Source organism: Chitinophaga varians (assembly GCF_012641275.1).
Lineage (GTDB): Bacteria > Bacteroidota > Bacteroidia > Chitinophagales > Chitinophagaceae > Chitinophaga > Chitinophaga varians_A.
This window is the reverse complement of sequence record NZ_JABAIA010000001.1, coordinates 1,441,784-1,672,469: the sequence shown is the minus strand read 5'-3', so window position 1 is coordinate 1,672,469 and position 230,686 is coordinate 1,441,784. Positions and strand designations below refer to the sequence as shown.

Here is a 230,686-nt window from a genome sequence, read left to right as displayed (position 1 = left end):
GGCGGTAACACTTACGCACCAGCTTCTGCTGGAAGTCGAAAGGGAGTGTTTGGTTGGTGATGTCTTTGATACTGCTGGCATTGATTTTATCTTCTTCCAATACAAAACGCCGGTAGTTATTACTAAAATACACTACCCCATCTTTTTTGGTGGCAAGCAATACTTTATTGAGCAGCTCTGCATGGTCCCGCTGGATGTCAAGGAATTCCTTCATCCGTTTGCTGTTGGAGAAGGTGGGCGGGTCAATGATCACCAGGTCGAAGGTATTGAGTTTAAGGGTATCGAGATATTGCAGCACGTCGGCGTGTACAAAGGGATGTTTCGCCGGGTCGAAGCCATTGAGCCGCATATTGTCTTCGGCCCAGGCCAGGTAGGTCTTGGACAGGTCTACAGACGTCACTTCCATGGCACCGCCGGCGGCAGCGTACACAGAGAAGGAGCCGGTATAACAGAAAAGGTTCAGCACTTTTTTATCCTTCGCTTCGTTGCGTACCATGTTGCGGGTGGTGCGGTGGTCGAGGAACAGGCCTGTATCGAGGTAGTCGGAGAGATTGATCTTAAATTTCAGGCCGTTTTCATTCACCGTCATTTCGCGGCTTTCCGTGCTGAGTTTTTCGTATTGGCTTTGGCGGTTTTCCTTCCGTTGCCGTTGTTTCACCCAGATATGGGAGGGTGGTACGTTCAGCACTTTGCTGATCAGTTCCAGGCAGGTGTCGAGCCAGGCCTCGTGGTTGGCTTCTTCCATGCCGTGGCGGCGCTGGTATTCGGCGATATACACGTGGTCTTCATACATTTCAATGCTGAAGGGAAATTCGGGGATATCGTCGTCATACACCCGGTAGCAGGTGATGTTTTGTCGCTTGGCCAGTTTGGAAATATGCCGGAATACTTTGGTGAGCCGGTTCTCGAACATCTGCAGTTTGGAATCCATCTTATTCTGATATTTGTTATTTGGCTATTTAATCATTTAAAAGCGAAGACCATAGCGAACAGAAATCCGCTATGGTCTTCGCTTTTAATAACTAAATAAAAAAATATTCAAATAGTAAAATCAACTAAATATGTCTCTGACTTTTTCAAAGAAGCCTTTTTCCGATTTTTCGGGATTGGGTTTGAAGTTGTCAGAAGTCTGGAGTTTGTCGAGCATGGCCCGTTCGTCCGCGCTGACATGTTGCGGTGTCCATACGTTTACATGTATGAGCTGGTCGCCTTTTTCGTAGGAGTTGACAGAGGGGAATCCTTTGCCTTTGAGGCGGAAGATTTTACCGCTTTGTGTTCCTGCGGGTATTTTGATTTTTGCTTTACCGTCGATGGTGGGTACTTCCACCTGTGTGCCGTAAACGGCATCGGGGAAGGATATATGCAGGTCGTAGGCTACGTTAAGGCCATCGCGCTGCAGTTCCGGATGTGGCTCTTCTTCGATGAGAATGAGCAGGTCGCCGGGGGCGCCGCCTCTTTCGCCGGCATTGCCTTTACCGCTCATGCTCAGCTGCATGCCTTCCTGTACGCCTGCCGGGATGTCGATGCTTACCATTTCTTCTCCGTACATGCGGCCTTCACCTTTACAGTGGCCACATTTGCTGGTGATGATCTGGCCTTCACCATGACAGGTGGGGCAGGTGGTAACGGTCTGCATCTGGCCGAGGAAGGTTTGGGTCACCTTTCTCACCTGGCCGGAGCCGCCGCAGGTGTTACAGGTCTGGAACGCGTTTTTATCTTTAGCGCCCAGGCCGCCGCAGTGCTGGCAGGGAACGTATTTTTTTACTTTGATTTTTTTATTGGCGCCTTTGGCGATTTCCTCGTAGGTCAGGCGGATTTTCACGCGCAGGTTGGAACCGCGGGTACCACGACCACGACGGCCGCCGCCGCCAGCACGGCCGCCGCCGAAGAAGCTGCCGAAAATATCGTCATTACCGAAAATGTCACCGAAATTGGAGAAGATGTCTTCCATGTTCATGCCACCACCTCCAAAACCGCCACCACGGCCGCCGTTCATGCCAGCATGCCCGAAACGGTCATATTGTGCCCGTTTGTCAGCATCGCTTAATACCTCATAGGCTTCGGCTGCTTCTTTGAACTTTTCTTCCGCTTCCTTATTGTTGGGATTGCGGTCAGGGTGAAACTGCATGGCCACCTTGCGGTAAGCTTTCTTGATTTCATCCTGGGAGGCGGATTTGGAAACACCCAGTATTTCGTAATAATCTCTCTTGGTAGACATTATAAAATCACTTATAACCGGTGCCAGGCACCGGTTTTTTTCAGTAAAAAAATTGTTTTACATCTGCACAGGCGATCGCTGCGATATATGCCACATCGTCACGCCCATTATTTACCCACTATCACCTTGGCATGACGGATAAGCTTGTCATTCAGGTAATAGCCTTCCTGTAATACGTCTACCACTTTACCCTGAAGATCTGGCGTAGGGGCCGGAATCTCGGTAATGGCGTCATGAAGGTCAGTATCAAAGGTGGCGTGCAGGCTTTCCATAGGTTTCAGTCCTTTGGCCTGCAGGGTGGTCTTCAACTTGTTGAATACCAGGTTTACCCCGTCTTTGAGCGCAGTGATATCGTTGGCAGTGCTCAGCTGTTTGGCAGCCCGCTCTGAATCATCCAGTACGTCCAGCAAAGATATGATAACTTCTTTACCCGCTGTTTGCAGCAGCTCCAGTCTTTCTTTGGCGGTGCGTTTACGGAAGTTGTCAAACTCAGCCTGCAGACGAAGGTATTTATCCCGCATTTCATTCAGTTGCTGATCTTTTTTGATCAACTCCTCTTCAGGTTCAACCTCTAATGCATTAGTCATATGAGATGTTTCACTGATATTTTCTTCAGCATTGAAATCAGGCATGCCTTTTTCGTTTTCTCCAGCATTGTTTGCCTGTCCGTTTGTCTGCATGTCTTGGTCTTTTTCTGTCATAATTGTAATGATTATCTGCAATTGTGCTTAGTCAATTATTTTGCCAACCCCGGTTTGGCCGCCAAAAAGACAGATCTTCTCTGTACCTTTGCGGTTCGAAATAAAGTCAATGACCAAGGTTTTTTTAAAGAAACAGATACAAAACAGGGTATTACTGGGCCATCCCTGGATTTTCGGCAATGAAGTGTCCGAAATCAAAGGAGAGGTAGTGCCGGGTGATATCGTGGATGTTCACACCCATCAGGGCTCTTTCCTCGGCAGAGGGTATATCAACCCACAGTCCCAGATCCTGGTACGCCTGCTGACGCGCGATAAAAGCGAGGAAATCAACCCCGAATTTTTCTACCGCCGTCTTCTCAAATGCTGGCAATACCGGCAGAAACTGGGTTATGTGGAAAACTGCCGCCTCGTTTTCGGGGAAGCTGACGATCTGCCTGCCCTGGTAATCGATAAGTTCAACGACTACTTTGTACTGCAAACACTGGCGCTGGGCATGGAAAGATGGAAGCCTGCCATCGTGGAGGCGCTCAACCGCATCTTTTCACCGAAAGGCATCTATGAGCGGAATGACGTGCCGGTAAGGGAACTGGAAGGAATGGAGCAACAGAAAGGCTTCCTCAGCGCACCCTTTGATACCAATGTCATCATCAACGAAAACGGGCTGAAGTTCCATGTGGACATCGTAAACGGCCAGAAAACCGGCTATTTCCTGGACCAGCAGGACAACCGCCGCGAAATACGCCAGATCGTGAAAGACGCCAACGTGCTGGAAGCGTTTTGTTATACCGGCACTTTCTCCTGCCACGCAGGATATTATGGTGCTAAAAGCGTACTGGGACTGGATATTTCAGAGCATGCCGTGGAAACTGCCCGCCGCAATGCGGAGCTCAACAACCTGCAGGATGTGTGCAAGTTCCAGGCGGTAAATGCTTTCGATCAACTGAAACAATATACCCGGGAAGAACGCAAATTTGATGTGGTGATCCTTGATCCGCCGGCTTTCACCAAGAGCCGGGAGAATATCCGGAAAGCCGTTACCGGTTATAAGGAAATTAATCTCAGGGGTATGAAACTGCTCAATCAGGGCGGTTTCCTGGTCACAGCTTCCTGCACCAACCTGGTATCACCGGAACTCTTCCTGGAAACGATCGACGCTGCTGCAAAAGATGCTAAAAAACGCCTTCGCCAGGTCACTTTCCAGACACAGGCAAAAGATCACCCCATTTTGAGGAATATTGAGAATACAACGTACCTGAAATTTTTGATCGTGGAGATCGCGTAAAAAAGATAAGTAGAGTAGCTTTCGGTATAGGCTTTCTTTAGGATAATGTAAGCATAATCTGTTTGAGGGAAAGTCGGTAGCTGAAAGCTATTTTACAACATTGAACTTGCCTGATTCCACCAGGTTCCCCCGCTGATCACGAAGCTGGAAGATATAGAGACCATTGTAGTAGTTGTCCAGATTGACAGTAGTACGACTGCTGATGCTCTTAATCTGATCAATTTTTTTACCGAGGAAATTGTACACAATAAGATCGTATATGCGGTCGTTATTATGCTGTTGAATTTCAAAATTGATGACGTTGGTGGCAGGGTTGGGGTAAAGTTTTACAATTTGCCTACCCCCCTCCGGATTATTCGGCAGGGACCCGCTTTGAGCTTTACCCACAAGGGATAAGAGGCAGAAAACTGTAAGAAAAATGAGGGTAGAGGTTTTCCACATAGTATTATAAAAATAAAGTTTTTTTCAAATATTTCCCAATTTTTGTTTGTTAATAACAGCGCATTAGCCCTTTGTCTCACTCATAAAAATAACAAACTATGCGCCATTTTGTTAGGTTTCCCACTTTTTTAGATAAAATTTAACGCTTTTAATTTGGTGATGTAAATTGTTGTTTATCAATAATTTAGAATCTAGGACAGTTCAAACGCTCCAAAGTGCTGTTCCGGCTGTTGAGGAAACCCTTGAAAACCAATGACACTTCAAACCCGCCGAAGCTCTGACTGGCAGTCCGCAACTGCGAAATATTGGCATCGTAGCTCATGGCCACTTCAAATTTTTCCATATCTATTTTTATAGTGGGGATAATGGCGTCGTTCCAGCGGAGAAATAGCCCGCCATATATGGCCCGGGTAGACTCCAGTCCTTCATTCATCAGGCCATAACCAATCAGTGCGCCGCCGATATACTCGGAATAACCGCCCTGATGCAGCTGGTTATAATGTGCAATCAGCTTCACCCGCTCTTCCAGCGGAATGGTGATACCGGCATTGAAGGTCAGCTTGGGCGCCAGCTCGATGTTTTTATCATTGTAGAAGGAAATCTTTGCCCGGTTAAAGTGGTACAGGGCGGCGCCGATGAAGTACGCCACATCTTCCCCTATCACGCTGTTGTAGCTAAGGCCCACCCCCGCATCAAGATAGGTATAACCTTTCAGTGCCAGTTTGCCCTCTTCGCCTGTAGGTGCTGCCGGATCAAAACGGCCGCTGGTGTACTGATTGTTGAACGTCATATTGGTAGGATCAAACTGCCGCTGTACCAGTCCGCCCATAACGCCAAGGGAAAGAAAACTTGTCTTGTCTTCGTTCAGTGACTTGTGATAGTTGAACGCCGGAAAGATCTGGGTGGATTGCAGTTTGGAGGTACCGGCCCGGTCATAGGTCAGTTGCAGCCCGGTGGTAATATAGTCGTTGCTGTTACCTACAGGAAACTTGATTTCGCCGCTCACGGTGCCGGTTTGATAAGGAATGGTCACGCTGTTCCACTGGTTGCGGTATACGGCCTGAAAGCGCACATCACCGTTGAAAATACCGATCAGGGCCGGGTTACGGAGTATCGGTGTTTCATAAAACTGTGACAGGTGTATGTCCTGTGCCTTCAACTGTAATCCACAGCTGAGGCCAATGACTGTCAGTAAGACTTTATATACAGTTTTCATATAGAACCGCTTTTTATTATCTGAGTAATGTTACGTTGCCTTTCAGGCGGAAAAATTCGTTGGCGTCGCAATATGCTTCCACGAAATAAATGTATACGTCTGATCCCTGTGGCTGCCCGTTGAAGGTGCCGTTCCATCCTGCATTGACATCTTCCACCTGAATGTTTTCCCGATGGAATACTTCCTGTCCGAGGCGGTTAAAGACGCGGAACGATTTCACCAGGCTGATGCCTTTACCGCGCAGGTAGAAAATATCGTTTACCCCGTCACCGTTAGGCGTGAAAGTATTGGGAATGAATATCAGGTCAGTATTGCAGACGAGGTCAATTTTTACCACGTCACTTTTCGTACATCCGTATTGGTTAGTTCCCGTGATAGCGTAGGAAATGGACTTTCTGACCGCCGCATTGGTAAAAGGCGATGTCGGATTATCGAGATAGTCGGCGGGTGACCATTGCCATTTCACGATATCGGAGCTGCCGTTGGCCATTAGGCGGACAACATCTCCGGCCATGACTGTCTGGTCGTTGCCGGCGCTGATAGTGGGCACTTTTTTTACAGACACTTTTACAGACAGCGGTGCGCTCATCGGGCAGAGCGCATCATTGGTACCGGTTACCTGGTAGGTGATGTCTTCAACAGGCGTGGAAACCGGATTGGCGATAGTATTGCTGGTCAGACCGGTAACCGGTGTCCAGTTATAGATAGCGGCGCCGCTGGCTTTCAGTTGTACAGAAGAACCGTAGCAGGCGATCGTGTCTTTGCTGACGGTGAGGTTTACTTTAGGTACTACAGCGATGTCAGTAGAGTCCCTTGTCGTACAACCGTACACGTTAGAAGCTTCCACCAGGTAGCGGGTATTGGTCACCGGAGAGGCTACCGGGTCCGGGCAGTACGCGCAGCTGAGGCTGGCGGCATTGAGCCATTGCACGGTGGCGTCGGACTGGGCGTGCAGGGTTACGGTGCTGCCTTCGCAGATTTTAGGTTGTGCCGCGGAAGCGCGGACAAAAGGCGTAGCATTGATATTGATATCTTTCGTCACAGAATCCTGACAGTTGCGGGCATCGGTGATCACCAGTTTCACCGGGTATCCGCCGGAGGCGGAATAAGTGGTGGCAGGCGGTGTTTGCGCGGACGACACTTTACCATTGCCAAAGTCCCACTGCCATCCGGCAATCGGGATGTTGGTGGCAGGCGTGGAATTGTTGGCAAAAGAAACCGGTTGCCCTGCGCAGGTGGTGGAGGCGATCGTAAAGTCTGCCTGTGGCGCCAGGATGCTGATATTGTTTGCTTTGGTAACAATATCGTCGCAATAGGCGGGATCTTTATAACGGATGGTCAGTTGGTCGGTGAAGATACCGGCGGTAGTCCATGTTTTTACAAAACGCTGATCGGTAGTGGTATAGGTGGAGCCGTCGCCAAATTGCCAGGTGTAATCGGCCACCAGGTTGACGGGCACGTTCAATACCTCATAGGTGGCTTTGCTGCCGCGGCATATGCTGCTTACGCCTGCCGAGAAGTCGGCTTTGAAATAATACACGGTCTGATAGCTGCTGTGGGTGCAGTTGCTGCTGTTGTCGCTGATAGTCAGGCGTACTGTGTATTTGTCCGGTGTGGTATAGGAATGGGAAGCATTCAGACCGGTAGTCACCGGCGTGTTGTCGCCAAAGTCCCACTGGTAGGTGGTAGTAGGCGTTGTGCCGGTGGAAGTATTGGTGAAAATGAATTTGCTCTTGTCGTTACAGTCCCGGGTAACAGTGAACTGTGATACCGGACCGGTAATGTTAACCATAACCGGGGCTGCGGGCGTATAACAACCATTGCTGCCGGCTTTCATATTGATCGTGATAATGCCGTTAGTGGCAAAGCCATGACGGATATCGTTGGTATATACTTCTTCTTTGGTGCCGTCACCATAATCCCAGCTATAGCTGTCGGCGTATTTGGCGCTGGCCAGCAGTCTTACGGGCGCGCCAACGCAGGCGCTGGCAGGTGTGGCGGTGAAACTTACGTCTGATGGCGGATTGCCGGTACGTACCTGTTTATCGAATGTTTTACTGATTTCACAGCCGCCGTTGGTGCGGATGGTCACTGTTACATTGTAGGTGCCGGTTTGCACATAGGCGTGTGAGGTAGTGCCGGTGGTAGTGGTCGCAGTGCCGCCGTCGCCGAAGTTCCATTTCCATTCGGCCACCGGATCATTGAGGTCGTTGGTGGACGTGGCATTGAAAGTGGCAGTATAAGGTACGCAACCGCTTACAGGGGCGTCCAGGGATATTTGCGGCTGGGAGATGGTGATGTAGGCCGCTTTTTTCAGCACAGCCTGGCAACCGTTGTTGTTGGTAACGGTCAGTGTTACATCGTACTTGCCGGCTTTCGTATAGGCGTGCGAGATAAATGCGTTACTGGTGGTAACTGGCGTGGTGCCATCGCCAAAGTCCCATGTACGGGCCATGGCGTTCGGCGTGGCGTCTGTAAAATTGGCGGTATAGAGCTTGCAACTGTTGGTCACATCGGCGCTGAAAGCTACTTGTGGGGTAGCTCCCACCTCAAAGGTACGGTAGTAAGTGCTGGTCCCGTTGGAAAAAGTAGCTACCAGCGTTACTTTTTTTGGTCCCGGCGCCGTATAGGTGATCTGCGGATTGGTGTCATGAGATGTCCTGCCGTCACCGAAATCCCAGCTGTAGGCAGTGGCACTGCCTGTGCTGTTGTTTTTAAAAGTGAGTGTGACCGGATTGCATAATGTAGCCGGTGAGGAGGTATAGGAAAAATCAGCCTGCTGTGCCAGCAAATAGTTGCCCGGCACGAGGAACATCAAAAGCAATAAGATGCTCAGACATTTAACCTGGTGGTATTTCAGAGGATACATACCACAAATTAACTAAAAATATTATATATGTAATTTATTAATTTATGATTTTTTGATTTATTTCCTGTCTTTCAGCCGCCGGAGCAGGGTTTTAGTGGTCTGAACCAAACACTGGTTACCGGATCAGCGTAATATTTCCTTTCAAAATGGTAGATTCTCCGTTGTCACAAACAACTTCCGCATAATAGACGAATACGTCCGGATTGAGCAGGACACCTTTGTAACGTCCGTCCCATCCGGCGGAAGCGTCGTCAGTCGCCAGGCCAAAGCGTTCAAACATCACCTGCCCCAGGCGGTTATAGATCCGGAAAACACGTACGCTCTGTAAACCGGTCCCCCTGATATAGAAAACATCGTTCATACCGTCCCCGTTAGGAGAGAAGGTGTTGGGTATGAAGATGTTGGCCCCGTTGCAAAGGGTGGTGATGTGGATATCATCTCCTGCAATACAGCCGTATTGGTTCATCACGCTGATGTGATAGGTAATGGATGATTTGGCGGTAGCCACAGGTGTGAGGCAGTCGTTACAACTCAGGCCTGCTGGCGGTTGCCATGTAATGCCGGTGATATCGCTGCTTCCTTTGGCGGTAATAGGCACTTTAGTGCCGGTAGATACAGTTACGTCCGGCCCGGCGTCCACCTGTGGCAGCGGGTTTACAGTGACCGTGGCGAAAGTGGTATCGGTGAAACATCCTGCCTGGTCAAAACCTACCACCTGATAGGTGATAGTGCGGGACGGACTGGCAACAGGTTCGGCTATGTCAGGGTGGTCCAGCCCTTCGGAGGGAGACCATTGGTACCTGAAGGCGCCGCCTGTCTGCATTTGTATGCTTTTCCCAAAACAGATGCTGGCATTGAGCGCAAACATTTTGAATGGCTGTATCACCCTGACAGAAACAGTCGCTTCGTTTTTACAGCCAAACTCGCTGACAGCCTTTACGGTGTAGGTAGTATCCTGGTCAGGTCTTACCACGGGTGTTTTACTGGTGGCGCTGGAGATATTGTATGGCGTCCAGCTGACGGTGGCGGCAGGGTCGGTATTGGCGGCTAGCTGAAGGGAGGCGCCCTTGCAGATAGTGGCTTCCGCCGGTGTTGGACGGAGGTTGGGAGCCGGATGTACAACGATATTGGTGTTGGCCACTCCGGGGCATGATCCGTCGGCGTTGGTAATAGTAAGCGTCACCGGCGTAATACCAACAGTATTGATATTGACATCAGGGGGACTGGGGACGTCGTATTGCAGTCCATTGCCCAGCTGCCATTTCCACAGCGTGTTTGGTATGTTCCTGTTGTCAGTGCCATGCAGCTGCACAGTGCCGGAAATACACAATTCCGGAATAGGCGTGATGGTGGGCTGCGGTTGTGCAGGAACCAATACCGGCAATGTTTTGCTGTCTTTGCAGCCATAGCTGCTTGTCATTTCCAGTGTTACCTGGTAGGTGCCTGTGGCAGGATAGGTAAAGGAGCCATTTGTGTTGACGGAGGTACTGCCGTCACTATAAATCCACTTGCTGCTGAAGGGCAGATGGAGTGAATCGTTGGTAACAGCGGTACTGGTATTTTTAAACAAGACGTTTCCGCCGCCGCAGGCAGCGCTGTTATCAACCGTAAAGTTGGCAGTCATCTTATCTGCTACGATCTGGTAGTTACCATCTGCTTTTACTGCACAGCCCCTGTTGTCTACCAATGAAACGCGCGGCGTATAAATACCTGACTGGGCATAGGTATGTGGCGGTGCTTGTGGCGTTGCTGTTGTGACCACAATTCCGTCGTCGAAATCCCATTGGTAGGTAACGGTTTTATTGGCGGTGGCAGTCATCGTTACCGGCAGCGGGACGCAGCCAGTAACAGGAGTGGCGATAAACGATCCCTGCGGGCCTTCCACAGTCACCGGCGCCGTTTTGACAGCGGAACAATTACCATCTGCATAAACGGTGAGCGTGACATTGTAGGTCCCGGGTTTGACATAGATGTGCGCGCCAGGATCGTTTTGAGTGGATGTGCTGTTGTCGCCGAAATCCCAGGCTGACCTGGTAAAGCCGCTGGATGTATTGGTAAACTGCACTTTTACCGGCGGACAGAGTTCCTGGATAGACGGAAAGGTGAAATCCGCTACCGGGTTGGGTACCTGTAATATATCGGGCTTACTGATCTGGTCTGTGCAACCTATGCGGGATGTGACTTTTAGTGAAACATTATAGGTGCCGGGGGCGCTGTAGGTTTTAACGGGATTGGCACCTGTGCCGGTGGTATTGTCACCGAAATCCCATGCGTAATCTACAATATCACCGGTTGATGTGCTGGTAAAGGTAATGGGACTGTTTTTGCAGGCTACGCCTGACTGAACGGTGAAGTCGGCTTTAATAACTGAGATGTTTACCGTTTGTTGTGTCTTTGTCTGGCAGCCATATTGATCGGTGGCCGTTAACGTTACTACATAAGCATTAAAATCCGTGTACCGGTGTGTTGTTTGTAAAGGCTGTGTGGTGCTGCTTTCATCCGGACTGCCATCTCCAAAGTTCCATGTCCAGTTGACAATGCTGTTCCCGGCATCTATAGTGGACTGGTCCGCAAAAGTAAGCAGGTTGTTTTTGCACGGCTGACCGGTGACCGTAAAGTTGGTCATCGCGCCGTGTACGGTTATTGTTACAGGAGGAGCAATTCGTTTGCACCTGTTGGAGTCACCAAGCGTCAGTTGAATAACATAGGTGCCGGAGCGTTGGTAGGTATGCGAGAGTCCTTTTGCCGGATCGATGTCGGTACCTGCCAGTTCCAATACAGTCCCGTCTCCCCAGTCCCACAGATAGTACCTGATATTGGCGGGGTTCACCGGACCTATGCCTACATGCAATGACTTACCAAGACATATCTGGGTTGTGTCGGGGAGTAATACCGGTTTTTCATCGATGATATAAATGTCTGTGGAGGTTGTTGAGTGGCAGACACCATCGAATATTGTTAAGGTGACGGTTTTCTTACCAGTGGTGGTATACCGGAAATCAGGATTTTGCAGCGTGGAAGTGGCGCCCCCTTCGCCGAAATTCCACAGCCATTGTTTTTGGGCCGGGGCCGGTCCGAAATTGGATTGGTCAGTAAATTTCCGGTGGTAGAAATCATCACAATCGGGCGTGGTCGTAAACTCTGCTTTGGGAGGCTGAATTTTGATGTACTGGGTTTTGACCAGCTGGCTGATACAACCGTTGTTATTAACGATCAGGCGGATATCGTGCAGGCCGGGTTCCGTAAACCGGTGAGCCGGATTTTCTTCCGTGCTGGAGCTGTTGTCCTGCGGGAATATCCACAGATAGGTGACGCCCGGCCCCTTTGGGGTAGAAAGATTTGTAAACTGCACCGGCTCCATGGGACAAGACTGTAACGGTGAAGCAGTGAAGTCAATCACTGGCGGTGTGCCTACGCGGAAAGCAACATTGGCAGTCACTATGCAGCCGAGGGCAGATGTTGCCCGGAGCGAAACAGTATAAGCACCCTGTTGCGTATAGGTGTGAGCGGGGTTGGCCAGTGTGGAAGTGGTACCGTCGCCAAAATCCCATTGATAGTCGGTAATGGCTTCGGCAGGGTTAAGGGCGGCGGTAAAACTCACGTTGTAGGGAATACAGCCGGAGTCGCCTGATGGCGTAATAGTGAGTGCCGGCAGGGAAATGTTGATATAATTAGTGCGGGTAACAGTGGTGGCGCAGCCAACACTGTTGGTGGCAGTCAGCGTCACCGAAAAAGTTCCGTTGCTGGTATACGTGTGGAAGGGATCTTTTGCGGTGGAAGTAGTGCCATCACCAAAATTCCATTGCCAGGAGTCTGCAAATTGTGACTGTGCCTGAAAGGACGTTGTAAAAGGCGCCGTGCAGCCACGCAGGGGCGTGGCGATCGGGTCTATGACCGGACGTGGATCGACCACTACCGTTTGTTGGATTTCCCGCGAGCAGCTACCAAACGTGAGTGCCATTTTTACGGTATAGGAACCTGGCGCGCCGGCAATAAAACCAGCGGTGAAGCCACTGGCAGTACTGCCATCCGGCAGTGTCCAGGTGATATTATCCGGTGTCGGCGTGGTAGTGCTGGTAAGTGTTACCTGATCGCCAGGACATTTTGTTTGCGCTGAAAACCCCGGGACAATTTGCTGGATGACGATATAGTTTTTTTTCTGCAGGGGCGTTGCGCAGCTGTTGGGCGTTGTGGGTATCAGTGTTACGGTATAGCTGCCTTCTGCTGTATAGGTATGACTGGCATCGGTGCCAGTGGTGCCGTCGCCGTAGTCCCACATATACGAAATGGGCGTGCCGGTATTATTGACAGTAGTATTTTGAAACGTAACGGTGAAGGGCGCAGAACAGCTTTTTGTCTGGTCTGCGGTAAAAGACAGCACTGGTATTTCTTTCACGGTGATGCTCACCGGGTTGCCGGAGGCTTTGCAACCCTGACTGTTGGTGACCAGGCTGATAACATTGTACGTGCCCGGAGAGGTGAACTGGTGGGTAACGGTGGTCCCCTGATCGGCGGCACCGTCGCCAAAATTCCAGAGGATATTGGCGATGGTGGTTCCCTGGCCGGGATCGGACCGGTCTGTAAAGTGGGCTGTCAAAGGAGTACAGCCACTGGTGTTATCCACAGTAAAGGAAACCTGTGGATTGTTAAAGACGTTAATGTCTACTGATTTGACTATCTGAGTTCCCGGGTATTGAACTGTTAAGGTAACATGATAGGTGCCCGGTGTCGTAAATATCCTGGAGGGCGACAGATTGCCGGTTACCTTCGCGCCTACACTAAAGTCCCATTCCACATTGGTATAACCCGGATCGAGTCGGGCATTGAAATTTACCGTTAGCGGAGCGCAGCCGCTGGTTTTATCGGTGATGATCGCCACACTTTGTGCTAACAGCGCGCTGGTGGGGGCCAGCGGGATGAGAAAAGTGCTGAGAAGCACCATGAGGGGAATGTGCGTCTTTATCATCGGGGCAGTAGGTGTCAGTTGGTTGATGTACCAATAAACATAACGCCTGTCCCTTTAATATAGTTTACACGATCACGTGGTATGTCCGTGTTATCTGATCAGTGTCACATTGCCCTTCATGATGATCGATTCCCCGCTGTCACAGATGACCTCTGCGTAATACACATATACGTCCGGGTTGAGTATGGTGCCTTTGAAACGGCCGTCCCAACCGAAGGAAGGATCATCGCCATTGATACCAAAACGCTCAAACATTACCTGGCCCCAGCGGTTGTATATGCGGAATACACGGACGGTCTGCATGCCACGGCCACGGATATAGAAAATATCGTTCGTGCCGTCGCCATTGGGCGAGAAGGTATTGGGAATAAAGATATTACCACCGTTGCAGATCGTTTTAATATGGATATCGTCGCTGGCGATACAGCCGAAGCGGTTTGTCACACTTACGTGGTAGGTGGTGTTGCCTTTGGGCGTAACCACGGGCGCCAGGCAGTTGTAACAGCTCAGGTTCGTGATGGGCGTCCATTCCACCTGCGTGATATCACTGCTGCCTACGGCAGGTATGGGTATTACGCTGCCGGCAGCCACTTCCATGTCAGGCCCGAGGTTGATCTGCGGCGATGGCTGTACTGTCACTTTTGCCAGTACTGTATCAGTAAAACAACCGATATCGTCATATCCTATTACCTGGTAACTGGTGGTAGTAGCGGGACTGGCAACAGGGTCCGGGATAGTGGCGTTGCTCAGTCCTTCGGAAGGCGTCCATTTATAGCGATAAGCGCCGCCGGATTGCATTTGTACGCTTTTGCCGGAACAGATGGTGGCATCCAGCGCAAACATCCGGAACGGCTGTATCACAGTCACGCGCACACTGCTTTTGCTTTTACAACCAAACTCGCTGGTGGCCTGCACTTCGTAAACCATGTCCCTGTCAGGCGTGACGAGCGGAGTTTTGCTGGTTGGATTCGAAATATTGTAAGGCGTCCAGCTTACGGTGGCATTGGCGTCTGTGTTGGCAAATAATTGCAGCGATGCGCCTTTGCAGATGCTGGACTCCGGCGGTGTAGGTTGGAGGCCCGGGGCAGGATGCACCACGATATTAGTGGCGGCTGTTGCTGGGCAGGAGCCATCAGCATTGGTGATGGTCAGTTTAACCGGCGTTACGCCAATGGTATTAAAATCCATGTCCGGCGGCGATGGAACGTCAAATTCCTGTCCATTGCCCAACAGCCATTTCCATTTGGTGTCCGGGAGATTTTTGGTATCGCTGCCGCGCAGCTGTATTTTTCCTGCTATGCATAACTCAGGGATAGCGGCGATAACAGGCTGTGGTTGCGGCGGTATCACCACCGGCAGTGTTTTCAGGTCTTTACAGCCATAGTTGCTGGTTATCTCCAGGGTAACGTTATAATTGCCGGGCTGTGGATAATTAAATGAACCGTCTTTTCCGGTACTGGTGTTGACGGGCGTATACGTCCATTTGCTGGCGAAGGGAAGTCCCAGCAGATCGTTGGTCACAGCGGTGCTGTTGTTTTTAAACAGCACGTTGCCACCACCACAGGCGGCAGTGTTATCCACCGTGAAATCGGCCATGGCGTTGTCTGCCACCACCTTGTCGTCTCCTTCGGCTTTTACAGCGCAACCTTTATCATCTATCAGTGATACCCGGGGTGTATAGATGCCCGGCTTGGTATAGGTGTGCGCAGGCGCAACAGGAGCCTGTGTTTTTAATACGGTGCCATCGTCAAAGTCCCACTGGAAATTGGTGGTTTTGTTGGCGACAGCTGTAATGTTTACTGCCAGCGGCACGCAGCCGGTTGCCGGCGTCACGGCAAATGATCCGTCGGGTCCTTCTATCGTCACCGGGATGGTTTTGCTGGCGGGACAATCTCCTTCTGAATACACTGTCAGTTTAACGTTGTATGTTTTGGCCCTCACATAGATGTGGTTACCGGGATCGTTTTTAGAAGAGGTGCTGTTATCGCCAAATTCCCACAGGGATTTCACATAATCGCTGGATTTATTGGTGAATGGTACAGTTACCGGCGGACAGAGTTCCAGGTTGGGCGGGAAAGAGAAGTCTGCCACGGGATCGGGTACACGCAGTGCCTGTTTTTTGGTGATCTGGTCCGTACATCCTTCGCGGGTGGTGATCTTCAGTGTTACATCGTAGGTGCCGGGGGCGCTGTATACTTTAGCAGGATTAACGCCGGTGCCGGTGGTGTTGTCACCGAAATCCCAGGCATAGTCCACTACGCTGCCGGCGGACCTGTCGTTGAAATAAAACCGGCTGCCTTTGCACACTACGTTTGCCGGTTGCGCGAAGTCGGCTTTGACTGTTTCCAGGTATACCTGTTGCTGCGCCGGAATGATACATCCAAATTGATCGGTGGTGGTCAGCGTTACCGTATAGGCTTTGAAGTTAGTATAGGTATGCTTGCTGTTGAGCGGTTGGGTGTTATTGCTTTCCACGGGGCTTCCATCGCCGAAGTCCCATGTCCAGTTAACGATTTTGTTGCCGGCGTCGATGGTGGATTTATCCGTAAATGTCAGTTCATCTTTGATGCATTTTCTGCCGGATACGGTAAAGTCGGCCAATGCGCCGTGTACAACAGCAGTAACGGGAACGGCCGTACGTATACATCCGTTTTTATCCGTTATCGTGAGTTTGATGGTGTAGGTGCCTGATTTGCGGTAAATATGGGACATACCTTTAGACGGATCTATCTCATAACCCATGAAGTAAAGCTGTGTGCCGTCGCCCCAGTCCCATGCATAGGAGTTGATATTGCCGGCAGTCAGCGGGCCAAGGCTCACATGTAATGATTTGCCGATGCATACCCAGGGCACATCAGGTATCATTATCGGTTTTTCATCGATGATGTTGATATTGATGATGGTGTCGGATTTACACACGCCGTTGTCCACGCGCAGTTTCACTGTTTTACTGCCGGTAGTGGTATAGCGGAACTCCGGGTTTTGCAGCGTGGAGGTGGCGCCGTTTTCTCCAAAATCCCAGAACCATTTTTTCTGTGGCGCCGGCTCGGGACCGAAATCAGAGGCGTCATTAAACTGCCGGTGATAGGGGTCTACACAGTCCGGAACGACGGTGAACCGGGCTTGTGGTGGTAATATCTGAATGTATTTGGGTTTGAGCAGTTCGCGGATACACCCGTTGTTGTTCACCACCAGGCGTACATCGTGCTGGCCTATGTGGTTAAAGCTGTAGGAAGGGTCTTTGCCGGTGATGGTGCCGTTGTCTTGTGGAAAAATCCACATGTAGGTCACATAAGGGCCTACCGGTGTGGACAGGTTGGTAAACTGCACGGGGTCGATCGCGCAGGAAATGAGCGGTGTCGCCGTGAAGTCCACGACGGGCGGTGCTCCGGTATGGAAAACAGTACTTGCCTCTGAGGTACAGCCGCTGGCTGTGGTTATCTTCAGCGTAACGGTAAAAATTCCTTCTTTGTCAAAAATGTGCGTAGGATTTTGCTGGTTGGAGGTAGTGCCATCGCCGAAGTTCCATTCATAGCTGACCACGGCATCGATACTATTGACCTGCGCCTGAAACGGGATGGTCATCGGCAGACAGCCTTCCGTACCGGCAGGAAAGATGGAGGCAGACGGCGGCAGTATGACAACGTAGCCGTCTTTTCTGGCTGTGGTGGTGCAATTGCTGCCGCTGGAAGCCTGGAGCGTAACTGAATAGGAGCCCTGGCGTGTATAGGTATGCGTTGGATTTTCTTCTGTAGAAGTAGTGCCGTCGCCGAAATCCCATAACCATGAAGTAGCGTTCTGCGACTGTGCTTTGAAGCTGGTGGTCAGCGGGGCAGCGCAGGACCTGGTAGGAGTGCCTGTCGGATCGATCGTCGGGCGTTCATTGATATGTACTGTTTGTTCAATATCCTGAGCGCAGGTGCCAATGATAGCGCTCATCTTTACTTTATAATCGCCGGCGGTGGCTGCAAAAAACGAAGCGTTGGTACCTGTTGCAGTGCTGCCATCGGGCAGTACCCAGGTGACCTTGTCCGGTGTGGGCACGGTAGTGCTGGAAAGTGTGGCCAGTGAGCCTGCGCATCCCTGTTTCAGTATGAAGCCGGGCGTCAGTTTTTTGATGACGACAAAGTCCTTTTTTACCAGTGGCGCTGCACAACTGTTGGTGCTGGTGGGGATAAGCGAAACGGTATAACTGCCTTCGGCGGTGTAGATGTGTGTGGCATCGGTGCCGGTGGTGCCATCACCGTAGTCCCACACATACGAAACAGGATCGCCGGTAGTGTTGGTGCTGGTATTCTGAAAGGTGACCGTCAATGGCGCCACGCAGCTCTGTGTTTTATCTGCCGTAAAAGACAACACGGGTGCTTCTTTGGCGGTGATGGTCATGGGATCGCTGCTGGTACGGCATCCTTTGCTGTTGGTCACCAGGCTGATAACGTTGTAAGAGCCGGTCTCCGTGAATTCATGGGAAACCGCGGGACCGCCATCCGCGCTGCCGTCGCCGAAGTTCCAGATAATACTCTCGATGGTGCCGTCGCCTGGTGTGGAGTGGTCTGTAAAATTGACCTTCAGTGGTTTGCAACCGCTGGTTTTATCTGCAGTAAAGGAAACGACCGGCCTGTTGTAAACCGTGATATCTACTGTTTTAACGATTTTTTTGCCGGAATAGTCCACCGTGAGGGTCACATGATATACGCCCGGATCGGGGAATATCCTGGAAGGAGCGGGGTTGCCTGTCACCCTGGCGCCAATGCTGAAATCCCATTCCAGGCTGGTGTAGCCGGGATCGAGCCGGGAGTTGAAGGCAACTGTGAAAGGCGGACAGTCGGCAGTTTTATCAGGTAAAATCTCTACGTTTTGCGCGAACAGGTCACAGGAAAATACAAGCAGGAGTAGCAAAACGATGGCAATCGTAGTGTTTTTCATCAGGCATAGGGTGGTCAATCTGGAAATAAAGTATAAAAATAACAATTATGTTTGTAAATAGCGATTTTAAGAAGAATGATAACATGGAGACTACAGACCCGCAATACTGGAATAATCGTTATCTGACAGGAGATATTGGCTGGGATATGGGACGGGTATCGCCGCCCATGCAGGCATATATCGATCAACTGGAGGACCGGGACCTGGAGATACTGATACCGGGCGCAGGGAACAGCTATGAAGCGGCTTATTTGCTGGAGAAAGGATTCCGGCGGGTAACGGTGCTGGACATAGCGCCGGCACTGATAGAACAGCTGCGGAAAACTTTCGCCGGTACTGCCTTACAGATCGTGGAGGGTGATTTTTTCCGGCATCAGGGCAGCTATGATGTGGTATTGGAACAAACCTTCTTCTGCGCGCTGGACCCTTCCCTTCGCCGGGACTATGTCACGCATATGCATACGCTGGTCAAGCCTGGTGGGCATCTGGCGGGTGTATTGTTTAACAGAAGTTTTTCACATGATGGCCCGCCTTTTGGGGGGACCGTGGCTGAATACCGGGAGTTGTTCTCGCCGTTGTTTGAGTTGAAAACATTGGAGATGTGTTATAATTCCCATCCTGCCCGGCAGGGATCTGAAGTGTTTATTAATTTTTTACCGAAATAATCAAGTATGTACCGTTTTTTGATGGCCGCCCTGCTGGTATGCATGGGTGGCGCTTTACAAGCCCAACAGCCGCAACAGGAAGATGCCAGAACTTTTGCAAAGGACATTCAACAGCCAGGCGTACAGGTATTTGATGTGCGTACGGCGGAGGAATACAACACAGGGCATCTGCCTAAAGCTTTACAGGCTGATTATACCAACAAACCGGAGTTTAACGAACGGGTGAAATACCTGGACAAACAGAAGCCGGTGTATATCTACTGCCTCAGCGGAGGACGCAGCAGCAAAGCGGCGCAATGGATGCGGGAGAATGGTTTCACCAAGGTCGTGGAGCTGGAAAATGGCGTGAATGCCTGGAAGCAGGCCGGTTTACAATTGGAAGGCGTGAACACTAAAAAAACACAGCTGACTATGGAGGCCTACAACAAAGGAATCGCCAAAGGTGTGGTGCTGACAGATGTAGGTGCTGAGTGGTGCCCTCCCTGCAAACAGCTGGAGCCGGTGCTGGCAGCTTTCCTCAAAAGCCATCAGCAGGTGAAGCTGATGAAGGTGGATGGCGGCAATGATACCGATGTCATGAAAGCCGTTGGCGCCAAAGGGTTACCGACATTGATCGTGTATAAAAACGGCAGGGAAGTGTGGAGGAAGCAGGGTGTGGCCACTGCAGAGGAGCTGGCCGCAGCCGTGAAGTAGCGGAGGAAAAGATATTTACAGTAGAAGCCCCGGGCCATGGCCCGGGGCTTTGTGTTATAGATTAGATTACAAATGAAGTGTGATGGAGTTGACAGTAGTTACCTGGCCGGTGGTGACATTCACATTGGTTACCAGCGTGTCTTTTACGGTGCCGTCCCCTACAATGGAAACGTTATAGGCGCCGGCGCTCAGGCCGGGGATCAGGTAGGCGCCTGTCAGCGGATCAGGCTTGGCCACTGCAATGGTATCAGCATTTTGCAGCGCATAAACGCCGGACACATGGAGCAGCGGTAAGGCGATGCCTTTGATAGAGCCGCTGGTAGCCTGTGTGTAAGTACGGATAACCGGTTTCAGGATGTAGTTGCCGTTGCCGGTAGTTACTACAGAACGGTTCGCATCAAAGTCCAGCCACAGGCGGTATTCGATGCCGGCTGTCAGTGAAGCATGCACGTTAAGTTTCAGGCCCGACTGTTGTGCGGAAGGCGTAGACAGCGGATAAGAAGTACCGCCTATCACGACGCTGTTGTTAGTGCCCAGCACCAGCCTGATTTGTGAAATATCGCCGGCGGGCAGGTCCTGTGATGCCAGTACGGTGTCAAGACCGTTCCTGAAGTTGAGCAGGTTATACACCCCGGGGCGCAGCAGATGGATGGATTGCCAGCCATTGTCGGTGTTGGTGGCGTTCACCTGAACGTCCTGGATGTCTACATTCACTGCGTCATAGTTGGCCGGGGCATCGGTAAGTAATACCGTCATTTTAGCGGAGCCACTGTTGTTAGAATCATTTTTGTTGCAGGCGGTAAATAGCAGTGTAAGTGCAGGCATGGCCACGATAAAGGCCCAGATTCGGTTTTTCATGATTAAATGTTTAGACAGATATTGAATTGCAAAAATAATATATGTATTTAATACTTCATGTATCGTTTTTCTGACAATCTGATTTGGTCGTTTGGCTGTCTGGTGATTTGCATTTCCAACATTCGTCAACGTTATGACAAACTACAGGCCAATTCCTGTGACTGCTTGTCTGTGGCGAAGTTTAACGATGTGGGTAACTGAAAAGGCCTGCTGACGCAAGTCTGCAGGCATTTTTTCCGGGTATCTTTTTATTGGCGCGGCTTACCAGTTGTAAATGCCGCCATATTTCTTTTCTGCATAGTCAAGGAAGTAGCTGAACTGCAGTTCTTGGCCGGTTACTTTCTTGCAAAGTTCGTTGGACGTATAAAACCGTCCGAAAGGATGGATATGGGTGCGGAGCCATTCCAGCAGTGAATGGTAATTGCCATGGCTGATGGCATCGTCGAGTCCGGGCACCTGCTTTTGGGCGGTGGTAAAGAACTGGGCGGCGTAGAAGCTGCCGAGGGAGTAGGTCGGGAAATAGCCGAAACTGCCGTGCGACCAGTGGATATCCTGTAAAACGCCTTGTGCGTCGTCCGGTACGGTAACGTGCAGGTATTTCCGGTAGTATTCATTCCAGACGTGTTGCAGCTCGTTGACCGGGATACTGCCGTCCATCAGCCCTTTTTCTATTTCATAGCGGATCATGATATGGAAGTGATAGGTCAGTTCATCCGCTTCCGTGCGGATCAGGGAGGGCTGCACCTGGTTGATGGCCTGGTAGAACCTTTCCAGCGATACGCCGCCCAGGTTTTCGGGAAACTGTTGCTGGAGGCGGCCGTAGTGGAACTTCCAGAAATTAAGGCTGCGGCCTACGTTGTTTTCCCACAGGCGAGACTGTGACTCGTGGATACCCAGGCTGGTGGCTTCTCCGCAGGGCAGGCCGTATTGCTCGGGCGGGAGGCCCTGTTCATAGAGGGCGTGGCCTCCTTCATGGATACAGCTCCAGGTCATGTTGCCGAAGTCATTTTCATCGATGCGGGTAGTGACCCTTACATCGTGGGGGTTGAAGCTGGTGGTGAAAGGATGTTCTGAAATATCCTGTCTGCCGGCCTGAAGGTCGTAACCCATTTCTTTCAGCAGGTCGAGGCCCAGTTGCCATTGTTTGTCCCGGTCATAGTGTTTCAGCAGAAAATCTTTTTCCACCTGTGGTCTGGCTTCGATTTTGGCCAGCAGGGGAGACAGGGCGTTTTTCACGTCCTCGAAGATTTTATCCAGCATGGCAGTGGTGGCGCCTTTCTCGTATTCGTTGAGCAGTGCGTTGTATGGGTGGCCTTCATAGCCCAGGATGGTGGTTTCCTGTTTTTTGAGGGCGATCATTTTAGTGAGGGTCGGCGCAAAGATGCTGTAGTCGTTGGCTTTGCGGGCTTTGATCCAGGCGTGGTAACTTTCGTTGGTGACGTTGGACATCTCTGCCACGAACGATGCCGGGTATTTTTTGTTTTTATCGTAGTCTTCCAGCGAGAGGGCTATATTTTTCTGCTGGAGGGCGTCAAGTTCGTTGTGGCCGTGCAGTTGCCGGAGGAGGTCGCCGAGGGCGTCTTCGGTGAACAGTTCGTGGGCGATACCGCTGAGGGTGGTGAGTTGCCGGCCTCTGAAGGCGGCGCCTTTTTCAGGCAGGTATGTTTCCTGGTCCCAGCCCAATACAGCCATGGCATTTCTTACGTCTGCAATTTTTTGCATCTTTGACTGGTACCCGGTATATTGTTCTGCAGTAGATTTGCTTCCTGTCATAACTGGATTTTTTTGCAAATGTACAGGATACCAATTGCTTTGCTATGAAGATAAAAGAGATCATACAGGTACTGGAGGCTTATGCGCCTTTGCCGTACCAGGAGAGTTACGATAATGCCGGCCTTATTTTCGGTGATCCGTCATGGGAGGTGACCAACGTGCTGCTGACGCTGGATGCCACCGAGGCGGTCATCGATGAGGCGATTGCCCGGGGATGTAACCTGGTGGTGGCGCATCATCCGATTGTTTTCGGCGGTCTGAAAAAGATCAATGGCCGGTCTTATGTGGAGCGGGTGGCTATTAAAGCCATCAAGCATGACATTGCGGTATATGCAGCCCATACCAACCTGGACAATGTGCGCAACGGCGTATGCGCGCAGATGGCCGGCAGGCTGGGACTGGAGCGGTGCAGGGTATTGCAGCCGAAGACCGGTCTGCTGAAGAAACTGTACACTTTTGTGCCCGTGGCTGATGTTGAGAAGGTAAGGGCCGCTTTGTTCACCGCCGGTGCCGGTCATATTGGGAATTACAGTGAATGCAGCTTTAATGCCGCCGGGGAGGGCACTTTTAAGGGCGGTGAGGGCACAGTCCCATATGTAGGCACGCCGGGGGAAAGACATTTTGAGGCGGAAATAAAGTTGGAAGTGATTTTTCCGGTATATTTGGAATCCGGGATTGTACAGGCCCTGTTAATGAGCCATCCCTATGAAGAGGTAGCTTATGATGTGGTGACGCTGGACAATGCCTACCAGCAGGTAGGTTCAGGCCTGGTGGGAGAGTTGCCGGAGCCGATGGAGGAACAGGCGTTCCTGGCATGGGTGAAGCAGCAGTTCGGGACTGGTTGTGTACGGTATACTCCTTTGAGGGGCCGTCCGGTAAAGAAGGTGGCTTTATGTGGGGGAGCGGGCAGCTTCCTGCTGAAGCGGGCCATTGCGGCGGGGGCTGATGCCTACATTTCCGCGGACTTCAAATATCATGAATTTTTTGACGCTGATAATCAAATAGTTATAGCAGATATCGGACATTTCGAGAGTGAGCAGTTCACAGTGGAATTATTTTATCATATATTGACTGAAAAATTCCGTAATTTTGCGCCTCTTAAATCTACGATTAAAACAAACCCGGTAAATTATTTATAATACATGGCTACCGTAAAAGAATACTCCGTTGAAGAAAAATTAGCATCTGTGCTCAAGCTGCAGAAGATTGATTCCAAGCTGGATGAAATCCAGGTGTTGAAAGGGGAGTTGCCGATTGAAGTAAAGGACCTGGAAGATGAGATCGAAGGGTTAAATACACGTCAGTCTCATATTGAGAATGAGATCAAAGGTATCCAGGACTTCGTTGCCAGCAAGAAAACTGCCATTAAAGATGCAGAAGCGCTGATCAAGAAGTATGAGAAGCAGCAGGACAATGTGAAGAACAACCGTGAGTTTGAGGCGATCACCAAGGAAATGGAGATGCAGTCACTGGAGATCAAACTGGCTGAAAAGCATATCAAAGACGCAAACGAAGAGATAAAAGAAAAATCCCGCACCCTGGAAGTGGCTAAAAAGGCGATTGCTGACAAAGAAGCTAACCTGAAGCACAAGAAAGGGGAACTGGAGAAAATCGTGGCTGAAACCGAGAAAGAGGAGAAAGCTTTCCGTAAGGAAAGTGAAGATGCTAAAGCTAAGGTAGATCCCCGTTTACTGGCTGCCTACGAAAAAATCCGCAAAAACTACCGTAACGGCCTGGCCGTGGTAACAGTAGAGCGTGATTCCTGCGGCGGTTGCTACAACGCGATCCCTCCTCAACGTCAGGCAGAGATCCGTCAGCACAAAAAGATCATCGTTTGTGAGCACTGCGGCCGTATCCTGGTAGACAACGACCTCGAGGCGACTGTCACCATCTGATGCGATCAGGCATATCAAAAACATTGAAAAAGGGCATCCACGGATGCCCTTTTTTCGTATAGACGTTATCGTTATAAAAATATACTAATTTATTTAGCTTTGTTTTACTAAATATGTTAGCTTTGCCCCTGTACACCGTACGCAGGTAGTTTGCGTAGCAGTTCTTTTAATTTGTGGCAGGAAATTGGTGGGGCATGCAACATTTAAAAAATGTGAATTGTTAATTTGGGATTTGTGGAATTGTTATGTGAGATTTGAGATTATTCCAGGAATTTTGCCCTTATGCGTATTATTTTTTCTTTGATTCTTTTGCTGGGATTAGGATTTACAGTTGATGCAAGACAGAAGACCTATGATTTCAACAGCCGTTGTGAACAGGCGTACGAAGCGATCATGGAGTTGCGGTTAAACGCCGGAAAGGCGCTGTTGGAAGCAGAAAAGAAAGAAAACCCGGACAACCTGGTGCCTTATTTTCTGGATAACTACGTGGATTTCTTCCCGTTGTTTTTCAATGAAGACCCGGCGGAATACGCCCGGAAGAGAGGCATGCGCTCCATCCGGCTGGACAAGATGCTGGAAGGGTCACCGGATTCTCCCTATTATCTGTACACACAGGCGGCTATCAAGTTTCAATGGGCGATGATCAAAATCAAGTTCAATGAAAAATGGGACGCTACCTGGGAGATACGCAAAGCGTACATGACCCTGAAGGAAAATCAGCGCCGTTTCCCGGATTTTATGCCCAACCGGTTGTTGCTGGGGGCCATGCAAACGGTCTTCGGTACTATCCCGGAAGGATATAAGTGGATCACCAACATCCTCGGAATGAAGGGCAGCATCCACCAGGGCATGGATAATGTGAACGCGTTTATCGAAAGCAATGCGCCCGAAGCCAAACTGTTCAGGGAAGAATCCTATTATTACTACTGTTACCTGATGCTCTTTATTGTGAATAAACCCGAAGACACCTGGGCTTTTCTGCAAAAGAAGCAACTGGACACAAAGAATAACTACCTGTACGCCCTGATGGTGGCCAACCTGTCGCTGAACAACCAGAAAGCGGCCAATGGCATACGGGTACTGGAAGAACGGCACGACAGCAATGAATACGCAGACATAGCATACTATAACTACGTATTCGGCTTATTGAAACTGACCCGACTGGACAACGATGCGCATGTGTACCTGGAGAAGTTTGTCAATGAGTTTAAAGGGAAGTTCTATGTAAAAGAATGCCTGCAACGGTTAAGCTGGTTCTACTACCTGGAGGGCAACCAGGCCATGGCCAACAAGTACAGGAATATGATCCTGAGCCGTGGCGGTACGGAAACAGATGCAGACAAGCAGGCGCTGAAGGAAGCGGAAGGCGGCAAATGGCCCAATCCCTTCCTGTTGAAAGTGCGGTTGCAAAGTGACGGCGGATTCTTTAGCGAGGCACTGAAACTGCTGCTGACAAAAAAAGCGGCCGATTTCCCTGCCATGGAAGACAAACTGGAATACGCCTACCGCCTTGGCCGTATCTATGATGAAACCGGGCAAGACGACAAAGCCATTACCATGTATGAGGTAACGATCAAGGTAGGGGCTAACAGGCCGGAGTATTATGCCGCCAGGGCTTCCCTGCAACTAGGGTATATTTACGAAAAAAGAAGAGATAAAAACAAAGCCATTCAATGTTATCAGCAATGTCTGGACATGAAAGGCCACGATTATAAAAACTCCCTCGATCAACGGGCAAAAGCAGGCATGCAACGTGTAAATGGCAGTTGAGCGGGGAGGAAAATTGTGATTCAAGTTATTTCCTGACTTATGTTACAGCGACTAATCATTAAAAACTACGCCATTATTGACCACCTGGAAGTGGATTTTTCAGGTAACCTTAATGTCATCACCGGTGAAACCGGCGCCGGTAAATCCATTTTACTGGGCGCCCTGTCCATGATCCTGGGAGAACGTGCTGATCCCGGCGTGCTGTTCGACAAAACCGGCAAATGTGTGATCGAAGGCATCTTCAAGGTGAAAAAATCACAGGTGGCCGCTTTTTTTCAGCAACATGAGCTGGACCTGGAAGATTCGCTGATCATCCGCCGGGAAATCAGCGCCGCCGGGAAATCAAGAGCGTTTGTGAATGATACTCCTGTCAACATATCCCAGCTGTCTGAACTGTCGGGCTACCTGGTAGACCTGCACCAGCAGTTTGACACCCTGGAACTGGGCAACGCCGATTTCCAGCGGGAAGTAATTGATGCACTGGCCAAACCGGCCGCCCTGCAGGTATATCATAACCTGTTCCTGCAATACCAGCAGGTGCAGAAAAAATACAAACAGCTACAGGATGACCGCGATCAGGCCAATAAGGAGCTGGACTATAACAAGTTTCTGCTGGACGAACTGCTGGAAGCGGATTTCAGTCCCAACGAAGTGGAGGAGCTGGACAATGAGCTGCAGCTGCTGACACATGCGGAAGAGATCAAAAACACCCTCAACCGGGTATTTTTCCAGTTGAAAGAAGATGAACAACCGATCCTGCAACAGCTGAAACAACTGCAATCCTCTATTCAACATATCTCCTCGTTCCATAAAGACATGCCGGCCGTATCGGAAAGGATGCTGTCAGCCTATCTGGAGCTGCAGGACATTGCCGGAGAAGTAGACAGTATCAACGACCAGGTACACTACGACGCACAACGCATAGAACAGGTAAATGAACGGATGACGCTGGGATACCGGCTCTTCAAGAAACATGGCGTGCAGACGACAGACGAGCTGCTGGCCATCAAAGACGCACTGACCGCCAAAGTGGACGGTGTGCTCAACCTTGATGAACAACTGGCCGCGCTGGAGAAAGAACAGGCGCAGCTGCATGAGGCCCTGATAAAGGACGCGGCAGCCATTACCGCTGAGAGACAAGAGCAGGTGGCACCCTTTGAGAAAAAGGTGAATACGCTGCTGGCACAGGTAGGCATGCCTAATGCCCGTCTTAAAGTAGATATTCTGCAGGGTGAATTGAACCCCTACGGACAGGATACGATCGAATTCCTGTTCGACGCCAACCGCAGCAACCAGTTTGCACCGGTAGGCAAAGTGGCTTCCGGTGGTGAGTTGAGCCGTTTAATGCTCTGCATCAAATCACTGGTGGCACAATCAGTGGCGTTGCCTACCCTTATCTTCGATGAAATTGATACCGGTATTTCCGGTGAAGCCGCCAGACAGGTGGGCGTTATCCTGAAAGACCTCGCCAAAGCACATCAGATCATCTGTATCACGCACCAGCCACAGATAGCCGGTAAAGCAGACGCACATTATTTTGTATATAAAGATGCCCGTGCAGAGAAAGTGACCACCAGCGTAAGGCTGCTGTCTATGGAAGAGAGAATAGACAAGATCGCGCAAATGCTCAGTGGAGAACGGCCTACAGCCGCCGCCCTTGAAAATGCCCGCGAAATGGTAAGATAACACAGGCGTAACCGTTATTGCCTCCCTGCCCGGATGCTAAAAAGCCATGGCAGGGAAGCAATAACTTTTTTTTTCAACTATAACGACTATTTTTGCCAAAATTAATTTTGACCAAATGGCTCATAACTTATTAAAAGGAAAGAAAGGTATCATCTTTGGTGCACTGGACGAAAAGTCACTGGCCTGGAGAACTGCGCTCCGTTGTGTGGAAGAAGGCGCTGAAATAGTGCTCACTAATGCACCTGTAGCGCTGCGTATGGGTGAGATCAACAAACTGGCTGAAATCTGCAAGGCCCCTGTTATTCCGGCAGATGTAACCATCACGGATGACCTGAAAAATCTTTTTACCAAATCCATGGAGCATTTTGGCGGTAAAATAGACTTTGTGCTCCATTCTGTGGGCATGAGCCTGAACGTTCGTAAAGGACGCTCCTATACAGACCTGGACTATGACTTTTCGCTGAAAACCCTCAATATCTCCGCGCTGTCCTTACACCGTGTATTGCAGACCGCTTATCAGATGGATGCCATCAATGAATGGGGCTCTGTAGTGGCACTCACTTACATCGCCGCACAACGTGCATTCCCTGACTACAGCGAAATGGCCGACGCTAAAGCTATGCTGGAATCCGTAGCCCGCAGCTTCGGTTACCATTACGGCATCAAAAATAAAGTACGTGTGAACACCGTATCCCAGTCCCCTACGCCAACTACTGCCGGCAGCGGCGTGAAAGGTTTCGGTGGCTTCATCGGTTATGCAGAAAAAATGAGCCCGCTGGGTAACGCTTCTGCCGATAACTGCGCGGATTACCTGGTAACCCTGTTCTCCGATATGACCAAAATGGTCACTATGCAGAACCTCTACCATGACGGCGGATTCTCCTTCACCGGTGTTTCCAATGCTATCATGGACGCATTAGACAAATAATAACATTTAGCCATTTAGTTATTTGATTATTTAGGGCTTTTCCTTTTCAGAAAGTACCTGAATAATCAAATGACTGAATACCAAAATAAAAAAGCCGTTACAACTGTAACGGCTTTAATTTTTTATCAGGCACAGGGTGCCGGGGAGTGTACAATCTATAAACGCTCAGGATCTAGTATTCATCTTCATTGAAGAAGAAGTCGTCTTGCGACGGATAATCAGACCAGATATCTTCAATCCCCTCATAAATTTCTCCCTCATCCTCCAGCTCCTGCAAATTCTCGATTACTTCGATCGGTGCACCGGAACGAATGGCGTAATCAATAAGTTCGTCTTTAGTAGCTGGCCATGGAGCGTCCTCCAGGTATGAAGCTAATTCTAATGTCCAGTACATCTTATTAAAATTTTTACTTTTTAATTTTCCGCAAAAGTATTATTTAATTTGAAATAAACAACTTTTACTATTTTATCGGTTATTTACTTTTCTTTGGGTTATGCTAACCGCTCGCAATGTTACCAAAAATTATTCCAACTTACCGATTCTCAGGGGAGTAGATATTACTGTCAGTAAAGGTGAGATCGTAACCATCGTTGGATCGTCCGGAGCAGGCAAAAGTACGCTGCTGCATATACTCGGTACGCTGGATAAGCCCACCCAGGGCGAAATATGGCTGAATAATGTCAATCTGACGGGTTTAAGCGGCAATGAGCTGGCCGATTTCCGGAACCGACATATTGGCTTTATCTTTCAGTTCCATCACCTGCTGCCTGAATTCAGCGCATTGGAAAATGTCTGCGTTCCCGGTTTTATTGCCGGCACCCGCAGAAACGAGGTAAAGGAAAAAGCGGCGTTCCTGTTGAAAACCCTGGGCCTGGAGCATCGTTTGGAGCACAAACCAAATGCGCTCTCCGGTGGCGAACAACAGCGGGTGGCCGTGGCGCGGGCGCTGATCAATAACCCCGACGTGGTCATGGCCGATGAACCTACCGGTAACCTCGACTCCCATAATGCCCGGGAGCTTCATAATATGTTCCTTCAACTGAGAGACCAGTTTCAGCAAACCTTTATTATCGTTACCCACAACGAAGAACTGGCGCCGCTGAGCGACCGGCAGTTACTGATGAAAGACGGACGGATCATTTAGAAATTTTAATATTTTGATATTTGACGGGCTGTTTTACAACAGTTTCTGTTATTCAACGCCCAGGCTGCCAAAGGGTTCGCTAAATATCAAAATGACAAAATCTCAAAATCCGTAAATACTCAGTCCTGTTTTAAAGGTATTGCAGTGTGCGTTCACTATATCGCTGATCCGGGTGGAATAACCGCCGCCCATGGCCACAGCGCAGGGGATGCCATGCCTGTACAGCAGGCTGAAAACGATTTCATCCCGCTGTTGGCAACCTGCAGTGCTTACTTTGAGCTTGCCAAACCGGTCTGTCTCCAGAACGTCTACCCCTGACAGGTAACACACGATATCTGGTTTAACCTGGTCTATGAGCCGTGGAAGGGCGTCTTCCAGCAGCCGGAGGTAAGGGCCGTCAGTCAGGCCGTCAGGCAGGGGAATGTCCAGATCGGAGGTTTCCTTATGGAAGGGATAGTTATGGGCGCCGTGCATACTGAAGGTAAAGACCTCGTCGTTGCCGGCAAACAAGGCCGCGGTGCCGTTGCCCTGATGCACGTCCAGGTCGGCAACCAGCACTTTTTTCACTTTCTTTTGTTGCAGCAGATAATTGGCCGCAATGGCGAAGTCGTTGAGCAGGCAGAAACCTTCTCCCCGGTCGGCGAAGGCGTGGTGCGTGCCACCGGCCACATTGAAGCCAATGCCATGGTCCAGCGCATGCAGGGCAATATCGATAGTGCCCTGTGCTATCACGATCTCCCGCTGTGTCAGGCGGGGCGACTGCCGGAAGCCGATATGCCGCTGTTCTTTCTCTGACAACGTCTGGTCGCGCAGCTTCTGCCACCAGTCGGCGGTATGGGTGGCCAGTATCACGTCTTCGGTGGCCGCTTCCGGCGCAAACAGCTGCTCCTGGCTGATAACGCCTTCCCGCAGCAACTGGGCCGGTATCAGCTCGTATTTCACCATGGGAAAACGGTGGTCGGCCGGTAACGGATGGGCATATATGTCGTGGTAAGCTATCTTCATGTGAACAGAAAACTTATTGCGTCCGGATAATTGATTTTCCGGCGATTACAAACACTGGCTCGTCCGGGTAGGGGTCAAGGGTGGCAAGGCCGGTAAAGTCGCCAAAAGCGGGTAAAATGCCGCAATGCCGGCCAAAATAAAAGCAGGGTAGACGCAGCCGTTGCCTGGCAGGGCCAGCCATCACCACTGCGGGATGCAGGTGGCCGGAGAACGTGTATTTGTAACCGTTGTCGTCGCCGCAGGGCTCATGGATAAAGTGAATGTCCCGGACGGTAAGGGTGTCGTGGGTATTTACCTCCAGCTGGCTGTATACTTCATCGGCCATGATGTCGTGATTGCCCAATACCAGGTCGACCTGAATATGGGAAAACTGGCCGCGCCATATTTTAAAATACTGTACTTCATTGTTGTGACGGCTATGGAACATATCGCCGACGATAATGAGCCGTACCGGCAGATAACGCGTGATCAGCTGCTGCAACCGGAACAGGTCTTCCTGCATAATGCCTGCCGGCACAGCGATGCCGGCCTTACGGAAGTGGGCCGATTTGCCCAGGTGCAGGTCTGACAGGACCAGTGCTCTTTCTTCTTCCCAGTAAATCGCCTTTTCCGGCAACAGGTGCCAGTGTTGTTGTTTGAACCGGAATATCTCCCCCGCCGCGGTGTCCTTGTTTTGCATGGGCTGCAAATTATTAATTCTTATTCGTTGACGGCAATCAATTTTTTGATCCTGTCTTCCAGCTTCTCGCTGGTCATGGTGTCCCGCAGGCTGTCTACCTTGATAGGGAAGCAGAAAGGTGTCAGCTTGTCCGGCTCGGTGATCACGATGCGGCTTTGCGCAATACGTTCCAGCGTTTCCCGGAGACGGGCTTCTTCCATCTGGTAGAAAAAGGCTTCGTTGAAAGCCTGCTTCAGCAGCAGGTTCTGCGGATCGTAGTCCTTAAATACGTTGAACAGCAGGGAGGCTGAAGACTGCAGGTGGCGGTTGGCTTTGTGTTTGCCCGGATATCCCTGGAAGATGAGGCCGGCAATCACTGCAATATCGCGGAATTTGCGGCGTGCCATCTCAGTGGCGTTGACGCTGGTTTGCAGCTCTGTCAGCAGGTTGTCGGTGGTAAACAGAGCTTTGGCATTTTCAGCCGTCAGCGGTATGGGCTGGTCTGACAGCAGTTCAAAGCCGTAGTCGTTCATGGCGATGGAGAAAGTGATCGGCGTGATGCGGCTGATACGGTAAGCCAGCAGGGCGGCCATTACCTCATGTACCAGCCGGCCTTCAAAAGGATATACGAAAAGATGGTAACCATCTTTGGTGTTGATTTTTTCGATCAGCAGTTCGTTGTCCTTCGGGATATGGGACAGTTCTTCCTGGCGGCTGAACAGCGGTTGCAGCGCTATCAGTTCCGGATCTTTCGTGCGGCGGGACAGCGCTTCGTTGAATTTCTGACGCAACATCCGGCCGAGGTTGGACGACAGCGGGATACGGCCGCCCATATAACTGGGCACGATAGTGCGTTTGGCGTTGGACTTGCGTACCAGCACGGTCATGTCTTTGATCATCACAAACTCGAGGTTGCGGCCGGCGAGTGTAAAGCTGTCGCCCGGCGAAAGCCGTGAGATAAAACTTTCTTCGATCACGCCTACATAACCGCCGCTCATGAATTTCACTTTAAGCATGGCATCGCTGACGATGGTGCCGATATGCAACCGGTGCCGCATGGCCAGCATACGGCTTTTGCAGTAGTAGTGATCTCCCTGCCTTTCCAGTTTGCGGAACTCATCATAGCTGCCCAGCGCATCACCGCCGGTGGTCAGGAAAGCGAGTATCCATTGCCATTCGTCTTCTGTAATATGCTGGTAGCAGAAGGTTTTACGGACTTCTTCGTATATCTCCGGGGCATGGAAGCCATCGGAAACGGCGAGGGTCATCAGGTATTGCAGCAGTACGTCATAAGCCAGCAGCACCGGCATGCGGCTTTCGATAAGGTCTTCTTCCATGGCAGCTTTGAGGGCCGCGGCTTCCACCAGTTCCAGCGCGTGGGTGGGCAGAAAAAAGATACGGCTGACAGCTCCCGGCTGGTGGCCGCTACGGCCTGCCCGTTGCAGGAAGCGGGCCACTCCTTTGGGGCTGCCCACCTGTATGACCGTGTCTACCGGGCGGAAATCCACGCCCAGGTCAAGACTGGCGGTACACACCACTGCTTTCAGGATGCCGTTGTGCAGCGCTTCTTCCACCCATATACGCAGTTCCATATCGATGGAACCGTGATGGAGCGCCAGGGCGCCGGCCAGCATAGGCTCATGTTTGAGCAGCGACTGGTACCATATTTCCGATTGAGAGCGGGTATTGGTAAAAACGAGGGTGGTCTGGCTGTCGTTGATGATAGGCAATGCCTGCGGTAGCATCCGGATACCGAGATGGCCGGCCCATGGGTAGTTTTCTATCTCATGAGGGATCACGCTTTGCAGGGCGATATTTTTTTTCAGGTTGGCACGGACAATGAGGCCATTGTTATGATACGGGCCCAGCAATACTTCCAGGGCCTCGTCGAGGTTGCCTATGGTAGCGGAGATGCCCCATATTTTCAGTTCAGGCCTTAGCCCGCGCAGGCGGCTCAGTCCCAGTTCCACCATGACGCCTCTTTTGCTGCCCAGCAGTTCGTGCCATTCGTCCACAACCACCGTGTGGAGCTGTTTGAAAACAGCAGGATATTCCTTTTGTGCCAGCAGCAGGTGCAGGCTTTCCGGGGTGATGATGAGCACTTCCGGCATTTGTAATTTCTGGCGTGCGCGGGTGGCTACCGGCGTATCACCGCTACGGATGCCTACTTCCCATGGAATGTCCAGCTCCCGCAATACCTCGTCCATGGCGCGGCCCAGGTCTTTTGCGAGCGCGCGGAGCGGTGTTACCCACAGCAGTTGCAGGCCGTTTTTAGTTTTTTTATGATAGTCTTTCGGATGGGCATCGATCCAGGCGATCACGGCGCCGAGAAAGAGCGAGAAGGTTTTACCAAACCCGGTAGGTGCATTCACGATCCCCGACTGGCCCTGCAGGTATGCCTGCCAGGCATCTTCCTGGAACTTAAAAGGCTGAAGGCCTTTGTCTGCCAGCCATCCGGTAATCACTTTCCATCCACGCGAATGTTGTTGCATGAAATGAAATTAGGATAAAATGATAAATCGTGAATCGCTTATTTTTGCAGCATGCTCGCAAAATTTTTCAGGCTCTCCGAAAACAATACTACGGTAAAGAAAGAAGTACTCGCTGGTTTGACCACCTTTTCCACCATGGCATATATTCTTGCCGTGAACCCCAGTATCCTGTCCAGGACGGGGATGGATTTTAACGCATTGATCACTGCAACAGCTCTGGCGGCAGCTATTGGTACGCTGGTGATGGCGTTGTATGCCCGCCTGCCTATAGGCGTGGCGCCAGGCATGGGACTGAACGCCTTCTTCGCCTACACTATTGTGTCGGGAATGGGCTATAGCTGGCAGTTCGCGCTGACAGCGGTTTTCCTGGAAGGGGTTATTTTTATCATTTTATCCATGTTCCGGATAAGGGAGGCGATTATCAACAGTATCCCGGAAAACCTGAAGCATGCCATTTCTGTGGGCATAGGGCTGTTGATAGCCCTGATAGGCATGGCGAATGCCGGTATCATAGAAACCGGTATGCGGCATGTGGGAGAGGGCCGGCTGGAAGGTGTGATCCTGAAAATGGGGAATGTCACCAGCATCGGGCCGTTGATTGCGTTAATAGGCCTGATCGTCAGCGCGGTGCTGATGTACCGGAAAGTAAATGCCGCTTTACTGATCGGCATTCTGGCGGCTACGGTGATCGGTATCCCGTTAGGCATTACGCATCTGCCCGAAGGGCACCTGGTAAGCCTGCCACCGTCTGTAGCGCCTATCGCTTTTAAACTGCAATTCGATAAAATATTCAGCCTGGACATGGTGATGATTTTATTCACACTATTGATGGTGAACCTGTTTGATACCGTTGGCACCCTGATCGGACTTTGCAACAAAGCCGGACTGCTGGATGAAAACGGCCGGCTGCCAAGGGCGAAACAGGCGCTGATGGCCGATGCGGTAGGTACTACTGCTGCCGGACTGTTAGGCACCAGCGTGGTGACTGCCTACGTGGAAAGCGCCAGCGGCGTGGCTGCGGGTGGAAGAACAGGCCTGACGGCGCTGACGGTGTCTGTGATGTTTTTACTGTCGCTGTTTTTTGCACCGGTATTTGCCATGATACCGCAGGCGGCCACAGCTCCGGCGTTGATCATTGTCGGGATGCTGATGATGGGCGCGGTGGTGAAAATTGACTTTAACGATGTGACAGAAGCTATCCCGGCTTTTCTGGCTATTGTGATGATGCCTTATACCTACAGTATTGCAGAAGGGATCGTGTTCGGCATGTTGTCTTATGTATTGTTAAAAGTATTGACAGGCCAATATAAACAGATCAGTCCCGTGATGTACGTACTGGCTATCCTGTTTATCGTCACTTTTATGGTGAAATAGTTATTCCTTTAACAGCACTTTATCGTCTGCCACTGTGAGAGTGTGCATCATACCGCATTTGAGGGCATAGTTGTTTTTCTGGTGGCCTGACGGGAAATTGAAGCACACTGGATATTTGAAATTCTTCACTTTTTCCATTACGATGTCGTATACCGTGCGGCCAAATTCTTCGCCGGGATCATCTGGTTTTATTTTGTTGAAGCCACCGATGATGAGCCCGGCGAGGTTGTCCAGCTTATGGGAACGTTGCAGGGTGTTAAACATCCGGTCGATGTTGTACAGATATTCCCCCACCTCTTCCAGAAAAAGTATTTTACCATTGGTGTCAATTTCAGAATCAGTACCTGAAATACTTTGTATCACTGACAAGTTGCCGCCTATCAATACACCGCGGGCAGTGCCTTTGCGATTGTTGGCATCCGGAGGTGCAGTATACTGCATTTTTTTACCTGTCAGTGCCTGGTAGATAGACATGATCGTGTCTTGTACTACCGGTTCTGCTTTATTAAAGTCGTCCGGAAAACTGTTACACATTTTGGAATGCAGGGTAGCGATACCAAAGTGGCGGTTGACATGACAGTGCAATGCTGTGATATCACTGAAGCCGATGATCCATTTGGGATGGCGCTGAAAACGGGAGAAGTCCAGCTGGTCCAGTATCCGTGCTGTTCCGTATCCACCGCGGCCGCACATAATGGCTTTTATGTTGGGGTCATTGAGCATGGCTTGCAGGTCTTTTGCTCTATCCGCATCTGTGCCGCCGAAAGAATAATCCCGCATACCAACGGTATTGCCTATACGAATATTGAATTCCCATCTTTCCATGATGCGCAGGGATGGCAGCACTTCTTCCCTGTTAATATAACCTGCAGGGCAGGTGATACCAATGATATCTCCGGGTTTGAGATAGGGTGGAATTTGTGGTTCTTTGGAGGGGGAGGTACCGGTAATACCCATGGCAGCCAGGCTTTTGGAGGCAGGTATGCCAATGCCGGCAGTCATCAGGGTGGATAAAAAATGTTTACGGTTCATGGAATTAAAGTAAACATATTTTGGGAGAATAACGAAGTGTTCCCGCAAAGTTGTTTTGCGGGAACGGTAATGGAGAAAAGGCCGGTTATTTAGAGGGAAAAGTATAGGTAAAGCCAATTTTTCCGGTATTGTTATAGGTTGTTGCACCTGCGTCAACTGATTGTACGCCGAGTGAATACCTGGCGTTAACACCAAAGCCATGCGGAAGCTGATAGCCAACACCAAGAGAGCCGCTCACATTGAGCCGGTTGTAGTGCCCGATAGTGTTATATGACCTGCCAGGAACATCCTCTTTGGCATTCAGGAGGAAATTCACTTCCGGGCCTGCTTCCACATACAGTTTAGGTTTGATGTAATATTTTACTATCAGTGGTATGGCGATATAATCCTCTTTTCTTTTACCTCTTGCCAGATGATCGTCCGCAGCCAAATACACTAGGCCCGGGCTCTGATTGCGGTAATACAAGAGCTCCGGCTGTATTGCCCAGTGTTTATTCAGTTTAATTTCTGTAAAGCCACCGGCATAGATACCAGCCCGGAAGAAATCAAATTCTGCATTGTTGTTGGAGAGATTCAGTCCTCCTTTTAAGCCATAGGTAACTTTTTTTTGCGCGTAGGTTCCCGTTGCCACTGCCATAGCGGCCAGTGACGCAAATAGAAATTTTCTCATTTTTTTTAACAGTGTTTTATTTCGGTGATGTAAATACGACTGATAGGTTGTGACAGTAATGCATTACGGATGTAAAAGTAGCCGTGTAATTGTTAAGGAAATCTTTACAAAACGGTTTTTGATTTTTTTTAACGTAACTGATAAGTTGGTTTGAAAACCAGCATGGCAATGTTTTTGCGGCATGATTACAAAATTTCGTATATGCGCTGTCTGTTTGCTTTAATTGCATCGTTATTCATCACATCCGTAGTCAACGGTCAACAGGAAGCCTGGCAGATTGTGCCGGGAGCGTCCGTTGGACATGTAAAACTGGAGATGCCTGCCAATGACCTGGTGTCGCTGGGAAAGCCGGATGCCGGCGATGCAGCCATGATGAAAGCATGGCGGATATGGTACGGCCATAAAAAAGACGGGACAATAGATTCCTCGTCTGTATTGGCTGTCTTCACGGCCATGCGTACACAGGACACACAGTATGTAAAAGAGATCAGGGTTACCTCTCCCCGCTTCAGGACAGACAAAAACGTAGGTGCCGGCAGCGCTATGAGCGCCATCAGAAAGGCTTATCCCGGCCTACATCTCGCGAAAGTGTACGTGTCAAAAAACAAAGCCCGCCGCATAGAGGTATATGACGATGAAAAACTGGGAATTGCCTTTGAAACCGCCGGTTCCCGCAGCCGCAGGGCATTATGCAGCATGGTGGTGGTGCATACGCCGGGCGAAGCGCCGGGTAGTTACCTCGATTATCACATTGGTTTCGACAACCTGCTGCCGGCGAAACGTTAGATGCCTCTGCGGGAGGAATGAATATTATAGGAAAGCCCCGCGCTGCCTATACCGTTTATATCGGGATTGTAATGGTTGCTGTTGAACAGGTAACTGAAATGAAGTCCCAGGGAAGTACGGCCGATCATAAAGCGGCAACCGGTGGTCAATACGGGGCCGGACACATGTACCTGGTCACTGTCGTTCTCCTCTTCGTCCATATTCTCCATAACGCGGCTGCCGTTGTGGAACCCATAACCTGCGCCGGTAAAGATGCCCAGCCGGCTATGTGATCCGGACGTGGCAAAATTGCCATAGTTGTACGTAACAAGAATCGGAACATCTGCCATAAAAAAACTGGTGGAATTGCCTCCTGAATAACGGTTGTAGCTGGCGCGCAAACTGCTTCCCAGCGCCAGTTGCGTGCCTATGGCAAAGGCAGAGCGCCTGGAGAGCACGCCGAAATTAAATCGTGGTGAATAAACGATGCCTCCGGCAAAATGACTGCTGGCCGTAAATATCCCGGCGCCTACGGAGTGCGCGAAATAGCGCGACTGGCCGTTGGCCGGCAATATGGAGAATAAAAGGCATGCTGTATACAACCATGTGTATAACTTTAACATAGGTCCGCGGTGTAGGTTTAGGGTATTAGATTACTGTCCGCCCCTAATATACAACCTGATGTGTTTCTTTTATCACAGAGATCACAAAAATACTTTGGGTATGGCTCAGGTTATCTAATTCTCCCAGTTTATTCACATAGAACTCCCGGTATTCGTCCATGTCTTTTACCTGTACCTTGATCATAAAATCAAACTCCCCGGAGATATTGAGGCACTCGGTCACTTCCTGGAATGAGACGATTTCCTGTATGAATTTTTTGCCGTTTTTTTTGTTGTGTTCTTTCAGGGTGATGTAAACCAGTACGGTCATCCCTTTATTAATTTTCCTGGGGTCTACGATGGCGGCGTATTGTTTGATGACCCCTGCGTGCTCCATTTTGCGGATACGTTCATATACCGGCGTGGTGCTCAGGTTCAGCTGCCGGGCAATATCGCGGATCGTCATTTTAGCGTCCTGTTGCAGCAGGCGAAGGATGCCCATGTCTTTTTCATCCAGCGTCAGTGGTGGAGGTGCCTGTTCTTTTTTATGGTCCATTTTATCGGTTTTTTGGAAAAATAATCTATGTATAGATGTATTTGTCTGTATTTGTTCCAAAAATATCGAAAATGATCGGTTTATGTTCTAAAATTATAGGTTTGTGGCGAAAAGGAGACTATGGAAAAGCGAATTATTCTGACAGTGGCCTGCATGGCAATATTTTTTGAAGCGCTGGACGTATCGGTGTTAAACATGGCATTGCCGGGCATGCAGCAGTATTTTCATTTCGGCCCGGATGCTATTCAGTGGGTACAGACAGTGTATGTGTTGTTTTATGCGGGATTTGTATTATTGGGTGGCCGTTTGTCAGATACCATAGGCCGCAGAAAAATATTTATCACCGGCGCTGTCCTGTTTGTACTGGCTTCGCTGGGGGCCGGTTTTTCCATGTCATTTGCCTGGCTGTTGGGCTTCCGCGCCCTGCAGGGCCTGGGCGTTGCATTGGCCATCCCTGCGGCCATGGCCATTATCAGTCACACCTTCACAGTACCGGCAGAGAAGAACAGGGCCTTTGGTATCTTCGGCGCTATGGCGGGCATCGGCTTTGCCACCGGACTGGCCATCGGTGGACTTATCAGCGCCTGGATGGGATGGCAGTGGGTTTTTTTTATCAACGTGCCGGTAATTGGTGCGGCCATAGTGCTGGCTTTCCGGTTTATTCCGCGTGACCGGCGGCCGGAGCGGCAACAGGACAGTAACCTGCTGAGTGGCATATTGATTACTGTGTTACTGATGCTGTCTGCGTGGCTCATACATGACCTCGGCCATATTGCGGCACATCCGGCAACGTTCGGGTTGCTGCTGGCAGCCCTGGTGACCGCCGGGATTTATTTCGTCAAAAGAGAACGCGTGCATGCGTCACCGTTAGTGGACTTTGATCTTTTCCGGTTGAAGGGAGTGGTGACCGGCAATATTGGCGCCACCTTGCTGGGGAGTACTTTTCTGCCCTATATTTTCCTGTTGACGTTATACCTGCAGGAGGTGCTGGGCTTCAGTTCTTCACAGGCGGGACTGTTACTGTTTCCCTTCAGTATTTTGTCCGGGTTGATATCCAAATATGGGCTTCCTCATTTGTTTCACCGGCTGGGCGTAACCCGCACCGGCATAACGGGCAGCTGCTTCATGCTGGCCGGTATCCTGTTTTTTGCGCTGAGTTACTTCACTGCGTGGCATCTGCCGTTTATGCTGTTGGCAGTGTTATGTATCAATTCACTGGGCATGTCGGTCACTTTTCCTGCGATTACGATCCTGGCCATACAGGCGGTCCCCGAAACGCAGCACGGACTGGCTTCCGGCATCAATGGCACCTGCAACGCCATGGGTGGCGGACTGGGACTGTCGCTGGTGGGGCTGATGATGCAACTGGCGGGCACTTATCAATGGAACAGCTATGCTGCGGGATTGCTGGTGCTGGCGCTGATTGCCATCGGCGCTATCCTGCAGCTGTACCGCTTTTGGTGGCGCGAACCGGTGGTGAAAGCTCAACTGGTAAAAGTGCGTTCCTGAGGTTTATGTGTCCTGGCCCTCGCTTTGCCGCAACAGTGCCTTCAGGTCGTCCAGGGTGTTGATTTCAGCCACAGGTTTGTCCTGCCTCCATCTGTTGATACGCGGGAAACGCAGGGCCACGCCTGATTTGTGGCGGTTGGAGGCTGCAATGCCTTCAAAAGCGATTTCAAATACCAGTTGCGGCTGTACCGTTCTTACCGGCCCGAATTTCTCCAGCGAATGCCGTTTGATCCAGTTGTCCACTTCTGCAATTTCTTTGTCGGTGAGGCCGGAATAGGCTTTGGTAAAGGGTACCAGCTGATCTCCGTCTTTCACGGCGAAGGTATAGTCGGTGTAGAGATTGGACCGGCGTCCGTGTCCTTTCTGGGCATATATCATTACTGCATCGATAGTGTACGGATCTATTTTCCACTTCCACCAGTCGCCCCGCTTGCGGCCTACCTGATAGGGCGCGCTTCTTTTTTTCAGCATCAGTCCTTCACTGATTTGTTCGCGTGAGAGCGTGCGTATCTGTGCCAGGTCGTCCCACGAGGCCGCGGTTACTTCCGGCGACAGTAGCAGTGCCGGCTGTTGTTGTGAGTGAATGAGCTGTGTCAGCAATGTTCTTCTTTCTATCAGTGGTTTTTCCCTGATATCAGCGCCTTCCCATTCCAGCAGGTCATAGCTGAGAAAGGCCACGGGCGCTTCCTGCAGCTGTTTGCGGGTGACGTTCTTTCTGCCGATGCGTGTTTGTAAAGTCTGGAACGGCAATGGTTTTCCATTGGCATAGGTGAGTATTTCACCGTCTATCACGGTGCCATCGGGAAGGGTGTTTGTCAGCTCCGTGAATTCGGGGAATTTGTCGGTGATGAGTTCTTCGCCGCGTGACCATACAAACAGCTGACCTTCTCTTTTGATGATTTGTCCGCGGATACCGTCCCATTTCCATTCCGCCTGCCAGTCTTCGATGGGGCCGAGGCCGGCGGGGGCATCTTCCAGGGCATATGCCAGGTAAAAAGGATAGGGGCGTGATGCGTCGGCGCCGCTGGTGCTTTGATGCAGCAGGGCTTCGATGGTCACAGCGGCGGGGTCCCAGGTGCCGCTGATCATGTGCGACAGTGTGGCGGCGGGGATATCGTAGGTTTTAGCGAGCGCGTTGACCATCATTTTTTGTGATACGCCGATACGGAAACCGCCGGTGATCAGTTTATTGAACACAAAGCGTTCGCCATCATCCAGCGCGTCCCAGGTTTGCAGGATGAAAGCCTGTTTCTCTGTTTCCGTGGCTTTTTCCAGCTGTTGCAGTTGTTGTAGCCAGTAGTGTAACGGATGACTGGCCGGATGGGTACATGGTGGCAGCAGGAGCGCGATGGTTTCACCAAGGTCGCCTACAGTGAGGTAACATTCATTGAACAGCCATTCAGGCAGCCCGGTGGCCTGTATGCACCATGTCTTCAGCTGTGTGCTGTTGACGGTGCGTTTGGGCCTGCGGCCGGAAAACAGCGCCAGCACCCAGGTTTTGTCTTTATCCGGGGCGGTGGCGAAATACTGGCTGAGCGCATCCAGTTTTTCGTTGGTTTTGGTGCTGTTGCTCAGCACTTTGACGAGTTGGGCGAACTGTTGCACGGTATTATGTTTCCGGGTTAGTAATGGTTTCTTCGTCGCCATAGGCGGTGCTTACCTCCCTGGCGTCGATGCCTTTTTCACTGAGGTAGCGGGCAAATACGCTGCTGAAGCCATGCGTGGCATAGACGCGTGTGGCGCCGGTGGCGGCCACCGCTTCCAGCAGCCCGTTCCAGTCAGCATGGTCGGACAACGCAAAACCTGCGTCGGCGTTGCGTCTGCGCATATGTCCCCTTACTTGCATCCAGCCGCTGCATACGCCCAGCGAGTAAGGGTTAAAGCGGCGCATCCAGGCCGAATCATCCGCCGAAGGCGGAGCAATGATCACTGCATTCTTAAAAGCTGATTTAGGAGTATCGGGCGTTATTTTTTCAACATGCGGTAATGGATATCCTTGTGTTATCAGCAGGTCGTTTACGTTGGTAATGGCGCCATGGCCCATCATACGGGTTACTTTGTCCTGCAGATGAAGGAGCAGCCGTTGGGCTTTACCGAGACTGTAAGCGGTGATCACAGAGGCTTTGCCGGCCTGTTGATTTTCGTATATCCAGTTGGTGATACGGGAGAACAGCTGCTGTTGCGGTTCCCATCGGTAAACAGGCAGTCCGAAAGTGGATTCCGTGATGAAGGTATGACAGCGTACCGGTTCAAACGGCGCAGAGATGCCATCAGATTCCAGTTTATAATCTCCGCTGGCCACCCACACCTCCCCGTTGAGCTCCACCCTTACCTGTGCCGAGCCGATCATATGGCCGGCAGGATGCAGTGAAAGTTTGACGCCGTTAAGATAAATGCTTTCGCCATAGGCGATGCCCTGCACGTTAATATCATCGCCCAGCCTCAGTTTGAGCAGGGGAACGCTGGCCTGTTCGCAGAGATAGGACTGGTTGCCCCAGCGGGCATGGTCGGAATGCGCATGTGTGATCACCGCACGTTGTACGGGTTTCCAGGGATCGATATAAAAATCACCTGCTGCGCACCAGATGCCTTTGTCGGTAAATTGTAGCAGCTCCATATCCATGAATATACAAAAAAAGGCCATGGCTGCTGCCATGGCCGTGTTCGACTCAACAAGCTATCTCATGGACAGCTGTAAAAAGTTTATTGGTTCATTTTCACATCCGCGCTGTCGCCTTTCTGGATGATGAAGATGTTTTTGTTTTCGAAGTAGGAAGGTGTTTGTTCTCCGTCGCGTACATATACCGGCTGGAAATTAAAGCGGGTAATAACAGCGGGAGATGATTCCACCGCGCTGTTGAAATATACGCCATTATTATGAAGAAGCCTTACAAAATAGTAGGTAAGATCAAAACCTTTATATGCCATATCGGAAGGGCGTGCCCTGTATGTTCTGCGGAAATAGTCGCTCAGGTAGCGGCTGTAAGAGTCTGATTTGTCGTTAAAATAGGGGGAGGAGTAGAACACCTGCAGACTTTTGAATTCAGGCTCTTTCAGCTTCAGCACGTCCCAGGTGGGCATACCGAATATCTGCATCGGGTAGGTAGCATTGGCGGTGGCAAGTTTGCGCAGGATGCTTTTGGCGCCGGCTTCATCGAGCGCGGTAACGATCACGATGTTGGGCCGGTCGGTGAGCAGGTATTTGGAAAGCTCTTCCGGGGTGGTGCTTTCGTTCCAGATAGCTTCCCGTATCCTGGATTTTTTAGGGTTGTTCATTTTGTCGTAGGAACCTTTGAAATCAGCGGCGAGGCGGTTTTCGAAAGTGGTGTTCCGGCGGAGCAGTACAATGTTTTTATTGGAAAAAGCCTCCTGTACGTAGTTCTGGATGGCTTCACAGTGTGTTTTCAGGGTGCTGTTGGGAATGAACAGGAAAGGGTTGTCGCTGATGCCCACGTCATTAGGGAGCGTACCGGACACGAGGTTGATCTCTTTCTTTTTGGCGAAGTCGCTTACTTCCTTCAGTTCCGGGTTGTTGAACGAACCGATGATCAGGTCGGTGGCGTCCAGTGTTTTGTTGTTGATCAGGGAAGTAATGCTTTGGCGGCCTTTGCTGTCGTATACATTGACTTTCAGGTTATAGCCCTGTTGTTGCAGGGTATCGAGGGCCAGTTGGGCGCCTTCATAAAATTCAAGGCCGGCCATTACGTAGCGGGGCATGGTACGGCCGGGAATATCGTTGGAGTTGGCAAATACGGAGTCGAGATACAGCGGGGCAAAGAGCGCAACGTTATAAGTAGGTTTCTTCACTTCCCGGGCGAAGGCTGGTACGTTGAAGGGGGCTGCTTTGGCAGCTTCGTTTTTGTTTTCCGGCTTCTTTTCCGGTGTGGGCTTGCTCAGGGAGGGTGGGGGACCGTCCACGCGGCTGGTGCTCTTTCTGGAGGAAGAACAGGCTGTGAACAGTACCGACAGAGCCAATCCGGCCAGCAGGTTTTTAACAGATATCAATTGGTTCATAATGGGCGCTAATTTACAAAAATCATTCCGGGGTAGTGCACGCAAAGTAAAATAAGAAAGCAAAGGCGCAAAAAGATAAAATAATCCCTTGTGCCTTTGCTCTTTGTATTTTTCAGGGAAATATTATTCCCATTCGATCGTAGCAGGTGGTTTGGAGCTGATGTCGTATACCACGCGGTTGATACCTTTTACCCGGTTGATGATGTCGTTGGACATTTTAGCCAGGAATTCGTAAGGCAGGTGTGCCCAGTCGGCCGTCATACCGTCGGTAGACGTTACAGCTCTCAGGGCCACGGTGAATTCGTAGGTACGTTCATCGCCCATTACGCCCACGCTTTGTACGGGGAGGAGGATGGTGCCTGCCTGCCATACTTTATCATAGAGGCCTGCTTCACGCAGCCCTTCGATATAGATAGCGTCAGCTTCCTGGAGCATGGCCACTTTCTCGGGGGTGATAGCGCCGAGGATACGGATAGCGAGGCCTGGCCCGGGGAAAGGATGGCGACCGAGGAAGACGTCGCTGATACCGATTTCGCGGCCTACGCGGCGTACTTCGTCTTTAAACAGGAAACGCAGAGGTTCTACCAGCTGCATGTTCATTTTTTCAGGCAGCCCGCCTACGTTGTGGTGGGATTTGATGGTAACAGAAGGGCCGTTTACGGATACGGATTCGATCACGTCGGGGTAGATAGTACCCTGTCCGAGGAAGGAAATGTCTGTCAGTGCAGCAGATTCATGCTGGAATACCTCGATGAAGAGACGGCCGATGATTTTACGTTTTTTCTCCGGATCAGAGACACCATCGAGCTGGCCGTAGAAAAGGTCTTTTGCGTTGACGCCTTTCACGTTGAGGCCCATATGTTTATAAGATTCCAGTACGGTTTCGTATTCGTCTTTACGCAACAGGCCGTTGTCTACGAAGATGCAGAAGAGGTTTTTGCCAATGGCTTTGTGGATCAGTTCTGCCGCCACGGTAGAGTCCACGCCGCCGCTGAGGGCCATTACCACTCTTTTATCGCCAACCTGTGCTTTGATTTTTTCGATGGTTTCCTGTACAAAAGCAGCTGGTGTCCAGTCCTGCTGGCAGTTACAGATGTGTACCAGGAAGTTGCGGATGATCTGTTTGCCTTCCAGGGAGTGGGTCACTTCCGGGTGGAACTGCAGGCCGAAGATCGGGTTAGCCGCCAGGGTAGTGCTTTTGAAAGCTGCTACCGGGATGTTTTCGGTGGTAGCGATGATCTGGAAGCTCTCAGGGATACGTTTGATGGTATCGGAGTGGCTCATCCAAACCTGGCTTTTGCCGGAGATATCGTATAATAATTTTTCCTCTTTGTCATTGTGTTCCATAAAAGCGCGGCCGTATTCACGGATATTGCTTTTAGCCACTTCACCGCCGAAGTTTTTAGCCATCAGCTGGGCGCCGTAGCAGATACCAAGTACCGGCACTTTAGCGGCGATGGCAGCGATGTCGATGGTGGGCGCTTTCTCGTCGTTTACAGAGAAAGGGCTGCCGGACAAAATAACGCCTTTGATGGAATCGTCCCAGGCTATCGGCTGGAGACAAGGTTTAATTTCGCAATAAACATTCAGTTCCCGGATGCTGCGCGCGATCAGCTGTGTGTATTGGGAACCGAAATCGAGGATAAGTATCTTTTCTGTCATGGTGGTGCAAAGATAAAGTCCTTCCTTCAATTTCGGATTCTGAAAATAGAAAATAGGAAATCTAGTTGTATCTTTCTCGTTATAATCTAAACTTATGCAAACCAAAATCACCCTCTGCTGCATGACTGTAGCCCTGTCCATCGCGGGCCTTTTCAGCGCCTGTATCGGTCAGAACCGCGTAAAAGGTAGCGGCAACGTTATCAAGGAAGAAAGAGACGCCCCATCCTTTCATAAAATCAAGGTAGAAGGCAGTATGAACGTATTCCTTTCCCAGGGAGCTGCCAAGAAGGCTGTGATTGAAGCGGAAGACAATATTGCGCCGCTGGTGGAACTGGTGAATGAAGACGGCCGCCTGAAAGTGCGTTTCCGCCACGATGCCAATGTTTTCACCCGCAAGGGCGTTAATATTTACCTGACCACTCCGGAAGTGGATGAAGTTGCGTTGGCCGGCTCCGGTGATATAAAGCTGGTAGACAAGTTTAACAGCAAAGACGAAATGAAACTCACCCTGTCCGGCTCCGGCAACCTGAATGGTACCATCAATGCGCCGGAAGTAAAGGCTTCCATTGCCGGTTCGGGTAATATGAACCTGCAGGGAGAAACCAAAGCAGTGCGAGTGTCTATTGCCGGCAGCGGCGATTATGTGGGCGACAACCTGTTGTCCGAAGACGCAGAAGTAAAAATTGCCGGCAGTGGTGATGCTGCTGTTCATGCCAGCGTAAAGCTGGAAGCAAAAATTGTAGGGTCCGGTGATGTGAAATATAAAGGAAATCCCAATGTATCCAGTTCTGTGGCGGGTTCTGGCTCTGTCAGGAAAATATAGCCCGACAATATTTACAAATTTTTAACATTTCAAAAATCATATCGAAAGCAGTTTTGCTGTTATTTACATTGATTTTCAAAAAAATCTAAAGTCCTTTTGTCCAGATACTGCCGCAGCAATAACAAGCCGGCTGAGGCAGTATCTGGCTGGGGCACAAGCCAACAGAGAATGCCACCCCACCCCAAAGCTCAGCCTTACATCTGTCAAATTATTATTAAATGACATAAATAATACTCCTTTTTTGTATGTTTACAGTTTGAATTGTTGAACTCCTATTCCTTTTATGAACGAAAGACCGAAGGTCCTGGTGGTATACTATACCCAGACAGGCCAATTAAAAAGGATTATTGATCATGTGTTGGCGCCACTGGCAAATAGTGTGGATATTACATACGAGGAGCTGGTCCCTGAAAAGCCATTTCCCTTTCCATGGGGGAAGCAGCAGTTTTACGATACGATGCCTGAAACAGTACAGGACACCCCTCGTGGTATCCAGCCGTTGAAGGTGGATGTAAATGCGCACTTCGATCTGGTACTGCTGGCCTATCAGCCCTGGTTCCTGTCGCCTTCCCAGCCGACAGCCGCTTTTCTGCAAAGTGAAGCCGCTGCCCGCCTGCTGAAAGGCAAACAGGTGATCACCTTGCTGGGCAGCCGCAATATGTGGCTCAATGCGCAGGAAAGGGTAAAGGGTTATCTGCACAGAATGGGGGCTAACCTCGTGGGAAATATCGTGTTGGTGGACAAGTCGCCGAACCTGGTTTCACTGATCACTATTCTGCGTTGGGCATTCAAAGGAAAAAAAGAAGCTACCCGTTTTTTACCGCAGGCAGGTGTGCAGGAAAATGAGATTCTCACCTCCAGCCGTTTTGCCGGCCCTATCGCCACGGCGCTGGAAACACGGCAATGGCAGGAGCTGCATCCACAGCTGATGTCGCTGGACGCAGTGGAATTATTGCCTAATCTTGTACTGCTGGAAAATAACGGTATCAGCGCTTTCCGTTTCTGGGCCAAATTCATCAGTGCCAAAGGAGGACCTGGTGCTGAGGCCCGTCAGGGCAGGGTAACGATGTACCGGTCATTGTTGCTGGTGGGTATCTTTGTGTTAACACCCATTACACTGATTTCTTCGTTCATCAAACTCAACCTGAAACGGAACGAGTTGAAACGGGAGGTGGATTATTACAAAGGCATTACTTTGCGTTAACCTTTTGCCGGTACCGGAATATCAGCGGGTGGCGTGATAATTGTAATTCCGTTTAGAGTTATATATTTACGTCCGCTTAAAAAAGTATACTAAAACAAACATGTTTATCACCGCAGAAAGGCTGGCCAATAACGGTTGTCACTATGGGATTGCATGCGGCCTTAAAAGACGAATTATTTTCAAATGAAGGAAGTTTATATTACCAGGCTATCTAAATTCTTACCCAACAAGCCTGTTGAAAATGAAGAGATGGAGAGTATCCTTGGCATGGTAGACGGAAGACCTTCCCGTGCACGGTTGAAGATTTTGGGCAACAACAAGATCAAAAACCGGTATTATTCCCTGGATAAAGACGGCAATTCCACTCATTCCAACGCTGAGATGACCGCCAACGCTGTCAGCGCATTGTTTGATGAAAAATTCCCCATCAGCAAATTACAATTACTGGCCTGCGGTACTACCTCGCCCGACCAGCTGCTGCCTAATCATGCCGCGATGGTACATGGTCTGCTGAAATGCCAGCCCGTGGAACTGATCGCTGCTACCGGCGCATGTGCAGCGGGCATGCAGGCTTTTAAATATGCCTGGATGTCTATCCGTTGCGGTAACACTGCCAATGCGGTCAGCACCGGTTCTGAAAAATTCTCTGCCTGGATGCTTGCACAGAAATTCCAGCCTGAAGCAGAGAACCTGAAAGCGCTGGATGAAAATCCGATCATCGCTTTCGAAAAAGACTTCCTCCGCTGGATGTTGTCTGACGGCGCCAGCGCCGCTCTTTTCCAGGACAAGCCTAATGAAGAAGGGCTGTCATTGCGTGTAGACTGGGTGGAAATCCTGTCTTATGCCAACGAACTGGAAACCTGTATGTACGCCGGGTCCATCAAAAATCCGGACGGCACCACCAAAGGCTGGATTGATATGACCCCTGATGAATGGGCACAACACAGCGTATTCTCCTTCAAACAAGATACCCGCCTGTTGGGTAAAAACATAGTGCCTTCCGGCGCGCAGATGTGGAAAGAACTGGTAGAAAGACATAACATCAACCTCGATGAAATTGACTTCTTCCTGCCACATTTATCTTCTGAATTTTTCCGTTTAAAGATCGACGAAGAAATTACCCGCCTCGGTGTTCCTATTCCGCTGGAAAAATGGTTCACCAACCTGGCCTGGGTAGGCAACGTAGGTACCGCTTCGCCTTATCTGATGCTGGAAGAGCTGATGAATAACGGCCGTTTCAAAAAAGGACAGAAAGTGGTGATGATGGTGCCTGAAAGCGCACGTTTTTCTTATGCCTACGCACACATCACGGTTGTATAGGCATTCACTTCTAAAACGCAGTCATGAAAAAAGACGAAGTGCCACAGGATAGTGATAACCTCCACGAAGGCACATTCAAACAGATTATGTATGCGGTAGACAACACCGGGAATTATGTACAGGTGCAAAGTTCAGGGTGGGAGCCGGAGAACATTGCCATGACACAGGCCTGGGAGGAAGTAAACGAAAAAGTGGCGGCGGCCAGGGTACTGGTACAGTCCGGTGAAATCAGCCCTGTCGCCTATTACATGGAAAAAAGCCTGATGGACCTGGCCCTGCTGGCCAACTACGTGGGGAAATTCCAATGGCAGGTGAAAAGGCATATGAAGCCGGCCGTGTTCCGGCGCCTGAGCGATAAAATGCTGCAGCGCTATGCAGATGCCTTTAAGATTAGTAAGGACGATTTATTGCATATCAAATAATGCATTATCACGCAAAGTCGCAAAGCAATAAAGCAGCAAAGAAATTTATGTTGAATGATCTTTGCTGCTTTATTGCTTTGCTGCTTTGCGTGAACACATAAACAACTATGAACAATCATCAGTTTCATCATACGCAGACAGCCCACTGTGAAAGTGGTGTGATCTCCAACCTGCTGGGGCACCATGGCCTGAAGATCAGTGAGCCGATGGCATTTGGCATTGGCGCCGGTATCTTTTTCGGGCACCTGCCGTTTGTGAAAGTCAACGGTGTGCCCGGTACCACTTACCGTATCTGGCCGGGCGCCATTTTTCAGCGGGTATGTAAACGGCTGGGCGTGAAAATGGAGACGGCAAAGTTTTCCTCCCCTGAAAAAGGAATGGCGGCGCTGGACCGGGTAATTGCCGATGGCACGCCTGTAGGGTTGCTTTCCGGCGTTTATTACCTGCCTTATTTTCCGCCTTCCTACCGTTTTCACTTCAATGCCCATAACCTGGTGGTATATGGTAAACGGGAAGACCAGTACCTGGTGAGTGACCCGGTGATGGACACCGTTACCGAAATAGATCCCGATAGCCTGGCACAGGCCCGCTTTGCAAAAGGGTTTCCTGCTCCCAAAGGGAAAATGTACTACCCGGTACACGTCCCCGGAAAAGCCTCTTTCGAAAAACCGATCAAAGAAGGGATTGCACAGACCTGTCATTATATGCTGAAGATACCGCTCCCGCTGTTCGGGGTAAAGGGTATCCGTTTTCTGGCCAATCGTGTAAAGGACTATCCGCAGAAAGTGGGGGAACGTAAATCCGCTTTGTACCTCGGCAATATCATCCGGATGCAGGAAGAGATCGGTACCGGTGGCGCCGGTTTCCGTTTTGTATATGCCGCGTTCCTGCAGGAATCGGCAGTGTTGCTGAACAAGCCGGAACTGAGCCGCCTGGCTACAGAACTGACACAGGCCGGAGACCTATGGCGTAATTTTGCTTTTGCTGCCGGCAGGGTGTGCAAAAGCAGGGCCGCTGATAATGTGTCCTATAAAGAACTGAGCGAGATGTTGCTGCAATGTGCGGCAGCGGAAGAAGCCTTTTTCAAAAAATTATCACTGACGAAAATTTAGCAATGTGCTGATGGAAGTAACTTTCCATCTTTCAATAACCCGGTGGATATGGCAAGTATAGCAGTAAAGGAATTGCGCAAAACCTACAAAAGCGCGGCGGAAGCCACGCTTAAAGGGTTGACGTTTGCCTTTCCGGAAGGGAAAATAGGAGGGCTGCTGGGCCCTAACGGCGCCGGTAAAACGACCACGATCTCTATTCTGTGCGGCCTTGTGCAGGCAGACAGCGGAGAGGTGATGATACATGGCCTGCCGCAGAACGCCGCCCACAGGGAACAGATCAAAAAAATCATAGGCATTGTACCGCAACAGATAGCGCTGTACCCGCAGCTGTCGGCTGTGGAAAACCTGACGTATTTCGGTAACCTGTACGGACTGAAAGGCAAATCACTGCATGAAAAGGTGATGCATTATCTCGAAGTATTTGGCCTGGAAAAAAGCGCACACAAAGAAATTCATAAATATTCAGGGGGCATGAAACGCCGTGCGAACATTATCGCCGCTATCCTGCATAACCCCGATTTGCTGGTCCTGGATGAGCCCACCGCAGGGGTGGACGTACAGTCACGCAGCATGATCCTGCAATTCCTGCGCAGCTACAACGAACAGGGCGCCAGTATCCTGTATACCTCCCACCTGCTGGAAGAAGCGCAATCACTTTGTGATGAGGTGGCCATCATGGACGAAGGTAAAATGATACTGCAGGGCCGGCCCCAGTCGCTGATCGATGAACTGCCGGAGTGCCGCAACCTGGAAGATGTTTTTTTACATTATACCGGGCATGCGTTGCGGGACTAACAAAATGAAAGAAAGCTATGCTTAGATTACTGGCTACCATAAGAAAAGAATGGCAGCTGCTGTTGCGCGACAAAACGGGGCTTACGCTGCTGTTTGTGATGCCGGTGGTACTCATCACCGTGATGGCCCTGATACAGGACGCGCCTTTTAAGGACTACCAGGACGTGAAGTTTGATATATTGACCGTAGACAACGACCATGGGCGTTTGGGCAAATATATCCGGGAAGGGTTGGCATCCGGTGGGCAGTTCAATATTATCGATACGCTGGACGGGCATCCCGTTACCGAGCAGCAGGCCCGTGAGCTGGTCAATAACGGCCGTTATAAAATCAGCATCATTGTGCCGGCAGGTTCCACAGCGGCGATCGTAAGCAATGCAAACAGGATCGTGAATGATATCACACAACGGATGGGCATGAGCGTGTCTTTACCGGTAAAAAAGGGCGCTGACTCCCTGAATGTGGTCATCTATTTTGATCCGGCAGCCAAAAAGGCTTTTAAAGGGGCTATTCACCAGGCGTTGGACAATTTCCTGACGCAGGTGGAAACAGATATGCTGCTGAACCGTATACAGCAACAGTTGCGCCGCAAAGACACCACGGCCGTTCCCAATGACACGCTGCCTATCCGTTTACAGGCAGTTGGGCTGAAGGAGCATGCCACAGGCAACAGCAGGCAGCTGGACGTAGTGTCCAACTCCGTACAGCATAACGTGCCCGCCTGGAGTATTTTTGCGATGTTCTTTATCGTTATCCCTATAGCCGGTAATATGATCCGGGAGCGGGAAGACGGCAGCCTGTTGAGAATGAAGCTGATACCCGGTTCTTACCTGTTGATCCTGGCGGGAAAGATGTTGTTTTTCGTGGGAATCTGCCTGTTACAGTTTTATCTGATGATGCTGGTAGGTATTTATGCCATGCCTTTGCTGGACCTGCCGAGGCTGGTGATGGGACATGACCAGGGCGCCACGCTGCTGGTAGCCGGTGCCATAGGACTGGCCGCCACGGCTTATGGCATACTGATCGGCACGCTTTTTAAAACACCTAATCAGGCCCTGAACTTCGGCGCTATTTCCATCGTGATCCTGTCGGCCATTGGAGGTATCTGGATACCGCTGGAAGTAATGCCTGCCAATATGCAGATGATCGGCCGTTTATCGCCGCTTAGCTGGGGGCTGGACGCCATCAATGATATTTACCTGCGTAACGGCGATATCGGATATGTGTGGAAGAATGTACTGCGTCTTGTGTTGACAGGCGGGGTGATGCTGGCCGTGGCCGGATTTGTCGAAAAACGAAGAATGAACTGATAAACTATTTTCTAAACAACAGTAAAACTGTATTTTTACTCCCCACAAAGGGAATCTCCGTGTACAGCCGGAGATAAACCTACAACTTGATTATGGAAGATTTAAAAAGCAAACTCAAAGTGCAGATCATTGAAGCCTTAAATCTGCAGGATACCAAACCGGAAGATATTGACGACAACGCCCCTTTATTTGGTGAAGGGCTTGGTCTGGACAGCATTGACTCCCTGGAGCTGATGGTGTTACTGGAAAGACAATATCATATCAAAGTGGAAGATCCCCGCGAAGGGCGTAAGATCCTGCAGTCAGTGCAGTCTATGGCCGACTTTATTCAATCCAAACAGCCGGCATAAGTAAGAAGCTGACATGGCGGAAAGAGTGTTTATAACAGGGATGGGAATGATCACCGCCATAGGTGATAACGTGGCTGAAAACCTGGATCAATTGCGGCAACAACGCAGTGGTTTGGGGTATACCAGTTATATCGATACCATATACAAAGAAGTGTTGCCGGTAGCGGAGGTGAAGCATCCTAATGACGCTTTGTCTGCCCTTGCCGGCATCACTCCCCGCGAAGGATATACGCGTACCACCCTGCTGGGGCTTACCGCGATGCGGGAAGCATTGCAGCAGGCCGGTATTACGGACGTACAAACAGCCCCTACCGGCTTTATCAACGCCAGCACCGTAGGCGGCATGTGTGACACCGAAAAGGTTTATTTTGATATTGTTGATCCCGCCAAAAGCGGCACTTTCCTGCAATATATCGATACGCTTGACTGTGCGGACTGTACACAGCGTATAGCCGACACCGTAGGATTCAGCGAGCATATCGCCACTATCAGCACAGCCTGTTCTTCATCGGCCAATGCGCTGATGTTTGGCGCCCGTATGATCAAACAGGGATTTCTGCCCCGGATGGTCTGCGGCGGCACAGAAGCGCTGACCCGCTTTACCCTGAATGGTTTCAACTCCCTGAAGAATGTGGACAAACAATTCTGCCGGCCGTTTGACCAGCAGCGTACCGGTTTGAACCTGGGTGAAGGCGCCGCTTATCTTGTACTGGAAAGCGAGTCATTTGCCAGGGCCAACAACAGCCGCATACTGGCAGAGTTTACCGGGTATTGTAATGCCAACGAAGCATTCCATCCTACGTCCCCTTCGCCGGACGGCGACGGCGCCTATGAAGCCATGAAAGCTGCACTGGCCATGAGTGGCCGAACACTGGAAGAAGTGGACTATATCAATGTGCATGGCACCGCTACGCTCAACAATGACGTGTCTGAAGGAAAAGCGCTGGAACGCTTGTTTGGTAACAATGTTCCACTGTTCAGTTCCACGAAACCTTTCACCGGGCATACGTTGGCCGCTGCCGGCGCCATAGAGGCCATCTACGCTGTATTGGCCATTCAACAGGGATTGATATTCCCCAATCTCAATTTCAAGGAAAAAATGGAAGAGCTGAACATCGCTCCGGTAACGGAATTGATGGAAGGCGTTTCCGTGAACAATGTTATTTCAAACTCATTCGGCTTCGGGGGTAACAACGCCTCCCTGGTGATCAGCAAATATGAAGGTTAAGTGTTACATACAAGGAATGGCGGCTATTTCCCCGCAAGCTACTTTTGAGGGGGATATTTTTTCTGCGCCGCTGGTGCATACGGACAGTAACCTGCTTACCTGTATGGAGCCTGACTACAAGCCGTTTATTCCGGCCAACAGCCTGCGCCGCATGACCCGGCTGCTGAAAATGGGATTGACCACCGCGCTGCAAAGCATCCGTGACAGTGGCGTGGAAGCTATCGGTCCTATTGTGACCGGCACAGGCAAAGGGAGTCTCCAGGATACTGAAAAATTCATCCGGGAGATAGAGCAGTACAAGGAAACTGCACTGAACCCCACTCCCTTCATTCAATCAACGTATAATTCTGTTAATGGTCTCATTGCCCTTCAGGTAAAGGGGACCGCTTACAACAATACTTTTGTGCACCGTGGCTTTTCTTTTGAAAACGCGCTGCTTGACAGCATGATGCTGCTGGCAGAAGGTGCTCCCAATACCCTCACCGGCGCTTTGGAGGAAATGACCGCCGAGCATTTCTACATCAAAAGCCGTATCGGTTTCTGGAAATCGGCGCCTACAGACAGCCGCCGGCTTTACGATCAGCTGTCGCCCGGCAGCATCGGCGGAGAAGGCGCTACTTTCTTCGTACTAACGGGAACGCCTACTCCAGACAGCAAAGCTGCCGTAACCGGCTTCAAGATGCTGTACAAACCCACGGCCGCTAAGGTAGCTGCCGGTTTGACGGAGTTCAAAGACGGCATTGACCTGGTATTGACCGGTCGTAATGGCGACAGCCGTTATGAACATTTCTATCAGCAGGCAGATGCCCTGTTTCCCGGCGTGCCTCAACTCTCTTTCAAACATCTTTGTGGCGAACATGACACAGCCGGTGCTTTTGGCATGTGGCTGGCCGCACAGATATTGCATACACAACGGGTCCCCGCACAGTGGTTCCCTATGGTGAAGGAACTGCCCGCTGTAGTAAACAGGGTGTTACTCTATAACCATTTTTATGGGGAGCAGCATACGGCGATTGTGCTGGAGCGGGTTTAATCGTCATATCTTCTCAATTCATCCGCAATAAATTTTTCGAGGCGTTCCTGCGTAGGTAGTTCGATACTGTATTTGGAGACAAACAAATCGATGTCTAATCCGGCAGTCGCATATTTTACCAGGGCAGCATCTTTGTCTGCTACCAAAAGAATACCTATGGGAGGGTTATCTCCCGGTTGCATCATTTCCGCTTTGTAATACTGAATATAAGTGTTTAGCTGGCCTACGTCGGCGTGTCTGAAGGTATCCAGTTTTAGCTCAACCAGAATATGGCATTTTAGTATACGATGGTAGAAAAGGAGGTCTATGAAAAAATATTCCCTTCCAATTAATATCTTCTTTTGTCGTCCTTCCAAACAGAAGCCATGACCCATTTCCATCAGAAATTCCTGCAGATGATCGAGTAGCCTTTGTTGAAGCGCCGTTTCCCCAACGGCCAGTCTGTCAGCGATACCAAGGAATTCAAAGGAGTATTCGTTCTTGATAAAGTCGGCAGGTGTAATGGTTTGTGTGGTTTTTTGCTGAATAATGCGTGATAGTTTTTCAGGATCGTCGCTTAGTCCCATTCGTTCAAAATAGAAGGAATTGATTTGTCTTTTTAATTCCCTTACGCCCCAATTGCCCTTGATACACTCATGTTCATAGAATACGCGTTTTAATGGATTGTCTAGAATTAATAGTGTAACAATATGTGAAAATGATAAATTATTAATAAGCTTTTCTATGGGCAGTTGCAGATGTGCTAATAATATGTAGTTGGTTTTATTTGTATTTGTTTTTATTTCATTTGATTGACTGTCAATTTGTTGGAATTGGTCAGACACTGTCTGACCAATTTGCATGTTATTTTTTCCTAATTCATCTCTAGCTATTTCCAACATTTGAGGGTAATACAAATAAAACTGCCGGCATAACTTTAAAGCAGTTACTGAAAGTTTTAAATCAGACAACTTTTGGGCGATTTCTGTAAGTAACCGCTCGCCGTATTTCGCTCTGTCTTCCCCTTTTTGTTCGTATTCAACAAGATAATATCCAATAATCCAGTTACGAGTAGTGAGCGCACGGTTAACAGCCTTCGCTGCTGTTTCTTGAAAGTGGCTGTGTGTCGTCTGAATAGAGGTTAACAATTGTTTGAATTTCATATTGAAATAATTTTAAAGTGGGGTAACAACCTGGTTGGTATTGGTTAATAATATCAAGCTTTAAACGGAGTAAGCAACAATAAGTACTATTTCCATTTACATCTTTTGTTAAAAAGAAAAGGAGACCCGATATTATCGCGTCTCCTTTCTTTTTGGCAAATTTTATATCCGCTACAACACCCTGTACACCGGATACCGCATGTATTCCGGTTCTGCGTATGGTGAGTTTTTGTAGATGAAATTCAGTTGTGCGCTGGCGCTGTTGGCCAAAGCGGTGTCGATCGCCTTTTTCTTGTCCAGTAACGTTTGTAGTTCCGGATGGGTCTTCAGGTATTCAGCGGCGGTATCTTCAAAGACGTAAGGGGAATAACCTTCTTTCTGGCCGAGGATAGCGTCAAAGAAATTCCAGGCGAAGAAAGAGTCGCCGCCGGTGGGCTCCAGTGTTTCCATGAGGAAGCGGTTAGCCGTTTGGTCCATGGGAATATAGTAGTCACCGCTGCGGAAGTGAATAGAGTCTTTGGTGCTGGTGGCTTTTATGTCTGTATGGAGATAGTGTTTCTCAAATGGTTTTGGGTATGTTTTGAAATCGCTGATATGGTACACCTCCACGTAGATGGTGGTGTCTTTGGGCAGCCGGTGCATTTGTACGTGGTTGTTTTTCAGCTGATCGATAACGGCCCACCAGCCCTGGGGAATGATATATGCCCGTGGTTTGTCCACATAGTTTTCCGCGTTGGCGTAGTTATAGAATTTTATCTGCTTTTCATAAGGTTTGCTGCGATCGTAGTAGAGGCGTGGCAGGCCGGAGATAGCGCTGGGCTTGTGACCGGAAGCAAAACCTTTAAAGGTGATGAGACTGTATTTGTTCATATCAAACTTCCACGACAGGGGAAAGCTCTTTTGTGTAACAACGCTTTGTTTGGTCTGGTCGCGCAGTTGTTTGATGGTGGCGCTGTTCTCGCTGGTGAACTGTATAAAGGATTCCATCAGGGCGTAGGTAGCTTTTACGCGCTGTGGATAAGGTTTGAGCATATGTGTTTCCGGCACAAATCCGAAAGTATGGAAGAGGGTGGTATAACCGGAGGAGTAGCGGGGGAGGTCGGAGAATTCGACCCAGCCGCTGTCCGGTGTTTCGTCGAAGTGGTTCACGTAGGGAACGAGGTCGTACCCTTTTGTTTTCATCAGTTTATACAGGCCTGGTTCAAAGGCGTTGTGCATAAATTCACCCATAGGACCGCCCAGTTTATTGTACTGGGTTGAGAGGAGGGTGATGATATGTTGATAATCGGCACCGTTGCTAACGTGGTTATCAATGAACACGTCAGGGTCGGTGAGGTGGTATATTTCCTGGAATGTCCGGGCGTTTTTGGAGTCAGTTTTAATGAAATCGCGGTTTAAGTCGAGATTTTGGGCATTTCCGCGGGAGCCGAAGGCGTCGGGACCGTTTTGATCGACCCGGTAATTGGGCGAACGGTTGAGCGCGCCACCGATATTATACACCGGGATGACTGCGAGGACGATGTTGTCCGGCAGTTTGGTTTTACCCTGAGCGATATCGCGGAGGAGCATCATGGAGGCGTCTATGCCGTCGGGTTCGCCGGGATGTATACCGTTGTTGATCAGCAATACCCGTTTATTCTTACGGTGGAGACTGTTAAAGTCAAAATCTTTCGTAGGGGAGCAGATGACCAGGTGCAGGGGGAATCCGGCGTCTGTGGCGCCGACGGTGATCATTTTCAGCAGTTGCGGATAGCGGGTGGTCAGTTGCCGGTAATATTGGATCACTTCGGGATAGGTGGCTGTTTCGCGACCGTCTGTTTTTTCATAGCGGGTAATAAACTGCTGGGCCTGGGTAGTGGTGCATGCCAGCATAAGCACTATGATAGTGAATAGCTTTCTCATAAGAAGAAAATATATATGAAGGCGATAGGAAAAACAAAAAGCCCTTCCTTTGGTAAGGAAGAGCTGTAAATATTTGTTACTGAAAAGGACTAAGCCAGGGTAGCTATTTTCTTAGCGAGCTTGCTTTTCAGATTTGCAGCTTTGTTTTTGTGGATAACGTTACGTTTAGCCAGCTTGTCAATCATAGATGCCACATCAGATAATTCTTTCTCAGCTTGCGCTTTGTCAGTTATCGCCTTCAGGTCACGGATGGCATTACGAGTAGTTTTACCGTAGTAACGGTTACGCTCATTACGCTTTCTGCTTTGACGTACGTCTTTTTTCGTTGCTTTATGATTTGCCATTTTTCAAATTTCAAGTTTCGGACGGCAAAGGTAAGGATATTCCAAATACCAAACAAACAAAAAACAAGTTTTCCGTCCGGCGATCAAAGTTAGGCATTAAACCATATTTACAATCAACCTAAATCATATGATATTTTCTCATTTTTTCCATCCTCTGTATTAAAAAACGTGCGATATTTGCAATCCCATATATTAATATATCGGGCACCAACAGAAAAGTATTTGAACTGAAGATCAGCAAAACTCGTTGTAAATGAAGGACTTCTCATTTGTCACTAACTCACATCCTGCTTACATTGAATCGTTATACCAGGATTTCCTCAAAGATCCCAATTCTGTAGACCCTGATTGGGTGAAATTTTTTGAAGGATTTGATTTTGCGGTTTCCAACGCAAATGGTAAAGCGTCAGGTGCGGCTCCGGCAGCAGGCGGCGGCTCCGTGCCGGTGAGTGGTGATCAACAGGCCAAGGAACTGGGCGTATACCGCCTTATCCAGGCATACCGCAAAAAGGGCCATCTCATTGCTAAAACCAACCCTATCCGCGAAAGAAAAGACAGAAGGGCCAATCTCGATCTGGCCAGCTATGGACTGGGAGATGCTGATCTCAAAACCCGGTTCTATGCAGGTATCGTGGTTGGACTGAAAGACGCCACACTGGAAGAGATTGTGGCGCATATGAAAAAGATTTACGCAGGCTCTGTTGGTATTCAGTATACCTATATCAATGACCGCGACAAATCCAAATGGCTGGAAAAAGAGTTTGAGGCCATTATGACACAACCGCTGTCTCTGGAGCAACGCCGCCGGGTGTTGCAGAAACTGAACCAGGGCGTTATTTTTGAAAAATTCCTGCATACCAAATATATTGGTCAGAAACGTTTTGGCCTGGAAGGTGGTGAATCCACTATTCCGGCACTGGACGCGATGATCAACGTGGCTGCTGAATACGGCGTAAAAGAATCCGTGATCGGTATGGCACACCGTGGCCGTTTGAACGTACTGGCCAATATCCTGGGTAAGACCTACGAGCAGATCTTCAACGAGTTTGAAGGCCTGGCCGTTCCGGACATGACCATGGGCAGTGGCGACGTGAAATATCACCTCGGCTTCCGTTCACAGGTAAGTACGCCTTCCGGTAACACGGTGAACCTGCAGCTGATGCCTAACCCGTCTCACCTGGAAGTGGTAGACCCGATCGTGATCGGTTTCTCCCGCAGCAAGGCTGACGTGATCTACGACAGTGACTATGACAAGATATTGCCTATCCTGATCCATGGCGACGCCGCCGTGGCTGGTCAGGGCATTGTATACGAAGTGGAGCAGATGAGCAAACTGAAGGGTTACTCTACCGGTGGTACCATTCACTTTGTGATCAACAACCAGATCGGTTTCACCACCGATTTTGATGACGCCCGCTCTTCCGATTACTGTACCAGCGTTGCTTCTATCGTGCAGGCGCCGGTATTCCACGTAAATGGTGATGACACCGAAGCCGTGGTGAAAGTAGCCCAGCTGGCTGCCCGCTACCGTCAGGAGTTTAACGAGGACATCTACATCGACATGGTTTGCTACCGCAAACATGGCCACAACGAAGGTGATGAGCCTAAATTCACCCAACCCAGCCTGTATGCGCTGATCGACAAACATCCGAATCCGCGTGAAGTATATACCCAGTACCTGCTCAACAACGGCGAACCCGATGCACAGGCGCTGGCCAAAGAAATGGAGACAGCCTTCTGGGGCGACCTGCAGGCCCGTCTGGATGAAGTAAAACAACATCCGCTGCCTTATTCCAACCAGAAGCCGGAAGAATGGTGGCAGGCGCTGCGCAAAGCGACCCCGCAGGACTTCGAAAGCTCACCGGTGACCGCTATTAAAGAAGAGGACTTCAAACGTCTGTTTGACGCCCTGATGAAATGGCCGGAGAACTTCGTGCCACTGCGTAAAGTGAGCAAACTGTTACAGGACAAAATCAAACTGTACCAGGAAGAAGGCAAAGTTGACTGGGCCACCGGTGAACTGTTGGCCTATGCCAGCCTGCTGATTGAAGGCAAGGACGTACGTATGAGCGGAGAAGACGTGAAACGCGGTACTTTCTCCCACCGTCATGCTGTACTGTTTGATGAAAATACCAACGAAACGTATAACCGTTTAAGTAATCTGGCCGAAAAACAAGGCAAGTTCAGAATATACAACTCCCTGTTGAGCGAATACGGTGTGCTGGGCTTTGAATATGGTTATGCCATGGCCAACCCCAACGCCCTGGTACTCTGGGAAGCGCAGTACGGCGACTTCGTAAACGGCGCGCAGACTGTTATTGACCAGTATATCAGCAGTGCTGAACAGAAATGGACAACGCAGAATGGCCTGGTAATGTTGCTGCCTCATGGTTATGAAGGTGGTGGCCCGGACCACTCCAACGCCCGTCCGGAGCGTTTCCTGCAGACCTGTGCGGAAGAGAACATGGTGATCACTAATATCACTACTGCGGCCAACTTCTTCCATGCGCTGCGTCGTCAGTTGACCTGGCAGTTCCGCAAACCATTGATCAACTTCTCACCGAAAGCCAACCTGCGACATACCGGTGCTTATTCCACTATGGAAGAGTTCACCCAGGGCGGGTTTAAAGAAGTACTGGACGATCCGTTCGTTACAGATGCTTCCGTGGTGAAAAAAGTGTTGCTCTGTACCGGTAAAATGTATTTTGACCTGAGCGACAAACAGATGAAGGAAGACCGTAAAGATGTGGCCATTGTAAGGCTGGAACAGTTGTACCCGCTGCCTGTAAAACAGCTGGAAGCGATTGCGCAGAAATACAAAGGCGCTACTTTCTTCTGGGTACAGGAAGAGCCGCTGAACATGGGCGCTGCAGCTTACCTGCAGATGAACCTGAAGCAGATCAACTATGGTGTTATCAGCCGTAATCCAAGTGCGTCTACCGCTACCGGTTATGCGAAAGTGCATGCCCGTGAGCAGCAGCAGATCATCGATACAGCTTTTAACATCTAACTAAAACAGCAAACTATAAACAGAAACGAGTGTTCAGCTGTTAGCCTTTAGCGACGGAGATCGCCGGCAGCTAAACACTGGTTCACCATCAACTGATAAAATATGGTTATCGAAATCAAAGTCCCTACGGTAGGAGAATCTATTAGCGAGGTAACAATTGCAAAGTGGTTGAAAAAAGACGGAGATTATGTGCAGCAGGACGAAGTGTTGTGTGAAATGGAATCAGAGAAGGCCACCTTTGAACTGAATGCAGAGAAAGCAGGTATCCTGAAAATCGCAGCACAGGAAGGAGCCACGCTGAAGATTGGTGATGTGGCTTGCACTATTGATACCGCTGCGGCAGCGCCTGCCCAGGACGCCGCTCCGGCACCGGCAGCACCGGTTGCAGCCGCCGCTCCGGCAGCAGCAGCTGAAGCGCCTGCAGCACCGGCGGTGAACAAAGGGGTCATTGAAATGAAAGTGCCTACAGTAGGTGAGTCAATCAGCGAAGTAACGCTGGTGAAGTGGACCAAAAAAGAAGGTGACTATGTAGAGAGAGATGAAGTGCTGTGTGAACTGGAGTCAGAGAAAGCCACTTTTGAGCTGAACGCCGAAGAAGCTGGTGTGCTGAGCCTGGTAGCCAAAGAAGGAGATACCTTAAAAATAGGCGATGTAGCCTGTAAAATAGATACCAGCGCAGCGCGTCCTGCCGGTAAAGCCGCACCGGCTGCTGCGCCGGCCGCTCAGCCAGCGAAAGCTGCCGCCCCACAGGCCCAGCAGGCCCCGGTGACCAGCATTCCGAATGATATCCGCACTACGCCGGTAGCGGCCGCAGTGATTGCTGATAAACATGTAGACCCGGCTACCATCAAAGGTTCCGGCGCTCACGGCAAAATCATGAAAGATGATGTGTATGCCGCCCTGCAGAACCCGGGCGTAGCCATCGGTCAGGAAATGTTCTCCCGCAACGAACGTCGCGAGAAAATGAGCAACCTGCGTAAAACCGTTTCCCGCCGCCTGGTAGAAGCCAAAAACACCACCGCTATGCTGACTACCTTTAACGAGGTAGACATGACCAACATCATGGCGCTGCGTGCCAAATACAAAGACATCTTCAAAAAACAGCACGAGGTGAACCTGGGCTTTATGAGCTTCTTCACCAAAGCCTGCTGCTTTGCATTACAGGAGTTCCCTTCCGTAAATGCCTATATCGATGGCGAAGAGCTGGTATACCACGATTACTGTGATGTTTCCATCGCAGTGTCTGCGCCTAAAGGCCTGGTTGTACCAGTGATCCGCAACGCTGAAAGCCTGGACATGGCCGGTATCGAAAAAGCCGTGCTGGAACTGGCTACCAAAGCGCGTGAGAACAAACTGACCATCCCTGAAATGACCGGTGGTACTTTCACCATCACCAACGGCGGCGTATTCGGTTCCCTGATGAGCACACCGATCATCAACATCCCGCAATCCGCTATCCTGGGCATGCACAAAATCCAGGACCGCCCGATGGCGGTTAACGGTCAGGTAGTGATCCGTCCGATGATGTACATCGCGCTGAGCTATGACCACCGTATCATCGACGGCCGTGAGTCAGTGAGCTTCCTCGTAAGAGTGAAGGAAATGCTGGAAAATCCTGAACAGCTGCTGTTCGGTAAAGATCCACTGAAAGCGCTGCTGAAACTCTAATAACAGCTTTTTAAATATAGCGGGGCGAAGAGCAATCTTCGCCCCGTTTTTTTAGGATACCTTTGTATATGACCCGTTGGGAGAATTATGTAGCCTCTGCTACCAAAATTATTGGCGCCTATCAGGGCAGCCTGCCATTGCATCATTTCCTGAAAGCTTTTTTCAAGGAACACCCTTACATGGGTAGCCGCGACCGGCGCTGGATTTCGCAACTGGTATATCACTATTACCGCCTCGGTGACTGGGGCCGGGAACTGAGCACAGCAGAACGTTTGATCGCAGGCGCTTTCCTGTGCGAAACTGCCTCTACGGACCTGCTGAAAGCACTCAGGCCCGAATGGGATGAAAAGGTAACTTTGCCACTGGCAGATAAAGCCGCATTGCTGGACCTACCGGTAACGGCTACACGTATTTTTCCTTTCCTGGACGAATTGTCCCCAGCTATTGATGCAGAAGCTTTCGGGCTGTCGTTCCTGCAGCAGCCGCGGCTGTTTATCCGTGTGCGGAACGGCCGTATGGACAAGGTATTGAAGCTGCTGCAGGAAGCTGCCGTGTCCTATGAAGTTTTTGAAAACAACGCCACCGTGGCCCTGCCCAACGGCACTAAAGTAGAAACGCTGCTGACCGAAAAAAGCTGGTACGAAGTACAGGACGCTTCCAGTCAGCAGACGGGCACTTTATTCCATCCGGCGCCTAACCAGCGTTGGTGGGACTGTTGCGCCGCCAGCGGCGGTAAATCCATCCTGCTGAAAGACCAGCAGCCCAATGTACAGTTGTTGGTCAGCGATGTGCGGCGTTCCATTCTCGAAAATCTGCAGCAACGTTTTACCGCCGCCGGTATCAAAAACTATGAAGCGCGCGTGGCTGATCTCACCGCCGATCGTTTCCCTGAAACAATGGGGCAGCAGCGGTTTGACGGTATCATCCTCGATGCGCCGTGCAGCGGTTCCGGCACCTGGGGACGTACACCGGAAAGCGTCAGCTTCTTCAAGCGGGAAGAGATCACCAAATATCAGCAGTTACAAAAACGTATAGCCCATAACGTTATACCGTTCCTGAAAAAGGGCGGTTCATTGATTTATATTACCTGTTCCGTATTCCGGCAGGAGAATGAAGAAGTGGTGCAATATATTGAAGAGACCAGCGAACTGCGGCAGCAGGAGGGTGGCGTAATTGCCGGATATGGCAAGGGTGCAGACACGATGTTTGCGGTAAGGTTTTCGTAAATGATTTGACAAAAAATTTATTGTTAAAAGATTTGACAATAAATTTTTTGTCAACCTACTCTCTCACTAACGCCCACATATTAATATCAAACAATCTCCCTTCCCATTCCATCCATTTTTTGAGCGTGCCTTCCTGGTGGAAGCCGTTTTTTATCAATACTCTTTCGGAGGAAACATTGGCGGGCATTACTTCCGCTTCGATGCGGCTGAGCTCCAGTTCACGGAAGCCGTAGCGTACCAGTTCCAGGATGGCTTCGGTCATGTATCCCTGGCCCCAGTAGGCATGTGCGAGGGCGTAGACGATCACGCCGCGGTGCAGTTGTGGAAAGCTGTTGAAGCCGATGGTGCCGATGAGTTTTGACTGTCCCTGAAGAGTGATGCCCCATCTGATGCCCAGCTGGTCTTTGTAGCGGTGATAGAAATAGGAGATAACCCTTTCCGCGTCCAGTTCTGTTTTCAGGGGCATGACGTGGTAATATTGCGTGACCAGGGGATCACTAAAGAGTTCCAGCAGATCGGCGGCGTGCCAGGGCTGCAGCTCTACGAGGTCCAGGCGGGAGGTGTACAGTTGTGGAAATACGTTGGGTAACGGATGCATACAATTAGGTGGTTGTCTTTCTAAAATACAAAAAAAGGGCGGGATGGTTCCCGCCCTTGTATGTTTATTGTGTATAAGATTATTGGTGCAATGAAATTGGTCCGCGCTGGATGATGCCGCCACCGATCACGTCGTCGCCTTCATAGAAGACGGCTGATTGTCCGGGTGCGATACCTTTTACGTGTTCAAAGAAGTTGACTTTCACTTTGCCGTCTTCATTGTGCAGGACGCTCAGGGCGCCTGGATCCTTGTAGCGGATTTTAGTGATGGCTTCCATGCCTTCAGGGATAGTTTCATACTTGCCCATGTTGAGGCCGCTCACGAACATTTCATTTTTCTGCAGTTCGTCTTCGTTGCCGAGTACGATGGTATTTGTTTCCGGGATGATTTCCGTTACGAATACCGGGCGTCCGAGGGCGATATCGAGGCCCTTCCGTTGTCCGATGGTATAGAAGGGATAACCTTTGTGTTTACCCACGATAGTGCCATCAGCCAGCACGAAGTTGCCGCCGTTGACTCTTTCTTCCAGTCCTTCTACTTTCCGTTTGAGGAACCCGCGGTAGTCGTTGTCGGGCACGAAGCAGATCTCATAGCTTTCTGCTTTTTTGGCCAGTTCGGGATAACCGAAGTCGAAGGCCATCTGCCTGATTTCCGTTTTCCGGTACTTCCCGAGGGGAAGGATGGTGCGGGCGAGAACATCCTGCTGGATGCCCCACAATACGTAGCTCTGATCTTTTGTTTCGTCGATTCCTTTGCTGATGACCATGCGGCCGTTGTCGTGACGCCGGATCTGACCGTAGTGTCCGGTGGCAATAAAATCACAGTCCATGGCGTCGGCCCGTTTCATGAGGGCGCGCCATTTGATATGTGTATTGCACAGTACGCACGGATTAGGGGTGCGACCGGCAATATATTCGTCTACGAAGTTATTGATGACAAAGTCCCCGAATTCATCGCGGATATCCAGCACGAAGTGCGGAAATCCGTGATGCACCGCGGCAGCGCGGGCATCATTGAACGAGTCGAGGTTACAGCAGCCGGTTTCCTTCTTACTGGAACCGGCAGAAGCATAATCCCAGGTTTTCATGGTGATCCCCACCACTTCATAGCCCTGCTCATGCAACATCAGCGCTGTAACGGTACTGTCGATACCGCCGCTCATGGCCACCAGCACTTTACCATGCTTGCTCATTTTTTATAGTTTAAGGATGCAAAATTACTGATTTTCCGGGCAACCGCCTATTGATAGAATTAATGCACCCATTGAGGCTGCTTATGGGCTTGATAGCATTTTACCCAGTTTTGGCTAATATTTGTCCACACACTATAATTTGTAATAGCAAGATTATATATTTATTGGATTAAGTATCTATTTAGCCTAATTTAGACGAGATGCTACATATATTAAACAAAGAGTATATATTAAATCAGACAGATTCCGGCGTTGATGAAAAAATCTTTCATTTTCCGGAAAAGATATTACAGTTTGGTACCGGCGTATTACTACGTGGGTTGGTAGATTACCTGGTGGACCAGGGCAACCGCAGCGGCTGCTACGAAGGCCGTGTAGTGGTCGTGAAATCCACGGATGGCGATACCAGCGAATTCTCCAGCCAGGACAACCTTTACACTACGCATATCAAAGGTATTGCGCAGGGAGAACTGGTTGACCAGGTGCTGATCAATTCTTCTATTAGCCGGGTTTTGCAATCGAATGCAGATTGGGGTGAAGTGCTGGCGGCAGTACGGCAGCCGGGCTTACAAACCATCATCTCCAACACCACGGAAGTGGGCATACAATATGTCCCGGAGAAAATCGGGGACAGCGCCCCGGCATCTTTTCCGGGCAAACTGCTGGCAGTGCTGAAAGCGCGGTACGAATACTTCCGTGGCAGCAGCAATACCGGCTTTGTCATAGTACCTACTGAACTGGTCGTGGACAACGGACGTTTATTAAAAGAAATCGTATTAAAGCTGGCGGCTTATAATGATATGCCGGCTGCTTTTGTGCAATGGATTGAAACAGAGAACCAGTTCTGTAACTCGCTGGTGGACAGGATTGTGCCAGGCAAGCCCCGCAACCTGGCAGAACAGGAGGAGAAAGCAGGCTATACCGATAAACTGTGGATTGAAGTGGAACCTTTCCTGCTATGGGCAATTGAAGGAGACGCCCACGTACAGTCAGTACTGGGTTTCCATCAGGCAGACGAACGGATGCTGATAACCCCCAGCATCGTGCCTTTCCGGGAACAGAAGCTGCGCCTGCTCAATGGCAGTCACACGGCGGCGGTGCCACTGGCATACCTTTCAGGCCTCAACACCGTATATGAATGCATGCAGGACGACTATATGCGTCATTTCTTCCAGGAAGTAGTGTTGCGGGAGATACTGCCTACCATCGAACAAACCTGTCCGCAGGCGGCCAGCTTTGCGCAGGACGTGCTGGACCGTTTCGCGAACCCGTTCATTGCACATAAGCTCATCAGCATCACCTTCCAGGAAAGCTCGAAGATGAATGCGCGCAACGTACGCACCCTGACCCGGTATTTTGATCAGTTTAAGACACTGCCAGAATTCATGTGCCTCGGTTTTGCCGCGATGCTGTTGTTCCTGAAGCCTGTCCGTGTGGAAGACGGTAAATACTTTGGTAAACGGGGCGACGAAGAGTACCAGATCACCGATGACAACATCACCATTTTTGCCGCACATTGGGAAGCATATTCTTCTCCATTGCAACTGGCAGAAAGCGTATGTGCCGATGAAAGGCTCTGGGGATCTGATCTGGCTACTATTCCGCAATTTGCCGAAACAGTAGCGGGTTACCTCGAAGCGCTGATGGCCAATGGTGTGAAACACTTTATGCAACTCCAGCAACAAAAAAATTAATCATTAGTATATGAAGGGATTTCTGACGGAAGATTTTTTATTGCAAACAGAAACGGCTAAACGATTATATTTTGATTATGCGCAAGCGATGCCAGTGATTGATTACCACAATCATCTGCCTCCGGACGAAATTGCGCAGAACAAGGTCTTCAAAAACATGACCGACATATGGCTGCGCGGCGATCACTACAAGTGGCGCGCCATGCGGGCCAACGGTGTGTCGGAGACGTACATCACCGGCAGTGCTGACGACTTTACCAAATTCCGTCACTGGGCAGCTACCACGCCCTACACCATGCGTAATCCGCTGTACCACTGGTCGCATATGGAGCTGAAAAACCCTTTCGGCATCACCGATCTGTTGAGCGAAGCCACTGCCGAAAAGGTATGGGAAGCCGGGAATGCCAGGCTGCCACAGCTTTCCACGCAGCAGTTGCTGCAACATTTTAAAGTGGAAGTAGTATGCACCACCGATGACCCCACGGATTCACTGGAACATCATAAAGCTGTGGCCAACAGGCCTTTCGGCACCCGTGTGCTGCCTACCTTCCGGCCCGATAAAGCGATGGCAGTAGACAGTCCGGCAACATTCAATGCCTTTGTGGATAAACTGGCGGAGGTCACCAATCATGAGATCCGTTCCTATCAGGACCTGGTAGCGGCGCTGCAACAGCGTCATACCTATTTTCATGAAGCTGGCGGCCGGTTAAGTGACCATGGCATTACCACGTTCAGCTTTGCGCCGTATACACAGAAAGAGCTGGACACTATTTTCCTCAATGCCCGCGGCCATCAGGCTGCCACTCCCTATGAGAGTGAGCAGTTTAAATCCGCCATGCTGCTGCAAATCTGTGAATGGAACCACGAGCGGGGCTGGGCGCAGCAATTCCATGCAGGGGCTATCCGTAACAACAATTCCCGGTTGCTGCAGCAGTTAGGCGCAGACGCCGGTGTGGACTCCATCGGTGACTGGAGCATGGCCTCCGCCATGAGCGCCTTCTTCGACGCACTGGATAAGAAAAACAAACTGGCAAAGACCGTTATCTATAATCTCAATCCCGCCTGGAATGAAGTGTTTGCCACCATGGCCGGCAACTTCCAGGATGGTACTGTTCCCGGCAAGATCCAGTTCGGGTCCGGCTGGTGGTTCCTCGACCAGAAAGACGGGATGGAGAAACAAATCAATACCCTGAGCAATATGGGACTGCTGAGCCGTTTTGTAGGTATGCTGACAGATTCCCGGAGTTTCCTATCTTTTCCCCGCCATGAATATTTTCGTCGTATTTTGTGCAATCTCATTGGTCGTGATGTGGAAAACGGTGAACTCCCCAACGACATTCCATGGTTAGGGAAAATGGTCCAGGATATTTGTTACTACAACGCAAAAGCATATTTTGATTTTTAGATGAAAGCTGTAAAAGTTATCACTTTCGGGGAACTGTTGCTGCGCCTGTCACCTGACCTGGGCAACAACAGTTCCGCTATTTTTGTCGGTGGCGCAGAAGCTAATGTGGCCGCCGCATTGGGACGCTGGGGCACGCCGGTGGCTTATATCAGCAAGGTGCCGGAAAACGGTTTTTCCCGGGAAGTGCTGCGTCAGCTGAACCACAGGGGCATTGCTACCGACCGGATGTTATGGGGAGGCGACCGTATCGGTATTTATTACCTCGCACAGGGCAGTGACCTGAAACATGCAGAGGTGGTATATGACCGTAAATATTCTTCTTTCAGCCAGATAGTGCCCGGAACAGTTAACTGGGACGAGCTGCTGGGTGATGCCGAATGGTTTCACTGGAGCGCTATCAGTCCCGCGTTGAACCCGGACGCGGCGGTTATCTGTAAAGAGGTGCTGGAAGCCGCCACCCGTAAGGGAATGACTATATCCACCGATCTTAACTACCGCAGCAAATTATGGCAATACGGAAAGCAGCCGCATGAAGTGATGCCTGAGCTGGTAGCTTATTGTGACGTAGTGATGGGGAATATCTGGGCCGCTCATACCATGCTGGACACCACACTGGACACCGCAGCGCTGGAAGCAGATACCAAAGCGGCATACCTGGCGCAGGCACAGCAGGTAGCAGAAGAGATAACGGGAAAGTATACACGTTGTAAAAGAGTGGCTTTTACTTTCCGGTTTAGCAAGGACGCCACGCATGCGCAGTATTACACTTTCTATTACCATAACGGGCAGATTAGTATTTCAAGGGAATATGAAACGCGGGAAGTAGTGGACCGTGTGGGCAGCGGGGATTGTTTTATGGCGGGACTTATCCATGCACAGCTGGAAGGAAGGGATGATCAGGGTATTATTTCCTATGCCGCCGCCGCCGCTTATTCCAAGTTTTTTGTAAAAGGAGATTTTAACACGACCTCTTACGAGGACATAATAAAACTGATGTAATTATGGCACCACGCCCGGAAACCATTATTGCTGCATTTGAGCAGAGCGGTATTATTCCAGTATTTTATCATGACGATGCCGATGTGTGTTGTGAAGTACTGCAGGCTTGTTATGACGGAGGCCTCCGCGTATTTGAATTTACCAGCAGGGGAGCGCAGGCGCAGCAGAATTTCTCCCGGTTGCTGGAGCTGAAGCGGGCTAAGATGCCTGATTTGTACCTGGGTATCGGCACCATCAAAGATGCCGCCGCTGCCGCCGCCTATACGCAGCTGGGCGCTGATTTCATAGTATGCCCCGTCACCGATCCGGAAACCGGCGCTTACTGCCGTTCACAGCAGGTACTGTGGATACCGGGGTGTATGACGCCTACCGAAATTTCCGTGGCGGAAAAAAATGAGGCGAAGCTGGTGAAACTGTTTCCCGGCAACGTGTTGGGCCCGGCTTATGTGAAAGCGATCAAGCCGCTGTTCCCGAATCTGAAATTTATGCCTACCGGCGGTGTGGAGCCTACCCGTGTGAGTATGGACGCCTGGTTTGATGCCGGTGTTGTTTGTGTAGGTATGGGCAGCAATTTGCTTGCTAAATCCCTGATTGACAGCCGTGATTGGGCATCGCTGAAAGAGAAAATAGTGCAAACGTTTGCATTTCTCAGTGACAAGGCGTAAATTAAAGCCAACTTATAAATTTCCAAATCAGCCGTAATGAATTCCACAACTTTAGGTAACTATCGCTGGCGTGTGTGCGCACTTCTCTTTGTAGCTACCACGATTAACTATATTGACAGGCAGGTGCTGGGTTTACTGAAAAGTGACCTTTCCAGTGAATTCAACTGGACTGAACAGGATTATAGTAACCTGGTCATGATTTTCTCTGCGGCCTATTCCGTTGGTTTATTGTTTTTTGGCCGATTGGTAGATAAAATGGGGTCCAAAAACGGATACAGTATTTCTATCATCGTGTGGAGCCTTTCTGCTATGGCGCATTCGCTGGTACGCTCCACCATGGGTTTTGGTATAGTACGTTCTATCCTGGGCGTGAGTGAAGCGGGCAATTTCCCGGCGGCGATCAAAGCTACTGCGGAATGGTTTCCCAAAAAGGAAAGGGCCCTTGCTACCGGTATCTTTAACAGCGGATCTAACATTGCCGCAGTGGTAGGGCCGGTGATGGTATACTGGCTGGCCCGCAACCATGGCTGGCGTCATGCTTTCTTCTGGACCGGCGCCATTGGTTTCATCTGGCTGGTATTATGGTGGATTTATTATGAAGTGCCTGCCCGTCAGAAAAGAGTAGGCAAAGCGGAATTTGATCATATTCATTCTGACCAGGAAGTGGAGGAAGCAGCACCGCAACCGGTGAAATGGGGAAGATTGTTGGGCATCAGGCAAACCTGGGCTTTTGTGTTTGGCAAACTGCTCACCGACCCGGTATGGTGGTTTTTCCTTTTCTGGCTGCCGGGATACCTGGAATCTATCTTTCACGTTAACCTGAAAGCCAATCTGGGGCTGCCTATTATCATCATCTATTCGGTGACCAGCTTCGGCAGCATCGGTGGCGGATGGTTATCATCTCACCTGATAAAAAGCGGATGGCCTATTTTTAAAGCCCGTAAGGTATCGATGCTCATATTCGCATTGTGTGTGGCACCGATCGTATTGATACAGTATATCAACAATGTATGGCTGGCGATAGCGCTTATCAGTCTTGCTACCGCAGCCCACCAGGCCTGGTCTGCCACCATCTTCACCACCGCTTCAGACATGTTCCCTAAACGTGCAGTAAGCTCTGTGGTAGGCATCGGCGGTATGGCCGGCTCTATCGGCGGTACGCTGTTCCCCATCGTAATAGGCGCTATGCTGGAGCATTATAAAGTGCTGGGCAATATCGGCATCGGCTACAACATCCTTTTTGTGATGTGTGGCGTGGCTTATTTGCTGGCATGGACAGTGATGCATTTCTTTGCCCCGAAAATGGAACAGGTGAAGCTATAAATGCCTGGAGTCCCAGGGCTGAAGCCCTGGGCTACGATTTGTTGATCTTTTGATGAGTAAAATTTAAGTGAGGTTAGGAATAAGGTATAAGTATAAGATAGGAAGCATACAGAGCGATCTTAACACAACTAAACTCCAATAAAAAAGGAAGGCCGTCTGAAAGATTCAGACGGCCTTTTTTATGATGACATTCTCAGAAATAAGTGCATTAGTAAAGTCAGCCTTTGCTGAGTGGTCTAAACGTAGCCCAGGGCTTTAGCCCTGGGAATTATAACGAAACGCCTCTTTTCCATGGAATGAAGTCATCCTGGTTCAGTTGTTCGGCTTTGGTATGTATTTCGCCGCTGGCCGCTTTGATGACGTAATCGAGGATCTGCTCGCCCATTTCGGCGATGCTGTGTTCTCCGCTGATGATAGTGCCGGTATTGATATCGATGATATCTTTCATGCGGGTGGCCAGTTTGGTGTTGGTGGCCAGCTTCACCACGGGAGCGATCGGGTTGCCGGTAGGCGTGCCGAGGCCGGTGGTAAACAGTACGATGTTGGCGCCGGAACCTACTTCCGCAGAGGTGGACTCTACGTCGTTGCCCGGTGTGCATAACAGGTTCAGGCCTGGTTTGGTAACATATTCCGTATAGTCGAGCACGTCAGTCACCGGAGAGGTGCCGCCTTTTTTAGCAGCGCCGGCAGATTTGATCGCGTCAGTGATAAGGCCGTCTTTGATATTGCCGGGGGACGGGTTCATATAAAAGCCGGAACCCACTGACTGGGCCTGGTTTTCATAAGCACGCATGATCCGGATGAACTTATCGGAAATTTCTTCTGTGACGCAACGGTTGATCAGTTCCTGTTCCACGCCGCAGAGTTCCGGGAACTCAGAGAGGATGGAAGTGCCGCCCAATGCCACCAGCAGATCGGAGGTATGACCTACTGCGGGGTTGGCAGAGATGCCGGAGAAACCGTCGGAGCCGCCGCATTCCAGGCCTATGACCAGTTTGGACAGCGGACAGGGCTGGCGCGACTGTTTGTTCGCTTCAATCAGTGCCAGGAAAGTATCCTTGATGGCGGCTGACAGCATGGCGAATTCAGAAGCGCTTTTTTGTTGTTCATACACCAGTACCGGTTTGTTGAACTGAGGGTTCAGTTTTTTCAGGGCTTCCTGGAGAATAGACACCTGTGCATGCTGACAGCCCAGGCTGAGGATGGTGGCTCCCGCCACGTTGGAGTGGTGGATATAGCCGGCCAGCAGGGCACACAATGCGTCCGAATCCTGACGGGTACCGCCGCAACCACCTTCATGGGTGAGAAACTTGATACCGTCGATATTGGGAAATATAACATTACGTTTATCCGTTGCCGTTATATTTTCTGCTTCGTATTGTTTTACCGCTTCTATGTTGCCGCTTTTATAGAGGGCAACGAGGTCCTGCACCTGTTCATTGTAAACCTCTGCCGGCGCAAATCCCAGCCCTTTTTCAAAAGCTGTTTTAATCACGCTCACATTCCTGTTTTCACAGAATACCAGTGGAATAACGAGCCAGTAGTTGCGGGTGCCCACCTGTCCGTCTTCGCGTTGGTAGCCCATGAACGTGGCATTTTTCCATTTGCTGATATCGGGCGCCTGCCACTGCATGGCGCCGTCTTTTTCGTGGAAAGCATTGGCATCGTGTACGACATTATCTGTAGTGATGCTTTCCCCTTTTTTCAGCGGACGGGTGGATTTTCCTACCAGTACACCGTACATGGTAATAGGCGCATTGCCGTCGATATCGTTGATCAGGAATTTATGTTTCGCAGAGATATTTTGCTGAAGCTGTATGTCTTGGCCGTTAAATGATATATTGGTACCGGCGGGGATATCTTGGAGGGCCACCAGCACATTATCATTCGGATGAATTTGTAAGTAAGTGTTCATAAAAGCTAAAGTAGTAAATAACGTTACCGGCTGTTAATACTATAATGTTAATCCTTGATAAGATTTTGACTATTTGCCTGACACGCTGTAACGTTTGATGGTAGCAAGTTACGAATGATTTATCATTTCCTGCGGGCCTGTTGAACGTTAAAAAATCACCTGTTTTTACACTGATGTTTTTTAATCATAACCTGATATGTTTTTGATGGCATACCAGCTTGTCCTGTTGTGATCATCCTGTGATCTGATGGAAAACATGCAGCATATTTTATATCTTACCCGAAATAATTGTTGTATGCGCATTTCACTGTTGTTGATCTTAGTATGTTGTAGTTTTCAGCTGTTTGCCCAGCCGGCGCCAAGGGACTACCTGTATACCGCCTGGAAAGCGGCGGATGGCAATTCCGCCTTCAGCAATATGAGCTGGCGGGAGAACCAGCGCAATCACATTCTGGAAGTGATACAACAATTACCGGCAGTGACCCGCGAGCGCATGCTGGCGGATGCTGATAAGGCGATGAGCTTCACCTGGCCTGCCTTACCGGCATCTTTGTACCTGGAATACCGCGACAACGGGAACCGGGTCAATTTCGAAAATGCGCAGTTCGAGCGGCGCAAGGTATTGTCAGTCCTGGTGGCGGGTGAACTAGCCGGCGGCAATGGAAAGTACATCCCACAGATCGCAAATGGCTTGTGGGCTATCCTCGAGGAAAGCACCTGGGTATTGCCGGCACATATCGGGGCCCAGAAAGCCGGCAACGGCCTGGCAGATCCTGCTGAACAGATCATTGACCTCTTTGCCGGGGAAACGGCGGCCACCATCAGCTGGGCGCAGTTCCTGATGGACAGGAAGCTGGATAAGTATTCGCCTATGATCAGCAAACGGATCGACTATGAGCTGAACCGGCGTATTGTTGTCCCGTTCCTGGAGCGGACTGATTTCTGGTGGATGGGCTTTAACGGCAAACCGATGAACAACTGGAATATCTGGATCAATACCAATATTCTGCAGACAGCCCTGCTTGCTGTAAACGAGAGGAATACACGTAATAAAGTGATAGAGAAAGCTATTCGGAGCGCTGATTTTTTCCTGAACGGATATCCCGAAGATGGTGGCTGTGATGAGGGCCCCAGCTATTGGGGACATGCCGGCGGCAAACTGATAGAGTTTGTGAACTGGATGCGTTGGGCTTCCGCCGGCAAGGCAGACCTCAGTAAAAATGAACTCATACATCGTATCGGCGCCTATATCTACAAGATGCATATCGACAGCAGCCGGTTTGTGAACTTCGCTGACGCCTCCGCCAGCACCATCCCGCCGCCACATACCGTATTCCTGTATGGCGAAATTTTCAAAGACCAGCAGATGAAGGAGTTTGCCGCCTATCTGTACCGGCTGGCCAATCCGGATACCAACTACATCAAAACCAATTCCCTGCTGACATTTATATATGACCTGGAAGGACGTAAGTCTTTTCTTAGCACCACGCCGGCAGGGCCTTTTACTTCCGTAAACTGGTTGCCCGACTTGCAGGTGCTGTCTCTTCGCTCCGTGCAGGGCGGTTCACGGGGACTGTTTTTCGCTGCTAAAGGCGGCCATAACGCCGAAAGCCATAACCATAACGATATCGGCAATTTTGTGCTGTATATGGACGGCCAGCCTGCCATCATAGACGTTGGCGTGGGCACTTATACCAAACAGACTTTCAGCAAAGACCGGTACCAGTTGTGGTATATGCAATCACAATGGCATAACTGTCCAACGGTGAATGGTGTGCAACAACAGGATGGACGCAGGTTCCAGGCGAAGGACGTATCTTTCTCAGATAAAGGCAGCACGAAGATATTGGATATGGACATTGCCGCAGCCTATCCCGAATCGGCCATGGTAAAGAGTTTGAAGCGTACTTTCACTTTTACGCCGGCAGATTCCCGGTTGAAGCTGACCGAGGCCTATGAGCTGCAATCCTGGAAAGCGCCCTACCAGCTCCATTTTATAACCTGCCTGCCTCCGGATACCAAAACACCGGGAAAGGTATTGTTGACAGAAGACTTTGCCACCATGGAAATCACGTATGATGTTTCCCGTTTTGAGGCCGTGTCGGAGCGACAGACCGTTGATGATGGCCGGTTGTCGCCGGTGTGGGGAAATGCTGTGTACCGTATCACGCTCAAAGCCAAAGGGCAGGCGTTAAAGGATAAATACAATGTTGATTTTGCTATCAAACGCCGGCACTAGCCCTGGCAAATAATATTATGACTTTTTTAATGTAAAAATGCTGCGTATGTCCTGAAAATACGGCAGAACAAAGGAATAGGATAGTATAATTGTCATTTATACAATTAAATTTTTGCTATCTTTCCATAAAAGCTTTGTATTTTGCAAACGTTTGCATTACTTTAGATGAAGTCTTAGAGAAAAAATGGTCCTGGTTGGACTTCGCGGGAGGACCACTCCTGAAAAATATGTTTGAACAAAAGAGTGGCGGGCGGTATCAACAACCCGAACGTACAGGATTCTGTGGTACAAGCAGCATCAGGGGTTCTTCAGTATTTCATCTAGGTCAATGGTAGCGAAGCGGGGCTGTTGAATAACGGTACAGAGATGTGAAAGGAATTGAATGGAAGAGAAGTTTAACAAAGTAGTGAAGCCAGAAGCGGAGCAGTGCCCCCGGAAACAAATACGGTGAAGCATCTGCTTAAAAACAGTGAACAAAGCATTCAGCAAGGCAGTCCACGTTAGTGCATGCCGTCATCCTACATGACGCGCTACAGCCGGACCGTGTATGTCTTCCTGAAACAACCGGCGGGTATCCACCTATAAGAAACATCAAACTATCTGTAAATAAAAAAGATAACCAACGATATGAGCACACAGTATGAATCAAGGTATGCCAGCAGCCCTTCAGAGGTGAAAAGCATGGATACCGAAGCGCTGAGAAAGGCATTTCTGATAGAAAAAGTTTTTGAGGCAGACCAGATTTCATGGGTACACACGCATTACGACCGCTATCTGACAGCCGGCGCCATGCCGGTGAAAGGCGGTCTTGAACTGCAAACGATTGATCTGCTGAAAGCCGCGTATTTCCTGGAGCGCAGAGAGCTGGGAATGATTAATGTTGGCGGTGCGGGCATGGTGGAAGTGGACGGTGAACAATTTGAGATCGGCTTCAAAGAAGCATTGTATGTGGGAAAAGGCAAACAAAAGGTGGTCTTCCACAGTAAAGACGCTGCACAGCCGGCAAAATTCTATCTCAACTCCACCCCCGCGCATCACAGCTATCCTACCCGTAAGGTATCCAGAAATGAAGCGGAAGTAGTGACGCTGGGCGCACTGGAAACATCTAACCATCGTACCATCAACAAGCTGCTGGTAAATTCCGTACTGGAAACCTGCCAGCTGCAAATGGGCATGACCGAGCTGAAACCCGGCAGCGTATGGAACACGATGCCAGCGCATACCCATGACAGGCGAATGGAGGTATATTTCTATTTTGAAGTACCGGAAGGCCAGTCCGTTTGCCACTTTATGGGGCAGCCACAGGAGACGCGCCATATCTGGATGCAGAACGAACAGGCCGTGATTTCTCCGCCCTGGTCCGTGCATTCCGGCGCCGGCACCAGCAACTACACCTTTATCTGGGGTATGGCCGGAGAGAACCTGGATTATGGCGATATGGACCATTGCAAGATCACTGAATTACGCTAAAACCCGATCATCATATTTATCATGAAAATGAAAAACATCATTGCAGGAAGCCTGCTGGGCCTGTCGGCCCTGCACTTCGGGCCGGATGCGGGGGCTGTTCCGCAGCAAACGGCTATTGTGGCGCCTTCGCTCAATGCATTGTCGGCGCAGTTTATCCGTGCTTACATGGAGAGAGTGGCCAACTGGCAATGGCAGTCCATCGAACGGAAAGGTTGGGCCAACCCACAAACCAACTGGACCAACGGCGCCATGTACGCCGGCATGATGGCCCTCAGCCAGGTGACTGACAATCCGTTTTTTATACAGCGGTTGATACAGGTAGGTAAAGACAATAACTGGAATACAGGGCCTGACCGTTTTTTCGCGGATGAATACTGTATCGGTCAACTCTACGCCCAGCTGTACCCTTATTATAGAGACCCTGTGATGATTGATAAATTCCGGAAGCTGGCAGACAGTATTGTAGCTGCGCCTCATACCGAGCCGCTGGACTGGAAGAACGGTATCCATCACCGGGAGTGGGCCTGGTGCGACGCCCTGTTTATGGGCCCGCCGGCATTAGGTTATCTCTCTGCGGCCACCGGTGACCCGCGTTACCTGGAGACCGCTGATAAGCTGTGGTGGAAAACCACTGACTTCCTGTTCGACAAAAACGACAGCCTGTACTATCGTGACGCCCGCTACTTTGACCAGAAAGAGAAAAACGGTGCCAAAGTGTTCTGGAGCCGTGGCAACGGCTGGGTGATGGGCGGCCTGGCCCGCCTGCTGGACAATATGCCCGCAAACTACGCCAACAGGGCACGTTTCGTGGACCTGTTCAAAAAAATGGCTTACCGTATTGCAGCACTGCAAACAGCCGATGGCACCTGGCATGCCAGCCTGCTGGACCCCGACAGCTATCCTTCCAAAGAAACCAGTGGTACCGGCTTCTACGTGTATGCGCTCATGTGGGGCGTCAACAATGGTATTTTACCGGAGAAGGACTTCCTGCCCGTTATCCACAAAGGATGGCAGGCACTGACAGACTGCGTGCAGCCGGACGGTAAACTGGGCTTTGTACAGGTAGTGGCGGCTGCTCCAGGCAAAGCCACTGCCGATGATTCGGAAGTATATGGCGTAGGTGCTTTCCTGTTAGCCGGCGCTGAACTGATCAAATATAATCTTCAGCAGAACAGTCCGGGTGATATCACCATTACCAACCCTACGGGCCTGAACCGCGAAGGTGAGATCGTAGAGATTCCTTACGATCAGTTTACAGCGAAACTTAATAAGGACACACGCAAGTCTTTCAAAGTGATGGACCTGTTGTCCGACCAGGAAGTTCCTTACCAGTTGATATACGATGGCGGTAAAACGCCGAAAGCCGTATTACTGCAGGTGAGCGTAACGCCCGCCGGCAGCCGTCAGCTGGCCGTGAAGGCAGGCACGCCCGCAGCGGTAACACCAAAAGCCTATGGCCGTTTTGTACCGGAAAGGAAAGATGACTATGCCTGGGAAAATGACCGGATGGCCTACCGCATGTATGGCCCTGCACTGGAAAAAACGCCCAAGGAAATGGCTTACGGTATTGATGTATGGGCCAAGCGTACCACTGATATGGTGATCGACACCTGGTACAAGCTGGACAACTACCACCACGATAACGGCCAGGGGCTTGATTATTACAGTGTAGGACTTACGCTGGGCGCCGGTGATATCGCGCCTTATGGCAAGGATACTATCTATTTCCCGAAGAATTACCGTCAATGGAAGCGGCTGGACAACGGTCCGCTCCGCACCGTTTTTGCACTCACCTACGATACGTGGCAGGCCGGTAATATACCCGTTTCCGTTACCAAAACCATCTCCCTGGACGCCGGTTCCCAGTTGAACAAAATGCAGGTGCAATACAGCTTCAAAGGCGATCAGCTGCCGGTGGTGACAGGCATCGTAAAACGGAAAGACCCCGGCGCCGTACTGCTGGACGAGAAGAATGGTGTGATGGGTTATTGGGAGCCACAACATGGTGAAGACGGCACCCTTGGAATAGGTTGTGTTTTCCCTGCTTCTGTGCCTGGCATGAAAACAGATAACGTACATTTACTGAGCCCGGGTATAGCCCACAGCCAGCAGCCGTACGTGTATTATTTCGGCGCCGCCTGGAACAAAGGCGGACGGATTACGAATGCAGAAGAATGGTTTAAATATCTGGAAGCATTTTCACAACGCGTTAGAGAACCACTTAAAGTAACGATTCAATAAAGTTGACATATGGACCTGTTTCAATTGAAAGGAAAAACCGCGCTCGTTACCGGTTGTAAGCGAGGTATCGGAAAAGCGATGGCGGTGGCGCTGGCCTCCGCCGGCGCAGACATCATCGGCGTATCAGCCTCCCTGGAATTGCATGGCAGCGAAGTGGAGAAAGAGGTGACAGCGCTGGGCCGCAGTTTTAAAGCCTACCAGAGCGACTTCTCCAACCGCGAGTCATTGTATGCCTTTATCCACCGGTTACAGCAGGATGTAAAGACTATTGACATCCTTGTCAACAATGCCGGCACTATTCTCCGGAAACCGGCAGCAGAGCATCCGGACGAGTACTGGGACGAGGTGATCAACATCAACCTGAATGCCCAGTTTATCCTTACCCGTGAAATCGGTAAGGGGATGATTGAAAGAGGCGCCGGAAAGATTATCTTTACAGCCTCATTGCTCACCTTCCAGGGTGGGATCAATGTGCCGGGATATGCCGCCAGCAAAGGGGCGGTAGGCTCACTGGTGAAAGCGTTCGCCAACGAATGGGCCGGCAGGGGCGTGAACGTCAATGCGATCGCTCCGGGCTATATCGCCACCGACAACACGGCAGCCCTGAGGGCGGATGAAAAACGCAGTACCTCCATACTGGACCGGATACCGGCAGGACGCTGGGGCGAACCGGAAGACTTTGCGGGGCCCGTTATTTTCCTCGCTTCCAAAGCTGCTGATTATGTACATGGTACCATACTTACAGTAGACGGTGGCTGGATGGGCAGATAACTAATATTTACCGTTAATGGCTAATACATGAGCAAACGTACAGAAAAAACAATCGTTGATATCGCAGAAGAACTGAAGTTATCGGTATCTACTGTATCCCGCGCACTGAACGACAATCCTAACATCAGCGCACGTACGAAAGACAGGGTTAAAAAGATGGCCCGCAAACTGGGCTACCGCCCTAATGCGCTGGCTGCCGGTTTACGCAACAACAAAAGCAAAACCATCGGCCTGATCATTCCGCGTATCTCCATGTTTTTTCCCGCTGCCATCAGTACCATTATCCAGAATAAATTACAGGAACACGGCTACAACCTGATCATTTGCCAGTCCAACGACTCCTATGACCAGGAAGTAGCCCTGGTCAATACACTGTATTCCGCCCGGGTAGACGGCCTGGTAGTCAGCACTACGCTGTATACTACGGACTTTTCCCATTTTGATGTGTTTAAAGACAATAATATCCCGCTGGTATTTTTTGACCGCGTGCCCAAAGATTACAATGTAAAAGTGATCAAGGGAGATGATTACCTGGGAGGGTTTACCGCTACCAGTCACCTGATTGAAAGAGGATGTAAAGACATTGTGCATATCTCCGGGCCGCTAACCTGTAACCTTTACCTGGAGCGGGTAGCAGGATACAAAAGCGCTTTGCAGCAACATAAACTGCCTTTCCGTAAAACCAGGGTTTTTTACCAGGAGCTTACGCGCGACAACGCATGGCAGGCCTGCGAAAAAATTTTCGCGCAGAAGCCTTATCCCGATGGCATTTTCGCGTCTAATGATACTACTGCCATTACGATCATGGAGTACTGCCGCAAAATCAACCTACGGGTGCCGGAAGACCTGAAGATAGTAGGTTATTCCAATGACCCCAGGACCGAAATCGTTACGCCGCCTATCACCAGCGTAGACCAATACGCGGCCATGATGGGCGAGCGGGTGGTAGCAGCGCTGATGGAACTGGTCACCAGCCGTCAGACCGGTGCCCCGCGCTATTCCCAGGAGATCATTCCTATTCAGCTGATAGCCAGAGAATCCAGTGCCGCCAATACAAAGGCCGCCTCGAAAAAGAAATAAGTCAACCTATAACTAACTTATTATGAAAAAGAACCTGTTCTTTACCCTGCTGCTGTTGCCTGCAATGTTTATGCAATCGTATGCACAGTCTGGTAAAGCCAACCAGGCATTGCTTCGCAAAGCCGATGAAACACTGCAGTTTGCCGCCAGACAATATAAACTGATGATGAACCATGTGCCGGACACCGTGCTGCCCCGCAGCACCAATAAAGACGGCAGCCTGATGACTTCCAACGCCGGTTGGTGGACATCCGGATTTTATCCCGGCACTACCTGGTCCCTGTACGAATACACGAAAGACCCGGCTTTTAAAACAGAAGCCCTCAAACGGATGGCGCTCTGTCAGAAAAACGAATTCAACACCCGCACGCACGATCTCGGATTTATGATGTATTGCCCTTTCGGCAACGCCCTGCGCATTACCGGCGATACAGCGTATAAACGTATTTTGCTTAACAGCGCCCGGTCTTTGTCCACCCGCTTTAACCCTACGGTAGGCTGCATCAAATCATGGGACCACGGCACCTGGAAATTCCCGGTGATCATCGACAATATGATGAACCTGGAACTGCTGACATGGGCCACCCGCGAATCCGGCGATCCTCAGTTTGACAAGATAGCCCGCACGCATGCCAACACCACGATGAAAAATCATTTCCGTCCGGACTACAGTTCCTATCACGTTATTGACTATGATCCTGCCACCGGCGCCGTATTGCAAAAGAAAACACATCAGGGGCTGGCAGACAGCTCTGCCTGGTCACGCGGTCAGGCCTGGGGGCTGTATGGCTATACCATGATGTACCGTGAAACCAAAGACAAAGCATATCTGGACCAGGCCCGTCATATTGCTGAATATATCCTGAACCATCCGCATATGCCGGCCGACCTGATTCCTTACTGGGATTATGACGCACCGGACATTCCAAATGCACCGCGTGATGTTTCCGCCGGCGCCGTAGCCGCTTCCGCCTTACTGGAACTGAGCCGCTACACCAACAAAACAGAAGGCAAACGTTACTGGAACGCCGCAGAGAAAATGCTCACCAGTCTTTGCAGCCCGGCGTACCTGGCCAAAGAAGGAGAGAACAACGATTTTATTTTGATGCATAGCGTAGGTTCCCTGCCTCACCAGTCTGAGGTGGACGTACCGCTTACCTACGCCGACTATTATTTTGTGGAAGCTTTACTGCGTTACAAACAGTGGGCTAAATAACTGACACCTTGGACAGACGTTTTTTTCTCAAGGCTGTGCCGATGGCCGGTATAGCCGGTTCGCTGAAGACAGATAAAAGCATGCTGGCAGATCTGGCGGCACCACCGCCCGTGAATGACCGTGCCTATAATCTGGACCTGTTACTACGTATAAGCCGTCCCGTTATAGAGCATCTCAGTAAAGGGAAACTGGTGGCCAATATGCCTACCGAAGTAGCGCCGCATTACAGCAAACCGGTACGTAAAGTGACTTACCTGGAAGCCTTCGGCAGAACGCTGGCCGGCCTGGCGCCATGGCTGGAACTGGGATGGGACAATACCATGGAAGGCAGCAAACGGATTGAAATGCTGGAGCTTACCCACAAAGCGATGGCGCAGGCAGTAGATCCTTCCTCTCCGGACTTTATGAATTTTACCGGGCAGTTTGATGCGCAGCCGCTGGTAGACGGCGCCTTTCTGGCACATGGCCTGATACGCGCGCCGGAACAGGTCTGGCAGCCATTGTCCGACCGTACGAAACAACAAACGGTGGACGCCCTGAAAAGCCTGCGCAGCATCAAAGCCTTTAGTACCAATAACTGGGTGCTGTTTGCCGCGATGATTGAAATTGCGTTGCTGCGGTTCGGCGGCGGGTGGGACCGCAAGCCGGTGGACTTTGCCATTGAGAAAATCATGGAGTGGTACAAAGGAGACAGTATCTACGGCGATGGCCCTCATTTCCACTACGACTATTACAATTCTTTTGTGATACAGCCGATGCTGGTAGATGTACTTAAAGTACTGACGGAGAAAGGCGAAGGCGGTAAAGAACAATATGAGCTGGCCCTGAAGCGGATGCAACGCTACGGGGCTATCCTCGAAAGGCAGATTTCACCGGAAGGGACCTTCCCGGTAGTAGGCCGCTCGATGCCCTACCGCAACGGTGCTTTCCAGGCGCTGGCACAACTGGCCCTTGAAAGGAAACTGCCGGCGGAACTGCAGCCGGCACAGGTACGTTGCGCACTAACGGCGGTGAATAAACGAATTTTTGAAGCGCCGGATACTTTTGATAAAAACGGCTGGCTACAGATTGGTTTCTGTGGTCATCAGCCGGAGATAGCCGATGTATATACTTCTACCGGCAGCCTTTATCTATGCACCACCGGTTTCCTGGATTTGGGATTGCCGGCGCATGACCCTTACTGGAGCGCTCCTGCTGCGGAGTGGACGGCACAGAAAGTATGGAAGGGAAAGCCTGTTCAGAAAGACCATGCTATTGATGTGTAGGGGCTTTAAAAATCCCTAAAATAATTTGATCGCTTCTTTTCCATCCGGCGTAAGCCATTTTTCATACACCAGCCTCACGGGTTCATACTGCTGAGATGCCAGGAACTGCTGCATCCGCAGGTTATTGCTGAGTGTATAACGCACTATTCTCCGGACGCCTTTTTGGATGTAGATGGCTTCCAGCGCGTCGTTGAGCTGCCGGTAGATACCCATGCGGCGGAAGGCGGGCGCCACATAACCATCAGAGACATAGAGGGTGTTGCCGGTATAATCTTCGATGCGGCTTTCGTCCGGTTCTTCTACATAAGCGAAAATAAAGCCTGCCGGTTCGCCGTCTTTCGCAGCGAGCAGGCAGGTACCGTCATTTTCTTCCTGTGTGGAAATGACGTGTTGCATATAGTCCGCCTGAATATCTTCCCAGGCGGCTGTTTTCGGGAAAAATTCCAGTTCAGATAAATGGAGCTCCTTCAGCATTGCTGAAAGGAGCTCGTAATGATCTTTTATGCGTATGGGCGTAATCGTTATCATAGCGTCGGATTATTCCGGTCTGATAGGGCTGCCGGTCCAGTCAGTGTGAGGCTGCAGTTTTTCTCCTTTCATGACGAGCGACAGTGGTGCGATATTTACATCATCACCGATTTCGCTATCATAGAGGATAATGGTACGTGCCCCGATGCTGGCGCGGTCGCCGATTTTGATGGGGCCGATTTTCATGACACGGTCTTCAAACAGGTGGGTCTGTGGCCCGCTGTCTTCATTGAGGGCAGCGTCGGTGCCTATTTCCACCATATCAAACTCCGTGATGTCGGTGGTGTTGAGCCATACGCGGTAGCCTGTTTTTACGCCCAGCAGGCGCAGTAAAACCGGCAGCCATGGCGTGCCCCGGAGGAAGTCGAGCAGGAATGGCACAGACAGCGCTTCATAGGTGGAAGTGGTGCCTTCGCTGCGCCACACTTTAGACGTCCACATAGGATTCTGTATAGCGTGGTATTTACCTGTCAGTATCCATTTCATCATGACGGTGAAAAGGAATGCCGGCATACCGAGGAAAAATAGATAGTAGAAAGGCAGTTTAAGTAATATCTGCCACCAGGCTTGTTCAGTTACCAGGTCATGCCCGTAGGCGATGAAGAGGATACTGCAACAGATGACCATTGTTTCCGGTATAAGGATACGGATAAATTCTGCCAGGCCTCTGGCCATTCTCCGTTGGGGAGATGGGTTGGTGGTCAGTTCCGGTGGAAAGAAACGGCTTTCCTGGCGGCGTGGCAGTGCGATGGCGGGAGAGCCGAACCAGTCGCGCGCGGTGCTGTTGGCCAGCTGTTCTTTTGTGGGCGGTGTGGACAATACACCTATCAGCATGTTGGGCGGCAATACATATCCCTGCGGGATCAGTGCGCTGTTGCCGACGAAGCTGGTATCGTGTATGATTGTTTTTTCGAGGATCAGTTGTTGCCCGCGTACATCGGATTCGCCGAGGGTAACGGCATCAGCGATAAAGGCGCCATTGCCGATTTCGAGCAGCGGGTGGGTAACGCTGCTGGCGGTAGACACTTCCGTGTTTTTACCGATACGGGCGCCCAGCGCGCGGAACAGGCTGGAGATATATACTGTTGCAAAGATAGGATGGATAACGATCAGCGTGAGCGACATCAGCTGGTCGGCAAACCATTTGCGTACATAAAACAGGCTGTAGATAGGGTAGGTGCCGGGTTTGATGCCCCATTGCAACAGGCGGCTCAGGACAACGGTCTGCGCAGTGAACAGGATAATATAACTCAATGCCAGTGATGGTGTGATGACCATATAGTTGAAATTATAATCCGGCGCGGCGTTGTCGAGCTGGTTGAGCGTGATGATGGTGGGCAGCAGTGGCAGCAGGACGGTGAAAGGGAATACCAGCAGGAACAGTGAAAAGATAAGGCTGTATTTCCTGCGGGTAGCTGCTGATACCGGCAGTGGCTGCGGCATTTCGCTCATTTCTTTTTTCACTTTCAGTTGCGCTGGGCTGCCATACCATACTTCACAGGTACCGATGCGGCTGTTGGCGGGCAGGTAGCTGAGGTCCTGCAGTTCGCTCCATGGTTCCATGACGGTGTCGCCGGCGATGACAGCGCTGCTGCCGATATAGGCGTGGTCATCGAGATGTACGGAACGTAGTTTGAGCCAACCGTCTTCTACCCAGGCATTATTGATAACCGCCTGGGAGCTGATGCTGACATCGCTGCCGATGGTCACCAGGTCTTCCGCGCCGATGGTGACAGCTGCCAGCTGTGCATCAGAGGCGATCTTCACGCCCAGCATCCGCAGGTAAGCAGGATACAGCGGCGTGCCGTTAAGGAACTGGGAAGGCATGAGGCGTTGCATGGTTTTCACCAGCCACCAGCGGAAATAGTATTGTCCCCACAGTGGGTAGTCGCCTGCTTTCATTTTGCCGATGACCAGCCATTTGATGATGATGATCAGTGCGGAGAAAACGGGCGGCAGCAGGCAGAACATGCACAGTGCCGTAATAATGGCGTATCCCAGGTGACTGGTTTCCTGTTCAATGTAGTAGTATCCCAGGTAAGGCAGGAATATCTGCATGGCAAACAGGCCGAAGATCACCAGCAGGGAAACGCTCTGTGCTGCCCAGCAGGCGAGGTGGCGCCACCAGGGCACTTCATTAAAGCTGCGTTCCTTTTTCTTACTGTTTTGCGGCTGTACGTTCCAGGTATCTACGAGCGCCTGGAGCGGCCGATGTATATAAATATCTTTCAGCGACGCCTGCGGCACATTGGCTTCGCGGCGTAAGCGGGACACGAAAGCGGCGGCCAGCAGGGAGTGTCCGCCAAGGTCGGTGAAAAAGTCCTGTTGCAGGTTAATGTTCCTGTCGGGGAACACTTTGGTGAGAATGGCCAGCACCCTGTCTTGCAGCGGTGCGCTGGTATCTATCGCTTCGTGGGTGACGGGCTGTGCGAAAGCCGGTGGCAGTGGCAGCGCCTTACGGTTGATTTTTCCGCTGGGGAGGCGTGGCATGTCGTCCAGTTCGAGGATAGTGCCAGGCACCATGTAAGGAGGTAGTACTTTTGCCAGTTCCGCGCGGAAGAAGCTTTCATCGAAAGCCTGCGTGTTTTCCATCACCACATATCCTACCAGCTGGTCTTGTTCATTATTGTCTTTTTTCACTGCTACGGCAGCAGATATCACGCCGATGATAGCATTGAGGCGGTTTTCTATTTCGCCGAGCTCGATACGGTAGCCGCGCAGTTTTATCTGATCGTCGAGGCGGCCCTGGAAGTCGATATTGCCATCGGGGAGGATGATGGCCGCGTCGCCGGTACGGTAAACCATATCGCCGGGGACCATGTCCATGGACGCCGGCTTGGGTACGAATTTTTCGCGGGTGAGCTCGGGGCGGTCGACGTAGCCGTTGCCTACGCCGGGGCCGGTGATCACCAGTTCCCCTCTTTCTCCGAGGGGGAGAATATTGAGTTTATCGTCTACCACCGCCATATTGTAATTGGGCAGGGGATGACCGATGGTAATGGCATCGCCGGGTTTGAGGGCTGCGAAGGTGGCGCTGACCGTTGTTTCCGTAGGGCCGTAGCTGTTGTAGAAGGTCCTGGGAGGGGCGCCCCACCGGGCCAGTACTTGTGGCGTGCAGGCTTCGCCGCCTGCATTGATCAGGCGGAGAGTGGGTATATCGTCTTCCATGACGGCCAGCAGGCTGGGTACGGCATGGAGGATGGTAATTTTTTCATCGCGCAGCACACTGCCGAGTTCATCGATGGCTTTGGCAGTGGTGGCATCGGCTACCCAGAGGGTGGCGCCGGCGAAGTAGCTGACCCATGTTTCTTCGCACCACATATCAAAAGATACAGAGAAGCCCTGGTATACCTTGTCGTGCGAGGTAATTTTCAGGACGGTCTGTTCCGCTCTTACCAGGTGGCATATCTGGCGGTGCGAGATGGGGATGCCTTTGGGTTTGCCGGTGCTGCCGGAGGTATATAATACGTAGGCGATATTGTCGGGCGAGGGGCCGGCCGTGAGCGTAAAGGTTTCCGTTATGTCCGGTACCGGCGGAACGGAGAGGATGGCCGCGTCCAGGTGCAGCGATTCTTCACTGAAGCAGGCGGCGGCCTTTACTTCGGTGAGCACGCCTTCCACTCTTTCGGCGGGCATTTCGCGGTCCAGCGGCACATAGGCCGCGCCGGCCTTTACGATGCCCAGGATGGCCGCATGCAGTTCCAGTCCGCGGGGCCACCATACGCCTACCACGCTGCCGGGGCCTATGCCGCGTGCCTGCAACATGGCAGCCACTGCATCGCTCCAGTGGTCCATTTCAGCGTAGGTGAGGGACTGATGTTGAAAGATCAGAGCAGTATGATGAGCATGCTCTTTAACAGATTGTCTGAAGATATCCGCCAGTGTTTCCTGATGCAACAATTCCTGAAGCTGGGGTCCTTGTACTATACTATAGCCGTTCATAATTTTGCTTCCCGTAGTATTCATTGGTCTTGGTATTAACAAAGTTACAGGGTACAGTGATAGGTATGCCTTATAATTAGCTTAAAAATAAGTTATTATAGGCGAATTTAGCTTTACGGGCGCCCAAAATACCTTAACTGTCGGTGAATCCACATGACCGGCGCCATGGAGGCCGGTTTTTCCCATTCGGGCGGTTTCCCTTTTTAACGTTTAGCCGGTCCTTCCCTTATAGCTATCTATGGGGAAGAGGTTATTACCCATCATGTGAAGCATGTTGCAAACGGTTTTTCATGAGTAAAACGGTTGATAACGTTAACGGTTATACGATTTTTACGACTGCCGTTAATTGTCTGATGCCTTTCCGATTTCATCCAGCACATGCGTCCAGTAGGACTTCATCGCTTCGCGTTCTTTGTTGTTGGCCAGCCATTCATGATGAAAGCTGACGGTCGTTTTATCTTTTGCCGGAATGACCCTGATCTGTAAGGTGGAAGCGGCTGCCTGTCCTTTGGCCTGCCATTTCATGCGGATGACTTTTACTTCGGTGACACTGGTGATGGTGATAGTTGTTCCGGAAACAGTGGTGTAAGTATCGTTTTTCTGAAAGGCGATGCCGGCTTTATGGTCCAGCCATACACCGAGGACCGGCTGACTGAAAATTATTTGCCATGCAGCTTCGGGGGTGAGAGCGAAGGTGCGTTTTACACCAATTTCCCAACCCTGTGAGGCGGTGTGCCCGGTGATATTTTCCTGTGTGCCCATTTTTTTGTTTAGATAAAGATATAAAAAAATATTTTGGCGTCTTTGTAATATGTAACAAATTAATTATCATTTATTTTTAAATAAATCTTGTCTTGATGGAAAAGATCACGGAAGAGAAAGTGTATCGGGGTTGAAATTTTTTTTTATTTTTATTCCGACCTGTTCACTTAGTGATCGTAGAGGATAACGATGGTATTGCAACCAAAATCTAAATCAGTGATACATCTCGTGACGACTGTAGCATAAAAGACCAAAATCGAACCGTTTTTCTTAACCAGTTAAATTTAAAAAAACAAGCGAGGAAAAAATCTAAATCTAAAGCTAAAGCAACCTGCAGCAGTGCTGTGGATCTATGTCAGAATATCAACAAAACCAAACAGCATTCTCGAACTCAAACGCCGTGAAATATATCATCATGAGTGGCCTCATGGTGCTGGAGAAACTATGACCAAAATCTGATTGATCAGACTTCTTTTTTTAATAATCTAAACCAAAATCTGCAATTACATGAGGAAGTTCTTACTCGTGGTAGCCAGCATGCTGTTCCTAGCATCGACCTTGTTGGCACAATCTCATCGCACGGTAACAGGGAAGATCACCGATGAGCAAGGCGCTGCTTTGCCCGGTGTATCAGTAAGCCTGCCCGGTGGTAAAACCGGTACTGTAACAGACGCCAAAGGCGCGTTTTCCTTATCTGTTCCTTCGGAAGCAAAAACATTGCGCATATCCTTCGTAGGGTATGAAGCTAAGACCTTACCTATTACCGGAGAGAGCATGGGGACCATTCAGCTGACATCAGACACCAAAGCTATATCTGAAGTAGTGGTGGTGGGTTATGGTACGCAACGTAAAAAAGAAGTAACCGGTAACATCGCTTCGGTGAAAGGCACGTCACTGGCCAATTTACCGGTACAGAGCTTTGAGGCAGGCCTGGGTGGCCGTGCCGCCGGTGTACAGATCACTGTACCAAACGGTGTGGTAAACAACCCGCCCGTATTCAGAATCCGTGGTGTTAACTCCCTCTCCATGAGCGCTTATCCGCTGATAGTAATTGACGGTGTGCCTACTTTCAGCGGCGACGTGGGATCTACCAGCGCTCCGCTGAACCCATTGTCCAGTATTAATCCTGCTGATATCGAATCTATTGATATTGCGAAAGACGCCGCCGCTACTGCTATTTACGGTAGCCGTGCTGCCAACGGCGTGGTACTGGTGACCACCAAAAAAGGTAAAGCTGGTCGTCCGCGTGTGATGTATGATGGCTGGGTAGGTATGACCTCCCCTAACCGTTTACCTAAACTGTTGAATGCACAACAGTATGTTGACGTTAAAAATGAAGGGTTGGCCAACGCTGGTGATGCCAGACGTTATGAACTCAACAAAGACGCCAATGGCAACATCATTGATACGAAATGGCTGGACGTGGTATACCGTGACAGGGCCATCTCCCAGAGCCACAGCCTGAGCGTAGGCGGTGGTACTGAAAATACCAGCTACTACTTTTCTGCCGGTTACACCAAACAGGAAGGTATCCTGAAACAAAATGATTTCGTCCGTAAAAACCTGATGGTGAATGTAGACCAGAAAGTGGGCAGGATTTTCTCCGTAGGTACTAAAATAGCCTACTCAAATGAGTTAAGCCTGATTTCCGGTTCTTCCGGTTCACTGGAAGGCGAGGCTTTTAACTCCGGCGGCCTTGCCCGTCTGGCGTTCCTGACCTCTCCGATCGTATCACCGTATAACAATGACGGTACTTACAATACCAATGGTGGTTCCGGTATCGGCGGCGCGAAAGGTGGTTTGAACGTGGGCATCTACAATCCTAAAATCCTGCTGGACCTCGATCACTCCAATACAGAAGCTAATCACGTACAGGGAAATGTGTATGGCCAGTTGAAGCCCTGGGAATGGTTGACCTTACGTACACAGTATGGTATCGACTATATCCTGATGAACAACGACATCTATATGAATAATAAGAATGGTGATGGTTTTAGCAGCAACGGTGATGCTACCAGCACCTATACACAGTATAAAAGATGGACGTGGACCAACACCGCGCAGTTTGACAAAACCTTTAACCAGCATAGTCTGAGCGTATTGTTCGGTACAGAACAACAGCGTGATCAGCGTGAGCGTTATGGTATCGGCCGTCAAAACCAGATGGACTCTTACTTCAATAACTCCGAAGGTGGCTGGTTGACAGATTTGAGCCGTAACATGTTGCGCCGCAGCAACTACCTGCTCTCATGGTTCTCCCGTGCCAACTACAACTACAAAGAAAAATATTTCCTGAGTGGAAGCGTGCGTCAGGACCAGTATTCAGCCTTTGGTGAAGACAAGAAGAAAGGTACTTTCTTCAGCGTGTCTGCCGGTTGGGAAATCACTAAAGAAGATTTCTGGGCCAACAGCAAACTGGCTAATGTGTTCTCTTCCCTGAAACTGCGCGGCAGCTACGGTAAAGTGGGCAACTACGCCGGTCTGGGCGACTATGACGCATTATCGCTCTACAGACCCGTACCTTATGGTGAAAGACCTTCCCTGTATTTCAGCCAGGCGGGCAACCCGAACCTGGGATGGGAAGTAAGTAAAAAAACAGATGTGGGTATCAGTTATGGTTTCCTGAACAACAGGATTACCGGTGAACTGAGCTACTACTATAACAATATCGACGGCCTGATCCTGTTTGTGCCTCAAATCCCTTCCGCCGGTATTCCTTCCTCCACCGTTATCGCCACCATTCCATCCAACGTAGGCAAAATGTATAACAAAGGCGTGGAATTCAGCATTAGTGCAGCAGCGGTAACTAAAAAGGACTTTACGTGGAACACCTCTTTCAACATTGCTTACAACAAAAATGAAATCACTGACCTTGCCGGCAGCCTGGATAAAATCCCGTTTGTGACCAGCTCCCTGGAACAAACCAGTGTAAACCAGGTAGGCTATCCCGCCAGTATGCTTTATGTTGTTCGCACAAAGGGTGTGGATCCGCAGACGGGCAGAAGGATCTTTGTGAATAAAGCAGGAGAAGATGTTTACTACAATCCGGTAGGAGCTGTGTACAGCTATGCCGACGGTAAACCTGCACCTGCTGTAGGCACCAAAGACGCGGTGGCTTATCAAAACACCAACCCTAAACTGGTAGGCGGTTTTGAAAACACTTTCCGCTACAAAAATTTTGAACTGAACGTATTGCTGACATACCAGACTGGTTTCTATGTTTACTACGGCAGCCTTGCCGGTATGAAAGACCAGCGTTACTGGAACAACAGCGTTGACGTGTTGAGCAGATGGAAAAATCCGGGTGATGTGAGCGAAACACCTAAAGTGGTGTACGGCGATAACATCTCCAATGGTTCTTCCTTCGCTATCAGCGCCAATGCATTCAAAGGAGATTTCCTTAAACTCCGTACCGTGGGCCTGACTTACATTCTGCCTGAAACAGCGTTGAAATCCATTCACCTGAGCGGCGCCAAAGTATATGTAAGAGGTCAGAACCTCGCCATTATGACGAAATACCCCGGTCCTGATCCGGAAGTATCTTCCAATGGCAACAACGCTTCCGGTCAGGGTATTGACCGTAACACGCTGGGTAATGGCCGTACTGTGACAGTGGGTTTAAATGTTAATTTCTAAAATGATCGATGATGAATAAAATTAGTGCATATATACTGGCATTAGGTATCGCGGTCCTTGGCTCTTCCTGCCAGAAAGACCTGCTTACACCGAAACCGACAACCGATATCCCTGACTGGGAGGCGTTTACGCAGAAAGAACGGATTGGTAACGAAGCTACCGGTTTGTACACCGTGATGAAAAACGGTAAGTTCCTGGGTGGTAAAGTACTGATCGCAAACGATGTGAGAGGCGAAGATTTTGTGAACCTGACCACGAACAACGTAACACTGAATGCTACCTGGAAAATGACTGCCGTAGGCGAGTCCCAGGAGATCAAGGAGATCTGGTCCCAGGGTTATATGGCCATTAACAATGCTAATGTATTCCTGGCAGGCATGGCAGCCAAAGGCAATGCCGTGGTGGGCGACTCACTGGCAAAGATATACGCCGGTGATGCCAAATTCGTAAGAGGTCTGTCTTATTTTTCCCTGCTGCAGTTATTTGCCCGTCCTTACTGGGATGGCGCAGGCAGCAAACCCGGGCTGATCCTTTTCTGGGAGCCGCATACCAAACTGGGTGATTATTCCCGTGCACGCAGCACCGTAAAAGAAACTTATGACCAGATCATCCGTGACCTGGACTCTGCAGAAGCGCTGCTGCCTAAATTGAGCGCCTCTACCAAGTTCGCTGCCAACAAAGGCAACTCCTACAGTGCTATTGCGCTGAAGATGAAAGTATACCTGCAAATGGGGCAATACGACAAAGTGCTGACAGAAGGCGCCAAGCTGATTGCCGGAACAGGTCCGTTCACTTCGCCTGCCGGTTACGTGCTGGAGTCTGACCTGAAGAACCTGTACACGCCCAAGTATGCCGGTAAAGAAGCCGTGATATACATGCCGTTTGGTGCTTCCCCAGGCGATTTCCCGGGCACGCAGACGCAGTTGGGATATTACTACAGCCCTGCTTCCGTTGGTGGTAACGCAGAGTACGCCCTGAACACTGCTACCGGTAGTATCGTGGCAGATGCTTCCTGGAAAGCCAGCGATGCCAGAAGGCAGTTTATTATGCCGGTTGGTTCGCGTTCTTTCCTGGTGAAATATTCCGGTCCGAGCCCTTACCTGGACTTTGCGCCGGTACTGCGCTGGGCAGAATTGCTGCTGATTGAAGCGGAAGCGAAAGTACGTGTATCCAATACCGTAGATCCCTCCGCCATCGCTTTGCTGAATGCCGTACGTGGCCGTTCCGATGCGACAACAGTGTTTACTGCAGCTGATTTCCCGACAGCGAACGATCTGATTAATGCTATCCTTAAAGAAAAACATATTGAGTTACTGGGAGAAGGTAACAGGGCCATGGAAATTATCCGTCTGGGTATTCCCTTCCCTGCCAAGAGCGCTACAGTGCTGGCGGTACCGCCAACAGCCACAGGTTACATCTGGCCTCTCTCTTCCGATGAGCTGGTGTACAACAAGCTGGCCGTGGATAACCAGTAATGCACATTATCCTCTAATAAACAGACAGGCACTCTCTAGTGCTGGTCCTCTTTCATAAGCAAATAAGGGCTGCCCTTCACGAGTGGGCGGCCCTTTTCATTTACGGATTTTTTGATTTACGCTTTTTTGATTTCGTGGGTCCGAAGTATGTTGATTAAAATATTAGCATGGCCCCATCACTCAATGATTAAATGATTGTGCTGATTCCCAGCCGATCATGGCTTGTTTACGGACGTCTCCCCAATGGTAATGCCCGAATTCGCCGGTCGATTTTATTACGCGGTGGCAGGGGATCAGGAACGCCACGGGGTTCTGGCCTACGGCGGTACCTACCGCCCTTGATGCCTTCGGGTTGTCTACCGCGGCCGCCAGCTGCTGATAGGTGGTGAGATTGCCCATGGGTATTTTCAGCAGGGCTTCCCATACCTTCAGCTGGAAAGCGGTGCCTTTCAGGTGAAGCTTGATCTCTGAGAGGCGATGTTGTTCTTTGGTGAAGATGTACAGCGTATTTTGCTGAATGAGGTCTGTCATCTGTGTAAACTGCGCGTTGGGAAAACTGGCGATCAGGTCCTGTAGCGCCTCTTCGCGGTTGTCCGCAAAAGCCATATGACAGATGCCTTTGCCGGTGGACGCCACCAGTATATTGCCAAACGGGCTCTCTGCGAAGCTGTAGTTGATCTGCAAAGACTTTCCGCCGTTTTTATATTCTCCCGGTGTCATACTTTCAATATTGATAAACAGGTCATGCAGCCTGCTGGTGCCGGACAGTCCTGTTTCGAAGGCGGCATCGGACAAGGTTGTTTTCTCCTGTTTCAGCAGTTGTTTGGCGTGGTGCAGCGTAAGATACTGCAGGAATTTTTTAGGCGTAACGCCTGCCCATTCACTGAACACCCGTTGGAAATGAAACGGGCTCATGTGAACGGAAGCCGCCATGTCTTTAAGTTCCGGCTGTTCCTTGTAATTGTCGTTGATGTATGCAATTGCCGTGGCAATTTTATCGTAATTGTTCATGGCTTTATCATTTTAAGACAAAGTTACCCCTGCGAAAGTCGGCAAAAAACCCGGAACTTGCGGACATGGAGAAACGCTGTTGCTTCCCTGTTGCTTCCCTGTTGCTTCCCTGTTCCTACCGTCTGTTTCTGAGCTGCCGACTAACGTTTTGGCCAGTACGAAGCCCTCAAACGCTTAGCCCGTCTGTCAAAAAAATTCCATTACATATATATTTTTTTGTAGATTCAGTATCAGGAAGCTTTACATACTATTTAAAACCATGGTCATGAAAATGAAAAAAACATTCATGGTAGCAGCTGCGTTAGCAACAGCGGTTACCCTGTGTTCACTGGCTTTGCCTCAGGAACCTGAGAAGCCTAAAAACCTCAAAGTATTACCCAAAAACATCAGCCATGATGAGCTGATAGCCACCATGCGCAGCTTCAATGCTGCCCTGGGCGTAAAGTGCGGCTACTGTCACGCAGCACAAAAAGATGATCCTAAAAAACTGGACTTCGCCAGTGATGAAAATCAACACAAAGACATTGCACGGTCTATGATGAAAATGACACACCGCATCAACAAGAAGTTCTTCAAAGGAACAGAAGTGATGTCCGTGTCCTGCTACACCTGTCACCATGGTAACGAAGAGCCAAAAACCAAACCTGATGAAGCGCCGGCCAAATAAGTCGCGTTAATGACATTACCGGAAGGGCTGGCTCCCATGGGGTTAGCCCTTCTATATGTGTAAATAATTGAATTATAGTGTTTTTTACTGAGTGAATTTTCACATATAACCAATCTCCACGCCCTTACCGTTTACTGACGGGAAAATCCGTATCTTTACGTTCGTTATGTTGAGTTCAAAGCATAAAGCTCTCTCCAGAATCTTTCTTTACTGCTCTCCTCAATGCTGAACGCTGGCTATAAAGAGGCGTTTAATTTTATTACCGAAGATTATAAATACAATATGCTATTTGAGCAATTAGGGTTGATCGAGCCCATTTTAAAAGCAATTAAAAAAGAAGGTTATACCCAGCCTACCCCCATACAAGTACAATCCATACCGATCGTTTTAGAAGGGAAAGACCTGCTGGGATGTGCACAGACCGGCACCGGTAAAACGGCCGCTTTTGCCATTCCTATCCTTCAACAGTTGTACAACACCCGCTCCGGCGTAGAAGGAGGCTATAAACATATCCGTGCCCTCATCCTGACGCCTACCCGCGAACTGGCTTCACAGATCGACGAGAGTTTCGAAGCGTATGGGAAATTCACAGGGTTGAAACATGATGTGATATTCGGTGGCGTACCACAACACCGGCAAACGATCGCGCTGCGCAACGGCACAGACGTGCTCATCGCCACACCGGGCCGCCTGCTGGACCTGATGAACCAGGGCTATATCTACCTGGACCACCTCGAGATATTTGTACTGGATGAAGCAGACCGTATGCTGGACATGGGTTTCATCAACGATATCAAAAAAGTGGTGCGTGAACTGCCAGAGCAACGACAGACGCTGTTCTTCTCTGCTACCATGCCGCCCAATATCGCCAAACTGGCCAATTCACTGCTGTACAAACCGGAGAAAGTGGAGATCACACCAGTGTCCACTACAGCTGAAAGAGTGGAACAGTGCGTGTTTTTCGTGAAGAAAAAAGACAAACAGCAACTGCTGGACCACATCCTGCAGGATAAAACTATCAAACGTACCATCGTATTTACACAGACAAAACACGGCGCCGACAGGATAGCCAAAAACCTGCGTAAACGGAATATCAACGCTGACGCACTGCATGGCGACAAGTCACAGTCCTCCCGGCAAAACACGCTGACCAACTTCAAAAGCGGTCGTTTACGCGTGCTCGTTGCCACCGATATCGCCGCAAGGGGCATCGATGTGGAAGCGCTGGAACATGTGATCAACTACGATCTGCCTAACGTGTCAGAAACATATGTACACCGTATCGGCCGTACCGGAAGAGCAGGCGCCACCGGTTACGCACTCTCTTTCTGCGCCACCGAAGAACGACCTTTTCTGAACAGCATCAACAAACTGACAAAACAGAAAATCCCTTCCGTGCGTCACCCGTTTGAAGAAGCTGCACTGATAGAGGCCAACAACGCCGATCCGGACGCACCAAAAGCAGAACCAAGAAGACCGAAACCGCGCAATCGTAACCGCTACGGCCGCCAGGGCAAAACCGACAAACGCGATCAGAAAATAGATTTTTAATATTTAGTTCCCAGGGCTGAAGCCCTGGGCTACAATAAGTTTTTTGAGCTGTTTTTGAGAACAGTGATAAGGGGCTGGGAAGCTCCTTTTTTTGTTCTCAGGGCTGAAGCCCTGGGCCACAATAAGTTTTTTTGGCTGTTTTTGAGAACAGTGATAAGGGGCTGGGAAGCTCCTTTTTTTGTGCCCACGGATGAAGCTCCGGGGTTTAGGCTTTTTCCACAGGCAGCTTTCCGTCGCGGATAGCTTTGGTGAATACTTCGAAATCTTTTTCTGTTTGATCTGCATAGGCCACGGCGAATTTGCCGATGGCGGTATCCATTAGCCCGCTTTTACCCATATAATCGCTGATCTGCTGACCGGGGCCGGTCTTGGCGTGGGCACGTGCCAGCATACGGCCACACAGGCCGGCGTATGCCAGCAGCACTTCTTTGTCGAAGGTTTCTACATTAGGCGCTATTTTACGGTCTCTTAGCTGCCGCAGGTAAAAATGACGGCCATCATCGGCAGTGCTCCAGCCAAGGAAGATATCGCTGGCGGCCTGCACCAGCCGCTGCCCCTGCACTACCCGTTCGCCGGCATGTTTGTATTTGCTTTTGGCCGTGAAGTTTTCCAGCACGCTGGCACGGGCTTCCTTGATCTGGAGGAAGAGCGGTTCATCTTTGTCATTCATCAGCAGCGCTATCATGCAACGGGTGCCTACGCTGCCTACGCCTACCACCTTCAGCGCTACGTCTACCACGTGGTATTTACTGAAGAGGAAACGGCGGTCTTCCTGTAACGTGCGCTGGTAGCCGTTCAGAAAGGATTTGATATTGTCCTTTTCTTTTTCAAGGTCCAGCGGATGATAAATCAGCGGATGCTGGTCCGTAATTTCAAAAGTACCCATGACACTCTGGGTGATTTTGTAGAATACCTGTTGAGGCGTTGCTTTCTCTGCTTTTTCTATGGCGTTGCGCAACAGTGTCCGGACTTCTTCACTGGTAGCTTTGTTCAGCAGCGCATGCATTTCAAACTTCTTGTACCACAGGTCCAGCAGGGGCAGTTGTGAAAATTCGTACATGCTGTGCCGGTAGGAGGTGGCCATGTGGATGGCCATTTCACGCGCATCTGTTTCGCGAAGCTGGTTGTGCCGGGCTGCCAGTACGAAACTGGTGGCCAGCCGCTTTACGTCCCATTCCCAGGCGGCAGGCAGCGTTTCATCAAAGTCGTTGGCGTCGAAGATGAGGGTACGCTCCGGGGTGGCGAAGCCGCCGAAGTTACACAGGTGGCAGTCGCCGATGGCCTGCACTTTCAGCTGGGTATGCGGAAGGACTGACAGGTCCTGTGCCATCAGTCCGGCCATGCCACGGTAGAAGGCAAAAGGTGAAGCGCTCATGCGGCCATGGCGGATCGGTATCAGGCTCTTTATCCTGTCCTGGTTGGACAGACGGATGGATTCCACTACACCAGGCCGTTGCGGCGAAAGTTTAAAATCGCCCTGTGAAGTCCGGGGGACGGCAGCTCTGAGTTTTTTTCCGGGAGTATCTTTTTCAACAGCCATATGACAAGCCGGTCAGTGATTAAGATAGCGGCTGACCGGGATACTAAATATACAAATAAACGACCGGAACCGCTGAAAAGGGAAAGTGGGGCCTATTCATGATGATGACCGTGCGCATCGCGATAGCGGGAGAATTTGAATTTGTCTTTGATATGCTGGTTGAAAAAAGTCCCTTTGGAAAAAGCGTTCTTCATGTCCTGGTATACGGATTCCGGTACGGCCTGATAGTCGTATACAGCGCCCGAAACAAACACAATCCGAAGAACAGCCTGCTGGGCGTCGTAAGAATATGCACGGATAACAGACGACGGCATGACCTTTCCTGGTTTTTCCGTTTTTCCTGTCTCAATTATCATACCCGGGCGGAAGTTTATTTACCGGAAACCGGCGGAAAGACTAACTTTATAGCATGGCAAAAATGACCAGTGAGAAGTTAATATTGCCATATCAGCTAATCATCTCAAGTATATGCGTATTGCGATCCTGGATTATGAAAATGCTGTGCCATCCAGCGTAGCAGGCCCGGCAGACATACTGGCCTCTATCATGCGGACATCCCCGCTATTGACCGGCAGTCCTGCCAGCGTCCGGTTTGACATTGATTTTATTATGGAGAAAGACAACCAGCTGTGGCGTAAAACCAAAGGTACCGCTGTACCGGTCCGGTTGCGAAAGCAGGAAATATACGACCTGGTGATCGTGCCGGCCATGGAGTCTGACAAAATACAACTGGTATTGCAGCGGGAGCGGCGGTTGATCGACTGGTTGCGGCAGCAGCACCTGCAACGGGCGGAACTGGCCAGTATCTGCGTGGGGGCGTTCCTGTTGGGGGCCACCGGTCTGCTCAACGGTAAAGTGGCCACCACACACTGGCTGTTTGTTGACCGTTTCCGGGCCATGTACCCGGAAGTGGAAGTACAGGACGATAAGATAATCGTTGACCAGGGCAGCATTTACACCTGTGGCGGCGCTTTCAGTTTCACCACGTTTATGATGTACCTGGTGGAAAAGTTCTGCGGGCATGAAATGGCCATCATCGCTTCCAAAATACTGATGATCAATATGCATCAGCAGCCGCAGGATGCTTTCGCCATCTTCCGGCTGCAACATGACCATACGGATGATATGATCAGCAAGGCCCAGCAGTTCATCGAAAAAAACTACGCAGACGCCATCAGCATAGAAGCGCTGGCTGTACAGTACAATATGAGCATCCGGCATTTTATCCGCCGCTTTGAACAGGCCACCGGAAATACGCCGCTGGCTTATCTGCAGCGGGTACGGATAGAAGCGGCCAAAAAAATGCTGGAAACCAGCCAGGAGGGGGTAGAACAGATTGCCTTCCGTTGTGGTTATGAAGACATGAGCTTCTTCCGTAAGATATTCAAGCGCTATGTGGCCATGACGCCCAAGGCGTACAAGGATAAATACGGCCGTAACGGCCTGCGGCTGGTGACTGCCAGCATGGCTTCCTGAGCGGATATTTATCGTGTTCCTGCGAATATTGACCCGGCGGCCGCGGATATTATACGGGCCACCGGTGAATAACTTCACTTCTTAATTTTGTACCCGTTAGCAATCGCTTTCAAAGGGTATCCGGATATACAACTATGATCAATCTGTACAGAACACATAGATTATTGCTTCCTTTGTTTGTTGCCCTTTATTGGTGTGCCGGTTGCGGGATGCCCGACCAACAGTCGAAGGTCCCTGCTAACACCGGCACATCCGATAAAACCTTTATTACTTTCATCCTGTCCGAGGATACGGCCAAAGCAAAGCCGTTTAAAGACAGTTTCCGGGCCCTGGTGGCCAGACTGGACTCCACACCGGACAAATCAGCTAACCCCTGGTACAGTTACCTCCGTGGTAAACTGTACGCACTGGAAAATAAATATGACAGCGCTTCGATGTACTTCCGCCAGGTATCTCCGGAGCCGCAACAGACAGATCTGTTAACCCTGAAAGATTACGCTATTCTGAACCGGGCTTTGTCCGGTTCGGATATAGCCAAATCAGACCTCGTGGTCCGCATTCTGGACGCGGTAAAAAGAGGAGAGCATCACCAAAGCGTGTTCACCTACCGCCTGTATGATCTGCTGGCCAAATCCTACTATGTTAACCAGAATGTGACCAAGGCTGTGGAGTATACACAGCTGTATTATAACCATCATCCCTTCCATTCCCATCCGGCTGTCCGTCAGCGTTACTTCGATATTTCATTTCTGCTGGCAGCACGGCAGCTCAACAGCGCCGCCATGAAAAGGTTCCTGGACAGTGCCCGGCAACTGTCGCTGCAAATAGACGACAGCATGGCACTGGCCCGCACCTACGATTACGAAGCACAGCTGTATTCTTCCCGGAAGGAGTTTGGCAAGGCCATTACCTCAGGCAAGCGTTATTTAAACTACCTGCAGGCGCAGCATAAATTAAACTTGCAGGCGTTTAACAACCTGGCCACGTCCTTTGTGCGCAATCATCAGACTGATTCTGCCATTCACTATTATAAAGCAGCTATTTTGTGGGCTGGCCAGCAGCCGGAGACCATGAACCTGGTGAACGAATACCAGGGACTACATGAAGCCTACAAACTAAAAGGGGATTATAAAAACGCACTGGACGCCTTACACGCCGCTTTCAATATCTATGGCCGTAACCAGAACGCCATTGAAGCCTCCAAAATAGAAGAACTGCACACCCAATATCAGACGGAGAAAAAAGACCAGGCCATCGCTACCCTGCAGATGAACAATGACCTGAATAAAAAACTCATTGTACAGCAGCGCTGGATTTTTGTGGGCGTCTGTGTTTTGCTGGCCATCATCGCGTTTTATGTGTATAACGTATACCGACAGAAATTGCTCCGCGAAAAAAATGAAAAACTGGCCATTGAAAACAAAAGGCTGCTGCTGGAACAGAAAACCCGCCAGATGCAGCTCAACCCTCATTTTATTTACAACGCCATCGCTAATATGCAGGGGCTGATCAGCACTAATAAAAAGACGGAAGCGAATGCTTACCTGGTGTCTTTTTCCAAACTGATGCGCAATGTGCTGGAGCTGAACCGTCATGACCTGATTCCTTTGGAAGATGAGATTGGTTCACTGAAGAACTATATCGAACTGCAACAGATGCGTTTTGAGCATGCATTTTCCTACAGCATTGATACAGAGGGCACAGAGGTAGATGCCATCCTGATACCGCCCATGTTGGTACAGCCATTTGTGGAAAACTCTATCGAGCATGGTTTTAAATCCATCGACTATCCCGGTATGCTGACAATCTCCTTCCGCCAGGAGCAACAGCAACTGGTAATTTGTATAGATGACAATGGTGCTGGCGCACAGGTGAAAACCCATGGCCCGCGTGAAAAAACATCACTGTCACGCATCATCGTACAGGAACGTTTAGATCTCCTGTTTAACAAAACGGCCCGTGTAGCGTATTTTGAGGCCCAGCCAAAAACAACGGAACAGGGTTTCCGGGCAACCATCTATCTACCGTTATTAATTGATTAAAAACCAGGTCCAATGACTGTTTACATACTTGAAGACGAAATCAATATCCTGAAACACATCATGGCGTTGGCGAACGAAATTCCCTACCTGCAGGTAGTGGGCTATTCCGGGGAAGTGGCCAAAGCGCAGGCTGAAATACCCACCCTTCAGCCCGAACTGATCCTGGCAGACATACAATTAAAAGACGGCAACAGTTTCACGTTGTTCAGCCGCATCGATGTTTCTTCCAGCCAGATCATTTTTATCACCGCTTATGATCAGTATGCATTACAGGCGTTGAACCTCGGCGCTTTTGCTTATCTGCTCAAACCTATAGAGACCGCTGTTTTTGAAGAAGCCGTAGACCGTTGTTTCAAAAAAAGCGAGCAACAGAAGTTTAACCAGCATCAGCTGGAAATAGCAGCCAATCACTATAAAGGAGGAACAAAGCCCAGGCGTATTGCGCTCAGGAGTGCGGAATACACGCAGATCATTGATATCGGGGATATCCTGTATTGCAAAAGCGACCGCGGATACACTACTTTTTACCTGAAAAACGGCAGCTCTATCCTCGTTTCCAAGGTGTTGAAAGAATACGAGGCGCTGTTGCCCGAAGAAACGTTTATCCGTTGTCATCAGTCTTATCTTGTGAATGGTAACTACGTCAGCAAATATTACAAGGAGGGGTATCTTGAAATGTTTAACGGTGAAACAGTACCTGTTTCTGACCGTAAGAAAGAAGTCGTACTCAGTTTTATCGATAAAATATAAACGCGGATATTTTTCCATGGCCTACAGATGTTGATCCGCCGTATGCGGAAATTGATCTGCCTCAAAAGATCAGACAACCCTGGTTAACTTTGATCACTGAAAACCGTATTGCAGGTAAAAGCAGTGATCCCATGGCACACATTGCAGGAAAAAGATTCATAGGACTGTTACTGGTATTGGTATTAACAGGATGTTACGCCGGTTATGAGCTGTTGTTGAAGCCAACGCTTAACGGGTCTACATTAATTGATAATCCGACAGGCAGAGACATCACCGTCATGATAGACCAGCAGCCGCATGAGGTACCGGCCCGTTCATTTCTGAAGATTACGCTGGCAGAAGGCATGCACAGCATCAGCTGCGAAGCGTTGGGCCTGCCGCAGCAGGAGCTGAATCTGGAGCTGACATCATATGGAGTGATTAATCCTTCGAAATCGAAATATGTCATCTACAATACCATCTATACTGAGAAAAACCTCAGTTCCCGGTACAAGTCCTATGCAGTGGAAGGCCGCGAAGTGTATTCCCTGCTGGGAGAACCAGAGGTGACCAATGCGTTGTTTATTCCCGACCGTACCCTTGGCAAGGGCAATCTGGACGTGGCGGCGCCGTCTGCGAAGAGTTATCAGCAGGTCAACCAGGACTATGCTTATCTCACGCGTATTTTCCGCCTGACTGATTTTTTTGAATATTGTAATCAGCATAATTTATGAGCAGATTTTTGTACATCATTTACATATTGGGGACCATGACCATGCTATCTTTAACGAGCGATGGCGCTTCGGCGCAGTCTATTGCCGGCCGTTACGGCGGAGTGCAGGACGGTATCTGTATTTTCGACAACGGCCGGTATTTTTTGTATGGCTATGCTACGTTTGCGCCGGGAACCTATCATGTGGAAAAAGACAGGATCCGGTTTGTGCCGGATAAACCGGCCAATACTTTTATGGTGTTTGCACGGGAGAACAAAAACCTGCATGACAGCGTGCGGATGTGTTTCAACGGATTTGAGCGGGGAGAAACTTTTTTGCAGCTGGACAATGGAAAAACGCGCCGTGTGTTTAATGAAGGTGCAAACTGTTTTAATCCGCCCTATGTTTATGAAGGCGCCGCGGTACCTTCACAGATCACGTTTTCGCACGTAACAGACGATTATGGTGTGTTGAAAACAGATAAGAACACAGAAGTCTATCGTCCGGGTAAAAAGCTCAATGATTTTGTATTCCTGTATCAGAAGCCGAGCCGTTACCAACAGCCTTTTGTAGGCGTTATCACGAAAGAAGATGATGTTACATTGCTGCAAACGAGCCTCACCAGCCGGAAATTCCCCAAGGACCCGGACGACAAAGAGATCGAAGAAATGAAGGCCCAACTTGGCAATGGGGAAGAGAAGGCAGAAGATGTGTTATATGCCAATCGTTTTTATAAACTGCTTACTGGCATAGACACATCTGAGTACGTTTACGATCCTGGCGCCGGCCAATATACCGCACATGGCACAAAGCCCGGCGAGCAGGCAGAAGAATACACAGACGTTCGCATCCTGTATAAGTACGAATTAGTAATGCCGGTATCGAAGGATTTCAGGAAGCCGGAGAAAACAAATCTGCCATCCGTTTTTTTCACCAGCTGCGAAGACCCGGAAAAATCATACCGGTATAAACCACTGGACAAGCCGTCTACCCCGCCGGACAGGCCATTGCCTACTACCACTGCGCCGGTAATAATAAAGTAATGATGACAACAGGCATTAAACAAAAAACATTCAGTTTCCGGGGCGTTGACTATAAGACTGAAATATGGCTGGGCATCTCGATTATTCCCATATTGCTGATAGTCCTGGGAGGTTGTTTGTATTGCCTCGCTAAGTTTTGGCAGATGGATCTTTTAAAGATACCCCGCGGCCTGATCATTCCTGCGATCCTGGGCATCAGCCTGTTTTCCCTGCACTGGCTGGTGAAGCTGGTGCCCGACAGGACCTGGCAGGCAGAGGTGGACGACAAACGATTGACACTACGGTATGGGAAGCATTACTATGATATTGCATGGGACAACCTTCGCCGGATAGAGAACATGGGCAATGCGGCGTTAAGATACCTGTCGTTTGTCACCAAAGACGGGGTAACAGTCCGAATACGGGTGGGTACCGGGGCGCTGACGCCTTTTTCCGGGCCGGAAGACATCGCAGCGGTAGATGAACTAATAAAACATCTCAGCGCCTATATCGACAAACATTTCAACAAAAAGGTGCTCCGAAATAAAATTGACCAGAACCCTTTTCCCCATTACGGCGTATATGTTGTAAAAAGTGAGCCTCTTACCTATACTTTTTTGCAGAAGATGACGCCCGGGCAGGTAATACTGCTTTTTTTGACCGCGGGCATGTTATTCGTATTTTTAATGCTTCAGTTATTGTTTTATTATATAGACAGCAAAGGCTAATGGGAAAAAATTTTCGCATCGAATATTGGCTGGTGGCGAGACCGAAGTGGAAGCTAATACTGGCTTTGGCCGTTTTCTTCCTGTTGTCAATGTTGTATATAGTGCTATTGCAGTCTTTTGATGAGAGGTTGTCTTCTTTTGGTATTCCCAGGACGCTCCGGATGGTGGTCCTGTTTATACCGTTTTTGGGAGTGATGCTGGGGCTGGGGAAATATGTAAGCAGTGTGTTGTACCGATGTGAAGAATTGCGCTTTACCAAAGATAGTCTTGTGTTTATACGCCGGGGTAGAGCTATTGTTTTTAAGCGGGAAGATATTCTCCGGTTTAAAGTCAATGAGCAAATGGACAAAGGACTGATCACGAATTATTTTATTACCATGCATGGGATAACATATTCCATTTATACCAATGGTACCGCAGTAACGCATGATTTTATCCATCAGGCGTTTGTGTGTTTTTTTGCACTGGACGCTTATTTGCCTGTGGTGCAAACGGGGAATGGAATAGAGCGGAGAGAGTATGTGTTTTGATAACAACGCCAGGGCAAAAAACATAATGGGGCTTTTGTGCCTTGTCCTACCAATTGGACGATCGCGGATTGCTCCGTCTGCAGGACTCGAACCTGCACCAAAGGATTTGAATCGAAGTAACCCATTATTACGGCACCTGGCATTGTTAACACAGGGTAATAAGCTGAATAGGACGGTCTACAGTGGAAATGAAGTATCCCATTCAAACGACACCTGTATATTTTTGAGCATCGCCTTTTGCGATGCTTTTTTATATCAGGGTAACAAGCACGATAGGATTGAAGTTCAACCTAAATGAAGTATCCCAGCGTTACGACACCTGATAATTTTTGAATAACATAACAACAAGGCGATAAAATTAACAGGACTTTTCTGTTGTTTATCCAACTAACTACCCCGGTGCTCACCGGGGGCAGGACTCGAACCTGCGATCTCAGATTGACGAAGTAACCCGTTGTGACGGCACTTGTTGTTATGTTATTGTAAATGTTGCCCGGACAGGGATCGAACCTGCATTTTCATTGCTGAACAGTATGGCTGTAAATACGCTTCCCTACTGACGTTGAGGTGTTCGGTGCACTGTAAATTCTGACCATGACAGGGCGTGCCCGTCACGATATGTTCCATACACTCCGCGGAGCCGAATTTTACCGCAGCTTTGTCCTTTTAAGCTACCGGGCCGGTTGTGCAGCGCGCCTTTTCAGCGCGCTGCGGTTTTTATGAGTTAACAAAAACGGATGATCAAAGGGTTATACTATGGATGTGTTCCAGTGCAGTCTGTCCATTTTCAATGGCTTCCACCACATCGAATACTTTATCGCTCCAGCCGCTGATGAGGTATACATCGTTCTGACGTGTATCCACCGGCGTTGTACCCAGTCCTTTCAGGTCAAAGAGGTACAGTTTTGCTTTGGGCGCCACCTGTGTTTTATAATGCGCCCAGTTGCTGGCGAATGCATCGTACGGTCCGCCGTTGCTGTTCCACAGCTGGCAGTCGGTGAAGAGCATGATCTTATCGGCCACATAGGAGCGTTTGATCAGGTCTTCTATCACCAGGTAGCCGTTGGTGGAGTAACCTACTTCACCTTCTCTTTTGTAGAACGCGTCTACATTGGCGAGGATGCTGTTACCCGGCAGCGCTACGGTTTTCCAGGTGTCGCCGAACATGCCTGTTACCACGTTTTTGCATTTATGCTGCAGCAGCATACCCAGCATCAGGCCGATGTCGTAGCCTTTTATTTTGCTGCGTGGAGACAGTGGGAACTGCATAGATCCGGACACGTCGCAGGCGATCACCACGCGGGTGTTGGCATCGAAGCCTTTCAGGTGTTCCACGCTGGTTTTGACAGCGGTTTCCAGGGCCTGCATCAGCTGGCCTGTTAGGCCATGCGGCACTTCCTGCAGTTCGCGGTAAGCCGCGAGGTAGCGGAACGGCAACTGTTTGGATTTCAGGACAGCTGCCGGATTGGTCAGGTGTTCACATACCATGCTGATGTACGCCGGGCTGATATCTGCCTGCAGCATATTGCGCAGGTTACGCATAGTAGCCATGTATCCCAGCTGTTTGCTGTTGATCAGTTCTCCCCAGGCTTCCTGCATGGCCGCTCTTTTAGCGTTTTCAGAAGTAAAAGAACGCTGGCCGACGGCCGACAGGGTGGTTTCCCAGGTATAAGGTACAGACAGTGTGTTGTTAACTATTTTGTTGAACACTTCCTGCTGCATTTCATTCTTTGCTTTCGGATGCACCAGGAACAGGGCGTCTCTCAGCGAGATCGCTGTTTTACGGTTGTATTTTGCAAACTGGTATTCATCGAAGTGGTTGAATGCCAAGGCCAGTCCCTTCTGTACCTGTTTGCTCAGCCTGTTCAGCTTTTTTACTTCCGTACGGTTGTTGGCCATGGTGTAATAGGCCAGCATTTCCGTGATTTCATCCGCACGCTGTATTACACGCGCCACTGTTTTACCCACCAGCGCATTACCGTTGAAGCGTTTGGCCATTTCCACGGCCAATACCATCGGGATGCTACGCAGATACATTTTTTCGCGGGCATAAACGGCCAGTCTGGCTACGAAGGCCGGATCGTTCTGGTCCATCAGGGTGCAGATACGAGTCAGCCTGTCACTGGTCCCTTCGTAAAACTGGTCATTCAGCGAGGCTGTCACCACACTGGTGTACAGTTCCATTTCCGGAGTCATCTTGTATGCCGGTGCGCCTTCATGATTGGTCGACTTCTGGGAGCCTTTGGTGAAAAGATTGAATTTCATATCATTTTGTATTACTGTGTGATTGATGATACAAAGATGTCCCCCTATATGCGCAGTCTTTTTGCGCAGGTCTATTTTTTATTTATTTTTATTAAAATTTTTTCCTGATGCCTGTTAACCGTAACGCATTAATAAGATATAAAACCATCGATACCTGCCTTCGAAACCGCCGCCGGCGCTGGACTTTACAGAATCTGATCGATAAAGTGTCTGAAGCCCTGTATGACTATGAAGGCATGGAAAAAGGCATCAGCCGCCGTACCATCCAGGCTGACATTCAAATGATGCGCAGTGATAAGTTGGGCTACAATGCTCCTATTATTATTGTAGAGAAGAAATATTATACCTACGAAGACGCCGACTATAGCATTACCAATATCCCGCTGAGCGAACATGACCTCTCTCGTATGACAGAAGCCGTCGAGGTGCTGAAACAGTTCAAGGGCTTCTCCCATTTCCAGCACCTGAACGCGGTGGTACAGAAACTGGAAGGCCACGTGTATGCGTCGGCACACGATCAGCGGACGGTCATCGACTTTGAAAAAAACGAGCACCTGCGGGGGCTGTCCCACCTCGGTATGATCTATGATGCGATCGTCCGGGAACAAACGATGCTGTTGAAATACCAGTCTTTCCGCGCTAAATCAGCCAGCATCATGCATTTTCACGCCTGGTGGCTGAAAGAATTCAAAAACCGCTGGTTTGTGGTGGGCACCAAAAATGATTCGCCGGCTATTGTTACCCTGGCACTTGACAGGATCGAAGAACTGAAAATCGACGAAACAATTTCCTACCGTCCTAACGATCAGGGACATACGCCGGAAGAGTATTATCAACACACCATTGGTCCTACTGTGGCCAAGATACGCCCCATGAAGGCTACCATCCTGGTCACGCCGGAACATGCGCCCTATGTGCTGACCAAGCCTCTTCACCGTAGCCAGAAGGTAGAATCCGTGGGGCCGGAAGGGACGACCATCTCTGTTGTAATAGAGCATAACCTGGAGCTGGAACGTGAAATCCTGGGGTTTGCGGATGGGATGAAGGTATTGGGTCCGGAGAGATTGCGGGCTAATATCCAACGGAAGCTGCAACGGGCGGCGGGCAACTACGGAAAAGACGATAGTAAAAACGAACAGCCGGCTTAACAAGATAAGCCGGCTGTATTTTTTTGTTGAATTCTTTAATTTTTATACACTCTCACATAATCCACTTCCATCGTTCCTTTGGTGAAGGCCGGGTCGATGGCGCCACCGAAATTCCCACCCATAGCAAAGTTGAGCAGGATAAAGAAATTGTGGTTGAAAGGGAGGCCGGCAGCGTTATTAAAAGTGAAATAGAGTTTATCGTCCACGTACCAGCGGAGTTGTTTAGGTGACCAGTCCAGCGTATACTTATGGAATGCGCCGGTTTCATTGGCCACCATGGTGGTGCCGCCGTCGGCATTACCGCCTGCATGGTCGGGATGATGCACGGTGCCATATATTTTCTGCGGTTCATTGCCCTTATGCTCCATGATGTCTATTTCACCGCAGGCGGGCCAGCCGGCTGTAGCGATATTACTGCCCAGCATCCAGATGGCGGGCCATGTACCGCCGCCTGCCGGCAGTTTGGCGCTCACTTCCACCCGGCCGTAGGTGAAATCAAACTTGCCTTTGGTGAGCAGGCGGGCCGACGTATAATCTTTACCGTTGTAACTCTCTTTCTGTGCGTTGATCTTCAGCGTACCGTTGGATACCTGCGCATTCTGGAGCCGGTCGGTGTAATACTGGGCTTCTGCGTTGCCCCAGCCGTTGTCACCATTGCCGATATCATATCCCCATTTTTTCGGATCGGGCGCACCGTCCTGGTTAAATTCATCCGACCATAGCAGTGCCGTGGATACCGGAACGGCTACCGACACAGACTTGGCGATAGTGAGGCCGTCGGCGCTTTTAGCGGTGACCTGTACGCTGTAGTTGTTGGTGCCGGGAGTATTATAGGTATAGCTCGTACTGCCGTTAGCGGTAGTCCTGATATAGCCGTTGCCGAAATCGTAGTCGTAACTCACCGCGTGATCGGCCGTGGCGGTGAAGATAACGGTGCCGCTGCTGTCGGTGCTCACGGTGGCATTGACTACCAGGTTCAGCGGCGCCACTTTTTCCGGTGGTGTATTGTCGTTTGATTTTCCACAGCTGCTTAGTGCCACGAGCAGCGCCATCATTATTCCAGTTACATGTTTCATAAGCTATTGTATTGCGATTAGTTTAACATACCATGCTCCGGGGTCCTGGACGCAACGTAACGTCATATGCGTGTCTGTTCTTTCCAATACCTGGTATTTATGTACGCCCAGATATAGTCCGAGATGGCCTTTTACCGGGAAGGTGATAAATTCTTCGGTGGCGCTGCCGTCGTATCCGAATGTTTCCGTATAGTCGGCAGCTTTAGGGCCGGCAAGGGTGTAGTCGCCGGTGCCTGTTAACGTTGGGTCGAAGTCTTTGAGATATTCCTTTTTGCCGAACAGGTCGTTGTGGGTGGTGTGGGTGAACACGTTGCCGTTAACGTTGAAGGTGTAGATGTCATCGTAGATGCCGAGGCCATCTTTTTCATTCGGGGCGGCGGCCCACCATGCCGGTGTAAATACATCTGCACCGGACACGCCGAGGTGACCAGGCGCGTCTTTGTCTACCCGCCATCTTTTGGTGCCGTTGTTGGTGAGCATACTGACCAGCTCCGGGTTAGGCGTGAAGGCACGGTATATCTCCACCTCCACGGTATTGGTGCTGGTGATGCCGGCTTTACCGGAGGCATACACGGTGACGGTGAATTTTTTGATGCCGGTATGTTTGTATGTATACGTGTAGGCGTTGACGGTACTGGTCTTAGATGGTTGTCCATCGCCGAAATCCACTTTGTAGTTATAGGCATGTTCGGAGCTGATGTTCAGCTGTATGGTGCCGGTGCCGTCGCCATTGGGATGGGTGGCATCTTTCCCGTTGATGGTGAGCGTAAGCACCGGTTTGCCGGGTGTGTCGAGGCTGCCGAATTTATAATCGTCTTTGTTGCAGCTGCCGGCCAGCAACAGCACGGCAATGAACAGGAACGTTTGTTTTATATACTGGATCATACGTGTGCAATTAGTTGGTTAATACGATGTCGTCAAACAGGATGGTGTAGTTCTGGCTGCCATCCCCCTGAGTACCATTGTCCAGGAAGAACAGGATGTTCTGTAGTTTTTTGCTGTTGTCTGTAATTTTACTGCTGAAGTCGAAGGTCAGCTCTTCCCAGGTATTGGCTTGCGTGGTAACGGCTTCCGTATTTTCCATGAAGGAGTTGTCGCCGTTTCTTTCCAGTTGCAACAGGACGCGCAGGCCGGGCCGCCAGGAATATACTTTTACTTTGAACTTTTTGGTAGTGGTGAAATCCATAGGGCTGCTCATGACGATATAATTGCCGGCCCAGGTCTGGTCTTTTGTTTTGATGATTTTGCCAACGGTGGCGCTGGTATTAATGCCGCCAGGGTATGGATTGGGAATAACGGAGGTAACGCTGCCGCCGAAATCGCCCCATGCGTAATTGATATCTGGTTGTTCAAATGTCATGGGCAGGGTGAGCGCGTTGTAGATCGTCACTTCTTTGGTGGCCGCGGTGCTGGCGGCGCCTCCGCTGAGGGCTTCCACCTTCACCTGGTATTTGCCGGCCTGGGCGTAGGTATGTGTAACACTGGCACCTTCAGCGATCAATACTGGTACTTCATTGGCCGCATCGCCGAAGTACACTTTGTATCCTCCGGTCGCGTACAACGCTTTGGCCGACACTGTAAGATCATGCAGGCTGGCGTTGGCCGTGATGGTCAGGCTTTCAGGTGCCCGGAATGTTACAACAAGTTGTTTGGTGACCTCTGTTTTCTGGCCGGTAATGCCGCTGGCGACTACTTTCACCGGATAGGTGCCTTCTTTATAAATGTGGGTGGTATTTTGTCCGGGAAGTACGCGTGCCGGGTCGGTGGTGGCGTCTCCAAAATAAATATCGTAGGCGGTAGCGCCGGCGCTGTTGGGCGTAATGGTGACAAGGCCGGAGTTATCGTTGGTGATTTTAAAGTTGATGGCTTCGTCGGAAGGGGCGGTACCTGTTTTCAGGAAGTCCGTATTGTCGAAGGTGTCTTTGTTGCAGCTGCTGCCCAGGGCAATGAGCAGCAGGAGCGGTATATACGAAAGTTTGTTCATGCTGTTGGATGTTGATGGTTAATAACCCGGATTCTGTTGCAGTTGGGATATCTCTATTTCCCGTTGGGGAATAGGGAACAACTCATTTTTACCTGCTTTGAAACCGGTAATGACAGTAGCTGCGCGGCCGGTGCGGACCAGGTCAAAGAAACGGTCGCCTTCCATGGCCAGTTCCAGCCGGCGTTCATCCCATATCGCCTGTCTGAGCGCTGTTCCGGAAGCGGTAACGTCATGCAGGTTATCGCGGAAAGCGCGGCGGCGTACCTTGTTGAGATAATCGCGGGCTTTGGCATCGTTGGGCGTAGCAGCACGGTTGTTGGCCTCTGCGGCCAGCAGCAGCACTTCTGCATAACGGATGGTGCGATAGTTGTTCAGGTAGTTGAGTTCTGTCTGACCGGAAGTTTCTCCTTTACGCGGCAGGTATTTCTGGTTATACAGACCGGTGTTTTTGTAGGGTGCTGTCTGGTAAGTGATCGTAAATTCCGGGTGCGCTGTTTTGTAGGCTTCTATGTCCAGCACGGTCACCTCTTTCCGCTGATCGCCGGCAGCATAGGCTTTGGCCAGTTCCTGTGTAGGCAGGTTGGTGCTCCATCCCGGCGCATATGGACTGGAACCTGTAAGACCGCGGATACCGCATTGCTGCACAGCATAGTTGCCCTGGCCGCGGGTGGCGGCACCCCAGTTCCAGTAAGGGAACAGGTTGGAGTACTGGATTTCAAATATTGACTCAGCGCCGTTTTCGCCGGATTGTACGAAGATGTCGGCGAAATTGGGCACCAGTGTAAAGGGACCGTTGGCCACGTTTTCCAGTATGGCAGCTGCGGCGTCGAACTTGTTTTCGTAAACCAGCACTTTGCCCAGCAATGCCTGTGCGGCGTATTTGGTGACGCGTCCTGCCTGCGGGTTGGTGTTCGGCAGCACCGCAATGGCAGCGTTGAGGTCTTTTTCTATTTGCGCGTACACATCGGCTTTAGGCGCTCTTTGCAGCTTCCTGGAATCGGACAGGTTTAACCGTCTTTCAAAAAACAGGGGCACATCTCCAAAAAATTTCACGAGCGTGAAATAGTAATATGCGCGAAGAAAATATATTTCTCCGTAGAGCGCGTCTTTACCAGCGAAATTGATGCTGTTGCCGGAGATGTTTTTGTCTTTGTACTGGGTGAGATAATTAGCGCGGTTGATACCTTCATAGGCCGACTTCCAGATCTCGGTGAGATAGTCGTTGGCCGGCGTATAGGTATAGTCATCGATCTGTTGCAGGCCCAGCACGTCGGAGGCGTTTTCTCCGCCGGTAACGGCGTTGTCGGAGGCGATATCGCCAATGGGAACGGTTTGGTTGAGCCATTGCAACGGCGAGTATACGCTTATCACCATCGTGTTGTAATCATTGGCTGACTGGAGGTAGTCTTTTTCTGTAACGAGGAAATCTTCATGCGCGTCATAGTCCACCCACTTCTTGCAGGAAGGGAGCAACACCAGGGTAACGAGCAGTCCGGTTATATGCAGTAAGTTCTTCATGTTGTTAGTTTTTACAGTTTGAAATCAACGCCTACAGACCATGTCCTGGCTTGTGGGTAGGCGCCGCGGTCTACACCGGTGTTCATGATGAAACCGGATATTTCAGGATCGTAGCCGGAATATTTCGTGAAAGTGAAGGCGTTTTTCACCTGAGCGTAGAGGCGTACCTGTGAGAAGCCTGCTCTTTGGAAGAAGCTGGTTGGCAGGGTGTAGCCTAGCACGATATTTTTAATTTTCACAAAAGAGCCGTCTTCCACATAGCGGTCGGAAGCGCGGATATTACTGTTGGCATCGGTGAAGGAGTAACGGGGGTGGCGGGCGTCGTTGGTGCTGCCGGGGCCGGTCCATCTGTCCAGCACATCGCGGAATTTGTTGGTGTAATTGGCGTTCCTTTCATAGGCACGATATACGTCGTTGCCCACAGAAGCATAGGTGAACACGTTAAGGTCAAACTTTTTATAGGAGAGCGACAGGTTCCATCCGAGGGTGAATTTCGGGAAGGGGTTGCCTATCTCGGTTTTGTCTTTGTCGTTGATAACGCCGTCACCATTTACGTCCACGAAGCGGATATCGCCGGGCTGGGCGCCGTCCTGTCTGGGAGCTTTGGCGATTTCGTCGGTGGTCTGGAACAGGCCGGCGGTTTTGTAGCCATAAAAGTAGCCGGGCGCTTTACCTTTTTCAAAACGGGTCACATTCTGGGACACGCCGTTGAAGTAGTTGCCACCCTGAATGAAGGCGGTGCCGTCTTCGTTGGTGGCGGTCACGATATTACGGGCAGTGGTGAAGTTGATGTTGGTGCTGAGTTTCAGGTCACGGGTGATGTTTTCATTGTAGCCCACCGACAGTTCCACGCCGCTGCTGCGGGTAGAACCGATATTGGATTCCGGTACCTGCGCGGTGCCCAGGTACAGCGACGGTTCGGATACGAACAACAGTCCTTTTACTTCTTTCCTGAAATAATCTGCTGACACAGAGAATTTGTTTTTATAGAAGGTAACGTCGAAGCCGGCGTTGAACTGTGTCTGTTTTTCCCATGACATGCTGGGGTTGGCATAGGAGGCGACCGTAGAACCGGGGAGGAAGGTGTTGCCAAACGTGTAGCCGTTGTTGTTACCATCGGCATAGTTGGGCCCACCGGTGACTATTTTAACGGGAGAGGGCTTCACGTTCTCGTTGCCGACAGTGCCATAGCTGCCCCTGATTTTCAGGAAGCTGATCAGGTCTGACCGGAAGAAGTCTTCCTGGGAGGCCACCCATCCGGCGGAGCCGGAGAAAAAGTTAGCATACGGGTTATTTAAGCCGAACGCATAGGAGCCGTCCCTTCTGGCGGTAAAGGAGGCCAGGTACTTGTCTTTATAATCGTAGTTGATCCTGCCGAAGTAAGACAGGTTACGACGGAAAGAGTAATAGTTGCTGTTCGTGCGTGCGTTGAGGTTAGGCGCCACGTCGCCGCGCGGGTCGCGTACCTGTGTGGCTACGCCGTTGATCACGGTATCGCGGAAATAGATCACGCCGGCGGTATTGTTACCGGTGGCGGCACTGAGGTCGGCAAAGGCCCAGGAGTTGAAAGGCACGTCCTGAGCGGTGGCTGTGATTCCGTTGGCCGTTGTTTTATACATAGCGCCTCCGGCAACCACATCGAAGTGGTGATATTGTTTCACATTAAAGGTATAGTTGGCGAATGCTTCAGCGGTGAAACTGAAATTGCCTTCTTTGGTCTGCGAAACATTGTTATGTGAACTGGAGGAGATACCACCGAGGCCATTTTTGATAATCACGGGCGTACCATCGGCCATCATGGTGTTTTCCACATTGAGTGGGCCGTAGAAAGCCAGCGGCGTGAAGGTTTTGCCGGTATTGTCCCAGTTGGTGTACCCGAAACGGCCGGTCAGTTTCAGGTCTTTGATCACTTCATATTGCAGTTCCGCTTTACCATACAGCTTGTTGCCGTTGTTTTGGTTGAAGGTGTTCTCCAGTTTGGTGAGCGGGTTGAATATTTCAGAAAGCAGCAGGTTGCTGAAGCTGTATTTGCCATAGGTATTGGGCACATCATTATATACAGGCACAGTGGGGTCGAAGTTGAGCGCGCTGCCGATAATGGAGTTGAAAGAGTTTTCCTGTATCCCTTTGCTTTTGATGTTCACGAAACTGGTATTCAGGATGAATTTCAGCTTGCGGGTGATATCTACTGAAACGTTGGCCGTAACATTGATCCTTTTGAAGTTGGATTTGCTGCCGCCGCCGGTGATGCCGTCCTGTGCGAGGTAGCCGGCAGACAGGAAGTAGGTCATCTTATCACTGCCGCCGCGGGAACTGGCATTGTAGCTCATGATGGGGGCGGAGTGGAAGATTTCTTTCTGCCAGTTGGTGCCTGCGCCTAATTTGGTAAGATCGGGGAAGATGATATTACCGCCGGAGGCCACGCTGCCTTCATTGATAATGGCGCCATATTCGGCTGCGTTCAATACCGGGATGGTTTTCAGCACTTCTTGTACGCCGTAATTGGCATTGATGGTCAGATCGGGCTTCTGGTTCTTTTTACCGCCGCGGGTGGTGACCACAATAACGCCGTTGCCGCCTTTCACGCCGTAGATAGCGGTGGTGGCCGCGTCTTTCAGTACGTTGATGGATTCGATGTCTGCGGCATTGAGTGCGTTGAGGTCATCGAGCGACTGCATGGCCCCATCGATGATCACGAGAGGATCGGTGCCGGTGTAGGAGGGGATGCCTCTTATCAGCACGGTAGGTTTGGAGCCGGGGGAGCCGCTCTGGATAACGTTCACACCGGAAGCGCGGCCTTGCAGGGCTTCTTCCGGTCTTACCGGGCGAAGGGACACAATATCGTTGCCTTTTACAGTAGACACCGCGCCTGATACTTTCGTCACTTTCTGGGTACCATAACCTACTACCAGTACCTCGTTAAGGTCACCGGGAGATGTCTGTAACCTGATGTGCAACGGTGCCGCAGTGATGGTGACTTCCTGTTGAATGAACCCTACGGCGGATACGTGCAGGATTTTTTCGCCGGCGAGCACATTGATGCGGAATGTGCCATCGGCATTGGCGGCTACGGCCGTCTTGCTGTTGCGGGACACCACTGATGCCCCGGGGATAGCTTCCCCTTTTTCGTCTGTTACTTTACCGGTAACGGGAATGTTTTGTGCCCATGACATATTGGCAAAAAACAACAGTACAGGCATGAGCATGCATGGAAGAAATTTTTTCATACGTGAGTCAGTTTTTACAGTTTCATACGGGAGGATGTCCGGTGATGATGCTGATCTTTCGTTTCAGTTTTTTTGAAGATTCCGTTTTGGATTTTAGTTGACAGGGATGTTGTTTGGATGCAGTAAAATTATAGGATGCCCTCTTCTACCCAAACAAAACCGCTACATCTCTACTACATCACAAATCAGCAAGAAATTGATTATCAATAAATATCGACTACATCATTACTACATCATCCTAATTTTATATCTTCATTTTATGAGAAGATGGTGTTTGCTTATCTTGATATACCTATACTCGCTGACCTGTGCCGGACAAAACACTATAGGGCTGCCACAGATCATCAATTACAGCAAAAGTGATTTCAAAGCAGGGACACAAACCTGGGACATCCGGCAAGACAGCAGAGGCATGATGTATTTCGCCAATAATGAAGGCATGCTGACCTATGACGGCAGTCACTGGAACGTATATCCGTTACCGAACAAGACGATTGTGCGGGCATTGGCCATGGACAGTAATGACCGGGTTTATGCTGGCGGCCAGGATGAAATAGGCTATTTTGAAAGGGCGGCCAATGGTGTGCTGACCTATACCTCTCTGAAAAAATTGCTGCCAAAATCGCAGAACAGGTTCGCGGACATCTGGCGGATAGAGCTCTATGGAGAATCCGTTTTTTTCCAGGCATCGGACAGGCTGATGGAGTATCGCAACAACAGTATTAAAGTATATCCTACTACCAGCGAATGGATGTACCTCCGGAAGGCAGGCAATAAATTATATGCACAGGACAAGGCTAACGGCCTGCTGCAACTGGAGCGTCATGAGTGGTTGCCGCTGAATATCAAACAACCGCTGAACAACGTGCTGATATCCGGTATCATGGAGATGGGGCAGGACAGCCTGTTGATCGCCACGCAAACAGACGGGCTGTTTCTCGTTGGGCCGGACGGTCATCTGCAAAAGCAGGACAGCCGTTTGCCGGCAGGCGTCAATCTCTCCGTATGCACCCGTATCAATGCCAATGAGCTGGTAGCCGCCACCACGGCGGAGGGTTGTTTGGTGATGGATTTCGCCGGGCGTATTGTGCAGAAAATCTCCCGGACGGAAGGGCTGCAAAACAATAATGTGCTCAGTGTTTTCCTGGACAGGGACAACAACCTGTGGGCCGGATTAAATAACGGGATTGGCTTTATTGCATACAATGCGGCCATTAAATATATCAATCCCAGTAAGACCAACGAAGTATCCGGTTATTCTGCGAGGATTTATAAAGGGCAGTTGTACCTCGCCACTTCTGACGGGGCGTATTATGTGCCGTTGTCGGGCAGTGGCGACCTGAGTTTTTCCAAAGGTGATTTTGTGCGGATGCCCGGCAGCCAGCATGAAGTGTGGCGGTTCGATGAAGTGAATGGCCATCTGCTGATGGGGCAGCATATCGGATGTTTTGAAGTAGCTGATCATGTGAGCCGGCCGCTGGCCTATGGTCCGGGTACCTGGCTGTTTAAACCGATGACGGCGGTATACCCTGCGGCAGAAGTTTTGGCCGGCACTTACGCCGGCGTGCGGATGCTGGGGTATGAGCATGGCCGTTTTACAGACAGGGGCATGGTACAGGGATTGCAGGAGTCTGTCCGGTTTCTGGAGATTGACAACAATAATGTGATATGGGCGTCGCATCCATACAGGGGCGTATATCAACTGCAGTTGTCGGCCGACCGTAAAACACTGACTGCGCATCTGTTTACCGACAGTGCAGGCCTGCCGTCCGCCTTGAATAATTTTGTGTTTAAAGTGAAGAACCGGGTGGTGTTTGGTACCGCGAAGGGGGTATACGAATTTGATGCAGCTATGGGGCGGTTTGTCCCTTCTGCTTTCCTGCAGCCTGTTTTCGGCACAATGGATATTCGTTATCTGAATGAGGATGCTGCGGGCAACCTTTGGTTTTGCAGCGGTAAAAAGATCGGGGTGGTGGATTTTCACCGGTCATCCGGCGGGAAACCTTTTACCATTACCTATATTCCGGAGCTGGACGGGAAGATATTGTTGGGTTTTGAAAACATCTATCCTTATAATAAAGAGAATATTTTCATAGGGTCAGAGAAAGGCATGATCCATCTGAATTATGAAAAGTATACGGGAAACCAGCAGCAGGTGCGTATTATGATGGGGCAGGTGAGGGCGTTGGGCAAATCGGACAGTTTGATTTTCGGGGGTTATTTTAACCGTACCGCAACGGGTTATGTGCAGGAAGAACAGGAGGTGCCGGCGTTGCCTAAGAGTTACAATTCTTTTCATTTTGAGTATAGTTCTCCCGCCTATGGGTTGCAGAACAATATAGAGTACAGCTATCAGCTGGAAGGATACGACGGGCGCTGGTCTGCCTGGTCATCGCGGCCGGAGAAGGACTATACTAATTTGCCTGACGGAAAGTATGTGTTTAAAGTCAAGGCCCGGGATAACCTTGGGCATGAGTCGGCGGAGTTGCGTTATCAGTTCAGCGTGAAGCCGGCGTGGTATAAAACCGTGTGGGCGTACCTGTTATACAGCCTGTTGCTGGCGGGGGTGTTGTATCTGTTGTACCGTTTGCAGGAGCGGAACCTGGCGGTGCAGCAGCGTAAGTTTGACGAAGAGCAGGCGCGGTTGAAATACATTCATCAGCTGGAGTTGGAGAAGAATGAAAAGGAGATCATAGAATTACAGAATGAGAAGCTGGCCAATGAGATCCGGTTTAAGAACAATGCGTTGGCTGATGCTTCGTTGCATTTGGTGGAGAAGGGGGATGCACTGGTGAAGGTAAAGGATATTCTGGCGAGTGTGTATAAGAAGAATGATAATAACCCTGAGATACGTAATGCCTTGTTGTTGTTGAACGATGTAGAGAAGAACAATGCCAACTGGGAGCAGTTTGCTTCTCATTTTGATGAGATCAACAATAATTTCCTGAAGAAGCTGAAGGACCGTTATCCGGTGCTGACGAATACTGACCTGAAGTTATGTGCTTATTTACAGCTGAAGCTGTCCAGCAAGGAGATTGCGCAGCTGATGGCGATTTCTGTGCGTGGCGTGGAGATCAAGCGGTACCGGTTGCGTAAGAAGCTGAACCTGCCTACAGAGCAGCAGATGACTGATTTTTTCCACACTATTTAATTTGTAAGCGTAAAGAAACAGAGGCCTGCCATATGGCGGGCCTTTGTTTCCTTACGTGAACTTAAACGTTTTACCTGCTTTTACGTTTTAGCTGATTTTTAAGCACTGATTTTTGCTTTTTTCTGATACAGAATTAACATTTTCATAATAACTTTACGCATTTTTTTGATAATTATATCGAACTAATTAAAATTTTCATGAAAGTTCTTGGTTGATTTTAGAAAGTTTGGCTATCTTGAACCGGAATTAAGAGATTTGCTGATTTACTTGTTATAAATTGTGACCAGACCAAATATTATCAATCAAAATGGTGTCTGACCGCCAGGAATTATTCAAGAAGACAATACTGAAACACCTTTACTTCAACAAGGAGTTGTCCTGTACCGATCTGACGCAATTGACCGGCAGGAGCCTTCCGCATACGACGAAAGCGCTGAACGAGCTGGTGAAGGAGGGGTTAGTGATGGAGTCGGGATATGCGATATCTACAGGGGGCCGTCGTCCGCAGGTATATTCTGTGCGGCAGGACTATCTGTATATATTATCTGTGGCGATGGACCAGTTCATGACCAGTATTTGTATTCTGGATATGGGCAACCAGGTGATTGGTGAAGAGCAGGTATTGGAATTATCATTATCAGCGCATCCTGACGGGATCTCCATCCTTGGGCAGGAATTAAAAAGGGTAATAGCACAATCCGGTATTCCGAAAGAGAAATTTGCCGGCATTGGCATAGGCATGCCTGGATTTGTGGACGTGACAAAGGGAATTAATCATTCATTTTTCGACACGTCTGCCAGGAGCATTAATGAATACCTGGAAATGGTGACCGGCATACCGGTAATTATAGACAACGATTCGAGCCTGATAGCGCTGGCGGAGTGGAAACTGGGCGAAGCCCGTCAAAGGCAGCATGCGCTGGTGATCAATATTGGTTGGGGCATTGGACTGGGGATGGTGTTGAATGGCAGCCTTTTCCGTGGGGAAAACGGATTTGCCGGTGAATTCAGTCACATTCCTTTGTTTACCAACAATAAGATCTGCAGTTGCGGAAAAATGGGTTGCCTCGAAACGGAGACCTCCCTTTCCGTGATAGCCGAGAAAGCGATTGCCGGAATTCAGGCAGGAAGGACCACGGTGATGAAAGGCTTGTCTATGGACAACAGGATTGCCACGTACCATCAGATTATGGACGCCGCTATCAAGGGCGACAAGTACGCAGTAGAATTATTATCAGAGGCTGGATATCACATAGGCAGGGGGATCGCTATACTGATTCATTTATTTAATCCCAAGCTGGTGATTTTGAGCGGGAGAGGCACAAAAGCCGGAAAGCTTTGGCTGGCGCCGGTACAACACGCATTAAACGAGCATTGTATTCCGAAAATCGCAGAAAATGTAGAAATAAAAATTTCATCCCTTGGGTATGCTGCAGAAAGGCTGGGAGCCGCAGCACTCGTTATGGAAAATTTGGATAAAGGCCAACAAAGAGGATAATCAAAAAAACAAGCTTCAATCAAAACTTAAACAGCACCGCCAAGGCTGTACAGGGCTTCGTGTGCTGTAGCTCGAACTATAACAGTAACGTGTCATCAACTATTATTTAAAATCAAAATTTACCGCAATGAAAAGGTGGTTAGGCTTTGCGCTGCTGGCTTGTCTGGTAGCCCTTTGCTGTCAAAGCGCTTATGCGCAGGAGAAAAAATGGGTATCCGGTACCCTGAAGGACGGCTCCGGCGCCCCTATTATCTATGCAACGATTGTTGAAAAAGGTACTACCAACGGTGCTACCTCCAACGAAAAAGGTGCCTTCCGCGTGCAGGTGGCGCCTAACGCCACCCTGGTGATCACCAGCGTAGGCTTTACCAGGATGGAAGTGCCTGCCAATGGTAATCTTGACCTGGTGATGCAGGATGCTTCCAAAGGATTGAACGAAGTGGTGGTAACCGCGCTGGGTATCAGCCGTGAGAAAAAATCACTAGGTTATTCCATGCAGGAAGTAAAAGCCAATACCCTGGTGGAAGCACATGAAACCAACATCACCAATGCGCTGACAGGCGTGGTGGCTGGTTTGCAGATCACCCGCGCCAGCGGTGGCCCTGCGGCGTCTTCCAAAATCAACCTGCGTGGTAACACTTCCCTGAATGGTAAGAACCAGCCGTTGATCGTAGTGGACGGCGTACCTATCGACAACTCCACCGGCGTAGGCTCCGACGGTACCAATGATTACTGGAACCCGTCTCTGGACATGGGTAACGGTCTGTCTGACCTGAACGCCAACGACATCGCCAGCATCTCCGTATTGAAAGGCCCTGCCGCTGCTGCATTGTATGGCAGCCGTGCAGGAGACGGCGTTATCCTCGTTACCACTAAAACAGGCCGGAAAAACAGCGGCGTAGGCATTACTGTTTCCTCCACACTGGGTCTGGAAACTTTCTTTACCCGCCCCGAAATGCAGAAGTCTTTCGGACAAGGTACTAACGGTGTCTTTAATGAAACTGCCGGTACCAGCTGGGGACCGAAAATTGAAGGCCAGGAAGTGACCAACTGGGCTGGTAAAAAAGAGAACCTGCGTTATTTTGATAACGTTAAGAACTTCTATAACATTGGCCTGAACCACAACCAGAATATCTCTTTCCAGCAGCAGTTTGATAAGACGTCTGTATATACGTCCCTGAACTACCTGAACGATAAAAGCATGATCCCGGGCACTAAACTGTCCCGCGTAAATATCACCAGCAGAATCTCCAGCAAGTACGGTGCAAAAGACCGCCTGTCTACAGATTTCAAAGTGCAGTATTCCAATACTAACGCGGTAAACAGACCGGCAACCGGTACCAACTCCCGTAACTATGCTACGTTGCTGTACAGCATGCCTGTTTCCATGGACGTCACCCAGTTTAAAAATCCGGTGAATGAATTCGGTAAAATGACCTGGTACAGTGTTGGTAACGATGTGAACCCTTACTGGGCCACCAAATACCTGCAAAACCAGGATATCCGTAACCGTTTTATCATGAACGGGTCCATGAAATACCAGTTCACCAGCTGGTTAGACGCTGAAGTGAAAGCCGGTGCTGATATGTATAACACCACTACAGAAAGCAAAACTTACGTCGGCAGCCCTGCCGCCGTTGATGGTGGTTATGGCACAGGCAGACTGAGTTTTACAGAGCTGAACTACAGCACCCTGATCACTGCCAAAAAGGAAAACCTCATCAGTAAACTGAGTGGCAATATCAGCGTGGGTGGAAACCTGATGAAACAGAAAACCTCTAACGTAGGTTATAGCACCGGCGCACTGGTAGTGCCTAACCTGTTTGCCATCAAAAACTCCAAAGGAGCTATTGCTACCACTGATGCAGCAACAGAGCAACGGATCAACTCCGTGTATGGAACGGCAGGCCTGAACTGGGACAGTTACCTCTTCCTGGACGTGACTGCACGTAACGACTGGTCATCTACACTGAGCCCTGAAAACCGCTCTTTCTTCTATCCTTCCGTGAGCTTGTCTTACCTGCTTACAGAACATATCAAATCCCTGCCGTCCTGGTTGAGCTATGGTAAACTGAGAGCTTCCTACGCAGCCGTAGGTAACAGCTTGTCTCCTTACCAACTGTACAACAACTATGTGATTGGTCAGGACCCTAACGGTAACATCACTGCCAGCCGTGATAAGATTTATTTTAATAAGGGCGTAAAAAGTGAGCTGATCAAATCTCATGAGTTTGGTGCGGAATTCCGTTTTGTGGACAGCCGCTTCGGACTTGATTTTACCTACTATAAATCCAATGCCACCAATCAGCTGATCGATTTACCGATGGACCCTGCCAGTGGTTATGGAAAACGTAAAATCAATGCCGGTAACATTCAGAACAGTGGTTTTGAAATCATGGCAGACGCCAGAATCCTGACCAATCCTAAAGGATTGATGTGGAATATCTCCGGTAACCTCTCCATGAACCGCAACAAAATTATTGATATCGGTGAAGCGGAAGGCGTAAGCATTTATCCGCTGGGTGGTTTTGATGCGGTGTCTATTGTTGCGAAAACCGGTTCACTGTATGGCGATATCTATGCCAGCAAAGTGTTAAGACGTGTAACTGATCAAAGCAGCCAGTACTATGGACAATTGATACTGGAATCCAACGGCCTGCCAAAAATTGAAGACGGTAATAAATACCTCGGCAATCAGGCGGCTAAAGCACTCGTGGGCATTACCAACTCATTCTCCTACAAGAATTTCTCCCTGGGCTTCCTGGTAGACGCCCGTATTGGTGGTGAAATATACTCGGTGACACAGCTGATGATGCAGAAAGCCGGTACAGCCGCTATTACCGCGCCTGGTGGTCAGAGAAACGATATTGTAGTACCTGGTGTTATCGATCAGGGTGGTGGAAAATATGTTCCCAATACCCAATCTGTTACACAGCAACAATACTGGAATGCGCTTAACAACGGTAACCTGGGCGCTCCTGAAATAAATACCTACGACGCTACCAGCATCCGCCTCAGAAACGTACAGCTGAATTACAACCTGCCTAAGAGCGTATTGGGCCGCATGCCGGTACAGGCAGTGAAAGTAGGCCTGTCCTGCAATAACGTATGGATGATTTCCAGCCATGCACGTGGCCTCGATCCGGAATCTGTATTCGCGATTGGTTCCAATGCTACCGGTTTTGAAAACGGTGCGCCTCCAACCACCCGCACATTCCTGGTGAACCTTAGCCTTAGTTTCTAACCATTAATTGCAAATTGACATGAAGAAAATATTCATAAAATCAGGCGTGGCATTGGCAGCGTTTTCCATGTTACTGTCTGCCTGTAGCAAATTTGATGATATCAATCAGAATCCCAAACAGGCCAGCGAAAGCCAGGTCCAGGAGGAGTTTCTCATCAATAGTTCTATTATCGCCGCCCAGATGGACCCGGACGTGGCTGAACGTTCATTCGTGCTGATCTGGAAAGCTGCCGCTCACCAGCAACTGGATGACGGTATTACTTCCGGCAATAACAACGATGGCTGGTCCGGCGCTTATTATACACAGATATCCGGCTGGCTGACCAGTATTAATGCTGCCGTTGAGTTGGGTGAAAAAAAGATAAAGACAGGTAACATCAACGAATATACGGCGAACCTGTTGCAGGTGTCGCGTATCTGGCGCGCATATTTGTTGAGCGAGATGTCCGACAACTACGGTCCTATTGCTATACAGGGCTACTCCAATGGTACCAATCCGGATTTTGCCAGCGTAAAAGACGTGTATTACTTTATCCTGTCTGAGCTGAAAGACGCCAGCACCAAGCTGAACACCACTCAGACACCTGGCGATGCCCTTGCGAAGCTGGACCCCGCTTACGGTTATGATTTCAAAAAATGGCAGCGTTATGCCAACTCCCTGCGCCTGCGCCTGGCCATGCGTTTGTCTGAAGTAGACGCTGCTAAAGCCAAAGCAGAATTTGAAGATGCGGCTGCCGGTAATCTGATCACCGACATGAGCCAGACTTTCCAGGTACAGGAAAAACCAGGATGGGATGCGCTTACCGGTGTAATGAGCCGTGAGTGGGACGAACAGCTGATGACTACCACCCTGGAGAATATCTATAACGGCCTTGGTGGCGTGAAAACCGCTGACCAGCTCACTGATCCGGTTTATCAGCCATATATCAGGGCTGCCGACTGGGCGGGCTTACAGCTGACAGACCACTTCCCGACCACTTCCAGTGATCCGCTGGCGGGCTTCTGGTTTGATGGTTTGCCGCAAACCATCGATCCGCGCGCTTACAAAGCGTTTATCCCTGCAGGTGATTTCTCCAATCCGAATTTCTCCCGTTATCCTTCCTATAATGAAAATGCATGGAAGAGAACAGCGCGTGCCCTGATGAAAAATGATAAAGACACCGCGGTACTGCTGGACGGTAAAATGGCCTGGAATGGGCAGACAGATGGCGACTGGGGCGCGAAAGGCACACTTAACCGCTGGTATTACTGGCCTGGTGGCGCTCCGCGTATGACGCAGCAGTTCCGTACCAGCACCAGCAAACGTATCTTCTTTGCTCCGTGGGAAACACATTTCCTGATCGCTGAAGCGGCGGTGAGAGGATGGAACGTACCGATGTCCGGCAAAGCGGCTTACGAAAAAGGTATCACGCAGAACTTTGAATACTGGGGCGTTTCCCAGTTTGTGGGCGCTTACCTGGCTTCTACGGATTTCAATAATGTGGGGACTTCCGTTAGCTGGGACCATACTGCTGAACCTCCGGCTACGCACACCATGAACTTCAAAAACGGTTATACCAATGCTCCCGGCACTGTTGCCATTAAGTATCCGGTTAACAACCTGTATAAAAACGGTAGTGTGAAGAATGACCTGTTAACCAAGGTTATTACACAGAAATACATCGCTAATATGCCATGGCTGCCACTGGAAGCATGGAGCGATCAGCGCAGGCTCGGTCTGCCCTTCTTTGAAACACCGAACGTTGAGCAACCAATACCTGGCCTGCCGGGATTGAACAATGGTAACTATATGACCAGCAACGTTAAGTTTTATCCGCAGCGTATCAAGTATCCTTCTGTCATGAGAAATGCCAATGGCAAGGGATATGATCAGGCCGTACAGGCACTGGGTGGTACAGAAGAGGTGACCACGCCGCTGTGGTGGGCTAAACAAAAGTAATTTTTGCTTCACTATAACTGTCACGTCAGCCGTTAATTGGAAACAATTAGCGGCTGGCTTTTTTACAGCGCGCCCATTTCTTTGCGAAAGATATCTTCCACCATTTTGATTTCCTTGCTGTAGATAGTTTTTTTGCGCGACCCGAAATACAGCGTGTTCTCCACTTTGACGTCCCCTGCCCATACGGCTTTCACTTGTCCGGATTTGATCTCGTCCCTGCAAAGGAAATCGGGTATAATGGCAAAACCTTCATTGCCGCTCAGGCAACGCACAATAGAGCTGATATTGGGCACGATATAATTAGGCTTGAAGTCGATGTTCTGCCGGAGGTTCATTTTCCAGAACCGTTTCAGATGGTCCATGTCCGCCGCGGTACTGTACCATACCTGTTGTTTCAGCCAGTTTTCCAGCGCTCCGATTTTTGCCGCTTTTACTTTCTCGTCTTTTACATCGATCTCTTTCAGCAGTGTTTTAAGTGGTTTGATATTCGTACGCTCGCCACATACCAGGAGGATTTTCTCGCGGGAGAAAGGTTTGAATTCCAGATTGGTCTGTTCCCCTTTTTCCGGCGTCACAATGAGGTCCAGCACCCCTTTGTCGAGGTCGTGTATCATTTCCTGGTACAGGCCGAATTTCACTATCACGTTGAAGGGCAGGGTGGAGATATACCTTTCCAGTGTAAACTGGAATGTTTCAAAGCACATGCCTATGCTGATGGTGGAGCGGCCTTCGCGGCTGCTGCGGTGAAATACCTGCTCCGCCATTTCCAGTCTGCTCATCGGTTCCTGGATGAAATTATAGAGCACTTTGGCCCTTTCCGTAGGCACCATTTTCTTCGCGGAACGGTCAAACAGTTTATAACCGGTGGCCACCTCCAGTGAGTTGAGATGTAGGCTCACGCCCGGCTGGGAGATATATAACGCCTGCGCTGCCGCAGTAAGGGTACCCTTTTCATAAATGGTTTTGAAGGTACGCAACCATTCCATGTTCAGATTCATAACCTATCATTTTTCTGATACAAAAGTACAACTTAACTTATTTGTATAATGATTTATTTCGAGGGAAATTTGTGTTGTCGAATGAAAAACTTAAAACTGAAGACAATGCTTTTTAATAAACATACCGTAGGAAATATTGTACTGAACAACAGGATCGTGATGCCGCCCATGACCCGCTCCAGGGCCGGCGCGGGCGATGTGGCCACCGATGATATGGCCGAATATTACCGTCAGCGTGCCACTGCGGGACTGATCATCACAGAAGGCACACAAATCAGCCGGCAGGGACAGGGATATGCCTGGACACCGGGCATTTATAGCGCTGCACAGGTAGCAGGGTGGCGGAAAGTAACCACGGCAGTACACGAGGAAGGGGGTAAGATATTTGCCCAGTTGTGGCATGTGGGCCGTGTATCACATGTGTCCTTACAGCCCGGCGGCGCAGCGCCGGTGGCACCGTCAGCCATCCTGGCGGAAGGGGTAAGCGTGGTGATAGACGCAACAGGCGGAGGCCCCACTGGTGGCGGTATCCGCAAGGAGCAGCACTCTATGCCCCGGGAACTGACCATCCCGGAAATTGAGGCTATCATTAACGACTACGCCGAGGCCGCAAAAAATGCCATCGCTGCGGGGTTTGATGGCGTAGAGTTGCACGGCGCCAATGGTTACCTGATAGAGCAGTTTATTGACTCACAGACCAACCAACGTACAGACATATATGGCGGTAGTCTTGAAAACCGCCTGCGTTTCCTGAAAGAAGTGACTACAGCTGTTGTCGCCGCCATCGGGAAAGACAGGGTGGGCGTACGCCAGGCGCCGCTGACAACGCTCATGGGCGCAAAAGACGATCACCCGGAAGAAACATATATCGCCGCAGCCAGACTGCTGAATGAAATCGGGATCGCGTATATCCACATTGCGGAAGCCGACTGGGAAGACGCTCCGGTAATGTCTCCTGCATTCAAAAATGCTTACCGCCAGGCATTTAAAGGCACCCTGATCTATTCTGGTAAATACAACAAATCAAGGGCAGAAGAAGCGTTACAGCAGGGCTGGGCGGACCTGATCGGGTTTGGCCGTCCCTTTATTGCCAACCCTGACCTGCCGTACCGTTTGCAACATGACCTGCCGCTGAATACGCCGGACCCGTCCACTTTCTTCGGAGGTACCGCCAAAGGCTATACGGACTATGCCCGCTATCAGCAACCGGCTGGGGTGGTAGCATAATTTGGAAAGGCTGGATATGCTTATCCAGCCTTTTTTTATGCTTTCCTGATGCCACTATTTAAGTTATATTTGGATACAACCAATTTTCGTTAATCCAAAATAACAGCTCCATGAAAACATCCCTCATTGCCTGCGCCGCTATTGTATTGTCCCTCAGCGCCGCAACGTCCCTGGCCAACAATTACAAACTGTCGCCATTGCCGGTATCTGCCGGAAAAGCTTTTATCAACATGACCGGCCCCAATACCATCAGCCTGTCTTCAGGTGTGTACGACTATACCGTTAACCTGTTTGGTCAGCCGCTGGCTTCAGATGCCAAATGGGTGATCACGCACAATGGTAATGTTGTGGCGCGGTATAATGTCGATTTGATCGTAGATGGTAAAGCGTTTATTTCATTGACCGGGGCTGATTTTGGCAGCACAGGAACTTTTACGCTTTTGCTGGCAGGAACCACTGACGATGGCTATGGAATGATTTACGGTTCCAAAGGCATTACGGTGACGCCGTAAAAAGTAATTGTCAGGCCGCCAGCTTTCGCCGGCGGCCTGAATGTTTCCCATGTTGATGTGTCAGAAGATTTATAATGGCAGATATGGCATTGCATTGAGCAGGATATACTGTCGTTGTTGCCCGTTGAAATGTTGTTCTCCGGAGGTTAGCAATACCGGCCGCGTTACCAGCAGTGCGTCGCTGATAACGATACCCTGGCGGAAGGTGGTGTAGCCTGTCCAGTGGGAGGTGCCTGGTTTGACTGTCACGCGCAGTTTTGTTCCGTCATTGGTATGGATGTCCATTTGTTTGGTATCATTATCATAAAATCCTTCGCTATATCCTTCCCTTTTCAGCGTGACGGTCTGATGTTCTTTATCCAGTGCCATTACCGTGACGGTTTGTGTACCGGGGCCGCCCAGTTCCCAGGGCACAGTGATGGTGTGTTTCCAGGAGTCGCCTTCATGCAGTTGTGCGGGTGCCTGTCCCCAGATCAGTGAGTTGTACATCAGTCCGCTGGCGCTGGTATTGGTGTAGGGCTTGTCCTGCCAGATGTTGTTGCCGTCCAGGCCGATGACAGTCGGGGAACTGTTTACCGGGCGGCCGTCGTACAGGTCTGTTTCATTAAATGCAGGCCGGGTGGGATGACCGTCTGTTACCTGGTAGGCGCTGCTGCCGCTGATACGGTATACCTGGGGCGCAAAACCTTCGCCGGTCACGGCAATGGTGCGGGAATAAATATTGGAAAGAGTATCTCCCCTGGATAGTTGAGGGGAGAGGCAGGGGTTGGTGGTTTGGCTGGCCGCCTGACGGGGTGCCAGACCCATTATCAAGATTAAGAATAAAAGCGGTTTCATATTTGTTTTGTTGTGTACCAAAGGTGTTTATAAAGTGATTGTGGAAAAAATCAATTAAACAGTTACAGGTAGATTTTCAATGACCGGTACTTCCTTTTCAATAATTCTTTTGGAGCAATGGGGGGAGAGAAGAAATTTACCGTCTTATTAATACTACAACTGTTATTTTGATGCTGCGAGCCTTAGTCTGTACTTTGAAGGGATGGGTGATGTTATGTTTGCTATTGTCTGTAATGCAGGTTTGGGCACAGCATTCTGCTATAACGAGCGGAAAAGTGGTGAACAAATTTACAGAAGAGCCGTTACCATTCGCTACTGTTTACTGGAAAGCCGCCGGTTATGGCGTGATGACGGACAGTGCCGGTTATTTTAAGCTGGCCAGGAGTTCCCGCCGGGAAGATACGCTGGTGGTGCGCTATGTGGGATATGACCAGAGGATGGTCCCGCTGGCGGCTACAGATGTGCCGTCCTTGCTGGTGCAAATGGAAGCCACCATGAAGCTGGGCGTAGAGGTGAAAGCCAGGATGGACAAGGGACTGGTGTGGTGGCGGCAGATAGTTGCCCATAAGGCAGCCAATGCGCCAGGGCACTACGATAGTTATTATGCCGAACTATATAATAAACTGGAGATAGATGTCTCCAATATCAACAAACAACGCTGGGAAAAATCACGTTTGATGAAACCGTATGCGTTTGTTACGCAGCGGATAGATTCCACTTCCGAGCAAGCCCCCTTTTTACCTGTTTTTCTCAGTGAATCGGTATCGGATTATTACGTGTCCAGCAGCCCGTCCCGGATACGCGAAGAGATCCGCGCGTTAAACAGCAGCGGTATCAAAAATGAATCTGTGATGGAATATCTGGGAGGCATCAACCAAAAAATCAATACTTACCAAAATGCGATGCTTGTATTTGGGCGTGAGTTTATCAGTCCGCTCAGCAGCATGGGTGACCGCTACTATCACTACAAGGGACTGGACACCGTTACACAACATGGTGAACAGTTCTATCATCTTGCTTTTACCCCGAAGCGCGAAGGGGAGAACCTGTTTGCCGGTGATTGCTGGATACAGGCTTCCACATGGGCCATACAGAAAATCAGTTTGTCAGTGGCTGGTGCTGTGAATATCAATTTCGTAAAGCGGCTGGATATCATCCAGGAGTTTACGCAGCAACGGGAAAAAGAATGGGTGGTGACGAAAGACCGTTTTGTAGTGGAATTGGCGCCTCTGGGAAAATCCAGGACCACGTTCATTGGCCGTAAGACCACTTTGTATAATCATGTTGCCACCAACCAGGATTTTATCACCGCGAAGCTCAACAGCAACCGCAGAAACGAAGAAGTAGTAGTGGCCGACAGCGCGCTGGCTGCCGGTAAGGCCTATATGGAGCAGCACCGGCCGGAGACGTTGACCCGCAATGAAAAACATGCTATAACGTTAGTGGATACACTAAAATCAATGCCTTCTTTCAGACGGTTGAGCAATACTATTACTTTTTTGGTAGATGGACATATCAAACTGGGCAAAGTGGAGATAGGGCCATGGTACAAGTGGGTGAGCCGTAACCGGGTGGAGGGCCCGCGGGTGCGGTTTGATTTGGGGACCACGGCCCAATTCAGCCGTAACTGGCGGTTGAATGGTTATCTCGCCTATGGTATGAAAGACGAGTCGCTCAAGGGCAAGATGGCCGTGACTTATACCTGGCCCGGAGACAACGGGTGGCAGGTGTTCGCTTCCTATAAAGACGATCTGGACAATAACCAGCGGGGATTTAACGGTGAAGAAGTGTCGCTGGACAATATCTTTGGTCAGCTGGTGAGGCGGCGTGGCATTCCGCAGAAGTTTATCCGTGAGGGGGATCTGCGTGTGTCTGCCATTAAACAGTTTCCGCAGGAGTTCTCCTTGCAGGGTACGGTGTCCCGTACCTGTTACACCACCTTTGATCCGCTGCCACCACATAAGCTCTTTCTGTCGGGTGAGCATGAAAAGGCCGTTAATACTGAGTTTCAGCTCAAGTTCCGGTATGCGCCCGGAGAGAAGGAAATACGCACTTTTCGTAAAACGAGGCGGGTACGCAGCAACCTGCCGGTCACTGAAGTAGCTTATTCGCTTGCGCCTTCAGGCGTGCTGGACAGCAAATACCAATATCAAAAGTTAAGTCTGAGCGTGCGACAGCAGTTCAACCTGACAGGCTGGGGACGTGTCAATTATATGGTATATGCCGGACAGATCTTTGCGGACCGGCTGCCTTTTATGTTGCTGCAGGTACATCCGGGCAATGAAACTTATTACTATAACAAAGAGGCTTTCAGCCTGATGAACAAATATGAATTCTTCAGTGATCGTTATGCCGGCGTGAATATAGAGCACAATTTTAATGGAAAGCTGCTGAACCTGTTGCCCTTCATGCGCAGGACGGGCGTGCGCCAGTTCTGGAACGTGAAGTCAGTGATCGGTGATTTATCAAACAGAAACAGGGTGTATAACCAGATGGAGTATGGCCGTTATGGTATGCGTTCCCTTAACGGTAACGTATATACGGAAGTAGGTACCGGCTTTGATAATATTTTCCGCTTCTTCCGCGTAGACGCCGTTTGGCGTTTTTATCCGGGGCAGTCTACGAAGAACCGCAGCGGTGATTTTGGCGTGTTCGGAAGTTTCAGGTTGCAGTTTTAGTAGCTGTTATGTATGATGATAACCTCTTTTCCCAGGTAAGAAACCCGTTATTGACCTTTGTAATGCCTGTGTATTTTTTTTAATTGCATTATTTTGTTGTTGTCATGTTGATTTGTAATGAATCAGAATTTTGCTGACAGGATCTGTAAGTTCTTCCGGATTGATGTCTGGTAGCCGGTTTTGAGCTATATTTTTGTTGGATTGAACAGTGATGTTTCTTGGTGTATTTTTAATATTTTTAGTAAGGCATGCTGATTAAATTTTGGAGAGAAAAAAGTAAAAGAATATATTTGTTTGTACAACCATTATACTATGAGTGATGCCGAATTTAATGCATTAATGGAACTGGCAGAGGCGCAACTTAAGGAAAAGGTAACGCGCGAGGAGGCGTTACGTTCATTTGTGGAAGCAGGTATCCTTGACTGGGACGCTAACTTCAGGGAACCATATACAGAATTGGAAGGTGTTTTTGCCGAGTTGTTTCTAAAGAAAAAAGTTGACCCCAACATCGATAAGTATATATGATGTTAAACCTGTTTTCGCCAGGTTTCCTGAAAATTAACCCCTAATAATTATCGCGATGTACGATGTTAAACCCAACCTCGTCATCGGTTTCCATGGATGTGAAGCCGAGGTGAGAGACATGCTTTTGCATAATCCCGATGAGTTTAAAATGAGCCGGAAGCCGTTTGATTGGCTGGGCAATGGATTTTATTTCTGGGAGAATAATTATTACAGGGCGCTGGAGTGGGCGCTGGATAAACAAAAGCGCGGTATTATCCGGGAGCCTGCTGTAGTCGGTGCTGTGTTAAACCTTGGGTATTGTTGTGATTTTATGGAGGCGCAGCATCTTCGATTATTGTCTGTTTACTTTAGAAACATGTCGGAAAAATATAGCGCATTGGGCAAGCCATTACCGGAGAATAAGAATTTGCCGTGGCAAGGGTCGGGGGACAGGGTCTTAAGATATCTGGACTGCGCGGTGATTGAGTTCATGCACCGGGAAATATGGAAGGGTGTAAAAGCAGGTATGATGGAAAAGCAATCGGTTCTTTGCAGAGCTTTCGACTCCACGCGTGGCGTTTTCACTGAAGGCGCACCCGTATTTGAGGGGGCCGGCCTTTTTGAAAAGACCCACATACAGATATGTATCCGTAACCCCAACTGTATCCTGGGTTTTTTCAAGCCCAGGAAGGAAATAGATTTTGTAAGCTGGATGGAGGGGCATCAGGCGTCACAGATGACCACTGATGCCGCCTGAGCAATTATCCCCTGAACTGCCTCAAATGGTGGTCAATATGTTTGTAAGCCAGCTGCCCCATTTGCTCACGGGTCATTTTACCGAAGAAAGGATGGTTTACCGACTGAACAGTTGCATGTGCATACGATTCCAGCAGTGCTATCCATGTTGCTTTTTCGGCGGCGATATCACCGTCCGGTTCTGTGATTTTCATGGCGGCGACGGTGGAGGCACCGCGCATCATGGGCTTTTCGTCTTTGAGGACTTGTTTCAGTATCAGTTTACCGAACAGGAAGCTGACCAGTTTACGCTTGTATATTTTGTGGCCGAGTGCCATTTCTTCCCAGAGGCGGCAGTGTTTCAGCATCTGGTAGAGGGTCATGTGGCCCCATTCGGGTCTGGCATCGGGTGGAAGGGCGTTGATACGCCTGATGATTTCCTGCCGTACAACGGGGTCGTTGATTGTTTTCATATTCAGGTGAGTTGAGCCAGGGAGAACCAGTTACCGGAATCATCTTTGAAAATGGCTTCAGTGCCGTAGAATTCTTTTTTGGGTGCTTTGGTGAATTCCACGCCTTTGGCCGTCATTTCTTCGTAGGTGGCGTAAATGTCGTCGCAGGTGAGGACGGCAACGCCGAAAGTGCCTTTGCGGACCAGTTCCGTCATGACATCCACCGTTTCCTGTTTGAACATGGCCGTGGAAACAGGAGACAGCACGATTTCGAGGCCCGGTTGCTGCGGCGGGGAAACGGTGAGCCAGCGGGCTTCCTGGCTCATGGGCACATCAGTGACCACGCGGAAGCCCAGTTTATTGGTATAAAAATCCAGTGCGCGGTTTTGGTCCAGCACGTAGACCGTCATGTGTGTTACTTGTGTGATCATCGGAGATGTCTTTATGTCTGATGCAAAGAACGGTGATGCCCCGGTATTTCATTTGTTCAAAATTGCTGTTTTGGGGACCATCCGTATTTTTCGGCGAAACAGCCGGGTATGTATGCCAGGGGAGTAGCGGCTATCTGTGCTTTGAGGGACTGCTGCTGTTGAAGATAAGCAGAAGGTGTCATGCCGTTGGCACGTTTGAACAGGTTGCTGAAAGAGCTGATGCTTTCAAAGCCGACGGCATAACAGGTATCAGCAACGGTAGTGCCCTGCTGCAACAGCAGCTTTGCATTTTCCATTCTGACAGTTTTGAGGTATTGATGGGGTGTCTGCTGGTAAATGGCTTTAAACTGCTTGATGAAATGGAATTTGGAAAAATAAGCTTCGTCGGCGATACAGTCGAGGTCTATCGGCTCAGCATAATGCCGGTCGATGAACAGTTTGGCCTGGACCAGCCGTCGATATAAATACATTCTCGGATATTGCAGGCCTGTCATAAGCTGCCAGTTTTTTAGCGAACGCTGTGAAAATTAGTCATTTCGAGGAATAAACTTTTATAAATTAATTATTTAATATTTGTAAATATCTATTTAAGAATATGTATTAACAAAAAATAACAGATAAACATGGAAATTTTACCGTAAATTGATGAGTACATTAAAAACTCATCATTATGATCTGGACTATTATTATCGGAGGCATCGCTGGCTGGCTGGCCGGTAAAATTATGCGTGGTGACGGGTTTGGGATTATTGTAGATATTATTGTGGGAGTCATCGGCGGCTGGCTGGGTGGCTGGCTTTTCGGGAAACTGGGGCTGCATATGGGCAACGGCCTGATAGGCTCGTTGATCGTGGCACTGATAGGCTCCATTATATTGATTTGGCTGGTACGCCTTGTCAAGCGGTGATCATCCATGACAATAACTAAAAGCGCCGGTACAGAATACCGGCGCTTTTTTATAACATAAACGTATATACGAAATCAGTGTGCCACTTTAATATATCCCCATCCTTCCCGTTGTTTGGTAATGATTTCATAGATAGCATCGGGTACTACCTGTACGCCGGGCAGTAGTTCACTGGCGTTTTTATTGTTTCTTTTCATGGTAGCACCGCATACTTTAAAGCTTACATTTTTATGATTGTTGATTAGTTCGCCCAGGGCGGGAGCCACGGTGGACTTGTCTTTCAACACCATATCCAGTGCATCGCCGTAAATGGCCACTTCCAACTGCGCATCGGGAGTGCCTTGCAGGATACCGTTCATTTGCCGGAGCAGGGTTTGTTGTGCTTCCGGTGTTTTACTGGTAATATCGAAGATGACTTTATAGTCGGCCTGTGCAAAGCAGGTGATGCTGCCCAGTAATAATGCGAGGGCTATAAACAGCTTTTTCATAGCAGATCGTTTTAGGTGAAACGGATATTACTTTTTATGCTGCCGTGCAATAGGAGCGAAGGGCCCGTATTTGTGCTGCGTGGCAGGGAAGCTGTCGCTGAAGGGGCCAAAAGGGTGGTCCGGCGGTTTGCTGCGGATATCGGGCCAATCGGCGGGGAATGCTTTCACCGGCCGTGGTTGTGAGTTCACAAATGCCGCTACGTTCCAGGCTTCTTCATCGCTGAGTACGGGATGTTGGTGATCGGTGCCGAGCGGCATATTGTATTTTACATATCCTGCAAACCTGGACAGCCGGTATAGGCCGGCGCCGGTATTATAGCTGTCAGGGCCCCATAGCGGCGGGTATTCGTATTCCGATGTACCGGCCAGCCGTTGCCCGCTACCGTTGGCGCCATGGCATCGCTGGCATTGCTGCCGGAAAACGGCTTTGCCTTTGACAGTGTCGGCGGCCACCGGCAGATAAGGCAGATCACGGATACCGCTGCCTGGTGTTTTATATCCTTTGGGCTGGTCTTTTCCCAGCCATTGTATATAGGCGATGATAGCCTGTAATTCCCGGCTGTTACTGTCGAGGGCGGCGCCATTGAGGCTTCTCACAAAGCAGTCGTTTACTTTTTTGGCGATGGATTCCACCGTGCCGCTCCGCGCCCTGAACTTGGGATAGGTGGAGGCAGTGCTGCCGTAGTTATTGCCCCACGGTTTGGTGCCGGCATCCAGATGGCAGTTCTGGCAGTTCATGCCATTGCTCATTTTAGCAACGCTGCCCTGTGGCCCCAGATATTGCGCGGTATGGGCTATCAGCGACCGTCCATAGCGTATCATATCGCCTGTTGACGTATGTGGGATAGTAGCAGTGTCCGGCGCCTGCCACAATTTTTCGCCTATCGTGCCTGCTCTGCGGCAACTGTACAGCGCAGTAAACCATCCCATTAAAAAAGCAAGCTGCCATTGTCTGGTTGTCATCCTGCAAAACAGTAACCGCAGTTTTTTTCCTGCGCACGCCCGATGGCCCACATGCCGGAAGGGACTACATCGATGCCCGGCAACACACCTGCCAGCCATTCATTTTTGATGGCCACAGGGTCCATTGCCATTTCTTTGGCCACGATAGCGCTGTATACTGTTATCGCCATATTGCATACGGCAAACAATACACCGCTGTCCTGTAACTGGTTAATACCGATGTCCACATTACCGATGCCCGGTACATTAAAATCCCCTGGCTTAGGCTGCCAGAATGGATTACGGACGGCCGGTGCTTTGGTTTTGGGGTCATCGATTTTAAACAACTGGCCGAATTTGTATTTCTCCCACAACTCGTCTTTCATGGCGTAGGGAATAGCTTCATGCCGCAGTACCATAACGGCGCAGCAGTCTTTCTCCGGTGTGCCGGTAGCCTGATTGGTCAGCAGAAAAACCTTTGCCCAGGCAAACGGGAAAATTTCATGCGGCCGGGGCACGTCCAACACTACCCTGTGCTTGCCTTTGATTTTATTGGCCCACGTATCAGTGGTGCTGGTGCTGATATGTTTGCTTTCCTGCGCCAGTCCGGCGAAAGAAGGAATGCTCAGCATCGTGGCGCCTGCCAGCATTTTCCCGAGGAAGTCGCGGCGGTTGGTACCCCCGTTTGGTGTATGACTCATAGCTTTAAATTTTGAGGTGATAGTATGGCTTCAACCAGTATATGGTTAAAATACCCGGAAGTGAGGTACTATAAATGTAAGGAAACACACCAGGCGCTTATCAGATAAAAGTGACAAAATCTGTTGGCTGCTGTGGCAGGAAATCAGAGAACTGATGCGGTAAACGATGGGTAAAATAACGGAACTCGTTGATGAAATGTGTTTGATCGCAATACCCTGCTTTATGGGCTAATAACTTCCATTGCGGGTACCGCATCCTGGTCATGTAGTCGATCGTTTTTCTGAAGCGGACCAGCCGGCAGAACAACTTCAGGTGTAATCCTGTCTGCTCCAGAAAGGCCCTTTCCAGTGTGCGTTTGGTAAGGAATGCCTGTGCTTCCAGTTGCCGGATGGTAATATTGCCGCTGGCGGCCAGGATGAGCTGCATGGCATTTTCCAGGTTGCAGCTATTTTTAGGTGTACCTGTCAGTTGCTCCAGCAGCCAGGCTTCCAGTAGTTGTACCTGTTGCCGGGGATGGCCGCTGGCATTGATGTTTGACAGCAACGCGGTGACAGTATGCCCGAATAATGCCGTCATGTCGATGCAACGGTCGCAAAATAACTGTGCGGAGCTATTGAATAGTTTAAGCCAGCTGCCCGGCCTGAAATGTGCTGCCAGCAGCCGCATATTGCCACTGACGCGCCACTCGCTGACACGGCTGCGTGGACCGGTGAGTACGGCCGATGAAAGATATTTCTGCCTGATAACATCATACAAGGTATTGTCAGGGCCGGTATTGAACCACATGCTCTGAATAAAATGAGGGAGAACAGTCAGGTACCTGACTTCGTTCGGGGGGAAATCTCCTGTGATCAGCTGCCATGAAAGCAGGTAATCGCCAAGCCGCTGATGAGGCCGGAATGTTTGCACCTTGAACATAGGCATCGGTTTCTTTGGGGCACAGTGAGATCTGCTGCAAAGATCCGACTTTTTTTCCTAAGCATCATATGACGGCAGCCACGATTGGCTGACACCCGTTTCTATGGCTTTGTTGGCCATATGTACGGCGATTGCGGCTATCTTGCCGGTCTCCACACCGGAGGCTGGCGGAATGTTGCTGCGGATACTTTCTGCGAAAGCCAGCAGCGCGGAAGTGGTAGGCTCCGGCTGTGGCTGGCCGGGAATACCGAATTTCAACGGTACGCCTTCCCCTGTCTGGTCTGTTTTGGTAGCGCCTGTAACGCCATCTACCACCGCCAGCTCTTTTTTCCCTTCTTCGCTGTACACAAAGGCTTTGTCCCGCTGTATTTCGATAGTGCCGCGGTTGCCAAGCACCCTGATGGAATAGCCCTTGTAGGCATTGCTGAGGATGGAAGATACGCTGGCTTTCACGCCACCGGGATATTCAAAGACGGTCCGCACATTGTCCCATGTTTCCCTGCCGTCTTTCCAGTAGTCGATGCCACCCATGCCTACCACCCGCAGCGGATGCGCATCCAGGAGATAATTGACCATATCGATCTGATGGCCGCATAGTTCCGCTATCAGCCCACCGGAATATTCGCGGTACATGCGCCAGTTGATCAGCCGCTCCATGGCCGGGTCGGTGACAGGATTTCTCCAGTCGGAATTACGATGGTACTGGCATTCAAAATGAGTGACTTTGCCCAGCCAGTTTTGTCCGATCACTTCTTTTACCCGGTGATAAAGATCGTAGTACCGGTACTGATGGCCTACCTGCAGTACCAACCCGCTTTTCCGCACCTGGGCGGCCAGTTGTAAGGCCTGTGGAATATCATAGGTCATGGTTTTTTCGAGATAAACATGTTTGCCTGCGTCCAGCGCATCTTTGGCCATAGGGTAATGCATCGATAGCGGTGTGGCAATGACCACGGCTTCCACTTTTTTATCTGCCAGCAGCTGCCGGTAATCGTTATAGGCTTTGGCGCCTTTGGCTGCCAGCGACAGGCCACGTTGCAAATGTGCAGGTATCACATCGCAGCAGGCAATCAGTTCCATGCCGGGTATTTTCTGCAATAGTCTGGCGATGCCGCTGCCACGGTTGCCGGTGCCGATCATACCGATTTTTAAAGGCGCTGCGGCCGTCTGTCCCAGTACCGGCAAGGTACTGGTCAACATAGCGCCGGACAATGCCACGGCGCCGGTGTATAAGAATTTTCTGCGGGAAAAATAGTGGTCTTGCATAACCTACAAAATAATCAAATTAATGCCCCATGGCGGATAAAAGAGCGAGAACGTTCTCGCTCTTTTATCCGCCACAGACTGGCATTGCTCTTCGCCAGTGATTATATTTAATGTGAAAACAAACCACCCATGCAAGCGAACCGCAGAAATTTCCTGAAACTGACAGGCCGTTTGGGCCCCAAAGACGTGTATGCTGCTCAACGCAAAAGCAGTCGCCTACCCATTGCCAGGATAATATTGGCGGCCATGACGTTGTTGCTATGCAGCTTCCTGCCGCAGCAAAAGAAAGTACGCATCTTCTCCATCGGTGATTCCACCATGTGCGATTACGATCAAAAATACCTCACCGGTTTTGGAGGCGACAGTCTGTACCCTATCCGTGGCTGGATGCAGATGGCACGCACACTTTTTCCGCCTTATGTGGAAGTGCATAATGCTGCCCGCAGCGGCAGAAGCTCCAAAAGCTTCCGTACAGAAGGGTACTGGCAGAAAGTGATCGACAGCGTGCAAGAGGGCGACTATGTTTTCATCATGTTCGGTCCCAATGACCAAAAACCGGATACCGCCAGGCACACCGATCCGCATACTACTTTCCGCCAGAACCTGATCAACTATGTAAACGAGGTAAAAGCCAAAAACGCCCGTCCCGTGCTGTTTACCTGCATTGTACGCCGGAAGTTTGACAGCAACGGTAAAATAGAAAATACCCACGGCGATTATCCCGCTGTTGCACGGGAGGTGGCTGCCGAAATGAAAGTGCCGCTGGTAGACCTCAATAAAAAATCAGCGGAATTGCTGGAAAGCTATGGCCCTGAAGCCTCTAAAAAGTTATTTCTGCACATACAGCCAGGCATCTTCCCAAAGCTGCCTGATGGTAAAAAAGATGATACGCATATGAGTGAATTGGGCGCTACTAAAGTGGCGGAAGTTGCATTGACAGAATTAAAGCATTTAGGGATTTATTGATTAATAAATCCCTAAATGTTTTAGTACCCATAATCCTGTGTCAGCTTATGGTTGGCTTCGAGCGATGTTTGTGGTATGGGTAACAGCTCGCTGCGATTAGGTACAAAGAGTTGTGCCACATTGGTGATCCAGCTGGCGGTGATGGAGCTGGTCCAGCTGACTTTGGCATAACCGGCAGGAAGGGTGGCCGGAGTGGGCTGATACAGGGAGTTGCCCCATATCACGGCAGATGAACCGGTTTTGTAGTACATCGCCTGTGGCAGGTTGTTGTAAGGTGGTTCACGGTTCATCATCTTCGTATAGTTGGCCCTTGTTTCCTGTATTTTTTGATAGAGAAGGTTCCAGCGGATAAGATCATATTTGCGGATGCCTTCTCCCCCGAATTCAAATGAACGTTCTGCTACCAGCGCGTTAAAGAAAGTTTCTTTGGTGGAAGGTGTCTGTCCGATTTTATTTTCATTGCCTTTAAATCCTCTTTTTCTTACTTCTTCGTAGGCCGCTATGGCGGCGGCTGTGGGGCCGTTGTTCAGCTCATTGTCGGCTTCTGCGAACATCAGCAGTACATCGGAAAAACGTAATACCGGCCAGTTGATGCCCAGCTGTTGCGCAGTGGTAGCAGGCGCGGGTGTGATCCAGTCGGCACGGAACTTCCCGCTGACCATATTCACCATTGTCTGTACGGTTTTGGTTTTGTCAGCGTTGTTGTAATAGGGAGCTGTGGTCACATCGCGGCGGGTGTCCAGGGAATCAAAGGAGTAAAAATACGTTGGGACCACGCGGATGGAGCTGTTGCCCAGCTGACCGGCATTGCCGGCCACAAAGAAACGGGGACCGTCATAGTAACCCAGGTTGCCGGTTAAACCAACGGCCATGGCTATTTCAAACATCACTTCCCCGTAAGGGTCAAGTTTATATGCATCCAGTCCGTCTTTGAATACCGCCTGGAAAACAGGGTTCAGGGTGTGTTTGTCGCGGCGCTGCATGATATCAGCGCATTCATCGCGGGCAATTTTGTAATATTCAATGTAATCTGCGGTACGCTCCATTTTACGGGAGGCGCGACGAAGGGAGTAGCCTCCTCTGAACAATGCAATGCGCGCGCGTAAGCCTTTTACGGCGCCTTTGGTGATCCTTTCATCTGCTGCCACGCCTGGCTCGTTGCGCCACGGAACAAGGTCTGCGGCCATCTTGAGGTCACTGAGCATACGCCCATAGATGGTGTCCCGATCGGTTTTGGCCAAAAATAAATCCGGCTGATCGATGGACGGCTCAAATTGTGCGGGCACATCTCCCCAGTTTCTGATCAGCTCAAAGTAGTACTGCGCGCGAAGGGTGAGCGCTTCGCCATGCAGCCGGCGCAACTGCTGCTGTTCGGCGGCGCTGCCTTTGCTGTACAGGTCCATGGCCGGTATGTTTTTGATGCAGGTGTTGGCGCGTTCAATGCCCAGGTACAGCTGCTGAAAAGGTCCGGGCAGCTGTGCGTTGGTGGCTTGCAAGTTGTAGCGGGACAGATCGCGGGAACTGTTGTCCGGAGCAGAAGTGTTGGTCACGCCGATCATTTCATCGTTATCATAGGGATACATAAGGCTCAACCGGCTGCCATAGGCCTGCTGGTGGGTAAGCGGCTCATAGGCGCCGATAACGGCGCTGGTGGCGTTGGGCACATCGCTGAAGATATACCGCTCGTCGAAAGCGGAGGATGGTTCCTTGTCAAGGAATTTCTTACAGGCAACAGCTGTCATCAGCATCGCGATACATCCCGTGTAGTAAATTATCTTCATCATCTTCATAATGTCAGATTTAAACCAAAAAAGAAAGAGCGGCTGCGGGGATAGGCGGCATAATCTACTCCCGGCGTGATGGGCGTGGAACGGCGGGAGTTCACTTCCGGGTCATATCCGGTGTAACGGGTGAGCACGGCCAGATTGTTGCCGGTGGCGTAAATCCGCAGACTGCCGATCTTTGCCCTGCCCAGCCATTTCGCCGGAAACGTATAGCCGATGGTGATATTGTTGATTCGCAGGAAAGAACCGTCCTCCAATGCCCAGGAGGTAGGATAGAAAGCGCCGGCGCCGGAGATGGGCATCCATATTTTAGCGTTGCTGTTCACTGCCGCCAGTTCTTCCGGCGATGCTCCGGTAACCACCTGCCTGCCGCCAACCGTGATGACCTGCTGTATGACTTTACCATTGTTGTCTATGGTGCGCCAGCGGTCTTCCATGATGCCCAGCATGTTGGTATGTCGGGAATAGGCGTTGGTAAATTCCACTTTGTTGGCATTCAGAATGCTGTTGCCGACCACGAAATTCAAAAACACGCTCAGATCAAAATTTTTATACGAAAACTGCTGGTTAAGGCCTCCGCTGCAGGTGGGATTGGCATTGCCGATAATAGTTTTATCGTTTTCATCGATGATGCCGTCGCCATTGAGGTCTTTTAGTTTCATCCATCCGGGCTGTGCAATGCCGATTGCGGAAGATACGTCTGTTACGCCTGGTTTCAGGCTGTATATTTTCGTACTGGCGTCGTAGTTAAAATCATTCAGGGTATAAAAACCATCATTCACAAAACCGTACATGGAACCAACAGGCTCGCCGGTCCTGATGATGAAATCGGCGGGCTGTCCGGAAATGCCCCAACCGGAGTTTTTATAGAACTGTGTCAGGTATCCGGAGAGCGATTCCACCTTGTTGCGGTTAAAGGCAATGTTGAAGGTGGATGTCCAGCTGAAATCATTTTTCTGTATAATGGTAGCAGCCAGTTGCAGTTCTATGCCTTTGTTGGAAGTGGTGCCTACGTTCTGCAGTTGTTCCAGGTAGCCCGAACTGGTGGGAATGCGGATAGGAATGAGCAGGTCTTTTACTTTGTTGTAATACAGGTCTGCGGTGAATTGCAGTCTGTCTTTGAAGAAAGCCGCGTCCAGTCCGATGTTCCGTGATACGGTGGTTTCCCATTTCAGGTTTTTGTTGGCCAGGCTATTGGAGGCATAACCGGGTGTGATCTGTTCGTTCAGGGCATATTGTGCGTTGGCGGCATAGGTGTTCAGGTAGAGATAATCGCCGATGCGGTTGTTGCCGGCGAGGCCGTAGCTTACGCGTAGTTTCAGATCGGAAATAAAATGCGCTTCACGCATAAAGGCTTCCTGTGATATCCGCCAGGAGAGCGCTGCGGCAGGGAAGTACCCCCAGCGTTTGTCCGGTGCGAATTTAGACGAGCCGTCTGCGCGGAGACTGGCGCTGAACAGATATTTGTCCTGGTAATCGTAATTGATTTTTCCAAAGAAAGACAACAGGCTGCTTTCGAGCACCGTTGTTTTAGGAAAGAGCGGGACTGTCTGCCCGAGGTTGAACTGCGCAAAAGCCTTTTCCGGCGTGATGCCGGCGGGGAAATAACGCAGTTCGTTGTCCAGCATATTGGACCGGGTGGTATATGTTTCCTCACCGAGCAACGCCTGCACATGATGCCCTTTTTTTGCTCTGTTCGTATAGGTGACCACGTTGGAGTTGTTCATTGAGCTGCGATTGGTGAGTATATTGCTGATGAGCGGCAGGTTGGCGCCGTTGAGCCTGGAATTGGACGTGACGGAGCCGTCGAAGGCGTTCAGTTCCTGGCTGTTGCGGTCATATCCGATGGTGGAGCGGAAAGAGAAATTTTTGTTGAAGGTGTAGTTAAGGTAACCGCCGATGTTGAATACGCGGGTATATTTTCGCCGGTATTGCGCGTTGCTGAGCAGCACCGGGTTGATGATACCGAGACCGTTGCCGGCGTTGGTATCGTTATAGTAATCTGTATCGTCTTCTTCTTCAGCGTTGGTATTATCGAGATTAAAAGGGCGGTATTTGATAGCGTGCCGCAGACCGTTGTAGGCGGAGGCGCCTTCATTGGAAGAGCCGGCGCCGCTGATGGTTTCATCGCTGTATCTTACGTTAAGACCTATACGTAGTTTGTCATTCGCTTTATGGTCCAGTTTAAAATTGATGAGGTTGCGTTTTAGTCCTGCATCGAGCATAATGCCTTCTTCCTGGTTGTTGGTGTAAGAGAGATTGAACCGGGTGCTTTTGGTGCCTCCGGCGATGCTTACGTTATGTGTCTGCATCAGGGCTTTTCGGCCGAAGACGTTGTCCTGCCAGTCGATGGTGGGAACGGACTTGTATTTCTCCAGGTCTTCCCCGTAGATATTGGCAAAGGAAAGGCTGTCGGCGGTAAGGCCGCGGCTTCTTTCGTATTGGAACTGTACAAACTCATAGGGTGACAGTACTTTCAGCTCCTTTGGCAGGCGGCGTATGCCGACGGTGCCGTTGTAACTGACGATGGTTTTACCTTCTTTTCCGTTTTTGGTGGTGATGATCACTACGCCGTTGGCGCCACGGGCGCCGTATATCGCGGTGGCGGAAGCATCTTTGAGCACGTCTACGGATTCGATGTCCTGTGGCGCGATGCCTGCAAATCCGTCCTCCACCTGCACGCCATCGATGATATAAAGGGGTGCGTTGTCTTGTGTGACGGACCCGCCGCCCCGTACTTTAATGGTGAAATCGGAGCCGGGCTTGCCTTCTGAGGAGGTGATCTGCACGCCGGCGAGACGGCCGGTAAGCGCTTCTGCGGCTGAGTTGACAGGAATATCTTTCAGTTGTCTGGCATTAACGGAAGACACGGCCCCGGTAAGGTCTTTTCTTCTGACGGTAGCATAACCCACCACCACGACGTCGCTGATGTTCTTCGTTTCCATCACCATAGATACGTCGATAACGCTGCGGTGGCTGATACTCTCTTCCCGGGCGACATGGCCGGTATAGGAGAAAAGCAGTTTGTCTGCGGCAGCCGGCAGTTTGAGGGTATAGCGACCGTTTTCATCGGTGATAGTGGCTGTTTGTGTGCCTTTTAGTCTAACGGTGACGCCTGGCAGTGGTTGGCGGTTTTCTGCCGAAGTAACCGTTCCCGTTATAGTGTTTCCCTGTGACTGTGCTGTGGCGGCGGGTGCCAGCCACAGCATCATACAGACAAACATGCCGGTTAGTTGTTTGATAAATTCCTTTTTATACATCATGACAATCATTTAAAAATTAGGAACACCTTTCCTGTCCTGACGCCTCCGTTGTCCATCACCAGCAGGTAGGTGCCGTTGCCGAGTTCTCCGGTGTTGATGTTGGTAGTTGTGGCGCCGTTGGCGGCGATGCAGGTTTTTACCCGTTGCCCGTCCACCGTGTAGAGGGTGATGCCTGCCCTGCCTTTTACGGCCGGATGGCCCACTGTCAGCCTGTCTGACACGGGGTTGGGGTATATCGTGATATTGCTGTTTTGGGTGTTCACGGAAGATGATAGGGCGTGCCTCAATGCTTTGTTGGCCTGTTGACGCATCATCAGCGCGTTGTCGAGGGTGATGGTTTGGCTGTATACGGTATCACCGGTACCATTAGGGCGGTAGCTGCCGATTTTATAGTAGCACGTTTGGGCCGGAGCGGCTGGATAGTCAGTAGCGTAGTGTGTTTGGTTGATGTTGGAATTGATAGTGGCGATCTTCGTAAAGCTGGTGTTGTCGGTAGAGCGGAAGATACCGAATGCAAAAACGTCTTTCGCCCAATCGGTGTCAAAGCTGATGCGTACGGTATCTCCGCCGGCGCGGATGCCGGCTGTTTGTGTGAAAGTCACCTGTTGGTCAGGTGAAGGGATAGCGTTGAGGTATTTTTCCAGCATGGTAAACCCGTCACTGTCAACGCTATTGGCTGCTATGCTGATAGAGTCGCCGCCTTTCATTTTCTCCCACCAGTTGGGCAGCCCGTCGTTGTCTGTATCATCGGGGTAGGTGGAAGAAGTGAGCGTGGGCCATCCGCCGACGGTGTTCTGGCAGTCGATGATACCGGACGGGTTGCCCGCCCCTGGCGCATGATAGCTGGTATCGCCGAAGGTAGCGGTACCGGTGCGTGTTTCTCTGATGATACGCCTGTCGACGGTATCCCTGCGAGGCAGGATAGCGCCTGCGGTGGCGGTGACGGAGACAAAGGCATCCTGTGCTGATTGTGTGGTCACCGGCGCATAAGGGAACGGCGTATCGACGCGGGCATTGGCCAGTGCGGCCGCCGCTCCGGGCTGCCCGTCAGGATGCACGCCATAGGTCCAGTTATTGGACGAAGTATCGGTGGTTTCTTCCACGCAGGGGTAACCGGGAACATAATTGCCTTTGATATAGAATTTTCCGCCGGGAATGGTATCTCCGGCCAGTGACACGCTGAAAGTGGTATAGAGCAGGATACGGTGGCGGCGGTTGCTGGTGGCGCAGTTCAGGCTGCCGGTGGTGGCCGGACCGGGTTTGTAGTAATTGTTGACCATATTCTGATGGCCGCCTGCGCCGCCATAGCTTGATCCTACCCAGTTGTAGATAACGTTGTTCCGGAAATCGACGTACTCCAGTTCGGGCTGGCCGGTATTGGCGCTGCCGGAGAAACGCGGATTACGGTTGCTGTGGCTGGCCAGCAGGTTGTGGTGAAAAGAAGATTGTTGTCCGCCCCAGATGCCACCGTAGCCGTGCGGTGTTTCTTTAACATGTTTGGACTTGTAAAGACTTTCACTCAACAGGCTCCATTGCAGTGTAAAATTAGAAATGGCATAAAAAGAACCTGCTTCATCGGTAGACCAGCTCATGGAGCAGTGGTCTATGATGATATTGGAATAGGGCTTGGTAACGGGAGACCCGAAGTTGTTGTACATGGCGTCCACCGCTTTTGCGGTGTCGTTGGGATTGAGGATAATATCGCCGGGGCGGCTGCGGATGTACCGTACAATGATGTTATTGGCCCGTATGCCCATGCCGTAGTTGGCCAGGCAGATGCCGTCTCCCGGGGCGGTCTGCCCGGCGATGGTGATGTTGTCCTGAGTGAGCACTACCGCGCTTAAGAGGTTGATGGTACCGGAGACCTTGAACATGACAGTGCGGTTAGGCTGACTGACAGCATCGCGCAGGCTGCCGGGCCCGGAGTTATTGAGATTGGTGACATAGTATACCGTGCCGCCCCTGCCACCCTGCGCGAACCTGCCGGCGCCTTCAGCGCCCGGGAAGGCAATTTGGGGAAGAGGTCCGCTCGTGTCGGTCTTCAGGCCGCCGAGCGTTTTCGCAGCAGCGGAGATATTTTCCGAAGTTGCTACCTGTTGCGTAGCAGTAAGCGCCCAGGTAGCGGTAGCAGCATTTTGCGCATAGGCGTGGCCGTTAGTGACAATGGTGATAAACAGTGTCGCCGGCAATAAAGGAAGTAGCCATTTTTTCATAAATATTTCCCCCGGATATTAGTTAGATAAATATTTGCGGTGTTTGCCGGAAAGCGCTGCCGGCCGGGCATACGGCCGGATCAGGCGTGCTTTGTTCCACAATACATGGAAGACACTGTCAGTATATGAAAGACGTGGTGAACAGGCTTCTTCTGCTTCTCTGCTTCCCTGATGCTATAGTATAATGCTGGTTGATATAGTTTCTCTAAACAAATTACGCCCGAAACAGGTTACTTTGCAACCCTTCGGGCATATAAATCACCGAGAACGTTACCGGAGAAAAGGGAGATGCGGGGGAAAAGAGCAATATGTATATTTTATCTGATGGCGTCGAGGTCTTTTTGCAGTAAGCGCTGTTCGGGCTGTAATTGTTGTTGGTGGCAGTAATTGACCAGTTGCTCCAACCTTTTTTGATGATCATACCGGAGATTCCAATACAGTTTTTGCTGACATGCTGAACAGAGGCGATTGGGTGCCTGGTCGGTTTCATGCAGGTTATTGGAGCCGTTCATGACGCATTGGGCGTGAAGGCAATGACGCAGCGAAAACATATGGCCGATTTCGTGTGAAGCGACTTTATTGAGCCTCTTTAAGCAGGTGATATAGTTAGATGTGTCCAGTGTTTTGTCCTGTAGCCGGTAAATGGAAGATACGCCTACCTTGTCTGTATAGGAGGCGAGACCGAACACATAATTCCAGTCGCTTTTCGGATACAGGTCCAGGGCGCTGATGGCCATCAGGGTGATACCGTCGTTCGGGATATTACCTTTTAGCAGGCTATCCAGTATATAAGGCGCCAGTAACTGGATATGGCCGTCTTCCCGCTGCCGGAATGTGCCGGCCGGAAAAGCGCTGTCTGAATGGGCCGGCAGCAGCACGGTTTTCAGCTGGAAAAAGATAGCGGTATACTCCCTGGCAGCTTCCAGTATCTTTTCCTGAAGCGGAGTAAATTCACCCACGGGCAATAAATAAATCACTGACCGGGCAGCCGTAGGTTTTACCGGGCGGGCGGCCTTATATGCGTCAAACGTCTGTGCTTTTTCGTTGTGTGCGGCACGCCAGTCGCCTTCCTGTGGCGTACCGAGAGGTACATCGTTACGCGCGATAGCATTGAAATAAGCCTGTTGGCCTGCTATTACAGGGTCGGCATGCTTGTAGCCGCAAGCGAAAAACATCGACATAAAAGAAAGTAAAAAAACAGGCAGCAGCCTCCTTTTCGGGAACATCATGGCAAGGGTTTTAGCGGCGGATAATTTGGTCGTTTTATATAGGATGAAATAACTACAGTATTCCATAACACAAAATACTGTTTTCTGTAAATTGGGGAGATGCCCGTTTTTCTTTATTTTACCTGGTAATTCCTCAGCCAACAAATCAAACCTTACATGAAAAGAAAAACCGGTTTTCCTGTCTGCTGTATCGCATTCCTGCTGATGTTTTCCTGTTCCGTCCGGGTGGTGGCGCAGGACGCTCCGCGTGTGTTTACCTCCGATGTTGATAACTTCTGGACGGCTTTTGACAGTGTAAAGACGGTCAGTGACACCACGCGGCAGATTGCGCTGATGCAGTCGCTGTACATCGATAAAGGCACGGAGGGGCTCAGGCTGTTCATGCAACTCAGGAAGTTCGATGCGGCCAGGCTGGTAACGGCTGTCAACAAGTATCCTAAATTCTGGGCTTCTGTCCGGGAAAATACATTGAAAATAAAACCCAAGATCCCTGCTATCGAAGCGCATATACGGGAGTTTAAAGTGTTGTACCCAGATCTTCGTCCGGCGAAGCTCTTTTTCACGATCACGGCTGTACGCGCGGCGGGCACCGTGCAGGATTCACTGGTCCTGATAGGAACGGAAATAACTACCGGGAATAAATACACGGACGTGTCCGAGTTTCCGGACAAAAGGCTGGCGAACTTCTTCCAGGCGCAAAGCACAGACAATATCATCCCGGTGGTAGTACATGAATATGTGCATACCCAGCAACGGTCGGAGGCCAAAATATTGCTGGGACAGGCATTACACGAAGGCGCCTGTGATTTTATCACGGAGCTGATCTTAAAAGAACCTTTAATGAATTCTTACCTTCAGTACGGACGGAAGAACGAGCAGGAGCTGAAAGCGGCATTCAAAAAAGAAATGCTGGGAGAAGATTTTTCCAACTGGCTGTACAACGGTTCCACCACGAAAACCATGGGAGACCTGGGCTATTTCATGGGATATGCCATTTGTAAGTCGTACTACCAGCACGCCAAAAAGAAAGGGCAGGCGATAAAAGACATTATCACGCTGAATTATGGCGATCAGGCAGCCGTGACGGCTTTCCTGGAGAAATCCCGGTATTACGGCCGTAACTAAGGCCCGCCTGTGGCCGGTAAGCGATGCCCATTGTTATTTTTATATATTGCGAATGGTGCTTATATTTACCGGTATTTCAGCGGGTTATCCACAATTAAAAAAACAGCAGCATACAGATGTCATTAATAGATAAAGTCCTCAATACACCGGAATTAACGAATCAGCCACCTGTACTGGTGGATATCGGAGCATCGGGCGCCATCCATTTCAGGTGGAAGAAGATTGCGAAATATGCTGTCTGCATTGCCTTTGATCCGGACGACCGGAAGTACGGGTACATTGTCAAAGAGAACGACAATTACCGGAAACTGTATGTTTTTAACTGTGTGGTGGCAGACACCTCCAGCGACGGGCAGCCGTTCTATCTGACACAGTCGCCTTACTGCTCCAGCTTCCTGGTGCCCCGTACGGAAGATCTGAAGCCTTATGCTTTTGCGGATAAGTTCGAAGTGGAACGGGAAACCAAACTGATGACCCGCACCATCCCGGAGGTATTACAGGAGCTGAATATCGGGTACATTGACTGGTTCAAAACCGATTCACAGGGACTGGACCTGCGCATTTTCCAGTCGCTGGACGATAAGATGGCCCGTGATATCAAAATAGCGGAATTTGAGCCGGGCATTATGCATGCCTATCATGGGGAAGATAAGCTGCATGCCGTATTGCGGCATATGGACAATCTGCCTTTTTTCCTTAGTGAAATCACCGTAAAAGGGCCTAACCGCATATCGCAGGAGCAGCTGAAAAGCATTAGCAGCAGCCCTTTCATGCAGAAGCTGCTGGCCGCTTCCCACAAGGAGACCGCCGGCTGGGGGGAAATGGTGTACCTCAATAATTTCGATGCCAGCGCCAGCCACAGCCAACGCGACCTGCTCCTGGGCTGGGTGATAGCCACGCTCAACGAAGAATTTGGCCTCGCTTTACAGATAGCCACACAGGGAGAAGAACAATACAAAACGCCCATTTTCGGGGAAATGCGCCGCGGCAGTGTGAAGAACATCCGTCGTAACCTCTGGAAGCTTCGTTTTATGAGCCATGTATGGCGTAAACTGTTTTAGGATATTGTTTAGCATAAAAAGGGACAGCCCGCTCATTTGAGCGGGCTGTCCCTTTTTTGGCATGCCATTAAAAAAGCGAAAAGTTCACCATAATTCAGTAAATTATATTGTCGAGCTTTGTTACCGTCAACATTGGTTTTCCCTACTAATATTGTTTGTCATGATCTTAAAAATCGTCAATGCCATATTGATTCTTTTCGCTGTATTTATGGGCTTTAAACAGGGCTATGCCATGTTTTCCGGGAAGCCGGAAATGCTGGAGATGTTTGGCAAATGGGGCCTGGGCCGGACCGGTGTCATGATCAACGGGGCCATAACCATACTGGCAGCAGTATTGACACTTTTCCCGAGAACGTTTGTATGGGGCAACTTCCTCATGGCATTGGGCATCCTGCTGATTATCTGTTTTCACCTGCAGGACAGAGACCTGAAAGGAGTACTGATAGAACTGCCCTTTCTGCTGCTCAACCTGGTGATCATCTACCTGCAATACCCGCTTAAAAACGTGTAACCATGTATCACATCATCCCGGTCATAGTCGTAATAACGCTGGGTATGCCGATGCGCACCAGTGGACAAAGCCATCCCAGGAAAACGACTGAAGAATCATCATCTAAAAAACAAACCATGGATATATCTGAAATCACCCATCCGGCTGTACGAAAAGCGATCGAAGCGCTGCAGGCCGGCGATAAAAGCTGGTATTCCTTTTTTACCGATCATCCTGCCATGACGGACGATGGCAATACTGTCGATTTTAAATCCTTCTTTGCAAAGGCATTGGGAAATGAGAAATTCCTCTCTGTTGACAAGGTGGAAAACGGCGGCAAAGACATATATGGCAATTTCAAAGCCGGCAGCTGGGGCACATTTAAGGTGTTCTTTAAGTTTCACGAAGGGCCGGCAGGTAAGTTTGACCGCCTTGATATCGGACAGGCGACGTATTGAACGTATAGCGTTTACAGTGAATAAAGGCGGCGCCCGGGACGACCCTGGCGTTTTTTTATGCCCTACGTTTACTCAGTTTTATTCAGAAAGAACAGGTTTTAAACTACAAATAAAAAAGCCAAACCCAAGCAGTATAAAAAGATAGCCCACTCCCCGGAGTGGGCTATGCAAATACATTGTACCGGTAGTGTGTTTAATAAATAGCCACAGGGTTAATATTTACCTGTGTGGAACCGACGTACAGCGGCTGTCCCAATACGAACAAAAATTCCCATACCTTCTCGCGTACGAGTGGACGGCTGTCGATCAATTCCAGGTTGTAGATCCCTTTTTTAGCCAGCATAAACTGGTTGACAGGAAATTCTTCTTTGGTGCCCGGATTGGGGTATACTTCCGATGCCCAGGTGTCTCCGCCAAAGGCCACAATGCCTTGTTCTGCGAGCCATTTGGCCGCTTCCATGCCGATGCCCGGTTCCACTTCCAGGAACTGTTTATTGTCTTTTCCAATCAGCTCCAGCCAACCGGTGTTAAAGAGTACTACATCGCCTTTGCGCAGGGTGAGGCCTTCTTTTTTCAGTACCGCCTGTATATCCGCAACGGTAAACTCCATACCGCCGGGCACAATTTGTTTTCCGTAGTGTGTAGTCATGTCCAGTACCACTCCGCGTGTAACCATTGGCGGTACTTTCTCGACGCCCAGTTTCTTCACGCCTTCCACAGTAACAAAATCAACGGCTTTATTACCATTGTAATAAACGTTGTCAATGCCGATGTGGCCGATGCCGTTAAGCTGTGTGCCTACACCGGTCCATGCGTTCACCAGTTCGTCGTTGAAGCTGAATTTGTTGGGGCCGAGGGTTTTTCCGCCCTGTTCGCCAGGTTGGATGTTGTACAGGTGAAAGCTGCGGTGCCGGAACGCCGGCAGGTTTTTGTCTACCGGCACGGCCAGTGGCAGCGTTTTACCTGTTTTGACTAGTTTGATGGACTGCATTACTATTGCCGGTGACAGCAGATTGGCGGCGCCGATTTCGTCATGCCGGCCGTAGGCGGAGCGATACCAGCTGGTGTCGGCCGTTTGTCCGAGGGCAGGCAGGGTAGCTATCATAACAGCGCCTGCCAACATGGATATTTTATTAAAAATTGATGTGTTCATTTGTTTGTGCTTTTATTTCTTTTTGGAAACTGGTTAGTGCTTCGCCAGCTCCTGCCGGATGAACAGCAGTTCATCGGCGGTCAGTGTGATGTCCATTGCTTTGGCGTTGCTCTCGGCCTGGGCTGCGGTCCTTGCGCCTGCCAGCACCACGGATATGCCTTGCTGCAGGGAAGTCCAGCGGAGCACCAGTTGCGCCAGTGAAGCCTTTTTGCTTTCTGCCAGCGGCTGAAGGGCTGCTAACAGAGCTTTTACCTTTTCCGGGTTGAACTGTCCGAAATAATCGTTACGATGATCGTCCGATTTTAATGTTGCATCAGCGAAGTATTTTCCTGACAACAAACCTCTCTCCAGCGGACTGTAAGCGATGATGCCGATGTTATGCGCTGTTGTATAGGGTAGTAAGTCCTGCTCTATACTTCTGTTCAACATACTGTAAGGCACCTGGTTGGAAGCGAGGTTAAATGTGCCGGCGGCAGCTTTCACTTGTTCCAGGCTGTAATTGCTTACCCCGCCGGCTCTGATTTTACCCTGGCGGATTAAAACCTGCATGGCTTCCATCGTTTCATCGATGGGGGTGGAAGCATCCGGCCAGTGTAGTTGTAACAGGTCGATGTAGTCTGTCTTTAGCCTTTTGAGGCTTTCTTCGACTTCCTTTATCACGTTTTGTTTCGCTGCATATTTATATACCGGTATCGCTTTCCCGTTTTCTGTGGCATCGAAGAAATATTCACCTTTGCCTTCGTTGCTACCGTCCCATACCAGCCCGAATTTGGTCAGTATCTGCATTTTGTTGCGGTTTTTACCCACCAGGGCATCGCCAATTAATTCCTCACTGAGCCCGAAGCCATAAAATGGAGCGGTATCAAGGGATGTAACGCCATGATCGATAGAGGCATGAATGGCCGCAATCGAGTCTTTCCGTTCATTCCCTCCCCACATATTGCCTCCGATCGCAAATGCGCCATAAGTGATAGCTGACAATTCGAGCGGCGACTGTCCTAATTTTCTGTATTCCATTTTCTGTTTTTTTTATTTGACAATGCAAAAGTCCGCCCTTTTATACTATTCTTAAAATAGTATAAATAATGTGTTTGTATCAGAATAGTAATAATATCTTGTAATGAAAAAACCAAAACATTGTTTAAATGTTTATCCGTAAAATGCTAATTTTAATAGCATAAATGCGATATTAAATGCTCATGAATACCTTGTCGACTGAAAACCAAATCACGAAAGACCGGAACATACTGGTTGTTTTACCCGGTAAAAAAACGGCCACTGCGGAAACCCTTGACCTGATCAACAGGTTTTGCGGAACGGTAATAACCGGTTTTGCCGAAATGCCGGCTAACAGCGGTGATAAGAGGATCTATGTCTGTGGTGACATGGCAGGCCTCAATAACACTAGTAGCTCTGTATATCTCATAAAAGAGCTTTCATATAATTATGAAAATTATAACGGAGAGCATATACATATCGTCACACTTGGCGAAGTGCCCATTATTGTCAGCCACGCCGGGGTATATTTTAGAAAGCTGTTTACCGATGATCAATTCTTCAACAAGATAAAATCAGAACACGAATTCCAGGAATTAACGGAATCAAACAAACCATCGAAAGCTTTTAGAAAGGGTATATATCTCAGTCAGGTCAGTAAAGTGGAAAATGAAAAAAACGAAGAGGTACTGCATTACCATCTGTTAAGATGTTCCAGCAACCTGACCGGACCCACCGATAACTTCAGGGCCACAGACCGTTACATCATCGATGTGTTGAATGAAGCTGTTAAATATGTCTTCAAATATAAAACAGACCTGAACCATGTATTGGCACAGATATATGAAAACAGGGCTAAAACAGAAGACACAGAAAAGGAAATAAAATCCAGGATTAAAGCGCATTCCGATAAAACAAAGGATATGCCTCCGGAAGGACTGATAGTCTTTTGCACGTTCTATGACAATGTTGATGTCCAACACCTGAAACCTTCTACTACCGACAGGTTTGACAGATGTTATAAAGACGTTACCGGCTTTACAAAACTCCACTTCAAATTAAAAAACACTGTTAACGATGATACGCTGGAGAAAGAGTTTAGCGTGACGTTGTATCCTGGTTCCGTGTTTATGATACCGCTGTCTACCAACCGGCTGTACACACATGAAATCAGGCCATCTATACTAAATGCTGACATGATCCCTACCAGAATGGGCTACGTGGTGCGTTGTTCCAACCTGGAAGCACAGCATGTGAATAACCAGACTTATATCAAAGACAAGGGCAGTTTCATTCCGCTGGAGAAAATGACAGCAGCCACGCAGGAAGACCTGAGAAGTGCCTACCGCGAAGAAAACCAGTCAGAGAAGATGATGGCATATGGAGCGGTTCATTTCAGTATGAACGCGGGCGATTACGAAAAACCAATATTGTAAGATGACAGCTACAAACTTTTCTAAAATAACCCTTGATACCGATGCTGACTTATTCGCTGAATTGAGCAGCGCCACTGACTTTGAATCCGTCGCGAAAGGCCGGCTGGGTAATCATCTGGTAGGCATGTGTGATAATGGTGTGCCGATAGTAAGAACCACTACGAAATACAATATGCCCGCCTGTCATTTTCTGCCCATTCATCGCCTGATTGCCGGACGTATACAGGCCACGATGACAGAAATACCGGTACCGGACTTCAATAATGCCCTGATAGAAGTCTACGATACTGACTATACGAAAATGAATTATCATTCAGACCAAAGCCTGGATTTGGCGGAAGGCTCCTATATAGCGCTCTTTTCCTGTTATGAAAAACCTGCTGCGCTGTCTGAACATCAGACCAGAAAACTAAAAATCAAGCATAAAGTGAACGGCGAAGAATCTGAACTTTCATTGACACACCATTCGGTGATATTATTTTCACTGGACACCAATAGGCAGTTTCAGCATAAAATTGTGCTGGATGCGGTTACAGGTGCGAAGCCGCTGTCAGCCGGCAACAAATGGCTGGGCATCACTTTCCGGACATCTAAAACCTATATTCAGTTTAAGGAAGGACAGCCTTACTTTTCCGGCGGGCAGCGGTTGACATTGGCGGATAAGGAACAGGAAACGGAATTTTATAAGTTGAGAGGAGAGGAGAACAGAAGCCTGGATTTCATTTACCCTGAACTTACTTATACGGTGAATGCAGGTGATATGATGATGCCAAAGAATAATGGCTTTTAGCAGATTGATAATCATAGAATTGTATTTAAAATAACAGGGCCTTATCCCTGCCTGCATCGAATTGTCCATGCATTTGTCAGGATTGTCTATGTTTTCTGATGCCGCTGTGCTGTAGCTTTGACGTATCAAATCAACAGCACAATAAAAGCATCAAACAATGAAATCCTTTAGAATCTACCTGTTTATCCTTGGCGTCCTGGTAGCAGGACAGGCAGCTGCGCAGCACAAAAAAACATTTCAATGGATAGGCGGTCCTACTTATGTGTTACAGCTGGGAAACTTCAAGATACTGACAGACCCTATGTTCAGCCCGAAAGGCGATTCGGCCTTTATGATCAAAAAACACCCTTCCACCGGAGCTGCCAATGCCTATATCCGGCGTTTAATTGCCCCCGCCGTATTTGACACGTCGAAGATTGACGTGCTGCTGGTAAGTCACCCGCATGCTGATCACTTCGACCGTGAAGCCAGGACTGCGCTGAACAAACAGCTGAGTGTGGTCGCTCCGGCCGCTAACACAGCCACCATAAAGGAGTGGGGCTTCGCTCATGTTACGGGTCTTAAATGGGGCGATACCACCGTGTTTAAAAAAGGAGATGAAACGCTGCGTATCATCGCCGTGGAAGCGATGCATGCAAAAGACGATCCGTTGAAAACTGAACTGGGAAAAGGCAATGGCTACATCATCGAGTATACGGTAAATCACAAAGTATACCGTGTATACTGGACAGGAGATACAGTATGGTTTGATGACATGCAGCAGTATACCCGCTACGGGAAGATCAACCTGTTTATTCCCGATATGGGCGCCGTTGGCTCTGATGGCAGTATCGGCCGCCGCGGATTAAATTCTCCGGACTGTCTGAAGATCATAGAAACGCTGCATCCCGATGTTATTGCGCCGGTACATCATTCTACCTTCTCCATGTATATAGAACCAATTGCTACTTTACAACAAACATTGGATGCTACTTCCTACGGAAAGAAATTAAAAATTGTTCCTGCCGGGAAAGTGGTGGTGTTGTAATCGTTTAACTTATCCTGTAAAAAAGCCGCTCATATAGCGGCTTTTTTTACAGGATAAGTTATCCTTAACTATTTACTAACATTAGTTTCTTTTTTTTGCGGTGGACTTGTAAACATGCCGCTTAATCAACCTCACGATAATAACTGTCCTGACGCTGCCACCGGCAACACCGGAAGATGGCGCCCGTCCCCGCAACAGGATCCCGCTGCTGAAAGATTCAACCAGATCTTTCTGGCCACCAAAGACAGGATGTACCAGTTTGTAAAGAAGCTCACACAAGATGAATCAGACACAAAAGATATTGTGCAGGACTGTTATGTGAGCCTTTGGCAAAAAATAAATGAAATAGACACGGAGAAGGATATACTGCCATTATTGTTTACCTATGCCCGTAACCGTGTGATAGATTACCTCCGTAAAAAAGCAAGCCGGCAACAGCTTTTGTCGGAATGGCCACAGGAAATTCCGGGCAATGTTCCGCCGGAGCAACAGCTCGATTATAAAGAACGGATGACGCAGTTACAGTTATCTATCAATCAGTTGCCGTCGCACAGAAAGAAAATTTTCACCATGGTGAAGCAGGGCGGATTTTCACACAAGGAAGTGGCCCGACAGCTGGGCATTTCCACGGCCACCGTCAAGAAACAGATCGGCCTCTCCCTCAAATTCCTCAAAACGCAGTTTCCCCGCTGACACCTCCAATGTTACCAAAAGGTTAACTCCTGCCTGGCGCTTACTCCCTTCGTGTTGTGCATACGTGATATAAACAACCATCAACATAAAAGTTTGTCGTAATGGCCATAGACAAAACATTACTGGACCGTTTTATTCATCATCAATGTACGCGGGAGGAAGCGGAGCAAGTGTCCCGGCTGCTGCACGATTCGCCGCATTTGCTGGACGACTACCTGCAGGAGGCATGGAGGGAAGAAGTGACCGAACAGATGCCGGACAACATGGCGCAGGCGATTGCTGCACATCTGCAAATTGCCCCGGTGGCCAAGGTAAGCAATAAAAGATACCGCATAGGCTGGATGGCCGCTGCCGCCGTGGTGTTGCTGTTGTTGTGTGCAGGCGGGTGGCTGTTACAACAAAGACGTAACATACCGCAGGACCATCTGCTGGTAGTAGCGACCGCGGAAAAAAATTGCCGCCTTGTATTACCGGACAAAAGCATCGTATGGCTGAAAGCCAATACCCGTCTGGCATTTGACACTATTCAGTTTGGCAGGTCGTCACGCAGCATCACCTTATTAAATGGTGAGGCCTTTTTTGATATCCGGCAGGATGCCGCGCATCCTTTTGTAGTGCTAAGCGGCGCGGTGCAGACCCGCGTACTGGGCACCTCCTTTAGCGTACGTCATAACGCTGCAAAAGAAATCCTGGTGATGGTAGCTTCGGGGAAGGTAGCCGTGGACCATCATCAACAACAGCTGGATGTATTGCTTCCCGGCAAACAGATAACTATCAACCAGCAAACGGGCCGCTTTACAGAGCAGCAGGTACCGGTGTGGCTGGCCGCCGCCTGGAAAGAAACGCAGCTGCAGCTGGACAACGCCAGTTTTGCTGATCTGAAAACGGCCATGGAAGCCATGTATGGCGTGCGCCTGGAAACTACCCGGGACAAGGTACGCCGCCAGACATATAATATCCTGCTGAACAGGTATATGCCGGCAAAAGAAGTGGTGCGGGCATTGGGACAGCTGAATGGCTTAGCCACTAGACAATTGAATGATACAGCTTTCTTAATCTATTAAATAAAAACATGTAAAAATAAAAAGGACGCCCGTTGAAGCAGACGTCCCGGAACAAGGCATGAAACAGGGTTGCAGCCTGTTGCATTGTTGCTCTCTTTACTATAAAACAAGATCGAAATTATGAAAAAAAATGTTCTTAAACGCCTGCGTTTAAGTGGCACGGTATTGTCATGGATAATGCTGCTGCTGGCAGCGTCGGTGACGAACACACTTGCTCAAAACCGGTTACACAACAAGGTAACCATCAGTTTCAACAAACAACCACTGGGAAAGGCATTACAGCAACTACAGGAACAATCTAAAAGTTACTTCGCTTTTATTCCGGCAGACGTACAACGGTACAACGTACCGGTTGTCTCCTTTACCCAAAAAACGCTGTCAGAGATATTACAGGCCCTGTTAAAAAATACCACGCTTACATTCAGGGAAGAAGGCAACTATATCATCATAGCCCCTGCGAAACCGGTAACAGACAATAATGCCGCAAAAGGGGAAGGAAATGTCCGGGGACGTGTGGTGGATTTTGAAACCTCTCAACCGCTGCCCGGCGCCACCGTGTTGATCAGCGGCAGTAAGAGCGGCACCCTGAGCAATGAAAAAGGTTTCTACGAGCTGAAACACCTGCCTGCCGGTAAATATACCCTGGAGGTACGCTACATCGGCTATTCCCCGGCTGTTCTAGGCAACGTTAGCATCCCCGCGGGAAAAGACGTGGTGCTGGACGTAAAAATGGAAATCTCCAACAAGCTGAATGAGGTAGTGATAGACGCCGGTCCGCGTAAGGTAAAATCTGTCACCCACAGCACAGAAGCCCAGCTCATCGATGAAATACGCCGCGCTACGGGCGTAGTGTCAGGCATCTCCAGTGAACTGATCACAAAAACTGCCGACAGAAATGCTGCTGAAATTGTAAAAAGAATTTCCGGCGTCACCGTGGTGGACGACCGCTTTATAGTGGTGCGTGGCATGAACGAACGTTATAACCTGACATTTCTGAATAACAGTCTCGCTCCTTCCACGGAGCTGTACAGCAAAGCATTTGCATATGATCTGCTGCCCAGCAGCGTGATAGACAAGATCCTCGTGTATAAATCACCGGTGGCCGATCTTGTGGCAGACTATGCCGGCGCCGCGGTGAAAATCTCTACAAAGAATGCCATGCCCGTGAAACATTTTGATATGGGCCTCCAGGTGGCACACCGCGAAGGCGCTACCTTCAAAAACAGTATCAGTCACAACGGCGGAAAATATGATTTCCTTGGATTTGATGACGGAGGCCGTAAACTGCCTTCCTTTTCCCCCGGTATCTTTGAAAGCAACCGACAGGTAACCGATGTGAAACAATCAGGCTGGTTATCTGCCATGTCGCCTACGCTGGACTACGGTATCCGCTATACGTTGCCCGATATGCAGTTGTTTGCCAATTACTATAACAGCTGGAAAGTAGGCAGCGCCAAATTATACGACCTCACCGCCATCACCTATACGAAAGAGACAACAGGCTATGATGTCTATCTCCAGAAGGGAAATACAGACCAACCTTATACCGGCAAGGGAAACGGCAATGCAGGCGGTAGTTTGCTGGATAATAACAAAATCGGAAACGGTCAGCAGTCATCGGAAAACGGTAAAATTAATATCCTCGAAAACCTCACCCTGAAATTGAATGACCGGCACCAGTTGTTTCTGCGGAACTTTTTTGTGAATGACGGCCGCCGTTTTACCAGCGTCAATACCCAACGGCCCAATGAACCTAAGGGAGTAGGACTGAATATAAACCAATACCGCACAAGAGACATCGTACTTTCTTTTCAGCAAAGGGCCTTGTATGCCGGTCATTTAGGCGGGTCACACGTGCTGGGCGCAAAAAAACAGCACACCCTGGAATGGAATACCGGCTACACCTATGATCTGCAAAACCTGCCGGACCAGCGCATTGTCCATCTCTATGATTTTTCGCTGGACAATGATACCAGCTGGAGGGCGGTGCGCACCAACTACCTGGGCATGATCAGCCGTTTGTATATCAAAAACCTGGAACAGATTTACAGCGGCGCGATAGACTATACCTTCCAGGTAAAGCCCCGGTTCTCGCTGAAGGCAGGTACTTACAACCTGTTTAAAACAAGACAGGTAGGGCGCCGGTTTTTCCGGGTAAACAGAGGTGGCCTCACCAACGATCAGTTTCTGCCTGTTGGTCAGGATGATTTAGGCTGGTTCAACGACCATGGTAATATCAACCAGCAGCTGCTTCGCTTCAGTCAGCAGGACTTGCCGAAGGTGTGGAGCTCCTATTATTTTAAGGACGATAATACCGGCCTTGGCATCTATGACGCTACCAGTCCGGTGGACGCTTATGTGGCCAGTGAGCAGTATCACGCCGGTTACGTGATGGGCGACTGGAAAGCAGCCGGCGATAAACTTGTGCTGAATGGCGGCCTTCGCCTGGAGTACGACCGTCAGCAGCTATCAGGCGCCAGGTCAGGATTCAATGGACCTACCAGTCTGCAGCCCGTTTATGTGGACCGTCCCAAAACAGTATTGCTGCCATCCGTGAACATTACCTATCTCCCCGGTTCTTCACTGGTACTCCGGGGTAGTTACGGCCGTACGGTCAACAGGCCGGATTTCCGCGAGCTGACGCCCTATAACGATTTCGATTTTCAGAACAACGAAAATATTATGGGTAACCCCAGGATAGTAACCGCTGTCATTGATAACTATGATCTTCGGGCAGAACTATATCCTAAAAAGAATAAAAACGAAGTGTTCAACGTAGGGTTCTTTTACAAACATCTGCAGAACCCCATTGAACGTATGCGGAGGGAGACATCTGCCTCTGACTATGGCCTCTTTTTTAATTTCACCAATATCAGCTATCTCAATTCTGTCAGCGCAGAGGTGTACGGTGTAGAAGCGGAGATAAAGAAAAGCCTGTCGTTTATGGGAGGAAATCTGTTCCGGCATTTTTCCGTGGTGCTGAATGGTTCGCTGATAAAGAGCAGTACCGTGACGCACGGTTTTAACTCCGTATATGCGGTGGACAGTATCCATAAAAAGGGTGAACCATTACAGGGGCAATCCCCTTATGTGGTGAATGCCGGCTTGTTCTATGAAAACCCTTCCAGCGGCACCAAGGCGTCGCTGGTGTATAATGTGAGCGGACCGCGTATCTATGCAAAGAGCCAGCGTACCAAGGCAGACACGCTCTGGGACGACAGCTATATTCGTCCGCACCTGTTGCAGTTACCGATGCACCTGCTGGACCTGTCTGTTACACAGCGTATCGTGAAGTCATTACAGGTAAAATTCAGTGTGCAGAACCTGTTGGACCAAAGTTATCGTATTGTGGAAGACCTGAATTATAATCAGCGGTACGATGCTGAGAAGCCGGTAGAACAGCCAGATGGTAAAATCCTGATGGAAGGCGATAATATCTACAGGAGATATAAGCCTGGCCGGTACTGGTTGTTACAGTTTACCTATTCATTTTAAAAAAGAAATATCATGACCGCTTATATCCGGGAGAAATTTTTATATCTATTGATCGTGTTTGGTGTGCTGTCTGCATGTAACAAGGACGTGACGCCATTGCCGGGTGCCGGCAACGGGAATATATTTTTCTATAATGCGTCCACCGCTTTGCAGGGAGAACTGACTTCGCCTGCCAGGAGAAGGGCCAATTTTATATTGATCGACAGCCGGGACAGCAACTATGTGTGGGATGCAGACCACGTTTCCAAACATCCTTATTTCGATGGCAGTTATGCAGTTTCCCATCCGGCTATCGTCAACGGTTGGCCGACCTTCTGGCCCGTGCCAACAGGAACGCATACACTGAGGCTGGTAGACAGCGCAGGAACTATTCTGCTGACCGACAGCGTGAAAATAGACGACCAAAACCCGGCACTGGTGTTTTATGGAGACAGCTGTGGTGATTTTCGCAGCCTGGTGACAACAGATGTCTTTAAGCCTGCTGACGGGCAGATCGGCATGCGGTTGATCAACCTGAGCCCGGGAGATGGTAAGTATTTCCTGACCTTCAATAAAAAAATTCCGGCGGAGCTCCCGGCGGCTACACATTTTGGTGACCATACGGGTTATCTCCCGATGAATGTGGTCCGGCAGGACACCTTTTCCATCAAGGTCTTTTCAGTGTCCGACAGCAGCAATGTATTGTCCAGGGTGTCGCTGGCGGTATCGCCCGGTCACGCCTACACGCTGTTAATGAGCGGTTATCCGGAGAATCATCCGGCTTCCTATAAAGACCCGCGTACCGGCAGAATGGTATCGTTGCAAACCACTTTCACTATTCAGGCATTGAAGAACTATTAAAAAATTGACAACATGAGAAAGATATTTACCGTTCATACAGCTGCATGGAGCTTGTGCTGCATAGCGCTGCTGTTGATGCTGAATGCCTGCCGTAAGGTGGACGAACATAAAACGCTGGTGGAGACACAGCCCTGGCTGGCCAGTACCTACCAGCTTTCCGGCCAGTATGGGCAGTATGGGTGGCAGTACCCATCAACATGGGTAGTAGGTGATACAGCGATGTTGATTGGAAAGCTGTTTACTGACAGGCCGGGAAGTGAGATACGGGTAGGTGGCGTACTGATAAAGCCGGTCGAACACAAGGAAATCGACCCCAACAAGCTTTACACCATTACCGATGGTATCCCGCTGGTAATGGTGGATGTGGTACGTTTTGTTATCACGAAGGAAATGGGCGTAGGGCCGGAACGGCCGGTCACTGTCACTGCCAACGGAATCACCATTCATGGTTCGCCGGTGTCTATCCGGGACTTTGCAGTCAGTATCGGGAAAACAGATACCACGCTGGTAGCGGATAAGCTGTTGCATTGGATGCCGGCGAATGCTAATGTCCTTATACAACATGGCTATGCTTTTGTACGGGATGTGCATTGTGACAGGAACGGGAGTATCTGGTTTGATAATCAGCTGGAGATTAATGCGCTCACCGGCGGGCAGGTAAATAAAGTCCTTGCCGCCGGCGATAAGGTGACAGATGATAAAGGTATGGAGCTCACTGTGAAGCAGGTATTTGGCAGCGCTATTTCCTTTGACGGCAATACGTTGTTTTTTTCTATGGAAGATAGTGAGCCATCAGTGGATACGGTGGATAATTATATTTTCCGGTTATGTAAAATGGATGTGGCCAGCAAGCGTATTACCACGCTTAACCGTACGCTGGTGGTGAAGGGCGTTGCGCCGGTGAACAGCGATGCTGCGCCATTCCAGGGAAGTATTGACCGTATGAAGATCGTAGCAATGTACCTGAATACTGATCTGCAGGGTAATCTTCTCTACACCAATTATTATGTGCCGCCCAGTAATGCCAATGATCACTCAGCCTGGAAGTCTGCCATTAGCAGCGGAAGTATTAACCAGGAAGTATGGGCGGATAATCTGCTGCTGATCTCCCGGATGGATATGACGGGGAAAGTAACGCCGCTGATGAACGCCGGTTATGCCGCCAATAATACCCCGCCTATCATGGCGCCGGGCGCGCATGTGGCCAGCAGCTTGTGTTTTGTAGATCCTTTGGGGAGATATGTATACGGAATGGCAGATGTGGATGATTGGCGTACGCTTATTGTGAAATATGACACACAAGAGGAAGATATTATCGCCTCAGTAAAGGCTGCCGCCGCAGCGTTCAGTTTCCGTTCCTATGATACCTTGCCTGATACCAAAGGCAGGGGTATGATGGACCTCAGCGTTGTGGACTGGACCGGTATGCTGTACGCCTTTAACAATATGATGGTTTTATCGGACGGGTCTATTTTGGCAGTGAAGGGAGCCTCTCTGTATAATTTCGACTTTGAGCAACGGACCGTGTTCTGTTATGCCGGCGTTGAGAATGGCAACAACGCTGCGGCGCCGGGGCAGGACAAACTTACCGGTAAGGCCAAATGGGTGGATTTCTCCGGTGCCGCCCTGATAGGACAGGATAAACAAAATACGGTATACTATTGCCAGGGGGTATGGGGAACGGATGGAATCGATTTTTATAAACTGCATTCCCCCGGGAAATGAGTTTTTGTAGCAGTTATATTTAAAAGCCCCGTCATCGGCAAGATGATGGGGCTTTTTTTTGTCGTCCGTCGTGAAAGAAAACATACAATTGAAAGAATATTATTATATTTGTCATGCTTTTTTATTGGTCCCCATAACCCGTCACCTCTTTAATGCTTGTTTAACTTTCCCATCGGGCGTATGCTTTCCGGATGGGGCATTATTTCCTATAGACACATGACAAAATCACTGCATGGTACATGCACCAAGAGGATACCGGTAATACTTGTCTTCCTGTGCTGTTTTATTTTTGGGAGAAACATCGCCGGCGCGCAACCCGCCGGAAAAGACACTACCGCCCCGGCTGCCCCGGGCCCTGCAAAACTGAGCGCCGACAGCCTGCTGATACGCATGGAGGAGCTTCATAATACCCTCAACCGTATCAATGATATCACCGCCCGGGGATTTGATACACGCGGTATGGAAGCAGAGCTGCCGGAAATGAAATCCAATCTGCAGATTATTGAAGATAACCTGAAGCTGTACAATAAAGTCCTGAATGTCCGTAACCTGCAGATGTTCCACGTGCTGCTGGGAGATATGCGGGAACATCTGGACGACTGGCGATCCCGGTTGTTTGAATACAACAAGGAACTGGTGAGGATGAATGCAGAAATGATGGCCTTCACTAAAGATTCTTTTGTAAGGCAGATCAAGGCAGACACTACTTTCCGGAAATTTTACCTGCCCGAACTGAAAGAACTAAAAGGAAAATGGGACGAAGCGAAGAAAGCCACTACGCTGCATCTGGATAAAATAGCCGTGTTGCAGGCAGGTGTTTCCGGCAGTTATTTCAAAGCGATAGAACTGGAGAATAAAGTCAATGAGCAGTTGAGGGTCTTTAGTATTAAATCTTTAGGTAAGGAATATAATTACCTGTGGGAAGACAAAGTCCGTACTGATTCTTCGGCTGCCACGCTGGCGCAGCAATCTTCCAAATCCTTTGAAGGACTGGGAAAAATACTGAACTACTATTCCCGTGCTCATTCCGAAAACTGGCTGTGGATGTTTTTGATAGGAGTGGTATTTTTCTTCCGGGTGAACAAACAATTCAGAAGAATAAAAAAGGCTGGCAGGGCCGAGCTGCTGCTGCCACCTTACATAAAGTATCTCCGGGCGCTTCCTTTTTCAGGAACGCTGGTGATTATTCTTAACATCGCCTCTTTCTTTGATCTGCATGCCCCTGCGGCTTATCTGGATTTGCTGCAATCCTTTTTACTGTTTTTGCTGACGGTCCTGTTCTGGCGCAGGTGGGAACGCCGTATGTTTGTGTACTGGATCGGCATTTGCGTGTTATACCTCTTCACCACCGCCACGGCGGCAGTGGTTGTGCCGGACGTGCGTGTCCGGATATGGATGCTGGTGCTGAATGCGCTGTCTGTGGTGACCGGCTTGTTTATTTATTTCCGTATTTATAAAAATTTATCTGCCGGTAGACTGGTCCGGATCGTGTCGATGATCTTCGTGGTGTTGAACGTGCTGGCGGCGCTGTTTAACCTGTTTGGCCGTTTGAGTATCGCGCAGGTATACAGTACCGCCGCGATCGCCGGGTTGTTACAGATCATTGGCTTAACTGTGTTTATACAGATCGTTGAAGAAGCCTTCTATCTTCAGATGCAGTCCAGCCGCATTGCGGGCGGTATTACAGCACGCTTCGATTTTGAAAAGATACGTGCAGGGTTACACAAAATCCTGGTGGCGCTGGTCGTGGTATTATGGCTGATGGTATTTGCCACCAATCTGAATATCTACAATGAATTATACACCGGGGTCAGCAGCCTCATCACCGCACCGAGAATTATCGGCAATACGTCCTTTACGCTGGGCAATATCCTCTTGTTTTTTGTGATCCTGTTGATATCGAATCTTTTCCAGAAATACATCGGTTATTTCTTTGGGGAGACAGACGACGATAAGATCGGGGAAGTGAAAGAGAAAAGTTCCCGGTTGCTGCTGTTACGCCTGCTGGTGCTGGTGGCCGGTTTCCTGATAGCCATTGCGGCCTCCGGTTTGCCGATGGACAAGATCACCGTGGTACTGGGCGCCCTGGGCGTGGGTATTGGTTTGGGTTTACAGAATATTGTGAACAACCTCGTGTCCGGCGTGATCCTCATCTTTGAACGCCCGCTGAAGATCGGTGACTATGTGGAAGTCGCAGGCCAAAAAGGCCGGATGAAAGATATCGGCATCAGGTCCAGCAGGATGGTGACCACGGAAGGTGCGGAGGTAACGGTGCCTAACGGCGATCTGTTATCTTCCAAACTGATTAACTGGACACTCAGCAATAATCATGTACGGACAGAACTGTTGCTGACCATCGCTCCGTCCTCGGCATTGCCGCTGGCGAAGGAAATTATCCTGGAAGAGGTGTCTGCTTCGGATATCATTATCGGCAAGGTGGCGCCTGAGTTACTGGTGAAGAGCATCAATGACAGCAGCATAGCGTTGAAGCTACAGGTGTGGATTCAGAACGTACACCAGGAAGAGGCATTTAAAAGCCGTATGTTACAGCAGATCTATCAGCGGTTGAAAGATAATGAGATTACGATGTCTTAGTCAGCAATGGTATTTTTTCGTACAGCCTCTATCCGGTATTGGCGGATAGAGGCTGTATGTTGTTGTAGGGTACTGACCCATCAGATTGAGGGGTACAACTAAAAGTAGGGGATTACTGCCATATCTTTCGCTCTTTCGCTTCTTTTTAGTTACATTTATTTATCCCTAAATAACTTGTATATGCACTCCATCAAAAGTTATGTCATTTTGTTGCTGACAGTGTTGGTTGTTAATACCCTCCATGCACAAACGAAGATTTACTATTCAGATATAGATCTGTTCTGGAAAACATTTGACAGTGTGCATACTGTGAGTGATTCCGCAACGCAGGTACATCTCATACAGACAATGTACCTGGAAAAGGGAACTAAAGGGTTAAAAGAACTGGCCCGTATCAGAAACTGGACACCAGCAAAATTTCGGCAGAGTATTTTTACCCATCCTGGTTTCTGGACATCTGTCAGATCCAATACCCTGAAGGTAAAAGCGTATACAGCGGATTTTGAAAAACTGATAGCAGCCTATAAAAAGTTGTACCCATCATTTAAAACACCGGACATTTATTTTATGATTGGGTTTATCGGCACCGGAGGAACGACTACAGAAACTGAAGTGCTGATAGGAACAGAGATCGGGGCAGCTGACAGTACCACTAACTCAGCGGGTCTTCACCCGTTTTTGCAAAACTATTTTAAAGATAACCCGGGTATTTTGCAGATCGTGGCGCATGAATTGTCCCATACCCAACACAACGGAGGGGATATGGAGGGCAGGGCCCACACCAATCTGCTGGGAGCCTGTATTGCAGAAGGCATGTGTGATTTTATGGCGGAATTGTTGCTGCAGCATCCGTTAAGTACCCCGTATATGCGTTACGGTAGAGAACATGAAAAAGAAATATGGGAAAAGTTCAGGCAACAAATGCATGGAACAGCACTAAAGGACTGGTTGTATAACGGCGTTGATCTCGGGTATTTTGTAGGATACGCTATCTGCAAATCCTATTATGAACATGCCCCAGACAAGGCTAAAGCGATCGACTATATGCTGCATTTGGATAATGAACAACTTACTGAGTTGGATAAGTTCCTGTCGGATTCGGGATATATGCAGAAACCTAAATGAGCCTTCAAACCCCGAATTTGAAGGCTCGTATGTTTTTAATTATTAATCGCCTGCCGTGCTTCACTTCTAAGACTTGCATAACGGTAAACAAAATACCAGGTAATAAGTATCTGAAATAATATCACCGTTGGCAACAGAAACGGATAATGCATAAAAGGCGTCAATGCATCGCCGTGTGCCAGCATGATCGGCAGGTCAATGACATTGAACATAATGATCACCCAAAGTAATGCCCTGCTGCCTTTAAAATACCACCAGCAGAATATTCCGTAGGCAAATTCAATGATGAAATTCAGGACAGGGTGATCGATAATGCCGAATCCCAGTACCGGCGTGGCAGAGAACGGCGACAGCTGAATATCCTTTTCATGGAAGACCATATCAATGATCACATGGGACACAACGCCAATGGCAAAGGCAAAGGCGAGCTTCCTGTTTTTATAGCCCCAGTTGATCACACAAAATGAAACTGCCGCGGCAACAACTCCGGAAAAAATTGAATGGGAATACGGCAGGTAGTCGAGATGAACGCTGCCGCCGGAAATTGAAAAATGTTCCCAGCCCAGGTAGTTGAAAAGCACCCATAATACCTCCACCAGTTGCACGGAGACCAACAGTGGAAACAAAGGCAATTTGGGTTCCTTTTTCTTTAGCAGTAAAGCTGTTGCAGCGTGATTAATTGCGTACATAAAATAAAGTTTGGTTTACCTTATGCAAAGGTCCCGCTGCTACTTTACATAGGCTTGAATGATTTGGCTATTCTTGAGTAAAAGGGAAGGGGCCAGCCCAAACATTCGTTTGAAGGTCCGGTTGAAGTGCGGGGCGTCGGAGAAACCGGCTTCGAGGGCTGCATCCGTCAGGTCCCTGGCGGAAATGATGTACTGTACTGCCGTTAAAAGTCTGACCCACAGCATATATTTTCTGATAGGAATACCGACCTGTGTCGTAAATAAGTGGATGAGCCGGCTGGGAGAAAGATAGACCATAGATGATAAATCTTTGATTTTTAACGGCTCTTGTCCGGGCTGTTTGAGAACTTCCAGCACCCTGGCAATCCTGTCGTCCATATCCTCTTTGCCTCCTGTATGAGAAAGTTGCCGGAGGAATTGCAGCGTAATATGAAAAACGCTGTCCGCATTGGTATCATCTGCCAGTAGTGGTTTTATTTCTTCCAATAATGCCTCCACCATTGTTTCCGGCAATGCTGCTATTGGCTGGCCGGACAGGCAGGCCTTCTTAAGACCAGCTCCTGTTTTGCATTCCGGATCGATATTGATCAGCAGGAAAGTATTGTTGTACGTTCTGCACTCGTGTGGTTGATCGGAATCGATGATAACAGCTCTGTGTTTGATCACAGCGCCGGAGGTGATGATCTCTATTGTATCCTCAAAACTAATGGCGATCTGTAAGGCATGGTGCTGGTGAACAACCGTATCGACAGCACGGCCTATGTAGATAAAGTACCCGGTTGAGAAGAATAATAGCGGCTGTTTCATGTTAATGTGGGTGTAAAGGATACCTGGCCCCAACGCAGCTGTAGCTGCTGCAAAAAGACACCGGTTCCAAATTATAAATCTCCTCTAAATGCCTGACGGAATTCAACCGGCGATAAATTCGTTTTCTTTTTAAAAAGCGTGCTAAAGGACTGCGAATGCTCAAAACCCAATGCATAGGCGATCTCGCTGACCAAAAGGCTGGTGGTGGAGAGTTTTTCTTTGGCTTTCGCGATCAGCTTTTCATGAATATGCTGTTGTGTGTTCTGCCCTGTATGGATCCGAAGCAGGTCGCTCAGATAGTTTGGCGAGAGATTCATCTGTGCTGCAATGTATTGTACCGTAAGCAAACCCTGTATGTCACTGTTAAAGTAATCATCGACCAACTGTTCAAACCTGGTCAGCAGCGCTGAATTATGATTCTTACGGGTCAAAAACTGTCGCTCATAAAAACGGTTAGCGTACTTTAGCAGGAGCTCGATGTGCGTCAGAATGATCTCCTGGGTGTGCTTGTCGATATGCTCGTACTCCTTGTCAATTTTGTGAAGGGTCGCGATCAGGTCCTCTTCTTCGTCTGCCGACAGATGAAGCGCTTCGTTTACCGCATAATCGAAAAAACCGTAGTGATGAATACTGTTGGCCAGCGTATGCTGTAGCAGGAAGTCGGGGTGAAAGAGCAGGAGATAACCGGACCCGCACTCCATATTTTGCAGGTCCAGTTGTTGTACCTGGTTGGGCGCGGTAAAACTCAATACCCCTTTATCGTAATCATAATGCAGCTGTCCGTACCTGATCTTGCCTTTCGCTTCGCGTTTGAGCGCCACACAATAAAAGCGGTTAACGAAACCTTTCCATATTTCGTCCTCCAAAAAAATACTTTCCGCCAGATTGATCACGCTTACCAGCGGATGGCGTGGTTCGGGCAATGACAGCAACCGGTGAAATTCCGATATGGAATTAATGGCGTTCATAATCAAATTTAATCAATTAAGCCCATACTGAACTCATCGTAAGGTGCGCCGGTATCTGTTCCTAAAGGCACGATGCTTTCCAGTTGTGAAAGATCTGCCTCCGTCAACTCAATATTGACCGCAGCAAGGTTTTGCCCGAGATACTTTCTGCGTTTCGTTCCCGGAATCGGCACGATCCCCTTGCTCATGATCCATGCTAAAGCCAGCTGTGAAGAAGTAACATTCTTTGCTTCGGCCATTGCTTCAATGGCCTTAACCAATTCAATATTTTTATTAAACATTTCACCCTGAAAACGTGGGATCGCTCTACGAAAATCGTTCTCCGGCAAGTCATCAATGCTTTTGATTTGTCCCGACAAAAAACCACGGCCCAAAGGTGAATAAGCTACAAACCCAATGCCCAGCTCCTTTAACGTTGTTAACACACCGCGTTCTTCCACCGTCCGCTCAAACAAAGAATACTCGCTTTGTACTGCGGTGACCGGGTGTACGGCATGCGCCCGCTTAACTGTTTCAGATGATACTTCCGAGAGGCCGATATAACCCACTTTCCCATCTTTGACCAGTCCGGCCATGGCTTCAACTGTTTCCTCGATAGGCGTATTTTTATCCAGGCGGTGCAGGTAATACAGATCGATATAATCGGTATTGAGGTGCTTTAGCGAACGCTCTAAAGATCTCTTTACATACTCCTTTTTACCATTGATGGCCCAGGTCACCTTATTGTTGTCATCGATCTCCCAGCCAAACTTAGTCGCTAGAATATATTGATCGCGTTTACCGCTGATCGCCTTCGCAATGAGCTGCTCGTTTTTCAACGGCCCATACAGGTCGGCCGTATCTAAAAAATTACCTCCTAGTTCCAACGAACGGTGAATCGTCGCGATAGCTTCCTGCTCATCTGCAGGACCATACATATGCCCCTCTTCAAAACCCGTCATTCCCATACATCCCAGGCCAATTACTGGTACAACCAATCCCTGGCTGCCCAATGCTATTTGTTTCATTTTCATGATCCAAAGGTCAGTAAGCTAAATTGCGCACATGTATGAAAACCCCTGAAGTTTGTAAGCAAATCAGGGAATGAGTTTTTTTATTGCTTATCATCAACAACGGTACAAAAGAAGTTCATCAAAAACGCGATTAAGTGCATTGGTTTAAGGAAGAAAGAGGCACCCTCGCCAAAACAAAAACGCCTGTGAGTCATCGACTCACAGGCGTTTTTGTTTTGCGGACTGGACGGGACTCGAACCCGCGACCTCCGCCGTGACAGGGCGGCATTCTAACCGACTGAACTACCAATCCTCTTCCCCTAAGGGAGTGCGAAGGTAAAGAATTCTTTTTTTATTTTCCAACAAATCAGCACAATTTTTTTACGCCCGCAGCAGTATTTTTGCGAAAAACAGCTTCCTCATAGAAAAGATACTGCACAGCCATGACTATCCGGCGCACCGTAAAACCCGTATCGCGCCTACGCCCAGCGGCTTTCTGCACCTGGGCAACGTGTTCTCTTTTGTGCTCACGGCCACCCTCGCACGCCGCTGCGGCGCCGCTATACTCCTGCGGATAGACGATATGGACCAGCAACGGGTAAGACCGGAATACGTGCAGGACATCTTCGATACCTTACATTTCCTGGAAATACCGTGGGAAGAAGGGCCCCGCTCACCGGACGACCTGAAGCGGGAATGGTCGCAGCTGCACCGGGAAGCGCTGTACCAACAGGCGCTGGCGGCGCTGAAAGCAGGAGGGAAGCTCTTTGCCTGCGACTGTAGCCGGTCAAGGTTACAACATGCCGGCGGTATTTATGATGGTCATTGCCTTCACCGCCAACTGCCCTGGGACGGCCCTGATGTTTGCTGGCGCGTCAATACCGCTGCGCCGCTAACGCTGCATATGCATACGGGCAACGGCTTGCTGCCGGCCACGCTGCCGGATGAACAACGCTATTTTGTGGTGAGAAAAAAAGACGGCCATGCTGCCTATCAGCTGGCATCCGTGATAGATGACGACTACTTCGGCATAGACCTTATCGTCCGGGGGGAAGACCTGTGGGATTCCACGCTGGCACAGCTATACCTGGCCAGGCTGGCGGGTATGGACCGCTTCTGTAACACGACCTTTTATCATCATACCCTCCTGATGGAAACACCCGGTAAAAAGCTCTCCAAGTCGGAAGGCGCTACTGCCGTGCGTTTCTTCAGGAATGAAGGCAAAACCAAAGCGGACATCTTTTCCGCGATTGCCGGTATGCTTGGTATCCGGGAACAGGCGCCTGACTGGGAAACGCTGGGCGCCCTGCTGCTGGACCATTACCCGGTGTTCCGGCAACCGGCACCGGCACAGCGCTGAGTCGTTGGTAATAATTTCTTAATAGTGGTTATGTAGCTTCACACCCGAAATCATTAAACAGGGGTGTTATGAAGTATATTATTTTACTGGGCGCTTTTCAGGCATTGGTCATATTCAGCATATTTATTATCAGCCATAAGAAAAGATCTTCTGATAATATATTGAGCTGGTTTTTAATGTTGGTGTTTGTACACCTGGGCGCCGGTTTTATGTTGCATACGCTGTTCCCGCATGCGGAAATCCACAAGCAGTATTACACGTTTATCACATTGATGTATGCGCCGGTATTATGGATGTATACTACCCATCTTTCCGGAAGATATCAAAAGGCCGGGCGGAGCAACTACCTGCATCTCCTGCCTGCGGTCGCCGGCGCTATAGCCTATTTTTCGATTGCAGGTTATATCATTGCGCACAACGGTAAAACTCCTCCCGCCATTATTTATTACAACCAGACGGTGGGATATATAGCACTGGTGTCTTTCCCGTTATATTCAATATTGTCGCTGTGGGAAGCCCGCCGTATCCCGGCTTTCTGGCAGTCAGAAAAACAGCTGGTCCGGTTTATGGCGATCATGTTTCTGGCCATGACGTTTTTTAGTTTGCTGTTGACGGTCAATAATTACCTTTCCTCCGCTTCCCGGTTCGTCATCGATAGCCACCTGTGGGGAAGAATAGGTACCTATATCTCCCTGTTAAGTATTTGCCTGGCCATTGGGCGCGTAAGGATTTTATTTTTGATGGACACCGGCACCACCTTGCCACTGATGGAGAATACGCCTGCTGTTGCTGCTGTTGAAGAGGGACCCGTTGAAGAAGAAGCGGCAGCCGATACTTCGGCGCTTCCGCGGAAATCGGTGCTGTCTGCCTCCCAGCAGGCGGCCATTGCGGCACAGTTGAAACAATGGATGTACGAAAAGGCCCTTTATAAAGATCCGGAGCTGACGCTGGACAAACTGGCCGCGGCGATGGAGATATCGCGGCACCATCTCTCGGAAGCGCTGAACCAGTACCTCGGACAGTCTTTTTATCAGTTCATCAATGAATACAGGATCAGGGAAGTGGTAAAACTGCTGGACAAATGCCGCGAGGAGAAAGACACACCCAACATCCTCTCCCTGGCATTTGAAGCCGGTTTTCATTCCAAGTCATCGTTCAACCAGTACTTCAAAAAAGTCACCGGTACTACCCCTTCCGCCTATATGAAAAGTAAAAATACGGTAGTGGTCACCGCGCGAAATACAATCAACGTGAATGGCTTAACAATTCCGTAATGTTTTATAACTGGTTGATTTTAAGTTGATAGTAATGGTGTTTGTTTCCCCCGATAGATAAATCCGTACGGATTTATCTACAAGGACGACTTCCTCCGGCCGCTCGTTCAACTTTGCGGAAAAATATTTTTCGCCATGAGCAGCCGGCTTTTATTACTGATTTTACTCCTGCCTGTTTTCTGTACGGCACAGCAGATCAGAGGGAGTATTTTATCCAAAGAGGGTCCCTTGCCTTCGGCTACCATCGTGATCGATGGTGCTGGGGCACAGACTGATCTTTCCGGGGTTTTTAACATCACCCTTCGGAAGACAGGGAAAGTGACCCTGAAGATCAATTATGTGGGGTTTGCCGTTAAAACAATAACGGTAGATGTCAAACCGGGATTAAACCAGCTGGGCGCCATTATGATGGAACCTGCCAACGATGTGCTGGGAGAAGTGGTCGTGAAAGGCGCTTCTGCCGGTTCTCAGATACGGGCCATCAGCATCAAAAAGAACGCACCAGGCATTATGGAGGTACTGGCTGCCGATGCTATCGGCAAACTGCCGGACCGCAATGCGGCAGAAGCAGTGCAGCGTATCCAGGGTGTTTCTATTGAGCGTGACCAGGGTGAAGGACGTTATGTGTCCGTACGTGGCACTCCTATCCAGTGGAGCGCCACCCTGCTGAACGGCAACCGACTGCCCACGGCCAGCCTGGATTATACCGACCGCCGTATTCAGATGGACATCTTCCCTTCGGAACTGATAGAATATGTACAGCTGTCAAAAGCCATCACCCCGGATATGGAAGGCGATGCCATTGGCGGATCTGTCAACTTCATCACCAAAGCGGCGCCACAGTCAAGGATGCTGCGGATCAACGCCGCCGTTGGATATGGCGATCAGGCCCGCAAAGGTTCCTATAATGCGTCCATCGTTTATGGCGACCGCCTGCTGAAAGGCAAACTGGGCTTTGTAGTGTCGGCCGTCATCTGGGACCGTACCTCTGCACAGGACCGCTATAATATGAACTATGATTTCGCAAATCCTGATGTAAAACAGTCCTATTCCATCACCGACCTGCAATTGCGCGATTATATTGCCCACCGCAAAACCACCGGCCTCAACGCCGGCCTGGAATACAAATTCAACGACAGGCACAAGGTACAGTTCAAAGGTATCTACAGCTCTTTCCTCGATGGGCAGAACGTACGCGAGACATACTTCTACTTCAACAACAAAAACGCCACCATTACCGACAGGGCTTCCCATTACTTCACAGACCTGTATTCGGCGGAATTGAGCGGCCAGTCAGTTTTGTCCGGAAAACTCACCCTCGACTGGGCAGCCGGCATGGACAAGTCGAAGTTCCGGTTTAAAGACCCCGGATACTATCCCATGGCCACTTTCCAGCAGGCGGTCGCCTATGAAGGACTGGCTGCCGATGGTAAAAAATACCTCGCCATGGACGCCCCTGACGGAAAAGGAGACGTGATAGACGCAGTACTGCCACATATCTCCGCCAATACACCGATTACCGCAGATGCCATGAAACTGTCGCAGGTGATCATGCTGCGCGCCACCAACTGGGAGGAGAACAAACGTTTCAACTTTAACCTGAAATACACCCCGTCGGAAAAACTGATGCTGAAATCCGGTGGTAAGTTTATTCACAAAGACAAGGTGGTGCAGTCTCCCTACAATGTATACATCGCCGGTATGCAGGGCGCGGCGCCTTCCATGTCCAGCCTGGGTACTGAACCATTCCCTTATAACGGCGGCTTCCTGTCTGAAATCCATTCACCCTATAACAACGTGATCATCGATCAGATGGCGTTGGGCAACCTGAAATCGCTTGTAACGCCGGAAGGCATCAGCCAGTACAAGCTGTATCCTTTCCAGGTGGATTCCGCTACCAATGCGTCAGGGGCCACCAAATACTTCAGCGGTGTGGAAAACGTATATGCGCTCTACGTGATGGGCGAATATAAAGCCTCTGAGAAAATCACGCTGACCGGCGGTATCCGTAACGAGTACAATAAAGTGACGTTCAACGGCAGCAGGGTAAATGGCAAACAGGTAACGGCTATCAGCCAGGATAACAGCTACAACGCTTTCCTGCCGATGCTGCATGTGAAATACAATATAACGGACAAGGATATACTCCGTGTGGCGTATACCCGGAGCTTCGCCCGTGCGGACTTCAATAACCTGAACCCAGGCACCACACAGGACGATGCCAATAAACTGATCACCCGCGGCAATGCCGCCCTGAAGCCTACGTTCGCCAATAACTTCGACCTGATGGCAGAACATTATTTCGGTGGCATCGGTATGGTCAACGTAGGAGCTTTCTACAAAAAACTTACTGACCTGGTATATACCAATCAATCTTCAGAAAACATTAACGGTATACAATATACGGTGAGCGAGCCGCAGAACCTGCAAGGGGCCTGGCTGGCAGGCTTCGAGGCCGGTTTTGTGAAAAGATTCACCGGCCTGCCCGGCTTCTGGAAAGGGTTTGGGGTAGATGTGAACTACACCTACACTGATTCCCGCGTGAAGATACCGCGGTTCGTGAATAACCAAAAGATCGAAGACAACAGCGTGATCCCCAAACAGGCCAAACATATCTTCAACGCCTCGCTGCTGTATGAATACGGGAAATTCATGGCCAGGATAGCCGGTAACTATAAAGGCAAATACCTGGACGTGATCCGCCAGGCTGCCGGTCCGGACCACTACCGCTGGTACGCTGAGAATTTCACCGTTGACTTTTCCGCTTCCTACGCCATCACACCTAAAGTCAGGACATTCCTGGAACTGAACAATATCACCAATGCGCCGGTACGCTACTACCATGGCACTTTCGACCGGGTGGAACAAGCCGAATGGTATTCTCTCCGCGGACAGATAGGCGTGAGCGTTAAAATTTTCTAACAACAAAAAACTACTGACGATGCAGACAGCTATTACCCGTGCGTTGGGAACAATGCTGATGGCCTGTGCTACCGCCGTTTGCGGGGCACAGTCGCTGGACACACTTAAAATAAATCAGGTACAGGTGCTGGGCACCCACAACAGCTACGCCCGTCCGGTAGACTCCTCGGTACTGGCCATGATCGATCCTATCCTTGAAAAGCTGGGCCAGACATTTATGAAGAGCATGCCGAAAGAACAACTGGCGGCTTTTCAGGAGTTTCATCCCAATTCCATGAAGATGAGCGAAGGACTACGTTACAACCACCCTCCGTTCGACGTTCAGCTGGACGCAGGTATCAGAAGCATCGAGATAGATGTGTACAATGATCCTACCGGCAACCGCTTTAATGACCCTGCCGCTTACCGTGTGCTGCGACAGAAAGGAGTGACCAACCTCGCGCCTTTTGATACCAAAGACCTGGACAAACCGGGCTTCAAGGTGCTGCACATGGCCGATATTGATTTCCGTACCCACTACACCACCTTTAAAGGCGCGCTGGCTGCCATGCGTACCTGGTCGGATGCCCATCCTGGCCACTTCCCCATTTACGTGATGATTGAAGCGAAAGACAAAGGCATTCCGTTGTTCCCCGGCTCCGCAGAAGTGCTGCCTTTCGATGAAAAAGCCTTCGACGCGCTGGACCAGGAGGTGGTTGCACAGCTGGGCCGCGATAAGCTCATCACTCCCGATGACGTACACGGCAAATACCCTACGCTGCGCGATGCCGTACTGGCTAAAAACTGGCCGACCGTAAAAGCTGCGAGAGGAAAATTTATTTTCCTGTTGCTGCCTTCTACGGCGGGCATGAACCTGGTATCCGACTATGCTAAAAACAGGCCTAACCTCGAAGGCAGGGCGATGTTTATGCAATCGCAGCCGCAAGACAGCTATGCCGCTTTTTTCCTGTTGGACAATGCTATCGTGCGCCGGCAGGAGATACAGCAGGCGGTGCAACAGGGTTTCCTGATCAGGACCCGTTCCGATATTGAAACTTATGAAGCCAAGGTGAATGACCATACCCGTGCAGACGCAGCGTTTAAAAGCGGCGCCCAGATTATTTCCACCGATTTTTTCCGGCCGGGCAATGGTTATGGCACGCCTTATTTTGTAACCCTGCCGGGTGGCGGGGAGGCAAGACCTAATCCGGTGAATACAGGTAAATAATCCCGCTTTATTGCTTAATGACAGCATAACTTCTCCGGAGGTTATGCTGTTTTTATTTGAGGTGGTCCGTTATATGCGGCCTTATGTATTTTCTATAACGGGGACGCCTATATTATCGCAGAAGGCTACTGTCCACCGGAAAGCTGTTGTTGGCCTAACAGGACGTGCCGCTACCGGCAGTGGGCCGTAATTCCTTGCTTGTAAGGATGATAGAGATATGGTTATTTCGTGTTATATGGAATTAAATAATTGATAGCCAATGCGAAAAGTAAGGTTGCCTCACAAGATGGTTTTTGGTTATAATAACGGGAATGTCTATCTTGTATCAGAATACGAATACAACCAAACCATACCCAAAAACCATTTCCCATGAATTCCCAGCAGTATATGGAACTGTACTGGCAGCAACTGAAGGATATGGGCCTGAGCAATGAGATGATTAACCTGTACCGCCAGCAGATGGAGCAGTCGATGAATACGGCTGATCAATTACTCCCGTTTGCAGAAGGTATGAAACAGTTTAATCAGCTTTTCACCGGCGACGACGCTGATGAAGAAGCACTCAGCCGGGAGCCCGAAGCCGTTTTGCTGAATAAAACCAGCCTATTAACCCAGGAACAGCAATGGGCCGTAGCCTGTGGGGCCGATCTGGCTTTCCTCAATGGCCAATACCTTAATGACATCACAACGGGGTTCTCTAAACAGGAATGCCGGCAGCTACTGTCCGAATGGTGGGACATCGACAGCCCCGAAGAGTTGTACGATATGTTTTCCTGGCTCCGTGAAAGCGGCCACAGGATCGACTATGATATCATCCTGCAAGCCATCAACAGCGTATCCATGAAGGAAAGCAAAGCCTTTCTGCGGGAATACATCGCGGCCAATGAGCTGGAAGAAGCGGTGGTGATGGAGCGCCTGCGCAATACCCGCGACGCGCTGGAACTGTTCCGCAGCAAACAACTTATCCACGACAAACTGCAGCCGGACATGCTGATATGGGACTTTGCCCGTATCATCAACCTGTCCAGGGCAGGACTGGACGCGGGTTACATCGGGTACGACGCGGCCCTGGAGCAGATCATGGCCTGCGTACCGGTGATACGGCGTACCTATAGCTCGTGGAAACACCTGTCACTGTCGTATCAGTTTGCCCGTTGCGTATGGAACGGCGTAGAGGAAGACAGCTTCCAGGCACTGCAAAACAATATGAACTATCTGTTACAGGCACCGGACAGCCCCTGGGTGGTGCTGCCGTGGAAATAAGGGCCTACAGCATATCAAACAACTTATTACGGGCCAGCAGGGAGGCACCAATCACGCCGGCCCTGCTGCCTAGTTTGGACAGCTTGTACTGCGTATCGTTGTTCACCAGGCTCAGGGAATATTTATTGATAGCACTTCGTAAAGGCAGGAAAATCGTTTCTCCCGTGGCCGACAATGCCCCTCCCAAAATAATCAGTTCCGGGTTATACAGGTTGATCAGGATGGCAATGCCCTTGCCCAGCTTCTCTCCAATGGCGGCAATCAGTTCTATGGCCAGCGTATCGTCATGATTGGCGGCATCCAAAATATCTTCCAGCGTGATGTCCTTTACCGCCACTTTTTTGGTGATGCCTGAAGTGGCGCCTTCCGCGATCCGCTGTTTGAATTGCCGCACCAGTGCCTGCCCGGACGTTTCGGTTTCCAGGCAGCCCTTTTTACCGCAATGGCAGAGGATTTCATTCTCAAAGAAAGGAATGTGGCCAAACTCACCGGCAAAACCGGATTTGCCATAATACAATTCCCCGTTGATCATAACGCCAAGGGCTATACCGTAATCAGCATTGATGAAAATAACGTTCTTTTCGTTTTTCACTACGCCGTTACAGAACTCGCCATAGGCCATGGACCGGGAGTCGTTCTCCACGTAGGTTTTAACGCCCAGTTTGCTTTCTATGATGCGGGTCAGCGGCTCTTCATTGAAATAAAAGTAGCTGTAACTGTAGCCGGTCCGGTAGTTGATGCGGCCCGACAGGTTGATGCAGATGCTGGAGATCTTTTTGGCGATGCCTTTCAGCTCTTTGATGAACTGGCTGATCAACCGGCAAAGCTCATCCAGCGAGGCGGCGGTATTGCTCAGCTCATAGGGGATCTTTTCCTGGAACTTGACCAGTTCCTTCTGGAAATTGAGCAGGCCGATGTTGATATGATTGTTTTTTACTTCCACGCCCAGGAAGAAAAGGGAGTTGGATTCCAGCCCATACAGATTGGGCCTGCGGCCAACGGTGGATTCTGTTTTTCCATAGTCCTTTACCAGTCCGGCTTCCATCAGCTCGTTGATCAGCTCCGCTATCTTAGGTGAACTTACATTCAGTACTTTGCTCAGGTCAGCGATAGTGGTATTGCCCTGGTTGGCAAACCAGGACAGGATGCTTTTTTTCAGCTGCAGGTTTTTATAAGCAACGCCGGTTATCTCCTCGTTATACAGATCACTGAGAAATGAGTTATTTCTTGCCATGTATGGGTTGATAAAGGATTTGATAGATGATACCAAGATAATCAATTTCCCCCATTTACCCCATCTGGTTGCCGGACAAGAAAAACCCCCGGTGTAAACCGGGGGAACTCATAACGCTATAAAATTACGTCCTTGTCTTAGACGTTAACTGACACATGAGCGGATTGTCTATAGTACATAAAACCTTCTTTCCGTTTCCAGCACTTCCTCCTGTGGTTCGTACTGCTCCTGTAACATCTGCCGCAAGTCTTTTTCAATATTGCGGGAAATAGTGGTTACCGGCGTATCTGTAGGTTTATTTTCGAACGGGTCCTGTAAGTTGATGCCCATCTTTTCTATCAGCAGGAAAGAAGAGGCAATGGCAATTACCAGGGGTATCTCCATAAAGCCCAGTACGTCTATCAGCGCAAAAGGCAGCAACAGGATGAAAAAGATCAGCGTAAAGTGGGTATACAGGCTGTAAGTGGCCGGAAATACAGTGTTCTTGATCCTTTCGCATTTACCCATGGAATCACACAGGCGTGATAAAGTCTGGTCTATGCTTACCTGCTGGTACTGGTTGATCCAGCCGTTATTCAGCGCCTCTTTCAGGTCTTTACCATGTAAAAGCAACAAGGCAGCCGGTACATTATCATACTTCATCAAATGGTTTAACTCCCTTCTGGTTATTAACCTGTCCAATCCTTTTACCGGGTCTGTTTTTCTTAATGACTGGCCGAGACTGTAACACCAGGCTGCCTGCCGCTTTACAAACCGTTCCTGGAAATGCTGCAGCTCTTCCGATTGATACGTTGCATCCATCAAACTTAAGACCTGTCTTGCCAGGGAACGGGAATCGTTAACGATAGCGCCCCAGATGCTCCGGGCTTCCCACCAGCGGTCGTACGCCTGGTTGGAACGGAAAGCCAGCAGCAGCGATAACACAGTGCCTAGTACCATCGGTACGGCTATCGGAATAACGATGAAAGTCAAATCAAAACGGTAATAAAGTGTGCTGATGATCATGGTGTATACCGCTACCAGCAACATTTCAAACTTGATTTTACCGAATACATATTTTAAGGGGATATTCTTCTTTAGTAACATAGCACCCTGTTTTTAAAGGTTATTCTGAAGCCATCAACAATGCAGAAATAGTTGATTTGGCTATTATCTTCCGGGTAGAACCGGTCAATGTTGTTTTAATTAAAGGATATTTGGAGGCAGCGATCAGTTTGACCGGATTGTAGCTTCTTTTGGAAGGACAAACAAAATCGTTGTCTGTTGGCTGTAATATCACGTCCACGTTCTGCGCCAGGCAGAAATTACGGAATGCCGCTCTGGTATTGCCATGGAAGAATTCCACTTTTAACTTGCTGACTGAAGACGCGTATTTGTTACGGATGATCTCGCAACCATCTTTAAAATCAGCGGTGATCAATTCGATATGCCTGCTGTTACGCGTATACGTAATGAAGTCAAACAGCGAATCGGGCATGTGCAGGGCATGCATAAAAATGATATTGACAGATTCGTTAGGGTAGTGTGCTACAACGCTGTGCACATATCCCAGGGAACGTATGGAGAAGTCGGTCGGAATGAGTATATTTTTCATAGCTGTTGCTTTTATGATAACAAAGCTACCAGCCGGAGATTAGTAAGCGGTAAGAAGAGGGTTAAAAGGTGGTAAGAATGTGGTAAGAAAACGGTAAGAATAGCAAACTCTACAGTGGAAGTTCAACCCTGATCTCTGTTCCCACGTTTACCTGGCTCTCTACCAGGATATCGCCCTTGTGCATCCGGATAATGTTCATGGCCAGCGGCAGGCCGATGCCATAACCTTTAAAAAGGCCGGTATTGGAGGCGCGGAAGAAAGGAGAAAAAATATAAGGGATATCGGAGGGAGGGATACCAATACCAAGGTCTTTAATATTGATGATCACTTTCTGGTCGGTAGCTGCCAGCGCAATGGAAACAGGCTGGTTGTTGGAATACTTGATGGCATTCATCACAATGTTGCTCAGCGCCAGTTCCAGCAGTTGCTCATTGCCGTTGACAGACAGTTTTTCTTCTTCTTCCGGGAACAGGCTGTAGTCGATCTCCACTTTGTTGCCGGGATGTATTTTGTCGACGGTGCTTTTGATGGTAAACAACAGCTCGTCCATACGTACCAGGCCCCAGTCCTGTTTTTTGCCGTCGAAGCCGGTCTGTGCCAGGTGCAGCAGGCTTTTGGTGATGTGTTCCAGGCGGCCTGCTTCGCTGAGGATGCTGCGCAGGGCGGCCATATAATTTTCGGGCGTTCTGTTTTTATTGAGGGCCAGTTCAGCTTCCCCTATAATGGCGGTAAGCGGGGTGCTCAGCTCATGGGAGGCATTGCTGACGAAGTTGTTCTGCGTTTCAAAGGCCGTTTCCAGCCGGTCCAGCATATTATTGAACGTAGTGGCCAGTTCATTGATCTCATCGCGGCTGTCTTTGGCGTTGAGCCGCAGGTGCAGGTTACGGGAGCTGATACTTTTCACCTGGTGCATGATGTCCCGGATGGGCCGGAAAATATAGCGGGAGAAGAAAATACCTACCGCGATCAGGATGGCGGAAGACACCACAAAACAGATCAGCAGGATCTTGCGCAGCCACGCCAGGTAGTCGCTGCTGTATTGGTTGATAGCCGATACGATGACGATATACAGCCCTTGTTTGCTTTTGTACAGCACCCCTTCATAGAAGCGGTTGCCTTCACGGTAGGTGGCCCTGCTGTTGGTCAGTACCTGCTGATAGAAGCTGACAGGCAGTTTCAGGCTGCTGTCCTGTTGTACATGACCGGTATCGGTGACCTGCAACAGGTATTCTTTTTCGGCGGGCAGTTTTTCCAGGTGTTCGTCCCGTATCTCGTTATAGATCACGGAATCAGCCTCGTAGTAGGGGAGAGATGCCCGTGCGGTAAGGTAGGCGCGTATTTCGAGCCGTTTATAAAAATCCTCAAAGGAATGCTGGTTGGCAAAATAATACACGAGAACGCTCATCACCATGATTGTGGAGATGGTGAGGCCGGCAAAGATGAGCAGTATTTTAGTGCGTATTTTCATCCGCCGTTTGTTCTTTTAACATGTAACCCAGTCCTGTTACGGTTTGTATCAGTTCGGGGAGATTGTTTTTGTTGATTTTTTTCCGGAGATAGTTAATATAGACGTCCACCACTTTGGTGTTCATGTTGAAGTCGATGCCCCATACCTGTTCCAGTATTTCCATGCGTGACAATACTTTGCGGGGATTTTTCATCAGGTATTCCAGCAGGCGGTATTCCGTAGCGGTGAGCTGTATGTTTTTACCCTGTCTGCTGGCGGCTTTGGTGTCGGTATTCAGTTCCAGGTCACCTACCTGCAATACGCCCTGTTGCTCGTTGGCAATAACAGGAGCGGCTATATTATTTTTGCGCCGCATCAGGCTACGGATACGGGCTTCCAGTTCGGCCAGTTTAAAGGGCTTTACCAGGTAGTCGTCTGCGCCGCTGTCCAGCCCCATCACGATGTTTTCGGTGGTGCCCAGCGCGGTGAGCATGAGGATGGGCGTGGCCACCTGCGCGGCACGCAGGGCACGGCATACTTCTATCCCGTTCATGTTGGGAAGCATCACGTCCAGTATGATCAGTAAAAAAGAAGGATTGTCGAGGGCCATACGCAGGCCGCTGGCGCCATCAGGCGCTACGCTTACTTCATAGCCGGCTTCCGCCAAACCGCGCGTGATCACGGATACTACCGCCGGTTCGTCTTCTACTAATAATAATTTCATACACAACAAATATAGGACATGTCGATTAAAGCGCATCCCCGGTAAAATATTTCTATCTACCAGTGACGAACAGGCGACAGCTCCTGTGCAGAAATTATGGGTGCCATAGCTTTATTCCGACCGTAACGCATGTATGGGATTGTCCATTGCGGCCCGCACGGTCTGGAAGCTGACAGTCACCATGGCTATCAGCAAGGTGAGGAGACCTGCCATACTGAAAACGGTCCATGAAATAGGGGCACGGTATGCGAAATTGTCCAGCCACTGGCCCATGGCCCACCAGGTAAGCGGCGTGGCCACCGCCAGCGCAATCAGTATCAGGTAAACGAAGTCTTTGCTGAGCAATGTGACAATGCTGCCTACAGAAGCGCCCAGCGTTTTACGGATACCGATTTCCTTCCTGCGTTTGGTGATGCTGAAGGCGGTCAGCCCCAGTATGCCCAGACAGGTGATGAAGAGCAGGAAGACAGAAAACACTTTCACTACTTTACCGAATTGTTCATCGCTTTTGTATTGCCGGTCATACAGCTCATCCATAAAGCGGTAGTCAAACGGGTAGCCGGGATGCAGCTGTTCCCAGATATGTTTGATTTGTGCCAGCGTAGCCGGCATATCGGTGGTTTTTATTTTAACGGCATAATAGCTGCCGATTTCCCGGTACCAGTGTACCATCGGCAGCAAGACGGTCTTCATGGACTGCTGGTGAAAATTTTCCGTGACGCCTATGATGGTGGAGTAAGGCGTTTCGTTTGGGAAGAAGGCGATCTTGCCGCCAATGGCTGCTTCCGGGCTGCTGAAGCCCAGTAGCCTGGCCGCTTCCCTGTTGACAATGATGGAACTGCTGTTGTCCGTGCCCGGGTCGAAGTTGTGCCCGGCCGCCATTTTTATTTGCATGGCGGGGATAAAACCGGCATCGATATTATACATGTAGTAGTTATAACCCGCTCCGGTTTGGGTGCCATATTGCCGGATGCCGGTGGTAGTGCTTAGCTGGTCGCTGCCCGGAACAGAGCCGCAAACGGATGCCTTTTCCACCTGCGGCAGTTGTCCGATGCTATTGAGGAAGGCGGCGGCCTGTTTTTTCAACGTGGCTTCCTGGCTGGAAGAAGCAGCGGTGACAATAAGCACCTGCTCCGTGTTCAGTCCCAGGTCCTGGCTGCGGAGATAAGCCAGTTGACGGTATACGATAAAAGACGCTGAAAGCACCACCAGCGCAGCTGTGAACTGGCTTACTACCAGCGCTTTCCGAAGCAGGGAGCCCTTTACGCCACCGGTAAAAGTCCTTTTGGTGACGCTGACAGGCTGCACGCCAGACAATACCAACGCCGGATAAATACCGGACAACAGGGAGTTGAGCACGAAAAGGGCTGCCACATTCACCCACAAGAACGGTGCGCTAAAGAAACCGGTATCTACCGGCCGGTCCATCAGGCTGAAATAAGCGGGAAGTGCCAGTTGCACCAATACTAAAGCGGCCAGCATGGCCAGCAGGTTAATGAGCACTGTTTCCACCATAAACTGGTTGATCAGCATGCCACGGGACGATCCCAGTGCTTTACGCATGCCGGTTTCCCGCACTCTCTCTGCGGCACGGGCAGTAGTGAGGTTCACGTAATTGACAGCACCTACCAACAGCACAAGCAGGGCGGTGATCAGCAGGAAACGTACTGTTTTGATATCGCCGTTGTTTTCCGGTTCAAAAGATTTATGGGAGTACAGATGGATGTCTTTGATGGCCTGTGCGGTAAAGACGTTCTCCCTGATGTGTTCTTTGGAGAGTTTTTTTAATTTCTCATTGAGGGCTGCCACGCTGCTATGCGGCGCCAGTTCCACATAAGTATAGGTATTATTGCCATCCCAGTTGTCCGGCGACCTGTGTACGGATGGCAGGGAAGTATGGGAAAAGAGCGCATTTATTTTCAGATGGGTATTTTCCGGGATGTCTTCGATGATGCCGGTAACGGTAAACACTTTATCATCGGCCTGAAAGACAGCGCCTTTGGCATGTACGCGTCCAAACAGTTTTTGTGCGGTGGAAGCGGTGACAACAACCTGAAAAGGAGCGTTCAGCGCGGTGGCCGGGTCTCCGTCAATGAACCGGTAATTGAACACGGTAAATACAGAGGGGTCGGTGGCATAAAGACGGTCCATATGAAACACACGGTTACCTTGCTTAATCTCCCCAAACTCTTCCACAGCTTGCATCCGTACAAAATCCTTTACTTCCGGCATTTCCCTTTTCATGAACGGCCCCAGCGGATAGTGCGTTTCGCAGTCGGTGAGCACATACTCCGCTCCTTTGTAGCGGTCCAGCGTTACCCGGTATATATTGTCAGCATTTTTATAGAAATCTTCATAGCTGTGTTCGAACCGCACATAGTTGATGATCAGCAGAAAGGCCGCGGTGGCGAGGGCCAGGCCCATTACGTTGATCAGTGTATAGAGGCGGTGTTTGTTGAGGTTCCGCCAGGCAATCTTCAGGTAGTTACGTAACATGCCACTGGAATTGGTTGAAATGGGAATATACAATAACGTTGCCATCCATGAAAGGCCCGCGGGGCGTACCTTCGCGGAGCGCCGCTGTTCATAGGTGGACGCTGCACTGTCCGGAAATGGACAACCCCGCACGTTTGTTTTTTAGCTATCTTCGGACATGCATTAAACCGCATCCCATTGCCTATGTTACGTCCGTTTGTTTTGTCCGGGGGCGGCGCCCGGGGATACGCCCACCTGGGAGTATTAAAAGCCTTTGCGGAACGGCAGATTTTTCCGGAGGTCATCTCCGCCACCAGCGCAGGTTCTATCGCCGCCGCATTTATCTGCGACGGTTTTCATACCGATGAAGTCAGGGAGATATTCCAGCAACAGAAACTGGGACTGTCTATGGAATGGAAAAACTGGCGGGCCGGTTTTCTTTCGCTGAAGAAAGTGGAAGATGCATTAAAGAAAAACCTGCGGCACACCACTTTTGAAACATTGCCCCTGCCACTGTATGTGGCGGCCACCAACTTCGTTAACGGGGAACAGAAAATCTTTGATCGCGGCCCGCTGATACCGGCCATCCTGGCTGCGTCTACTATTCCCATGTTGTTCCGGCCGGTGGAGATAGCAGGAGTGCCTTATGTGGACGGTGGACTTTCCGGTAACCTGCCCGTGGAGCCCCTGTTGTCAAAGTACAGGCATGTCATTGGCGTGCATGTGAACCCGCTGGTGCCCTATAATCCTGCCGGTGGTTTTCTGGCCAATATGGAGCGTACGATGCATATGGCTATCAGGGAGCCGGTGCTGAAAAGTAAACAACAATGTACATTTTTTGTAGAGCCGGAAGGCCTGGGACAATACGGGATGTTTGACTTCAGTAAGTTCGATGCTATTTATACTACCGGTCTCGACTATACGCGAAAGCTATTGGAAACGGCAAGCGTAGACTAAAAACAGGCCGGAACGCTTACGCCCCGGCCTGGTATATATGATGTTAATTGTTTTCCGTGTACTTGCGGAAGTTGTCCAGGATGGCCTGCCATCCGGCATGCTGCATTTCCAGCGAGTTAGTGCTTTCCGGGTCAAAGGTTTCCGTGATGTGTGTGGTATCGCCGTAACTGTTGAAGATGATTTTCACTCTGCGGCCATCGCCCAGTACATACGCGATCAGTTCGTTTTCTTTTACTTCGGTGTATTCACCACCAAAATCGAAGCTGAAGCTGCCGTCTTTTGCGGCCATAGTGGTGCTGAATTTACCGCCGGTACGCAGGTCATTGGAGGCTTCCGGCGCATGCCAGTCGTCAGAGGCGGCACACCATTGGGTGATGTGTTCCGGAGCGCTCCAGTATTGCCATACTTTTTCAATAGGTGCGTTGATAGTGCTTTCAACGGTAATAGTAGTCTGATTAGCGGTTGTCATGATAAATATTTTAGATCGTTTTTTTGACTGTTGTTAACGATACAAACTTACGGCGGCTTCGTCTGACGGAGCGTGTGTGATCACGGCAAATAGGAGGTGTTTTGCGCCAACGCAGTACCTTCCCCGGCGGGTGTGGGGGAAACGCAGAAGCCGTCTCTTGTTTTGAGACGGCTTCTTCACATTCAGGCTACTGTTCAGAGGGCTCATTACATCGGTTTAACACAACCGAATGTCATCAACATGCTGTAACCGGACAGGAAACGTCTTGTGTCTGGCATATTTCCGGTACAGAGCTGGTCCTGGGACAGGTTTGTTCCGGCTAGTTAGCAGTCAAGGGTACAAAACACGCTTGGCATGCATACCTCAAAGCAGGAAACCAGGGGCTGGGTTTGAGGCTGACAGCCAACCACACTACAGAAACCACCGTTATAAGTGGCGCCACCTGTTATTTTCTTCTGAGACAAATTGCTGATCACTTCCTTATTGAGCGATAGCTTGGCGAGATTCACCTTTTTCTTTTTCATAACAGAAGGGTTTGGGTTAAATATTGGATTCGTGTTTACAGGCATTTAAAAAAATGAGGAAAAGCCAATAGCATACAGTACTTCATCTATCAAAAAAATAACCGGCTACGCTATTTGCATACAGTGGTAACGCAAGTCAGAACACAGGTAATACCATTTGGGTCTCTGGAAGGACAATTAAAAGTTTGGAGAGATTCAGTTTTTTCCTTTTCATAACAGATTTGTTTTAAGGTTCACACAAGTCAACACAAGAATGGCCTTTCAGGGTAGGCATAGGACAGTCAAATACTGTATTACAGGTGCCGAGACAGGTCATAATACGGGTAGGCGCCCCTCCTGTTATTTTCTCCTGAGACAAATGACTGATCACCTCTTTGTTGAGAGAGAGTTTGGAAAGATTTACCTTTTTCTTTTTCATAACGGATTTTTTGGGTGAAGTATAAATATCGGCCTTATGTCTGCGGAGGATACGCAGCACCTGCTGCGGCATATCTTCACTGCGACTGTCTTTCGGCGATACGCCTGCTTTTTATATTGAAAAAAGCCTGCAGCGGCCACCATGATCCTAAATCCGGGTGATGAAAAAAGTAAACACAACGGCAGCAATTTTTTGCTGCCGTTGTGTGTTTACCACCCTTTATTGTTTGGTTTTATATTTGGATTGCTCAATATTTCCGATTGTGGGATGGGCAGGTAATAATACAGGGAAGAAGGTAACAGGTCTGTCTGTGTGTCTCTCTGCTGCAGATCGGCTTCGTCCCTTTGTATGGGGAGCCCCAGTCTTTTCAGGTCATAATAACGGTGTCCTTCAAAAGGCAGTTCCCTGAATCTTTCCAGCAGAATAGCCCTGAGCAGTTGTGCTGCATCAGTCGGTGGCGGCGTTTCATATCCCTTTATACGGGCATGGCCGATAGCGTGCAGGTCTGCTGCGGCTTCGGGCAGTTTACCGAGGTGCATATTGGCTTCTGCGCGGATGAGGTACATCTCTGACACGCGGAATACTTTCACGTCATTACGGTTTTCAGCTCCTTCTTCTCCTGCATATTTCCGGACCACATCGGCGAGCTGGCCATCTGCGGCCAGCGCGGGGTCCTGGTCAAAATAGGTGCTGTAGCGGATATCATTGTCTGCGTCGTAGGCTTTTAACAGTTTTTGTGAGGGGGCAAAGTAAACGATGCCGATAGACGCGTTTTTCCAGACATCACCAGGGCGGAGCGTGCTCAGGTTGGTGCGTTTCAGTTTAAAGATCACTTCGGCATTGCTTTTATCGCTCCAGATAGCGGGAAATTCCTCCCGGCCTGCCAGCGACATTTTGCCTATGGCCAGGGTGGCGTTTTCGGCAGCCGCGGCCCAGTTGCCGGTATATAAGGCTACCCTCGCCCGCAGGGCGTATATGGCCGATGTGTTCATACGGGTAACGTCGTCGGTTATACGATTTCCGGAAATGGCGATCGCTACTTCCAGATCGCTTTGCAATTGCCGGAAGAAGTCGGCGGCTGCAGGGCGGGAAGGTTTGTTGTTGATGTCAGCACTGGTCACATAAGGCACGGCAGGCGCATCGGGCTCATATACCCCGGCATAGCTGAAACTGCGGTACAGCTCAAAATGTTCAAAGGCGCGGATGGCCAGCAGCTCTGCACGCAGTTGCTGCTTTTGCTGTTCTGCTGCGGCATCGGTAACGGGCACACGGTCGATGCCGGCTAAGATGCGGTTAGCTCGATTGATGACCTGATAAGCGTTGGTCCATGGTGCGGCAATTTCTGTGTCGCCACCGGCAAAAGCCCATCTGAACAGGTTTTGCGCGGAGCCGTTCACACCGGCATTTTTTAATCCGATGCGGCATTCGTCTGCCATCACGGAGCCGATACGCAGGGTGTGTTCCGGTTCCCATCCGGCATAAACACCGAGCACGGCACGGTTCACGGCGGAAAGGGATTTGAATATATCTTCCCCGTCTACCTGGTCAGTAGGTTTTACGTCCAGCATATGATTGCAGGATGTGCTGTAAACGGTAAGGGTGGCGGCGCAGCAAACTACTGCTATATGTCTGATGATACGGTTCATGTCATGAAAATTTAGAAGGTGACGTTGATACCACCGGTAATGGTGCGTGGCATCGGGTATTCGTACTGTGCGATGTCGTTGGCATCTTCGGGATCGAAGCCGCGCCATTTCATGATGGACAGCAGGTTCTGGCCGCTGGCAAATACTTTTACGTTACGGATGGCGCCGGACATATGCTTCGGTACAGGTATATTATAGCCCAGCGTTATATTGCGCAGCTTTACGTAGTCGGCGCTGGTCACATCGCGGGAGGTGAAGTAGGTGGCGTATTGCGCGCCGGGGTACTGACTGACATCTCCGGGTTTCTGCCAGATGTTGAGCATGTCTTTCGACTGGCTGTACTGGCGGTAGTTCGGGCTGCCGGAATGTGCGTACAGGTCAGGGTAGTTCAGTCGCGACATGCCGTGTATAAAGCTGACAAGCATCGATAAATCGAAACGTTTGTAGCGGATGCTTACTGTAGCGCCACCAATCAGCGGCGGATCATAGGTGGCTTTCAGCGGTACGGCATCGTCAGGATTGTAGGTGTTGGTTTCCCTGCCTTCTTTATCGAGATAAACGGGCGCGCCGGTTTGTGGGTCCACACCTTTCCAGCGTACGGCATAGAAGCTGCCCAGCGGCCTGCCCACCATGTTCATGGTGGCTTCATCCGCAAAGATCCGGTCTTCGCCGCCAAGGCTCAGGATCTTGTTTTTATTGTAAGCGAGGTTCAGTCCCAGGGTGAGGGAGAAGTCCCTGTTTTTGATGGCGTCGCCTTCCAGCATCAGCTCTATGCCACGGTTACGCACCTTGCCGGCATTGGCGGCGATGGTAGGGAAACCGGTGGTGTGCGAAAGGTTACGGTTCACAAACAGCCCTTCGGTGACGCGGTTATAGAGGTCTATTTCACCCCGCAGGCGGTTGTGGAAGAAACCAAATTCCAGTCCTATGTCACCGATACGGTTCATTTCCCAGTTGTAGGCGGGATTGCCGGGCGTCATGGGCACCAGCGTTTTATTGCCGTTGTAATCAGCGGGACTGTACAGTGTCCTGAAACCATAGTCGCTGGTGAAGCCACCGGCATTACCGGTAAGGCCATAGCTGGCGCGCAGGCGCAACGTGCTAAAGGCCTGCTGGTCTTTCAGGAAATCTTCTGCCAGTATGTTCCAGTTACCACCTATGGCGTAGAAGAACTTGTAACGGTTGGTGGCGGGCACCTGGGAAGAGCCATCACGGCGAAGGCTGGCGGAAAGCGTGTATTTGTCACCGTAAGAATAGCGGAACAACGCGATCTGCGATATCAGCAACCGGTTAGGTGTTGTTTGTCCGCTTATCACCGGAATGAAGTTGTTGTCTGGCGTGCCAGGCGTGATGCCGGCGGGCGTGCCCGGCAGCTCCGGCACAAGGCCATAGCCGGTGAAACCGAAGCCGTTGCCTTTTATTTTATTGATTTCGGACAACAGGTTGGCTTCTATTTCATGGGCTTTTCCCCATTGTTTATTGTACCGTACGCCGCCGGTGGCCACCAGTCCCAGCCTGTTGGCCAGTCCCCGCTGATAGGAGCCCTGGTTGCCGTTGCTTACCAGATTGCCATACCACGAGTCGGGGTTCAGATAATTGGTGGTGTTGTTCTGCTGGAAGTCCATGCCTACGGTGCCGGTCAACTGAAATTCTTTTGTCAGCTCCACGGTTTCATTGAGCGACAACACGGCTTTTATCTGGTTGTCTTTTTTGAGGCTGTTGGCATATGCGTCCAGCGCATTGGCGCCATAGCGGCCAGGCCCGGGTTTGCCATAAGGCGATTCATATGGTAACGCATAATACAGTGCCGCGATAGGGTTTTTTTCGGTGATGCCACCGCCGCCGACTGCTGCACCGCCTTCTTCAGCTACGCCTTCATCCTGTATGTATTTGATGGTGGCGGTAGAAATGCCCATATTGAGCGTGGTTTTAAATCTGCCGCTGCGGTTCTGTACATTGGCGCGCAGGCTGTAACGTTCCATGCCGGAGTTGAGCGCAATACCATCCTGGTTAAAATATCCACCGGAGAGATAGAACGTGGTCTTTTCGTTGCCACCGGAAACATTCAGGCTGTGCGTTTGTATACGGCCCTGGCGCAGCAGGTGTTTGCGCCAGTCGGTGTTGATTTGCCGGAGGCTGTCAAGGTATTGGTTGCCGAAAGTATAGTCTTCAGCTGTTTTAGGTACGGCTATGCCGTTCACCATTTTATTGGGATTGTTGCGGGAATAGGCCCATCCCGGCAGGGTGGGGTCTTGCAGTATCTCCTCGAATTGCAGGCGCTGGTCGGTATTCATCATGTCCCATTTGCTGCTGTTAAGACCTGATACACCAAACTGGCCACGGTAGTTGACCCGTACTTTGCCGTCTTCCCATGCTTTCCCTTTTTTAGTGGTGATGACGATAACGCCGTTGGCGGCGCGGGAGCCGTATTGCGCGGTGGCGGCGGCATCTTTGAGCACATGGATGGTTTCAAAATCTTCGGGGTTGAGCGCTGCAAAGGAGTTGTTGGCTACCGGTACGCCATCTACCACATACAGCGGGTTTACATCGCCGTTGATGGAACCGAGGCCACGGATGGAGACGCGGCCGGCTTCTCCCGGCTGACCGGTAGGCGTGCCTACATACAGGCCGGGCGCGCGTCCCTGCAGCATCACGTCGAAGGAGGCTACCGGCGCCTGGGTGGTAACGGCGGTAGGCAGACTGGTAACGGCACCGGTAGTACGGGATTTGCTTTGCTGCGTGTAACCAGTGATGACTACGCTGTTGAGCGACTGTGACACGCTGGAGAGAAATGCGTTTAATTCATCATTGCCGGAAGTGGTGGTGAGGGACAGGTCACTGTAACCTATATACGAAAACCGGAGCGTGTTCTTTCCATTCGGCAACAGGATATTGTAACGGCCATCGGCATCAGTTACCACGCCGGTGGTGGTTCCCGGCACTGCTACCGTCACACCGGGCAGTGGTTGTTGTGTGAGTGAATCGCTGACCGTTCCCCGGATGGTCCGTTGCTGCGATATGCCGGCAAGCGATATGGCCAGCAATGCTACAAACAGGAGAATAGATTTGATGTGCATAATCAGTTGTGTAATGAATAAATGAATAGGCTGTTGAATATAGGTGCAAAGCTAGTGGCAGTGTATTAGAGCGGAATTAAGAGCGGGCGGGCAACTGTTAGAAGGCAATTAGAAATTATGAATTCGTAATTTCTCTTAGCACATATCCCACACCAACAACGGTGTGGATGAGTGGTTGACTGAAACCTTTGTCTACTTTGGAACGCAGGTAGTTAATGTATACGTCTATCAGATTGGTACCCCTGTTGAAGTCAATGCCCCACACGGTTTCCGCCATATAGGTGCGCGACAGCACCTTGTTTTTGTTGATGATAAGCACTTCCAGAAGGGCATATTCTTTCACGGTGAGCAGAATTTCTTTGCCCTTCCTGAACACGGTGCGGTTATAACAGTTCATTTCCAGGTCGGCCACACGGTAGATGGCCTCAGCAGTAACGGTCTGCGCACGCCGGTGCAGCGCCTGAATGCGGGCCAGCAGCTCCTCGAAATGGAAAGGTTTGGTCATATAGTCATCTGCGCCGTTTTCAAAACCATCTACTTTGTCCCGCACGGTGCCTAAGGCGGTTAACATCAGTACAGGCAGGCCTTTTTTAACGGATTTAATGCGGCGGCAAACTTCCAGCCCATGAAGGGAGGGCAACAGCCGGTCCAGGATCACCAGGTCATAATCGTATTGAATGGCCACATGGCAGCCGTCTTGTCCGTCATATGCTACTGTAACCGTATGTTGATGTGCTTCCAGTCCTCTTCTGATAAATGCTGCTACACTGGGTTCGTCTTCTATCAATAAGATGTTCATAATTGTAAGGTGAGGCTAAATTAAGCCACCATGCCCGTTCTCCGCGTTGCATTAAAATATTCTAATGCCTGATGCCCGGTTTTTAATCAGAAAGGCTTGTTAATTTTACATTACCGGGTAGGGGGTGTTGTTTTTTTTAATGTCTTATAGACAGACAACTGTTATTTTTGCGATTTTTTATGACGAATTGGAAGACCTTGCTACCAGCAGTATTGACTACGTTTGTTTTTGTTTCCTGCGAAGAAGACAAAAGCAGGCCGGCTACTCAACAGGCCCTGCTGATGGCGGTAAATGCAGCGCCGCAGGCGGGTCCTGTAAGTGTGGTGTATAACGACAGAAGAAGGGTGAACAAATTAGCCTATGGCAGTTACAGCAACCGCTATGGCAGCGCGTACCGCAGCGTTACCACGCAGGACACCGACGACCTGATGGTGGAAACGGCAGATGGAAAAGTAGTCATCGCTGACAGCCTGCGCATTGAACATGGCAAAAAATACTCCCTGTTTATTTATGATACCCTTCGGGGAAGCCCGTCAAGGCTTAATTATACCCTTGTGCCGGACAATATCCCTGCACCGGCCGCCGGCAGCGCACAGGTGCGTTTCCTTCATCTTTCTGCAGATGCGGCCCCGGTGGTGGTAGACCTGTTCACGGAAAAGGACAGTATCCGGCTTACCGGCGCTGCAGTGCCTTACCTGGCCTCGCAGCGCAACCTTGCTGCGGCCGCAGCTTTCAGGGCGGTGAAAGGAGGTGTGTACCAGGTAAAAGTGAAACAGTGGAGAAACGAGTCACTGGAAACCCTGTTGGACATCCCCAGGGTAAAACTTAGTGAAAGAGGCGCTTTCACCCTTTATCTGCAAGGGCTCACCAAAGGGCAGCCACCCTATGCGCTGGCACTGGGACAGGTCCGTCACTAATGATATTATTGTTGTTTATTGGTTTACCAGGAGAACTAACGGGCATGGCTAAACAGCCATTCGGGCAATATGTCCGTGGTATATAACTCACTGTATATTTCATGTTGCAGCTGGTCTATCTCCCAGGCGCGCAGCTGACGGCCCTGTAGCGTACGGATTAATATAGAATCGGTACGATAGGGGTTTTCTGTATCGGCGTTGCCATGGATTACCCACAGGGGCGTAGCCTCCAGGGCTGACAGGTGATCGAAATCAGGTATGCCGGAAATGGCCACGCCGGCTGCGAACAGGTCGGGCCGCAGGCCAATGCTGTTGAAAACACTGGACGCTCCCATAGAAAAACCAATCACATATATACGTCTGTCATCTACCGGCAGCACTTTCTTCAAAGAATCCACAAGCGCCAGTACTGTATTGGTATTGGGGCCTGGCACAGATACCAGCGTGTGCCGGCTGCTGTCCATCACATAGTCGGAAGAACGCTCGGGAAACTGCGGCGCCACTACAAACGCCGGATAATTCTGCCGGATATGGGGTTGTGCCCATAATTTAGGGAGAATGCCCATCTGGGTGATGTTATTGGTACCTACCGCTCCGGAGCCATGCAGCACCAGCACCAGTGGATAACGTTTGTGTTGCTGTAAAGACAAGGGTTTCATCATACGATAGCGGACAGTCCGGAACGACAACTCCTCAAAAGCGCCGGGACTCGTTAACCTGATAGCGCTTTTTATGCTGTCGGCTTTGCGTTTGTCCGGCGCGTTACGGATGAAGGAATAACCGGCGGGTGTTTGTGCGTGGGTTGTCCATGATGACAATCCGTATAGACAGAGGAACAATAGCTTTTTCATGCAAAGGAGTTATCACCACAAGGTGTACCAATTTTTTTGTTTAATCCGGAAAAAATAAGCTCAATTTATCCTGAAGTACTGAGGAGGCGTTAGCAGCGCCGGAGAGGCCAGCTGTTACCAGGGCTGTGTTATATCAGGAGGATGGCTTCCTTAATTTCCTTGTAGGTAAGCATTGATTTCTTCTGCTGTTTTCCGGGCTGTTCTGCCTACGCCGATCAGGGTGGCGGAAGCGAAGCCGGTCCATTGTCCGTAGCCTACCAGCCATAGTCCCGGCATATCTGCGGCGGCAGTGCCACGGGTGTTGATTTTGCCGTTGGGTTGTATAATGCCCAGGGGGAGCAGATGTGCCAGTGCGGGCCGGAAGCCGGTACAGAAGATAACAGCATCAACGGTTTCTTTTCGTCCGTTCTGCCAGGCAATACCATCTTCATAAAAATAATCGAAGGCAGGCAGATAATGTTGATAAACACCTTTGTCCCTTGCTGCTTTTACCGGGGGCACCATGACGATCTGGCCGAGAGAGGGCCGCTGGAAGTCTTTGCCCTGTTGCATGGCCTCATATTGCATGGTGGCGGCGTCGAAGAGGTATTTACCGTCTATGTCGTCCGGCAGGAAGGTGGGCGGTTGTTTGGTGATCCACAGGGTATCGGCCGTGGGTGCCAGGTCTGCCAGTATCTGCGCGCCGGAGTTGCCTTCTCCGACCACGGCTACACGCTGGTTACTGAATATTTCCGGTGACTGGTAAGAAGAGGAGTGAAGCAGGGAGCCACGGAAACGTTCTTTCCCGGGAATGTCCGGAATGTACGGGTTCACGAAACTGCCGGTGGCGCTGACTACCGTGCGGGCATAGTAGGTGCCGGCCGTGGTATCCAGACGGTAGCGGTCTGCCTGCTTTTCTACCTGTAGTACCTTCACCGGTCTTTGTACGGGAAACTGGTAACGGGTTTCATATTCCTGTAAATAATGGACCGTTTCATCGCGGGAAGGGTAGTATTGCTGGCCGCCAGGCATCAGCACCCCGGGCAATGAGCTCCATAACGCCGGCGAAAAAAGAGAAAGGGAATGCCATCCATGCTGCCAGGAACCTCCGGGACGCGCTTCACTGTCGAGCAGGAGGTAATGCAGGGAGGTACGCCGGAGATAATAAGCTACAGCCAATGCACTTTGACCACCACCAATGATAATTACATCATATTCCATGCATGTAGTTTACGATAATATGTTCAGCCGGCCAAACAGGGTATTTCTTTTTTCAAAAAACAGGATTATATTGGTATAACAACGAGCCGACCACGCAGCAGGTGTTGTAACATATATACAGGGAAAGCCTGTCCTGTTGAGAAAATTAATATCCACGTAATATTGAACAATTACTTTTGTTGAGACTGTTATATTTCCTTTTATGACCGTGCATAAACCAATCAATTCCTGTAAAGTCGGCGCTGTGGCGGATTTTGAGCGATCTGTGGGTGTTTACTGGAACAAGCTGCTGGCCATTGCTGTGGCCAAAACCAATGCACACGACGCGTTTGATATCGTGCAGGATGTTTTTATTTCCCTTTGGGAGAAGTGGGAAACTGTTCCTAAGGATGAAGGTCTTGAGTATTACCTTTTGCATGCCCTTAAGCTCCGTATATTTAAATATTTCCGTACAGCGGGCCGTTATCAGGCGCATCTTAAACAGCTGGAAACATTATTGAATGATTCGCTGGAAACGCCGGGCACTTTTGCCCAGGAAGAACTGTACGGATTGCAGGAAGCCATTCTCAATGAGGCTTTAGACACCTTGTCGCCCAGCCAGCAGCAGCTGATGAACTTACGGGTGCGCCATCATTATTCTTACCAGCAGATCGCCGGCATGCTCGACATAGATGCGGCATCCGCCCGTGTGTTGTACTGCCGTGCCCTGAAGCAGGTAAAGACACATATTAAAGCCAATCCTTCGCTGGCAGTCAGCCTGGTATCTGCCTGGATGTTGTTTACAATTTCTTAACGTTGGTGTAGTTAACATTTCTTTCGCATCGGGTATTCTTTAGTAGATGACACCGCAAAATTATCCCGGGGCCCAGGCCCTGTTAGAAAAATTTCATGCAGGGAAATGCACCCCTGAAGAGCTGGCGGTCCTGGACAAATGGTATAACGGTCTGGGAGCGGGCACGCCTGTCGACCTGGAAGGACTGGAAGCAGACCTCCGGCGGCAACAGTTCCTGGCCAACTTCCGTAGTGCGTTGCCTACGGATGATGTCACTGGCTTCAAATCCGCGGATACCGGGCATCAACAACATCTGGCCGGCTATAGCAGCACCTTACCAGACCATGCTTCCGGACAAAAACCTACAGCTACCGGACCAGAAACACAACGTAGCCCAGGGCTTCAGCCCTGGGGAACCTGGGGGAGATGGGCCGCAGCGGCCAGTATCGTATTGTTAACAGGCGCGGGCTGGTTATGGCGCCAGCAAGCAGCTAAACAACATCCGTCTCCGGTACTGGCAGGCATGATAACGGTCACCAACGAAACAGCCGGTATTAAACAGGTCACACTGCCGGACAGCTCACGGGTATGGCTAAACGCCCATGCCACCATCGCCTGGAAAAAAGATTTCAACCGGCTGGAACGTGGTGTAACGCTGATTGGTGAAGGTTTCTTCGACATCCATGGCAGCGAAAAACGGCCTTTTGTAGTACATACCCGTGATATGGCCATCAAAGTACTGGGCACACAATTTAATGTGGAAGCCTATGCCAGCGAAAAGGGCACGCGTGTGTCGCTGCTGCAGGGAAAAGTACAGGTAAAAGCGTATCCGCAAAATGCCAGGGCCGTGATATTGCAGCCCGGTTACGCCGCTGCCTGTCATGCCGGCGATACGCTTTTACAGGTCGGCGAAACCGATGCCGCTAAAGTGGCCGCCTGGAAAGAAGGTGTTTTCACTGCTGCGGATATTTCGCTTAAAGACGCCGTGGAAAGGCTTTGTGACCGCTACGGCTATTCCGTCAGCTGGAAAAACAAACAGGATATCGAAAAGAATATTACCGTGATGTTCAAAACAGACAGTTTCACAGGAATGCTGGACAACATTTGTTATATCAGTCGTAAACAGTATAAAATTTCCGGTAGAGAGGTGACGATTTTTTAAAAAAGCTACAACACTCCGAAAAACAATTTTTATTATGAAAAGGAAATCTACAGTCTCGGACCATCAGGTCCGCAGCGGCGGGCCTGCCATGTCAGGGATGAAACGCTTCCTGTTGCTGGGCTGCTGCCTGCTCCCTGCCACCATCGGTTTCGGCCGGCAAAACAGTCTGAACGAAAAAGTGAAACTGGACATGTCCAACGCTTCTTTGTCGCAGGTGCTAAAAGCATTAAGCAACCAAAGCAGCTTCACTTTTAACTATGTCAAGCAGGATTTTGACAACATCATGGTCCGCGACTTCAAAGCCAACAACATCACCCTGAATGAAGCGCTGCACCTGCTTCAGAATCAGTCCGGCATTGAATACAGCGTAAATGACAAAGCTATCCTGCTGCGTAAAACACAACATCAGCAGGATGCTCCGCAGAGCGGCAAACAGGTTGTAGCCCGCCGCATCTCCGGCCGTGTAACGACTGAAAACAACGAACCTATCCCCGGTGTGACCGTATGGGTGAAAGGCACTAAAAACAGGGCCATCACCGACGGCGACGGACGATATGAACTCACCATCGATACAGAAAATCCCATCATCAGCTTCAGCTATGTAGGTTACCAGACCACCGAGCTCACACCCGGCGCCGGCAATACGCTCAACCTCGTCATGAAAAACGGGAACACCGCGTTGGATGAAGTGGTGGTAATCGGTTATGGCACCGCTAAAAAAAGTGACCTCTCCGCTGCTGTTGCCACCGTACCTGACATGAAACAGATCAAGGAACGCCCGGTAATGGACGTGGCCAATATGATACAGGGTAAAGTGCCCGGTATTACAGTTGTGAGCAATGGCGGCCACACCAGCAATGCCAATAACGTCGTGATCCGTGGTATGGGTTCCCGTGGAAAAGAAAGCGTATTATATGTGGTGGACGGTGTGCCGAATGCACCCTATAACCCTGCCGACGTGGAGTCCATCACCGTATTGAAAGATGCGGCATCTGCCGCTATCTACGGGGCTTTTGCAGGTGCATCGGGAGTTATTCTCATTACCACCCGCCAGGCTTCCAAAGGGGTGCCACAGGTACAGTACACCGGTTTTGTAGGCGCTAAACAGGCATGGCGCACCCTCCAGTCCCTGAGCGCGGAAGACGAAGCGAAAGTATCTAACCTGGCCTATGCCAATGCCGGCAAACCGCCATTACCGGGATGGGACGCTTCTCTCAACCCTTATGCGCAGGTGACCCGCACCAATTGGATGAAAGAGATATTCCGCACCGGCCTGATGCAACGCCACAACGTGAGCTTCAATGCCGGTTCAGATAAATTCTCTACCCTGTTCCAGGCACGCTATGAAAATGAAGAAGGCACCCTGCTGAACACCTACAACAAAAATATCTCCCTTCGCTTCAACGTGAACTACGAGCTGTCGAAGAAAGTAAAACTGCGGCAGGACATCTTCTGGAACAACAATGACAACCGCGATGCAGAAACTTCCAGCGGCTATACCGGTGTGATCCTCTCCGCCATCTATATGCCCCGTTCCGCCACTCCTTACTATGCGGATGGCTCCTTTGGCGGCGTAGGCCCGGTGGATTCCAAATACCTGGGCATCCATGGCGACGTGGTAAACCCGGTAGCTACCCTGCTGCGTAACCAGCCTTACAACAAAAGGAGCGATGTTCAGTCGGTGACCGAACTGACAGTGTCCGACATCCTCCCCGGCCTCTCCTTTATGTCGCGCTTCTCTTATCGCCAGGTGGATACGCTCTTTAAAAACTTTGAGCCCAGAAGACTGGAACCCGGTAAAGCCAATGCACAAAACAAATTGTCTTATGCTTCCAGCAGAGACTATAACTGGCTGTGGGAAAATACCCTTAACTACAATAAAATCCTGAAAAGACATAATATCGGCGCCATGCTGTCCATGACGGCACAGGAGGCTGGCAACCGCAACTTCGCGATCGCTGCCAGAGGCTTTGAAAACGAAGCTGACTGGGCCCGCTTTATGGCGCTGGCTTCTGTATTCGACCAGGACCGTCCAACAGACCGTGAATGGAAAGACAGGAATCTTTCTTACGTAGGAAGAATTTCCTATAGCTGGGCAGATCGTTATTTCCTGACCGGTAGCTACCGTCATGATTTTGCCGGCAGGCTCCCTGTGGGTTACCGTGGCCTGGGCTTCCCCGGTGTTACTGCCGCATGGAAAATCAGTTCAGAGCCTTTCTTCCAGGTACCGGCTGTTGACCTGCTGAAAATCAGGGCCAGCTGGGGCCGCATTGGTAACATCCAATCCGTGCGGATCAACTATGCCTATCCGCTGCTGACCAACGACTTCACTTATCAGATCGGTAACGGCGCACCGCTGTCCAGCGCTTTGTTTAATGATACACGGTTTAATCCCGAACTCACCTGGGAAACATCTCAGCAAACAGATATCGGTATCGACATCGCATTGCTGAAACAACGGCTGACCATCACCGCAGATTATTTCGACAAACTGACCTACGACCTGATCAAACAGCAGGATACGTACTGGCCTGTTTCTTTTGGCTTGAACGCGCCGCTGATCAACCAGGGAAAAATCGGTAACAAAGGCATTGAAGTAGCCGTTGGCTGGCACGATAAAATCGGTCAGGTAGGCTATAACCTGAGTGCTAATATGGCCACGCTCAAAAACCGTGTCGTGGAAATTGATGAGAACCCCAATTCTGTATGGATACATGGTGATAACTGGAGAACAGTGCTGAACCCTTACCGTTCAAAAGTAGGACAGCCTTATTACTCCTACTGGCTGATACAGTCTGCCGGCATTTTCCAGTCAGACGCAGAAGCAAACGCCTATCAGAAAAACGGACAGAAGATCCAGCCTAACGCCAAAGCCGGCGACCTGAAATTCATTGACCAGAACGGCGACGGTAAAATCGATGATGCTGACCGCGTATACATGGGCGCTGCTTTCCCGAAACTGACGTATGGTTTTACAGCCAACTTCACCTGGAAAAACTTCGACCTGAGCCTGTTCCTTCAGGGCGTGGGCGGCGTGAAACTGTTCAACGCCTTCAAACAGTCCACCCTGAACGGTGCGGAACAAGGGTACAACCGCTGGGATAAAATCCTGGACGCATGGTCCCCGTCAAATACGGGTTCCAACATCCCCCGTATCTCTGCGGATGATACGAATAAAAACTTCCAGACAGCTTCTGACTGGTACCTCGAAAGCGGTAACTACCTGCGCCTGAAAAACCTGCTGATCGGTTACACGTTCAACAAAATGCGCTGGAACAATGGTCTGCGTGTATACTTCAGCGGTGATAACCTGCTGACCTTCACCAAATATACCGGTATGGACCCTGAAGTGGGCGGTATCGGTCTGGATGGCGGACAGTTCCCGGTTTCCCGTACCTATTCCCTGGGCCTTAATGTTAAATTCTGATCAAACTGACAATCATGAAAAAGAAATATATCTATATACCCGCACTGATGGCGATGCTGGCCGGCTGGAGCGCGTGCTCCGAAAATTGGGTGGACACCAAGCCTAACGGCGCGCCTTCCACCGCTTTTTTCTGGCAGAGCGATAATGACCTGCGTAAGGCTACCGCCGCTATGTACGTGGAAATGAAAAATGAATATACCTGGGGCCGTGACCTGTTCTGGGTGCAGGACGCCAGCGATGACCTGATCGTAGGGCGTTCCAAGGCGGATGCTGAAAACATCAAAAACTTCATTCCCAGCGGCCGCGAAGGTTATCTGACCAATGGCTGGCAGATGCTTTACAACATGATGAACAGGGCTAATCAGGCGATTGAAAATATCCCGAAAGCCGTTAACGTATCTGAAGACGTACGTAAACAATCCCTCGGAGAAGCTTATTTTATGCGTGCTTTCGCGCATTTCTGGGTAGCCTATATATATGGCCACAAAGACCAGGGGGTTCCGTTTGACGGGCCTGAAAACCCGGAATTTGGCAAACGTATACCGCCACAACTGGCCTCTGTAACAGACAACTATGCCCAGATCATCAGCGACCTGCAAAAAGCTGCTGACATGCTGCCGCTGTTTGAAACATATAAAGATGGCGACAAAGGCCGTGCGCACAGAGCTGCCGCATGGGGTTATATGGTGAAAGTATACGCATACTGGGCACAGTACGATAAAACCAAATGGCAACTGATACCGGCTTTATGTGATAAAATCCGTGACGAAGGCCACCGCGCACTCATCAGCGGACAAGCCAACAACCGCGAAAACTACCAGGCTGTTTTCCGTGTGGCCAACAACTGGTCTTCCGAATATATCTGGTCTGTTAACTCCAGCATCCAGGGTGGTTCTGAATTTCCCGGTGTAGTACTGGAAAATAAAGGCTGGACCAAATATAACGGATGGGGTTACTTCCAGCCTACAGAAGAGCTGTATGATGAATACGAAGCGAACGACCCGCGCAGGGAAGTAACGATCCTGAAATTCGGTGATCCGTTCGTGTATATTGGTCAGTCCAGACAGTATTTCTCTACCAACAGCCTGTCCGGTTTCCAGATCAATAAATACATGGAGCCGTACAGCTACGGTTCCAATGGTGATATGGCCAGCAATACCTTCGCCAGCTCTAACCCCGATTATCCGACCACGGCGCTTAATCTGCCGCTGATGCGTTACGCCGAAATACTGTTGTTTAAAGCGGAAGCGCTGATACAGCTGGGCCGTAATGGTGAAGCCGCTGCACCGCTCAACGAAATACGTGCCCGTGTGGGCCTCACACCAGTGGCCAATCCTACTATGGCCGATCTGAAACATGAACGCCGCGTGGAACTGGCCTGCGAATGGACAGACCGTTTCCATGACCTGAAAAGATGGGGCGACTATGACAAGATCAATGCGCCGCTGCATGGCCGTATCCATGCTAACCGCCAGGACCCTGCTTCTCCCTATACCATCAAGGAAGTTTGGCCTGCGCGTAATTTTAATCCGGCCAAACATATGGCATGGCCTATCAGCCCGGATGAAATTGCCCGCACCAACGGCCTTTACAAACAAACACCCGGCTGGTAATTTCCCGGCTACGATTTCATGATAACAGACAGCGGAATTTTTCCTGTGAAAGGAAAAATTCCGCTGTTGTTTTTGCAGGTTACCTATCTTTAGGCATAACCTGATCTGTTACTATGCTATTCTTTCTGTTGCTGATAACGGCCGTTACGGCTGCGCTGATGGGAGGCTTGTTTTACGCCTACTCCTGCTCTGTCAATCCGGGCCTGGGCCGCCTGTCGGATGCCGCTTATCTGGCAGCCATGCAGTCTATTAACCGGGCTATTCTCAATCCGGTATTTTTTATTGGCTTTATAGGACCGGTGTTTTTGCTGCCGTTCAGCACCTGGCTGCTGTTCCGCGAGGGAATGCCGCCGGCGGGCTGGTGGATGCTGGCAGCTACCCTCACGTACATAGTTGGTGTGTTCGGGGTTACAGGAGGCGGCAATGTGCCGTTGAACAATGCGCTGGACAAGGTGTCGTTGCAGGACGACAGTGCAGCGCTGGCCGCGCATCGTGCCCGTTTTGAACGGCCATGGAACCGGCTGAACACCATTCGTACCATATGTGCTATCGCTACGGTGACGATGGTCATCATTGCCTGCCTGAAATTATCGCTTTAAAATCATGTATGCCGGGCGCAATAATACGCCCGGCTTTTTTGCTGACGTTGCGGTTGCTCGTCGCTGTGCTGATATAAGTGGATGTTAGTTTTTCCGGAGATAACCAAACAAACCATGTGACTCATCATCAGGACCTGCGGTGAAGAACAGCTGTCCCGGCGCAGAAGGCACATTGCTTTCCAGTGCCCACAGGCCTTTTATGATAACCGGACCAGTACCTTTCTGTAACTGTCCGAGGTAAGTTCCTTTGTCACTATATGCATTGATATGTCCATCGCCAAAATTGCCGATGAGGATCACGCCATCGGTCATGCCGGAGCAGCCTTGCGTAATGCCCCATGGTGAATTGAGCGTGCCTTGTGTGGCAAACCTTCTGATAAGGGTGCCGTTAGGCCTGTAGAGGTCCACATATCCGTTGCCAGGGCCAGCCTGGTCATCATGTTTATCTGGTTTTTGTTTAGCATAGGTAACGAAAAGCACGCCTTCTATGTTCCGGATATTAAACGGCGCAAAGCCGGCAGGGATGGCCGGATCTACGAACGGTTTGGTGGAAACATAATGATAGGCGGAGTCAAACACATCGATGGTGCCATTGTGGAAATTGGTGGCGTAAATGTAGTTCTTGCCACTGTCGCTGGCCAGTGCGATGCCTTTGTAAACAGCATTGAAAGAAGAACGGTTGGCCTGTATTACAGCCGTATCACCGGACGTCCAGGATGCGATGGTGCCGTCTTCTGTGGCAAAAATAAAGTGTGCGCCCTTGAAGCCGGTCGTATTGTTGAATACCTGGCCGGTAGGTGTGCCGGGGCCTTTACCCATTGGTGAAGGGATAAATACCGGTGCTCTCAGGGTAGCGCCGTTTTTGTCGTAAATAACGCTGGAGCCGTCGCCATTGGAAGAGATCCAGAAAGCGCCTGTAGGCCCGACTGCAATGCCCCAGGCATTTACGAGATGCGGATCAATGCGTGCTGCGTCGAAACCTGCTGTGTCAGCCACCAGGTTGGTTTGTTTATAATTTTTGCCCAGACAGTCACATTGGTCGCAGGCATGGAATGGGTCATTCTTATGACAGCTGGTTATTGACAGGATAAAGGTGATGACCGTCATCGCAATACCTGCGCGAATAAATTTGGGGGGCGTTCCGGCAGGCTTTTCCACTACCGGCATTTTTTTAAACAATGCGCTCATGTTGATACTTTTTAAATGTGAAAGAATATAACAGGAGAGAAGTGTTGCCATGCGACAACCTTCGGTGTAAGGGGTTTTCTGCCAGTCTCAGCGATCATCAATGCCAAACACGATGGATACGGTTTCTTTTGGGGAAATTTTTTTTCAGGAGGTGAGATGAATAAATAAGGATTAACCAATAAGAAATGTTGCATGAATGTTAAAAAAAATTATGGTGGTGGATGGGTGCGGTTCCCTGTAGCATTCGATTGTTTTGCCACTCATAGATTTTATTTGATGAATCTGTCAGACCTTCGGAACTTCTGTTTGTAAACTGTTAAGCCTCATGAAACCAATAATGTTTTTTCTGTGGATGACCATCGTCACCATTCCTGTTTTGGCACAACAAATTTCCGGTACATACGCTATCCGGAATGTTCAGACAGGCATACTACTGCGCATTAGAGATGCTGATACCCGCAATGGTACGCCTATAGTGGCCTATTCGCCGGTCAACTGGAAATGCGTGACCTGGGATTTTAAACATGTTGCAGATAGTACCTATCAACTGGTAAACCTCTACTCCGGCAAAACATTACAACCTGCTTCCGCAGTGACAGCAGGAACAACACTGGAGGAGCAACCGGTGGTGGCCGGGGAAAACAACCAGGAATATGAGTTTATCCCAGCCGGCAAAGACCACTACCTGGTAAAGCTGAAAGGAACTAATCTTTACCTGACACCCGCTGACGACAAAGGGACAGTAAACGCCCCGATAGTACTGGCCCCGGCGAATAATACCACATTACAGCACTGGACGCTGAAAGAGCAACATCCGGAGATGTAATACGGAATAGTTTTTGCGGCGTTCGCTTCATTGTTTACCCTCCTTAAAAGCTGTCGTCTATGATCTTTGTTGAAAGTGAATTTGCGCCGCTACGCACCGTTGTACTGGCTGAATCGGAATTTGGCATGCCTAAGGTGCAGCGGGAAGAAGACCTGAAATTTCTGACGCCTGAAGCGCGCGCAGACCTGCATACCAAAACCGGGATGGACTACGGTGACGCCTATCCGCAAAATCAACAGGCGTGGATAAAAGAACGGGAAGCCTTTAAAGACGTGCTCCTGAAACATGGGGTGGAAGTGCTGCGCCCGCGGCGTCTTACCGCAGCAGAGAAAAAAGCCGGTGGTGATAATGGCTACGCCAATTTCTTCTCCCGCGATCCTTTCTTTACGGTCGGCAACCTGGTGATAGAAGGATCGTTGCGTTTGTTGCACCGCCGGATGGAAGTGCTGCCGATGCGGGACATTATGCTGGAACGGGTGTACCCCGAAACCTGCATCTATGTGGCAGCCCCACGCCCGGAGGTAGCGGCGGCAGATGACGCAACACATGGTCCCGGCCCTTTCATAGAAGGTGGCGACGTGCTGGTGCTGGACAAACATATCTTCGTTGGCAGCTCCGGGCTGGCCTCCAACGCGCTGGGTGCCCGGTGGCTCGAAAAAATGCTGCAGCCCTACGGCTATACGCTGGAGATAGTACGGCTGCAACCGGATATCCTGCACCTTGACTGCGCCCTCGGCCTCATCAAAGATGGACTGATGGTAGTATGTGAAGCAGCCTTCAAAGATGGTATCCCCGAAAAACTGCGCTCCTGGGACCGTATCGATGTGACATACACAGAAACCACCAACCTGGCCACAAACGGACTGCCGCTTAGCCCGGAGGTATACGTGACTGATCCGGTGTTCCGGCATATCGGTGATCAGATCGCCCGCCGCGGCATCACAGTGGAATATGTGGATTTCCATATCACCCGAAGCCTGGGCGGTTCTTTCCGGTGCAGTACCCAACCGCTGTTACGAAAAAGCTAAAGCAGGCACAGCAGGAAGGAGATGCAAAAAAAACCGCATAAAGCGGTTTTTTTTATGTCGAAATGCCCTGCTGGTATGCCTTTTATGTATAATTTCCTGTCTGTTGTGAATGTCTTTCCTGATCATTATATTTGGTAGAGAATGTTCGGGAGACTTACGGATTATTTGTTACCCTGGTTGATGATGAATTAGAATGGTGAGCACTGTTTTTTAGCACAATAATTTTCTTGAATGCGTTTTTTCCTTGTGTTCCGTGATTGGCAGTTTTATAAAAAGATATGCTATAGGTTGGTCCCATTATTATTTGGTTTATCAGTGGCCTGCAACCATTCGGACCGTGATAATAATGATCATCCGGCATTTTTTGAACCGGTTTTCCAGAAGGTGGACACCATAGGGCCCGGGCGGAAGGAGGAGGCTTTCCGCATATTGGATTCTGTTTATGCAGGCTTTCCCAATCCCGGACCAATGGACCTGGTGTGGAAATACCGGTATAAAATGGATTACTACTGGCTTAGTCAAAATGACCGCTTTCATACTAGGTTATATGCGGACAGTATACTACGTGTGTTGTCTGGAAAAACTGACAGGCGGGGGTATGCAGTGGAATACGGTCGTGCCTTGATGTACGTGGGCGACATTTGCCGGGATGAAGGAAAACTGGACAACGCCGTATCGTTGTATTACGAAGGAAAAACGTTTATCCAACGCACCAGTGATACCTGCGGCATGGGGGAATATAGCCTGAGAATGGCCATGGTATACTACCGGCAGGGGAAATATCATCTCGCCATTCCTTATTTCAGGGAAATGTTTGCGGAGCTGTCGGCCTGTAATGCGAAGCCGTTTTATCGCTTTTGTTATCAACAGGGCCAGCTGGATAATATCGGGTTGTGTTTTGATCATCAGGACCAGAAAGACAGTGCCATGTATTACTACGACAGCGCCATGCGCTATATACAGCAATACAAAGCGCCTTTCATGAAGTTGCCCAACCAGATTATTTACACCATGGCCGCCGAAGCGGTGGTCATAGGGAACAAGGGAAGCTTGTTATTGCGGACCGGCGACACAGTGGCAGGAGAAAAACTGTTGAATGAAAGTATCCGGATCAATCTCCAGGAAGGTACGGAGTTCGGGGATGCACTGAAGACGATGGGTAAACTGATTAAACTACAACTTGCGCAAAAAAGGTTCTCCGAAGCGCAGCAGGGATTGCTGAAAATGAAAGCCATCCTGGATTCTGTACCTGTTACTGCAGCAGAACTGTCATGGCGGGAATTACAATCGGAGTTTAGCGAAGCTACCGGAAACCATCAAGAGGCATTGGCATTCCTGAGAAGCTATCAACAAATGAAAGATTCACTGGCTTCCCTGGAGAATCCTTTCCAGGCACTGGATATCAATACGCAGTTTAATTATCTGTCCGGTGAGATGGAACTGGACCTGCTGAAAAAGCAGAATGAAATCAAAAACATCTACCTGAGCGTCATGTTGCTCCTCACGCTGATGGTGATCATCATTGGTGTTCTTATCTGGCAATATTCGAAACGTTCCAAAAAACAGGCGGCCAAACTGGAAAGTCTCAACAGGGTTGTTACCCGGCAAAATGAACATCTCGAAAAAAGCCTGCGGGCGCTGGAGCACAGCCAGCAGGATAATACCCGCATGCTCAAAATTGTGGCGCATGACCTTCGTAACCCCGTTGGCAATATGATTTCCATGGCCGATTTTCTGCAGAATTATGGAAACGTTACAGATGAGCAGAATAAGGAAGCGTTACAACTTATCCAACAGTCCGGCCACATGGCACTGGAGCTGATCAGTAACCTGCTGTACATGAACATACGGGGAGATATCAGGAAAGAGCAGGTGGAGGTAGACGTGGCCCTGCGCTATTGTGTCGATCTGATAAAAACAAAAGCAAACGAAAAACAGCAACAGATCATCGTTCATCTTTTCCAGGCCACGGTCTGGGCCAGCCGTGAAAAAATATGGCGCGTGTTTTCCAACCTGATTACCAATGCTGTGAAGTTCAGTCCTGTAGGCGGCATTGTGGAGGTGGCCATGCAGATGGTGGATGGCGTGGTACGCATCACCGTGCGGGATAATGGCATCGGTATACCTGACACCCTGAAGGGAAGTATTTTTAACCTGTCACAAGATGTAAAACGCCGCGGCACCATGGGCGAAGAGTCTTTTGGGTTCGGGCTGGCAATCTCCAAACAGATTGTGGATGCCCACGGTGGCCGGATATGGTTTGAAAGTGAGGAGGGAAAGGGCACAGAATTTATTGTAGAGCTGGAAAAGTACAATGAAGTAAATCATCATTAAGTCCAGTGATTTTGAAAGTATAACCCGGACGCCTATATGCAGGTGATAATGAACATTGTTGTCGTGTTGAAAATAATATGATGATACAACAGAGGGTTTTTTATGTTTTCCCGTTATATATCCGGAAAACCTAAAAACCCTTACACCATGCGTTTATTTTGTAGTATCCTCACCTTTGCCATGATGGGAGTTTTAAGCCTTTCGTCCTGCAGCAAAAAAGAACAATCAGACAACGACAACAAAACTGTCAGTAAAACATCTCCAAAAGCCAGTACGGAACAGATCAATTACGGACAGGAATTACGCACCTTTATCCAGGACATCAGCAGCTGGGCACGGACACGTAAACCCGACTTTATCGTAGTGGCGCAAAACAGCACGGAACTGTTGACCACCACCGGCGATACTTCTGACCCGATCGTGCCTGAATACCTTAACGCCCTCAATGGTATTGGCAGGGAAGAACTGTATTACGGCTATGAGAATCACGACAATGCCGCTACGCCTGCTGCTGTTACCAAAGAATGGGTAAGATTTGGCAAACGTGCTACAGCCAATCACCTGACGGTGCTTGTCACCGACTATTGCGACCAGGCACCCCTGATAGCCGCTTCTTATCAGAAAAATGAAGCGAACGGGTTTATTTCCTTTGCCACCGGCAGCCGTCAGCTGCAAACCATTCCGGCCGGTGCGCCCAATCATGAAAATGCCAACAACATCAACTCGCTGGCAGACGCCAAAAATTTCCTTTACCTGATCTCTCCCGATGACCAGTATCTCAACAAACTGAAAGCGACCAACTATGATGTGTTGGTAATTGACGCTTTCCAGCCTGATAAAAAGATCACCTGGACCCCCGCGCAGATCAATTCGCTCAAAGTGAAAAAGAATGGCGGCAAGCGCCTGGTACTGGCTTATATGAGCATGGGACAGGCAGAAGACTACCGCTGGTACTGGAAACCAGAATGGAACGACAAACATCCGGCCTGGATGGCAGAACTGGACCCGGAATGGGAGGGCAACTATTACGTTCGCTACTGGATGCCTGAATGGAAGGCGTATATCTATGGTAACGCTGACTCCTATACGCAAAAGATACTCGATGCCGGTTTCGACGGCACCTATCTCGATCCGGTGGACGCTTCTTCCTACTGGGAAAATCCTGTGACCAAATAATAACCGAATCTTCTTAAGTGGCTAACCGACAGCATACGCTGTCGGTTAGCCACTTTTTTATTTGCGACGCTGTCATCTTCGGCATTTAAGCACGGTTTCCCGTAAAAAAGGATGTTTTTCATCATTTAATTTTGATTTGAAATCGATGATATTAAATGGTGTTTTATGAAGTTAATGGAATCGCAATGGACTTTTATGAAGTCTAAATACTATGTATCTGTAATGCAGCAGGGTCATGGTAATCATGAAGTTCATCATGAAACCTGTCGCGTACTTCCTGAGCCGTCATACAGAATATTAATCGGAGAATTCTATAACTGCCAGGACGCTGTCAGAGCGGCCCGGAAAATCTTTTTGGCATCAGACGGCTGTAAGGTCTGCTCGCTGCCATGTCATTCACGATAGTATCCTTTCCTTCCGCCATTTTGAGGATCATGCATGTTTCTTTTCACCAAACCTTTTATCAGCGTAAAAATTATTTGTTATGGGATGGTCATTCCGTAAATCTCTCAGCGCCGGGCCGTTTAGAATGAATTTTTCTAAAAGCGGTATTAGTTATTCAATGGGCGTAAAAGGCGCCCGCATTAACACAGGGCCCCGGGGGACATACGTGAGCCTGAGTGCCTATGGCATCAGTTACAGGCAAAAGATATCGGGGCCTGCTCCTTTACCTGCGCCGGTTGCTGACAGATCACCGGGCAACGCAGATAATAACATCGCTTCCGCGCCGGTAGAAGAACTGACCGACACAGATTCTCAGGCATTCATTGCGGAACTGAACCGCAAATGTGCGCAGGTTTCCTATGCCAAAGGCATAAAGTTGCCAATGTTGCTGATACTGGTTGCACTGTTGTTTACATCCTGGGGTACACGGGAAAGAATTGTTCAGCCGGCGGCAGATACCGTTTTTGTAAGGATACAGGCATTTAATGGCGCTAATATCCGGCAGGCCCCCAATGTAAAATCCAGGATTATCCAGATGGCCGCCTATGATCAAAAATATACATTGCTGGATACCGCTAATCCACAATGGCTCAAAGTAGGAGTGTCCGACTCTGCCGGATATGTTAACCGGGACCTGGCTGAAATTAACCATCTGTCGTATAAAGAAGTAAAAGAGGAGGAGCGGTACCTGGTAAATAACTATCTGGGATATGAAATTGTGCTGTGGGTGGTCGGTTTTGTGTTGCTTGCTCGCTGGTTAAAAAAGGTAGATAAAAAGAGGTTTACCATGGAACTGCATTATGATATGGATGATAAATACCAGCAGGTGTATCACCAATTCAGGGAACACTTTATTACTTTTTTACAGTCTTCAAAAATCTGGCAATATCTGAATGCTCAGGCCACCAATGATTATAAACGAAATGCCGGAGCTGGTAAGCTCATCAGGCGGATAAGCGTACGGCGGCTGTCTGAAAATAAAGTGCCGGCCCCTTATTTTATTACGAATGTGTCTATTCCATGTATCTCTCTCTATAATATGGAGCTGTATTTTTTACCAGAACGGATGTTGATTAAGCGTGGAAATACTTTCGCCGCAGTATTTTATAAGAACTTGCGTATTACAGGGCATGACACCAATTTCATTGAATCAGAACCGCTGCCGCGGGATGCGAGGGTGATTGATTACACCTGGCAATATGTCAATAAATCCGGGGGGCCGGACAGGCGTTTTAATAACAACCGTAAACTCCCTGTATGTCTTTATTCGCAATATACGTTTACCTCAGATACAGGTTTTTTCGAGATCATCGCCACTTCTAAACTGTCTGCTATGGATGATTTTGCAGGTTTTGTGCTGAAAATAGGCGCTTTGCAAAGCAGGATGAGGGCTTGTTATCAATGATAAGACCCTGCCTCGTTTACCAGCGATAAAGTCGCGAGCCTGCCTGTCTGCCGGTATAAATGAAAATAGCCGAGAGAATAAAAGCGGTAGCTGTTGCATACAACCAGCCTGCACTGTAGTAGTAGATGACACCTCCGCCAAGGGGGACCAGTATGTTGGTGAGCGATTGCAGGCTTTGGTTTACGCCCTGCAGTTTCCCCTGTTGTGTTTCATCAACAGTTTCGGAAAGTCTTCCGGTATAGGTAGGCTCAAATAGTCCTTCTCCGGAGATAATAAAGACAACCGCCAGTGAAATCAATATCACGGCGTGTACATACACGCCGGATAGTATCAATGCCAGACCTGCACCTAACAAAAGCAGACCCCATATGCCGATCTGTTTCGGAGGGAAGCGTATCAGCAAACGAGGCAGCAGCACCGCACGGACTAAAATTTCGCAAACGCCGACCAACGTCAGTAAACTGCCGATCAGTGTAGGTGTCCACAGGTATACGTCTTTGAGGAAAAGTGTGAAATTGAACTGGAAAACGCCCAGGCCCATATAGAACAATATGCCTATACCTAACAGTATTGCAACGCCCTTCATGCTAAAAATGTTGTTGAAATGGGAAAACACATTAAAACTGTTAAGTGAAACATGCTGCGTTCTTTTATAGGACGGGAGTGATTCCGGCAGTAGGAAATGGACCAGCAATGCGGAAACGAATATCAAAAACGCGGTAATATAAAACGGCAGTGCGATCGATATGCTGCCCAACAGCCCACCCAATGCCGGTCCTCCGATCTTGCCGATTCCCATGACGGAGCCAACATAGCCAAACCATTTCGTACGTTCTTTCGGGTCTGTTGTGTCTGAGATGTAGGAGAATATGGTGCTGATATTACCGGCAGTGAGCCCGTCAATCAGTCGGCCAAGAAATAGGACCCACAGGGACCCGCCAATGCCGAACAGCACAAAGCCTACGGCCGATCCCAGCAGGCTGATGATCAGAATAATTTTCCGGCCGTACCGGTCGCTTAACGCGCCCAGTACGGGAGCGGCAAAAAAGGTGCTGGCAGCATATATGGACAACAATGTGCTCATGCCCACTACTACCTGTTGCCCGGGTAGGTATTTGCCAACCAGAAACGGTAGTAGCGGCAGCACAATGGAAAATCCTATTGAGTTTAACAAAACAATCGCCAGCAGGATGTATAGCGGTATTTTATTGTGTTTCATGAGTAGCGGTATTAGTTGATAACGATGACCAGTTTTCCCCTCATCCGTTTCTGTGAACTGATGGTTAGGGCTTTGACGGTTTCTTCCAGCGGGAAGACTGCCTGTATATGCAGGTGGTATTGTCCTTTTACATATAGGTCCGCAATTTCAGAGAGCACCCGGTGGACATGTCTTGGCGGGCCGGCTGAAAAGCGCGCTCCGTGTGCTACGGCAGAGAAGTCGGTCACTGATACCACATTGGATGGATTACCCACGATGTCGATCAGTTCAGGGATAATGCCTGACCCGGCGATGTCCAGCGCTCCGGCAATGCCGTTGGGCGCAAGTACTTTTACGCGGTCCTTTAGTCCGTCACCGTAAGTGGTAGGGATAGCGCCCAATGCACGTAGATAGTCCTGGTTGCCGCTACTGGCGGTGCCAATTACCTGTAGTCCCCGTCTGCGCGCCAGTTGCACTACAGCAGAACCAATTCCTCCTGCGGCGCCACTCACCAGGATGGTGCTGCCCGGAGCGGCATTTAAATCGTCCAGGCAACGCCATGCCGTTTCTGAGACAACCGGAATAGCGCCTGCCACTTCAAAAGGAACGCCTTCGGGCTTTTTTACCCAGTGTGATAAAAGGGCATATTCGGCCATTGTATTGTTGCCATAGCCAAAAACGGTGTCGCCTATACGGACATCAACTACCCCTGCTCCAATTGCTTCCACGATGCCGGCCGCTTCCACGCCAACGCCGGATGGAAAAACCACTTCTTCAAAATCTCTGTATTGCCCTTCCATACGTTTCCAGTCGGATGGATTAACACTGGCGGCGCGGACTTTTATGCATACCTGTCCCGTTGAAGGTTCGGGTTTGGGAATGTGAACGGTTTGTAGAACGGCTGCTGGTGTACCATACGCCTGATACTGCATAGCTTTCATCTGAATGTTTGTATTCATGTCTACTGTATTTAATGATTCGATAGGGCAAAGTTGAATCATTAATTAGGGATAAAATAGCTACATTTAGCTATAAAATAGTCGTAAATGACAAAAGAGATATCTGGCAATAACGTGACGCCACCGGTTTTTTTCCGGTTGGCCAAACTATGGGGCGCAAAGGTGAAGAATGGAAGGATAGACATTCCTGTCTCTTATGGGAATGGATATTTTGCCGGTTGTGTGTTCAATGAGAATATCCGGATGCTTATTCTTGACTATAAGCTGAAGGAGGAAGTGACCATCGAAAATCCCGAAATTAATACCCCTGGCAAAACGATACTCTTTAAGTTTCAACATATCCATTCAGGCCTGTCGTCAAAACAAAGTCCGTCAGTACTGATAGCTACCAGCCGGTTTAATACCGATGAAGTGATTTCTATCCAGGAAGATACTTCTTCCGTTAATATTGAAGTCACTTCACCCTATTTAGAAGCGCTATTTACGCTCTCCCAAAAATCGCCGGTTTTACAGAGTTTATCCCAGAATACGCAGCCACTGTTATTTGAGCAGCTGATATCACCGGGCATTCAGAAAATTCTCGATGAAATCGTTTCCGAAGCGATAGATGAGCAATTTAAATGGGTTTTCAGGAAAATTAAAGCAGAAGAGCTGATATGCATGCTGCTCATGAAGCTGGAAGAAAGGCAGGAGACGCAGCTGCATCCCCTGAAAGGAAAAGATGTGCAAGCCATTTATAACATCAGGAAACGTATCCTTGAAAATATTGATGAGCCGCCTGTAATGAAAGATCTGGCAATTGAAGCCAATATGAGCGCCACTAAATTAAGGACGCTGTTCAAACAAATTTTCGGCGACAGTATTTTTGAACATTACCAGCAATACAGAATGAAAGAAGCCGTGCGACTGTTGAGAGAAGAAGGGCTTTCTGTTTCAGAAGCGGGGTATCGATTGGGTTTTTCTAACCTGAGCCATTTTACAAGAGTGTTTGAAGCGCATATCGGGATGAAGCCGAAGAAGTTTTCGGCTACCCGATAGCGTTTTCTTTTATGTATGCTATTGCAAAAAATTGTTCAGGTAGGCTGAAATGATGGCCGTCTCGTTCATCAGGCTCACATGCCCCTGTCCGGGCATAATGGCCAGTTGCGATTTCGGTGTTGCTCCCAGATCTGTAGTTACAGCGCCTCCCAGTAATTGGAATGTTTTTACCAGCTCTATTTTATCCAGTCCGTCATTGTCGCCTGCAATGATTAATACCGGCGCGGTGATCTTCGAGATATTATCGTCTCCCAGGTCGAATGGTGTTCTGGCGGAGGCAATCATTTGCTCCAAAAAAGGTATCCATTTTGTTTTATCGGGAGCTACTGCGTCGTAGGCGGTTTTCATAGGCGTGTTCGCGAAAAACTCAGGTTTCATATTCTTAAACCCGTTCGTCACTTCCGGCAGCCAGCCGCTGGTTTTATAGGAAGCGGAAATGATGACTAATTTTCTCAGCCGTTTAGGGTTTTGTATGGCAAACTGATAGGCCACTTTGCCGCCAAAGCTGTACCCTGCTATGTCTGCACTGTCAATTTTCAGGTGGTCCATTACGCCTGCCACATCACTTGCCAGGGTGGCCAGCGATAATGCCCTGTCTGAAAATTCCGTATGCCCATGTCCCTGCAGCTCAACTGCAATTACTTTCCGGGATTTTGACAGTTCCGGGATTAACCGGCCCCAGTTCAGATCAATAGTCATATAAGCGCCATGGAGCAAAATAACAGGTTTGCCTTCGCCATATACTTCATAATACACTTTGATGCCGTTGACAGGAGCGTAGCCACTTTCAATGGCTTTGACATGTTGCCCGTCGGATTGAGATGCGGTAAACATAATGATCGTAATTAGGAGTATTGATTTAAAAACATGGAGCGTTTGCATAACGCATTAGATTTAGTTTGATTTTTTATCGACAGTACAAAGATGTCATTCCTTTCCGTATTCGATACTGTGTGGAAACGACAATTTTAGGGGGCGATCCCGGCAAAAAAAGAGGGGGGACGGTAGGGCCCTCCTTGTATTACTGTTGGGAGCTCACGGCCGAAAGGATGTGTACATTAATTATATAGGGGGTAATTGGCCTTAGCTGATAACCGGGCACCACTGGATGCCCGCCGGACATTGTATAGTATTCCATTTTCCCTTTTATTTTAGAATACCATACTTTTCCTACCGCCTGATAGGTGATAGTGTCCGGGGTGGTTATCTTCCGGAAGTACTTCAACTTCATTGAATCCACCGGTATGATCGTCGTATTCGGTAATTTCTTATTACAGGCGACAGGCTCATAATGATCTTCGAGCCAGTACATGCATGCCCCCGACCCGGGCGTCGAATTGCTCTCCTTCCACCACCACATGCCGCCGGTCCCCACTACCAGCGATAACATTATTGCGGCGGCCAGTTTTTTCGCGGACTTCTCCTTAGCTTTTGTTCCCACATCCACATTTTTACGCTCCTTTACGCCATGATCGCCGGCGGGAACTATCGGATTTTCCGGAATTTCCGGAATTTCCGGATTTGCCGGATTTTCCGTTGGTGAATGCTCTTCAGTTGCTACCAGTCTGAGAGGAATGCCGGTTGCCATTACGGTATTCCCTGTTGCCGGGCTGACATCCTGTAATGCCGGGCCGTCATCCGTGTCGTCATCCCCGGAAATCGTTTTCCCCATTTCCCAGGGCCTGCCGGAAAACTCAATCAGCCAGGCCAACAGTTCAATATTCTTCTCAACGGTCTTTTCAGATCTCCCTTTCAGAAAATTTACCAGTGGCCTGAACTTGTCTGGGTCACATCGTTGCAGGAGTGTATGGCAGCTTTTCGACTCATTCAGGTCTCCGCAGAAATCCCGGATGATCTTTTCATCCCGCTTATTTACTTGTTGAGTGCATTTCTTTACACATTCTTCTTTGAGGTTCCCGGGCGTGAGGTGTATCAGGCCGAGGGGGAGGGCATTGTTTGCCCTTTTTCGTTCGTATGCCTGCCGGACCAGTTGCTGGTAGTCAACAAAAAGTGTCGCCATAAATGAAATTATAAAACTGAATAATCGGAATTAAACCCACATTCCCGGAATTATAAATGGAATGCCAGGAATTACTGGAATTATTGGAATTGTTTGTAAATCAACCACTTACCTCGGTATATCTTTGTTTTGCAATCGGGTAACACCTCCTTAGCTAAGAGGTTTTCTGTACAGGCCCGATCCGCACCGGGAAAAGAAAGCGGAAGCCGGTTACCGGCCTGGGAAGCGATCATCAGCTTCCGTAATCCTCACCCACTCCTTCCCAAAAAGCAAGAAGCGCTTCTTCACTGACCCGAAACCACGCTGCCGGCGGCTCCGGCAACCGGCAGCCTATTGCCCAAACAATTCAAAAAACTAAAACAATGTTTAATATCATAATAAGCCTATTCCTGGCATTCCTGAATCCTGCCCATTCCAATAACAGTCATCCTAACAATGGCGAACAGGTCACTACTTTGGACGATACCGGTGGCGAAACCGGGACCATTCCTCCAAGGAAACCCAACACTCCCTGATCACCCGTGAGGCAAGAATTTTCTTGCCTCACTTTTTTTATATGCCTGATAATAATTCTTCAAAATGGAGAAATTTGATATTTTTAAGAGAAATAACCCTTTGTGCGTCCCTCGTCTGTCATCCTGCCCATATTCCTGTTTGGACTTTTAGCCTGCACATCCAACCGGCGGCATCCGCAACGCATTTCAGCACCCACGCTGGAAAAAGGAGAATCATATTTCAATAAAAATAACGACTCCGCCTTCTATTATTTTAATCTCGTAGCAACGACCGCCACCGACAGCCTGGAAATCGCCATGGCCTACACTTATATGGGAATCATCCAGGCATATGAGGGAGACCAGTATGGCGGCCAGGAAAGTCTGTTGAAATCCCTTGCCTATCTCAATGAACACAAGAAAAAAGACCAGGAATGCCTGTGTTCAAATTATCATGAACTGGGCAATATCTGTCTTGATCTTAAAAACTACGAAGCAGCTATCGACTATTATCGCAAAGCGCTTAAATATATAGATGAGACAGGTGATGAAACCATTGCTTTAAACGGTATAGCGCTTACTTACCAGAAGAAGGGCGACTATGACCAGGCTATCGACATATACAAATCCCTGCTGGCAAAGAGTAAAGACAGGAAAAGGGAATATGCCCGGGTACTTTCCAATTACGCCAAAACCAAATGGCTGAAAGATTCCACTTATCCCGCAGGACCAGAGCTGCAACGTGCATTGCAAATTCGCAGGGATTCAAACGACATCAGGGGACTTAATGCCAGCTACGCACATTTGTCGGACTATTACTCGTTGTCCGCACCTGATTCGGCACTTTATTATGCCGGCAAAAGATACGATGTCGCCAGGGAAATGAACAGCCCGGATGACGAAGTGGAAGCCCTGTCAAAACTTATTACACTTAGTCCTGCTAATTTGTTGAAACCCTATTTTGTCCGCTACCAATACCTGACCGACAGTATCCAAACGGCAAAGAACGCAGCCAAGAACCAATTTGCCTTAATCCGGTACGAAGCGGCGAAAAATAAAGCCGATAATCTCCAGCTGCAAAAGGATAATGCACAAAGGAAAACCCAGTTGGCACTAACCATCCTGTTCTTCACTATCGCCGGGTTTGTTTTGGTCATTCGGTATCGCCGGCGCCGGCAACAGATAGAGTTTGCCTCCCGGCAGGCGATACAGGAGCATCAGCTTAAAACCTCCCAGAAAGTGCATGACGTGGTGGCAAATGGTTTGTACCGCATCATGACAGACCTTGAATACAAACCGGCGTTAGACAAGGAGGTGCTGATTGATAAGATTGAAGAGCTGTATGAGCGGTCCCGCGACATCTCCTACGAACCCTCCACCACATCAACGGTGCCTTTTCATGATAAAATTGAGGACTTGCTGGAGTCCTTCGCCTCGGAACGCATCAAGGTGCTGATTTTTGGCAACAGTGCTGCGCTCTGGGACCGCGTCAATGCGCAAACACAACACGAAGTGGAACATGTTCTGCAGGAATTGATGGTCAATATGAAAAAACATAGCCAGGCCAGTTCCGTACTAATAAAGTTCGAGTGTCAAAACGACCAGTTCCAAATCCATTATACCGATGATGGCATTGGTATTTCTCCGCAAGTTACATACGGGAACGGATGGAGGAATACGGAAAACCGTATTAAAAAAATTGGCGGGAAATATACATTTGAACATCCCGAAAGAGGATTAAAAATTCATATTTCTTTCCCAATAGCTTAGTTCACATGATTACAAAGGTACTTATTGCTGAAGATCACGAGAGCGCCAATATTTCCGTACAGAAAACGCTGGAAGAACTGGCCATTACCAACATAGCATACGCCTATTATTGTGATGATGCTTTGAATAAGATCATGCAGGCGGTGAATGCCGGCAGCTCTTTCGATCTGCTTATTACTGATCTGTATTTTGAACCGGATGGTCATAAGCAGGCATTGGCGGGTGGCATAGACCTCATTGCCGCTGCCCGGAAAGTACAGCCCGACCTGAATATCCTGGTTTTTTCGGCAGAAAACAGGCCTACGGCTATTGATCAGCTTTACAGTAACCTTGAAATCGACGGTTTTGTACGCAAAGCCCGCCATGACGCCCGTGAGCTAAAAGAAGCCATCCACGAAATTGCCCGCCGCAGGCGCTATTTTCCGCGTCATGTCAGACAGTTGGTCGATAAAAAGAATACTTACTCATTTTCCGATGTTGATATCACGATCATAAAACTGCTGGCGCAGGGAATGCTGCAGAAGGACATCCCTGTATATCTTCAGCGTAAAGGAATCACACCATCAGGATTAAGCAGCATAGAAAAAAAACTTAGTCAGATGAAATCTGTATTGGGCTTTACCAAAAACGAGCAACTGGTGGCGTATTGCAAGGATATAGGCGCTATATAAGCCGGCTGAAATTTAGAAGAAAGCATCACATTACGGTTTCCCGTAAAAAAAGAAGGTTGGCGGAATATACTTTTGTTTCATAAACATAAAAATAATACCATGAAGCAGCAGTATTACGTAAACAACAATCCCCAGCACAACGGCGATCATGAAGTACATGTTAGCACCTGCAGGTACTTTCCGATGATGCATAATCGGACTTATCTGGGGGCGTTTGACACCTGTCAGGAAGCCGTTCGGGAAGCGAAGAAACATCATAAACAGTCCAACGGTTGTCTAACATGTTGTCCGATCTGCCATACAAGGTAGATGACAGTATCCATTTTTGTAACCCCTTTCCTCGTGAATAATCAAGCCATGAAACTCCTATATGCCTGGTTGCTCATCAGCCAAGTCCACTGCAATCAAATAATGGTATATGTCTGCGACAGCAGAAGCGCAACAAGATATCATTATAAATCAACCTGCCGTGGGCTCAGCAATTGTAAACATCAGATCATTCGTATTTCCCTTGAGGAGGCAATGACAGACAGAACGCTTTGCAAATGGGAGCGATGAGTGGACTGCATTCGAATCATTTCCTTAAAATCCATTTTATATTGTTATGACAACTCCAAATGATCCACCGTATAAATATTTGCAGTTTAAAGGAGACCAGTCTTACAGGAGATATATTCAAAGGGATGTACCCGCAAATTTTCCTCCGGTAAGATCTCAGGAGGAAAGGCTGCTAAATATTAAATCCCATGGCAGTTACGGTGCCCTTTTGTTCCACCCTGACTGGAAGGCAAAAAGGAAGGAAATTCTGCACCGTGATAACCACCGCTGCGTGCATTGCAGTAGCGATAAAGACTTACAGGTACACCACCGGCAATACCACTTTATAAAAAACAAGCAACAGTTCCGCCTTCCATGGGACTATCCCGGTCATCTACTTATCACGCTTTGTGAATCCTGTCATCATAAAGGGCATAATAAATATAAGGTGCCGACAATCACTATTTAATAAAAATGGTATGAGCTTATTTGATATTTTCAACCGTAAACGCCAAAATGGGCATACGCATGCCATGGCCGCCGGAAACGCGATTCCGGACATTCCGGAAAGTACTTTCATCGAGAAAGATGCATCCGGACAAGAACATCCTGATGAGAACACTGTAACGCCGCTCATTGGCGGAATACATGTTTTATACGAATTTCTCGACAAAAATTATGAGTCCAAGGGATATAATGATGCGTTGATAAATCCTGACGCCACCCACCTGGACCAAAACGTGACAGCATTGAAGAATGACCTGGAAAGGGCTATACGAAAGGTGAAAACATTTTACGAAGACTTTATCCGGCAGATCAATTTTCATATATCCAGCAGGAGCAGAAGCGGTATGGTGGATACTGTAGAGGAGTTGATCGTCAAGAAGGAAATTGCAGAAAGCCATATCATCCAGGTCAAAGAAATCGAAGCACAGGCAAAGCTGAACGAGGGCGTCGGGCATAGCATCATTATTAGTTATACACGTGGCTTCAGGAATGGACTGGCTGCCATTTCAAGTCATATCATGCTGAATAAATTTTAAAATCAGGCGTTATGAAACATCTATGGGTCCGTTTTGGCTGCTTCATGACAGGATACAACTATAACATCCTGCGAAACTGTAGCGAAGCTGCTTTTAAATCCGTAAAGAAGTATACGGCAGCCATGCTGATTGTTTGTATTCTGTGGTTTTTTATTGGATTTACTTTTGCACATCGTTACCTGTCGCTTTCTTTGCCGGGTTGCCTGCTGGCGGGCATGCTGGCGACCATCATCATTATACAGGTTGAAAAACAAATCGTGTTATCCATCAATCCGGGCAAGCTACTGCTGATTTTCAGAGGTTGCCTGGCTTTTATGATGTCCATTCTGGGTGCTGTGATCATCGATCAGATATTGTTCGAGAAAGACATTGAGATCGAGAAGATCTCTTATATATCGGGAAAAGTAGACAGGATATTACCCTCAAAAACAGAAGAGCTAAGAAAGCAGATTGCCACCTTAGACACCACGATCAGCAAAAAAGAACAGGAAAGAAATAACTACATCGAAGATATTACTAAGCACCCAACGACAACTGCCACCACCACGCAAACAGCAACGAGGCGGGTGCCGGTGCAGACAGTCACCGCTACCGGCAGGGACACCACTACCTGGAAGACGGTAAATGATATTACTGTTGCGTCTACGCCGTTGCCTAATCCCAAAATAGCATTGCTGTCGCCTCTTGACTCTACCATTGGCGCCATGCGGCAACAGAAAGCCCAAAAAGAGAATGAACTGCTACATATCAGGCCTGCCCTTGAAAAAGAAATGAAAGCGAGCACTGGTTTTTTGGATGAGTTAACGATCATGAAGCAGCTGTTGTCCGCATCATATGTTGCATTGGGATTTTGGTTTCTGTGGATTCTCTTTTTCCTGTTTATAGAACTGCTGGTCTTGTTTAGTAAGATGGGCGACAGGGGGAATGACTATGAGAAAGTGGTATTGCATCATATGAATTTGCAGATGCGGCGGTTGGATGCGCTGGGGAAAAAGTTTGAGTGATTGCTATTGAATTTTTATTTGTTGCTGTTCTGGATGCTGGGTGAGGAAGGATGTATACGCTTACTGAAGATGAAAATTTTCTGAGAATAAGCTAATTGTTTGATTTTTTTAACACTAAAAAATTATATATGGCAGATCATCGTGTATATTTGGAACTCCCGGAAACAGAAATTGGTAGAGCTGATGCAACTTTTAAGGTTAAGGTGGACGGGAAATTGATTGGAACAATTCATATCTCACATGGCGCAATTGAATACCAGCCTAACGGATGGATGAAGAGAAATAGCATCAGGAAAAAGTGGACAGAATTTGACAGGTTAATGAAAGAGAGTAAATAAAAAAGTTGTCATTGAAAGTGTCGTGGAAATGCAAAAGGGATAAACCATCAGAAGATGGTTTATCCCTTTTTTCGTAAAAAAAGTTATAACCCGGACTACTTTTGTATTATAATTTTCCCTGTCAGAATCTTCCCTGTCATAGTGTTGATTTTTATGAGATAGATGCCTGCCGGTATATGATCCGGCACTTTCACGATATTTGTTTTTATTATATGCTGATAAACCGGTGCGCCATTCATGTTGTTTAGGATAATCGTGCTGCCGGCCAGATCCTTGTTGTATTGAAATACTATTTCTCCTGTGGTTGGATTTGGATGCAGTTTTAGTTCAGAAGGTAGTTCTGTTTTGCTGGTCATGGAAAACTGATTGCTGACAATGACTACAGCTTGGGTACGACTGCTGCTTATACAACCATCGAGAAGTGATTCCACGTAATAGTGCAAAGTGTCCAACGTAACCGGATGGACGGGAAAAGCACTGCCGGTAAAGAGCGGGGAACCACCTGTAGCCGTAGCGTACCAGGTGAATGTAGCTCCCTGCGGAGCGATGGCCACCAGTGTATCATTGGTATTTACTCTCATGCGTAATGTATCACGGGCAAGCGTAGGTGGCGTCCGGGGAGTGACTGCCACCTTTACCGGGATACGTTGGGGATATTCACAGGAGCCTTTGGCCGTAACATAATAAGTGGTGCTAGTGGCTGGACTTACCGTATAATCAGGGCCTGTATGTAGCCGCGTTCCTCCGGTAGGAGCACTATACCAGATAATGGAGTATAGCGCATTAGGAACCACCTGGACGGCGTGGAGGGTAGCGCTGTCACCTTTGCAGATATGCACGCTGTCAATATCGACCCTGGGTAAAGAAGATGTACTTCCTGCAAAATATGCATGATGAACAGAATCAGATTTGCATCCGGTTATATTATTGACGGCCTGTATATAAATATCTCCCTGTGAACCGGCGAAGTTTGTATAATAGGGCAGTTGCACAGAATCTCTGTTTATCACTGTGTAGGAGGTATCTAATATCAGATTGGAAAATGCAGTATAGATAACTCTTACATTATAGTTCATATTTGGCTGATGATTCAGTATTGGTATAAATGGCGCGCCACACACCATTCCTTCAGGCGGATAATAAATCGGGTTGTCTACACTGTTTTTCCGATATGCATAGTAAAGCCGGAAATTGTTTAACAGTCCAACAAGGCTGCTGCTTAATCTGATCTTAACCCTGTCAAATTGGTGCTGTGGCCGCAGTAGTACTTCTCCGCGGCTGTTGCACTGCAGGAGCTGTAATACGCTCGAATCCACAACATGAGAATCATTGTTGGAAGTACTGCCATTGTAAGTTTCCACCGTCACTCCTCCGAATAAATTGGCAGACAATACCGGATTTCCACTGCCGATGCCAATAATAAGAGAATCGCAACCTGCGGCGCTCGCAGTTGGGAAAATGAGTGTTTGCTCCACACTTACCCCCAAGAGCCCCACATTGATAATAAAAGTGGAGTAGTCTTCAAGGTTGCTGTTATTGACGGGGTTATTGGGATTATCTACTCCACAGAGCAAGCAAAGGCCATTTACCTGATTTGTTTGACTATTGGCATATGTTTTCTGTCCGAGAGCGCTGGATGATATTGCCAGGATGTTAAGCAATACGATACTACAGAAGGTAAGTATTTTTTTGAGTGCAACGTAGAAATTATGCATGGGGATAGGTTAATTATTATAAAAGGGGTTCGCAATGATGATGGCTAAGCTATAGATTTGGTGTTGTTGATTTCTTGTTTTTAAAATTATGTACGTTGGATCGATACCAGGCTGCAGTTTTACCTTTTTTAGGATCTTGAGTAGATGTTGTTAGGAAAAGATTATGCTGAATGCTGTTACGTTCGTATCCAAAGGGAATCTCTAATTACGAGAAGAGGAAAATTAGATCATGCTGGACACTGCCATTTATT

At 49.6% G+C, this 230,686-nt stretch carries 178 protein-coding genes and 1 tRNA gene (1 of these 179 only partly in view); 98 read left to right on the top strand and 81 right to left on the bottom strand.

The window, feature by feature from the left end; translation table 11 throughout:
• From HGH92_RS06740 to HGH92_RS06730, 3 genes are all read right to left on the bottom strand, one after another.
• A protein-coding gene (locus tag HGH92_RS06740) for a class I SAM-dependent methyltransferase (protein ID WP_247654839.1) crosses the window boundary here: on the bottom strand, positions 1–931 show its 5' portion. 11 nt of this gene lie to the left of the window's left edge; only the first 931 of its 942 coding nucleotides appear in the window; the start codon lies at positions 929–931; its stop codon lies beyond the left edge, outside the window.
• A 120-nt stretch (positions 932–1,051) separates the two neighbouring features.
• A complete protein-coding gene (dnaJ, locus tag HGH92_RS06735; RefSeq protein ID WP_168869964.1) occupies positions 1,052–2,218 on the bottom strand; it encodes a molecular chaperone DnaJ in 1,167 nt (388 codons plus the stop codon).
• Between the two features lie 107 nt (positions 2,219–2,325).
• The gene (locus HGH92_RS06730) at positions 2,326–2,919 is read right to left on the bottom strand and encodes a nucleotide exchange factor GrpE (RefSeq protein WP_247654838.1); all 594 of its coding nucleotides are present in this window, start codon (positions 2,917–2,919) and stop codon (positions 2,326–2,328) included.
• A 109-nt stretch (positions 2,920–3,028) separates the two neighbouring features.
• Here HGH92_RS06730 and HGH92_RS06725 point away from each other — a divergent pair, with 109 nt between their 5' ends.
• Complete coding sequence (locus HGH92_RS06725; protein ID WP_168869963.1) at positions 3,029–4,201, top strand: class I SAM-dependent rRNA methyltransferase; 1,173 nt, start codon at positions 3,029–3,031, stop codon at positions 4,199–4,201.
• A gap of 87 nt (positions 4,202–4,288) precedes the next feature.
• Here HGH92_RS06725 and HGH92_RS06720 read toward each other — a convergent pair whose 3' ends face one another.
• The 5 genes from HGH92_RS06720 to HGH92_RS06700 all read right to left on the bottom strand — a co-directional run bounded on the left by HGH92_RS06720 (position 4,289) and on the right by HGH92_RS06700 (position 18,619).
• Positions 4,289–4,642: a T9SS type A sorting domain-containing protein gene (locus HGH92_RS06720; RefSeq protein WP_247654837.1), complete on the bottom strand. Its 354-nt coding sequence runs from the start codon at positions 4,640–4,642 to the stop codon at positions 4,289–4,291.
• 184 nt (positions 4,643–4,826) lie between these two features.
• Entirely contained in the window at positions 4,827–5,858 is a 1,032-nt protein-coding gene (locus HGH92_RS06715) for a PorP/SprF family type IX secretion system membrane protein (protein WP_168869961.1), read from the bottom strand.
• A gap of 16 nt (positions 5,859–5,874) precedes the next feature.
• The gene (locus tag HGH92_RS06710) at positions 5,875–8,727 is read right to left on the bottom strand and encodes a PKD domain-containing protein (RefSeq protein ID WP_168869960.1); all 2,853 of its coding nucleotides are present in this window, start codon (positions 8,725–8,727) and stop codon (positions 5,875–5,877) included.
• A 115-nt stretch (positions 8,728–8,842) separates the two neighbouring features.
• Complete coding sequence (locus tag HGH92_RS34140; RefSeq protein ID WP_168869959.1) at positions 8,843–13,693, bottom strand: PKD domain-containing protein; 4,851 nt, start codon at positions 13,691–13,693, stop codon at positions 8,843–8,845.
• 90 nt (positions 13,694–13,783) lie between these two features.
• Entirely contained in the window at positions 13,784–18,619 is a 4,836-nt protein-coding gene (locus tag HGH92_RS06700; protein ID WP_168869958.1) for a PKD domain-containing protein, read from the bottom strand.
• Between the two features lie 47 nt (positions 18,620–18,666).
• Between HGH92_RS06700 and HGH92_RS06695 the strand changes: the two genes are divergently transcribed.
• Both HGH92_RS06695 and HGH92_RS06690 read left to right on the top strand, forming a co-directional pair.
• On the top strand, positions 18,667–19,284 hold the full coding sequence (locus tag HGH92_RS06695; RefSeq protein ID WP_247654836.1) for a methyltransferase domain-containing protein: 618 nt from the start codon (positions 18,667–18,669) through the stop codon (positions 19,282–19,284).
• A 6-nt stretch (positions 19,285–19,290) separates the two neighbouring features.
• On the top strand, positions 19,291–19,977 hold the full coding sequence (locus tag HGH92_RS06690; RefSeq protein WP_168869957.1) for a rhodanese-like domain-containing protein: 687 nt from the start codon (positions 19,291–19,293) through the stop codon (positions 19,975–19,977).
• 66 nt (positions 19,978–20,043) lie between these two features.
• Here the strand turns inward: HGH92_RS06690 and HGH92_RS06685 are convergent, their stop codons facing one another.
• Together HGH92_RS06685 and HGH92_RS06680 are read right to left on the bottom strand one after the other, a co-directional pair.
• Entirely contained in the window at positions 20,044–20,835 is a 792-nt protein-coding gene (locus HGH92_RS06685) for a DUF4382 domain-containing protein (RefSeq protein WP_168869956.1), read from the bottom strand.
• 261 nt (positions 20,836–21,096) lie between these two features.
• Complete coding sequence (locus tag HGH92_RS06680; RefSeq protein ID WP_168869955.1) at positions 21,097–22,608, bottom strand: carboxypeptidase M32; 1,512 nt, start codon at positions 22,606–22,608, stop codon at positions 21,097–21,099.
• A gap of 44 nt (positions 22,609–22,652) precedes the next feature.
• Here HGH92_RS06680 and HGH92_RS06675 point away from each other — a divergent pair, with 44 nt between their 5' ends.
• From HGH92_RS06675 to HGH92_RS06655, 5 genes are all read left to right on the top strand, one after another.
• Entirely contained in the window at positions 22,653–23,747 is a 1,095-nt protein-coding gene (locus HGH92_RS06675; protein ID WP_168869954.1) for a Nif3-like dinuclear metal center hexameric protein, read from the top strand.
• A gap of 3 nt (positions 23,748–23,750) precedes the next feature.
• The gene (locus HGH92_RS06670) at positions 23,751–24,503 is read left to right on the top strand and encodes a zinc ribbon domain-containing protein (RefSeq protein ID WP_168810381.1); all 753 of its coding nucleotides are present in this window, start codon (positions 23,751–23,753) and stop codon (positions 24,501–24,503) included.
• A 282-nt stretch (positions 24,504–24,785) separates the two neighbouring features.
• The gene (locus HGH92_RS06665; RefSeq protein ID WP_168869953.1) at positions 24,786–26,273 is read left to right on the top strand and encodes a tetratricopeptide repeat protein; all 1,488 of its coding nucleotides are present in this window, start codon (positions 24,786–24,788) and stop codon (positions 26,271–26,273) included.
• 39 nt (positions 26,274–26,312) lie between these two features.
• Positions 26,313–27,959: a DNA repair protein RecN gene (gene recN, locus HGH92_RS06660; RefSeq protein WP_168869952.1), complete on the top strand. Its 1,647-nt coding sequence runs from the start codon at positions 26,313–26,315 to the stop codon at positions 27,957–27,959.
• A gap of 115 nt (positions 27,960–28,074) precedes the next feature.
• The gene (locus HGH92_RS06655) at positions 28,075–28,887 is read left to right on the top strand and encodes an enoyl-ACP reductase (RefSeq protein ID WP_168869951.1); all 813 of its coding nucleotides are present in this window, start codon (positions 28,075–28,077) and stop codon (positions 28,885–28,887) included.
• A 172-nt stretch (positions 28,888–29,059) separates the two neighbouring features.
• Here HGH92_RS06655 and HGH92_RS06650 read toward each other — a convergent pair whose 3' ends face one another.
• Positions 29,060–29,281 carry a DUF2795 domain-containing protein gene (locus tag HGH92_RS06650; protein ID WP_012794455.1) on the bottom strand — a complete coding sequence of 74 codons (222 nt, stop codon included), beginning with the start codon at positions 29,279–29,281 and terminating at the stop codon, positions 29,060–29,062.
• Between the two features lie 100 nt (positions 29,282–29,381).
• Here HGH92_RS06650 and HGH92_RS06645 point away from each other — a divergent pair, with 100 nt between their 5' ends.
• Entirely contained in the window at positions 29,382–30,032 is a 651-nt protein-coding gene (locus tag HGH92_RS06645; protein ID WP_168869950.1) for an ABC transporter ATP-binding protein, read from the top strand.
• A 102-nt stretch (positions 30,033–30,134) separates the two neighbouring features.
• Here HGH92_RS06645 and HGH92_RS06640 read toward each other — a convergent pair whose 3' ends face one another.
• The 3 genes from HGH92_RS06640 to HGH92_RS06630 are packed head-to-tail and all read right to left on the bottom strand — an operon-like array spanning position 30,135 to position 34,187.
• Entirely contained in the window at positions 30,135–31,037 is a 903-nt protein-coding gene (locus HGH92_RS06640; RefSeq protein WP_168869949.1) for a histone deacetylase, read from the bottom strand.
• Between the two features lie 13 nt (positions 31,038–31,050).
• A complete protein-coding gene (gene pdeM / locus HGH92_RS06635) occupies positions 31,051–31,716 on the bottom strand; it encodes a ligase-associated DNA damage response endonuclease PdeM (RefSeq protein ID WP_168869948.1) in 666 nt (221 codons plus the stop codon).
• Between the two features lie 20 nt (positions 31,717–31,736).
• Positions 31,737–34,187: a ligase-associated DNA damage response DEXH box helicase gene (locus tag HGH92_RS06630; protein ID WP_168869947.1), complete on the bottom strand. Its 2,451-nt coding sequence runs from the start codon at positions 34,185–34,187 to the stop codon at positions 31,737–31,739.
• 51 nt (positions 34,188–34,238) lie between these two features.
• Between HGH92_RS06630 and HGH92_RS06625 the strand changes: the two genes are divergently transcribed.
• Positions 34,239–35,561, top strand: a complete 1,323-nt coding sequence (locus HGH92_RS06625) for an NCS2 family permease (RefSeq protein WP_168869946.1) — start codon at positions 34,239–34,241, stop codon at positions 35,559–35,561.
• On the opposite strand, the gene HGH92_RS06620 is transcribed toward HGH92_RS06625, so the two are convergent.
• Both HGH92_RS06620 and HGH92_RS06615 read right to left on the bottom strand, forming a co-directional pair.
• Entirely contained in the window at positions 35,562–36,593 is a 1,032-nt protein-coding gene (locus HGH92_RS06620) for an LD-carboxypeptidase (protein ID WP_168869945.1), read from the bottom strand.
• A gap of 85 nt (positions 36,594–36,678) precedes the next feature.
• Positions 36,679–37,263, bottom strand: coding sequence for a porin family protein (locus tag HGH92_RS06615; protein ID WP_168869944.1), 585 nt, complete (start codon positions 37,261–37,263; stop codon positions 36,679–36,681).
• A 201-nt stretch (positions 37,264–37,464) separates the two neighbouring features.
• Between HGH92_RS06615 and HGH92_RS06610 the strand changes: the two genes are divergently transcribed.
• Complete coding sequence (locus HGH92_RS06610; protein WP_168869943.1) at positions 37,465–38,049, top strand: hypothetical protein; 585 nt, start codon at positions 37,465–37,467, stop codon at positions 38,047–38,049.
• On the opposite strand, the gene HGH92_RS06605 is transcribed toward HGH92_RS06610, so the two are convergent.
• Complete coding sequence (locus tag HGH92_RS06605) at positions 38,046–38,651, bottom strand: hypothetical protein (protein ID WP_168869942.1); 606 nt, start codon at positions 38,649–38,651, stop codon at positions 38,046–38,048. The two genes, HGH92_RS06610 and HGH92_RS06605, sit on opposite strands and share 4 nt — an antisense overlap.
• Before the next feature lie 43 nt (positions 38,652–38,694).
• Complete coding sequence (locus HGH92_RS06600) at positions 38,695–39,186, bottom strand: Lrp/AsnC family transcriptional regulator (RefSeq protein WP_168869941.1); 492 nt, start codon at positions 39,184–39,186, stop codon at positions 38,695–38,697.
• Between the two features lie 120 nt (positions 39,187–39,306).
• Between HGH92_RS06600 and HGH92_RS06595 the strand changes: the two genes are divergently transcribed.
• On the top strand, positions 39,307–40,695 hold the full coding sequence (locus HGH92_RS06595; RefSeq protein WP_168869940.1) for an MFS transporter: 1,389 nt from the start codon (positions 39,307–39,309) through the stop codon (positions 40,693–40,695).
• A gap of 3 nt (positions 40,696–40,698) precedes the next feature.
• On the opposite strand, the gene HGH92_RS06590 is transcribed toward HGH92_RS06595, so the two are convergent.
• From HGH92_RS06590 to guaA, 4 genes are all read right to left on the bottom strand, one after another.
• Positions 40,699–42,342 (bottom strand): ATP-dependent DNA ligase, encoded by a 1,644-nt coding sequence (locus HGH92_RS06590; RefSeq protein ID WP_211092549.1) that lies wholly within the window; start codon positions 42,340–42,342, stop codon positions 40,699–40,701.
• Positions 42,305–43,312, bottom strand: coding sequence for a ligase-associated DNA damage response exonuclease (locus HGH92_RS06585; protein ID WP_168869939.1), 1,008 nt, complete (start codon positions 43,310–43,312; stop codon positions 42,305–42,307). Before HGH92_RS06585 ends, HGH92_RS06590 begins: the two co-directional genes overlap by 38 nt.
• Before the next feature lie 86 nt (positions 43,313–43,398).
• Complete coding sequence (locus HGH92_RS06580; RefSeq protein WP_168869938.1) at positions 43,399–44,709, bottom strand: ABC transporter substrate-binding protein; 1,311 nt, start codon at positions 44,707–44,709, stop codon at positions 43,399–43,401.
• A 123-nt stretch (positions 44,710–44,832) separates the two neighbouring features.
• Positions 44,833–46,371 (bottom strand): glutamine-hydrolyzing GMP synthase, encoded by a 1,539-nt coding sequence (gene guaA, locus HGH92_RS06575; RefSeq protein ID WP_168869937.1) that lies wholly within the window; start codon positions 46,369–46,371, stop codon positions 44,833–44,835.
• 94 nt (positions 46,372–46,465) lie between these two features.
• Here guaA and HGH92_RS06570 point away from each other — a divergent pair, with 94 nt between their 5' ends.
• The 10 genes from HGH92_RS06570 to HGH92_RS06525 all read left to right on the top strand — a co-directional run bounded on the left by HGH92_RS06570 (position 46,466) and on the right by HGH92_RS06525 (position 55,968).
• Positions 46,466–47,194: a head GIN domain-containing protein gene (locus HGH92_RS06570; protein ID WP_168869936.1), complete on the top strand. Its 729-nt coding sequence runs from the start codon at positions 46,466–46,468 to the stop codon at positions 47,192–47,194.
• Between the two features lie 283 nt (positions 47,195–47,477).
• Complete coding sequence (locus HGH92_RS06565) at positions 47,478–48,398, top strand: dialkylrecorsinol condensing enzyme (RefSeq protein ID WP_168869935.1); 921 nt, start codon at positions 47,478–47,480, stop codon at positions 48,396–48,398.
• Between the two features lie 183 nt (positions 48,399–48,581).
• Entirely contained in the window at positions 48,582–49,718 is a 1,137-nt protein-coding gene (locus tag HGH92_RS06560; RefSeq protein WP_168869934.1) for a beta-ketoacyl-ACP synthase III, read from the top strand.
• A 23-nt stretch (positions 49,719–49,741) separates the two neighbouring features.
• Positions 49,742–50,140: a hypothetical protein gene (locus tag HGH92_RS06555; RefSeq protein WP_168869933.1), complete on the top strand. Its 399-nt coding sequence runs from the start codon at positions 49,742–49,744 to the stop codon at positions 50,138–50,140.
• Between the two features lie 107 nt (positions 50,141–50,247).
• On the top strand, positions 50,248–51,252 hold the full coding sequence (locus HGH92_RS06550) for a BtrH N-terminal domain-containing protein (RefSeq protein WP_168869932.1): 1,005 nt from the start codon (positions 50,248–50,250) through the stop codon (positions 51,250–51,252).
• A gap of 48 nt (positions 51,253–51,300) precedes the next feature.
• Positions 51,301–52,047 carry an ABC transporter ATP-binding protein gene (locus HGH92_RS06545; protein WP_168869931.1) on the top strand — a complete coding sequence of 249 codons (747 nt, stop codon included), beginning with the start codon at positions 51,301–51,303 and terminating at the stop codon, positions 52,045–52,047.
• Between the two features lie 17 nt (positions 52,048–52,064).
• On the top strand, positions 52,065–53,357 hold the full coding sequence (locus tag HGH92_RS06540; protein ID WP_168869930.1) for an ABC transporter permease: 1,293 nt from the start codon (positions 52,065–52,067) through the stop codon (positions 53,355–53,357).
• Positions 53,358–53,449: 92 nt separating this feature from the next.
• On the top strand, positions 53,450–53,707 hold the full coding sequence (locus HGH92_RS06535; RefSeq protein WP_078668748.1) for a phosphopantetheine-binding protein: 258 nt from the start codon (positions 53,450–53,452) through the stop codon (positions 53,705–53,707).
• Positions 53,708–53,720: 13 nt separating this feature from the next.
• The gene (locus HGH92_RS06530) at positions 53,721–54,935 is read left to right on the top strand and encodes a beta-ketoacyl-[acyl-carrier-protein] synthase family protein (RefSeq protein ID WP_168869929.1); all 1,215 of its coding nucleotides are present in this window, start codon (positions 53,721–53,723) and stop codon (positions 54,933–54,935) included.
• A gap of 16 nt (positions 54,936–54,951) precedes the next feature.
• Positions 54,952–55,968, top strand: coding sequence for a beta-ketoacyl synthase chain length factor (locus HGH92_RS06525; protein ID WP_168869928.1), 1,017 nt, complete (start codon positions 54,952–54,954; stop codon positions 55,966–55,968).
• On the opposite strand, the gene HGH92_RS06520 is transcribed toward HGH92_RS06525, so the two are convergent.
• From HGH92_RS06520 to rpsT, 3 genes are all read right to left on the bottom strand, one after another.
• The gene (locus tag HGH92_RS06520; RefSeq protein ID WP_168869927.1) at positions 55,965–57,110 is read right to left on the bottom strand and encodes a YhcG family protein; all 1,146 of its coding nucleotides are present in this window, start codon (positions 57,108–57,110) and stop codon (positions 55,965–55,967) included. The two genes, HGH92_RS06525 and HGH92_RS06520, sit on opposite strands and share 4 nt — an antisense overlap.
• 171 nt (positions 57,111–57,281) lie before the next feature.
• Positions 57,282–59,012, bottom strand: coding sequence for a M14 family metallopeptidase (locus HGH92_RS06515; protein WP_168869926.1), 1,731 nt, complete (start codon positions 59,010–59,012; stop codon positions 57,282–57,284).
• Positions 59,013–59,101: 89 nt separating this feature from the next.
• Positions 59,102–59,356, bottom strand: coding sequence for a 30S ribosomal protein S20 (gene rpsT / locus HGH92_RS06510; RefSeq protein WP_168810442.1), 255 nt, complete (start codon positions 59,354–59,356; stop codon positions 59,102–59,104).
• 253 nt (positions 59,357–59,609) lie between these two features.
• Here rpsT and HGH92_RS06505 point away from each other — a divergent pair, with 253 nt between their 5' ends.
• From HGH92_RS06505 to HGH92_RS06495, 3 genes are all read left to right on the top strand, one after another.
• Positions 59,610–62,366: a 2-oxoglutarate dehydrogenase E1 component gene (locus HGH92_RS06505; RefSeq protein WP_168869925.1), complete on the top strand. Its 2,757-nt coding sequence runs from the start codon at positions 59,610–59,612 to the stop codon at positions 62,364–62,366.
• Between the two features lie 102 nt (positions 62,367–62,468).
• Entirely contained in the window at positions 62,469–64,034 is a 1,566-nt protein-coding gene (odhB, locus tag HGH92_RS06500) for a 2-oxoglutarate dehydrogenase complex dihydrolipoyllysine-residue succinyltransferase (protein ID WP_168869924.1), read from the top strand.
• Between the two features lie 68 nt (positions 64,035–64,102).
• Positions 64,103–65,260 carry an RsmB/NOP family class I SAM-dependent RNA methyltransferase gene (locus tag HGH92_RS06495; protein WP_168869923.1) on the top strand — a complete coding sequence of 386 codons (1,158 nt, stop codon included), beginning with the start codon at positions 64,103–64,105 and terminating at the stop codon, positions 65,258–65,260.
• Between the two features lie 55 nt (positions 65,261–65,315).
• Here HGH92_RS06495 and HGH92_RS06490 read toward each other — a convergent pair whose 3' ends face one another.
• Together HGH92_RS06490 and mnmA are read right to left on the bottom strand one after the other, a co-directional pair.
• Positions 65,316–65,858, bottom strand: a complete 543-nt coding sequence (locus HGH92_RS06490; protein WP_168869922.1) for a GNAT family N-acetyltransferase — start codon at positions 65,856–65,858, stop codon at positions 65,316–65,318.
• Positions 65,859–65,937: 79 nt separating this feature from the next.
• Entirely contained in the window at positions 65,938–67,050 is a 1,113-nt protein-coding gene (gene mnmA, locus HGH92_RS06485) for a tRNA 2-thiouridine(34) synthase MnmA (protein ID WP_168869921.1), read from the bottom strand.
• Between the two features lie 200 nt (positions 67,051–67,250).
• On the opposite strand from mnmA, the gene HGH92_RS06480 reads away from it, so the two are divergent.
• Genes HGH92_RS06480 through HGH92_RS06460 form a run of 5 tightly spaced genes read left to right on the top strand, consistent with a single transcriptional unit; the run spans position 67,251 to position 73,136 of the window.
• Complete coding sequence (locus HGH92_RS06480) at positions 67,251–68,744, top strand: tagaturonate reductase (RefSeq protein ID WP_168869920.1); 1,494 nt, start codon at positions 67,251–67,253, stop codon at positions 68,742–68,744.
• Positions 68,745–68,754: 10 nt separating this feature from the next.
• Positions 68,755–70,149, top strand: a complete 1,395-nt coding sequence (gene uxaC, locus HGH92_RS06475) for a glucuronate isomerase (RefSeq protein WP_168869919.1) — start codon at positions 68,755–68,757, stop codon at positions 70,147–70,149.
• The gene (locus HGH92_RS06470) at positions 70,150–71,148 is read left to right on the top strand and encodes a sugar kinase (RefSeq protein ID WP_168869918.1); all 999 of its coding nucleotides are present in this window, start codon (positions 70,150–70,152) and stop codon (positions 71,146–71,148) included. It abuts the gene before it with no gap.
• Between the two features lie 2 nt (positions 71,149–71,150).
• Positions 71,151–71,813: a bifunctional 4-hydroxy-2-oxoglutarate aldolase/2-dehydro-3-deoxy-phosphogluconate aldolase gene (locus HGH92_RS06465; protein WP_168869917.1), complete on the top strand. Its 663-nt coding sequence runs from the start codon at positions 71,151–71,153 to the stop codon at positions 71,811–71,813.
• Positions 71,814–71,849: 36 nt separating this feature from the next.
• Positions 71,850–73,136 (top strand): MFS transporter, encoded by a 1,287-nt coding sequence (locus tag HGH92_RS06460; protein WP_168869916.1) that lies wholly within the window; start codon positions 71,850–71,852, stop codon positions 73,134–73,136.
• 268 nt (positions 73,137–73,404) lie between these two features.
• On the opposite strand, the gene HGH92_RS06455 is transcribed toward HGH92_RS06460, so the two are convergent.
• Entirely contained in the window at positions 73,405–75,051 is a 1,647-nt protein-coding gene (locus HGH92_RS06455) for a UxaA family hydrolase (RefSeq protein ID WP_168869915.1), read from the bottom strand.
• Between the two features lie 295 nt (positions 75,052–75,346).
• Between HGH92_RS06455 and HGH92_RS06450 the strand changes: the two genes are divergently transcribed.
• From HGH92_RS06450 to HGH92_RS06420, 7 genes are all read left to right on the top strand, one after another.
• Positions 75,347–77,290, top strand: a complete 1,944-nt coding sequence (locus tag HGH92_RS06450; RefSeq protein WP_168869914.1) for a heparinase II/III family protein — start codon at positions 75,347–75,349, stop codon at positions 77,288–77,290.
• Positions 77,291–77,917: 627 nt separating this feature from the next.
• Positions 77,918–78,760 (top strand): 5-dehydro-4-deoxy-D-glucuronate isomerase, encoded by an 843-nt coding sequence (gene kduI / locus HGH92_RS06445; RefSeq protein ID WP_168869913.1) that lies wholly within the window; start codon positions 77,918–77,920, stop codon positions 78,758–78,760.
• A gap of 21 nt (positions 78,761–78,781) precedes the next feature.
• Positions 78,782–81,001 carry a DUF4861 family protein gene (locus tag HGH92_RS06440; protein ID WP_168869912.1) on the top strand — a complete coding sequence of 740 codons (2,220 nt, stop codon included), beginning with the start codon at positions 78,782–78,784 and terminating at the stop codon, positions 80,999–81,001.
• 9 nt (positions 81,002–81,010) lie between these two features.
• Positions 81,011–81,772: an SDR family oxidoreductase gene (locus HGH92_RS06435; RefSeq protein WP_168869911.1), complete on the top strand. Its 762-nt coding sequence runs from the start codon at positions 81,011–81,013 to the stop codon at positions 81,770–81,772.
• A 27-nt stretch (positions 81,773–81,799) separates the two neighbouring features.
• Positions 81,800–82,852, top strand: coding sequence for a LacI family DNA-binding transcriptional regulator (locus tag HGH92_RS06430; protein WP_168869910.1), 1,053 nt, complete (start codon positions 81,800–81,802; stop codon positions 82,850–82,852).
• A 22-nt stretch (positions 82,853–82,874) separates the two neighbouring features.
• Positions 82,875–84,068 (top strand): glycoside hydrolase family 88 protein, encoded by a 1,194-nt coding sequence (locus tag HGH92_RS06425; RefSeq protein ID WP_168869909.1) that lies wholly within the window; start codon positions 82,875–82,877, stop codon positions 84,066–84,068.
• Between the two features lie 8 nt (positions 84,069–84,076).
• The gene (locus HGH92_RS06420; protein WP_168869908.1) at positions 84,077–85,333 is read left to right on the top strand and encodes a DUF2264 domain-containing protein; all 1,257 of its coding nucleotides are present in this window, start codon (positions 84,077–84,079) and stop codon (positions 85,331–85,333) included.
• 15 nt (positions 85,334–85,348) lie between these two features.
• On the opposite strand, the gene HGH92_RS06415 is transcribed toward HGH92_RS06420, so the two are convergent.
• From HGH92_RS06415 to HGH92_RS06405, 3 genes are all read right to left on the bottom strand, one after another.
• A complete protein-coding gene (locus HGH92_RS06415) occupies positions 85,349–85,861 on the bottom strand; it encodes a GNAT family N-acetyltransferase (protein WP_168869907.1) in 513 nt (170 codons plus the stop codon).
• Positions 85,862–85,870: 9 nt separating this feature from the next.
• Positions 85,871–89,827, bottom strand: a complete 3,957-nt coding sequence (locus HGH92_RS06410) for a Pls/PosA family non-ribosomal peptide synthetase (RefSeq protein WP_211092548.1) — start codon at positions 89,825–89,827, stop codon at positions 85,871–85,873.
• A gap of 318 nt (positions 89,828–90,145) precedes the next feature.
• A complete protein-coding gene (locus HGH92_RS06405) occupies positions 90,146–90,565 on the bottom strand; it encodes an SRPBCC domain-containing protein (protein WP_168869906.1) in 420 nt (139 codons plus the stop codon).
• Between the two features lie 507 nt (positions 90,566–91,072).
• On the opposite strand from HGH92_RS06405, the gene HGH92_RS06400 reads away from it, so the two are divergent.
• Positions 91,073–94,201 carry a SusC/RagA family TonB-linked outer membrane protein gene (locus tag HGH92_RS06400; protein WP_168869905.1) on the top strand — a complete coding sequence of 1,043 codons (3,129 nt, stop codon included), beginning with the start codon at positions 91,073–91,075 and terminating at the stop codon, positions 94,199–94,201.
• 8 nt (positions 94,202–94,209) lie between these two features.
• Positions 94,210–95,676: a RagB/SusD family nutrient uptake outer membrane protein gene (locus HGH92_RS06395; protein ID WP_168869904.1), complete on the top strand. Its 1,467-nt coding sequence runs from the start codon at positions 94,210–94,212 to the stop codon at positions 95,674–95,676.
• Positions 95,677–95,856: 180 nt separating this feature from the next.
• On the opposite strand, the gene HGH92_RS06390 is transcribed toward HGH92_RS06395, so the two are convergent.
• Positions 95,857–96,687 (bottom strand): bifunctional helix-turn-helix domain-containing protein/methylated-DNA--[protein]-cysteine S-methyltransferase, encoded by an 831-nt coding sequence (locus HGH92_RS06390; protein ID WP_168869903.1) that lies wholly within the window; start codon positions 96,685–96,687, stop codon positions 95,857–95,859.
• Positions 96,688–96,952: 265 nt separating this feature from the next.
• Between HGH92_RS06390 and HGH92_RS06385 the strand changes: the two genes are divergently transcribed.
• Positions 96,953–97,354, top strand: a complete 402-nt coding sequence (locus tag HGH92_RS06385; RefSeq protein ID WP_168869902.1) for a c-type cytochrome — start codon at positions 96,953–96,955, stop codon at positions 97,352–97,354.
• 222 nt (positions 97,355–97,576) lie between these two features.
• Complete coding sequence (locus tag HGH92_RS06380; RefSeq protein WP_247654835.1) at positions 97,577–98,905, top strand: DEAD/DEAH box helicase; 1,329 nt, start codon at positions 97,577–97,579, stop codon at positions 98,903–98,905.
• A gap of 205 nt (positions 98,906–99,110) precedes the next feature.
• On the opposite strand, the gene HGH92_RS06375 is transcribed toward HGH92_RS06380, so the two are convergent.
• Positions 99,111–100,445, bottom strand: a complete 1,335-nt coding sequence (locus tag HGH92_RS06375; RefSeq protein WP_168869901.1) for a DUF2252 domain-containing protein — start codon at positions 100,443–100,445, stop codon at positions 99,111–99,113.
• Between the two features lie 92 nt (positions 100,446–100,537).
• Complete coding sequence (locus HGH92_RS06370) at positions 100,538–100,801, bottom strand: KTSC domain-containing protein (RefSeq protein WP_247654834.1); 264 nt, start codon at positions 100,799–100,801, stop codon at positions 100,538–100,540.
• Between the two features lie 112 nt (positions 100,802–100,913).
• Between HGH92_RS06370 and HGH92_RS06365 the strand changes: the two genes are divergently transcribed.
• From HGH92_RS06365 to HGH92_RS06335, 7 genes are all read left to right on the top strand, one after another.
• Positions 100,914–101,921, top strand: a complete 1,008-nt coding sequence (locus HGH92_RS06365; RefSeq protein ID WP_168869900.1) for a GlxA family transcriptional regulator — start codon at positions 100,914–100,916, stop codon at positions 101,919–101,921.
• A gap of 173 nt (positions 101,922–102,094) precedes the next feature.
• Positions 102,095–103,963 (top strand): histidine kinase, encoded by a 1,869-nt coding sequence (locus HGH92_RS06360; protein WP_168869899.1) that lies wholly within the window; start codon positions 102,095–102,097, stop codon positions 103,961–103,963.
• A 12-nt stretch (positions 103,964–103,975) separates the two neighbouring features.
• Entirely contained in the window at positions 103,976–104,713 is a 738-nt protein-coding gene (locus tag HGH92_RS06355; RefSeq protein ID WP_168869898.1) for a LytR/AlgR family response regulator transcription factor, read from the top strand.
• Positions 104,714–104,844: 131 nt separating this feature from the next.
• Positions 104,845–105,426, top strand: a complete 582-nt coding sequence (locus HGH92_RS06350; RefSeq protein WP_168869897.1) for a hypothetical protein — start codon at positions 104,845–104,847, stop codon at positions 105,424–105,426.
• Positions 105,423–106,448 (top strand): hypothetical protein, encoded by a 1,026-nt coding sequence (locus HGH92_RS06345; protein ID WP_168869896.1) that lies wholly within the window; start codon positions 105,423–105,425, stop codon positions 106,446–106,448. The genes HGH92_RS06350 and HGH92_RS06345 overlap by 4 nt, the downstream gene beginning before the upstream one ends.
• A complete protein-coding gene (locus HGH92_RS06340; RefSeq protein WP_168869895.1) occupies positions 106,448–107,155 on the top strand; it encodes a hypothetical protein in 708 nt (235 codons plus the stop codon). The genes HGH92_RS06345 and HGH92_RS06340 overlap by 1 nt, the downstream gene beginning before the upstream one ends.
• Entirely contained in the window at positions 107,155–107,685 is a 531-nt protein-coding gene (locus HGH92_RS06335; RefSeq protein WP_168869894.1) for a hypothetical protein, read from the top strand. Before HGH92_RS06340 ends, HGH92_RS06335 begins: the two co-directional genes overlap by 1 nt.
• Before the next feature lie 741 nt (positions 107,686–108,426).
• Here HGH92_RS06335 and HGH92_RS06330 read toward each other — a convergent pair.
• Entirely contained in the window at positions 108,427–109,950 is a 1,524-nt protein-coding gene (locus tag HGH92_RS06330) for a TROVE domain-containing protein (protein ID WP_168869893.1), read from the bottom strand.
• Between the two features lie 107 nt (positions 109,951–110,057).
• Here HGH92_RS06330 and HGH92_RS06325 point away from each other — a divergent pair, with 107 nt between their 5' ends.
• The gene (locus tag HGH92_RS06325; protein ID WP_168869892.1) at positions 110,058–111,098 is read left to right on the top strand and encodes a helix-turn-helix transcriptional regulator; all 1,041 of its coding nucleotides are present in this window, start codon (positions 110,058–110,060) and stop codon (positions 111,096–111,098) included.
• Positions 111,099–111,133: 35 nt separating this feature from the next.
• On the opposite strand, the gene HGH92_RS06320 is transcribed toward HGH92_RS06325, so the two are convergent.
• The 5 genes from HGH92_RS06320 to HGH92_RS06300 are packed head-to-tail and all read right to left on the bottom strand — an operon-like array spanning position 111,134 to position 118,903.
• Positions 111,134–112,174: a family 16 glycosylhydrolase gene (locus HGH92_RS06320; protein ID WP_168869891.1), complete on the bottom strand. Its 1,041-nt coding sequence runs from the start codon at positions 112,172–112,174 to the stop codon at positions 111,134–111,136.
• Between the two features lie 3 nt (positions 112,175–112,177).
• Entirely contained in the window at positions 112,178–113,059 is an 882-nt protein-coding gene (locus HGH92_RS06315) for a PKD domain-containing protein (protein ID WP_168869890.1), read from the bottom strand.
• A gap of 10 nt (positions 113,060–113,069) precedes the next feature.
• The gene (locus HGH92_RS06310) at positions 113,070–114,158 is read right to left on the bottom strand and encodes a PKD domain-containing protein (protein ID WP_168869889.1); all 1,089 of its coding nucleotides are present in this window, start codon (positions 114,156–114,158) and stop codon (positions 113,070–113,072) included.
• 18 nt (positions 114,159–114,176) lie between these two features.
• Positions 114,177–115,676: a RagB/SusD family nutrient uptake outer membrane protein gene (locus tag HGH92_RS06305; RefSeq protein ID WP_168869888.1), complete on the bottom strand. Its 1,500-nt coding sequence runs from the start codon at positions 115,674–115,676 to the stop codon at positions 114,177–114,179.
• Between the two features lie 11 nt (positions 115,677–115,687).
• Positions 115,688–118,903: a SusC/RagA family TonB-linked outer membrane protein gene (locus HGH92_RS06300; protein WP_168869887.1), complete on the bottom strand. Its 3,216-nt coding sequence runs from the start codon at positions 118,901–118,903 to the stop codon at positions 115,688–115,690.
• Between the two features lie 259 nt (positions 118,904–119,162).
• Here HGH92_RS06300 and HGH92_RS06295 point away from each other — a divergent pair, with 259 nt between their 5' ends.
• The 4 genes from HGH92_RS06295 to HGH92_RS06280 all read left to right on the top strand — a co-directional run bounded on the left by HGH92_RS06295 (position 119,163) and on the right by HGH92_RS06280 (position 128,735).
• Positions 119,163–122,054: a triple tyrosine motif-containing protein gene (locus tag HGH92_RS06295; RefSeq protein ID WP_168869886.1), complete on the top strand. Its 2,892-nt coding sequence runs from the start codon at positions 119,163–119,165 to the stop codon at positions 122,052–122,054.
• A 307-nt stretch (positions 122,055–122,361) separates the two neighbouring features.
• A complete protein-coding gene (locus HGH92_RS06290; RefSeq protein WP_168869885.1) occupies positions 122,362–123,552 on the top strand; it encodes an ROK family transcriptional regulator in 1,191 nt (396 codons plus the stop codon).
• A gap of 127 nt (positions 123,553–123,679) precedes the next feature.
• The gene (locus tag HGH92_RS06285; RefSeq protein WP_168869884.1) at positions 123,680–126,796 is read left to right on the top strand and encodes a SusC/RagA family TonB-linked outer membrane protein; all 3,117 of its coding nucleotides are present in this window, start codon (positions 123,680–123,682) and stop codon (positions 126,794–126,796) included.
• A gap of 19 nt (positions 126,797–126,815) precedes the next feature.
• Complete coding sequence (locus tag HGH92_RS06280; protein WP_168869883.1) at positions 126,816–128,735, top strand: SusD/RagB family nutrient-binding outer membrane lipoprotein; 1,920 nt, start codon at positions 126,816–126,818, stop codon at positions 128,733–128,735.
• A gap of 62 nt (positions 128,736–128,797) precedes the next feature.
• On the opposite strand, the gene HGH92_RS06275 is transcribed toward HGH92_RS06280, so the two are convergent.
• Positions 128,798–129,733, bottom strand: a complete 936-nt coding sequence (locus HGH92_RS06275) for a LysR family transcriptional regulator (RefSeq protein WP_168869882.1) — start codon at positions 129,731–129,733, stop codon at positions 128,798–128,800.
• Positions 129,734–129,838: 105 nt separating this feature from the next.
• Between HGH92_RS06275 and HGH92_RS06270 the strand changes: the two genes are divergently transcribed.
• Together HGH92_RS06270 and HGH92_RS06265 are read left to right on the top strand one after the other, a co-directional pair.
• The gene (locus HGH92_RS06270) at positions 129,839–130,960 is read left to right on the top strand and encodes an alkene reductase (protein WP_168869881.1); all 1,122 of its coding nucleotides are present in this window, start codon (positions 129,839–129,841) and stop codon (positions 130,958–130,960) included.
• 110 nt (positions 130,961–131,070) lie between these two features.
• Positions 131,071–131,472 carry a hypothetical protein gene (locus HGH92_RS06265; RefSeq protein ID WP_168869880.1) on the top strand — a complete coding sequence of 134 codons (402 nt, stop codon included), beginning with the start codon at positions 131,071–131,073 and terminating at the stop codon, positions 131,470–131,472.
• Positions 131,473–131,541: 69 nt separating this feature from the next.
• Here the strand turns inward: HGH92_RS06265 and HGH92_RS06260 are convergent, their stop codons facing one another.
• Positions 131,542–132,279 (bottom strand): hypothetical protein, encoded by a 738-nt coding sequence (locus HGH92_RS06260; RefSeq protein WP_168869879.1) that lies wholly within the window; start codon positions 132,277–132,279, stop codon positions 131,542–131,544.
• A gap of 308 nt (positions 132,280–132,587) precedes the next feature.
• On the opposite strand from HGH92_RS06260, the gene HGH92_RS06255 reads away from it, so the two are divergent.
• The 3 genes from HGH92_RS06255 to HGH92_RS06245 all read left to right on the top strand — a co-directional run bounded on the left by HGH92_RS06255 (position 132,588) and on the right by HGH92_RS06245 (position 136,248).
• Positions 132,588–134,987 carry a DUF5686 family protein gene (locus HGH92_RS06255; protein ID WP_168869878.1) on the top strand — a complete coding sequence of 800 codons (2,400 nt, stop codon included), beginning with the start codon at positions 132,588–132,590 and terminating at the stop codon, positions 134,985–134,987.
• A gap of 312 nt (positions 134,988–135,299) precedes the next feature.
• On the top strand, positions 135,300–135,512 hold the full coding sequence (locus tag HGH92_RS06250; protein WP_168869877.1) for a hypothetical protein: 213 nt from the start codon (positions 135,300–135,302) through the stop codon (positions 135,510–135,512).
• A 55-nt stretch (positions 135,513–135,567) separates the two neighbouring features.
• Entirely contained in the window at positions 135,568–136,248 is a 681-nt protein-coding gene (locus HGH92_RS06245; RefSeq protein WP_168869876.1) for a hypothetical protein, read from the top strand.
• 4 nt (positions 136,249–136,252) lie between these two features.
• On the opposite strand, the gene HGH92_RS06240 is transcribed toward HGH92_RS06245, so the two are convergent.
• Genes HGH92_RS06240 through HGH92_RS06230 form a run of 3 tightly spaced genes read right to left on the bottom strand, consistent with a single transcriptional unit; the run spans position 136,253 to position 137,579 of the window.
• Positions 136,253–136,699, bottom strand: a complete 447-nt coding sequence (locus HGH92_RS06240) for a DUF1569 domain-containing protein (protein ID WP_168869875.1) — start codon at positions 136,697–136,699, stop codon at positions 136,253–136,255.
• 2 nt (positions 136,700–136,701) lie between these two features.
• Positions 136,702–137,109 (bottom strand): VOC family protein, encoded by a 408-nt coding sequence (locus HGH92_RS06235; protein WP_168869874.1) that lies wholly within the window; start codon positions 137,107–137,109, stop codon positions 136,702–136,704.
• 56 nt (positions 137,110–137,165) lie between these two features.
• On the bottom strand, positions 137,166–137,579 hold the full coding sequence (locus tag HGH92_RS06230; protein ID WP_211092547.1) for a helix-turn-helix domain-containing protein: 414 nt from the start codon (positions 137,577–137,579) through the stop codon (positions 137,166–137,168).
• Positions 137,580–137,779: 200 nt separating this feature from the next.
• On the opposite strand from HGH92_RS06230, the gene HGH92_RS06225 reads away from it, so the two are divergent.
• Positions 137,780–138,016: a GlsB/YeaQ/YmgE family stress response membrane protein gene (locus HGH92_RS06225; protein WP_168869872.1), complete on the top strand. Its 237-nt coding sequence runs from the start codon at positions 137,780–137,782 to the stop codon at positions 138,014–138,016.
• Between the two features lie 74 nt (positions 138,017–138,090).
• Here the strand turns inward: HGH92_RS06225 and HGH92_RS06220 are convergent, their stop codons facing one another.
• The 5 genes from HGH92_RS06220 to HGH92_RS06200 all read right to left on the bottom strand — a co-directional run bounded on the left by HGH92_RS06220 (position 138,091) and on the right by HGH92_RS06200 (position 142,332).
• Positions 138,091–138,504, bottom strand: a complete 414-nt coding sequence (locus HGH92_RS06220) for a DsrE family protein (RefSeq protein ID WP_168869871.1) — start codon at positions 138,502–138,504, stop codon at positions 138,091–138,093.
• Positions 138,505–138,531: 27 nt separating this feature from the next.
• Positions 138,532–139,467 (bottom strand): c-type cytochrome, encoded by a 936-nt coding sequence (locus HGH92_RS06215; RefSeq protein WP_211092546.1) that lies wholly within the window; start codon positions 139,465–139,467, stop codon positions 138,532–138,534.
• On the bottom strand, positions 139,464–140,147 hold the full coding sequence (locus HGH92_RS06210) for a hypothetical protein (protein ID WP_168869869.1): 684 nt from the start codon (positions 140,145–140,147) through the stop codon (positions 139,464–139,466). The genes HGH92_RS06215 and HGH92_RS06210 overlap by 4 nt, the downstream gene beginning before the upstream one ends.
• A 100-nt stretch (positions 140,148–140,247) precedes the next feature.
• Entirely contained in the window at positions 140,248–141,066 is an 819-nt protein-coding gene (locus HGH92_RS06205; protein WP_168869868.1) for an AraC family transcriptional regulator, read from the bottom strand.
• Positions 141,067–141,123: 57 nt separating this feature from the next.
• Positions 141,124–142,332: a Gfo/Idh/MocA family protein gene (locus HGH92_RS06200; RefSeq protein ID WP_168869867.1), complete on the bottom strand. Its 1,209-nt coding sequence runs from the start codon at positions 142,330–142,332 to the stop codon at positions 141,124–141,126.
• A 129-nt stretch (positions 142,333–142,461) separates the two neighbouring features.
• On the opposite strand from HGH92_RS06200, the gene HGH92_RS06195 reads away from it, so the two are divergent.
• Positions 142,462–143,298, top strand: coding sequence for a rhamnogalacturonan acetylesterase (locus HGH92_RS06195; RefSeq protein WP_211092545.1), 837 nt, complete (start codon positions 142,462–142,464; stop codon positions 143,296–143,298).
• A gap of 20 nt (positions 143,299–143,318) precedes the next feature.
• On the opposite strand, the gene HGH92_RS06190 is transcribed toward HGH92_RS06195, so the two are convergent.
• The 4 genes from HGH92_RS06190 to HGH92_RS06175 form a co-directional block, all read right to left on the bottom strand.
• On the bottom strand, positions 143,319–145,082 hold the full coding sequence (locus tag HGH92_RS06190; RefSeq protein WP_211092544.1) for a RagB/SusD family nutrient uptake outer membrane protein: 1,764 nt from the start codon (positions 145,080–145,082) through the stop codon (positions 143,319–143,321).
• Positions 145,083–145,084: 2 nt separating this feature from the next.
• Positions 145,085–148,345 carry a SusC/RagA family TonB-linked outer membrane protein gene (locus HGH92_RS06185; RefSeq protein WP_211092543.1) on the bottom strand — a complete coding sequence of 1,087 codons (3,261 nt, stop codon included), beginning with the start codon at positions 148,343–148,345 and terminating at the stop codon, positions 145,085–145,087.
• 5 nt (positions 148,346–148,350) lie between these two features.
• On the bottom strand, positions 148,351–150,558 hold the full coding sequence (locus tag HGH92_RS06180) for a T9SS type A sorting domain-containing protein (RefSeq protein ID WP_168869866.1): 2,208 nt from the start codon (positions 150,556–150,558) through the stop codon (positions 148,351–148,353).
• A gap of 317 nt (positions 150,559–150,875) precedes the next feature.
• Positions 150,876–151,739 carry an archaemetzincin gene (locus HGH92_RS06175; RefSeq protein WP_168869865.1) on the bottom strand — a complete coding sequence of 288 codons (864 nt, stop codon included), beginning with the start codon at positions 151,737–151,739 and terminating at the stop codon, positions 150,876–150,878.
• Between the two features lie 204 nt (positions 151,740–151,943).
• Here HGH92_RS06175 and HGH92_RS06170 point away from each other — a divergent pair, with 204 nt between their 5' ends.
• The 4 genes from HGH92_RS06170 to HGH92_RS06155 all read left to right on the top strand — a co-directional run bounded on the left by HGH92_RS06170 (position 151,944) and on the right by HGH92_RS06155 (position 154,921).
• Positions 151,944–152,912, top strand: coding sequence for a DUF2268 domain-containing putative Zn-dependent protease (locus HGH92_RS06170; protein ID WP_168869864.1), 969 nt, complete (start codon positions 151,944–151,946; stop codon positions 152,910–152,912).
• Between the two features lie 116 nt (positions 152,913–153,028).
• Positions 153,029–153,973 carry an FkbM family methyltransferase gene (locus HGH92_RS06165; protein WP_168869863.1) on the top strand — a complete coding sequence of 315 codons (945 nt, stop codon included), beginning with the start codon at positions 153,029–153,031 and terminating at the stop codon, positions 153,971–153,973.
• Positions 153,974–154,133: 160 nt separating this feature from the next.
• Positions 154,134–154,484, top strand: coding sequence for a DoxX family protein (locus HGH92_RS06160; RefSeq protein WP_168869862.1), 351 nt, complete (start codon positions 154,134–154,136; stop codon positions 154,482–154,484).
• 2 nt (positions 154,485–154,486) lie between these two features.
• Positions 154,487–154,921: a hypothetical protein gene (locus tag HGH92_RS06155; RefSeq protein ID WP_211092542.1), complete on the top strand. Its 435-nt coding sequence runs from the start codon at positions 154,487–154,489 to the stop codon at positions 154,919–154,921.
• A gap of 193 nt (positions 154,922–155,114) precedes the next feature.
• On the opposite strand, the gene HGH92_RS06150 is transcribed toward HGH92_RS06155, so the two are convergent.
• Together HGH92_RS06150 and HGH92_RS06145 are read right to left on the bottom strand one after the other, a co-directional pair.
• Positions 155,115–156,074, bottom strand: a complete 960-nt coding sequence (locus tag HGH92_RS06150) for a cyclase family protein (RefSeq protein ID WP_168869861.1) — start codon at positions 156,072–156,074, stop codon at positions 155,115–155,117.
• A gap of 33 nt (positions 156,075–156,107) precedes the next feature.
• Entirely contained in the window at positions 156,108–157,091 is a 984-nt protein-coding gene (locus HGH92_RS06145) for an aldo/keto reductase (protein ID WP_168869860.1), read from the bottom strand.
• 176 nt (positions 157,092–157,267) lie between these two features.
• Between HGH92_RS06145 and HGH92_RS06140 the strand changes: the two genes are divergently transcribed.
• The 10 genes from HGH92_RS06140 to HGH92_RS06095 all read left to right on the top strand — a co-directional run bounded on the left by HGH92_RS06140 (position 157,268) and on the right by HGH92_RS06095 (position 171,860).
• Positions 157,268–158,506 carry a hypothetical protein gene (locus tag HGH92_RS06140; RefSeq protein ID WP_211092541.1) on the top strand — a complete coding sequence of 413 codons (1,239 nt, stop codon included), beginning with the start codon at positions 157,268–157,270 and terminating at the stop codon, positions 158,504–158,506.
• A gap of 1 nt (position 158,507) precedes the next feature.
• A complete protein-coding gene (locus HGH92_RS06135; RefSeq protein ID WP_168869859.1) occupies positions 158,508–159,296 on the top strand; it encodes an alpha-ketoglutarate-dependent dioxygenase AlkB in 789 nt (262 codons plus the stop codon).
• 157 nt (positions 159,297–159,453) lie between these two features.
• Positions 159,454–160,323, top strand: coding sequence for an MBL fold metallo-hydrolase (locus HGH92_RS06130; protein WP_168869858.1), 870 nt, complete (start codon positions 159,454–159,456; stop codon positions 160,321–160,323).
• A 114-nt stretch (positions 160,324–160,437) separates the two neighbouring features.
• Positions 160,438–161,016, top strand: a complete 579-nt coding sequence (locus tag HGH92_RS06125; protein ID WP_168869857.1) for an RNA polymerase sigma factor — start codon at positions 160,438–160,440, stop codon at positions 161,014–161,016.
• A 101-nt stretch (positions 161,017–161,117) separates the two neighbouring features.
• Entirely contained in the window at positions 161,118–162,080 is a 963-nt protein-coding gene (locus HGH92_RS06120) for a FecR family protein (RefSeq protein ID WP_168869856.1), read from the top strand.
• Between the two features lie 120 nt (positions 162,081–162,200).
• Positions 162,201–165,575 (top strand): TonB-dependent receptor, encoded by a 3,375-nt coding sequence (locus HGH92_RS06115; protein WP_168869855.1) that lies wholly within the window; start codon positions 162,201–162,203, stop codon positions 165,573–165,575.
• Between the two features lie 12 nt (positions 165,576–165,587).
• Positions 165,588–166,415 carry a hypothetical protein gene (locus HGH92_RS06110; RefSeq protein WP_168869854.1) on the top strand — a complete coding sequence of 276 codons (828 nt, stop codon included), beginning with the start codon at positions 165,588–165,590 and terminating at the stop codon, positions 166,413–166,415.
• 12 nt (positions 166,416–166,427) lie between these two features.
• Positions 166,428–168,140 carry a hypothetical protein gene (locus HGH92_RS06105; RefSeq protein WP_168869853.1) on the top strand — a complete coding sequence of 571 codons (1,713 nt, stop codon included), beginning with the start codon at positions 166,428–166,430 and terminating at the stop codon, positions 168,138–168,140.
• Between the two features lie 216 nt (positions 168,141–168,356).
• Positions 168,357–170,735, top strand: coding sequence for a mechanosensitive ion channel family protein (locus HGH92_RS06100; protein ID WP_168869852.1), 2,379 nt, complete (start codon positions 168,357–168,359; stop codon positions 170,733–170,735).
• Positions 170,736–170,915: 180 nt separating this feature from the next.
• Complete coding sequence (locus HGH92_RS06095) at positions 170,916–171,860, top strand: DUF2268 domain-containing putative Zn-dependent protease (RefSeq protein ID WP_168869851.1); 945 nt, start codon at positions 170,916–170,918, stop codon at positions 171,858–171,860.
• A gap of 35 nt (positions 171,861–171,895) precedes the next feature.
• Here HGH92_RS06095 and HGH92_RS06090 read toward each other — a convergent pair whose 3' ends face one another.
• The 5 genes from HGH92_RS06090 to HGH92_RS06070 form a co-directional block, all read right to left on the bottom strand.
• Positions 171,896–172,549 (bottom strand): hypothetical protein, encoded by a 654-nt coding sequence (locus tag HGH92_RS06090; protein WP_168869850.1) that lies wholly within the window; start codon positions 172,547–172,549, stop codon positions 171,896–171,898.
• Between the two features lie 39 nt (positions 172,550–172,588).
• Positions 172,589–173,356 carry an AraC family transcriptional regulator gene (locus tag HGH92_RS06085; RefSeq protein ID WP_168869849.1) on the bottom strand — a complete coding sequence of 256 codons (768 nt, stop codon included), beginning with the start codon at positions 173,354–173,356 and terminating at the stop codon, positions 172,589–172,591.
• A gap of 71 nt (positions 173,357–173,427) precedes the next feature.
• Entirely contained in the window at positions 173,428–174,324 is an 897-nt protein-coding gene (locus tag HGH92_RS06080; RefSeq protein WP_168869848.1) for a helix-turn-helix domain-containing protein, read from the bottom strand.
• A gap of 8 nt (positions 174,325–174,332) precedes the next feature.
• Complete coding sequence (locus HGH92_RS06075; protein WP_168869847.1) at positions 174,333–175,337, bottom strand: aldo/keto reductase; 1,005 nt, start codon at positions 175,335–175,337, stop codon at positions 174,333–174,335.
• A gap of 218 nt (positions 175,338–175,555) precedes the next feature.
• Positions 175,556–175,629 (bottom strand) — tRNA-Asp (locus HGH92_RS06070).
• A 30-nt stretch (positions 175,630–175,659) separates the two neighbouring features.
• Here HGH92_RS06070 and HGH92_RS06065 point away from each other — a divergent pair.
• The 5 genes from HGH92_RS06065 (at position 175,660) to HGH92_RS06045 (ending at position 183,342) form a co-directional block, all read left to right on the top strand.
• A complete protein-coding gene (locus tag HGH92_RS06065; protein WP_317166407.1) occupies positions 175,660–176,676 on the top strand; it encodes a glutamate--tRNA ligase family protein in 1,017 nt (338 codons plus the stop codon).
• Positions 176,677–176,744: 68 nt separating this feature from the next.
• On the top strand, positions 176,745–177,950 hold the full coding sequence (locus tag HGH92_RS06060; RefSeq protein WP_168869845.1) for a helix-turn-helix domain-containing protein: 1,206 nt from the start codon (positions 176,745–176,747) through the stop codon (positions 177,948–177,950).
• 135 nt (positions 177,951–178,085) lie between these two features.
• Positions 178,086–180,872 (top strand): TonB-dependent receptor, encoded by a 2,787-nt coding sequence (locus HGH92_RS06055; protein ID WP_168869844.1) that lies wholly within the window; start codon positions 178,086–178,088, stop codon positions 180,870–180,872.
• A gap of 19 nt (positions 180,873–180,891) precedes the next feature.
• Positions 180,892–182,079 carry a Ca2+-dependent phosphoinositide-specific phospholipase C gene (locus HGH92_RS06050; RefSeq protein ID WP_168869843.1) on the top strand — a complete coding sequence of 396 codons (1,188 nt, stop codon included), beginning with the start codon at positions 180,892–180,894 and terminating at the stop codon, positions 182,077–182,079.
• Positions 182,080–182,448: 369 nt separating this feature from the next.
• Positions 182,449–183,342: a DUF1266 domain-containing protein gene (locus HGH92_RS06045; protein WP_168869842.1), complete on the top strand. Its 894-nt coding sequence runs from the start codon at positions 182,449–182,451 to the stop codon at positions 183,340–183,342.
• A 4-nt stretch (positions 183,343–183,346) separates the two neighbouring features.
• On the opposite strand, the gene HGH92_RS06040 is transcribed toward HGH92_RS06045, so the two are convergent.
• The 6 genes from HGH92_RS06040 to HGH92_RS06015 form a co-directional block, all read right to left on the bottom strand.
• Positions 183,347–184,576, bottom strand: coding sequence for an ROK family transcriptional regulator (locus HGH92_RS06040; RefSeq protein ID WP_168869841.1), 1,230 nt, complete (start codon positions 184,574–184,576; stop codon positions 183,347–183,349).
• Positions 184,577–184,744: 168 nt separating this feature from the next.
• Positions 184,745–185,662, bottom strand: a complete 918-nt coding sequence (locus HGH92_RS06035; RefSeq protein ID WP_168869840.1) for a bestrophin family protein — start codon at positions 185,660–185,662, stop codon at positions 184,745–184,747.
• A gap of 19 nt (positions 185,663–185,681) precedes the next feature.
• Entirely contained in the window at positions 185,682–186,170 is a 489-nt protein-coding gene (locus HGH92_RS06030; RefSeq protein WP_168869839.1) for a hypothetical protein, read from the bottom strand.
• A 109-nt stretch (positions 186,171–186,279) separates the two neighbouring features.
• A complete protein-coding gene (locus tag HGH92_RS06025; RefSeq protein WP_168869838.1) occupies positions 186,280–187,638 on the bottom strand; it encodes a sensor histidine kinase in 1,359 nt (452 codons plus the stop codon).
• Complete coding sequence (locus HGH92_RS06020; RefSeq protein ID WP_168869837.1) at positions 187,622–188,341, bottom strand: response regulator transcription factor; 720 nt, start codon at positions 188,339–188,341, stop codon at positions 187,622–187,624. The genes HGH92_RS06025 and HGH92_RS06020 overlap by 17 nt, the downstream gene beginning before the upstream one ends.
• 111 nt (positions 188,342–188,452) lie before the next feature.
• Entirely contained in the window at positions 188,453–190,837 is a 2,385-nt protein-coding gene (locus HGH92_RS06015; RefSeq protein ID WP_168869836.1) for an ABC transporter permease, read from the bottom strand.
• Between the two features lie 183 nt (positions 190,838–191,020).
• Here HGH92_RS06015 and HGH92_RS06010 point away from each other — a divergent pair, with 183 nt between their 5' ends.
• Positions 191,021–191,773 carry a patatin-like phospholipase family protein gene (locus HGH92_RS06010; RefSeq protein WP_168869835.1) on the top strand — a complete coding sequence of 251 codons (753 nt, stop codon included), beginning with the start codon at positions 191,021–191,023 and terminating at the stop codon, positions 191,771–191,773.
• A gap of 43 nt (positions 191,774–191,816) precedes the next feature.
• Here HGH92_RS06010 and HGH92_RS06005 read toward each other — a convergent pair whose 3' ends face one another.
• The 6 genes from HGH92_RS06005 to HGH92_RS05985 all read right to left on the bottom strand — a co-directional run bounded on the left by HGH92_RS06005 (position 191,817) and on the right by HGH92_RS05985 (position 198,706).
• On the bottom strand, positions 191,817–192,242 hold the full coding sequence (locus tag HGH92_RS06005) for an SRPBCC family protein (protein WP_168869834.1): 426 nt from the start codon (positions 192,240–192,242) through the stop codon (positions 191,817–191,819).
• Positions 192,243–192,565: 323 nt separating this feature from the next.
• Positions 192,566–192,766 carry a class I lanthipeptide gene (locus HGH92_RS06000; RefSeq protein ID WP_168869833.1) on the bottom strand — a complete coding sequence of 67 codons (201 nt, stop codon included), beginning with the start codon at positions 192,764–192,766 and terminating at the stop codon, positions 192,566–192,568.
• Positions 192,767–192,992: 226 nt separating this feature from the next.
• Complete coding sequence (locus tag HGH92_RS34290) at positions 192,993–193,184, bottom strand: class I lanthipeptide (RefSeq protein WP_211092540.1); 192 nt, start codon at positions 193,182–193,184, stop codon at positions 192,993–192,995.
• 209 nt (positions 193,185–193,393) lie between these two features.
• Positions 193,394–194,830, bottom strand: a complete 1,437-nt coding sequence (locus tag HGH92_RS05995) for a RagB/SusD family nutrient uptake outer membrane protein (protein WP_168869832.1) — start codon at positions 194,828–194,830, stop codon at positions 193,394–193,396.
• A gap of 11 nt (positions 194,831–194,841) precedes the next feature.
• Positions 194,842–197,907, bottom strand: coding sequence for a SusC/RagA family TonB-linked outer membrane protein (locus HGH92_RS05990; RefSeq protein ID WP_168869831.1), 3,066 nt, complete (start codon positions 197,905–197,907; stop codon positions 194,842–194,844).
• A 115-nt stretch (positions 197,908–198,022) separates the two neighbouring features.
• Positions 198,023–198,706 (bottom strand): response regulator transcription factor, encoded by a 684-nt coding sequence (locus HGH92_RS05985; protein WP_168869830.1) that lies wholly within the window; start codon positions 198,704–198,706, stop codon positions 198,023–198,025.
• A gap of 179 nt (positions 198,707–198,885) precedes the next feature.
• Here HGH92_RS05985 and HGH92_RS05980 point away from each other — a divergent pair, with 179 nt between their 5' ends.
• Positions 198,886–199,623 carry a DUF4397 domain-containing protein gene (locus HGH92_RS05980; protein WP_168869829.1) on the top strand — a complete coding sequence of 246 codons (738 nt, stop codon included), beginning with the start codon at positions 198,886–198,888 and terminating at the stop codon, positions 199,621–199,623.
• 35 nt (positions 199,624–199,658) lie between these two features.
• Here HGH92_RS05980 and HGH92_RS05975 read toward each other — a convergent pair whose 3' ends face one another.
• Positions 199,659–200,474, bottom strand: a complete 816-nt coding sequence (locus HGH92_RS05975; RefSeq protein WP_168869828.1) for a phospholipase — start codon at positions 200,472–200,474, stop codon at positions 199,659–199,661.
• Between the two features lie 150 nt (positions 200,475–200,624).
• Positions 200,625–201,674, bottom strand: coding sequence for an ArsO family NAD(P)H-dependent flavin-containing monooxygenase (locus HGH92_RS05970; protein WP_168869827.1), 1,050 nt, complete (start codon positions 201,672–201,674; stop codon positions 200,625–200,627).
• Positions 201,675–201,876: 202 nt separating this feature from the next.
• Here HGH92_RS05970 and HGH92_RS05965 point away from each other — a divergent pair, with 202 nt between their 5' ends.
• From HGH92_RS05965 to HGH92_RS05945, 5 genes are all read left to right on the top strand, one after another.
• A complete protein-coding gene (locus HGH92_RS05965; protein WP_168869826.1) occupies positions 201,877–202,467 on the top strand; it encodes an RNA polymerase sigma factor in 591 nt (196 codons plus the stop codon).
• 46 nt (positions 202,468–202,513) lie between these two features.
• On the top strand, positions 202,514–203,608 hold the full coding sequence (locus tag HGH92_RS05960) for a FecR family protein (RefSeq protein WP_168869825.1): 1,095 nt from the start codon (positions 202,514–202,516) through the stop codon (positions 203,606–203,608).
• A gap of 34 nt (positions 203,609–203,642) precedes the next feature.
• Positions 203,643–207,035 carry a SusC/RagA family TonB-linked outer membrane protein gene (locus HGH92_RS05955; protein ID WP_247654832.1) on the top strand — a complete coding sequence of 1,131 codons (3,393 nt, stop codon included), beginning with the start codon at positions 203,643–203,645 and terminating at the stop codon, positions 207,033–207,035.
• 14 nt (positions 207,036–207,049) lie between these two features.
• The gene (locus HGH92_RS05950) at positions 207,050–208,648 is read left to right on the top strand and encodes a RagB/SusD family nutrient uptake outer membrane protein (protein ID WP_168869824.1); all 1,599 of its coding nucleotides are present in this window, start codon (positions 207,050–207,052) and stop codon (positions 208,646–208,648) included.
• 113 nt (positions 208,649–208,761) lie between these two features.
• On the top strand, positions 208,762–209,247 hold the full coding sequence (locus HGH92_RS05945; protein ID WP_168869823.1) for a DUF1772 domain-containing protein: 486 nt from the start codon (positions 208,762–208,764) through the stop codon (positions 209,245–209,247).
• A gap of 84 nt (positions 209,248–209,331) precedes the next feature.
• On the opposite strand, the gene HGH92_RS05940 is transcribed toward HGH92_RS05945, so the two are convergent.
• The gene (locus HGH92_RS05940) at positions 209,332–210,435 is read right to left on the bottom strand and encodes a TIGR03118 family protein (protein WP_168869822.1); all 1,104 of its coding nucleotides are present in this window, start codon (positions 210,433–210,435) and stop codon (positions 209,332–209,334) included.
• Between the two features lie 325 nt (positions 210,436–210,760).
• Between HGH92_RS05940 and HGH92_RS05935 the strand changes: the two genes are divergently transcribed.
• The 5 genes from HGH92_RS05935 to HGH92_RS05915 all read left to right on the top strand — a co-directional run bounded on the left by HGH92_RS05935 (position 210,761) and on the right by HGH92_RS05915 (position 217,648).
• A complete protein-coding gene (locus HGH92_RS05935; RefSeq protein WP_168869821.1) occupies positions 210,761–211,261 on the top strand; it encodes an RICIN domain-containing protein in 501 nt (166 codons plus the stop codon).
• Between the two features lie 59 nt (positions 211,262–211,320).
• Positions 211,321–212,289 carry a dimethylarginine dimethylaminohydrolase family protein gene (locus HGH92_RS05930; RefSeq protein WP_168869820.1) on the top strand — a complete coding sequence of 323 codons (969 nt, stop codon included), beginning with the start codon at positions 211,321–211,323 and terminating at the stop codon, positions 212,287–212,289.
• Between the two features lie 288 nt (positions 212,290–212,577).
• Complete coding sequence (locus HGH92_RS05925) at positions 212,578–214,623, top strand: sensor histidine kinase (protein ID WP_168869819.1); 2,046 nt, start codon at positions 212,578–212,580, stop codon at positions 214,621–214,623.
• A gap of 147 nt (positions 214,624–214,770) precedes the next feature.
• Positions 214,771–215,799: an endo alpha-1,4 polygalactosaminidase gene (locus HGH92_RS05920; RefSeq protein ID WP_168869818.1), complete on the top strand. Its 1,029-nt coding sequence runs from the start codon at positions 214,771–214,773 to the stop codon at positions 215,797–215,799.
• Positions 215,800–216,283: 484 nt separating this feature from the next.
• Entirely contained in the window at positions 216,284–217,648 is a 1,365-nt protein-coding gene (locus tag HGH92_RS05915; protein ID WP_168869817.1) for a DUF4236 domain-containing protein, read from the top strand.
• Positions 217,649–217,664: 16 nt separating this feature from the next.
• Here HGH92_RS05915 and HGH92_RS05910 read toward each other — a convergent pair whose 3' ends face one another.
• Together HGH92_RS05910 and HGH92_RS05905 are read right to left on the bottom strand one after the other, a co-directional pair.
• Positions 217,665–218,867 carry an MFS transporter gene (locus tag HGH92_RS05910; RefSeq protein WP_168869816.1) on the bottom strand — a complete coding sequence of 401 codons (1,203 nt, stop codon included), beginning with the start codon at positions 218,865–218,867 and terminating at the stop codon, positions 217,665–217,667.
• An 11-nt stretch (positions 218,868–218,878) separates the two neighbouring features.
• Positions 218,879–219,805, bottom strand: coding sequence for an NADP-dependent oxidoreductase (locus HGH92_RS05905; protein ID WP_211092539.1), 927 nt, complete (start codon positions 219,803–219,805; stop codon positions 218,879–218,881).
• An 87-nt stretch (positions 219,806–219,892) separates the two neighbouring features.
• Between HGH92_RS05905 and HGH92_RS05900 the strand changes: the two genes are divergently transcribed.
• Positions 219,893–220,843, top strand: a complete 951-nt coding sequence (locus HGH92_RS05900; protein WP_168869815.1) for a helix-turn-helix domain-containing protein — start codon at positions 219,893–219,895, stop codon at positions 220,841–220,843.
• Positions 220,844–220,861: 18 nt separating this feature from the next.
• Here HGH92_RS05900 and HGH92_RS05895 read toward each other — a convergent pair whose 3' ends face one another.
• A complete protein-coding gene (locus HGH92_RS05895; protein WP_247654831.1) occupies positions 220,862–221,677 on the bottom strand; it encodes an alpha/beta fold hydrolase in 816 nt (271 codons plus the stop codon).
• A gap of 187 nt (positions 221,678–221,864) precedes the next feature.
• Entirely contained in the window at positions 221,865–222,863 is a 999-nt protein-coding gene (locus tag HGH92_RS05890; RefSeq protein WP_168869813.1) for a hypothetical protein, read from the bottom strand.
• A gap of 362 nt (positions 222,864–223,225) precedes the next feature.
• Between HGH92_RS05890 and HGH92_RS05885 the strand changes: the two genes are divergently transcribed.
• From HGH92_RS05885 to HGH92_RS05860, 6 genes are all read left to right on the top strand, one after another.
• Complete coding sequence (locus tag HGH92_RS05885) at positions 223,226–223,378, top strand: hypothetical protein (RefSeq protein WP_168869812.1); 153 nt, start codon at positions 223,226–223,228, stop codon at positions 223,376–223,378.
• A gap of 102 nt (positions 223,379–223,480) precedes the next feature.
• Complete coding sequence (locus HGH92_RS05880) at positions 223,481–225,127, top strand: tetratricopeptide repeat protein (RefSeq protein ID WP_168869811.1); 1,647 nt, start codon at positions 223,481–223,483, stop codon at positions 225,125–225,127.
• 5 nt (positions 225,128–225,132) lie between these two features.
• Positions 225,133–225,798 (top strand): response regulator, encoded by a 666-nt coding sequence (locus tag HGH92_RS05875; RefSeq protein ID WP_168869810.1) that lies wholly within the window; start codon positions 225,133–225,135, stop codon positions 225,796–225,798.
• 1,016 nt (positions 225,799–226,814) lie between these two features.
• Positions 226,815–227,378 (top strand): hypothetical protein, encoded by a 564-nt coding sequence (locus tag HGH92_RS05870; RefSeq protein WP_168869809.1) that lies wholly within the window; start codon positions 226,815–226,817, stop codon positions 227,376–227,378.
• Between the two features lie 11 nt (positions 227,379–227,389).
• The gene (locus HGH92_RS05865; RefSeq protein WP_168869808.1) at positions 227,390–228,382 is read left to right on the top strand and encodes a DUF4407 domain-containing protein; all 993 of its coding nucleotides are present in this window, start codon (positions 227,390–227,392) and stop codon (positions 228,380–228,382) included.
• Between the two features lie 128 nt (positions 228,383–228,510).
• A complete protein-coding gene (locus tag HGH92_RS05860) occupies positions 228,511–228,720 on the top strand; it encodes a hypothetical protein (protein ID WP_168869807.1) in 210 nt (69 codons plus the stop codon).
• Between the two features lie 95 nt (positions 228,721–228,815).
• Here HGH92_RS05860 and HGH92_RS05855 read toward each other — a convergent pair whose 3' ends face one another.
• Complete coding sequence (locus HGH92_RS05855) at positions 228,816–230,435, bottom strand: T9SS type A sorting domain-containing protein (protein ID WP_168869806.1); 1,620 nt, start codon at positions 230,433–230,435, stop codon at positions 228,816–228,818.
• Positions 230,436–230,686 lie beyond the last annotated feature (251 nt).

Bases quoted from the DNA above. Each gene is read 5' to 3' on its own strand.
- HGH92_RS06480 (WP_168869920.1), top strand. From the start codon at position 67,251: ATGCTACATATATTAAACAAAGAGTATATATTAAATCAGACAGATTCC.
- HGH92_RS05860 (WP_168869807.1), top strand. From the start codon at position 228,511: ATGGCAGATCATCGTGTATATTTGGAACTCCCGGAAACAGAAATTGGT.
- HGH92_RS06140 (WP_211092541.1), top strand. From the start codon at position 157,268: ATGCTCATGAATACCTTGTCGACTGAAAACCAAATCACGAAAGACCGG.
- HGH92_RS34140 (WP_168869959.1), bottom strand. From the start codon at position 13,693: ATGATAAAGACGCACATTCCCCTCATGGTGCTTCTCAGCACTTTTCTC.
- HGH92_RS06385 (WP_168869902.1), top strand. From the start codon at position 96,953: ATGAAAATGAAAAAAACATTCATGGTAGCAGCTGCGTTAGCAACAGCG.
- HGH92_RS06075 (WP_168869847.1), bottom strand. From the start codon at position 175,337: ATGAAAATGAAACAAATAGCATTGGGCAGCCAGGGATTGGTTGTACCA.
- HGH92_RS06595 (WP_168869940.1), top strand. From the start codon at position 39,307: ATGGAAAAGCGAATTATTCTGACAGTGGCCTGCATGGCAATATTTTTT.
- HGH92_RS06000 (WP_168869833.1), bottom strand. From the start codon at position 192,766: ATGAAAAAGAAAAAGGTGAATCTCGCCAAGCTATCGCTCAATAAGGAA.
- HGH92_RS06315 (WP_168869890.1), bottom strand. From the start codon at position 113,059: ATGATCCAGTATATAAAACAAACGTTCCTGTTCATTGCCGTGCTGTTG.
- HGH92_RS06060 (WP_168869845.1), top strand. From the start codon at position 176,745: ATGAAGTATATTATTTTACTGGGCGCTTTTCAGGCATTGGTCATATTC.
- HGH92_RS06245 (WP_168869876.1), top strand. From the start codon at position 135,568: ATGTACGATGTTAAACCCAACCTCGTCATCGGTTTCCATGGATGTGAA.
- HGH92_RS06195 (WP_211092545.1), top strand. From the start codon at position 142,462: ATGCAAGCGAACCGCAGAAATTTCCTGAAACTGACAGGCCGTTTGGGC.
- HGH92_RS06600 (WP_168869941.1), bottom strand. From the start codon at position 39,186: ATGGACCATAAAAAAGAACAGGCACCTCCACCACTGACGCTGGATGAA.
- HGH92_RS06250 (WP_168869877.1), top strand. From the start codon at position 135,300: ATGAGTGATGCCGAATTTAATGCATTAATGGAACTGGCAGAGGCGCAA.
- HGH92_RS06110 (WP_168869854.1), top strand. From the start codon at position 165,588: ATGACCGCTTATATCCGGGAGAAATTTTTATATCTATTGATCGTGTTT.
- HGH92_RS05940 (WP_168869822.1), bottom strand. From the start codon at position 210,435: ATGAGCGCATTGTTTAAAAAAATGCCGGTAGTGGAAAAGCCTGCCGGA.
- HGH92_RS06105 (WP_168869853.1), top strand. From the start codon at position 166,428: ATGAGAAAGATATTTACCGTTCATACAGCTGCATGGAGCTTGTGCTGC.
- HGH92_RS06120 (WP_168869856.1), top strand. From the start codon at position 161,118: ATGGCCATAGACAAAACATTACTGGACCGTTTTATTCATCATCAATGT.
- HGH92_RS06370 (WP_247654834.1), bottom strand. From the start codon at position 100,801: ATGATAATTGAGACAGGAAAAACGGAAAAACCAGGAAAGGTCATGCCG.
- HGH92_RS06285 (WP_168869884.1), top strand. From the start codon at position 123,680: ATGAAAAGGTGGTTAGGCTTTGCGCTGCTGGCTTGTCTGGTAGCCCTT.
- HGH92_RS06235 (WP_168869874.1), bottom strand. From the start codon at position 137,109: ATGATCACACAAGTAACACACATGACGGTCTACGTGCTGGACCAAAAC.
- HGH92_RS06395 (WP_168869904.1), top strand. From the start codon at position 94,210: ATGATGAATAAAATTAGTGCATATATACTGGCATTAGGTATCGCGGTC.
- HGH92_RS06550 (WP_168869932.1), top strand. From the start codon at position 50,248: ATGAACAATCATCAGTTTCATCATACGCAGACAGCCCACTGTGAAAGT.
- HGH92_RS05865 (WP_168869808.1), top strand. From the start codon at position 227,390: ATGAAACATCTATGGGTCCGTTTTGGCTGCTTCATGACAGGATACAAC.
- HGH92_RS06300 (WP_168869887.1), bottom strand. From the start codon at position 118,903: ATGAAAAAATTTCTTCCATGCATGCTCATGCCTGTACTGTTGTTTTTT.
- HGH92_RS06585 (WP_168869939.1), bottom strand. From the start codon at position 43,312: ATGGAGCTGCTACAATTTACCGACAAAGGCATCTGGTGCGCAGCAGGT.
- HGH92_RS06265 (WP_168869880.1), top strand. From the start codon at position 131,071: ATGAAAACATCCCTCATTGCCTGCGCCGCTATTGTATTGTCCCTCAGC.
- recN (WP_168869952.1), top strand. From the start codon at position 26,313: ATGTTACAGCGACTAATCATTAAAAACTACGCCATTATTGACCACCTG.
- HGH92_RS06620 (WP_168869945.1), bottom strand. From the start codon at position 36,593: ATGAACCGTAAACATTTTTTATCCACCCTGATGACTGCCGGCATTGGC.
- HGH92_RS06355 (WP_168869898.1), top strand. From the start codon at position 103,976: ATGACTGTTTACATACTTGAAGACGAAATCAATATCCTGAAACACATC.
- HGH92_RS05915 (WP_168869817.1), top strand. From the start codon at position 216,284: ATGGGATGGTCATTCCGTAAATCTCTCAGCGCCGGGCCGTTTAGAATG.
- HGH92_RS06465 (WP_168869917.1), top strand. From the start codon at position 71,151: ATGGCACCACGCCCGGAAACCATTATTGCTGCATTTGAGCAGAGCGGT.
- HGH92_RS06675 (WP_168869954.1), top strand. From the start codon at position 22,653: ATGAAGATAAAAGAGATCATACAGGTACTGGAGGCTTATGCGCCTTTG.
- HGH92_RS06520 (WP_168869927.1), bottom strand. From the start codon at position 57,110: ATGAAATTCAAACAATTGTTAACCTCTATTCAGACGACACACAGCCAC.
- HGH92_RS06560 (WP_168869934.1), top strand. From the start codon at position 48,582: ATGAAGGAAGTTTATATTACCAGGCTATCTAAATTCTTACCCAACAAG.
- HGH92_RS05885 (WP_168869812.1), top strand. From the start codon at position 223,226: ATGTTTAATATCATAATAAGCCTATTCCTGGCATTCCTGAATCCTGCC.
- HGH92_RS06135 (WP_168869859.1), top strand. From the start codon at position 158,508: ATGACAGCTACAAACTTTTCTAAAATAACCCTTGATACCGATGCTGAC.
- HGH92_RS06095 (WP_168869851.1), top strand. From the start codon at position 170,916: ATGCACTCCATCAAAAGTTATGTCATTTTGTTGCTGACAGTGTTGGTT.
- HGH92_RS06405 (WP_168869906.1), bottom strand. From the start codon at position 90,565: ATGGGCACACAGGAAAATATCACCGGGCACACCGCCTCACAGGGTTGG.
- HGH92_RS06565 (WP_168869935.1), top strand. From the start codon at position 47,478: ATGAACGAAAGACCGAAGGTCCTGGTGGTATACTATACCCAGACAGGC.
- HGH92_RS06435 (WP_168869911.1), top strand. From the start codon at position 81,011: ATGGACCTGTTTCAATTGAAAGGAAAAACCGCGCTCGTTACCGGTTGT.
- HGH92_RS06230 (WP_211092547.1), bottom strand. From the start codon at position 137,579: ATGTATTTATATCGACGGCTGGTCCAGGCCAAACTGTTCATCGACCGG.
- HGH92_RS06710 (WP_168869960.1), bottom strand. From the start codon at position 8,727: ATGTATCCTCTGAAATACCACCAGGTTAAATGTCTGAGCATCTTATTG.
- HGH92_RS06115 (WP_168869855.1), top strand. From the start codon at position 162,201: ATGAAAAAAAATGTTCTTAAACGCCTGCGTTTAAGTGGCACGGTATTG.
- guaA (WP_168869937.1), bottom strand. From the start codon at position 46,371: ATGACAGAAAAGATACTTATCCTCGATTTCGGTTCCCAATACACACAG.
- HGH92_RS06165 (WP_168869863.1), top strand. From the start codon at position 153,029: ATGTCATTAATAGATAAAGTCCTCAATACACCGGAATTAACGAATCAG.
- HGH92_RS06085 (WP_168869849.1), bottom strand. From the start codon at position 173,356: ATGAAACAGCCGCTATTATTCTTCTCAACCGGGTACTTTATCTACATA.
- HGH92_RS06225 (WP_168869872.1), top strand. From the start codon at position 137,780: ATGATCTGGACTATTATTATCGGAGGCATCGCTGGCTGGCTGGCCGGT.
- HGH92_RS06335 (WP_168869894.1), top strand. From the start codon at position 107,155: ATGGGAAAAAATTTTCGCATCGAATATTGGCTGGTGGCGAGACCGAAG.
- HGH92_RS06080 (WP_168869848.1), bottom strand. From the start codon at position 174,324: ATGAACGCCATTAATTCCATATCGGAATTTCACCGGTTGCTGTCATTG.
- HGH92_RS06410 (WP_211092548.1), bottom strand. From the start codon at position 89,827: ATGAATACTACGGGAAGCAAAATTATGAACGGCTATAGTATAGTACAA.
- HGH92_RS06325 (WP_168869892.1), top strand. From the start codon at position 110,058: ATGCCTGTTAACCGTAACGCATTAATAAGATATAAAACCATCGATACC.
- mnmA (WP_168869921.1), bottom strand. From the start codon at position 67,050: ATGAGCAAGCATGGTAAAGTGCTGGTGGCCATGAGCGGCGGTATCGAC.
- HGH92_RS06545 (WP_168869931.1), top strand. From the start codon at position 51,301: ATGGCAAGTATAGCAGTAAAGGAATTGCGCAAAACCTACAAAAGCGCG.
- HGH92_RS06450 (WP_168869914.1), top strand. From the start codon at position 75,347: ATGCGCATTTCACTGTTGTTGATCTTAGTATGTTGTAGTTTTCAGCTG.
- HGH92_RS05930 (WP_168869820.1), top strand. From the start codon at position 211,321: ATGATCTTTGTTGAAAGTGAATTTGCGCCGCTACGCACCGTTGTACTG.
- HGH92_RS05920 (WP_168869818.1), top strand. From the start codon at position 214,771: ATGCGTTTATTTTGTAGTATCCTCACCTTTGCCATGATGGGAGTTTTA.
- pdeM (WP_168869948.1), bottom strand. From the start codon at position 31,716: ATGCAAAACAAGGACACCGCGGCGGGGGAGATATTCCGGTTCAAACAA.
- HGH92_RS06330 (WP_168869893.1), bottom strand. From the start codon at position 109,950: ATGAAATTCAATCTTTTCACCAAAGGCTCCCAGAAGTCGACCAATCAT.
- HGH92_RS05875 (WP_168869810.1), top strand. From the start codon at position 225,133: ATGATTACAAAGGTACTTATTGCTGAAGATCACGAGAGCGCCAATATT.
- HGH92_RS06170 (WP_168869864.1), top strand. From the start codon at position 151,944: ATGAAAAGAAAAACCGGTTTTCCTGTCTGCTGTATCGCATTCCTGCTG.
- HGH92_RS06625 (WP_168869946.1), top strand. From the start codon at position 34,239: ATGCTCGCAAAATTTTTCAGGCTCTCCGAAAACAATACTACGGTAAAG.
- HGH92_RS06640 (WP_168869949.1), bottom strand. From the start codon at position 31,037: ATGAAGATAGCTTACCACGACATATATGCCCATCCGTTACCGGCCGAC.
- HGH92_RS06570 (WP_168869936.1), top strand. From the start codon at position 46,466: ATGCAAACCAAAATCACCCTCTGCTGCATGACTGTAGCCCTGTCCATC.
- HGH92_RS06440 (WP_168869912.1), top strand. From the start codon at position 78,782: ATGAAAATGAAAAACATCATTGCAGGAAGCCTGCTGGGCCTGTCGGCC.
- HGH92_RS06290 (WP_168869885.1), top strand. From the start codon at position 122,362: ATGGTGTCTGACCGCCAGGAATTATTCAAGAAGACAATACTGAAACAC.
- dnaJ (WP_168869964.1), bottom strand. From the start codon at position 2,218: ATGTCTACCAAGAGAGATTATTACGAAATACTGGGTGTTTCCAAATCC.
- HGH92_RS06210 (WP_168869869.1), bottom strand. From the start codon at position 140,147: ATGAGTCATACACCAAACGGGGGTACCAACCGCCGCGACTTCCTCGGG.
- uxaC (WP_168869919.1), top strand. From the start codon at position 68,755: ATGAAGGGATTTCTGACGGAAGATTTTTTATTGCAAACAGAAACGGCT.
- HGH92_RS05985 (WP_168869830.1), bottom strand. From the start codon at position 198,706: ATGAACATCTTATTGATAGAAGACGAACCCAGTGTAGCAGCATTTATC.
- HGH92_RS05960 (WP_168869825.1), top strand. From the start codon at position 202,514: ATGACACCGCAAAATTATCCCGGGGCCCAGGCCCTGTTAGAAAAATTT.
- HGH92_RS06505 (WP_168869925.1), top strand. From the start codon at position 59,610: ATGAAGGACTTCTCATTTGTCACTAACTCACATCCTGCTTACATTGAA.
- HGH92_RS06145 (WP_168869860.1), bottom strand. From the start codon at position 157,091: ATGGAATACAGAAAATTAGGACAGTCGCCGCTCGAATTGTCAGCTATC.
- HGH92_RS06100 (WP_168869852.1), top strand. From the start codon at position 168,357: ATGACAAAATCACTGCATGGTACATGCACCAAGAGGATACCGGTAATA.
- HGH92_RS06350 (WP_168869897.1), top strand. From the start codon at position 104,845: ATGGCACACATTGCAGGAAAAAGATTCATAGGACTGTTACTGGTATTG.
- HGH92_RS05995 (WP_168869832.1), bottom strand. From the start codon at position 194,830: ATGAACCGTATCATCAGACATATAGCAGTAGTTTGCTGCGCCGCCACC.
- HGH92_RS06205 (WP_168869868.1), bottom strand. From the start codon at position 141,066: ATGTTCAAGGTGCAAACATTCCGGCCTCATCAGCGGCTTGGCGATTAC.
- HGH92_RS06155 (WP_211092542.1), top strand. From the start codon at position 154,487: ATGTATCACATCATCCCGGTCATAGTCGTAATAACGCTGGGTATGCCG.
- HGH92_RS05855 (WP_168869806.1), bottom strand. From the start codon at position 230,435: ATGCATAATTTCTACGTTGCACTCAAAAAAATACTTACCTTCTGTAGT.
- HGH92_RS06645 (WP_168869950.1), top strand. From the start codon at position 29,382: ATGCTAACCGCTCGCAATGTTACCAAAAATTATTCCAACTTACCGATT.
- HGH92_RS06695 (WP_247654836.1), top strand. From the start codon at position 18,667: ATGTTTGTAAATAGCGATTTTAAGAAGAATGATAACATGGAGACTACA.
- HGH92_RS06400 (WP_168869905.1), top strand. From the start codon at position 91,073: ATGAGGAAGTTCTTACTCGTGGTAGCCAGCATGCTGTTCCTAGCATCG.
- HGH92_RS06220 (WP_168869871.1), bottom strand. From the start codon at position 138,504: ATGAAAAAGCTGTTTATAGCCCTCGCATTATTACTGGGCAGCATCACC.
- HGH92_RS06525 (WP_168869928.1), top strand. From the start codon at position 54,952: ATGGCGGCTATTTCCCCGCAAGCTACTTTTGAGGGGGATATTTTTTCT.
- HGH92_RS05990 (WP_168869831.1), bottom strand. From the start codon at position 197,907: ATGCACATCAAATCTATTCTCCTGTTTGTAGCATTGCTGGCCATATCG.
- HGH92_RS06375 (WP_168869901.1), bottom strand. From the start codon at position 100,445: ATGGCTGTTGAAAAAGATACTCCCGGAAAAAAACTCAGAGCTGCCGTC.
- HGH92_RS06345 (WP_168869896.1), top strand. From the start codon at position 105,423: ATGAGCAGATTTTTGTACATCATTTACATATTGGGGACCATGACCATG.
- HGH92_RS06305 (WP_168869888.1), bottom strand. From the start codon at position 115,676: ATGAAGAACTTACTGCATATAACCGGACTGCTCGTTACCCTGGTGTTG.
- HGH92_RS06715 (WP_168869961.1), bottom strand. From the start codon at position 5,858: ATGAAAACTGTATATAAAGTCTTACTGACAGTCATTGGCCTCAGCTGT.
- HGH92_RS06610 (WP_168869943.1), top strand. From the start codon at position 37,465: ATGCGCTGTCTGTTTGCTTTAATTGCATCGTTATTCATCACATCCGTA.
- HGH92_RS05965 (WP_168869826.1), top strand. From the start codon at position 201,877: ATGACCGTGCATAAACCAATCAATTCCTGTAAAGTCGGCGCTGTGGCG.
- HGH92_RS05910 (WP_168869816.1), bottom strand. From the start codon at position 218,867: ATGAAACACAATAAAATACCGCTATACATCCTGCTGGCGATTGTTTTG.
- HGH92_RS05870 (WP_168869809.1), top strand. From the start codon at position 226,815: ATGAGCTTATTTGATATTTTCAACCGTAAACGCCAAAATGGGCATACG.
- HGH92_RS05980 (WP_168869829.1), top strand. From the start codon at position 198,886: ATGACGAATTGGAAGACCTTGCTACCAGCAGTATTGACTACGTTTGTT.
- HGH92_RS06720 (WP_247654837.1), bottom strand. From the start codon at position 4,642: ATGTGGAAAACCTCTACCCTCATTTTTCTTACAGTTTTCTGCCTCTTA.
- HGH92_RS06670 (WP_168810381.1), top strand. From the start codon at position 23,751: ATGGCTACCGTAAAAGAATACTCCGTTGAAGAAAAATTAGCATCTGTG.
- HGH92_RS06470 (WP_168869918.1), top strand. From the start codon at position 70,150: ATGAAAGCTGTAAAAGTTATCACTTTCGGGGAACTGTTGCTGCGCCTG.
- HGH92_RS06035 (WP_168869840.1), bottom strand. From the start codon at position 185,662: ATGTTACTAAAGAAGAATATCCCCTTAAAATATGTATTCGGTAAAATC.
- HGH92_RS06690 (WP_168869957.1), top strand. From the start codon at position 19,291: ATGTACCGTTTTTTGATGGCCGCCCTGCTGGTATGCATGGGTGGCGCT.
- HGH92_RS06005 (WP_168869834.1), bottom strand. From the start codon at position 192,242: ATGACAACCGCTAATCAGACTACTATTACCGTTGAAAGCACTATCAAC.
- HGH92_RS06040 (WP_168869841.1), bottom strand. From the start codon at position 184,576: ATGGCAAGAAATAACTCATTTCTCAGTGATCTGTATAACGAGGAGATA.
- HGH92_RS06340 (WP_168869895.1), top strand. From the start codon at position 106,448: ATGATGACAACAGGCATTAAACAAAAAACATTCAGTTTCCGGGGCGTT.
- HGH92_RS06685 (WP_168869956.1), bottom strand. From the start codon at position 20,835: ATGAAAAACCGAATCTGGGCCTTTATCGTGGCCATGCCTGCACTTACA.
- HGH92_RS05900 (WP_168869815.1), top strand. From the start codon at position 219,893: ATGACAAAAGAGATATCTGGCAATAACGTGACGCCACCGGTTTTTTTC.
- HGH92_RS06725 (WP_168869963.1), top strand. From the start codon at position 3,029: ATGACCAAGGTTTTTTTAAAGAAACAGATACAAAACAGGGTATTACTG.
- HGH92_RS06630 (WP_168869947.1), bottom strand. From the start codon at position 34,187: ATGCAACAACATTCGCGTGGATGGAAAGTGATTACCGGATGGCTGGCA.
- HGH92_RS06050 (WP_168869843.1), top strand. From the start codon at position 180,892: ATGCAGACAGCTATTACCCGTGCGTTGGGAACAATGCTGATGGCCTGT.
- HGH92_RS06020 (WP_168869837.1), bottom strand. From the start codon at position 188,341: ATGAAATTATTATTAGTAGAAGACGAACCGGCGGTAGTATCCGTGATC.
- HGH92_RS06415 (WP_168869907.1), bottom strand. From the start codon at position 85,861: ATGATAACGATTACGCCCATACGCATAAAAGATCATTACGAGCTCCTT.
- HGH92_RS06295 (WP_168869886.1), top strand. From the start codon at position 119,163: ATGAGAAGATGGTGTTTGCTTATCTTGATATACCTATACTCGCTGACC.
- HGH92_RS06590 (WP_211092549.1), bottom strand. From the start codon at position 42,342: ATGGCGACGAAGAAACCATTACTAACCCGGAAACATAATACCGTGCAA.
- HGH92_RS06580 (WP_168869938.1), bottom strand. From the start codon at position 44,709: ATGAACCAATTGATATCTGTTAAAAACCTGCTGGCCGGATTGGCTCTG.
- HGH92_RS06390 (WP_168869903.1), bottom strand. From the start codon at position 96,687: ATGAACAATTACGATAAAATTGCCACGGCAATTGCATACATCAACGAC.
- odhB (WP_168869924.1), top strand. From the start codon at position 62,469: ATGGTTATCGAAATCAAAGTCCCTACGGTAGGAGAATCTATTAGCGAG.
- HGH92_RS06270 (WP_168869881.1), top strand. From the start codon at position 129,839: ATGCTTTTTAATAAACATACCGTAGGAAATATTGTACTGAACAACAGG.
- HGH92_RS06425 (WP_168869909.1), top strand. From the start codon at position 82,875: ATGAAAAAGAACCTGTTCTTTACCCTGCTGCTGTTGCCTGCAATGTTT.
- HGH92_RS06655 (WP_168869951.1), top strand. From the start codon at position 28,075: ATGGCTCATAACTTATTAAAAGGAAAGAAAGGTATCATCTTTGGTGCA.
- HGH92_RS06615 (WP_168869944.1), bottom strand. From the start codon at position 37,263: ATGAGAAAATTTCTATTTGCGTCACTGGCCGCTATGGCAGTGGCAACG.
- HGH92_RS06175 (WP_168869865.1), bottom strand. From the start codon at position 151,739: ATGTCGATGTTTTTCGCTTGCGGCTACAAGCATGCCGACCCTGTAATA.
- HGH92_RS06380 (WP_247654835.1), top strand. From the start codon at position 97,577: ATGCTGAACGCTGGCTATAAAGAGGCGTTTAATTTTATTACCGAAGAT.
- kduI (WP_168869913.1), top strand. From the start codon at position 77,918: ATGAGCACACAGTATGAATCAAGGTATGCCAGCAGCCCTTCAGAGGTG.
- HGH92_RS06490 (WP_168869922.1), bottom strand. From the start codon at position 65,858: ATGCATCCGTTACCCAACGTATTTCCACAACTGTACACCTCCCGCCTG.
- HGH92_RS06535 (WP_078668748.1), top strand. From the start codon at position 53,450: ATGGAAGATTTAAAAAGCAAACTCAAAGTGCAGATCATTGAAGCCTTA.
- HGH92_RS06650 (WP_012794455.1), bottom strand. From the start codon at position 29,281: ATGTACTGGACATTAGAATTAGCTTCATACCTGGAGGACGCTCCATGG.
- HGH92_RS06125 (WP_168869857.1), top strand. From the start codon at position 160,438: ATGCCGCTTAATCAACCTCACGATAATAACTGTCCTGACGCTGCCACC.
- HGH92_RS06030 (WP_168869839.1), bottom strand. From the start codon at position 186,170: ATGAAAAATATACTCATTCCGACCGACTTCTCCATACGTTCCCTGGGA.
- HGH92_RS06185 (WP_211092543.1), bottom strand. From the start codon at position 148,345: ATGATGTATAAAAAGGAATTTATCAAACAACTAACCGGCATGTTTGTC.
- HGH92_RS06665 (WP_168869953.1), top strand. From the start codon at position 24,786: ATGCGTATTATTTTTTCTTTGATTCTTTTGCTGGGATTAGGATTTACA.
- HGH92_RS05895 (WP_247654831.1), bottom strand. From the start codon at position 221,677: ATGTTTACCGCATCTCAATCCGACGGGCAACATGTCAAAGCCATTGAA.
- HGH92_RS06530 (WP_168869929.1), top strand. From the start codon at position 53,721: ATGGCGGAAAGAGTGTTTATAACAGGGATGGGAATGATCACCGCCATA.
- HGH92_RS06015 (WP_168869836.1), bottom strand. From the start codon at position 190,837: ATGTTACGTAACTACCTGAAGATTGCCTGGCGGAACCTCAACAAACAC.
- HGH92_RS05970 (WP_168869827.1), bottom strand. From the start codon at position 201,674: ATGGAATATGATGTAATTATCATTGGTGGTGGTCAAAGTGCATTGGCT.
- HGH92_RS06150 (WP_168869861.1), bottom strand. From the start codon at position 156,074: ATGAACACATCAATTTTTAATAAAATATCCATGTTGGCAGGCGCTGTT.
- HGH92_RS06260 (WP_168869879.1), bottom strand. From the start codon at position 132,279: ATGGGTCTGGCACCCCGTCAGGCGGCCAGCCAAACCACCAACCCCTGC.
- HGH92_RS05955 (WP_247654832.1), top strand. From the start codon at position 203,643: ATGAAAAGGAAATCTACAGTCTCGGACCATCAGGTCCGCAGCGGCGGG.
- HGH92_RS06460 (WP_168869916.1), top strand. From the start codon at position 71,850: ATGAATTCCACAACTTTAGGTAACTATCGCTGGCGTGTGTGCGCACTT.
- HGH92_RS06555 (WP_168869933.1), top strand. From the start codon at position 49,742: ATGAAAAAAGACGAAGTGCCACAGGATAGTGATAACCTCCACGAAGGC.
- HGH92_RS06045 (WP_168869842.1), top strand. From the start codon at position 182,449: ATGAATTCCCAGCAGTATATGGAACTGTACTGGCAGCAACTGAAGGAT.
- HGH92_RS06180 (WP_168869866.1), bottom strand. From the start codon at position 150,558: ATGAAAAAATGGCTACTTCCTTTATTGCCGGCGACACTGTTTATCACC.
- HGH92_RS06200 (WP_168869867.1), bottom strand. From the start codon at position 142,332: ATGCAAGACCACTATTTTTCCCGCAGAAAATTCTTATACACCGGCGCC.
- HGH92_RS05905 (WP_211092539.1), bottom strand. From the start codon at position 219,805: ATGAATACAAACATTCAGATGAAAGCTATGCAGTATCAGGCGTATGGT.
- HGH92_RS06540 (WP_168869930.1), top strand. From the start codon at position 52,065: ATGCTTAGATTACTGGCTACCATAAGAAAAGAATGGCAGCTGCTGTTG.
- HGH92_RS05975 (WP_168869828.1), bottom strand. From the start codon at position 200,474: ATGAAAAAGCTATTGTTCCTCTGTCTATACGGATTGTCATCATGGACA.
- HGH92_RS05890 (WP_168869813.1), bottom strand. From the start codon at position 222,863: ATGGCGACACTTTTTGTTGACTACCAGCAACTGGTCCGGCAGGCATAC.
- HGH92_RS34290 (WP_211092540.1), bottom strand. From the start codon at position 193,184: ATGAAAAAGAAAAAGGTAAATCTTTCCAAACTCTCTCTCAACAAAGAG.
- HGH92_RS06240 (WP_168869875.1), bottom strand. From the start codon at position 136,699: ATGAAAACAATCAACGACCCCGTTGTACGGCAGGAAATCATCAGGCGT.
- HGH92_RS06605 (WP_168869942.1), bottom strand. From the start codon at position 38,651: ATGTTAAAGTTATACACATGGTTGTATACAGCATGCCTTTTATTCTCC.
- HGH92_RS05945 (WP_168869823.1), top strand. From the start codon at position 208,762: ATGCTATTCTTTCTGTTGCTGATAACGGCCGTTACGGCTGCGCTGATG.
- HGH92_RS06215 (WP_211092546.1), bottom strand. From the start codon at position 139,467: ATGACAACCAGACAATGGCAGCTTGCTTTTTTAATGGGATGGTTTACT.
- HGH92_RS06730 (WP_247654838.1), bottom strand. From the start codon at position 2,919: ATGACAGAAAAAGACCAAGACATGCAGACAAACGGACAGGCAAACAAT.
- HGH92_RS06130 (WP_168869858.1), top strand. From the start codon at position 159,454: ATGAAATCCTTTAGAATCTACCTGTTTATCCTTGGCGTCCTGGTAGCA.
- HGH92_RS05950 (WP_168869824.1), top strand. From the start codon at position 207,050: ATGAAAAAGAAATATATCTATATACCCGCACTGATGGCGATGCTGGCC.
- HGH92_RS06055 (WP_168869844.1), top strand. From the start codon at position 178,086: ATGAGCAGCCGGCTTTTATTACTGATTTTACTCCTGCCTGTTTTCTGT.
- HGH92_RS06430 (WP_168869910.1), top strand. From the start codon at position 81,800: ATGAGCAAACGTACAGAAAAAACAATCGTTGATATCGCAGAAGAACTG.
- HGH92_RS06025 (WP_168869838.1), bottom strand. From the start codon at position 187,638: ATGAAAATACGCACTAAAATACTGCTCATCTTTGCCGGCCTCACCATC.
- HGH92_RS06515 (WP_168869926.1), bottom strand. From the start codon at position 59,012: ATGAGAAAGCTATTCACTATCATAGTGCTTATGCTGGCATGCACCACT.
- rpsT (WP_168810442.1), bottom strand. From the start codon at position 59,356: ATGGCAAATCATAAAGCAACGAAAAAAGACGTACGTCAAAGCAGAAAG.
- HGH92_RS06320 (WP_168869891.1), bottom strand. From the start codon at position 112,174: ATGAAACATGTAACTGGAATAATGATGGCGCTGCTCGTGGCACTAAGC.
- HGH92_RS06365 (WP_168869900.1), top strand. From the start codon at position 100,914: ATGCGTATTGCGATCCTGGATTATGAAAATGCTGTGCCATCCAGCGTA.
- HGH92_RS06280 (WP_168869883.1), top strand. From the start codon at position 126,816: ATGAAGAAAATATTCATAAAATCAGGCGTGGCATTGGCAGCGTTTTCC.
- HGH92_RS06495 (WP_168869923.1), top strand. From the start codon at position 64,103: ATGACCCGTTGGGAGAATTATGTAGCCTCTGCTACCAAAATTATTGGC.
- HGH92_RS06700 (WP_168869958.1), bottom strand. From the start codon at position 18,619: ATGAAAAACACTACGATTGCCATCGTTTTGCTACTCCTGCTTGTATTT.
- HGH92_RS06160 (WP_168869862.1), top strand. From the start codon at position 154,134: ATGATCTTAAAAATCGTCAATGCCATATTGATTCTTTTCGCTGTATTT.
- HGH92_RS05935 (WP_168869821.1), top strand. From the start codon at position 210,761: ATGAAACCAATAATGTTTTTTCTGTGGATGACCATCGTCACCATTCCT.
- HGH92_RS06010 (WP_168869835.1), top strand. From the start codon at position 191,021: ATGTTACGTCCGTTTGTTTTGTCCGGGGGCGGCGCCCGGGGATACGCC.
- HGH92_RS06455 (WP_168869915.1), bottom strand. From the start codon at position 75,051: ATGAACACTTACTTACAAATTCATCCGAATGATAATGTGCTGGTGGCC.
- HGH92_RS06275 (WP_168869882.1), bottom strand. From the start codon at position 129,733: ATGAATCTGAACATGGAATGGTTGCGTACCTTCAAAACCATTTATGAA.
- HGH92_RS06310 (WP_168869889.1), bottom strand. From the start codon at position 114,158: ATGAACAAACTTTCGTATATACCGCTCCTGCTGCTCATTGCCCTGGGC.
- HGH92_RS06190 (WP_211092544.1), bottom strand. From the start codon at position 145,082: ATGATGAAGATAATTTACTACACGGGATGTATCGCGATGCTGATGACA.
- HGH92_RS06090 (WP_168869850.1), bottom strand. From the start codon at position 172,549: ATGTACGCAATTAATCACGCTGCAACAGCTTTACTGCTAAAGAAAAAG.
- HGH92_RS06680 (WP_168869955.1), bottom strand. From the start codon at position 22,608: ATGACAGGAAGCAAATCTACTGCAGAACAATATACCGGGTACCAGTCA.